Source organism: Vibrio sp. 2CM40D (assembly GCF_023161825.1).
Taxonomy (GTDB): domain Bacteria; phylum Pseudomonadota; class Gammaproteobacteria; order Enterobacterales; family Vibrionaceae; genus Vibrio; species Vibrio alginolyticus.
Genome location: NZ_JALNTL010000004.1, coordinates 1 through 230,686, shown reverse-complemented (window position 1 = coordinate 230,686; position 230,686 = coordinate 1). Strand labels below are relative to the sequence as shown.

The 230,686-nt window shown below is 44.3% G+C and carries 204 protein-coding genes, 2 tRNA genes, 1 other RNA gene, 1 pseudogene, 2 riboswitches and 1 other annotated feature (1 of these 211 cut by a window edge); of the genes and pseudogenes, 79 read left to right on the top strand and 129 right to left on the bottom strand.

Features of this window, described 5'->3' with window-relative positions; genetic code table 11:
- The 3 genes in view from pspC to pspA are tightly spaced (at most 14 nt apart) and all read right to left on the bottom strand, a layout consistent with a single transcriptional unit that may run on beyond the window.
- Nucleotides 1–297: the 5' portion of an envelope stress response membrane protein PspC gene (gene pspC, locus MTF70_RS10670; protein WP_025766867.1), read on the bottom strand. Its footprint begins 93 nt before the window's first position; 297 of the gene's 390 nt are visible here — the first part of the coding sequence; the start codon lies at nucleotides 295–297; its stop codon lies off the left edge, out of view.
- Nucleotides 290–523 (bottom strand): envelope stress response membrane protein PspB, encoded by a 234-nt coding sequence (gene pspB / locus MTF70_RS10665; RefSeq protein ID WP_005378117.1) that lies wholly within the window; start codon nucleotides 521–523, stop codon nucleotides 290–292. Before pspB ends, pspC begins: the two co-directional genes overlap by 8 nt.
- Nucleotides 524–537: 14 nt before the next feature.
- Nucleotides 538–1,209 (bottom strand): phage shock protein PspA, encoded by a 672-nt coding sequence (pspA, locus tag MTF70_RS10660; RefSeq protein WP_005378119.1) that lies wholly within the window; start codon nucleotides 1,207–1,209, stop codon nucleotides 538–540.
- Between the two features lie 232 nt (nucleotides 1,210–1,441).
- Here pspA and pspF point away from each other — a divergent pair, with 232 nt between their 5' ends.
- From pspF to MTF70_RS10630, 6 genes are all read left to right on the top strand, one after another.
- Complete coding sequence (gene pspF / locus MTF70_RS10655; RefSeq protein WP_017820869.1) at nucleotides 1,442–2,449, top strand: phage shock protein operon transcriptional activator; 1,008 nt, start codon at nucleotides 1,442–1,444, stop codon at nucleotides 2,447–2,449.
- Nucleotides 2,450–2,654: 205 nt separating this feature from the next.
- Nucleotides 2,655–4,274, top strand: coding sequence for an ABC transporter substrate-binding protein SapA (sapA, locus tag MTF70_RS10650; RefSeq protein ID WP_017820870.1), 1,620 nt, complete (start codon nucleotides 2,655–2,657; stop codon nucleotides 4,272–4,274).
- The gene (locus MTF70_RS10645) at nucleotides 4,274–5,236 is read left to right on the top strand and encodes an ABC transporter permease subunit (protein WP_005378122.1); all 963 of its coding nucleotides are present in this window, start codon (nucleotides 4,274–4,276) and stop codon (nucleotides 5,234–5,236) included. Before sapA ends, MTF70_RS10645 begins: the two co-directional genes overlap by 1 nt.
- Nucleotides 5,223–6,110 (top strand): ABC transporter permease subunit, encoded by an 888-nt coding sequence (locus tag MTF70_RS10640; protein WP_205460895.1) that lies wholly within the window; start codon nucleotides 5,223–5,225, stop codon nucleotides 6,108–6,110. Before MTF70_RS10645 ends, MTF70_RS10640 begins: the two co-directional genes overlap by 14 nt.
- The gene (locus MTF70_RS10635; RefSeq protein ID WP_005378126.1) at nucleotides 6,110–7,105 is read left to right on the top strand and encodes an oligopeptide/dipeptide ABC transporter ATP-binding protein; all 996 of its coding nucleotides are present in this window, start codon (nucleotides 6,110–6,112) and stop codon (nucleotides 7,103–7,105) included. The genes MTF70_RS10640 and MTF70_RS10635 overlap by 1 nt, the downstream gene beginning before the upstream one ends.
- Nucleotides 7,102–7,893: an ATP-binding cassette domain-containing protein gene (locus MTF70_RS10630; protein WP_005393308.1), complete on the top strand. Its 792-nt coding sequence runs from the start codon at nucleotides 7,102–7,104 to the stop codon at nucleotides 7,891–7,893. The genes MTF70_RS10635 and MTF70_RS10630 overlap by 4 nt, the downstream gene beginning before the upstream one ends.
- Before the next feature lie 82 nt (nucleotides 7,894–7,975).
- Here MTF70_RS10630 and MTF70_RS10625 read toward each other — a convergent pair whose 3' ends face one another.
- Together MTF70_RS10625 and MTF70_RS10620 are read right to left on the bottom strand one after the other, a co-directional pair.
- On the bottom strand, nucleotides 7,976–8,365 hold the full coding sequence (locus MTF70_RS10625; RefSeq protein WP_005378129.1) for a DUF2750 domain-containing protein: 390 nt from the start codon (nucleotides 8,363–8,365) through the stop codon (nucleotides 7,976–7,978).
- Between the two features lie 68 nt (nucleotides 8,366–8,433).
- Nucleotides 8,434–9,339 carry a manganese-dependent inorganic pyrophosphatase gene (locus tag MTF70_RS10620; RefSeq protein ID WP_017634678.1) on the bottom strand — a complete coding sequence of 302 codons (906 nt, stop codon included), beginning with the start codon at nucleotides 9,337–9,339 and terminating at the stop codon, nucleotides 8,434–8,436.
- Nucleotides 9,340–9,525: 186 nt separating this feature from the next.
- Between MTF70_RS10620 and MTF70_RS10615 the strand changes: the two genes are divergently transcribed.
- On the top strand, nucleotides 9,526–10,740 hold the full coding sequence (locus MTF70_RS10615; RefSeq protein WP_025766868.1) for a putative manganese transporter: 1,215 nt from the start codon (nucleotides 9,526–9,528) through the stop codon (nucleotides 10,738–10,740).
- A 76-nt stretch (nucleotides 10,741–10,816) separates the two neighbouring features.
- Here the strand turns inward: MTF70_RS10615 and MTF70_RS10610 are convergent, their stop codons facing one another.
- The 4 genes from MTF70_RS10610 to torE form a co-directional block, all read right to left on the bottom strand.
- Nucleotides 10,817–12,556 carry an alpha-galactosidase gene (locus MTF70_RS10610; RefSeq protein WP_161440805.1) on the bottom strand — a complete coding sequence of 580 codons (1,740 nt, stop codon included), beginning with the start codon at nucleotides 12,554–12,556 and terminating at the stop codon, nucleotides 10,817–10,819.
- A gap of 198 nt (nucleotides 12,557–12,754) precedes the next feature.
- Nucleotides 12,755–15,217, bottom strand: a complete 2,463-nt coding sequence (torA, locus tag MTF70_RS10605; RefSeq protein ID WP_005378138.1) for a trimethylamine-N-oxide reductase TorA — start codon at nucleotides 15,215–15,217, stop codon at nucleotides 12,755–12,757.
- Nucleotides 15,218–15,243: 26 nt separating this feature from the next.
- Nucleotides 15,244–16,428, bottom strand: coding sequence for a pentaheme c-type cytochrome TorC (gene torC / locus MTF70_RS10600; RefSeq protein WP_005378139.1), 1,185 nt, complete (start codon nucleotides 16,426–16,428; stop codon nucleotides 15,244–15,246).
- 50 nt (nucleotides 16,429–16,478) lie between these two features.
- Nucleotides 16,479–16,658, bottom strand: a complete 180-nt coding sequence (gene torE / locus MTF70_RS10595; protein ID WP_005378141.1) for a trimethylamine N-oxide reductase system protein TorE — start codon at nucleotides 16,656–16,658, stop codon at nucleotides 16,479–16,481.
- Between the two features lie 462 nt (nucleotides 16,659–17,120).
- On the opposite strand from torE, the gene MTF70_RS10590 reads away from it, so the two are divergent.
- The gene (locus MTF70_RS10590; protein WP_104975227.1) at nucleotides 17,121–17,933 is read left to right on the top strand and encodes an ABC transporter permease; all 813 of its coding nucleotides are present in this window, start codon (nucleotides 17,121–17,123) and stop codon (nucleotides 17,931–17,933) included.
- A 354-nt stretch (nucleotides 17,934–18,287) separates the two neighbouring features.
- Nucleotides 18,288–18,425: a hypothetical protein gene (locus MTF70_RS10585; RefSeq protein ID WP_005378145.1), complete on the top strand. Its 138-nt coding sequence runs from the start codon at nucleotides 18,288–18,290 to the stop codon at nucleotides 18,423–18,425.
- Between the two features lie 85 nt (nucleotides 18,426–18,510).
- Here the strand turns inward: MTF70_RS10585 and focA are convergent, their stop codons facing one another.
- Complete coding sequence (gene focA / locus MTF70_RS10580; RefSeq protein ID WP_005378146.1) at nucleotides 18,511–19,371, bottom strand: formate transporter FocA; 861 nt, start codon at nucleotides 19,369–19,371, stop codon at nucleotides 18,511–18,513.
- A 299-nt stretch (nucleotides 19,372–19,670) separates the two neighbouring features.
- On the opposite strand from focA, the gene MTF70_RS10575 reads away from it, so the two are divergent.
- Nucleotides 19,671–19,904 carry a TIGR02647 family protein gene (locus MTF70_RS10575; RefSeq protein WP_005378148.1) on the top strand — a complete coding sequence of 78 codons (234 nt, stop codon included), beginning with the start codon at nucleotides 19,671–19,673 and terminating at the stop codon, nucleotides 19,902–19,904.
- Nucleotides 19,905–19,947: 43 nt separating this feature from the next.
- Here the strand turns inward: MTF70_RS10575 and MTF70_RS10570 are convergent, their stop codons facing one another.
- Complete coding sequence (locus MTF70_RS10570) at nucleotides 19,948–20,394, bottom strand: PACE efflux transporter (protein WP_025766871.1); 447 nt, start codon at nucleotides 20,392–20,394, stop codon at nucleotides 19,948–19,950.
- Between the two features lie 89 nt (nucleotides 20,395–20,483).
- Between MTF70_RS10570 and MTF70_RS10565 the strand changes: the two genes are divergently transcribed.
- The 3 genes from MTF70_RS10565 to MTF70_RS10555 are packed head-to-tail and all read left to right on the top strand — an operon-like array spanning nucleotide 20,484 to nucleotide 22,843.
- The gene (locus tag MTF70_RS10565) at nucleotides 20,484–21,362 is read left to right on the top strand and encodes a LysR family transcriptional regulator (protein WP_205460894.1); all 879 of its coding nucleotides are present in this window, start codon (nucleotides 20,484–20,486) and stop codon (nucleotides 21,360–21,362) included.
- An 18-nt stretch (nucleotides 21,363–21,380) separates the two neighbouring features.
- Nucleotides 21,381–22,208 carry an NAD-dependent epimerase/dehydratase family protein gene (locus MTF70_RS10560; RefSeq protein ID WP_025766873.1) on the top strand — a complete coding sequence of 276 codons (828 nt, stop codon included), beginning with the start codon at nucleotides 21,381–21,383 and terminating at the stop codon, nucleotides 22,206–22,208.
- Nucleotides 22,205–22,843: a YdcF family protein gene (locus MTF70_RS10555; protein ID WP_025766874.1), complete on the top strand. Its 639-nt coding sequence runs from the start codon at nucleotides 22,205–22,207 to the stop codon at nucleotides 22,841–22,843. The genes MTF70_RS10560 and MTF70_RS10555 overlap by 4 nt, the downstream gene beginning before the upstream one ends.
- Nucleotides 22,844–22,903: 60 nt before the next feature.
- On the opposite strand, the gene MTF70_RS10550 is transcribed toward MTF70_RS10555, so the two are convergent.
- On the bottom strand, nucleotides 22,904–23,482 hold the full coding sequence (locus MTF70_RS10550) for a thymidine kinase (RefSeq protein WP_005378154.1): 579 nt from the start codon (nucleotides 23,480–23,482) through the stop codon (nucleotides 22,904–22,906).
- A gap of 87 nt (nucleotides 23,483–23,569) precedes the next feature.
- Nucleotides 23,570–24,952 carry a cysteine--tRNA ligase gene (gene cysS, locus MTF70_RS10545; RefSeq protein WP_005378155.1) on the bottom strand — a complete coding sequence of 461 codons (1,383 nt, stop codon included), beginning with the start codon at nucleotides 24,950–24,952 and terminating at the stop codon, nucleotides 23,570–23,572.
- A gap of 202 nt (nucleotides 24,953–25,154) precedes the next feature.
- Between cysS and MTF70_RS10540 the strand changes: the two genes are divergently transcribed.
- The 4 genes from MTF70_RS10540 (at nucleotide 25,155) to MTF70_RS10525 (ending at nucleotide 28,363) form a co-directional block, all read left to right on the top strand.
- Nucleotides 25,155–25,649: a peptidylprolyl isomerase gene (locus tag MTF70_RS10540; protein ID WP_005378156.1), complete on the top strand. Its 495-nt coding sequence runs from the start codon at nucleotides 25,155–25,157 to the stop codon at nucleotides 25,647–25,649.
- A gap of 60 nt (nucleotides 25,650–25,709) precedes the next feature.
- The gene (gene lpxH, locus MTF70_RS10535; protein WP_005378157.1) at nucleotides 25,710–26,447 is read left to right on the top strand and encodes a UDP-2,3-diacylglucosamine diphosphatase; all 738 of its coding nucleotides are present in this window, start codon (nucleotides 25,710–25,712) and stop codon (nucleotides 26,445–26,447) included.
- Nucleotides 26,448–26,545: 98 nt separating this feature from the next.
- A complete protein-coding gene (locus tag MTF70_RS10530; protein ID WP_005378158.1) occupies nucleotides 26,546–27,760 on the top strand; it encodes an EAL domain-containing protein in 1,215 nt (404 codons plus the stop codon).
- A gap of 87 nt (nucleotides 27,761–27,847) precedes the next feature.
- Nucleotides 27,848–28,363, top strand: a complete 516-nt coding sequence (locus MTF70_RS10525; protein ID WP_005378159.1) for a YchJ family protein — start codon at nucleotides 27,848–27,850, stop codon at nucleotides 28,361–28,363.
- A 275-nt stretch (nucleotides 28,364–28,638) separates the two neighbouring features.
- Here MTF70_RS10525 and hisIE read toward each other — a convergent pair whose 3' ends face one another.
- From hisIE to tet(35), 9 genes are all read right to left on the bottom strand, one after another.
- Nucleotides 28,639–29,274 carry a bifunctional phosphoribosyl-AMP cyclohydrolase/phosphoribosyl-ATP diphosphatase HisIE gene (gene hisIE, locus MTF70_RS10520; RefSeq protein WP_005378160.1) on the bottom strand — a complete coding sequence of 212 codons (636 nt, stop codon included), beginning with the start codon at nucleotides 29,272–29,274 and terminating at the stop codon, nucleotides 28,639–28,641.
- Nucleotides 29,271–30,044 carry an imidazole glycerol phosphate synthase subunit HisF gene (gene hisF / locus MTF70_RS10515; protein ID WP_248393968.1) on the bottom strand — a complete coding sequence of 258 codons (774 nt, stop codon included), beginning with the start codon at nucleotides 30,042–30,044 and terminating at the stop codon, nucleotides 29,271–29,273. The genes hisIE and hisF overlap by 4 nt, the downstream gene beginning before the upstream one ends.
- On the bottom strand, nucleotides 30,026–30,763 hold the full coding sequence (gene hisA, locus MTF70_RS10510) for a 1-(5-phosphoribosyl)-5-[(5-phosphoribosylamino)methylideneamino]imidazole-4-carboxamide isomerase (RefSeq protein ID WP_054866520.1): 738 nt from the start codon (nucleotides 30,761–30,763) through the stop codon (nucleotides 30,026–30,028). The genes hisF and hisA overlap by 19 nt, the downstream gene beginning before the upstream one ends.
- A gap of 12 nt (nucleotides 30,764–30,775) precedes the next feature.
- A complete protein-coding gene (gene hisH / locus MTF70_RS10505) occupies nucleotides 30,776–31,390 on the bottom strand; it encodes an imidazole glycerol phosphate synthase subunit HisH (protein WP_054866519.1) in 615 nt (204 codons plus the stop codon).
- Between the two features lie 26 nt (nucleotides 31,391–31,416).
- The gene (gene hisB / locus MTF70_RS10500) at nucleotides 31,417–32,490 is read right to left on the bottom strand and encodes a bifunctional histidinol-phosphatase/imidazoleglycerol-phosphate dehydratase HisB (protein WP_213965342.1); all 1,074 of its coding nucleotides are present in this window, start codon (nucleotides 32,488–32,490) and stop codon (nucleotides 31,417–31,419) included.
- 69 nt (nucleotides 32,491–32,559) lie between these two features.
- On the bottom strand, nucleotides 32,560–33,600 hold the full coding sequence (gene hisC, locus MTF70_RS10495; protein ID WP_017634689.1) for a histidinol-phosphate transaminase: 1,041 nt from the start codon (nucleotides 33,598–33,600) through the stop codon (nucleotides 32,560–32,562).
- A gap of 12 nt (nucleotides 33,601–33,612) precedes the next feature.
- A complete protein-coding gene (gene hisD, locus MTF70_RS10490) occupies nucleotides 33,613–34,905 on the bottom strand; it encodes a histidinol dehydrogenase (RefSeq protein ID WP_054866306.1) in 1,293 nt (430 codons plus the stop codon).
- A 5-nt stretch (nucleotides 34,906–34,910) separates the two neighbouring features.
- Nucleotides 34,911–35,807, bottom strand: a complete 897-nt coding sequence (gene hisG / locus MTF70_RS10485; protein WP_005378180.1) for an ATP phosphoribosyltransferase — start codon at nucleotides 35,805–35,807, stop codon at nucleotides 34,911–34,913.
- A gap of 53 nt (nucleotides 35,808–35,860) precedes the next feature.
- Nucleotides 35,861–35,998 (bottom strand) — a sequence feature (His leader region).
- A 180-nt stretch (nucleotides 35,999–36,178) separates the two neighbouring features.
- Nucleotides 36,179–37,780, bottom strand: coding sequence for a tetracycline efflux Na+/H+ antiporter family transporter Tet(35) (gene tet(35), locus MTF70_RS10480; RefSeq protein ID WP_205460892.1), 1,602 nt, complete (start codon nucleotides 37,778–37,780; stop codon nucleotides 36,179–36,181).
- 109 nt (nucleotides 37,781–37,889) lie between these two features.
- Nucleotides 37,890–38,072: riboswitch (Lysine riboswitch) on the bottom strand.
- 582 nt (nucleotides 38,073–38,654) lie between these two features.
- On the opposite strand from tet(35), the gene MTF70_RS10475 reads away from it, so the two are divergent.
- Entirely contained in the window at nucleotides 38,655–39,062 is a 408-nt protein-coding gene (locus MTF70_RS10475; RefSeq protein ID WP_005378185.1) for an H-NS family nucleoid-associated regulatory protein, read from the top strand.
- 127 nt (nucleotides 39,063–39,189) lie between these two features.
- Here the strand turns inward: MTF70_RS10475 and MTF70_RS10470 are convergent, their stop codons facing one another.
- Both MTF70_RS10470 and MTF70_RS10465 read right to left on the bottom strand, forming a co-directional pair.
- Nucleotides 39,190–40,494, bottom strand: coding sequence for an inosine/guanosine kinase (locus tag MTF70_RS10470; protein ID WP_005378187.1), 1,305 nt, complete (start codon nucleotides 40,492–40,494; stop codon nucleotides 39,190–39,192).
- 117 nt (nucleotides 40,495–40,611) lie between these two features.
- Nucleotides 40,612–40,881: a hypothetical protein gene (locus MTF70_RS10465; RefSeq protein WP_005378190.1), complete on the bottom strand. Its 270-nt coding sequence runs from the start codon at nucleotides 40,879–40,881 to the stop codon at nucleotides 40,612–40,614.
- A 188-nt stretch (nucleotides 40,882–41,069) separates the two neighbouring features.
- Here MTF70_RS10465 and mnmA point away from each other — a divergent pair, with 188 nt between their 5' ends.
- The 3 genes from mnmA to purB all read left to right on the top strand — a co-directional run bounded on the left by mnmA (nucleotide 41,070) and on the right by purB (nucleotide 44,346).
- The gene (gene mnmA / locus MTF70_RS10460) at nucleotides 41,070–42,194 is read left to right on the top strand and encodes a tRNA 2-thiouridine(34) synthase MnmA (RefSeq protein ID WP_005378192.1); all 1,125 of its coding nucleotides are present in this window, start codon (nucleotides 41,070–41,072) and stop codon (nucleotides 42,192–42,194) included.
- Nucleotides 42,195–42,204: 10 nt separating this feature from the next.
- Entirely contained in the window at nucleotides 42,205–42,822 is a 618-nt protein-coding gene (gene hflD, locus MTF70_RS10455) for a high frequency lysogenization protein HflD (protein WP_005378194.1), read from the top strand.
- Between the two features lie 153 nt (nucleotides 42,823–42,975).
- A complete protein-coding gene (gene purB / locus MTF70_RS10450) occupies nucleotides 42,976–44,346 on the top strand; it encodes an adenylosuccinate lyase (RefSeq protein WP_186584338.1) in 1,371 nt (456 codons plus the stop codon).
- Between the two features lie 133 nt (nucleotides 44,347–44,479).
- Here the strand turns inward: purB and MTF70_RS10445 are convergent, their stop codons facing one another.
- The 9 genes from MTF70_RS10445 to htpX all read right to left on the bottom strand — a co-directional run bounded on the left by MTF70_RS10445 (nucleotide 44,480) and on the right by htpX (nucleotide 51,698).
- Entirely contained in the window at nucleotides 44,480–45,013 is a 534-nt protein-coding gene (locus tag MTF70_RS10445; RefSeq protein WP_017821713.1) for a DUF3833 domain-containing protein, read from the bottom strand.
- Complete coding sequence (locus tag MTF70_RS10440) at nucleotides 45,013–45,606, bottom strand: chalcone isomerase family protein (protein ID WP_017821712.1); 594 nt, start codon at nucleotides 45,604–45,606, stop codon at nucleotides 45,013–45,015. The genes MTF70_RS10445 and MTF70_RS10440 overlap by 1 nt, the downstream gene beginning before the upstream one ends.
- Nucleotides 45,566–46,078: a DUF2878 domain-containing protein gene (locus tag MTF70_RS10435; protein WP_042522066.1), complete on the bottom strand. Its 513-nt coding sequence runs from the start codon at nucleotides 46,076–46,078 to the stop codon at nucleotides 45,566–45,568. Before MTF70_RS10435 ends, MTF70_RS10440 begins: the two co-directional genes overlap by 41 nt.
- 6 nt (nucleotides 46,079–46,084) lie before the next feature.
- Nucleotides 46,085–47,341: a cyclopropane-fatty-acyl-phospholipid synthase family protein gene (locus MTF70_RS10430; protein WP_205460891.1), complete on the bottom strand. Its 1,257-nt coding sequence runs from the start codon at nucleotides 47,339–47,341 to the stop codon at nucleotides 46,085–46,087.
- Nucleotides 47,335–48,153 (bottom strand): DUF1365 family protein, encoded by an 819-nt coding sequence (locus MTF70_RS10425; protein ID WP_054575131.1) that lies wholly within the window; start codon nucleotides 48,151–48,153, stop codon nucleotides 47,335–47,337. Before MTF70_RS10425 ends, MTF70_RS10430 begins: the two co-directional genes overlap by 7 nt.
- A 1-nt stretch (nucleotide 48,154) precedes the next feature.
- On the bottom strand, nucleotides 48,155–49,465 hold the full coding sequence (locus MTF70_RS10420; RefSeq protein ID WP_248393966.1) for an NAD(P)/FAD-dependent oxidoreductase: 1,311 nt from the start codon (nucleotides 49,463–49,465) through the stop codon (nucleotides 48,155–48,157).
- 12 nt (nucleotides 49,466–49,477) lie between these two features.
- The gene (locus tag MTF70_RS10415; protein ID WP_054575129.1) at nucleotides 49,478–50,203 is read right to left on the bottom strand and encodes an SDR family oxidoreductase; all 726 of its coding nucleotides are present in this window, start codon (nucleotides 50,201–50,203) and stop codon (nucleotides 49,478–49,480) included.
- The gene (locus MTF70_RS10410; protein ID WP_005378211.1) at nucleotides 50,200–50,619 is read right to left on the bottom strand and encodes a nuclear transport factor 2 family protein; all 420 of its coding nucleotides are present in this window, start codon (nucleotides 50,617–50,619) and stop codon (nucleotides 50,200–50,202) included. The genes MTF70_RS10415 and MTF70_RS10410 overlap by 4 nt, the downstream gene beginning before the upstream one ends.
- A 209-nt stretch (nucleotides 50,620–50,828) precedes the next feature.
- Complete coding sequence (gene htpX / locus MTF70_RS10405; RefSeq protein WP_205460890.1) at nucleotides 50,829–51,698, bottom strand: protease HtpX; 870 nt, start codon at nucleotides 51,696–51,698, stop codon at nucleotides 50,829–50,831.
- Between the two features lie 473 nt (nucleotides 51,699–52,171).
- Here htpX and MTF70_RS10400 point away from each other — a divergent pair, with 473 nt between their 5' ends.
- On the top strand, nucleotides 52,172–52,375 hold the full coding sequence (locus tag MTF70_RS10400; RefSeq protein WP_054575128.1) for a hypothetical protein: 204 nt from the start codon (nucleotides 52,172–52,174) through the stop codon (nucleotides 52,373–52,375).
- A gap of 81 nt (nucleotides 52,376–52,456) precedes the next feature.
- Here MTF70_RS10400 and bioD read toward each other — a convergent pair whose 3' ends face one another.
- From bioD to bioB, 4 genes are read right to left on the bottom strand one after another with little or no spacing between them, the layout of a single operon-like run.
- Nucleotides 52,457–53,143, bottom strand: a complete 687-nt coding sequence (bioD, locus tag MTF70_RS10395) for a dethiobiotin synthase (RefSeq protein ID WP_005378217.1) — start codon at nucleotides 53,141–53,143, stop codon at nucleotides 52,457–52,459.
- Nucleotides 53,140–53,961, bottom strand: coding sequence for a malonyl-ACP O-methyltransferase BioC (gene bioC / locus MTF70_RS10390; RefSeq protein ID WP_054866301.1), 822 nt, complete (start codon nucleotides 53,959–53,961; stop codon nucleotides 53,140–53,142). Before bioC ends, bioD begins: the two co-directional genes overlap by 4 nt.
- Nucleotides 53,961–55,112, bottom strand: coding sequence for an 8-amino-7-oxononanoate synthase (bioF, locus tag MTF70_RS10385; RefSeq protein WP_205460889.1), 1,152 nt, complete (start codon nucleotides 55,110–55,112; stop codon nucleotides 53,961–53,963). The genes bioC and bioF overlap by 1 nt, the downstream gene beginning before the upstream one ends.
- The gene (gene bioB / locus MTF70_RS10380) at nucleotides 55,099–56,151 is read right to left on the bottom strand and encodes a biotin synthase BioB (RefSeq protein WP_005378222.1); all 1,053 of its coding nucleotides are present in this window, start codon (nucleotides 56,149–56,151) and stop codon (nucleotides 55,099–55,101) included. The genes bioF and bioB overlap by 14 nt, the downstream gene beginning before the upstream one ends.
- A 130-nt stretch (nucleotides 56,152–56,281) precedes the next feature.
- On the opposite strand from bioB, the gene bioA reads away from it, so the two are divergent.
- Nucleotides 56,282–57,562 (top strand): adenosylmethionine--8-amino-7-oxononanoate transaminase, encoded by a 1,281-nt coding sequence (bioA, locus tag MTF70_RS10375; protein WP_205460888.1) that lies wholly within the window; start codon nucleotides 56,282–56,284, stop codon nucleotides 57,560–57,562.
- Between the two features lie 69 nt (nucleotides 57,563–57,631).
- Here bioA and MTF70_RS10370 read toward each other — a convergent pair whose 3' ends face one another.
- The 8 genes from MTF70_RS10370 to lrp form a co-directional block, all read right to left on the bottom strand.
- Nucleotides 57,632–57,898, bottom strand: a complete 267-nt coding sequence (locus MTF70_RS10370; RefSeq protein ID WP_017634396.1) for a DksA/TraR family C4-type zinc finger protein — start codon at nucleotides 57,896–57,898, stop codon at nucleotides 57,632–57,634.
- Nucleotides 57,899–58,035: 137 nt separating this feature from the next.
- Nucleotides 58,036–58,464 (bottom strand): hypothetical protein, encoded by a 429-nt coding sequence (locus MTF70_RS10365; protein WP_031812824.1) that lies wholly within the window; start codon nucleotides 58,462–58,464, stop codon nucleotides 58,036–58,038.
- A complete protein-coding gene (locus tag MTF70_RS10360; RefSeq protein WP_017634398.1) occupies nucleotides 58,454–59,356 on the bottom strand; it encodes an N-acetylmuramidase domain-containing protein in 903 nt (300 codons plus the stop codon). Before MTF70_RS10360 ends, MTF70_RS10365 begins: the two co-directional genes overlap by 11 nt.
- A 203-nt stretch (nucleotides 59,357–59,559) precedes the next feature.
- A complete protein-coding gene (gene serS, locus MTF70_RS10355; RefSeq protein ID WP_042522079.1) occupies nucleotides 59,560–60,867 on the bottom strand; it encodes a serine--tRNA ligase in 1,308 nt (435 codons plus the stop codon).
- Between the two features lie 91 nt (nucleotides 60,868–60,958).
- Nucleotides 60,959–62,314: a replication-associated recombination protein A gene (locus MTF70_RS10350; protein ID WP_212668900.1), complete on the bottom strand. Its 1,356-nt coding sequence runs from the start codon at nucleotides 62,312–62,314 to the stop codon at nucleotides 60,959–60,961.
- Complete coding sequence (gene lolA, locus MTF70_RS10345) at nucleotides 62,315–62,941, bottom strand: outer membrane lipoprotein chaperone LolA (protein ID WP_005388103.1); 627 nt, start codon at nucleotides 62,939–62,941, stop codon at nucleotides 62,315–62,317. It lies immediately after the preceding gene.
- A 61-nt stretch (nucleotides 62,942–63,002) separates the two neighbouring features.
- Complete coding sequence (locus MTF70_RS10340; protein WP_025766892.1) at nucleotides 63,003–66,050, bottom strand: DNA translocase FtsK 4TM domain-containing protein; 3,048 nt, start codon at nucleotides 66,048–66,050, stop codon at nucleotides 63,003–63,005.
- Nucleotides 66,051–66,202: 152 nt separating this feature from the next.
- On the bottom strand, nucleotides 66,203–66,697 hold the full coding sequence (gene lrp, locus MTF70_RS10335; protein ID WP_005378234.1) for a leucine-responsive transcriptional regulator Lrp: 495 nt from the start codon (nucleotides 66,695–66,697) through the stop codon (nucleotides 66,203–66,205).
- A gap of 156 nt (nucleotides 66,698–66,853) precedes the next feature.
- Here lrp and ald point away from each other — a divergent pair, with 156 nt between their 5' ends.
- Nucleotides 66,854–67,978, top strand: coding sequence for an alanine dehydrogenase (gene ald, locus MTF70_RS10330; RefSeq protein ID WP_005378241.1), 1,125 nt, complete (start codon nucleotides 66,854–66,856; stop codon nucleotides 67,976–67,978).
- Nucleotides 67,979–68,071: 93 nt separating this feature from the next.
- On the opposite strand, the gene MTF70_RS10325 is transcribed toward ald, so the two are convergent.
- Together MTF70_RS10325 and cysB are read right to left on the bottom strand one after the other, a co-directional pair.
- On the bottom strand, nucleotides 68,072–69,268 hold the full coding sequence (locus tag MTF70_RS10325; protein ID WP_042522084.1) for a methyltransferase: 1,197 nt from the start codon (nucleotides 69,266–69,268) through the stop codon (nucleotides 68,072–68,074).
- 53 nt (nucleotides 69,269–69,321) lie between these two features.
- A complete protein-coding gene (gene cysB / locus MTF70_RS10320; RefSeq protein WP_005388967.1) occupies nucleotides 69,322–70,296 on the bottom strand; it encodes an HTH-type transcriptional regulator CysB in 975 nt (324 codons plus the stop codon).
- A 313-nt stretch (nucleotides 70,297–70,609) separates the two neighbouring features.
- On the opposite strand from cysB, the gene MTF70_RS10315 reads away from it, so the two are divergent.
- On the top strand, nucleotides 70,610–71,374 hold the full coding sequence (locus MTF70_RS10315; protein WP_005378247.1) for a hypothetical protein: 765 nt from the start codon (nucleotides 70,610–70,612) through the stop codon (nucleotides 71,372–71,374).
- Between the two features lie 97 nt (nucleotides 71,375–71,471).
- Complete coding sequence (locus tag MTF70_RS10310; protein WP_017634952.1) at nucleotides 71,472–72,242, top strand: tRNA isopentenyl-2-thiomethyl-A-37 hydroxylase MiaE; 771 nt, start codon at nucleotides 71,472–71,474, stop codon at nucleotides 72,240–72,242.
- 125 nt (nucleotides 72,243–72,367) lie between these two features.
- Here MTF70_RS10310 and MTF70_RS10305 read toward each other — a convergent pair whose 3' ends face one another.
- Both MTF70_RS10305 and MTF70_RS10300 read right to left on the bottom strand, forming a co-directional pair.
- Nucleotides 72,368–73,996, bottom strand: a complete 1,629-nt coding sequence (locus MTF70_RS10305) for a methyl-accepting chemotaxis protein (RefSeq protein WP_042522086.1) — start codon at nucleotides 73,994–73,996, stop codon at nucleotides 72,368–72,370.
- A gap of 155 nt (nucleotides 73,997–74,151) precedes the next feature.
- The gene (locus MTF70_RS10300; RefSeq protein ID WP_005388970.1) at nucleotides 74,152–74,418 is read right to left on the bottom strand and encodes a hypothetical protein; all 267 of its coding nucleotides are present in this window, start codon (nucleotides 74,416–74,418) and stop codon (nucleotides 74,152–74,154) included.
- Between the two features lie 291 nt (nucleotides 74,419–74,709).
- Between MTF70_RS10300 and MTF70_RS10295 the strand changes: the two genes are divergently transcribed.
- Entirely contained in the window at nucleotides 74,710–76,038 is a 1,329-nt protein-coding gene (locus tag MTF70_RS10295; protein ID WP_042522087.1) for a sphingomyelin phosphodiesterase, read from the top strand.
- Nucleotides 76,035–76,991, top strand: coding sequence for a hypothetical protein (locus tag MTF70_RS10290; protein WP_042522089.1), 957 nt, complete (start codon nucleotides 76,035–76,037; stop codon nucleotides 76,989–76,991). The genes MTF70_RS10295 and MTF70_RS10290 overlap by 4 nt, the downstream gene beginning before the upstream one ends.
- 84 nt (nucleotides 76,992–77,075) lie before the next feature.
- Here the strand turns inward: MTF70_RS10290 and trpS are convergent, their stop codons facing one another.
- Nucleotides 77,076–78,098, bottom strand: a complete 1,023-nt coding sequence (gene trpS / locus MTF70_RS10285; RefSeq protein WP_025766897.1) for a tryptophan--tRNA ligase — start codon at nucleotides 78,096–78,098, stop codon at nucleotides 77,076–77,078.
- Nucleotides 78,099–78,699: 601 nt separating this feature from the next.
- Between trpS and MTF70_RS10280 the strand changes: the two genes are divergently transcribed.
- Entirely contained in the window at nucleotides 78,700–79,656 is a 957-nt protein-coding gene (locus MTF70_RS10280; protein ID WP_025766898.1) for an AEC family transporter, read from the top strand.
- 44 nt (nucleotides 79,657–79,700) lie between these two features.
- Here MTF70_RS10280 and MTF70_RS10275 read toward each other — a convergent pair whose 3' ends face one another.
- The 4 genes from MTF70_RS10275 to MTF70_RS10260 form a co-directional block, all read right to left on the bottom strand.
- On the bottom strand, nucleotides 79,701–80,156 hold the full coding sequence (locus MTF70_RS10275; protein ID WP_017635039.1) for a MarR family transcriptional regulator: 456 nt from the start codon (nucleotides 80,154–80,156) through the stop codon (nucleotides 79,701–79,703).
- A 187-nt stretch (nucleotides 80,157–80,343) separates the two neighbouring features.
- Nucleotides 80,344–83,505: an efflux RND transporter permease subunit gene (locus tag MTF70_RS10270; RefSeq protein ID WP_005378264.1), complete on the bottom strand. Its 3,162-nt coding sequence runs from the start codon at nucleotides 83,503–83,505 to the stop codon at nucleotides 80,344–80,346.
- Nucleotides 83,506–83,507: 2 nt separating this feature from the next.
- Nucleotides 83,508–84,647 carry an efflux RND transporter periplasmic adaptor subunit gene (locus MTF70_RS10265; RefSeq protein ID WP_025766899.1) on the bottom strand — a complete coding sequence of 380 codons (1,140 nt, stop codon included), beginning with the start codon at nucleotides 84,645–84,647 and terminating at the stop codon, nucleotides 83,508–83,510.
- A gap of 465 nt (nucleotides 84,648–85,112) precedes the next feature.
- Nucleotides 85,113–86,750 (bottom strand): methyl-accepting chemotaxis protein, encoded by a 1,638-nt coding sequence (locus MTF70_RS10260; protein WP_005378266.1) that lies wholly within the window; start codon nucleotides 86,748–86,750, stop codon nucleotides 85,113–85,115.
- 774 nt (nucleotides 86,751–87,524) lie between these two features.
- Here MTF70_RS10260 and MTF70_RS10255 point away from each other — a divergent pair.
- Nucleotides 87,525–88,514, top strand: a complete 990-nt coding sequence (locus MTF70_RS10255) for a Solitary outer membrane autotransporter beta-barrel domain (protein WP_017820055.1) — start codon at nucleotides 87,525–87,527, stop codon at nucleotides 88,512–88,514.
- Nucleotides 88,515–88,519: 5 nt separating this feature from the next.
- On the opposite strand, the gene MTF70_RS10250 is transcribed toward MTF70_RS10255, so the two are convergent.
- Nucleotides 88,520–88,768 (bottom strand): hypothetical protein, encoded by a 249-nt coding sequence (locus MTF70_RS10250; protein WP_005378271.1) that lies wholly within the window; start codon nucleotides 88,766–88,768, stop codon nucleotides 88,520–88,522.
- An 816-nt stretch (nucleotides 88,769–89,584) separates the two neighbouring features.
- On the opposite strand from MTF70_RS10250, the gene MTF70_RS10245 reads away from it, so the two are divergent.
- The 3 genes from MTF70_RS10245 (at nucleotide 89,585) to MTF70_RS24350 (ending at nucleotide 92,389) form a co-directional block, all read left to right on the top strand.
- Nucleotides 89,585–90,916 carry a cytochrome ubiquinol oxidase subunit I gene (locus MTF70_RS10245; RefSeq protein WP_005388402.1) on the top strand — a complete coding sequence of 444 codons (1,332 nt, stop codon included), beginning with the start codon at nucleotides 89,585–89,587 and terminating at the stop codon, nucleotides 90,914–90,916.
- Nucleotides 90,917–90,918: 2 nt separating this feature from the next.
- Complete coding sequence (locus MTF70_RS10240; RefSeq protein ID WP_017820054.1) at nucleotides 90,919–91,911, top strand: cytochrome d ubiquinol oxidase subunit II; 993 nt, start codon at nucleotides 90,919–90,921, stop codon at nucleotides 91,909–91,911.
- Nucleotides 91,912–92,260: 349 nt separating this feature from the next.
- Nucleotides 92,261–92,389, top strand: coding sequence for a hypothetical protein (locus tag MTF70_RS24350; RefSeq protein ID WP_005378275.1), 129 nt, complete (start codon nucleotides 92,261–92,263; stop codon nucleotides 92,387–92,389).
- A gap of 273 nt (nucleotides 92,390–92,662) precedes the next feature.
- Here the strand turns inward: MTF70_RS24350 and MTF70_RS10235 are convergent.
- The 3 genes from MTF70_RS10235 to MTF70_RS10225 all read right to left on the bottom strand — a co-directional run bounded on the left by MTF70_RS10235 (nucleotide 92,663) and on the right by MTF70_RS10225 (nucleotide 96,267).
- Nucleotides 92,663–92,750 (bottom strand) — tRNA-Ser (locus tag MTF70_RS10235).
- Between the two features lie 144 nt (nucleotides 92,751–92,894).
- Entirely contained in the window at nucleotides 92,895–93,344 is a 450-nt protein-coding gene (locus MTF70_RS10230; protein WP_005378276.1) for an L-alanine exporter AlaE, read from the bottom strand.
- A 502-nt stretch (nucleotides 93,345–93,846) separates the two neighbouring features.
- Entirely contained in the window at nucleotides 93,847–96,267 is a 2,421-nt protein-coding gene (locus MTF70_RS10225) for a hybrid sensor histidine kinase/response regulator (RefSeq protein WP_017820050.1), read from the bottom strand.
- 51 nt (nucleotides 96,268–96,318) lie between these two features.
- On the opposite strand from MTF70_RS10225, the gene MTF70_RS10220 reads away from it, so the two are divergent.
- Nucleotides 96,319–96,930, top strand: coding sequence for a YecA family protein (locus MTF70_RS10220; protein ID WP_005378278.1), 612 nt, complete (start codon nucleotides 96,319–96,321; stop codon nucleotides 96,928–96,930).
- A 73-nt stretch (nucleotides 96,931–97,003) separates the two neighbouring features.
- Here the strand turns inward: MTF70_RS10220 and MTF70_RS10215 are convergent, their stop codons facing one another.
- From MTF70_RS10215 to aspS, 21 genes are all read right to left on the bottom strand, one after another.
- Nucleotides 97,004–98,170, bottom strand: a complete 1,167-nt coding sequence (locus MTF70_RS10215) for a glutathionylspermidine synthase family protein (RefSeq protein WP_054866291.1) — start codon at nucleotides 98,168–98,170, stop codon at nucleotides 97,004–97,006.
- Between the two features lie 8 nt (nucleotides 98,171–98,178).
- Nucleotides 98,179–98,748, bottom strand: coding sequence for a DUF1190 domain-containing protein (locus MTF70_RS10210; protein ID WP_053307470.1), 570 nt, complete (start codon nucleotides 98,746–98,748; stop codon nucleotides 98,179–98,181).
- Nucleotides 98,749–98,756: 8 nt separating this feature from the next.
- A complete protein-coding gene (locus MTF70_RS10205) occupies nucleotides 98,757–99,173 on the bottom strand; it encodes a DUF350 domain-containing protein (protein ID WP_005378281.1) in 417 nt (138 codons plus the stop codon).
- Nucleotides 99,173–100,216 carry a potassium channel family protein gene (locus MTF70_RS10200; RefSeq protein WP_017635053.1) on the bottom strand — a complete coding sequence of 348 codons (1,044 nt, stop codon included), beginning with the start codon at nucleotides 100,214–100,216 and terminating at the stop codon, nucleotides 99,173–99,175. Before MTF70_RS10200 ends, MTF70_RS10205 begins: the two co-directional genes overlap by 1 nt.
- A 118-nt stretch (nucleotides 100,217–100,334) precedes the next feature.
- A complete protein-coding gene (gene nadA / locus MTF70_RS10195; protein WP_042522106.1) occupies nucleotides 100,335–101,396 on the bottom strand; it encodes a quinolinate synthase NadA in 1,062 nt (353 codons plus the stop codon).
- 251 nt (nucleotides 101,397–101,647) lie between these two features.
- Nucleotides 101,648–102,400, bottom strand: a complete 753-nt coding sequence (gene ybgF / locus MTF70_RS10190; protein WP_005387926.1) for a tol-pal system protein YbgF — start codon at nucleotides 102,398–102,400, stop codon at nucleotides 101,648–101,650.
- Nucleotides 102,401–102,415: 15 nt separating this feature from the next.
- Nucleotides 102,416–102,940, bottom strand: a complete 525-nt coding sequence (gene pal, locus MTF70_RS10185) for a peptidoglycan-associated lipoprotein Pal (protein ID WP_005378293.1) — start codon at nucleotides 102,938–102,940, stop codon at nucleotides 102,416–102,418.
- Nucleotides 102,941–102,970: 30 nt separating this feature from the next.
- Nucleotides 102,971–104,323, bottom strand: a complete 1,353-nt coding sequence (tolB, locus tag MTF70_RS10180; RefSeq protein WP_005387925.1) for a Tol-Pal system beta propeller repeat protein TolB — start codon at nucleotides 104,321–104,323, stop codon at nucleotides 102,971–102,973.
- A gap of 15 nt (nucleotides 104,324–104,338) precedes the next feature.
- Nucleotides 104,339–105,412: a cell envelope integrity protein TolA gene (gene tolA, locus MTF70_RS10175; RefSeq protein WP_248393964.1), complete on the bottom strand. Its 1,074-nt coding sequence runs from the start codon at nucleotides 105,410–105,412 to the stop codon at nucleotides 104,339–104,341.
- Nucleotides 105,413–105,425: 13 nt separating this feature from the next.
- A complete protein-coding gene (locus tag MTF70_RS10170; protein ID WP_005378298.1) occupies nucleotides 105,426–105,869 on the bottom strand; it encodes an ExbD/TolR family protein in 444 nt (147 codons plus the stop codon).
- A 3-nt stretch (nucleotides 105,870–105,872) separates the two neighbouring features.
- Entirely contained in the window at nucleotides 105,873–106,571 is a 699-nt protein-coding gene (tolQ, locus tag MTF70_RS10165; protein WP_005378301.1) for a protein TolQ, read from the bottom strand.
- Nucleotides 106,561–106,980 carry a tol-pal system-associated acyl-CoA thioesterase gene (ybgC, locus tag MTF70_RS10160; protein ID WP_017820044.1) on the bottom strand — a complete coding sequence of 140 codons (420 nt, stop codon included), beginning with the start codon at nucleotides 106,978–106,980 and terminating at the stop codon, nucleotides 106,561–106,563. Before ybgC ends, tolQ begins: the two co-directional genes overlap by 11 nt.
- Before the next feature lie 172 nt (nucleotides 106,981–107,152).
- On the bottom strand, nucleotides 107,153–107,455 hold the full coding sequence (gene ybgE / locus MTF70_RS10155) for a cyd operon protein YbgE (RefSeq protein ID WP_005378304.1): 303 nt from the start codon (nucleotides 107,453–107,455) through the stop codon (nucleotides 107,153–107,155).
- On the bottom strand, nucleotides 107,448–107,555 hold the full coding sequence (cydX, locus tag MTF70_RS10150) for a cytochrome bd-I oxidase subunit CydX (protein WP_000270284.1): 108 nt from the start codon (nucleotides 107,553–107,555) through the stop codon (nucleotides 107,448–107,450). Before cydX ends, ybgE begins: the two co-directional genes overlap by 8 nt.
- Before the next feature lie 12 nt (nucleotides 107,556–107,567).
- Nucleotides 107,568–108,704 carry a cytochrome d ubiquinol oxidase subunit II gene (gene cydB / locus MTF70_RS10145; protein ID WP_006742909.1) on the bottom strand — a complete coding sequence of 379 codons (1,137 nt, stop codon included), beginning with the start codon at nucleotides 108,702–108,704 and terminating at the stop codon, nucleotides 107,568–107,570.
- A 17-nt stretch (nucleotides 108,705–108,721) separates the two neighbouring features.
- A complete protein-coding gene (cydA, locus tag MTF70_RS10140) occupies nucleotides 108,722–110,308 on the bottom strand; it encodes a cytochrome ubiquinol oxidase subunit I (RefSeq protein ID WP_005378311.1) in 1,587 nt (528 codons plus the stop codon).
- Between the two features lie 461 nt (nucleotides 110,309–110,769).
- On the bottom strand, nucleotides 110,770–111,774 hold the full coding sequence (gene ruvB, locus MTF70_RS10135) for a Holliday junction branch migration DNA helicase RuvB (RefSeq protein WP_005378312.1): 1,005 nt from the start codon (nucleotides 111,772–111,774) through the stop codon (nucleotides 110,770–110,772).
- Nucleotides 111,775–112,061: 287 nt separating this feature from the next.
- Entirely contained in the window at nucleotides 112,062–112,673 is a 612-nt protein-coding gene (ruvA, locus tag MTF70_RS10130; protein WP_005378313.1) for a Holliday junction branch migration protein RuvA, read from the bottom strand.
- Nucleotides 112,674–112,740: 67 nt separating this feature from the next.
- A complete protein-coding gene (ruvC, locus tag MTF70_RS10125; protein ID WP_005387909.1) occupies nucleotides 112,741–113,262 on the bottom strand; it encodes a crossover junction endodeoxyribonuclease RuvC in 522 nt (173 codons plus the stop codon).
- Nucleotides 113,263–113,354: 92 nt separating this feature from the next.
- Complete coding sequence (locus tag MTF70_RS10120; protein ID WP_005378402.1) at nucleotides 113,355–114,101, bottom strand: YebC/PmpR family DNA-binding transcriptional regulator; 747 nt, start codon at nucleotides 114,099–114,101, stop codon at nucleotides 113,355–113,357.
- A gap of 142 nt (nucleotides 114,102–114,243) precedes the next feature.
- The gene (gene aspS / locus MTF70_RS10115; RefSeq protein ID WP_025766910.1) at nucleotides 114,244–116,022 is read right to left on the bottom strand and encodes an aspartate--tRNA ligase; all 1,779 of its coding nucleotides are present in this window, start codon (nucleotides 116,020–116,022) and stop codon (nucleotides 114,244–114,246) included.
- Between the two features lie 273 nt (nucleotides 116,023–116,295).
- On the opposite strand from aspS, the gene MTF70_RS10110 reads away from it, so the two are divergent.
- The 7 genes from MTF70_RS10110 to MTF70_RS10080 all read left to right on the top strand — a co-directional run bounded on the left by MTF70_RS10110 (nucleotide 116,296) and on the right by MTF70_RS10080 (nucleotide 122,938).
- On the top strand, nucleotides 116,296–117,162 hold the full coding sequence (locus MTF70_RS10110) for a DUF72 domain-containing protein (RefSeq protein ID WP_025766911.1): 867 nt from the start codon (nucleotides 116,296–116,298) through the stop codon (nucleotides 117,160–117,162).
- 93 nt (nucleotides 117,163–117,255) lie between these two features.
- Nucleotides 117,256–117,993, top strand: coding sequence for a carboxy-S-adenosyl-L-methionine synthase CmoA (cmoA, locus tag MTF70_RS10105; RefSeq protein WP_017635063.1), 738 nt, complete (start codon nucleotides 117,256–117,258; stop codon nucleotides 117,991–117,993).
- 81 nt (nucleotides 117,994–118,074) lie between these two features.
- Nucleotides 118,075–119,046 (top strand): tRNA 5-methoxyuridine(34)/uridine 5-oxyacetic acid(34) synthase CmoB, encoded by a 972-nt coding sequence (cmoB, locus tag MTF70_RS10100; RefSeq protein ID WP_054700774.1) that lies wholly within the window; start codon nucleotides 118,075–118,077, stop codon nucleotides 119,044–119,046.
- 276 nt (nucleotides 119,047–119,322) lie between these two features.
- Nucleotides 119,323–120,069: an ATP-dependent zinc protease gene (locus MTF70_RS10095; RefSeq protein WP_005378391.1), complete on the top strand. Its 747-nt coding sequence runs from the start codon at nucleotides 119,323–119,325 to the stop codon at nucleotides 120,067–120,069.
- 11 nt (nucleotides 120,070–120,080) lie between these two features.
- Nucleotides 120,081–121,586, top strand: coding sequence for an inactive transglutaminase family protein (locus tag MTF70_RS10090; RefSeq protein WP_005378389.1), 1,506 nt, complete (start codon nucleotides 120,081–120,083; stop codon nucleotides 121,584–121,586).
- 3 nt (nucleotides 121,587–121,589) lie between these two features.
- Nucleotides 121,590–122,558, top strand: coding sequence for an alpha-L-glutamate ligase-like protein (locus MTF70_RS10085; protein ID WP_005378387.1), 969 nt, complete (start codon nucleotides 121,590–121,592; stop codon nucleotides 122,556–122,558).
- A gap of 227 nt (nucleotides 122,559–122,785) precedes the next feature.
- Nucleotides 122,786–122,938: a hypothetical protein gene (locus MTF70_RS10080; protein ID WP_005378381.1), complete on the top strand. Its 153-nt coding sequence runs from the start codon at nucleotides 122,786–122,788 to the stop codon at nucleotides 122,936–122,938.
- A gap of 143 nt (nucleotides 122,939–123,081) precedes the next feature.
- Here the strand turns inward: MTF70_RS10080 and mukB are convergent, their stop codons facing one another.
- The 4 genes from mukB to cmoM are packed head-to-tail and all read right to left on the bottom strand — an operon-like array spanning nucleotide 123,082 to nucleotide 130,385.
- Complete coding sequence (gene mukB / locus MTF70_RS10075) at nucleotides 123,082–127,545, bottom strand: chromosome partition protein MukB (protein WP_248394035.1); 4,464 nt, start codon at nucleotides 127,543–127,545, stop codon at nucleotides 123,082–123,084.
- Nucleotides 127,546–127,547: 2 nt separating this feature from the next.
- Nucleotides 127,548–128,273, bottom strand: coding sequence for a chromosome partition protein MukE (gene mukE / locus MTF70_RS10070; protein WP_005378379.1), 726 nt, complete (start codon nucleotides 128,271–128,273; stop codon nucleotides 127,548–127,550).
- Nucleotides 128,254–129,591, bottom strand: coding sequence for a chromosome partition protein MukF (gene mukF / locus MTF70_RS10065; protein WP_017634722.1), 1,338 nt, complete (start codon nucleotides 129,589–129,591; stop codon nucleotides 128,254–128,256). The genes mukE and mukF overlap by 20 nt, the downstream gene beginning before the upstream one ends.
- A 2-nt stretch (nucleotides 129,592–129,593) precedes the next feature.
- Nucleotides 129,594–130,385: a tRNA uridine 5-oxyacetic acid(34) methyltransferase CmoM gene (gene cmoM, locus MTF70_RS10060; RefSeq protein WP_065275056.1), complete on the bottom strand. Its 792-nt coding sequence runs from the start codon at nucleotides 130,383–130,385 to the stop codon at nucleotides 129,594–129,596.
- Nucleotides 130,386–130,499: 114 nt separating this feature from the next.
- Between cmoM and elyC the strand changes: the two genes are divergently transcribed.
- Nucleotides 130,500–131,285: an envelope biogenesis factor ElyC gene (elyC, locus tag MTF70_RS10055; protein ID WP_005387893.1), complete on the top strand. Its 786-nt coding sequence runs from the start codon at nucleotides 130,500–130,502 to the stop codon at nucleotides 131,283–131,285.
- 71 nt (nucleotides 131,286–131,356) lie between these two features.
- On the opposite strand, the gene torR is transcribed toward elyC, so the two are convergent.
- Entirely contained in the window at nucleotides 131,357–132,067 is a 711-nt protein-coding gene (gene torR / locus MTF70_RS10050; RefSeq protein WP_005378370.1) for a two-component system response regulator TorR, read from the bottom strand.
- A gap of 266 nt (nucleotides 132,068–132,333) precedes the next feature.
- Here torR and torD point away from each other — a divergent pair, with 266 nt between their 5' ends.
- The 5 genes from torD (at nucleotide 132,334) to MTF70_RS10025 (ending at nucleotide 136,680) form a co-directional block, all read left to right on the top strand.
- Complete coding sequence (gene torD, locus MTF70_RS10045; protein WP_170890551.1) at nucleotides 132,334–132,981, top strand: molecular chaperone TorD; 648 nt, start codon at nucleotides 132,334–132,336, stop codon at nucleotides 132,979–132,981.
- A 468-nt stretch (nucleotides 132,982–133,449) separates the two neighbouring features.
- Nucleotides 133,450–134,454, top strand: a complete 1,005-nt coding sequence (gene purR, locus MTF70_RS10040; protein ID WP_005378368.1) for an HTH-type transcriptional repressor PurR — start codon at nucleotides 133,450–133,452, stop codon at nucleotides 134,452–134,454.
- A 287-nt stretch (nucleotides 134,455–134,741) separates the two neighbouring features.
- A riboswitch (cyclic di-GMP riboswitch) is annotated at nucleotides 134,742–134,831 on the top strand.
- Between the two features lie 116 nt (nucleotides 134,832–134,947).
- Complete coding sequence (locus MTF70_RS10035) at nucleotides 134,948–135,538, top strand: TfoX/Sxy family DNA transformation protein (RefSeq protein ID WP_005378367.1); 591 nt, start codon at nucleotides 134,948–134,950, stop codon at nucleotides 135,536–135,538.
- Nucleotides 135,539–135,652: 114 nt separating this feature from the next.
- Entirely contained in the window at nucleotides 135,653–136,339 is a 687-nt protein-coding gene (locus MTF70_RS10030; RefSeq protein WP_205460884.1) for a TVP38/TMEM64 family protein, read from the top strand.
- Nucleotides 136,340–136,359: 20 nt separating this feature from the next.
- Nucleotides 136,360–136,680 carry a DUF2007 domain-containing protein gene (locus MTF70_RS10025; protein WP_017820033.1) on the top strand — a complete coding sequence of 107 codons (321 nt, stop codon included), beginning with the start codon at nucleotides 136,360–136,362 and terminating at the stop codon, nucleotides 136,678–136,680.
- 31 nt (nucleotides 136,681–136,711) lie between these two features.
- On the opposite strand, the gene MTF70_RS10020 is transcribed toward MTF70_RS10025, so the two are convergent.
- The 4 genes from MTF70_RS10020 to topA form a co-directional block, all read right to left on the bottom strand.
- Nucleotides 136,712–137,515, bottom strand: a complete 804-nt coding sequence (locus MTF70_RS10020; protein WP_017820032.1) for an alpha/beta hydrolase — start codon at nucleotides 137,513–137,515, stop codon at nucleotides 136,712–136,714.
- Between the two features lie 109 nt (nucleotides 137,516–137,624).
- Entirely contained in the window at nucleotides 137,625–139,082 is a 1,458-nt protein-coding gene (gene glgA, locus MTF70_RS10015) for a glycogen synthase GlgA (RefSeq protein WP_042522112.1), read from the bottom strand.
- On the bottom strand, nucleotides 139,072–140,289 hold the full coding sequence (gene glgC / locus MTF70_RS10010; RefSeq protein WP_205460883.1) for a glucose-1-phosphate adenylyltransferase: 1,218 nt from the start codon (nucleotides 140,287–140,289) through the stop codon (nucleotides 139,072–139,074). The genes glgA and glgC overlap by 11 nt, the downstream gene beginning before the upstream one ends.
- Before the next feature lie 608 nt (nucleotides 140,290–140,897).
- Nucleotides 140,898–143,528 carry a type I DNA topoisomerase gene (gene topA, locus MTF70_RS10005; protein ID WP_005378351.1) on the bottom strand — a complete coding sequence of 877 codons (2,631 nt, stop codon included), beginning with the start codon at nucleotides 143,526–143,528 and terminating at the stop codon, nucleotides 140,898–140,900.
- A 434-nt stretch (nucleotides 143,529–143,962) separates the two neighbouring features.
- On the opposite strand from topA, the gene MTF70_RS10000 reads away from it, so the two are divergent.
- A complete protein-coding gene (locus MTF70_RS10000) occupies nucleotides 143,963–144,211 on the top strand; it encodes a YciN family protein (RefSeq protein ID WP_042522113.1) in 249 nt (82 codons plus the stop codon).
- A gap of 63 nt (nucleotides 144,212–144,274) precedes the next feature.
- On the opposite strand, the gene aroA is transcribed toward MTF70_RS10000, so the two are convergent.
- Nucleotides 144,275–145,555: a 3-phosphoshikimate 1-carboxyvinyltransferase gene (gene aroA / locus MTF70_RS09995; RefSeq protein WP_042522114.1), complete on the bottom strand. Its 1,281-nt coding sequence runs from the start codon at nucleotides 145,553–145,555 to the stop codon at nucleotides 144,275–144,277.
- A gap of 290 nt (nucleotides 145,556–145,845) precedes the next feature.
- Nucleotides 145,846–146,322, bottom strand: a complete 477-nt coding sequence (locus MTF70_RS09990) for a glycine zipper 2TM domain-containing protein (protein WP_005378348.1) — start codon at nucleotides 146,320–146,322, stop codon at nucleotides 145,846–145,848.
- Nucleotides 146,323–146,361: 39 nt separating this feature from the next.
- Between MTF70_RS09990 and aat the strand changes: the two genes are divergently transcribed.
- The 3 genes from aat to infA all read left to right on the top strand — a co-directional run bounded on the left by aat (nucleotide 146,362) and on the right by infA (nucleotide 148,067).
- Nucleotides 146,362–147,069: a leucyl/phenylalanyl-tRNA--protein transferase gene (gene aat / locus MTF70_RS09985; RefSeq protein ID WP_005378347.1), complete on the top strand. Its 708-nt coding sequence runs from the start codon at nucleotides 146,362–146,364 to the stop codon at nucleotides 147,067–147,069.
- Complete coding sequence (locus MTF70_RS09980; protein ID WP_005378346.1) at nucleotides 147,066–147,767, top strand: arginyltransferase; 702 nt, start codon at nucleotides 147,066–147,068, stop codon at nucleotides 147,765–147,767. The genes aat and MTF70_RS09980 overlap by 4 nt, the downstream gene beginning before the upstream one ends.
- An 81-nt stretch (nucleotides 147,768–147,848) precedes the next feature.
- Nucleotides 147,849–148,067, top strand: a complete 219-nt coding sequence (gene infA, locus MTF70_RS09975; protein WP_001040192.1) for a translation initiation factor IF-1 — start codon at nucleotides 147,849–147,851, stop codon at nucleotides 148,065–148,067.
- Between the two features lie 133 nt (nucleotides 148,068–148,200).
- Here the strand turns inward: infA and clpA are convergent, their stop codons facing one another.
- Both clpA and clpS read right to left on the bottom strand, forming a co-directional pair.
- Entirely contained in the window at nucleotides 148,201–150,468 is a 2,268-nt protein-coding gene (clpA, locus tag MTF70_RS09970) for an ATP-dependent Clp protease ATP-binding subunit ClpA (RefSeq protein WP_005387879.1), read from the bottom strand.
- A gap of 50 nt (nucleotides 150,469–150,518) precedes the next feature.
- Nucleotides 150,519–150,839: an ATP-dependent Clp protease adapter ClpS gene (gene clpS / locus MTF70_RS09965; protein WP_005378419.1), complete on the bottom strand. Its 321-nt coding sequence runs from the start codon at nucleotides 150,837–150,839 to the stop codon at nucleotides 150,519–150,521.
- A 704-nt stretch (nucleotides 150,840–151,543) separates the two neighbouring features.
- Between clpS and cspD the strand changes: the two genes are divergently transcribed.
- Nucleotides 151,544–151,762, top strand: coding sequence for a cold shock domain-containing protein CspD (gene cspD / locus MTF70_RS09960; protein ID WP_005378407.1), 219 nt, complete (start codon nucleotides 151,544–151,546; stop codon nucleotides 151,760–151,762).
- Nucleotides 151,763–151,947: 185 nt separating this feature from the next.
- Here cspD and MTF70_RS09955 read toward each other — a convergent pair whose 3' ends face one another.
- Nucleotides 151,948–154,173, bottom strand: a complete 2,226-nt coding sequence (locus tag MTF70_RS09955) for an NADP-dependent isocitrate dehydrogenase (protein ID WP_005378404.1) — start codon at nucleotides 154,171–154,173, stop codon at nucleotides 151,948–151,950.
- 311 nt (nucleotides 154,174–154,484) lie between these two features.
- Between MTF70_RS09955 and MTF70_RS09950 the strand changes: the two genes are divergently transcribed.
- Nucleotides 154,485–155,186, top strand: a complete 702-nt coding sequence (locus tag MTF70_RS09950; protein ID WP_042522115.1) for a pseudouridine synthase — start codon at nucleotides 154,485–154,487, stop codon at nucleotides 155,184–155,186.
- A gap of 85 nt (nucleotides 155,187–155,271) precedes the next feature.
- Here MTF70_RS09950 and MTF70_RS09945 read toward each other — a convergent pair whose 3' ends face one another.
- Both MTF70_RS09945 and MTF70_RS09940 read right to left on the bottom strand, forming a co-directional pair.
- Nucleotides 155,272–155,949, bottom strand: coding sequence for a DUF2057 family protein (locus tag MTF70_RS09945; RefSeq protein ID WP_017820027.1), 678 nt, complete (start codon nucleotides 155,947–155,949; stop codon nucleotides 155,272–155,274).
- A 76-nt stretch (nucleotides 155,950–156,025) separates the two neighbouring features.
- The gene (locus MTF70_RS09940) at nucleotides 156,026–157,105 is read right to left on the bottom strand and encodes a porin (RefSeq protein WP_005378424.1); all 1,080 of its coding nucleotides are present in this window, start codon (nucleotides 157,103–157,105) and stop codon (nucleotides 156,026–156,028) included.
- A gap of 514 nt (nucleotides 157,106–157,619) precedes the next feature.
- On the opposite strand from MTF70_RS09940, the gene dinG reads away from it, so the two are divergent.
- The 5 genes from dinG (at nucleotide 157,620) to xthA (ending at nucleotide 162,103) form a co-directional block, all read left to right on the top strand.
- Entirely contained in the window at nucleotides 157,620–159,695 is a 2,076-nt protein-coding gene (dinG, locus tag MTF70_RS09935) for an ATP-dependent DNA helicase DinG (RefSeq protein WP_205460881.1), read from the top strand.
- 14 nt (nucleotides 159,696–159,709) lie between these two features.
- A complete protein-coding gene (locus MTF70_RS09930; RefSeq protein ID WP_005387866.1) occupies nucleotides 159,710–160,495 on the top strand; it encodes a TSUP family transporter in 786 nt (261 codons plus the stop codon).
- Entirely contained in the window at nucleotides 160,492–161,037 is a 546-nt protein-coding gene (locus MTF70_RS09925; protein WP_033905048.1) for a primosomal replication protein, read from the top strand. The genes MTF70_RS09930 and MTF70_RS09925 overlap by 4 nt, the downstream gene beginning before the upstream one ends.
- On the top strand, nucleotides 161,037–161,201 hold the full coding sequence (gene rsmS, locus MTF70_RS09920; RefSeq protein ID WP_005378432.1) for a pleiotropic regulatory protein RsmS: 165 nt from the start codon (nucleotides 161,037–161,039) through the stop codon (nucleotides 161,199–161,201). Before MTF70_RS09925 ends, rsmS begins: the two co-directional genes overlap by 1 nt.
- A 95-nt stretch (nucleotides 161,202–161,296) precedes the next feature.
- On the top strand, nucleotides 161,297–162,103 hold the full coding sequence (gene xthA / locus MTF70_RS09915) for an exodeoxyribonuclease III (protein WP_005378433.1): 807 nt from the start codon (nucleotides 161,297–161,299) through the stop codon (nucleotides 162,101–162,103).
- A gap of 92 nt (nucleotides 162,104–162,195) precedes the next feature.
- Here xthA and MTF70_RS09910 read toward each other — a convergent pair.
- The 6 genes and pseudogenes from MTF70_RS09910 to MTF70_RS09885 all read right to left on the bottom strand — a co-directional run bounded on the left by MTF70_RS09910 (nucleotide 162,196) and on the right by MTF70_RS09885 (nucleotide 169,941).
- Nucleotides 162,196–164,919 (bottom strand): annotated as a pseudogene (locus tag MTF70_RS09910) (ImpA family metalloprotease).
- A gap of 154 nt (nucleotides 164,920–165,073) precedes the next feature.
- A complete protein-coding gene (locus MTF70_RS09905) occupies nucleotides 165,074–165,751 on the bottom strand; it encodes an ABC transporter permease (RefSeq protein WP_005378435.1) in 678 nt (225 codons plus the stop codon).
- Between the two features lie 3 nt (nucleotides 165,752–165,754).
- A complete protein-coding gene (locus MTF70_RS09900) occupies nucleotides 165,755–166,495 on the bottom strand; it encodes an ABC transporter permease (RefSeq protein WP_005378436.1) in 741 nt (246 codons plus the stop codon).
- Nucleotides 166,496–166,576: 81 nt separating this feature from the next.
- A complete protein-coding gene (locus MTF70_RS09895) occupies nucleotides 166,577–167,347 on the bottom strand; it encodes an ABC transporter substrate-binding protein (protein ID WP_205460880.1) in 771 nt (256 codons plus the stop codon).
- An 83-nt stretch (nucleotides 167,348–167,430) separates the two neighbouring features.
- Complete coding sequence (locus tag MTF70_RS09890; protein ID WP_005378438.1) at nucleotides 167,431–168,201, bottom strand: ABC transporter ATP-binding protein; 771 nt, start codon at nucleotides 168,199–168,201, stop codon at nucleotides 167,431–167,433.
- A 264-nt stretch (nucleotides 168,202–168,465) separates the two neighbouring features.
- Complete coding sequence (locus MTF70_RS09885) at nucleotides 168,466–169,941, bottom strand: hypothetical protein (RefSeq protein WP_017820023.1); 1,476 nt, start codon at nucleotides 169,939–169,941, stop codon at nucleotides 168,466–168,468.
- Nucleotides 169,942–170,394: 453 nt separating this feature from the next.
- Between MTF70_RS09885 and MTF70_RS09880 the strand changes: the two genes are divergently transcribed.
- From MTF70_RS09880 to MTF70_RS09840, 9 genes are all read left to right on the top strand, one after another.
- Nucleotides 170,395–171,942, top strand: coding sequence for a DUF3360 family protein (locus tag MTF70_RS09880; protein ID WP_005378441.1), 1,548 nt, complete (start codon nucleotides 170,395–170,397; stop codon nucleotides 171,940–171,942).
- 303 nt (nucleotides 171,943–172,245) lie between these two features.
- Nucleotides 172,246–174,522 (top strand): formate C-acetyltransferase, encoded by a 2,277-nt coding sequence (pflB, locus tag MTF70_RS09875; protein ID WP_005378442.1) that lies wholly within the window; start codon nucleotides 172,246–172,248, stop codon nucleotides 174,520–174,522.
- A 153-nt stretch (nucleotides 174,523–174,675) separates the two neighbouring features.
- A complete protein-coding gene (locus MTF70_RS09870; protein WP_005378443.1) occupies nucleotides 174,676–175,653 on the top strand; it encodes a lipid A deacylase LpxR family protein in 978 nt (325 codons plus the stop codon).
- A gap of 211 nt (nucleotides 175,654–175,864) precedes the next feature.
- Nucleotides 175,865–176,605, top strand: coding sequence for a pyruvate formate lyase 1-activating protein (pflA, locus tag MTF70_RS09865; protein WP_205460879.1), 741 nt, complete (start codon nucleotides 175,865–175,867; stop codon nucleotides 176,603–176,605).
- Between the two features lie 154 nt (nucleotides 176,606–176,759).
- Complete coding sequence (locus tag MTF70_RS09860; RefSeq protein ID WP_104978939.1) at nucleotides 176,760–177,425, top strand: energy-coupling factor ABC transporter permease; 666 nt, start codon at nucleotides 176,760–176,762, stop codon at nucleotides 177,423–177,425.
- A gap of 136 nt (nucleotides 177,426–177,561) precedes the next feature.
- On the top strand, nucleotides 177,562–178,062 hold the full coding sequence (locus MTF70_RS09855) for a YfbU family protein (RefSeq protein WP_005378446.1): 501 nt from the start codon (nucleotides 177,562–177,564) through the stop codon (nucleotides 178,060–178,062).
- Between the two features lie 493 nt (nucleotides 178,063–178,555).
- A complete protein-coding gene (locus MTF70_RS09850) occupies nucleotides 178,556–180,490 on the top strand; it encodes a PrkA family serine protein kinase (protein ID WP_005378447.1) in 1,935 nt (644 codons plus the stop codon).
- A 47-nt stretch (nucleotides 180,491–180,537) separates the two neighbouring features.
- Entirely contained in the window at nucleotides 180,538–181,809 is a 1,272-nt protein-coding gene (locus MTF70_RS09845; RefSeq protein ID WP_005378448.1) for a YeaH/YhbH family protein, read from the top strand.
- Nucleotides 181,810–181,820: 11 nt separating this feature from the next.
- Nucleotides 181,821–183,380, top strand: coding sequence for a SpoVR family protein (locus MTF70_RS09840; RefSeq protein ID WP_005378449.1), 1,560 nt, complete (start codon nucleotides 181,821–181,823; stop codon nucleotides 183,378–183,380).
- A 79-nt stretch (nucleotides 183,381–183,459) separates the two neighbouring features.
- On the opposite strand, the gene kdsB is transcribed toward MTF70_RS09840, so the two are convergent.
- From kdsB to MTF70_RS09815, 5 genes are read right to left on the bottom strand one after another with little or no spacing between them, the layout of a single operon-like run.
- Nucleotides 183,460–184,215 carry a 3-deoxy-manno-octulosonate cytidylyltransferase gene (kdsB, locus tag MTF70_RS09835; protein WP_042522127.1) on the bottom strand — a complete coding sequence of 252 codons (756 nt, stop codon included), beginning with the start codon at nucleotides 184,213–184,215 and terminating at the stop codon, nucleotides 183,460–183,462.
- Nucleotides 184,215–184,394 (bottom strand): Trm112 family protein, encoded by a 180-nt coding sequence (locus tag MTF70_RS09830; RefSeq protein WP_005378451.1) that lies wholly within the window; start codon nucleotides 184,392–184,394, stop codon nucleotides 184,215–184,217. The genes kdsB and MTF70_RS09830 overlap by 1 nt, the downstream gene beginning before the upstream one ends.
- Nucleotides 184,375–185,382 (bottom strand): tetraacyldisaccharide 4'-kinase, encoded by a 1,008-nt coding sequence (gene lpxK / locus MTF70_RS09825; protein ID WP_005387842.1) that lies wholly within the window; start codon nucleotides 185,380–185,382, stop codon nucleotides 184,375–184,377. The genes MTF70_RS09830 and lpxK overlap by 20 nt, the downstream gene beginning before the upstream one ends.
- Nucleotides 185,383–185,387: 5 nt before the next feature.
- A complete protein-coding gene (msbA, locus tag MTF70_RS09820) occupies nucleotides 185,388–187,136 on the bottom strand; it encodes a lipid A ABC transporter ATP-binding protein/permease MsbA (RefSeq protein ID WP_005387841.1) in 1,749 nt (582 codons plus the stop codon).
- Nucleotides 187,137–187,167: 31 nt separating this feature from the next.
- Nucleotides 187,168–189,423: a DNA internalization-related competence protein ComEC/Rec2 gene (locus tag MTF70_RS09815; protein ID WP_205460878.1), complete on the bottom strand. Its 2,256-nt coding sequence runs from the start codon at nucleotides 189,421–189,423 to the stop codon at nucleotides 187,168–187,170.
- Between the two features lie 8 nt (nucleotides 189,424–189,431).
- Between MTF70_RS09815 and MTF70_RS09810 the strand changes: the two genes are divergently transcribed.
- A complete protein-coding gene (locus tag MTF70_RS09810; RefSeq protein ID WP_005387834.1) occupies nucleotides 189,432–189,941 on the top strand; it encodes a DUF2062 domain-containing protein in 510 nt (169 codons plus the stop codon).
- 148 nt (nucleotides 189,942–190,089) lie between these two features.
- Here the strand turns inward: MTF70_RS09810 and lolE are convergent, their stop codons facing one another.
- Genes lolE through lolC form a run of 3 tightly spaced genes read right to left on the bottom strand, consistent with a single transcriptional unit; the run spans nucleotide 190,090 to nucleotide 193,245 of the window.
- Nucleotides 190,090–191,334, bottom strand: coding sequence for a lipoprotein-releasing ABC transporter permease subunit LolE (gene lolE, locus MTF70_RS09805; protein ID WP_033905042.1), 1,245 nt, complete (start codon nucleotides 191,332–191,334; stop codon nucleotides 190,090–190,092).
- Between the two features lie 2 nt (nucleotides 191,335–191,336).
- Nucleotides 191,337–192,044, bottom strand: a complete 708-nt coding sequence (gene lolD, locus MTF70_RS09800) for a lipoprotein-releasing ABC transporter ATP-binding protein LolD (RefSeq protein ID WP_054700735.1) — start codon at nucleotides 192,042–192,044, stop codon at nucleotides 191,337–191,339.
- Complete coding sequence (gene lolC, locus MTF70_RS09795) at nucleotides 192,037–193,245, bottom strand: lipoprotein-releasing ABC transporter permease subunit LolC (RefSeq protein ID WP_031778997.1); 1,209 nt, start codon at nucleotides 193,243–193,245, stop codon at nucleotides 192,037–192,039. The genes lolD and lolC overlap by 8 nt, the downstream gene beginning before the upstream one ends.
- A 249-nt stretch (nucleotides 193,246–193,494) precedes the next feature.
- On the opposite strand from lolC, the gene MTF70_RS09790 reads away from it, so the two are divergent.
- The 4 genes from MTF70_RS09790 to MTF70_RS09775 all read left to right on the top strand — a co-directional run bounded on the left by MTF70_RS09790 (nucleotide 193,495) and on the right by MTF70_RS09775 (nucleotide 199,021).
- Entirely contained in the window at nucleotides 193,495–194,064 is a 570-nt protein-coding gene (locus MTF70_RS09790) for a PilZ domain-containing protein (RefSeq protein WP_158173752.1), read from the top strand.
- Between the two features lie 5 nt (nucleotides 194,065–194,069).
- Nucleotides 194,070–197,531: a transcription-repair coupling factor gene (mfd, locus tag MTF70_RS09785; RefSeq protein ID WP_158173751.1), complete on the top strand. Its 3,462-nt coding sequence runs from the start codon at nucleotides 194,070–194,072 to the stop codon at nucleotides 197,529–197,531.
- Between the two features lie 7 nt (nucleotides 197,532–197,538).
- Entirely contained in the window at nucleotides 197,539–198,312 is a 774-nt protein-coding gene (locus MTF70_RS09780; protein ID WP_005387825.1) for a peptidoglycan binding protein CsiV, read from the top strand.
- 160 nt (nucleotides 198,313–198,472) lie between these two features.
- Entirely contained in the window at nucleotides 198,473–199,021 is a 549-nt protein-coding gene (locus tag MTF70_RS09775; RefSeq protein ID WP_025766936.1) for a GNAT family protein, read from the top strand.
- Nucleotides 199,022–199,097: 76 nt separating this feature from the next.
- Here MTF70_RS09775 and MTF70_RS09770 read toward each other — a convergent pair whose 3' ends face one another.
- From MTF70_RS09770 to hinT, 7 genes are all read right to left on the bottom strand, one after another.
- Nucleotides 199,098–200,387 carry an NAD(P)/FAD-dependent oxidoreductase gene (locus tag MTF70_RS09770; protein ID WP_025766937.1) on the bottom strand — a complete coding sequence of 430 codons (1,290 nt, stop codon included), beginning with the start codon at nucleotides 200,385–200,387 and terminating at the stop codon, nucleotides 199,098–199,100.
- 533 nt (nucleotides 200,388–200,920) lie between these two features.
- Nucleotides 200,921–201,463, bottom strand: a complete 543-nt coding sequence (gene ycfP / locus MTF70_RS09765) for an alpha/beta hydrolase YcfP (protein WP_005378464.1) — start codon at nucleotides 201,461–201,463, stop codon at nucleotides 200,921–200,923.
- 75 nt (nucleotides 201,464–201,538) lie between these two features.
- The gene (gene thiK / locus MTF70_RS09760; protein WP_205460877.1) at nucleotides 201,539–202,420 is read right to left on the bottom strand and encodes a thiamine kinase; all 882 of its coding nucleotides are present in this window, start codon (nucleotides 202,418–202,420) and stop codon (nucleotides 201,539–201,541) included.
- Between the two features lie 24 nt (nucleotides 202,421–202,444).
- The gene (lpoB, locus tag MTF70_RS09755) at nucleotides 202,445–203,035 is read right to left on the bottom strand and encodes a penicillin-binding protein activator LpoB (RefSeq protein WP_005378467.1); all 591 of its coding nucleotides are present in this window, start codon (nucleotides 203,033–203,035) and stop codon (nucleotides 202,445–202,447) included.
- A gap of 66 nt (nucleotides 203,036–203,101) precedes the next feature.
- Nucleotides 203,102–203,494, bottom strand: a complete 393-nt coding sequence (locus MTF70_RS09750; protein WP_025766939.1) for a YcfL family protein — start codon at nucleotides 203,492–203,494, stop codon at nucleotides 203,102–203,104.
- Complete coding sequence (locus MTF70_RS09745) at nucleotides 203,494–204,891, bottom strand: hypothetical protein (protein WP_025766940.1); 1,398 nt, start codon at nucleotides 204,889–204,891, stop codon at nucleotides 203,494–203,496. Before MTF70_RS09745 ends, MTF70_RS09750 begins: the two co-directional genes overlap by 1 nt.
- Nucleotides 204,892–204,960: 69 nt before the next feature.
- Nucleotides 204,961–205,311, bottom strand: a complete 351-nt coding sequence (gene hinT / locus MTF70_RS09740; protein WP_005378473.1) for a purine nucleoside phosphoramidase — start codon at nucleotides 205,309–205,311, stop codon at nucleotides 204,961–204,963.
- A gap of 269 nt (nucleotides 205,312–205,580) precedes the next feature.
- Between hinT and MTF70_RS09735 the strand changes: the two genes are divergently transcribed.
- Together MTF70_RS09735 and MTF70_RS09730 are read left to right on the top strand one after the other, a co-directional pair.
- Nucleotides 205,581–207,572: a methyl-accepting chemotaxis protein gene (locus MTF70_RS09735; protein WP_025766941.1), complete on the top strand. Its 1,992-nt coding sequence runs from the start codon at nucleotides 205,581–205,583 to the stop codon at nucleotides 207,570–207,572.
- A 163-nt stretch (nucleotides 207,573–207,735) separates the two neighbouring features.
- Nucleotides 207,736–208,896: a DUF1887 family protein gene (locus MTF70_RS09730; RefSeq protein WP_005378476.1), complete on the top strand. Its 1,161-nt coding sequence runs from the start codon at nucleotides 207,736–207,738 to the stop codon at nucleotides 208,894–208,896.
- Between the two features lie 157 nt (nucleotides 208,897–209,053).
- Here MTF70_RS09730 and udp read toward each other — a convergent pair whose 3' ends face one another.
- The 7 genes from udp to MTF70_RS09695 form a co-directional block, all read right to left on the bottom strand.
- Nucleotides 209,054–209,812 carry a uridine phosphorylase gene (udp, locus tag MTF70_RS09725; protein ID WP_005378479.1) on the bottom strand — a complete coding sequence of 253 codons (759 nt, stop codon included), beginning with the start codon at nucleotides 209,810–209,812 and terminating at the stop codon, nucleotides 209,054–209,056.
- A gap of 314 nt (nucleotides 209,813–210,126) precedes the next feature.
- The gene (locus MTF70_RS09720; RefSeq protein WP_025766942.1) at nucleotides 210,127–212,433 is read right to left on the bottom strand and encodes a zinc/cadmium/mercury/lead-transporting ATPase; all 2,307 of its coding nucleotides are present in this window, start codon (nucleotides 212,431–212,433) and stop codon (nucleotides 210,127–210,129) included.
- Between the two features lie 172 nt (nucleotides 212,434–212,605).
- Nucleotides 212,606–213,025 carry a CBS domain-containing protein gene (locus MTF70_RS09715; protein ID WP_005378483.1) on the bottom strand — a complete coding sequence of 140 codons (420 nt, stop codon included), beginning with the start codon at nucleotides 213,023–213,025 and terminating at the stop codon, nucleotides 212,606–212,608.
- Nucleotides 213,026–213,269: 244 nt separating this feature from the next.
- A complete protein-coding gene (locus MTF70_RS09710; protein ID WP_005378485.1) occupies nucleotides 213,270–214,004 on the bottom strand; it encodes an RNA methyltransferase in 735 nt (244 codons plus the stop codon).
- Nucleotides 214,005–214,216: 212 nt separating this feature from the next.
- Nucleotides 214,217–214,313, bottom strand: an RNA gene (gene ffs / locus MTF70_RS09705) — signal recognition particle sRNA small type.
- 137 nt (nucleotides 214,314–214,450) lie between these two features.
- Nucleotides 214,451–216,454: a GGDEF domain-containing protein gene (locus MTF70_RS09700; RefSeq protein ID WP_205460876.1), complete on the bottom strand. Its 2,004-nt coding sequence runs from the start codon at nucleotides 216,452–216,454 to the stop codon at nucleotides 214,451–214,453.
- Between the two features lie 152 nt (nucleotides 216,455–216,606).
- On the bottom strand, nucleotides 216,607–217,350 hold the full coding sequence (locus MTF70_RS09695) for a hypothetical protein (protein ID WP_169628357.1): 744 nt from the start codon (nucleotides 217,348–217,350) through the stop codon (nucleotides 216,607–216,609).
- 257 nt (nucleotides 217,351–217,607) lie between these two features.
- Between MTF70_RS09695 and MTF70_RS09690 the strand changes: the two genes are divergently transcribed.
- The gene (locus MTF70_RS09690; protein WP_005378570.1) at nucleotides 217,608–217,910 is read left to right on the top strand and encodes a DNA base-flipping protein; all 303 of its coding nucleotides are present in this window, start codon (nucleotides 217,608–217,610) and stop codon (nucleotides 217,908–217,910) included.
- A gap of 30 nt (nucleotides 217,911–217,940) precedes the next feature.
- On the opposite strand, the gene MTF70_RS09685 is transcribed toward MTF70_RS09690, so the two are convergent.
- Nucleotides 217,941–218,375, bottom strand: a complete 435-nt coding sequence (locus MTF70_RS09685; protein ID WP_005378572.1) for a YbaY family lipoprotein — start codon at nucleotides 218,373–218,375, stop codon at nucleotides 217,941–217,943.
- A 240-nt stretch (nucleotides 218,376–218,615) separates the two neighbouring features.
- Here MTF70_RS09685 and tesB point away from each other — a divergent pair, with 240 nt between their 5' ends.
- Entirely contained in the window at nucleotides 218,616–219,476 is an 861-nt protein-coding gene (gene tesB / locus MTF70_RS09680) for an acyl-CoA thioesterase II (RefSeq protein ID WP_005378575.1), read from the top strand.
- Nucleotides 219,477–219,544: 68 nt separating this feature from the next.
- Here tesB and MTF70_RS09675 read toward each other — a convergent pair whose 3' ends face one another.
- Both MTF70_RS09675 and MTF70_RS09670 read right to left on the bottom strand, forming a co-directional pair.
- Nucleotides 219,545–222,586 carry a cadherin repeat domain-containing protein gene (locus MTF70_RS09675; RefSeq protein ID WP_205460875.1) on the bottom strand — a complete coding sequence of 1,014 codons (3,042 nt, stop codon included), beginning with the start codon at nucleotides 222,584–222,586 and terminating at the stop codon, nucleotides 219,545–219,547.
- Nucleotides 222,587–223,042: 456 nt separating this feature from the next.
- On the bottom strand, nucleotides 223,043–223,507 hold the full coding sequence (locus MTF70_RS09670; protein WP_017820003.1) for an Lrp/AsnC family transcriptional regulator: 465 nt from the start codon (nucleotides 223,505–223,507) through the stop codon (nucleotides 223,043–223,045).
- A gap of 138 nt (nucleotides 223,508–223,645) precedes the next feature.
- Between MTF70_RS09670 and MTF70_RS09665 the strand changes: the two genes are divergently transcribed.
- The gene (locus tag MTF70_RS09665) at nucleotides 223,646–224,740 is read left to right on the top strand and encodes a PLP-dependent cysteine synthase family protein (protein WP_248393962.1); all 1,095 of its coding nucleotides are present in this window, start codon (nucleotides 223,646–223,648) and stop codon (nucleotides 224,738–224,740) included.
- 61 nt (nucleotides 224,741–224,801) lie between these two features.
- Here MTF70_RS09665 and MTF70_RS09660 read toward each other — a convergent pair whose 3' ends face one another.
- Nucleotides 224,802–225,119: a DUF1244 domain-containing protein gene (locus MTF70_RS09660; RefSeq protein WP_005378586.1), complete on the bottom strand. Its 318-nt coding sequence runs from the start codon at nucleotides 225,117–225,119 to the stop codon at nucleotides 224,802–224,804.
- A 214-nt stretch (nucleotides 225,120–225,333) separates the two neighbouring features.
- On the opposite strand from MTF70_RS09660, the gene MTF70_RS09655 reads away from it, so the two are divergent.
- Nucleotides 225,334–225,909 carry a porin family protein gene (locus MTF70_RS09655; protein ID WP_047100886.1) on the top strand — a complete coding sequence of 192 codons (576 nt, stop codon included), beginning with the start codon at nucleotides 225,334–225,336 and terminating at the stop codon, nucleotides 225,907–225,909.
- An 80-nt stretch (nucleotides 225,910–225,989) separates the two neighbouring features.
- Here the strand turns inward: MTF70_RS09655 and vmeF are convergent, their stop codons facing one another.
- Together vmeF and MTF70_RS09645 are read right to left on the bottom strand one after the other, a co-directional pair.
- Entirely contained in the window at nucleotides 225,990–229,103 is a 3,114-nt protein-coding gene (gene vmeF, locus MTF70_RS09650; RefSeq protein ID WP_025766946.1) for a multidrug efflux RND transporter permease subunit VmeF, read from the bottom strand.
- A complete protein-coding gene (locus MTF70_RS09645) occupies nucleotides 229,103–230,197 on the bottom strand; it encodes a MexH family multidrug efflux RND transporter periplasmic adaptor subunit (protein ID WP_005378593.1) in 1,095 nt (364 codons plus the stop codon). The genes vmeF and MTF70_RS09645 overlap by 1 nt, the downstream gene beginning before the upstream one ends.
- 284 nt (nucleotides 230,198–230,481) lie before the next feature.
- Between MTF70_RS09645 and MTF70_RS09640 the strand changes: the two genes are divergently transcribed.
- A tRNA-Tyr gene (locus MTF70_RS09640) sits at nucleotides 230,482–230,566 on the top strand.
- The last annotated feature ends 120 nt before the right edge of the window (nucleotides 230,567–230,686 follow it).

The window sequence follows — 230,686 nt, the reverse complement described above, 5'->3', positions numbered from 1 at the left end:
CCTTTCCAACACACTGAGCAGTTGATCAGGGCTTTGCCCTTTCTGCCAAGGCTTACTTTTGAGCGTATGCTCTTGCTGCGCTCTGATATTTTCAGAATACGTTACTGGTTGCTTTTCTAACATAAACGCCATCGCGATGTACGCTAACAATACCAAAAACGTACCACCTAACAGCGCTGCAGAAATCACTACAATACGAATCAACCAAACTTCTGCACCAAAGTAGTTGGCAATTCCGGCGCAAACACCGGAGATTTTGCCATTTACTGGATCACGATACAGTTCTCGATTATTCATACTTTCGTCTCCATGTTGGTGACTCAGCATCCAAGATGCGCTCCAATGTATCAACTCGGGACTGCATCGCTTCCGCTTTTTCAGATAGTACCTGAAGGCGCTCTAAATCTTGGCTCGACAGTGCACTATCTGTTTTGCGTTTGCTGCGATAGTGTAAGAAGAGCCATAGTGGAGCGACAAAGATTAAAAAGACAATCACTGGTCCTGCTATAAAAAATGCCGACATAAATGGCTCCTTTCTTATTTATCTTTCGATGACATCTGTTCTTTCAGTTTTGCCAACTCTTTTTCAATTTCGTCTTGTGCCTGCAACTCTGCAAACTCTTGTTCTAGCGATTTAGCATTACCAGTTTGAGCATATAGGTCTGCTTCCGCTTCCATTTCATCCACTTTACGTGAGTACTGCTCAAATTTCGCCATCGCTTCATTAGTACGGCTAGTGTGCAGGTGTTTTTGTACATCACGACGGTTAGATGCAGTTTGGTTACGAATTGCTAGTGCTTGCTGTTTTGCGCGCGTTTCAGCAATTTTGCTTTCCAACTTACCAATCTCGCCAGTAAGCTTATCGATCGTTTCTTCCACTAAGGTTTGCTCAGTGTGGAGGCCTTTAATTACTTGCTCTAGCTTTTGCTTTTCAATTAATGCTGCACGAGCTAGATCTTCGCGCTCTTTAACTAATGCTAAGCTCGCTTTTTGACCCCATTCGCCAATTTGCTCTTCTAACGTTTCAACCTTACGAGCCAACTCTTTCTTGTCTGCAATCGCTTTAGCCGAGTTAGTACGCACTTCAACAAGTGTGTCTTCCATTTCTTGAATGATAAGACGGATCATTTTTTCAGGATCTTCCGCCTTGTCCAGTAATGCACTGATGTTTGAGTTAACGATATCTGCAAATCGAGAAAAAATACCCATAACGGAACTCCTCTTTTTTCCTATTAAAACTCGACAAGGTGGTGATTAACCTTGTGTCTCCCTGAATATATAACAAGTAACGTGCCAACTTATAATTTTCTTTTAAATCAGAGCGTTATTCATTTTGTTGTCGTTACACACTATTGTGCTATGATGTTTTTCACCAACTGTTGGTGAAATTTACCAACTCTATCTCTAAATCATGGCTCGGCTGTTAAATAAGAAGGACTTTATGAAGCAAAACCTGATTGGTGAATCACCTGCTTTTCTCGCTGTACTAGATAAAGTATCACAACTTGCACCCATTGAGCGCCCTGTCCTCATCATTGGTGAACGAGGTACGGGTAAAGAACTCATCGCTCAGCGTTTGCATTATTTATCAAGACGTTGGGATAAACCACTACTATCACTCAACTGTGCGACATTAAGCGAAGGGCTAATAGATTCCGAATTGTTTGGACATGAATCCGGCTCCTTCACGGGCTCTAAAGGTAAGCATAAAGGGCGTTTCGAGCGTGCCGAGGGCGGTACTTTGTTTCTTGACGAACTGGCAACCGCACCACTTTTAGTTCAAGAAAAGCTATTACGTGTCATTGAATATGGTGAATATGAGCGAGTTGGCGGTCATACCGCTCTCAATGCGGATGTTCGACTTGTTTGTGCAACCAATGCCGACCTACCAAAATTAGCAGAGCAAGGTGATTTTCGTGCAGATCTGCTCGACAGGCTAGCCTTCGATGTCATTATGTTACCGCCTCTTCGCGAGCGCAAAGAAGACATTCTCTCTTTAGCAGAGCACTACGCGATGAAAATGTGTCGTGAACTGCAACTGGAATACTTTGTCGGTTTTACCCCAAAAGCGCAGCAGTCGCTTATTGAATATGAATGGCCCGGTAACGTCCGCGAACTAAAAAACGTGATTGAACGTGCGATTTACCAACATGGTCTGAATGCTCACCCAATTGATGAACTGGTTTTCAATCCTTTTGAAACGGTTTGGCACAGCGCGCTTGGCCATAGTGCAAAACAAGCAGAGCAACAAGAAGAGGAAGCATCAAGCAACACCATCCAATTCCCTCTAGACTATAAACAATGGCAAGAGGAACAAGATATCCATTTACTCAATCGTGCATTGGAAGAAGCCAAGTTTAATCAACGACAAGCAGCCGAGCTACTTGGCTTGAGCTATCACCAATTACGAGGGATGGTTAGAAAATATGGTTTGGTCGGACAAAGCTAACTTGACCGAGAGTACTCAATCAATACACGAGCTCGTGACTGCGCTCTAATTCGCATGCATTTATGGCATAACACCTTACAGTGTATGGATTTTATGTTTGGAGCGAGTTCACAAAGGTGATAAATTAGCGAGATCATTTTCGCTTGTTAGCTTTGAAAGAGTAAGATCAAACGAAACGAGCAAGATCCAATGAACATTTCATATTATGAATGCTTTTATAAGATTATCGCTGAGCCTTATTGGGATTAGCCTACTGACCGCTTGTGGCGATGAAATTGACCACAATGATATTCGCAAAGCTGGCTTTGTGTTTTGCGGGCAAGGTAAGCCGACCACGTTTAACCCTCAGCTTATTGATAGCGGTATTACCGCAGAGGCTCTGAGCCCGCAGCTGTACGATACGCTGCTCACGCTCGATCCTAAATCACATCAGCCCGTGGCAAGCATCGCCGAGAGTTGGTCAGTAAATGAATCAGGGACGGAATACACGTTTAAGCTTAAACGTGGTGTTAAATTCCAAACCACGCCTTGGTTCACACCCACTCGCCCATTGAATGCAAAAGATGTGGTATTTAGCTTCAAGCGAATCATCGATGTAGACCATCCTTTTCACCAAGTAGGTGGTGGTTTTTATCCATGGTTTGCAGGGTTAGATTTTCAAAACCTACTCCAAGACGTGGTTGCAATAGATGAGCATACGGTAAGGTTTACGTTATCTCAGCCAAACTTTTCTTTCTTGGCCAATATTGCCACCAGCCATGCGGTTATCTTGTCTGCGGAGTATGGACAGCAATTGGCAGCAAAAGATCATAAAGAAGAAATCGACCAACTTCCTATCGGTACCGGCCCTTATCAATTAAAAGAGTACCAAGTGAACGATTTGATTCGATTAGAGCGTCATTCTAATTACTGGAAGTCACCAGCAAAAATGGAACAAGTGGTGTTCGATATCTCTCACAGAGGCACGGGTACATTAGCTAAACTTTTAAGAAACGAGTGTGACGTACTCTCTTCACCTATTTCGAGCCAAATACCTGTCATTCAAGAAAATGACAACCTTGAGCTGACGGCTACACCAGCTAACAACGTTTCCTTTATTGCGATAAACACAGAAACCACCGCGCTGAGTGATGCTCGAGTTCGCCAAGCTCTTAACTTAGCGATCAACCGTCAAAATATTTTAGATTCGGTTTACTACGGAACTGGCTCCCAAGCTTATACCTTGCTACCACCAAATTCATGGGCTTATCAAAAAGACAGCGTAAAAATTCGTTATGACCGGAATTATGCATTGGCACTACTTCGAGATGCAGGCTACGAAGACGGCCTAGAATTGACCATGTGGGTACCACTTGAACCACGTGCTTTTAACCCAAGCCCTCGTAAGACTGCGGAGTTAATCCAAGCGAATTTTGCCGATATTGGGGTTAAATTAACGCTACTGACCGATGATAGGTTTGAACGTGTGGATTTGGAGAACATCAACGATATCGATTTACTTTTAACTGGTTGGATTGGTGATACCGGGGATCCTGACAACTTTTTCCGCCCTTTATTATCTTGCGAGTCTGACCGCGTTGGACTTAACGTGTCCATGTGGTGTAACGATGACTTCGATTTCTTGCTCGATTTGGCGTTAGAAACTCAAGAACCGCGTTACCGTTTGAACCTATATCGCCAAGCACAGAACATTTTGAATCAAGAGTTCCCGGTTATTCCTCTGGCGCATGGCGTGCAGTTCCGTGTGCACGACAAATCGCTGACAGGCTTCAAATCAAGCCCTTTCAATGCCCAACCGTTTGATAGAGTTGAGAGAATTCACTGATGTTTTGGTATACCGTTCGACGCTTTAACCTATTTATCATCACTTTGATGATCCTTACATTAGTGGGTTTTTCTCTGCTTCGCCTTGACCCTCTCTCGCACTGGGCAAACGTTGATTTTTGGTCTGGTTGGCAAACTTACTTAATCAACCTTTCTCAGCTTGATTTTGGCATAAGTAAAAACGGCAACGCGATTTATGACGAGCTCGCCGTCGTATTCCCTGCCACTTTGGAACTGTGCTTTTTTGCCTTTTTGGTGTCCCTTTTGATCGGTATTCCACTTGGAACCGTGGCTGGGATGAAGCAAGGTAAATGGCTCGACACCAGCATTTCATTCATGTCGATGTCTGGTTATTCCGCCCCAATTTTTTGGGTAGCTCTGCTACTTATCATGGTCTTTTCATTGGAATACCAACTCTTTCCCGTTGCGGGACGGTATGATTTACTTTACGAAATTGATCATGTAACCGGGTTTGCCATTATCGACGCATTCATGGCGAAAGGCGAATACCGCGCTCACGCACTGCAAAGCGTTATTGAGCATATGGTACTGCCATGTTTGGTGCTCGCTTTGGCTCCAACCACCCAGGTTGTCGGACTAATGCGCTCCTCGGTAGCGGAAGTGATGAGCCAAAACTACATCCGTGCAGCGAGAATCAAAGGTCTTTCGAACCGCGAAATCGTAACTCAACATGTATTGCGGAATGCGATACCGCCTATCATTCCCAAAGTTGGTGTTCAACTTTCGAGTATGATTACCTTAGCTATCATCACGGAGTCTATTTTTAACTGGCCAGGTATTGGTCGTTGGCTTTTAGATGCGCTAGCAAGCCAAGACTATGCATCTATCCAAGCTGGCGTGATGGTACTTGCGACTTTGGTTCTTACCGCTAACATACTCTCGGATTTGATTGGCGCGATGATTAACCCTTTAGTTCGAAAGGAATGGTATGCTAACAAATAACGTTTATCAGGAAGAGCGCATTCCAACACAGTTTGAGCGTTTTTGGCGAAGCTACCGCGCCAACGGACTAGCCATGTTTGGCTTGTGGTGCTTGGTGTTTATCGTCCTTATTACCATTTTTGCCCCCCTACTTGCACCATTTGACGCCCAAGCACAGTCAGGTGAGTTGCTTGTGCCGCCATCATGGGCCCCAGCAGGAACGGTTGATTACTTTTTGGGGACCGATGACTTAGGTAGAGATATTCTTTCGCGCCTGATTATGGGCTCTCAGCTAACATTTGGCGCTGCTGTCGCCATCACCGCAATTGCTGCCGTTGTAGGCTGTTTAATTGGCGTATTGGCAGGTATGACGAAAGGCTTACTGTCGAGTACTCTCAACCACTTGCTCGATACCGTCATGTCGATCCCGTCGCTCTTATTAGCAATCATTTTTGTGGCATTACTAGGCTTTGGTGGGTTCAATATTTTACTCGCAATCTGCTTGGCTTTGATTCCGCGTTTTATTCGCTCCGTTTATATCGCAGTCCACACCGAAGTTGAAAAAGACTACATAATGGCAGCACGCCTTGATGGCGCTAATGATTTCTACTTACTGTGGAGTTCAATTCTTCCTAACATTCTGACGGTCATTGCCGCTGAAATCACACTCGCGCTCTCTGCTGCGATTTTAGATATTACGGCACTGGGTTTTCTTGGCCTAGGTGCACAGGCCCCAAGCACCGAGTGGGGAGCAATATTAGGTGACTCTGTCGAGCTTATTTATATTGCACCTTGGACAGTAACCCTACCCGGCCTGACCATCATGTTTACTGTTATTACCCTAAACTTAGTAGGTGAAGGTGTACGTCAAGCGCTTAATGCGGGGATCGAATAATGCCGTTGTTAGATATTCGACATTTGACCATTGAGATCGAAACACCTCAAGGGTTGGTCAAAGCCGTTGACCGAATGAGCCTAACTTTGAACGAAGGCGAAATTCGTGGTCTTGTAGGTGAGTCTGGCTCTGGAAAAAGCTTAGTTGCAAAAGCGATTGTCGGGGTAAGTAAAGATAACTGGCGCATCACCGCTGACCGTATGCGCCTTGGCAATATTGACTTGCTTCAGCTTACGCCAAAAGAGCGTCGGCGCGTCATTGCTCGTGATATTGCGATGATTTTCCAAGAGCCTTCAACTTGTCTTGACCCTTCAGAGGAAGTCGGGCGTCAATTGATTGAATCCATTCCATCTCGCGCATTTGAAGGGAAATGGTGGGAGCGATTTAAATGGCGTAAAAAACAGGCCATCGCGCTTTTGCATAAAGTGGGTATTAAAGATCACAAGCGTTTAATGGGTAGCTACCCTTATGAACTGACTGATGGTGAGTGTCAAAAGGTCATGATTGCCATGGCGATTGCGACCAAACCTAAATTGCTGATAGCAGATGAACCAACCAACGACTTAGACCCGATTACCCAATCGCAAATCTTGCGTCTGTTGAGCCGCATGAACCAACTTAATAACACAACCATTCTGCTTATCGGCCACGACTTAGCGACCATAACACAGTGGGCAGGACGTATTACGGTAATGTATTGTGGTCAGTCGGTGGAGTCTGCCGATACCAGTAAAATCATTGCGGCACCCAAGCACCCGTACACCGATGCCTTGCTTAAAGCGATGCCTGACTTTAATGATTGGGTACCACACAAGCAAAAACTCCAATCCCTACCGGGCTCGATTCCGCCATTGCAGCATCTACCTATCGGTTGTCGCCTCGGACCACGTTGCCCATATGCGCAGAAACAATGTGTAGAAATTCCACACACCAGACGAATTAAGAATCATAAATTTAACTGCCACTTTCCATTGAACACGGAGAAAAAGTCATGAGTGCGTTACTTGAAGTCGATAATTTATCGAAGCAATTTGTTACGCGCTCCCGTCTGTTCAAACGCCAGGTTAATGAGGCAGTAAAACCGGTAAGCTTTACTTTAGAGCCAGGGCAAACTATTGGTTTTATTGGTCAAAACGGGTCAGGAAAATCCACACTAGCTCGTATGCTTGCTGGCGTTGTTGAACCAAGCTCCGGAGAGATCCGTGTGAATGGCGAACGATTGGAGCACAAAGATTACGCGACACGCTGCAAGCTCATCCGCATGATTTTCCAAGATCCAAACACATCGTTAAACCCACGTATCCAGATTGGTCGTATTTTAGAAGGTCCGCTAAAGCGAAATACCAACATGCCGCCAGATGCGCGCATGCAGCGTGTAAAGAACACCCTGCTCCGCGTAGGATTGCTGCCTGAGCACGCCTATTTTTATCCACAAATGCTAGCTGCCGGTCAAAAACAGCGCGTATGTTTGGCTCGTGCACTTATTCTTCAACCTTCCATCATTGTCGCTGATGAGGCGTTAAACGGTTTGGATATGGCAATGCGCTCGCAGATCATTAACTTATTCCTCGAGTTGCAAGAAGAGATGGGATTGTCATTTGTGTACGTGTCTCAGCACATTGGCATTGTTAAGCATATTACTGATAAAGTGATGGTGATGCATGAAGGTGAAGTGGTCGAGTTTGGCGAGACCAACCAAGTACTGACTCATCCCGAGCATCCTATTACTCAAAGACTAGTCGAAAGCCACTTTTATAAAGCGCCAAGCCATCAAACAAAATAGCTTATCAAAAATGTAATCGTGCAAATGTAAAGAAGCCTGCTTTAACGCAGGCTTCTTTATTGCATGGGGACTAATCAAAAAACTAACGGCGGCTCGCTTGTTTGCGTAGTTCAAAATCAAACTCGTCAGGAAACAATACGACCCCTTCTTCATTTTGATTTGGAAATACAACAATCGATAGCTCGTCATCCTCTAGACCAGAGGTCCAACGGCTGTGCCACTTGTTTAGAGAGATCGCTTCTGGCTCGCAATCTTCCCAATCACCATTCGCCCATTGCAAAGCAAACTCTTCGTTTGGCCATACTGGTACACAATCATCATCTTCTGTATTTAGCATGACACAGCCATGTTCGTCTTTCAGAATCCAAACCTTACGATTCGCGACTATCTCTTTTACGCAGTACTTTAAACGTTGCTCTTCATTGTAGCGATTAATGGTATCCATCTGCTCTTGGGTCAGTTGCTCAGACATATTCGTCTCCTATTTCCCATAGAAAAATGCCCGCAGCTAAGCGGGCATTTAAAGTATATGCTAGAAAATTAAGCTAGTTCAGTTTGAAGCCAAGGCCAACCTTGCTTCTTACGGCTTAGCGTGTTTTCCATCATTAACATGCCGTCTTTTTCGTGCTTAACAAGCTTCTCAGCCCACTCACCTTTGTATAGAAGACGAGTTTGAGCAGTCGTGATGTCTGTTAGCATTACGGCAGCGAACGCTAAGTTATCTTTCTCACAACGAGATTCTAGGTCTGCTTCTAGTGCTTCGATCATACCGTCAACTTGCTCAAGAGTTGCAAGTTCAACCTGACCAACCACTACGTCACGACCGTTGAATGGGTAACCTTTAAGGTCTTTCTCAACAAGCTCAGCCGCTGATAGACCTTCGATGTTTGTTTTAGCAATTAGAAGATCTTTAGTGAACGCGTCAACATCTTGTACGTCTGCGATTGCCGCTAGTTCAGCAACGGCATCTTTGTCTTTTTGTGTACAAGTTGGAGAAGCAAAACCTACTGTGTCAGATAGAATTGCTGACATCATTAGCTTAGCAATTTGTGGAGTAATCGCGTGACCTTCAATCTTGAACATGTTGAATAGAACAGTGTTGGTACAACCAACAGGCCAGATCCATGCTTCCATTGGGTTTACTGTCATCACGTCACCTAGACGGTGGTGGTCAACAATACCCGCAATTTCAGCTTCTGCGATATCGTCTGGTGCTTGTGCTAGATCTGAGTAATCTACTAGCCAAACGGTCTCACCCGCAACTGATGTGCGAAGCTCAGGAACTTCAGCGCCAGCAACTTCTAGGATGTGCTGAGTTTCACGGTTGATTTCGCCTTGGCGAATTGGCATAGCTTCAACGCCACGCGCTTTTAGAAGTTCAGTTGCAACGAGTGCACTACAAATACTGTCACTGTCTGGGTTCTTATGACCTACAACTAGAATCATGTTTCTTCCTATTCAAGTCAATTTTATACGCCGCCTAATACAGTTAATTAGGGCGTGTTTGCTCACAAAGGCCGATACTTTACCTGATTTCAGAGAGTTTGACACGAAGAAAAGTTCACAATGCTATTGCGAATAAATCTCATTTACATATAATGATAATTATTCCTATTTGCATTTGAGTAAACGATGAACGCGACCCAATTATTACACTCTGCACAACAGTTGTTTCAGCCTACTCAGTTTCGTTTAGCTTATAAGCGATTGCTGATCCCTATCGTCATGCTCATTTTGCTAGGCAACGAAAATACACGTGACGTAGCCGTACAGACGCTATCCGACTCATTCTGGGCAGTGTCATGCTATGTTGCTGCCACATTGGCTATTTATCATTATCTTTCAAACTTTATGTCGAAAACCAATCGAATTACCGAGCTCTACCATCGCTCGCGTAATCATCAGGTTTTCTTTGCTTCTTTATTGGGTGCTTTGCCTGGCTGTGGTGGCGCTATTGTTGTGACAACGCAATTTATTAGTGGCCGAGTGGGATTTGGTGCGATTGTCGCGGTACTTACTTCAACAATGGGTGACGCTGCCTTTTTACTTCTGGCCGCCAAACCAAGTGTTGGATTAGGCGTGGTTGGATTAGGCATTATCGTGGGTACTCTTTCAGGGTTAGTCGTTAATGCTTTTCATGCTGATAACTTTCTGCGACCAGAACCAAAAGAAGCACCTCAGACACATGCTTGTTGCCAACACCAGACAGACCGACACACGCCTCTTGAACAACGTGCAATCAATCTACAAGGCGCATTTTGGAAATGGCTTATTGTGCCTGCTAGTGTCGTTGCTGTGTTAATGTCTTTCCAAATAGATATTAATCAGTTGCTATCTTTGAAAGCCAACACCATTGAATGGCTGGGCGCTATCTTCGCGGTGATCACAATGTCGTTGTGGGCTATGACAAAAGAGCTCGGCGATTATCAGTCAACGGTCTCTGAAGATGAAAAAATTGTGGACTCGCATCCAATTCAAAAAGCGGCTCAAGACACAAACTTCGTCAGTGCTTGGGTGATCGTCGCTTTTCTGGCGTTTGAACTGACGACCTATTTTTCTGGAATCGACCTCGTAGAAACCTTTTCTCATTGGGGGATATGGATGCCATTAGCTGGCTTAGCCATTGGTATGCTACCTGGTTGTGGTCCGCAAATTTTAGTCACTAGCCTGTACATCTCTGGTGCAGCGCCACTTTCGGCGCAATTGGCAAATGCGATTTCTAACGATGGTGACGCCCTATTCCCCGCCATTGCAATGGCACCGAAAGCTGCTTTGGTCGCGACTATTTACTCGTCCATTCCTGCGTTTATTGTTGGATACGGGTATTACTTTTTATTCGAGTTCTAACGCTCAGAGCATCAAACGAGAAAGGAGCCGCAATAGGCTCCTTTCTTGATCTTGGTATTGGGCGATTTACTTCACGTTATGCTGTAACGATCGCTTTCGCATTGAGCCCTTTATCCACGCTCACCATTAACAACTGGCAAGGTTCTTGGTTTAGCTTTTCGCCTGTCCAGTAATCATACCAGTCCACCGGTTGATCAGACGTCAGCGTAAATTCCATCGCTCCGTAACTCGCATAATTAAACAAACAATGGAGGTCATTCTTCGTCGTTAGTTTTAAAAACGCGTGATTTAAACTCAAAGCGGTAAACTTTGCAGATTGCTGGTTACGTTGTTGACGTAACATGAGCTTAGCCAGTGTCTTCTTAGCAAACGGCGTAATCTCAGGGAGCGGGTCACCAGACAGCAGCAAACCACCACTCGCTAATAACACCGTGCGATGAAATTCATACTCTTCTCTGGATGCAGATTGATTAGCTAATGAAGTGAACGTGGCGCAATCCGGATCAATTTGCCACAGTTTTCGGTGCTGCCAACTACGGTAAAAGGTTTCTCTGGCTATCTGCTCGAATCGACGACTATGACGCTCTACATCGTCAGAAACACGCATTGCATCCACAAGTCCCAGAGATGGCCACATTGGCGCGTTGCAACCTAAAAGCCACGCATCACCAGCGCCTTTGGCAATCGCTTCCATTCCTAAGCGATACGCCTCAACGCCTGTAATACCAGATTGTTTACGCACACCTTTTAAGGTGCCCCAATAGTTCGCGTCTAGCTTGAACAACTCAACGCCCCACTCTTGTCTCATGACAGAGACTATATTCGTCAGATGGTCTTGTACTTCTGGGGTTGAGGTATCGAGTATGTACCAAGGCGTGCATCGCCAACCACCGTATGTGACATCTTCTGCTTTAAGTAAGCCACCATCCTTGTGGCGAACAAACCAATCTGGATGCTGTTTGAAGATCTCCGACTCAGGCTGTGCAATGAAAGGCGCCATCCAAATTGCCGGCTTTTTTCCTTTTGCACGGATATTATGAATGAGCTCTTTTACGCCACCAGAAAACTTATCTGATGGGGTTAACCAATCGCCCATAAAGGCTTGATAGCCATCATCCAGAAGTACCCACTCTAGGTCTTCGAGCTTATCTTGCATGCAATCCACGTTCTGCATGATGTTTTGCTCTGTCACGTCTGCGTAGTACGCGTACCACGAACACCAACCAACAGGCGCATCTTGTGTCACACCTTGGCGAGCAGGATGATGCTTTGCAATCATCTCGCCATAGGTTTGATAAAGCTCGGACAGCGATTGACCACAGAGTACCGCCACGGATTCAAGTTGATTACTTTCCCAATCCGCCACTTGAGTCAACTCACCATCAATTGCGGCTGATAAAACCCAATGCCCATCACGCAGCACAACATCAAAATAGCCTGCAAAGCGATGACATGATGTGAAGCCAAATAATGTGTAGCCCGCTGAACCTTCCACCACTAAATAGTTGTAATAACGCTTAGGGGCATCTTTAGGGTAGATTCGATAAGAAGGATTATTGTCTGGGCAGCGACCAATATCAACGGGGTGATTGATCGTTCCCGCCGTTTGCGCCAACATTTGAAAACCATCCCCAATTACGTCGGCCTCGTGCTCGTACAAAAACGGCATTTCGAATAACACTTCACGGTCGGTAAAGGTTTTATTGTGAAGACCAGCAAAAGAAAAATGTAATTGATTACCCTCGACTTCAACTTGGAAGTCATTGTTATTCACAGTGATCTCAGTGTGATTTGCTAATTGAATGCTCTGAGCCATAAAGAGTCTACTCACTTAATTATTATTGTTTAGCTTGGCGCATTATCTCCTGCTTGTCTCACCCAATTCGTTACCATCATCACGAATACCAGTCTCGTTTAACGTTATGAAGTTACTATTGAGACAACGCTCACTGAAATTTTGATAAAAAAATACCAGCCCTGAGGCTGGTATTTGGATTTATGCAAACTGCACTAATTAAGCAACTTCGATCGGACCACCAAATGAAGTGACTGGCGGCACTTTACCTGTGAACTTCTCGAAGTCTACGATACATGTGTTCGCAGAAGTCGCCTGTGCAAGCTCAGAAGAACCGATGTCTTGCGTTAGCGTGTTAGGATCACCGTAGGTACAGATTGCGCCTTCTTTCTCGTTTAGAGGACCGTACCATGCACCTTCTTCGATACGAATAACGCCACGTGGGTAGCTGTCAGTCAAAACAGCACCAGCTAATAGCTGACCACGACCGTTGAATACACGTACCAAATCACCATCTTTGATGCCTTTTGCTTTGGCATCCGCTGGGTTGATGTAAACCGGCTCACGACCTTGTACCGCGTAAGTCGCGCGGAACTCTTCAGACTCACACATTTGAGAGTGAAGACGCTTATCAGGGTGGCAAGACTGCAACCAGAATGGGTATTTATCTGAACCAGGACCACCGTGTGAACGCTCTGATTTTTCGAACCACATTGGGTGCTCTTGACAGTGTTCGTAACCGTAACGGCCGATCTTGCGTGATGTAATCTCGATGAAGCCAGACGGTGTACCTAATGGGTTAAGCTCAGGGTCTTTACGGAAGTCCGCATGACGAACCCAAGGTTTACCTTCACCGAAGTCTAGTACGCTCTTCTCCCAGAACTCGTTGAATTCTGGCATTTCAAACTTACCTTCGTTCGCTTTTTTACAATCGTTGTAAAGGCTTTCGATCCATTCCATCTCACTCATACCACGAGTGTATTCTTCGCGGCGACCAAAACGCTGAGTGAGTTCACTCATGATTTGGAAGTCAGGCTTAGATTGGAACAATGGATCAACGAGGCGATGCATCGCAATCAGACCTTTGTTCGAGTATGAACCGTATACGTCGATGTCGTTACGTTCCCATTGCGTACACGCCGGTAGAACGATATCTGAGAAACGACATGTCGCAGTCCAAGCAAACTCGATCGTTACAACCGTTTGAAGTTTGCGGAACGCTTTCTTCATGCGGTTACGATCTTGATGGTGGTGCCATGGGTTACAACCCGAGATAACCATCATCTTGAAGTCTGGCAGTTTCACTTTACCGCCGTTGTAGTTGATCTCTTTGCCAGGTTCTAGCAGACAGTCGATCCAACGTGCAACTGGGATAGTACGACTGTAGCCGTTAAAATCGTTGTTGTCCCACTTCGGTTTCATACCTTGGTCAAGGTTACGAGGGAAACCACCAGGGCCCGCGAAACCAGTAGAAGGCACACCGATACTTGAGTAGTGGTGACCGTAAGAGATACCACCGCCAGGTAGACCGATTTGACCAACCATTGCAGCAACCACAGCCGCTGCCCAGTATGGCTGCTCACCGTGCTCTTGACGCTGGATACACCAACCCATCAGGATCTGTGTACGACCGCTGACTAGCATGCGTGCGAATTCACGGATCTTGTCCGCTTTCACGCCACAAATCGCTGCTGCCCATTCAGGCGTCTTCTCTACTTTGTCTTTTGTCTTACCTTGAACGTATTGAATGAACTCTTCAAAGCCGAGACAGTAAGTATCAATGAATTTCTTATCGTACAGGTTTTCGTTGTACAACACGTGTGCCACAGCGAGCATGAACGCTACGTCTGTCAGCGGGTTGATGTACAAGTGATCGTTCTCTAAGTAGCGCTGAGTTTTGTTCTTCACTGGGTCTACAGATAGAACGTTGATCTCACCTTTCGCCACTTTTTCTTTTAGTTGTGCAAGGTACTTAAACGACTCATGCGTTTCACAGTTCCAACCTACTTGAAGGTTTTTCACTGGGTCGTTAGCCCAAAGAACGATGTTGTCAGAGTTTTCTAGGATCTCAGACCAAGACGTACCTTGTGCATAAACTTCGGTTGAGCCTAGCACGTACGGCATAATGGTTTGACCTGCACCCGTCGAGTAGTCACCTACTTTAGTGATGAAGTTGCCATGCATACCTACTGCACGTTGCATGTGCGCAGTACAGTTGTTAAACGAACCCGTTTGGTTCCAACCTGTTTGACCTGCATGCAGCGCCCATGGGCCGTAGTCTTTTTGAATACGTTCTAGCTCACGGTAGAACAAGTCTAGCGCTTCATCCCAAGTTACTCGGATGAAACGGTTGTTACCGCGAGTATCCGCGCTGTATTTATGTTTCTTCAACCAATCTAGACGAACCATTGGGTAACGAACACGTGAAGGGCTGTAGATAATACCCTTAATGCCGTTCAACATTTCTGTTGGGTTTTTGTCTAGCTCTAGCGGCTTGATCTCTTGAACTTTACCCGCGTAGATGTGGGCGCGGAACGCGCCCCAATGAGAACCGGTTACTTTCCAAGTACCTGTCGTCTCAACGGCATTTGCAGAGGCGGATGCCAATAAGCTAGGACCAATTACTGACGCTGCACTTGTGGTTGCTACACCTTTAAGAAAACTTCTTCGTGTAATAGCCATTTAAAATTACTCCAATCCGACGCTTATTAATGGTGACCTTCAGCATAATCTGAAGAGTGTTTCTGTAGATACTTCAAGATCAGTGCTTCACTGTCTGTATCTAGGTTAACGAACGCCAACATACCGTCGAACATACCTGGCCAGGTGTTCGCGTCGAAGTGCGCTTCCGCAGGTTGAGTGTGACATACAGAACAATTGGTCTTGTAGGCTTCACGAGATTTTTCCCAAACAGGATTGATGTCGTTCAGCATAGACTCTTTCTTAATCCATACTTTCGCCGCTACTTTTTCCCAAGGAAGGCCTGTTAGCTCATCCACTTTTTTCTCACCAGTCGTCACAATGTTGCTGTCTGTTGCTGCTTCTTTCATCAGAGACGCAGTCGCAATGTTCTTACCGAAGTCTTCTTGAATTACACGACCAAAACCTTTTGCTTTGCGCCAACCGTCAATTTCGATCTCAACAAACTCGCCTTTGTCTTCAAGAACTTTAACGGTCGATGCAGGATTAAGAAGACCAGCTTCTTTACTGCCTTGCGCATCAAAGTAAATTGGTAGGTGACGAACGCTCACGAGTTGCTGACCAACGCCGTAATCCGTGTTAGAAGTCATACCCTCTAGATCACCCACGATACCGCCAATGCTGTCCATGCCTGCTGGTAGGTTGTGCGCAATACCCTTGTGACAGTCAACACAGCTTTGATCTTTCTCAGCGGCTTGCTTCATTTGGATACGAGCCGTAGGAGACATTTGCTCGAAATCCATCGATTCGTAGTTGTGACAGTTTTTACACTCCAGAGATTTGTTTGCCGAGAAACGATCCCATTCGTGTTTAGCAAGTTCGATACGACGCTCTTCGAACACACCCGGTTCGTCGTAGTTGCCAAATACTTGTGCAAATACTTCTTTAGAAGCTTGCATCTTACGAGCGATCTTATCTGTCCAGTTATGTGGAACGTGACAATCAGGGCAGGTAGCACGAACACCAGAGTGGTTTTTCCAGTGCACCGTTTCTTGTAGCTCAACGTACACGTTGTCACGCATTGTGTGACAACTAATACAGAATTCTTCTGTGTTGGTTGCTTCTAGAGCGGTGTTAAAGCCACCCCAAAAGATAACACCAGCAATAAAGCCGCCCATAGTCAGCACACCTAGGCTGATATGTACAGCTGGGCGCGTCATAGTACGCCACAGTTTAATGATTAATGATTTCATTATTTGCTCTCTTAAAATCTTTTCAAAAGTGTGGTTATGAGCTCACTGGCTTACATGCCGTGCGCGCCTGGAGGTCCAAAGAAGAAGACTTGCAACATCCAAACGATGAACCCGTAGCCGCCAACAAAGGCCACACTCAGAATTGGGAAGAGAACAACTGCAATGAAGAGGAACGACTTCCACTCCAGGGAGCGTTTTTCACCACTCTCAATTTTATTAACATCACTCATACATTTGCCTATTTTGTATCTAGTGTTATTGAAAAGCCCGCGTAACCAAGCTTAAGTTTTTTACAATCTCTAATGGAAAATGTTAGACCATACTAATAGTAGGGTTCAATCAAATAAGCGACCTCAGACCTTGTAATTCAACACTTTTTTGAGCTCATCCAGAGATATGATGGATTGATGTTATTTATTAAAAAACATGAACAGATGTGACAAAATAAGTCTTTTAAGGAGTTGTTAAATAAACAACATTTAAGAAACATCGATCACATTTAAATCGTAATTAACATGCCATAAATCGACTTAAAAACTCCGAAAAAGATAACCACTTGTAAACAGAATGCTGCGTATTAATGTCTAAAATAGCACTCAAGGTTTACTTTAAGAACAGCAAAAAGTGCACATAGTGGTTCATATAAAGGGGAGGCTTAGATACAATTATTCGCGTATTTTCAAGGAGCGATTATGGATAACGTGGTGGATATAAGCTGGGTCAAACTGGCACTGTTTGGTTTGATTTTATTGGTCCCCTTCTTTATCAATGCCCGCTACAAATTAGGGATAGCAAAAGACACGATAATCAGTGTTATCCGAATGACATTTCAGCTCATATTGATTGGCGTGTATTTAGAATATCTTTTTCAATTAAACAGTTTACTTGTCAATATACTTTGGCTTGCCATCATGCTACTGATTGGTGCCAGCTCAATTGCGGGAAAAGCTCAGTTACCTAAAAAGCCACTTATGCTTCCGCTACTAACGGGCCTTACCTGTGGTCTAATACCACTTCTGATTGCAATTACAGCAGGCCTAGTGCAACCATCCCCTATTTACAATGCGCAGTACATGATCCCACTTGCTGGTATGTTATTGGGTAACAGCTTGAGTGGTAATATCATCGCTCTTCAGAATTTATTTACGGCTTTTGAACAGAGACAATCAGAATACGAGGCTGCTATCTCACTTGGAGCCTCTCCTCGCTATGCATCCTTCCCCTTCATTCAGGAGGCTCTTAGAAAGTCCCTTGCCCCGACTTTAGCTTCTATGGCCACTACAGGGCTGGTTACCTTACCGGGTATGATGACCGGTCAAATTCTAGGTGGCGCGAGCCCGATGGTTGCGATTAAATACCAGTTAGTAATTATGCTGGCTATTTTCGTCATGTTGAGTGCCTCCGTAACCATAACGTTAGAAATGACATTGCGCTGGGTACAAACCAAAGAAGGCCGAATCAAGATAAAAATCGAGCAACCCGAATCGACCAAAACTCACGGTTAGTTGGCGCTTGTGGGTAAAGCCCGTTAAACAACTCATGTTGCCAAGTCGAACGTACTTATAACTGAATAACTCAACTATTCTTCGAGCACTCATCAAGACGCTTTCAGATGAAAAGTCAGGCAGAATTCTTTTTGATATAAGCCTCTAATTTTATGAAATTTTCTTTGCAAGTTTAGATACGCACGACCTTTGATACAGGTTATCCACAGAAAATGTGGATAAGCCCCCAAAACCCATACGCAACCAGAAACATAGCAACATAAGTGATCAATCGAATCGTCATGCATTGATCACGTGACTGACATGTTCTAATTTTAAAGTAAAGGCATTGACCACAAACTTGGAGAGACGTACATGGATGTCTTAATGATCAAAGAAAATTACGATGAACTCCTGTCCGATGCACCTCTGGATTGGCTCGTTCAAGAACCAAAGGAAGTAACTTCTCATTGGCTCCCAACCGATTTTGGCATCAACGAAGAGTTGATTTAGCATGACTCGACTTATTTGACACTTGCAGAGACAAGTAAAAAGAAAGGCGAACCATCTGGTTCGCCTTTCTTGTGATCTTCTAAACTTATCGCAAATGGTTATCTTCATCGCGTAGATAAATCATCCAATACCACATGCCAACAAATACGCCACCACCAATAATGTTTCCTATCGTAACAGGAATTAGGTTGTTTACGATGAACCCCATCATGTTTAAGTCCGCGTAGTTTGCAATATCTGCCCCTGTCATTTGCCAAAACGCTTCTGGCGCAAAGTACTTAATACCAATCGCCATAGGTACTTGGAACATGTTCGCAATACAGTGCTCAAAACCTGCCGACACGAACATAGCCACAGGCAAAATCATGACCGCTATTTTATCTGTCAATGTTCGCCCACTAAACGTCATCCAAACTGCAATACAAACTAATACGTTACACATGATGCCAAGCGCAACAGCAGCAAAGAAACCATGATGTAATTTGTGTTGGGAGATCGCCATCGCGTTAAGACCAACTTGGCCATGATCAAACATATATTGCTTGGTAACTAGCATACAGGCCACGAGCAAAATGGCCCCAACCATATTGCCAAAGTAAACCACCAACCAGTTTTTGATAAGTGCTTGCCAAGAGATTTTTCCACTCGCACGCGCAACTAGTGTCAGTACAGAGCTAGTGAAAAGCTCGCCGCCAGTAACCACCACCAAAATCAAACCAAGGCTAAATGCCAGACCACCAATGAGTCGTGTAATGCCCCAAGGCAGCTCGCCTGCGCCTGTCGTTACTGTGGTATAGAAGATGAAAGCAATACCAATATGAAGCCCCGCAGAAATGGCGAGCAGAAAAGATTTGATTGGAGCTTTCGTTGCTTTGCCTACCCCCACTTCAGCCGCGCGTTCCGCAGCTTGTGGCGGTAATAGTGAGTCAAACTGATTAAAGTTCATTCTGGTGTAACATTTAGAAACATTTAAAGAGGCGCGGATAATCGCTCTATTTCCCTATTTTTTCAAGTGCTATTTGGCGTGTTTACTAAAATCGTTGTTATTGGGAGATCAAGCAATAAATAGCGCCTATCATTCGCTACCGTAAGTATCATTGATACTTAACAAGTATTCGGCCTTTCGAACAAAGATCCTGCGTTATATCAGCCTGATAGCGCCATACTTAACACTTCTTGTCGTTGAATGTTGCCCAACGCTACTTTTCAGACTAGCTTGGTAAAAAAAGCGCAAAGGAATCATTTATGAAATATTCAGCTGAACATATCGCCGAATTGAATCTACTTCTTCAGTTCGACCTAAGTAGTGCTGCAACTGGTATTAAAGTTCATACAGACGCGTCAGAAGAAATGCAGGCAGCCGTTGCTCGTCTATATGAGAAGCAACTTTGTACACAGCCTGACGGTGGTTATCTAACAGACGAAGGCATTGAAGTTGCAGAACATGCAGATAAGATTTTAAGAGTTTTGTCTGTGTAATTTGAACAAAAAACGCCACCGAACTCGGTGGCGTTTTTTAGTCCTATATTTTTCCTGTCGATGCCTGCGGCAATAATCGCTTTTTCATTTTGCTAAATGGTTGAACCTTGTCATACAACCAGTTAAAACCAGTGGCATAAAATAGGAAGAAAACGAGGAAGCCGGCTTCCAGCATTAGAGCTTGAAGAAGCGTAATTTCTAAGAACCAGGCAATCACAGGTAGAGAGATAAAGATTAATCCTCCCTCGAAACCAATAGTGTGTCCAAGCCGCATCGCTAAACTTCGCTCAGCTCGATTGTCACCAAACCACTTATCAAAGTACAAGTTGTAGATGTAGTTCCATAGCACGGTATACATGCTCAACCCGACCCCAACCAACGCAAGATCACTAGAGCCCTTTCCAGTGATCAATGAAGCCGCTGGTACAATAATCGCGAGTGCGATTAACTCAAAAAGTACTGCATGAAAAATTCGTTCGTTACGAGTCATATTTCTCTGTCCAAATAGTTCTACTCAATGCTTAGAATTTTATCTATTATTTAGATAACCAAAAGTTAGATACCATCGGTTTAAGCGATATGTTTACCATCGAACAACTGCAAGCTTTTATTGCTACATCAGAAGCAGGATCATTTTCAGGAGCAGCTAGAAAACTGGGGCGAGCTCAATCTGTAGTGAGCCAGCACATCATGAATATGGAGATCGACTGTGGCGTTGAGCTTTTTGATCGATCAGGCAGGTACCCTAAATTAACTGAGAATGGCCTCGCTCTCGTACCCTATGCACAAGCAACAATCAGCCAACTCGACCGCCTAAACAATAGGGCATCGCAGCTCTTTTCCACGCCAACGAACAAATTAGCCTTAGCTATTGATGAAGGGATTCCTCTGACTCGCTTGCCGGATGTGCTAAAGAAGTTAGAGCTACGCTTTCCACACTTACAAGTTGAATGCTTAACGGCATCAAGCCCTGATATCATTGAATTGGTTAAGTCGGAACGCGCCACGACTGGGATTATTTTGAGTGATTTACAAATGCCAAGGCACATCGATTTCACCAATCTTGGCAATATTGCATTTGATGTCTATGTCTCTTCAACGCATCCTTTAGCAAAGCAGCAAATCACTCACATTGATCAACTAAAACAACATCGTCAATTGGTCATACGATCCAAAAGTGCAGAGCCATGTGGTCTCAATCAAGCATTTAGCCCAGATATCTGGTACGCTGATAACTACTATATTTTGTTGGAATTGGCGAATAAAGGGTTTGGTTGGTGCTTTCTACCACAGCATTTAGTCGCGTATTCACCTAATACATTAAAAAAAGTTGGGGATGATTTCACAAAACTGGCTTGGCAAGTCAATGTTGACCTTATTCAGCACCAGAAATGGCATTCAGATCCCCTCCATCAACAAGCCAAAGCAGAACTGCTCAACCTATTCGGGCAGACATAAGTAAGTAGGAAGACCCAAATGGCAAATACATTGATCGTAGGTGCAGGCTGGCTCGGAACTCCGCTAGCAGAAACATTGATGAAAGATGGACACTATGTTGTCGTCACTCGTCGTAGCCAAACTCGATTAAAAGAGTTACCCACCTCATTAACTCACTCCGCATTGTTCGATTTCAATCAATTGAACGCCACAGCACGGCTAGATGAGCTGCTCAAACAGCATCAAATTACGCACGTTATCGGTGCTTTTCCTCCAGGATTTCGTAAAGGACGCGGTCAAGAATATGCACAGCAATGGCAAATACTTGCCAACGCAGCTAAGCAAAACAACGTTGAAAAACTTCTCATGATCAGCTCTACCACGGTTTACCCTAACCTTGCTTCCGATATGGAAGAAGCTGACGCGTCACTCTCTTTAGCAGCCGAAAGCCCTTATTTCTCTGACAATGCACGTATTATGCTTCAAGCAGAGCAGCATGTTATCGACTCGAATATTAACTTTGTTATTCTACGTTGTAGCGGATTAATCGGGCCAGATAGACACCCATCTCGCTTTGCAGCAAGGCTTCAACAAGTTAGTCGTAAAGCACCAGCTAATATGCTTCATCAAGATGATGCTGTCTCGGCTGCGAAATTTGCCTTAGGCAATTTAAGCAACCAAGTCATTAACGTTACTACACCTCATACTGTCAGCAAGGCTGAGTTCTACCAAGCTGCCATAAACAAAATCGGAAGTGAGATACCTCTTCCACCCGTCACAGAGCAAGCTGACAAGCGTATTCTTGCTGACAAACTACTCTCACTTGGTTATCGATTTCACTTCAATTCAACTTTGGATGCGCTATGAGACTCTATAGACATATAGAAACGCTTTGGGATTACATGCAACTCAAACATGAACTGAAACCTGCGGACTGTTTGTTTGTGATGTGCAGTAATGATGTGCGTGTAGCGGAGCACGCTGCCAAGCTCTACCACCAAAAGTTGGCACCTTTGATTGTATTTTCAGGGGGTGAAGGTCGCTTCACAGATGGACTGTTTGAAAAAAGCGAAGCAGAAACCTTTGCCGAGATTGCAAAGATGTCGGGCGTTCCAAGTGAAGCAATTTTGCTCGAAACTGAATCCACAAACAGTGGAGAAAATGTTCGCTTTACTGAGCAACGATTAAAAGAGGAAGGAAAACAGTGTTCCTCGTTTATTCTGGTACAAAAACCGTTTATGGAGCGTAGAGCAATCGCGACATTTGAAAAACAGTGGCAGTCACCCTACACTCAGCTCCAAGTAAGCTCTGCGGCTCTTCCATTTTTTGAATACATTAATGAAGACATGCCATTAATGATGGTGCTAGAAGCACTAATGGAAGATTTCTCTCGCGTAAAAAGCTATCCAGAGAAAGGATTTCAAACCGAGCAGAACATCCCTCAGCAAGTCGAATCTTCTTACCAGGTTTTACTCGAGCGGTTTGGTTTTGACTTAGTCTAACTTTTTCTAACCGACAACAAAAAGCCACCAAGTTCGGTGGCTTTTCTGTATCAATACGGCTTATTTACCGAGCGCTTCTTTGTAATGTTGGCGGCATACGGAGACATACTTATCGTTACCGCCGATCGCAACTTGATCGCCTTCTTTAATTGCCACGCCGTGTTCATCGGTACGAATAACCATATTCGCTTTGCGGCCGCAATGGCAGATTGTTTTGAGCTCAACCAGCTTGTCTGCCCAAGATAATAGATACTTACTGCCTTCAAAAAGTTCGCCTAGAAAATCGGTGCGAAGGCCGTAACACAATACTGGAATATGCAACTTATCAACGACTTCAGTAAGTTGATAAACTTGTTCTTTCGACAAGAACTGACACTCATCAACAAGAATACAGTGACGTTTTTCAACCTCATTCAGAGCTGCGATCTCCTGATACAAATTGGTATCCTGACGAAATAAATGTGCGTCAGATTGAAGACCAATACGAGAGCTCACTTTACCGACACCAAAACGATCATCTAGCGCAGCCGTAAAAATAACTGGCGTCATGCCGCGTTCTTGATAGTTGAAAGAGGATTGAAGAAGCGTTGTTGATTTACCCGCATTCATTGCTGAGTAATAGAAATACATCTGAGCCACAGAGCATTACCTAAAGTTAAAGTTTTAATTTATGGAAATGGAAAATAAAAGGGCTGAATTATCAGCCCTTTAAAAATGAAAATTCAATTACTTACGACGCCACGTTGTGCCTTCTGGACCATCTTCCAGAACAATGCCCATTTCGGTCAGCTTGTCACGAGCCATATCTGCATTCGCCCAATCTTTCGCAGCACGAGAGTCGTTACGCAGCTTGATCAGAGCTTCGATTTCAGCCACTTCATCATCGTTACCCGCATCACCTTTTAGGAAGGCTTCAGGATCTTGGTGAAGAATACCGATCACGTCAGCTAGTTCACGCATTAGCGCACCTAGCTCGCTCGCTTTCTCTAGGTTTTCTGTCTTCAGGCGGTTAACTTCGCGCGCCATGTCGAACAGAACTGAGTACGCTTCTGGTGTATTGAAGTCATCGTTCATCGCTGCTGTAAAGCGAGATACGTACTCTTCACCACCAGCAGGAGCAGCATTTAGATCCAAACCACGTAGAGATGTGTACAGGCGCTCAAGCGAAGCACGTGCTTGGTTTAGGTTATCTTCGCTGTAGTTTAACTGGCTACGGTAGTGACCAGACATTAGGAAGTAACGCACTGTTTCAGCATCGTAGTGACCAAGAACGTCACGGATAGTAAAGAAGTTACCTAGAGATTTAGACATCTTCTCACGGTCTACCATTACCATGCCGCTGTGCATCCATGTGTTCACGTATTGTGTATCGTGTGCACAGCATGATTGTGCGATTTCATTTTCATGGTGTGGGAACTGAAGGTCAGAACCACCGCCGTGAATGTCGAAGTGGTTACCTAGGATTGAAGAGTTCATTGCTGAACACTCAATGTGCCAACCTGGACGACCAGGCCCCCATGGTGACTCCCACGTTGGTTCACCCGGCTTAGACATCTTCCAAAGTACAAAGTCTAGAGGGCTGCGTTTTGCTGTTTCGATATCAACGCGCGCGCCAGCTTGAAGCTGATCAAGGTCTTGCTTAGAAAGCTTGCCGTATTCGTTGAACTTACCCACTTCAAACATTACGTCACCGTTATCTGCAACGTATGCAAAACCGCGCTCGATTAGCTTCTCAACCAATTCGATGATTTCAGCAATAAACTGTGTCGCACGAGGTTCAACGTCCGGACGTTTCATGTTCAGCGCATCAAAATCAGCGTGCATTTCACCAATCAAACGCTCAGTCAATGAATCGCAAGACTCACCATTTTCTGCGGCACGTTTGATGATCTTATCGTCGATATCTGTGATGTTACGTACAAACGTCAGATCATAGCCCAAATAGCGAAGGTAACGTGATACAACGTCAAAAGAGACGAAAGTACGACCGTGACCAATGTGACAGAGATCGTAGATGGTAACTCCACAGACATACATACCGACTTTGCCAGCTGTAATTGGTTTGAATTCCTCTTTCTGTCTTGTGAGTGTGTTATATATCTTTAACATGATCTCTATCTATGATTGTGAATGAATAAAAGAAGATGAGTATATCAACTCCAACCTAGTTAGGTAATAGCAATTAACCGATAAAACGATAATCGGCTAAACTTCAAGCACAAAACGAAGAATTTCCTCTTCCTGAGTTTTTAAAGCACTAGAACTTAGGCTAGAATCTCGGGCTCAACACAACACAGTAAAGGAAAGTAGCATGATCACCCTTCACACTAATTTTGGTGACATCAAGATTCAACTAAACGAAGAGAAAGCGCCAGAGACAAGCGCAAACTTCCTTCAGTACTGCCGCGACGGTTTCTACGACAACACGCTTTTCCACCGTGTTATTGACGGCTTCATGATCCAAGGTGGTGGTATGGAGTCTGGTCTACGTGAAAAAGCGACTCGTGCACCTATCAAGAACGAAGCAAACAACGGCCTAAGCAACAAAGTGGGTACACTTGCTATGGCACGTACTATGGAGCCGCATTCAGCAAGCTCTCAGTTCTTCATCAACGTAAACAACAACACATTCCTAGACTTCCGTAGCGAAAGCCTAGACGGTTGGGGTTACTGTGTGTTCGGTGAAGTAATCGAAGGCATGGACATCGTAAATAAGATCAAAGGCGTTAGCACTGGTTCTTACGGCATGCACCAAGACGTACCTCTAGAAGACGTAGTAATCACTGGTACAACAATTGAAGAGTAATTCTTAGGAATTATTTTTAAAAGATAAGTTAATGGGGAGGCATAGCTTCCCCTTATTTCTATGACGACATTATTTATTTCCGATCTTCACCTTACCCCATCACGTCCTGATATCACGGAATGTTTTGTGACGTTCATGCGAACAGAAGCAACAAAAGCTGATGCACTTTATGTACTCGGCGATCTGTTTGAGTTCTGGATTGGTGACGATGACAACACCCCTTTTGCAGACCAAATCCGTGCAGAATTTAAAGCACTGACGGATGCGGGTGTGCCAACTTTTTTCATCCAAGGCAATCGAGATTTTTTACTCGGCAAACGCTTTTGCAAAGAAACCGGTATGACATTACTCGACGATGTCTGCACGATTGATCTTTATGGTCAAAAAGCCGTAATCCTACATGGCGATACGCTCTGCATTGACGATGTGAAATACCAAGAGTTTAGAAAAACTGTTCACAAGCCATGGCTACAATGGTTGTTTAACCGTATTCCTTGGTTCATTAAGAAGAAAATTGTCTCAAAAGTTCAATCCGATATTCGTGATGATAAAATGAGCAAGTCATTAGATATCATGGACGTTAACCAAAATGAGGTCGAGAAAGTGATGTCTCAGAACTGCGTCAACATAATGATTCATGGTCACACACATCGCCCGAACACACATTTTTTTGACGTCGATGGCATTAAAAAGACCCGAATTGTTTTAGGGGATTGGTATACGCAAGGCTCAGTTTTAAAAGTAAATTCTGATAGTTTTGACCTGCAAACGAGACCGTTCATACAGAATTTGCGTTAAGCATGTAGAGCGTGTAGAAGATTCACGCTCAAGTCGTAGATATTTTGTAAAAAATCGCTATTATCATAATACTAAGTTAAACAGAACGAAGTACCTAATTGAAGTATTCTTACGTAGCTCGCCAACCGATTCTGGATAGAGAAAAACGAACCATAGGTTACGAACTCCTCTTTCGAGACGGCCCTAAAAATACCTTCCCTGAAGTAGAACCAGAGCTGGCTACTAGTCGACTGCTATCCGATCATTTTTTGTCGACGCATTACAACACATTAGGAAACAAACTTGGCTTTGTTAACTTTCCGCATCAAAGCTTGGTGAACTTGGTCCCAACTTTGTTTCCTAAAGAATCTCTCGTCATTGAAGTCCTTGAAGACTGCGAACCGACAGAAGAACTGTTAGAAGCCATCAAGCACCTTCATGAGTGCGGGTACAAAATTGCTCTGGATGATTTTGTTCCGACGAAAGCTTGGAAGCGTTTTCTTCCATACGTTTCCATGATCAAGTTTGATATTAGACTTGTGCCGATCAAGAAAGCTGCCATTTTTATTCAGGCGTTGAGCCCATTTAAAATCGACTTTCTTGCGGAAAAGGTAGAGACCTATGAAGAGTTTGAGCAAGCTCTAGAAGCCGGTTTTAACTATTTTCAAGGGTATTTTTTTAGCAAACCTGAGATGATCCAGAAAAAACGGTTGAACCCCGCGTTTCTTACCGTCATCCAACTTTGTAAAGAGATTGCAGATAAGCCCATCGACTTCAATGAGGTTGAACGTCTGTTTTCGATTGATGTGACGCTGTCATACAAGCTGCTTACTTACGTAAATTCAGGCTATACATTAACGACTAAGATCAAATCGTTCAGACAGGCGCTTATTTATCTGGGTGAAGAGCGACTACGACGCTTTATTTCCTTAGTTGCAATTGCCTCCGTTCAAGAAGATAAACCTGACTCTCTTTACTCTTTAGCGATTCAGCGTGCACGAATGTGTGAACTGCTACTTAGTCAAATGAACACTAGGTATGACCCTGGGCAGGCTTTTTTGACAGGCATGTTTTCTTTGCTCGGATCTTTGCTCGATCAACCGCTCTCGGATGTCATTGAAGATATCCCCGTTGACGAAGATATAAAACTCGCATTAACCAGTCGAAAAGGCGTACTTGGTCACTTACTTTCGATGACGATCGCCTACGAACAAGCGGACTGGGAGTTAGCCGAGCGATATTGCACCGTTCTTAAATTAACCGAACCTCAATTAGCAGACGCTTTTAATCAATCGACGGAATGGGCTCAAGAACTGCTGTCTCAAACGCCCTAAACGGCTATAATGCCCCAAAGAATACCTGCGACCTCACTTATGTGGGGTTGTTTGTTTTTACCGCTTAATTAATCGAGATTTCATTTTATGGCTTCTTCTTGTCCTTGCGGCTCTAACCGCACCTACCAACAGTGTTGTGAAATTGCCCACAATAACCACGCTGACGTCACCACTCCGGAGCAGCTAATGCGCTCTCGTTACAGCGCGCATGTGTTAGGTCTAGTGGATTACGTGGTGAACACATACCACCCAAGCTGTAATGCAGAAGAGCAACGTGAAGGCATTGCCCAATCTATCGACAGCGATTGGTGCAAGCTTGAGGTAGTGAAAGCTGAAGCGGGTTGTAACGAGAATGAAGGTTTTGTTGAATTCAACGCTTACTTTGACGAAGACGGCAAACGCTACTGCATGACAGAGCGTTCTCGCTTTGTAAAAGAAAATGGGCTTTGGTACTACATTGACGGCACGTTTCCAGAAGAAGAGCTAGAAGAAGAACCAGAACAAGATCCTCGCCTAAACCAACCAGTGAGTAGCCTAAAAGTAGGTCGTAACGACCCGTGTATCTGTGGAAGCGGTAAGAAATTTAAGAAGTGTTGTGGGTAAGATCATCCACTCCTAGCTTATTGAGCTCGATTTAATTGGATTCTTGACTTCGCCTAGGTTCGTTGGAGTGACGTGAATATATGTACCTATTTGAAGTAAATAACTCTACTGCAAGTACCATTAGAAAATATACCGTCATTCTGAACAGCTAGGGACGAGCGTGATTCAGAATCTAATCGCCACCAGCACTGTTGCTGGTTTTTGCCCCGAATCAAGAACACTAAAGTAAAAAGCCCCTAGGCTCGAGAGCATAGGGGCTTTCACTTATCGCAAGCTTACTTATGACGCTCTTTCAGTTTATTCACTACGTCATTCATCGATAAGCCTTGGTCTTGAAGCAATACCATTAAGTGATAAATCAAATCTGCAGATTCACACACTAACTCCGCCTTATCGCCCGACGTCGCCGCAAGCGCGACTTCAACGCCTTCTTCGCCCACTTTTTGCGAAATACGCTTGGTGCCACGGGCATAAAGACTGGCAGTATAAGAGGAATCTGGGTCGGCACTCTTGCGGGCAGCCAATAGCTGCTCAAGTTGATGAAGCCACACCATTTGTGACTCCTCTTGAGGGTCCACATCCCAGCAAGTTGTGTTACCCAAGTGACACGTAGGACCAATGGGATTCACTTTCACCAGTAGCGTATCGTTGTCGCAATCGAGCTGCATGTTCACTAGTTGCAATACGTTGCCAGAAGTCTCACCTTTCGTCCAAAGACGTTGCTTGGTACGAGAGAAAAACGTCACTTGACCCGTTTCGCCCGTTTTTGCCAACGCATCTTGGTTCATGTAACCCATCATCAGCACTTGGCTTGATTGGAAATCTTGTACGATGGCAGGTACCAGACCATCCACCTTTTCCCAGTTGATTCGCTCAACTAGCGAACTTACTTCGGCGGCTTTCACACTCATAGTCGTACCTCAATGCCTTGTTGTTTCAAATACTGCTTTAGTTCACCAATATTGATGACTTGTTTGTGGAATACCGATGCGGCAAGCGCGCCATCCACATTTGCTTTTTGGTATGCTTCCGCAAAGTGCTCCATAGCACCCGCGCCACCCGATGCAATCAGCGGTACATTACATACTTCGCGCACCATATTCAGTTGTTCGATGTCGTAGCCGTTACGTACGCCGTCTTGGTTCATCATGTTCAGTACGATTTCACCAGCGCCGCGTTTTTGTACTTCTTGCACCCAATCACGCGTTTCCCATTGGGTCGCTTTGGTGCGTTCTTCATCGCCAGTAAACTGGTAAACCTGATACTTGCCGGTCTCTTTGTCGTAGTATGAATCGATACCAACGACGATACATTGCACACCAAACTTATCAGCAAGGTCAGTAATCAGTTGCGAGTTAGCCAATGCAGGTGAGTTAATAGACACTTTGTCTGCACCAAACTCAAGAATGCGCGCTGCATCTTCCGCTGATTTAATACCACCAGCGACACAGAAGGGAATATCAATCACTTCAGCAACGCGAGCGACCCAACTTTTGTCAACGACACGCCCATCACTTGAAGCAGTAATGTCGTAGAACACAAGCTCGTCTGCGCCCTCTTCCGCATAACGCTGTGCCAGAGGAACGATGTCGCCAATGATCTCGTGATTACGGAACTGAACGCCCTTTACCACTTGTCCATCACGAACATCAAGACATGGAATTATTCGCTTTGCCAACATGCAAACGCCTCCTCTGCTGTGAACTTACCATCTAACAATGCACGACCAACAATCACACCAGCCACACCGCTGCCTTTTAGCGCTTCGATATCTGCTAGTGAGCCAATGCCACCTGAAGATTGAAACTGCACTTGTGGGTACTGTTTGCATAGGTCAACGTAAAGCTCAACGTTTGAGCCTTCTAGCGTACCGTCACGAGAAATGTCGGTACAAAGCACGTGTTGTAGACCTACCGTTAGGTAATCGTTGATCAGAGCTTCGATAGTCACGCCTGAGTCTTCTTGCCAACCAGAAATCGCTACTTTACGTGTGCCGTCTTGATCGATGTTGATGTCTAGCGCGAGAACGATTTTCTCTGCACCGTATTTTTCCATCCAACCTTTCACAAGCTCTGGCTGTTTTACTGCTGTAGAACCGACTACTACACGCTGTGCCCCGGCTTCTAACAGATCAATCAAGTCTTGCTCTGTGCGCACTCCGCCACCGATTTGGATGCTCGCTGGCGTGCTTGCTAGTAGCTTTGCAATTAAATCAAGTTGGCGTGCTGTCGTGTCTTTCGCGCCAGTTAAATCCACTAAGTGCAGCCAGCTAGCACCCGCTTGGTGGTACAAGTTGAACTGCTCTGCTGGATCGACTTTATACTCAGTTACTTGGCCGTAATCACCTTGATAAAGGCGAACCACCTGTCCTTCAATTAAATCAAGAGCTGGAATAATCACACTAAATCCCTTTTATAATTCTAAGAAGTTTTGAATAAGCTTCGCGCCCGCTTTTGAAGAACGCTCAGGGTGGAATTGCACGCCGTAATAGTTACCGCTTTGTACTGCTGCTGTGAACGGGTTGCCGTATTCACATTCCGCAATCGTGTAATCCCCAACTGGCATTGCAAAGCTGTGTACAAAGTAGAAGTACTCACCTTCTTCAATGCCTTTGAACAATGGGTTACCTGCTTTTGCAGACACTGTGTTCCACCCCATATGCGGCAGCGGTAAATCGCCGATTTGTAGCAACTTCACTTCGCCATCACAAAGTCCAAGACACTCAACCAACTCGTCGGCTTTCTGCCCTTTCTCTTGAGACACTTTGCCCAATAGTTGCATGCCTAAACAGATACCTAGCAAAGGCTTTTCTACCTGTTTTACCAAGCTGATAAGATCGCGCTCTTCTAGGTTCTTCATCGCTTCACTGGCAGTCCCCACTCCCGGTAGAAATAGCTTGTCAGCTGCCAATACAACTTGTGGATCTTTTGAAATAGTTACGTCATAACCTAGGCGTTCGATGGCAAACTTCACCGAAGAAACGTTGGCACAGCCAGTATCGATAATGACAACTTTCTGTTCTGTCACTGTTTTTCTCCTTGCTAAGATTCGCCTTAAAGCACGCCTTTACTACTTGGTAGCTCAGTGCCTTCTACTTTGATTGCTTGACGTAAAGTACGACCAAACGCTTTAAACAAGCTTTCAATGATGTGGTGATCATTGTTGCCCGCTGAAGACAGGTGCAGCGTACACGCTAGGGTGTCAGTCAGAGAACGGAAGAAGTGAACCACCATCTCTGTTGAAAGATCACCCACTTGCTCACGACTGAATTGCGCGTCGAACTTAAGGTAAGGACGACCTGATAGGTCTAGTGCGCATTGTGCCAAACACTCATCCATTGGCAGGCTAAAGCCAAAGCGACCAATACCACGCTTGTCACCCAGTGCTTCTTTCAACGCTTGACCCAACGCAAGAGCGGTATCTTCTACCGTGTGGTGATCATCAATGTGCAGGTCACCTTCCACTTTGCACACCATCTGGAACCCGCCGTGCGTCGCGATTTGATCCAGCATGTGGTCAAAAAAGCCAAGACCTGTGGAAATATCGTTACCGCCTTGCTCGTCAAGATTAACGAATACTTTGATGTCCGTTTCTTTTGTGGTGCGAACCACTTCAGCTACGCGCGCCTTCACCGTCAGATCTTTTAGGATCTGTTTCCAACCCATGGTTTCTGGGTTGTATTGAATGCCACGAATTGCCATGTTTTCTGCAAGTTGAAGATCGGTTTGACGATCGCCAATCACAACAGAGTTTTGGAAATCTACTTTGCCACCTTGAAGATACTCTTTTACCAAGCCTAATTTAGGCTTACGGCATGAACAGTTATCTTCATCAAAGTGAGGACAAATCAGCACGTCATCAAATTTCACACCTTGAGATTCAAAGATCTCCATCATCATGTTGTGTGGTGCATCAAAATCTTCTTGTGGGTAACTGTCGGTACCCAAACCATCTTGGTTCGTGACCATCACTAGACGGTATCCTGCATCCTGCAACGACAACAGGCTTGGGATAACAAATGGCTCCAGTTTTAGTTTATCTAAACGGTCTACTTGAAAATCAATCGGCGGCTCAACAATTAAGGTGCCATCACGGTCGATAAAGAGGATTTTTTTTTGTTTGCTCACTCGAACTTCCTTATTGCTATTCTTTTGGCGCTCCCGCTATTGAGCGAGAGCGATAAATTCTGTCTCTATTTATGCGTAGTAGTTTCTGATAAATCCAAGCGTTTTTTCGCACTCGTCACGGTTACCCACACTGATACGCACACAGTTTTCAATTGGCGAGTTACGCAAAATAATGCCCGTATCCCAAGCCGCTTTGAAAAGGTCATCGCCATCTGGGAATTTCACCAATAGGTAGTTCCCCCACCCTTCAAACACTTCTAAACCAGGAATCATTGAAAGGCCAACTTGCAAGTAAGCACGGTTTGCATTCAGATCAAGAACTTGGAACTTCGCTCGCGCTAAACCAGCTTCCGAAAGCGCCTGAGTCGCAATTTCTGCCACTGGAACCGGGACTGGGTAAGGTGCGATAACTTTAAGAAGTACATTAATCAGCTCTTCGTTCGCAAGCGTAAATCCACAACGCAGACCAGCAAGTGCGAAAGCTTTCGACAGAGTACGCAAAATCGCAAGGTTCGGGTATTGCGCCAGTAGGTCTACCGTTGACGCTTCTGGACAAAAATCGATGTACGCTTCATCCATCACCACGATTGCACGGTCTTTGGTCATCTCAAGTAGAGACACAATGTCCTCACGCTTAACCAAGTTACCTGTTGGGTTGTTTGGCGAACATACAAAAACCAGTTTCACGTTATCCAGATTGGCTTCGATGCCTGCAAGGTCTAGTTGCCAATCTGACGTTAGCGGCACGGTTTTGCGCTCTACACCGATGGTTTCTGCACTGATGGCGTACATACCGTAAGTCGGTGGGCAGTAAAGAATCGCATCTTCACCCGGCTCACAGAAAGCACGAATCAATAGTTCAATACCTTCATCCGCTCCGCGAGATGTTAGTGTTTGCTCTGGTTTCACACCCGCATAGGCTGCGTAAGCAGAAATCAGTTCTTTAGGCTGACATTCGCTGTAACGATTAAGACGAGCGAAGTCTGTTTTGTATTCATTATTGAATGGCGATTCGTTGGCGTTTAGCCATACGTCACCGGTACCACCAATTCGACGAGCCGACATATAAGGGGTAAGTTGTTGGACTTGTTTGCGCGCTAGCTTTTCCATCTCAATATCCTCTTACTTAGCTGCCAGTTTTTCTACGCGAATGGTCACTGCACGTTTGTGCGCATCCAGACCTTCTGCTTCCGCCATGGTTACCACCGTTGGTGCAAGGTTCTTTAGACCATCAGCAGACAGTTCTTGAACCGTCATACGTTTCGAAAAGTCCGCTAAGCCTAAGCTTGAATACGTGCGTGTGTAACCGTAAGTAGGAAGAACGTGGTTGGTGCCCGATGCGTAATCACCTGCTGATTCAGGCGACCAATCACCAAGAAAGATAGAACCTGCGTTATCTAATAGAGGTAGAAGCTCGCGTGGGTTCTTAGTCTGAACAATTAAGTGCTCAGGACCGTAGTAATTCGAAATGGAAACCGATTGAGTAAGAGACTCGGCAATGATGATCAAGCTTGAAGCCAATGCTTGCTCGGCGATGTCCGCACGAGATAGCTCCTTAAGCTGACGTTGAACCGCATCTGTCACTTGATCCGCAATAACAGGAGAAGGAGTCACAAGTACCACTTGAGAATCAGGACCGTGCTCTGCTTGGCTCAAAAGATCCGCAGCGATAAAGTCTGCATCTGCGGTTTCATCGGCAATCACAAGCACTTCAGACGGCCCTGCAGGCATATCAATCGCAGCACCGCGGAAATCATTGCTAACCTGTCGTTTTGCTTCGGTCACGTAAGCGTTGCCCGGACCAAAGATCTTATCTACTTTCGATACAGTCTCGGTGCCATAAGCCATTGCAGCAACTGCTTGGCCACCACCGACGTTGTACACTTCATCAATGCCACACAGCTTCGCGACATAAAGGATCTCATCAGCGATTGGCGGTGGAGAACAAAGAACGACTTTACGACAACCTGCAATTTTTGCAGGAACGCCGAGCATCAAAACAGTCGATGGCAAAGGCGCACTGCCACCAGGAATGTACAAACCCACTTTTTGAATTGGACGTGTTACTTGTTCACAAAGAACACCTGGCTGCGTTTCCACCTTGAGCGGTTGCGGCTTTTGCGCTTTGTGGAACTTAGAAATATTGGCGTAAGCTTGCTCTAGTGCGCTCTTCATTGACTCTGACAAACGCTCTGACGCTGCCTTAATTTCCTGAGAAGAAACACGAATGGATTCAGGCTTAACACGGTCAAACTTTTCTGTCAGCTCAATAAGAGCAGAGTCACCTTCTTCTCGAACTTTAGCAATAACTTCGGCCACAGCAGTGGTGATATTGGCACCTTCTGCAATAGCAGGGCGCTCCAAAATAGAGTCTTGCTGATTCTCACTTAATGATTGCCAAACGACTGTTCTCATGATGCTTACTCCATCATTTTTTCAATTGGTAGAACGAGAATTGAACTTGCGCCCAACTCTTTCAGCTGTTCCATTGTTTCCCAGAATAGGTTTTCAGAACTCACTAAGTGAACAGCCATTTTCTGCTTATCTGCAGAAAGAGGAAGAACAGTTGGGTCTTCAGCACCTGGCAGTAGTGCTTTAATTTGATCTAACTTCTCTGCTGGGGCGTGAAGCATAATGTACTTAGATTCTTTCGCTTGCTGCACGCCTTGCATGCGAGTTAACAGCTTTTCGATTAGCGCCACTTTGTCTGCGTCGAACTCACCTGTGCGTTGAATCAATGTCGCTTTTGATTTAAAGATAATTTCAGCTTCTTTAAGGCCGTTCGCTTCCAGTGTTGCACCTGTAGAAACCAAATCAGCGATAGCATCAGCGAGACCCGCGCGAGGGGCAACTTCTACAGAGCCTGTCAGCATACATGTAGAGAATGGAACGCCGGCTTCATCCATGTACGCTTTTAGAAGTTGAGGATACGTTGTAGCAATACGCTTGCCAGCTAAGTCTTGTGGACCGTTGTACTCTTCGTCCTTGTCGATTGCGATAGATAAACGACAGCCACCAAAATCAAGTCGACGAAGCTGAACAAACTCGCAGGGTTCACCTAATGCTTTGCGGTCAAGGCGAACTTCTTCTAGTTCATTTTCGCCAATAAAGCCAAGGTCAACCACGCCATCCATAATTAAACCTGGGATGTCGTCGTCACGAACCAAGAGTAAATCAATTGGCATATTTTCAGAATGGACAACTAAACGCTCGCCCATTACGTTGAACTTTACGCCGCACTGTTTTAGTAGAGCTTGACTCTCTTTGCTAAGACGACCTTTTTTCTGAATTGCGATTCTTAAACGTTGTGTTTGCATTGCTTTGTCCCTATGCAAGATTTTGATATCTAAGTATTTTTCAAACTAATAAAACTAAAAAACCCTCGGGAGATTGAAGTCTCCCGAGGGTTTAAAATCTGCTTTTACTTTGATTTTACCTCCGGGAGTTTCCTGCCTCCCGGGTATGCGTACATCGCCCGAAAGACTAGATTGGGTGATGATGGTGATGAATGTTCATTACAAAATTACGCATACTTATTTCAAGGCTCTTCTCATTTGCTTTGTTACCAACCACACTAACCAAGCTGATTACTTTTTTCAACCCTTAATTTTAAAAAAATTCGAATTGTATAATACAAATAAAAAAGGAGGCCGAAGCCTCCTATAAATTTACTTTTTAAATCAGTGAATTACGCACTCTGGCAAGACGCTATTTTAGACTTTGAAAGCCATGACAAAATAGCGCAAACGATAACGAATGTTATCGACGCTGCAATGAACGAGAACGCTATTGAAGCACTCATACCAAGGGCAATAAAGCCGACGCATGAAACAAGCGCGACTGATAATGCATAAGGTAGCTGTGTTGATACGTGATCAATGTGGTTACAACGTGCACCCGTCGATGACAAGATAGTCGTATCTGAGATTGGTGAACAATGGTCACCGAATACCGCACCAGCTAAAACCGCACTCAGCATCGGTAGCATTAGCGCTACGTCTGTTGCGCCAGCCATGTCTCCAGCGATTGGAAGCATGATGCCGAACGTACCCCATGAAGTACCTGTTGAGAACGCCATCAGGCCAGACAACAAGAATAGGATAACTGGGAGCCAATGAGGGTTGATATTGCCCTGCGCCATTGTCGAAAGGTAAGTACCAGTCTTCATATCACCGATAACAGAACCAATGGTCCAGGCAAATACTAAGATTAGAATCGCACCAAACATAGACTTAGCACCAATCCAAAGTGTACGTGCGATCTCAGCCATTGGTAGACCTTGCTTCACAACAGTAAACAGTGCAACTGCTAAGCCAAGCAAGCTACCGTAGATTAGTGATGTACCTACATCTGTATTTTCAAAAGCACCAAGAAGCGCAAACTCCTTACCATCAGCAGCCAATGCTTGGCCACCCGTGTAAAGCATTGAAGCGATAGTCGCGATAATCAGCGTCACGATAGGAAGTATCAAATCTGACACTTTACCCTTTTCACTTTCACGGATATCTAGCTCTTCGTTTAGGTCATGCGCTTCTTGCGAGTCATTTTCTTTGTCTTTATCAAAGCCACGACCTTGCGATGCAGAGATCTCATGCTCACGCATTTTACCAATATCAAGACCAAACCACGCAACAGCGAACACCATTAGCAGCGCAAAAACGGCGTAGAAGTTCATTGGAATAAGACGAACATATGCGCCAAGAGCAGAATACTCTGTGACCCCATGTGAGACTAAGATCCCGCCAATAATAGTAATAATGTAAGCACCCCAGCTAGAAGCAGGCATAATTACACACATTGGAGCAGCGGTTGAGTCTAGAATGTACGCAAGCTTAGCGCGAGACACATAAAAGCGATCGGTTACTGGGCGAGAGATCGCACCAACAGCAAGGCTATTAAAGTAATCATCGACAAAAATGAATACGCCTAAAAAGGCGGCAAGAAGTTTGGAGCCGCGTTTACTCTTCACTCGAGATTGTGCCCATTCAGCAAAAGCACGAGTACCGCCAGATAGCGTTAATAAAGCTGTTGTCATACCTAATAAGATTAGGAAGCCAACAATGCTCATGTTCCAAGTGTTAATTCCGCCATCTTCAATAAAGACAGAAGAAACTTGAGAACTGACGTAACCTGCGGTGTCGCTGATAGACCAGCTATTAAGTAGCACCGCACCTAGCACGATACCTACACCCAAGGAAACTAATACACGTCGAGTCAAAATCGCCAAAGTCAAAGCGACAATAGGTGGCAATAATGAAACAGGAGAACTAGAAAAATCTATTAAATTCATGATCTTCAAAAACCAAAGTTTGGCTAGAGATCTACTGCAGACAAGTCACGTAGCATACGATACGTGCTCATGTTGAACTTAGCGACAGGGAAGCGAACACTCCACCCAACCCTACAGTAGCGCTCCATAGTTTAATGTGAATATATACTATGGCAGTGTTGTTCCTTTCAGATACAACCCCAGCAAGTAACTTTGATGAGTTACTTACTTCGGCAATCTTCGCCTTCCACTATTATTCATTGGCATCACCCCAATAATAGCTACTCTTCGAGACCGCGCCTCTACGGCAACAACAAACAATTAACCACTAACTGTACAAATTAACAACAAATTGTCTGCAATATTGCATCAGGTGGCAGCCATTGTACTTATGATGAGAGTCAATGCAACACATCAAACTAAATTAAACAAATAAATAATGGCTGAGATAATTTATAAACCTTGCCTAATTCCATAAGTTTTGTGCAACTGAAATCACATCAATCATGTTATTTATGAAACATTATTACTACCTTAGAAATATCATGGTTTATCTTATATCAATAAATTAAGGATATATGACACACCATTAAAGATGGATGCTTCATATTTTTAAGTAATAACTCAAATTTTTTTATAAAAAACCAAGCTGTCACTCTCTCTATACAATAATGATTGTTGATTTTAGTTCTCATCTAATAATGATTTATTTCGAGTGTAATAATATTAATTGCTTTAAAAAATAGTCAAATTTAAACAAAATCTTGATTTAGCATTTGCACATAAGGAAAAGATAAAGTTAAATATAAGGACTCTTTGTTTATTTATAGATTGGCATTATTTAATCGTAACGATAAAAAGTGCCCAACACATTAACCTTTTAATAGGAATCGTTATGTCAGAGCTGACTAAAACCCTTCTAAATATCCGTAGCCTTCGTGCATTTTCTCGTGAGCTGACTCTAGAACAATTGGAAGAAGCTCTAGATAAACTCACTACTGTCGTAGATGAGCGTCGTGAAGCAGAAGAAGCAGAACGCGCAGCACAAGCAGAGCAAGAAGCTAAGCTTGCAGAGATTGCTGAGAAAATCGCTCAAGACGGTATTGATGTAGAAGCACTTATTACTGCGCTATCTGGCGAAACTAAGACGAAAGGCAAAGCGAAGCGCGCACCTCGCCCTGCTAAATACAAATACACAGATTCAAACGGTAATGAGAAAACTTGGACTGGCCAAGGTCGTACACCTTCGGCGATTCAAGAGCAACTTGATGCAGGTAAATCTCTGGATGAGTTCCTAATCTAGATCCGTGCTATTTTTAAAAGGCTCCCATAGGGAGCCTTTTTTATTTAAACCATTACAAATAAAAAAGGCACATTTCTTAATGCGCCTTTTACTTTAGTTACAGAATAGTTAATTAAACCGCTTCGTATTAACGTTCCCAGTATGCTTCTTCTAGGCTATCTTCTCGCTCAGGAAGTCCGCGCGACAATCGTGGTGAATGTTGCACGAGAACTTCGTAGCTCGCACGGTTTGCGTATTTGCAGACTTGAGAAAAAGAAGAGTAAGTTAAATACTCGTTACTGTGCTTGCTTGAATTAGGCACATTTTCTTTATGGTATTTATTTGCTGCCATATCATGAAGAACAGCAGATAACGCGGCATCACCTGCGCCATTTGTATTCTTAATTTTTTCTGGACCACCCATATATGGCGAGATATGCGAGTACACTTTTATTGGCGTCTCGCATGAGTCTTTTTTCGCCGGACGACTAAATTCATAACGATTAAATTCAGCAATTGACCCTGGAAGTAATGGCAAAGAAGTTTCGCGCTTCGCGCTATCTTCCGTATACCCAGCCATAAATAGACCTACAGGACCCGCCGTGCACAATACTAGATCAGCCCACTCCAATGTTTTATCAGACGCAGCAAGTGGATCAGATTCCCCCGTCAGTGCTTCTGCTTCATCTTCATTCATCGCAACGACTGAAACGTTATCTCTAATGAATTCTTGCCAATATTTAGGGTCATCTTGAATAACAAACTTTGTGCCTAAAGTCAGAACAACAGGCACATCATTCTTTTTCGCGTACTCAATCGCTTTCATTGTTGCTTCCGGCATTGGGTCGCCGTCTTTGCAACGTACTAGATATGACGTCAGTACAAGTGCTGATGCATTTTTAAAGATTTTCTCTGGAATGCTATCAGGATGGAGTTGGTTCATTTGCCCTTCGCTGATAGCAAAAGTACGTTCACCGTCTTCTGTGATAAGAGCAAAACAACGGCCAATTGCACCATCTACACCTTGTAGGTAGTTCAAGTCCATGCGGCTTGATGTATTACAAAGATAACGGTAACCGTAGCTGCCAATCTTAATATCCTGGCTCATCACTCCAAGTAGTGTGGAGCGATCATCCGCTAGCACGGAGTAGTTATGTAGCGTGTTACCAATTGTACCGCCCGCATACTCATTGGTAATCAAGTTCTCTTCTTTCAGTTGCTGGTATAACTCTTCTGCTCTTTCGTCATCGATAACCAGAGAGTGACCTTTACTCAGACCGTACTTTTCAATCACATCCGTTGTAACTTTTGCTTCAATATCAACCAAGGTTTGGTCAATACCAATGATGTGAGTGCGCGTCATCTTCTTGCTTTCTTGTGCTTGGCTCACCAGCGGGTCACGAGCATGAACAGGAAAATAGTGCTTCGATTTGCGTTGTCCAGGAAATTTCATATTGTCAGTCTGAGTAAGGGGATGAAAAGGAGAGCGGATTCTATACCGCTAATAATAAAGCAGCAATAAAAGCGATTATAGCAAACGTTTGCTGACTACTTTTTTCTTTTAGGTGGCTTATTCACCTTCCATAAAGCTGAGATCTGGTAGTTGCTCAAGGTGCTCGCTATAACGCTTTAGGTTGAACTCACCTTCATTCTTCATCACATCAAAAATCTCAATTGACATCGCACATGCCATCATCGCAACCGCATCTTCACGTGGTGTGCCAGTCATCATTAAACGCATAAGGGTTTCTTTTACTTTAAGCGGGTTGCCATCTTCGAGCTGATTTTCAACAATTTCAATCAACTCACTTTCTTGCATAAATTGGTTTTCTTCTGTCATTTGGTGTTTCCTCTTGGATTTTGGCCAACTATGCCATATATACCTCTTCTATACTTGCGAAATTACTCGTTCGAATCTTTGTTGAAGAAAAATCCAGCGAAACGAATTGTGATTTCGATCTCGGATCTGTCACCGGTCTGTGGATTCTGATAGAATCTGCATCCCGTTTATTTAAGTGGTGTTTAGTAATGTCTGATAACAGCCAAAAGAAAGTCATCGTCGGTATGTCCGGCGGCGTTGATTCATCTGTTTCCGCGTATCTTCTAAAGCAGCAAGGCTACCAAGTAGAAGGCCTTTTCATGAAGAACTGGGAAGAAGATGACAACGAAGAATATTGTACAGCGGCAGAAGATCTTGCTGACGCTCAGGCAGTATGTGACAAGCTAGGCATCCACCTACACACTATCAACTTTGCTGCCGAATACTGGGATAACGTATTTGAGTACTTCCTTGCTGAATACAAAGCTGGCCGTACTCCGAACCCTGACATTCTTTGTAACAAAGAAATCAAGTTCAAAGCATTCCTAGAATTCGCTGATGAAGTACTTGATGCTGATTACATTGCAATGGGCCACTATGTGCGTCGCTCTTTCCCAGAAAACGGTGAAAAACCACAGATGCTACGTGGTCTAGATGGCAACAAAGATCAAAGCTACTTCCTGTACACATTAAGCAACGAGCAAATTGCGCGTAGCCTATTCCCTGTTGGTGACCTAGAGAAACCAGAAGTACGCCGCATTGCGGAAGAACAAGACCTAATTACTGCTAAGAAGAAAGATTCAACTGGTATTTGTTTCATCGGTGAACGCAAGTTTACGGAATTCCTAGGTCGCTACCTTCCAGCTCAGCCTGGTAATATCGAGACTCCAGAAGGCGAAGTGATTGGTCAACACCAAGGCCTGATGTACCACACACTTGGTCAGCGTAAAGGTCTACACATCGGTGGCCGTAAAGGCGGCGGTGGTAACGAGGACCCATGGTTCGTTGGTGAGAAAGATCTAGAACGTAACGTTTTGATTGCCGTTCAAGGTAAAGACCATCCAATGTTGAAATCAGAAGGTCTACTTGCATCACAACTTCACTGGGTAGATCGTGAGCCAATTCGCGATGTTATGAAGTGCACAGTGAAAACTCGTTACCGTCAGGAAGATATTCCTTGTACAATCATCCCTATCGATGATGAAAACATTAAAGTTATCTTTGACGAGCCACAAATTGCTGTAACTCCAGGTCAATCAGCAGTGTTCTACAAAGGTGACGTGTGCCTAGGTGGCGGCATCATCGAGCAACGCATTAAATATTCTCAAGCTTAGGAGTCGTTACGTGGCGAATACACTTTATGACCGTACTATCGCTTTCGCTGGGATTTGCCAAGCTGTTGCTTTAGTTCAACAGGTAGCGAGAAACGGACATTGTGATCAAGATGCTTTTGAAACATCAATCAACGCTATTTTGAGCACGAACCCTGCTAACACAGTTGGCGTATTCGGTCGCGAAGCCGATCTAAAGCTCGGCCTAGAATGCTTGGTTAAAGGGATTGATAGCACACCATCAGGCAGTGAAATTACTCGTTACATTATTAGTTTAATGGCGTTAGAACGTAAGTTAAGCTCTCGTAACGATGCTATGTCTCAGCTTGGCGATCGTATTCAAATGGCCAAGCGTCAGTCAGAGCACTTTGAGCTACTAGACGATCAAATGATCAGCAATTTAGCGAGCATCTATCTGGATGTCGTTAGCCCTATTGGCCCACGCATTCAAGTAACGGGCACGCCATCTGTACTGCAGCAGACGGCAAGCCAACACAAAGTTCGTGCGCTGTTGTTATCTGGCATTCGTAGTGCAGTTCTTTGGCGTCAAGTTGGTGGTAAGCGTCGCCACCTAATCTTCGGGCGCAAGAAGATGGTAGAGCAAGCACAAATCCTTCTTGCTCGTCTGTAGTAAAATATCAAATAAGCAGCTCGCGTTTATCGCGAGCTCATTTTTTTCGACTAAAACAAATCTCGCGCAAACGTTTGCGCAATATTCGTGACAATTGCCACAGTTATTGGTATAAAGCTCACGAAATTTAGAAACCCAATTCAGGAGAACATCATGGAACTGTCAGCATTGACTGCTGTTTCACCAGTAGACGGCCGTTACGGAAGCAAGACAATTGCGTTACGCGAAATTTTCAGTGAATACGGTCTACTAAAGTACCGTACTATCGTTGAAATCCGCTGGCTACAAAAGCTTGCTGCTACTGCTGAAATTGCAGAAGTGCCAGCGTTTAGCGCAGAAGCAAACCAATTCCTAGACGACCTTGCTGCAAACTTCTCTGAAGAAGATGCACGCCGTATCAAAGAGATCGAGCGTACAACTAACCACGACGTAAAAGCGGTTGAGTACTTCCTAAAAGAGAAAGTAGCAGACGTTCCTGAACTGCACGCAGTAAACGAGTTCTTCCACTTCGCATGTACTTCTGAAGACATCAACAACACATCACACGCTCTAATGCTTAAAGAAGCGCGTGAGAACGTGATTCTTCCAGAAATCCGTAACCTAATCGACGCTATCAAAGCACTAGCAGTGGAATACCGCGACATTCCTCTTCTATCTCGTACACACGGTCAGCCTGCTTCTCCATCTACTATGGGTAAAGAAATGGCTAACGTGGCGTACCGTATGGAGCGTCAATTCAAGCAAATCGAAAACGTTGAGATCCTAGCGAAAATCAACGGTGCAGTAGGTAACTACAACGCACACCTTTCTGCTTACCCAGAGCTAGATTGGCACAAGTTCTCTGAAGAGTTCATCACAGAGTCTCTAGACGTAACTTGGAACCCTTACACAACTCAAATCGAACCGCACGATTACATCGCTGAGCTGTTCGATGCTATCGCTCGTTTCAACACTATCCTGATTGACTTCGACCGTGACGTTTGGGGTTACATTGCACTAGGCCACTTCAAGCAAAAAACTATTGCGGGTGAGATCGGTTCTTCAACAATGCCTCACAAAGTTAACCCAATCGACTTTGAAAACTCAGAAGGTAACCTAGGTCTTGCGAACGCTGTATTCGGCCACCTAGCACAGAAACTGCCTATCTCTCGTTGGCAACGTGACCTAACTGACTCAACGGTTCTACGTAACCTTGGTGTTGGTGTTGGCTACGCTATCATCGCTTACACTTCGACACTTAAAGGCATCAGCAAGCTAGAAGTAAATCGTGAAGCGCTTCTTGCTGAACTAGACAAGAACTGGGAAGTACTAGCTGAGCCAGTACAAACCGTTATGCGTCGTTACGGCATCGAGAAGCCATACGAGAAGCTGAAAGAGCTAACTCGTGGTAAGCGTGTAGACGGCGAAGCAATGCGTAACTTCATCGACGGTCTTGAGCTTCCTGAGCACGAGAAAGCACGTCTGAAAGAGATGACACCAGCGAACTATATCGGTCAAGCAATCGAGCTGACAGATAAGCTGTAATCCTCCTGTAACGACCAGATACTTAAAAGGTTGACGCGAAAGCGTCAACCTTTTTTAGTTAGGAGAGTTAGGTCGGGAGAAAATAATTTTAGTTATATGGAATGGATTATTAATTGAAGATCAGCCCCATTTGTTATGGCAGCTTTTGGAAGAACAAGGTTATTGTTCCTACTTCCACACCAAACTTTTTTATTTTCGTTAGATTGAAAACGTGTCTGTCATCCTGACGATAAAGCCAATCATCAAAAGCAACCGTCACTGATGAATCCTCCATTTGTAGCTCAAAGTCATATTGCCACTGTAGCGCATTGCCCTGCTCTTCCCCTGTTGCCACACCTATAATATCGTCTGCCTTACCTTCATAACGACCGTCTTCTAATCTAGTGATAACCCAAATTCGCTGGTCCACCTCTCCGTCATCAAACACGAAGTCTTCCACCAGCGTCAGCGTATCACCCGCTACAGTACCCACTATATCGACTTCAAAGCGACGCGTTTGCTGTCCGGTATAATCTTGCACCATCCCCCACGCCTTTATGTCGCCTTCGAAATAACCGAATACGTCAAAAGTCGGTTTAGAAGAGCGGTAATTATCAATGTCTGCGGAACATGCCGAAAGAAAAACAGCTGCCACTAAAGTCGCTGATTTAAAAATTCGTTTAAACACTATCTAACCTGCCCTATCAATTGTTTTCGGAGTTTCGGAAATTCTGTGTTGGGTGATAACCATATAGCCAAAAATGCATCGTTCATTCGTTCGTCTTCAATGATGCCAACGTTCTTTACTTGCACGTCCCCAACCTGCTTATAAAAAAGCTGACCAGATTTTCCATCTGTTAGATAAGTAAGCTCGTCACCTTTTTGAATATCAGGAAACATACGATCGAGCTCGCTGATCCAAGCTTTTCGATATGAGTCCGTAAAACCCAATTTCGCCCACTGCTCATCCGTCACATCAAGCAGCTGTTGCTTACTGATGTCTCTCTTGTAATTAATTTCCAACGCAAGGGGATGTGGCGATACGTCATCGCTTACGATGAACTTTCCATCAGGCGCTTTTAATCTTGAGTGATAAATATCGAAGATGAACCAAGTAAGTTGGGCTTCTCCAACAGTTTTCCATCCCTTCCAATTCGCAATGTTGCTAGCAGCTTCGCTGTTTCCAACAGGTTGAGCTTGCAGAGCAAAAGAGCCAGTTACTATTACCAACGCAAGCAGCCTAGTCAGTCTCTGAGTTAAGTCTCTCTTCAAGCTTTTCATTTCCGTACACCTTGAGTATCAAGAGCATCATGACGCACCATTCGACAAACAACATTGCCAGTGTAGCGCCAGTGCTAAATCCAAATTCAACGGCTTGGAGCTTATAGCCAGCAAAGTAGCTCGCTGTTCCTCCGAGTCCGCCTACTATTGATACGTAGGTTTTTGGGAAACGGTACAAAATTGACTTGAGTTGATAGGCATACCAGGCGAACAGAATCCAAAGGCACAAAAGCCAAAGGGGTAACCATTGAGTGGCAAACATGAAAATTGAAAATTGCTGATTTAATGTATCAAGCACGAGACCAATCGTGGCGATAACACCAATACTTTTGAGCGAAGATGCGTCAGTTTTCAAACAATATAGTAGGGTTGCCAAAGTAAGGAATAACGTCACCCATTGCCATTGATAGGTTCCAAGCACCGCTGCAAACCAGCAGAGTTGGAACCATGTCGAAGCAAGAAACACCTTCATAACGAACTACGGGCGTTGAAACGTCATGTGAACGGCACTGATCGTGCGAGCCAAAAAGCCACCTTCACAGTAGCTCAAATAGTAGCGCCACATACGCACAAAGCGGTCGTCGTAGCCAAACGAGCGCACTTCATTCTCTGCTCGATTAAAACGTAAGTGCCATTCGTTCAGCGTCTTGGCGTAGTCCAAACCAATATCGAACAAGTCTCGCGTCACTAAGTCACTGTACTTTGTTGTTGCTTGGGTTAGTGAGGTTACCGACGGTAAAAAACCACCCGGGAAAATGTACTTTTGGATAAAGTCGACGTTGTTACTGTAGTAATCGTAACGCTGATCGGCAATCGTAATCGCTTGAATCGCCATCAAGCCACCAGTCTTCAATAAAGACTCACAGACCTTAATGTACGAAGGCAGGAATTGTTTGCCCACAGCTTCAATCATTTCAATAGAAACGAGCTTGTCATAAGTGCCGGTTAAGTTACGGTAATCTTCTTTGAGTAGTGTGATTTTATCTTCTAAGCCACGCTCTTTGATTTTTTGCTCCGCGTACGCGTGTTGCTCTTCAGATATCGTTGTTGTGGTGACCTGACAACCGTATTGTTCTGCCATGTAAATCGCCATAGCGCCCCACCCAGTGCCAATTTCAACAACATGATCAGTGGGCTTCAGCTCAAGTTGCTGACATAGACGATCCATTTTGTTGATTTGAGCCTGCTCTAGAGAGTCATCCGCATGATTGTAAAGCGCCGACGAATACAGCATATTGATATCAAGGAACGCTTCGTATAGGTTGTTACCCAAGTCGTAATGCGCATGGATATTTTTACGTGAGTTCTCTTCAGAATTTCTGTTTGACCAATGACTGAACTTGTACAGTATTTTAGTCAACCAACTGCCTTGCTCTTCGAGTTTATCTAGAGCACGCATGTTAAGGGCCATCAGTTTCATTAATGAGGTTAAATCGGGGCTATCCCACCACCCATCCATATAAGCCTCACCAGCAGCAATACTGCCGCCCTGCAAGATCCGTGAATAAAAGCCTGGATGTTTTACCTCTATAGTAGCGACAACAGGTTGACCACTGTACTCCCCATTTGGCGCACTAAAACGCTCGCTTCGCTCTGTCGTTTCCGTCTTAAAACTTTCAATAACTGTTAAGCAGCCGATTTCCATTTTTTGCAGACATTGAAAAATAACTCCGCGAGCCGCTTTTTGCGTTGTCGTCAATTTACGCGGCAATGTCATAGAACTAGTATTTAACATGCAGAATTCTCCTTGTGCTTTTTATTTTTTTTGTCTGTTTTTTCAGTATCGGCTTCTATTTCTTCATGCGTTGAATATTTAGGATGAGAATAAAATGGTGCGCCTTTCACCCAAAGTTTTAATGCGTGCCAATAAATACCAACCATTACTTTTACCGTTTGTATTGGTGTAACGATCAAACACCTCAATAAGGTTTTGCTTGAAAGTGGCTTGGCTTTCATAACCATGGTGGCATCAAAGTGTTTCTTTCCTTTGTGACATTCAAGATGAATATTCAACTTGTCTGTCAAAGGTTTAATTCTCCAGCGGTAGAGTTGGTCAATCGGGTTGAATGGTGAAACATGGAATGCTTTAACTTGTTCCCAACCAAACTTTTCTTCTTCTTTATCTGCTGACACCACGTAGTAATGTCGTTCATTCCAAGGAGTGTTACTCACCTCTGCGAGGAGATACTTCCATTCTCCTTCCGTGTTATAAACGTAGTAGAAATTAACGGGACTGAAATAAAGCCCTAGATAACGCAAGTGACAGACTGCGATTACCTTGCCGGTACAGCGAACACCTGTCAGTTCTTCAATTTTGCTGTGCACTGCCGACTTGACGCTGCCTTCACCAATGTAATCACTGCGCTTGAAGCGAGCCCAATGCCACCAACGCGAACCAAAACCCCATACTTTTTTCTCTAAAGCATCGAGCTCGTCTACATCGATGGCGGGCATAAATAAAGAGTAGTTCAACTCATGATTCACAGGCGTGAATCGACGGTGACGAACGTTGCCTATAAACAATCGGCTGTTCATTTGGCTATCCATATCACGCTGCGCCTTTTTCGAAAGGAACCACATTTTGTTCGCGGTACTTTTCTTCTAGTTCTTTCACAACATCAAGCGCGCTACGCACGCCATCTTCATGAAAACCGTTGTACCAATAAGCGCCGCAGAACCAGGTACTTTGTTTGCCCTGTATCTCATCTTTGCGCTGCTGCGCTGCAATAGACTCAGTGGTGAATACTGGATGATGATAAGTGAACGAACGCAAGACTTTATTTGAGTTAATTTGCTCAGTACTGTTCAACGTTACACAAAACGTATGTTCTGATTGAATATGCTGAAGAATGTTCATGTTATAAGTGAGCGAAGGGAGGCGTTGCTGTTCCTCTTCACTGCCTTCCAATAGGTAGTTCCATGATGCCCATGCTGCCTTACGTTTTGGTAGTACGGCAGAGTCGGTATGAAGAACAACTTCATTTGCTTGGTATGTCATATCCCCCAAGATTCCCTGCTCAATTGGGCTGATATCCTCTAGCATTCTCATTGCTTGATCACTGTGACAAGCAAAGATAACGTCATCAAACCAATGCGTTTCTCCGCGAACTTGAACGCCAACCCCTTTTTCGTTGCGAACCACTTTTTCGACAGGACTATTAAGACGAATACTCTCGGCAAAGCCTTTGGTCAATGGTGGAATGTATGATCGTGAACCACCTTTAATCACATACCATTGTGGCCGGTTAGTCACATCTAGCAGACCGTGGTTGAGGAAGAAACGTAAGAAGAACATAAGAGGGAATGCGCGCATGTCAGCTAAAGTCGACGACCAAATCGCAGCACCCATCGGTAAAATGTAGTTATCGGTAAAGAAAGCACTGAATTTGTGTTCATCAAGGAACTCACCTAACGTCTGAGAGTGCGAGGATTGCTCGCTAGCGAAGCGCTTGGCAAGTTTATTGAAACGAAGTATCTCGAAGATAAATCGATAAAATTTAGGGTTTGCCCAGTTGCGTTTTTGAGCAAACAATGTCGACACTGTGTGGCCGTTGTACTCTAGTCCGTTCCCATCGTTTCTGACACTGAAGCTCATTTGAGTCGGCAGACCTTCAACGCCAATCTCGCTCATCATTTTAATGAAATTAGGGTACGTACGGTCGTTATAGACGATGAACCCAGTATCTATCGCGTATTCTTTACCATCAAGGCTCACATCAACGGTTGCAGTATGGCCACCGATGTAATCGTTCGCTTCAAACAGCGTTACATCATGTTCTTTATGCAAGTAATAACCACAAGTAAGGCCAGAGATTCCCGTTCCCACAATCGCTATCTTCTTTCTTCCTGCTGTTTTCATTTTTATTCCTTCTTATGATACGAGTTTAGCAGTTAGGCGAGCTTGCCAACTGTATGGAAGTAACGAGATAAAACGTAAAATACTGGTAAATCTCGCCGGGAAATAGATATAGGTCTTGTTGGCGGCTAACTGCTTCCTGATAGATTCCGACGCTTGCTGAGTAGAAATGATCATTGGCATTTCGAAGTCGTTTTTGTCAGTCAACGGCGTTTCAACAAAACCAGGAAACACCGTTACCACTTTGATCCCTTTCTTTTTCAAGTCGACGGCGAGCGTGCGTGCAAAATAACTGACTGCCGCTTTGGACGCGCCGTAAGCTTCAGCACGAGGCAGTGCCACTTCTGATGCGATAGAGCCAACAATAACAATGCGGTGCCCTCTCTCTAAATGCACTTGGCAGCCTTCGACGCAGTTGGCAACACCGACAACATTTACGTTCATCACACGCGCCATGAGTTTCGCGTCGACCACTCCCTCATCCATGTACTCACAATCGCCTGCGTTAAAAAACCATGTGTTTGGCGTAAAGGGCAAATTGGAGAGAGCCTGCTGAGTTTCCTCATAATTTGTCACATCAAACTGCAGTGTATGAATTTTGGAAGAAACTGCCTCCAGTTCTGCAAGAACATCTTGATTCCGACCACAAGCAATCACATTCCATTCTGAGTTCGCGTAATCTAGCGCAAGCTGTCTTCCTATTCCGGAGGTGGCGCCTGTGATTAAGATGGTGTTGTTCATTGTCCTAACCTCTGCTTGATGGTTTTAACGACTGAACCAAGTAACGGTAAATGCTCATAGAGCATCTCTCCGAGATCAAAATAGTCTCGGTGATAAATGACCTGACCTTCGCTAAATTTGAGGTGCGAAACACCATTGACGAGAATAGGCGCACCCTTCTGAAGTTTGGGATGCTGAAGGTCCATTGTCCAAGTTAGGAAGCCTGTATCTCCGACTTGTTGATGCTCATGGATTACAAAATCACAACTGATGACGTTGGCATATAATGAGGTGAAATAATCCGAAAGTGCTGGCCATCCTTCTAAACGATGCGCTGCGTCCTCAAATACTACATCTTGGTGATATATATCCTTAAGTAGATGTAAGTTCGCTTTGTTGAGCTTTTGATAGATATTGCCAACAGACTGTATGTCCATTTTTTACTCCTACACGCCCATTAAGTTGTACAAAATTATTATATGTACAAGATAGTTCATTCCACCAAAGTTGTACAAAAATAATTTTGTATAACTTTGTTTCTGTAAGTAGTACGTGATGAAGTTCGCACGCGATCAATCGGCGAAAAAAAAGGCTTGGTCAAAACCAAGCCTTTTCAGCAGATTAACAATTATTTAAGTAGGAACAATTAGTATTGCTGGCCTCGCAACGCTGCAATACGTTTATCTAGCGGAGGGTGGCTCATTAGTAGCTCAGTCAGCGACTGCTTGCCATTGATACCAAACGCCATCATGGTGCCATCCAGTTGAGATTCATGACTCACCTTCAAACGCTCTAGAGCCGCAATCATTTTTTCTTTGCCAACGAGGCGCGCTGCACCTGCGTCCGCGTGGAATTCGCGATGACGGCTGTACCACATAGTCAAGAAGCTAGCTAGGAAACCAAATACCAGTTCAAGCACCATGGATACGCCAAAGTACACCATCATATTTGTACCTTGGCCTTCTTCATCATCGTTCGATGCCACAATATTGGCAATAAAGCGTGATAGGAAGATAACAAACGTGTTCACGACACCTTGCATCAACGTCATCGTGACCATATCACCATTTGAAATATGGCTCATTTCGTGTGCAAGTACTGCCTCTGCCTCATCACGAGTCATATTGTGTAAAAGACCAGTAGAAACTGCGACAAGAGAGTCATCTCGCTTTGCACCTGTCGCAAATGCATTGATATCTGGTGAATCATAAATAGCCACCGTTGGCATACCAATACCCACTTGTTGAGCTTGACGACCCACAGTTTCGACTAACCAATGCTCCGTTTCGTTGCGCGGGCTTTCAATGACCATACCACCAACCGAGCGTAGCGCCATACCCTTTGACATCATCAACGAAATAAATGCGCCACCAAAACCAAATACAGCAGCCATTACAAGTAAACCTGACAGACTGCCTGGTTGCATTCCAGTTACAGCGTAAACAATATTCAGAACAACACTAAGCACTAGCACGACAGCTAGGTTAGTTGCTAGGAATAACATAATTCGCTTCATTACTTTTCTCCGAGGAAGCTTATCGTTTTTTTAAAACGGATTGTTATAAGGAACAAATGGTAATCGCTATAAAAGCCAATTCCGTTGATTTTCATGTTCCGTGCGTTGTAGATATAGTCTATCCGCGATAAAAACAAGGTTAAGCAATAAATTGCAACATTTGTTTTCGGGACTGAAATATTTGATTCAAGCGATTTCAAAACATGCTTTGGTAGGAGCTGGAACCTCCGTTCATATACATTTATCAAAATGATAAAATAAGCTCTGAGCTACCCATCATCTATTGATAGATGATCTTGGTGTTAAATCTATCACCTCTTAGCAACTTAGCTAGAAATTTTTTAATAGACCAAAAACAGTACGTTAGCTCTGCTATAGACTTTGGTCTTATTGTGCGGCTACATGGACATGCTAAATTCGAATGAGATGAACAAAACAGAGCCACTCTAAGTACATTGCAAAAAGTGCATTGGGTGAGCTCAAAAACTCCATGTATTGAGGGAAAAACCATGGTAGAAACTAACGACTATCAGATGGCTATTGATTTACTGCGTTGTCACCTAGGCATCTCAGAGGACGAGGCAAAGCAACAACTTGGTATTTCAACCGATCATCATATGTCTCAGCGTGTTGCAGAAACACAACAAGCATTGATGGGGCTCAGCCAAGATAAGTAATCTGACTTTTTAGGTTACACCAACAAGAAAGGGCTGCATTGCGCAGCCCTTTGGTTTTTTAGTCTTTTACCCTAAACACCATTAGTCAGTGTTTAGCAACGGCTCTACATTAATGTACTTGCCTAGCTCTTTACGTTTAGCACTTGGAATATATGGAATTTCCCCAAGCTTAGGTGCATCGATACGTGCTTCTAGCATCTCGATAATGTCAGCGTAGTGCTCTGTGCCTGGGTTGACGCGGTTTGCCACCCAGCCAACAAGATTCAAACCATCCGCTTTAATACTCTCCGCTGTGAGTAAAGCGTGGCTCAAACAGCCTAATTTAATGCCAACCACCAGTACAACAGGTAACTGCTCTTCTTTTACCCATGTAGATAAACAGTCCGTATCGGATACTGGCACACGCCAGCCTCCAGCACCTTCAACGAGAACAACATCGGCTTGCTGCTTATGTTGAGCCAGTTTTTGACTCAGAACATCGTAACTTATTTCGACATGTTCATGCTTCGCTGCAATGTGGGGAGAAGCAGGCAACTCTAAAGCGTATGGGTTCACATCATCATAGGCCACATCGAGTGTTGCGGCGTCTTGTAAGTGTAAAGCATCAGAGTTACGCCATCCCGCTTCAGTCTTGTCACTCCCTGCTGCCACTGGCTTATAACCAATAGTATTTAGTCCTTTTGCTGCAATCGCTTGCAAAATGGCTTTAGACGCTACCGTCTTTCCAACATCAGTATCCGTACCAGCAATAAAAAAAGCATCAATCATAGATGTATTACTCCAAAACAAACCTGATAACTTGCAGGTAGAAGACCTTGATCGTTTTTAAACGCTTGGTACGCATGCTCAACTTGCAACAAAGTCTCGCGACTAGTTAAACCGTGTGAGCGCCCGCTTACGTGATTTGCACCTATACCTTTGAGGTCACGCATAACTGAAAATGCAGAGTCGTACCAAACTGTGATGGTGGTCAAGTCTAGTTGATGGCTGTCACATCGAGATTGCGCTAACGCAATTTTTACCTGATTGAGCGTTAGAAAGTTATTGACGTGTTGATATGCATCAATTTTTTCCCATGATGCACGCAGCTCATACAGTGATCCATCAACCAGTGTAGAGAACCACGCTTTCCCACCATTTTTTAGCACGCGGCGCACTTCTTTTAGTGGGTAACTTAAATCTGTACACCATTGCAGCGCTAAACTTGAAAACACGTAATCGAAGCTATCATCGTCAAATGGTAAGTTTTCAGCATCAGCAACTTGGTAATGCATTCGTACTGCACCACAACGCTGCTCTGCTTTATCTAACATGGCTTGAGAGATATCGCCGCAGACTACTTCCGCACCGCGTTGTTGAAGTAGTTGGGAGAAATAACCCGTGCCACAACCTAAATCCAATACACGTTTTCCCGTCAAGTTTTCAGGAAGTTTATCAAGCAGCTGATGCCCGACATCACGTTGAAAAGCCGCATGTTTATCGTATGTTTCTGCTGCTTTACCAAACGAAGAGGCAATCGCGTCTTTATCTTGATGGAAACTCTCTAACGCGAGCGTTTGCGCTAATGCGGTAGTTGCATTATCCATTACAGCGCTCCTAATGCTTGCTTCAATGCCATTGAAAGCGTTTTAACTTGTTCATTAGTGTGATTGGCAGTGAGTGTGATTCGAAGACGAGACGTCCCTTTAGGCACCGTCGGTGGTCGAATAGCGGTAACCCAAATGCCGTTTTGGCGACAAGCGCTCGCAACCTGCAAAGCCAGTTCAGATTCACCAATCACAAACGGCTTAATCGAAGTCTGAGTCTCAGCAAAGCCCTCCAGATCGCTGAGGCAGTCTCGATACACTTCACTAAGCTCTGAAAGCTTTTCACGTCGCCAAGACTGCTCTTGAACGATAGAAACCGCATGCGTTAGCGCATAGGCTTGTGCCGGAGGCATCGCTGTGGAATACACATGGTGACGAGCAAACTGAGTCAAAAAGTCTCCCGTTGCGTGGTCGCATAAAATAGCCGCGCCCGACATACCAAACGCTTTGCCGAAAGTAACGATCAGTATCTCGGGTTTAAACGTTGCCAACTCGCAAGAACCACCACCGGATTGACCAAGAACGCCAATACCATGAGCATCATCGACAGCAAACCAAGCATCATGACTGCGAGTGGCTTCAGCTATATCGCTGAGCGGCGCGCAGTCACCGTCCATGCTGAATACCCCTTCCGTCACAACTAGATGGTTGTCTTCGCTATTAATCAGCGACTTTAGGTGCTCGATGTCATTGTGTTTGAAGCGCTTCATCTTAGCTGGTGACAACGCCCCCGCTTCTATCAATGAAGCATGATTCAAACGGTCTTGGATCAATACGTCTGACTTTTCTAACAAGGTGAACAACAAGGCTTGATTAGCACTGAATCCAGAACCAAACAGAATTGCTCTGTCGTAGCCCAACCATTCAGTTAGTGCGGCTTCTAAATTGCTGTGTGCTGCACTAAAGCCAGTGACCATTGGCGATGCTCCACTGCCACTGCCGTATACGCTTAAACCTTGCTGCCACGCACGAACGAGCGCTTGATCATTGGCCAAGCCCAAATAATCATTACTTGAGAAATTAATGTAGCGCTTGCCTTCGTGCTCCAAAACGGACTGGTTACCGGCAAACACCACATTCATAGAACGATTCAACCCTTGCGTTTTACGCTTAGCAAGAGCGGACTCGATACGAGATTTAAACGCTGGCATCGTAGAAAAGGTCGTCTTTTGTCGGACGGGCAGCAACGCGCTCTACGACGCGATCGAGTAACTCGTTTTCTTCGATTTCATCAGGCTTTTGAGACACCTCTTGGCTGTTAATACCGAGCTTGTTGAACAGCATCATATCTTTGTCTTCAGAAGGGTTTGGCGTGGTCAGAAGCTTGCAGCCATAGAAAACGGAGTTTGCACCCGCCATAAAACACAGCGCTTGCATTTGTTCGTTCATGTTTTCACGGCCAGCGGATAAACGAACGGCTGACTGAGGCATCATGATTCGTGCAATCGCAATCAGGCGAATGAAATCGAAAGGCTCAACATCATCCACTTCTTCCAGTGGTGTGCCCTTTACCTTCACGAGCATGTTGATTGGAACGCTTTCAGGGTGTACCGGCAAGTTAGCCAGTTCAACCAACAAACCAGCTCGGTCGTTTGCACTTTCACCCATGCCGATGATGCCACCGGAACAGATCTTCATGCCAGCATCACGCACGTGAGACAAAGTATCTAAACGGTCTTGGTAAGTCCGTGTGGTAATGATGTTGCCGTAGAACTCAGGTGAGGTATCTAGGTTGTGGTTGTAGTAATCCAGACCTGCGGTTGCCAATTGCTTTGCTTGATCTGGTGTCAACATACCTAATGTCATACACGTTTCTAAACCCATGCCCTTCACACCTTTGATCATGTCAGTCAAATGCGGCATGTCACGCTCTTTAGGGTTTTTCCATGCAGCGCCCATACAGAAACGAGTTGAACCAGCATTTTTGGCTTTTTGCGCAGCATCGAGTACGCGTTCTACTTCCATCAGACGCTCTTTTTCGATGTCTGTGGTGTAACGAGCACTCTGAGGACAGTACTTACAATCTTCTGGACAAGCACCTGTCTTAATCGACAGAAGCGTGCTTACTTGAACATGGTTGGTTTGTTGATATTGACGATGTACAAGCTGCGCTTCGAATAGGAGATCCATGAATGGTTTTTCCATGAGATCGCGCACTTCAGCATGCGTCCAGTTATGACGAACTTCCACGTGTATTCCTTTAGTCACTTTTGTTGTTGTGTTGACAGTCTACTGAGTCTCGATAAACTGTCAACACAACACAAAATAACAAAGTTTACATCTGTTTATTTTTTAACCTCAATTATTATTGGAATCGCACATGGATCTCGCCTTCGACCGCCAGCATATCTGGCATCCCTACACTTCGACATTGACACCTCTGACCTGCTACCCAGTAGCATCGGCAAATGGTGTTCACATTAAATTGGAAGACGGTACTGAGCTGGTCGACGGCATGTCTTCTTGGTGGTCGACGATCCACGGCTATAACCATCCGCACTTAAATCAAGCCGCTCACCAGCAAATCGATCAGGTCTCTCACGTGATGTTTGGCGGGATTACCCACCAGCCAGCAATCAGTTTGTGTAAGAAGTTGCTATCCCTAACCCCAAGTAATCTTGAAAATGTATTCCTTGCCGATTCAGGCTCCGTTGCCGTAGAAGTCAGCTTAAAAATGGCACTGCAATATTGGCATGCAAAAGGCGAACGCCGACCGAAGTTTCTTACTTTGCGACACGGTTATCACGGCGATACGTTTGCGGCGATGTCGGTTACCGATCCCGATAACTCAATGCACTCTCTCTACAAAGGCTTTTTGCCTGAGCATATCTTTGCGGAGTCACCAACTTGTGGTTATTGGGATGAATGGAAGCCAGAAGACCTCACCGACTTCGAGCACAAGATTGAGACGCACCATAAAGAACTTGCTGCGGTGATCCTAGAACCTATTGTTCAAGGCGCAGGCGGCATGCGCATCTACCATCCAGAATTTCTCAAAGGCGTGCGTAGGCTTTGCGACAAATACGGCTTGTTATTGATTGCAGATGAGATCGCTACCGGATTTGGTCGTACCGGTAAGTTGTTTGCCTGCGAACATGCAGACATTCAACCAGACATTCTGTGTGTCGGGAAAGCACTCACTGGCGGCTACATGACCCTCTCTGCGACCCTGGCGAGCAAACACGTAGCAGACACCGTTTGTGGTGGTGATGCAGGCTGTTTTATGCACGGTCCAACCTTTATGGGGAATCCACTCGCCTGTGCTGTTGCCACCGCAAGTTTGGAATTGATTGAGCAAGGTAATTGGCAGCAACAAACCCAACAAATTGAAACGCTGTTTTCTGAGTTACTACCAAAACTTGAAGAATACGAGTTGGTGAAAAACACCCGTTGGCTAGGTGCCATTGGCGTAGTGGAGACGCATCGCCCTGTGAATATGGAAACCATCCAAGCCTTGTTTGTTGAACACGGAGTTTGGATTCGTCCATTTGGCAAACTGATTTATATGATGCCGCCGTTCATCAGCAAGCCGGAAGATATTGAGAAGCTAGTTAACGCGATTGATGCGGCGTTGCAACGTAAAGACTGCTTCGCTTCATAGTCCAATTCAATACGAAAACGGTTTGAGTATGAGACTCAAACCGTCTCATTATTTATTAGAACAGTAAAGTTATCGGAGTTGACTGTCTTTACTCGCTCGTCGATTGAACAATGCTTGGCGTTGAGACACCAATTCGATTGTTGACTGACATTCGATACACAAACGAACGCCTTTCATAGCAAAACGACGTGCCTCTGGGATCTCATCACCACACTCATCGCAATAATGGGCGCTTTCACCCCTTGCGATACTGCCACGAACACGGGAAATCTCGTCGTCTATTGTGTTTTGAATTTGTTGGCTGACGCTATCGTCATTGGCCCACCCTACGGCCATAAGCCCTCCTCGTTACTTGAATGAGAAAATCTACTTACCGTGGTAAGGTGGATGATTATATCGATTACAAATAACAAGATAATTAAGGTAAATACGAAAACACTATTACGTTTTAGTAATAATTACTCTGTAATCGATTATTCGGCGCTCTCATGGAAAAGCAATGCAAGGTTACTCATACTCCCTTCCTCACATTCAAAGTACTGCGTTTGCTCAGGCTCTCTCAAAGTAACACTGAGTATCTTCTCTACCTCACCAAACTCCTCGCTAAAGTACTCACTGACTAATATGACGCGCTCACCAATACTAAATTCCAGTGACTTCTCATCTACCAACGCTCGATGATACTGGTCTAATTTAAAGTCCTTTATAACTAAGGTTCTTTCAATACTGCTCCCCCCTAAATTAAGCTCCGACAGTAGAACCTGACTGTTTATATTTTCTATTGATATTTCTAGACGGTTAGGATGTGAAACATCACACTTAAATAGCGCAGTATTAGTGTGGCTGGAAGCACAAGCAGATGAACTAAAAATAAGTCCAAGCAAAGAAATGTTACGCAGCATTTTTAATCGAAGCATATTTTTTGTAAGCCTTTTCTAATTTGACGTCGTATTGATTTTTCTGATACTCAGAACCATTGTAACCACGAGCAAAGGCAGCCCAATTTTTATCTCTTATATGTTCACCTAAGCCAGACTTTTGGATAAACGTAACAAAAGCCTCAAGTTGTTTCTTCTCCGACTCGAATACAGCTTTAACAAAGGATTCAGCGGTAACATGACCAGCTAACTTGAAATTAAAGCCCATAATTTGGAAACGTCCCCAAGATGCGGAGCGGATTGCTGCATTTGAATTCAGTTCAATCGCTTTATTTAAACGTACGTATTCTGAGATACCACCAACGTACAGACTTCGATTCCAATGCCGACTTGAAATACTCGGATGACTGTTATCGTAGGCTCTTGAAGTGAGTCTCGAAAATATATGAGCCTCAAACAAAATCTTTGGCTTACCATTGCTAAAGTAGGCTTCTCCTCGGCTCTCAACTTCAGCTACAGCTTTAATAGCAGCGACTTCGCATCCAAGAGTTTCAGCTACTTTGCTATAATCCAAGTCCGTCAACGCATCTCTTGAGCCAACCAAGGGTAACGTATATGCCACCGCAGTCTCAGGTGTTCGTTTTAAATACTCATTTAGCTTACGATGGCTTCTTCCATTCACATCTATCCTTCCATCTGGACGAGCCATCCCAACAAGGTTTTTCTGAAAAGCTTTAATTGCGGCGACAGTCTTGGAGTTTTCCGGTCTAGAGCCTAGTTTCCCATCCACTTTAAGCTCCTTTACTCCCTTTAAAGAACCAAGCAATTGGTTAATAGACCTTTGTACCGTACGAATATCAACATCCACATTTTTACCACCCAAGCCAACAGAGCCGCTTATTCTTATTGAAGCCATGAAAGTACCTCCTTTTTAAATTTTGGAGGAGATTGTCATGCCCAATAAAGCTTAGAAAAATATCATTAAGAATTGTTTTCAATAATTTAGGTCAACTATGCAATACCTCATCCAATATTTACATAACAACGTATTTTCACTCGACGCAGATAACAAAAAACCCAGCACTGAGGCTGGGTTTTGGTGTTCTAGTGGTTAATGAGTTAACCGATGTGCGTTGCGCCTGCCATGTACTTCTGAAGTACTGTAGGGATTGCAATGCGGCCGTCTGCTTCTTGGTTGTTTTCTAGGATAGCAACCATTGTACGACCTACAGCAAGACCAGAACCGTTTAGCGTGTGTACAAGCTCAGGTTTCTTCTCGCCTTTACGACGGAAACGCGCTTGCATACGACGAGCTTGGAAGTCCCACATGTTAGAACATGAAGAGATTTCACGGTAAGTTTCTTGAGCAGGAACCCAAACTTCTAGGTCGTAAGTCTTACGAGCGCCGAAGCCCATGTCACCTGTACATAGAACCACTTTACGGTAAGGAAGCTCTAGAAGTTGTAGAACTTTCTCAGCGTGACCTGTTAGCTCTTCTAGTGCGTTCATTGAATCTTCTGGCTTAGTGATTTGTACTAGCTCAACTTTGTCGAACTGGTGCATACGAATCAGACCACGAGTATCACGACCGTAAGAACCTGCTTCTGAACGGAAACATGGCGTATGAGCTGTCATCTTAATTGGTAGATCCGCTTCGTCAGAAATTGTGTCACGAACTAGGTTCGTTACAGGCACTTCTGCAGTAGGAATTAGAGACAGTTTACGTGGCTCTTCGTCGTTTACTTTTTCTACTAGCGGCTCAGTGTGGAAAAGGTCTTTACCGAACTTAGGAAGCTGACCAGTACCGAATAGGCTATCAGAGTTTACTAGGTAAGGTACATACATTTCCGTGTAGCCGTGCTCTTCAGTGTGAAGATCTAGCATGAACTGAGCGATTGCACGGTGTAGGCGAGCGAATTGGCCTTTCATCACGATGAAACGTGCGCCAGTGATCTTAACAGCACTTGCGAAGTCTAGACCGTCACCCATTTCGCCTAGGTCAACGTGATCTTTCAGTTCGAAGTCGTAAGACTTTGGCTCACCCCAACGAGAGATTTCAATGTTGTCGTTTTCATCTTTGCCATCTGGCACTTCATCTGCTGGGATGTTTGGTACAGAAAGCGTGAATTCGTCTAGTTGAGCCATTACTTGCTCAAGTTCAACTTTCTTCGCATCAAGATCGCTACCTAGCGTACCGATTTGTTTCTTGATCTCTTCTGCGCCTTCTTTGTCGCCAGCCGCCATTTTTTGGCCGATTTGCTTGGAGATGGAGTTACGTGTGGATTGTAAATTTTCTACTTCTACTTGAATGGACTTACGTTGTTCTTCAAGTTTACGAATAGTATCTACGTCTAGCTTAAAGCCACGACGCGCCAGTTTAGCAGCTGTTTCATCCAGCTCTGTACGAAGTAATTTAGAATCCAGCATTGTTAATCCTATGCTTTTTGTTGTGAAATCACGCGCACTTTCCAAGCGTACGCGTTAAAAAAATTTACTGAACAAATGTATCCAAAAACGCCTACTTTTCATAGCGCTTTTGTGGGCTATTTGCGTCTAAAGTAGCCAAGTAATCTAACTTTTCGCCGATTTTGGTCTCTAGACCACGATTTGTCGGCTGATAGTACCTACGATCGCCCATTTCAGGCGGCAAATATTGCTCACCGGCTGCGTAAGCACCAGGCTCATCGTGAGCATAACGATATTCAGCCCCAAAACCCATGTCTTTCATCAAACTGGTTGGCGCATTTCGAAGGTGATGCGGCACTTCATATTCAGGTAAGTTATGAGCATCCGTTAGCGCTTGTTTCCAAGCAACGTAAACGGCATTACTCTTTGGAGCGCACGCGAGATAAACAATAGCTTGAGCAATCGCACGTTCACCTTCTGCTGGACCAACGCGCGTAAAACAGTCCCACGCGGATAGTGCCACTTGCATGGCTCTAGGGTCCGCATTGCCGACATCTTCCGATGCTATCGCAAGTAATCGACGGGCAATGTAAAGAGGATCACATCCCGCTGCAATCATACGTGCAGCCCAGTAAAGCGCAGCGTCCGGGTTTGAACCACGAATGGATTTGTGGACCGCAGAGATTAAGTCGTACCAGATATCACCTTTGTTATCGAAGCGAGAGACTTTCTCCGCTGCCACTTCAGCCAGCAACTTAAGCGTGATCTCTTTTTCACCTTGCGCATTGTCTTCTGCCATGTCGTAGAGCAGCTCAAGATAATTGAGAGACATGCGAGCATCACCGTTTACCAGTTCTGCTAGGCGGTCTAATACGTTATCAGCGAAGTGTGCAGGTGTATTGCCCAAGCCACGTTCTTTATCGCTGATCGCTTGGTTCAGCGCCAGTGAGATTTCATCTCTATCAAGAGACGTCAGCTTGTAGACACGTGCACGTGACAGCAATGCGTTGTTTAACTCAAACGATGGGTTTTCTGTCGTCGCACCAATAAAGGTAACCGTGCCATCTTCGATATGCGGTAAAAACGCGTCTTGTTGAGATTTGTTGAAGCGATGCACCTCATCCACAAATAAGATGGTGCGGCGGCCCGCCATTTTGTTCTCACGTGCTTTCTCGATTGCAGCACGGATTTCTTTCACACCAGACGTTACCGCAGACACACGCTCTACTTCAGCATTGGCATAGTTTGCAGCCACTTCCGCTAATGTCGTTTTGCCTGTGCCTGGTGGTCCCCAAAGGATCATAGAGTGAATGTGACCCGCCTCTAGCGCACGGCGCAGTGGCTTACCGGGGCCTAAAATGTGCTGCTGTCCGATGTATTGTTCGATCGTTTCCGGTCTCATACGAGCAGCAAGGGGACGAAAATCTTCGTCCCCCGAGAAATCTAATGTGTAATTACTCACTACCAATTAATTCCTTTGGTCATCCACTTCCACACCTTTTGGAATTGTGAATGTGAATCTGTCTGCTTTTGGTTTACCCAGCTTCACGTTGTTAAAGGTGAACAAACCTTTTTGACCGTCTTGCTCAACCACGTTGAAGCCTTTCACCACACCTTTGGCATCAATATTAATCTGGAATTGACCTTGTGTGGAGTCTACTGCGGTAGGAATGAGAGTGAACTGGTCACCTTTTTGAGATATTTTGTAGTTATTCCAATCACTTGCTCGGTTACGCGTTAGCAAAACAAATGGCGTTTGCTCTGTTGCTTGCTCTTGCCAGTAGATGCTCACTTGCTCGATGAATGGGCTGTAGTACCACAATGTCTTACCGTCAGAGACCAATAGGTTCTCATCGGGGAATGTTGTACTCCAACGGAACAGGCTTGGGCGAGCGATTTCAACCGTACCTTCTCCTTCCATCACCGTTTCGCCTTCAGGGCTGATAACCTGCTGAGAGAAATCCGCACTGAAGCCATCATTCATAGAAAGGCGTTTGTTTAATTCATCTTTAGGAGATGCTGCGTGTGCGGTAGAAAAGAGGGAAAAGCTTAAAACAAGCGCAGAGAAAAGTTTCGCTGAAAATAGTTTTTTCATTCAGATACCTATTATTAGAACCACTCACCTCAGTTGGACTGAGGTGAGTAAAACAAGTTCATTAATCTTTTGGTGGCGCAGGTGCCAGTACTTCACGGTTACCGTTATGACCCGGAGCACTTACGATGCCCTGCGCTTCAAGCTGCTCTACAATACGGGCGGCACGGTTGTAACCTATCTTAAATCGGCGCTGAACACCGGAAACCGAACCTCGACGTGATTGAACCACGTGCTCAACAACTTGATCGAAGAGCGGGTCTACATCTTCATCCGCTTCCATTTGCTCACCTGGCAATAGACTTTCTGGAGTTTGATCTCCACTGATGATCTCTTCAATGTAGTTCGGTTTACCACGCGCTTTCCAGTTGTTTACAACAGCATGAACATCATCATCTGATGCAAATGCACCGTGAACACGAGTTGTATGACTTGATCCCGGCGGTAGATACAACATATCACCCATACCAAGTAGTGATTCTGCGCCGCCTTGATCTAGGATTGTACGAGAGTCCGTTTTAGTCGATACCGTAAACGCAACACGAGTTGGAATGTTCGCTTTAATTAGACCGGTAATAACGTCAACCGATGGACGCTGAGTCGCAAGAATTAAGTGAATACCTGCCGCACGCGCTTTTTGCGCCAAGCGAGCAATCAGTTCTTCAACTTTCTTACCTACCACCATCATTAGGTCAGCAAATTCGTCAACAACAACGACGATGTAAGGCAGCTTTTCTAGCAATGGCGGTTCAGTATCCATGCTGTCGCCTTCTTGCCAGAACGGGTCATGGATTGGGTGGCCCGCTTCTGCTGCCATCTTCAATTTTTCGTTGAAGCCCTTCACATTACGTACACCTAATGCCGACATCAATTTGTAACGACGTTCCATCTCGCCCACACACCAACGCAGAGCATTTGATGCGTCTTTCATATCAGTCACAACTTCAGAAAGAAGATGAGGGATACCTTCATAAATAGAAAGCTCTAGCATTTTCGGGTCAATCATGATGAAGCGTACATCTTCTGGACCTGCTTTATACAGCATGCTCAAAATCATCACGTTCACACCCACCGACTTACCAGAACCTGTTGTACCTGCTACTAACACATGAGGCATCTTCGCAAGATCTGCCACCACAGCTTCGCCCGCAATGTCTTGACCTAGCACAACCGTTGTTGGTGACGTTGCTTGCTCAAACTGAGGGCTACTGATGACATCAGATAAATAGACCGTCTGACGACTCATGTTTGGCAGTTCCAAACCGATGTAAGGCTTGCCAGGAATTACTTCCACAACACGTACCGCCATCGCAGACAATGCACGCGCTAAGTCAGTTGAAAGACCAGAAATACGACTTACTTTCACCCCTGGCGCCAAATCAAGCTCAAAACGAGTGATCACTGGACCAGGATAAATACCAACCACATCGGCTTTGATTTTGTAGTCAGCGAGTTTGCTCTCTACCAATCGAGCGACCTGCTCTAGCGCATCACGGTCGATAAAGTTTTCACGTTTTTCTGGATGATAAAGCAACTCGAGCGTTGGGAGTGGCTCTTCCGGAACTGGCAAGTTTTCTTCTTTCTGTACCAAAAATGGGTTCTGTGTTGCAGCGACTTTGGCTTGCGCATTGGAAACCATATCTTGGAATGCGGTAACATCTTGGTCGTTGTCTTGGACCTCTTCCACCTCCACTTTTTGAGGTGCAGGTTCAAATGTTGTTGAAGGTGTTGCAACTTGCTGATGAGGCGTTGTTGGCTGTGCTTGCTGTGCAGGCTGAGATTCCACTTCGTCTTCATCATCTAACACATCAAAGTCAGAGATCGTAGGCTCAATATGTTGGCTCGATTCTGTTTGCGCCGTGATGCTATCTAATACAGCAGAATCAATTGCAGGCTCTTCATGTACAGGATGCTCAATACTTGGCGGCTGTACTTGCTCTGCTTCAAATTGTTCGTACTCCGCATAATCTGGTTCAACACTGATCGGTTCTTCTGTAGCTGTATGTGGCTCTACATAGGAAGAGTAAGTGTCTGCAAATGATGGTGCTGCCTGTTCTTCAGTTCCCCAGTCATCTGCTTGTTGCGCCGCTGCTTCAAGCTCTTCTATCGTAACATTCAGTTGCTTGGTGCGTTCCAAGAGCGGATCAACGTTATCAGTGTTAACCGTATGGATAGGTTGTATTTGAGGCTCAGGTTCAGAATAAACTGGCGCAGCATTAACCGTAGCCTTGCGTTGTGGTGGCGTCGGTTCTACCATCGCCTGTTCCGCAGGCTTATCAGGTTTCGCTTGCGGCATATAAATAGGATACTCATGCGCTGGCGCCGGCTCTTTCGGTTCATCGACATCGTACGCCGTTAAATGAGGAAGCGGCTCATCATCAATTTCATGGTCTACATTGTGTTTAGGCGTAGAGACTTTGTCTTCTACAAACTCATCAAGCTGAGGTTCTAAAACTTCCTGCTCTGAACCTCTTGCCTTATTTGCAAGCGCGGCAATTAGTGCTAACGCACGATCACCAAGCCATTCCACGATGTTAAGCCATGAGATGCCAGTGAAGAGCGTAAAGCCCGCTCCCCACAAGAACAGCAATACCAATGTGGTACCGAGTACATTCAATGTAGGTAAAGCGAGGCTAGACAACACATCCCCGACCACACCTCCGGATGAAAAATACCAAATGTCATCAAAATTAATATCGGCAAGACCGCAACTGGTCATAATAAGGACGACCAGACCGAGCAGCCTTGTACCCCATAGCATGAAATCAATGGGCTCATCTTCTCCTCGTTTACGGCAAATCACCCATGCAGCCGCCGCTAGCAAGAAAGGGATTGGGTAAGCGAGAGAGCCAAATGTGAAGAATAGAGTATCGGCTAGCCAAGCGCCGAAAAGGCCACCAGCATTATCGATATCCCCTCCCCATGCGGTTTGGGACCAAGAAGGATCGGCCGGACTGAAGGTAAATAGTGCAACCGCAAGCAATACCGAGCTAAGAACGCCAACGATAAAGCAGCACTCTTTTAAGCGTTGGAAGCCATTTAAGCGTGAAGACTGGGGCTCTTCACTGGTTTTGATAATGGTTTCGACTTTCTTTGCGTTCTCTTTGAACATAAATCAACTTGAATATGGAAATGAAATAGGAAATTGCAAAACATTCCGAGCGGCATCAAGCCGCTCGGTAAATTGATTTAACCATATCAAGGAGAAAAACCCAATTACTCTCTGGCGAAAGCGGAAGCATATACCGCTTTCTTTGCAAGAAATTAACGAGTTTTGATCACAAGCTGGTTAGATTGTTTCACTTCTTCCATAACAACGTATGTGCGAGTGTCATTTACGCCAGGTAGACGTAGTAACGTATCGCCCAATAGTCGGCGGTAAGCACCCATATCTGATACACGGGTTTTAAGAAGATAGTCAAAGTCACCTGAAACAAGATGACACTCTTGTATGTCGTCTAGCTTTTGAACAGCTGAGTTAAACTGCTCAAACACATCCGGCGCACCACGGTTTAGCGTAATCTCAACGAATACTAATAGTGATGCATCCAGGAACTGCGGATTCAATAATGCAGTATACCCTGTGATATAACCCTGACGCTCTAAGCGACGTACACGCTCCAAACATGGCGTTGGAGAAAGTCCCACACGTTTTGAAAGCTCAACGTTTGAAATACGACCGTCTTTCTGCAGCTCATTAAGAATGTTGCGGTCGATACGGTCTAGTTCCTTGGACGGCTTTTTATAGTTGTCTGCCATTTTTTATTCCACCTTATTACTTCCTTGCAAAAAAATATACTACAACTTTTTAATATTTGGTGCCAAATTTTACAAATCTATAACTATACTAGTTATTAATTCGACAATAACACCCTACTAACAGTTAATACAACCATTATAGAAAGAGGATACAGGATGATCATTGGCGTACCTAAGGAAATCAAGAATCACGAATATCGTGTTGGTATGATCCCAGCTAGCGTGAGAGAACTCATCTCACATGGTCACCAAGTTTTAGTTGAGACCAATGCAGGTGCCGGCATTGGTTTTTCAGACGATGATTACATCGCTGTCGGCGCATCCATTCTCCCTCATGCTGCTGACGTATTTGCGCAAGCAGACATGATTGTAAAAGTAAAAGAACCCCAAGCAGTAGAGAGAGCAATGCTCCGCGAAGGGCAAATTTTATTTACTTATTTACACCTAGCACCAGATTTTCCACAAACTGATGAGCTAATCAAGAGCAAAGCTGTCTGTATAGCCTATGAGACTGTAACAGATAATATGGGTCGTTTGCCACTGTTAGCACCAATGTCAGAAGTGGCAGGTCGGATGTCTATCCAAGCTGGCGCGCAAACGTTGGAAAAATCGCACGGCGGTCGTGGTCTGCTCCTAGGCGGCGTACCTGGTGTTGAACCTGCAAAAGTCGTTATCGTTGGTGGTGGCGTTGTTGGTGCAAACGCTGCTCGTATGGCGGTTGGCCTTCGCGCTGACGTCACCATTCTAGACCGTAACGTAGACACACTTCGTAAGCTTGACGAAGAATTCCAAGGTCGCGCAAAAGTGGTTTATTCTACTGAAGACGCTATCGAGAAGCATGTTCTAGAAGCGGACCTTGTTATCGGTGCCGTTCTAATTCCTGGCGCAGCAGCACCTAAACTGGTCACTAAAGAGCACATTGCTAAGATGAAGCCTGGTGCGGCAGTGGTTGACGTGGCAATTGACCAAGGCGGTTGTTTCGAAACTTCGCACGCGACAACTCACGCAGATCCAACTTACATCGTTGATGAAGTGGTTCACTACTGTGTAGCAAATATGCCTGGCGCAGTTGCTCGCACTTCAACATTTGCACTCAACAACGCTACACTTCCATACATCGTGAAGTTAGCAAATAAAGGCTACCGCGAAGCACTTCTAGAAGATAAAGGCTTCCTTGAAGGTCTAAACGTTATTCACGGAAAAGTAACGTGTAAAGAAGTAGCAGAAAGCTTTGACTTGGAATACGTTGAACCAACTCAAGCTATCGCTATGTTTAATTAATGACAAAATAAAACATAACTTGTCACGTTTTGTTTACAAAAGCCCACTCATAAGTGGGCTTTTTCATATAGAGCGTTTGGCTATAAAGAATAACTAAATCTTATATGCACAAATTAAAATATTTCTAGGCGTGACCGATTTAGGGCAAAACTCTGACAATCTAACACGGTAACCACGTTCTTCAAGATAAAGCACTTTGTCTAATGCGAGCCAGATCTCCAACGGACGTTGAAAAACAAGTTGCACTAAGCTCATTCTCTCCATTTGCCAGAAGCGTTGTTCGCTTAACTTTTCAAAATGAGAGAAATCGATTTCTTGAGGAAGAACAATGCCTTTTTGCTCCGCTGCCCAGCGACATAAAGATTCAAAACCATCACTTAATTGCGACTTACGGATACTCGGCACAGGCTGATACTCTGCCATTCCCAAAGCTTGTCGCGTGATCAAATCAAACCCAAGACGAAACATCATTTCCTGCTGACGATGACGACGCACGCGCTCTCCTCCTGTCACCGTTTGTTGTAATGGGATACGCAGTTCTTGCTTAGACAATGAGAGAGAAGAAGCCCTGCCCGATTCCGACATCGGCTGGTATTGTTCCGACTGAATCAAGTGGTAACAACAAGGTGATATGGTCATCGCAGCAACCCCATTTTCACTGCCGTACTGCATTAGACGAACGTGAAGGTCACCGCATGCATGCAGTGCTACTGCGTGTTGCGTTGGCTTAAACACGGCTTTCGCTTTGCTATCAAACGCGTCGCCTTGAATAAACGTCATCTTCCAATGATGTTCATTGGCTGCTTGTTGCCCCGAATCGCACAGTGCTTGTTGGTATTCAAAGCTGGTTACAGGCTGATCGGTTTGCGTGGTCAGGATTCGCCCCAAGTAACCTTTACCTGAGCACCATTCTAGCCATTCTTCGCCACAGTGTTGTTGAATTGCAGCTTCACCCATCGAGCTAATTTGCTCCAACTTACGTCCCGGAATACCGTTATCTAAACCACGAGCGAGTTCCAAGCCGTTTAACGACAAAAGCTCTAAATGAGTCAGTTCTGCGAGTTGTTCAAGCTCAGGCAAAAACGGACTAAGTGCTTTTAACGCGAGTTCTGGTTCTGCTTTGTATTCTTCGATTTGAGAGGGAGTAAGAGACGCTAGCCATTGGCACAGTCGAGGATGTTGCTCCTGCCAAGGTAATGATGTGCGAATGCTGCTTTTAAAAGGCTCGAATCGCCACAAAGATTGGTTTTCGATTAAGCAGTCATTAATAAATTGAAATTGCGTTTTCATAGCTCCCCCTACAACGAGCGCATTGTAGAGGGAATCGAAACATCAATGAAGTGTTATCTCACCGGAAGCTCGATGTCTTTAAACATCTCTTCGATTTCTGCATTAGACTTCAGCGAAATCGCCTGCTCAACCACTGGACGCGTTAAGTGCGGTGCAAAACGCTCCATAAAATCGAACATGTAAGAGCGTAAGAATGTACCACGGCGGAAACCGATGCTCGTGGTGCTCGCGCCAAACAAATGGCTCGCATCTATTGCAACCAAGTCACCGTCCTGCTCTTCATCCACTGCCATGCTTGCAATCACACCCACACCGATACCCATACGAACGTAAGTTTTAATGACGTCTGCATCAGTTGCCGTGAACACCACTCGCGGGGTTAAACCTTCGCGGTTGAATGCTGTATCCAGCTCTGAACGGCCAGTAAAACCGAACACGTAAGTGACTAATGGGTAAGCGGCAAGATCACTGATCGTTACTTTGTCTTTCTTCGCTAGTGGGTGGTCTTTAGGCACAACTATTGAACGATTCCAGTGATAACAAGGCAACATGATGGCATCTTGATATAAGTGAAGCGCTTCTGTCGCAATCGCAAAATTCGCTGTGCCTTTAGCTATCGCCTCAGACATTTGTGATGGTGTACCTTGGTGCATGTGTAACGACACTTTTGGATAACGAGAAGTAAAACCTTTGATGACATCTGGCAGTGCATAACGAGCCTGCGTATGTGTCGTGGTGATATTCAGCGTCCCCATTTCTGGATGGGTGTGCTCTCCAGCCACCGCTTTGATACTTTCTACACGAGCGAGAATTTCTTGAGAGATACGTACAATTTCTTCACCAGCTGGCGTCACTTGCGTTAAGTGCTTACCGCTACGTTCAAAAATCTGAATGCCTAACTCGTCTTCCAGCAACCGAACCTGTTTACTGATACCTGGCTGAGAGGTATATAAGCTTTCCGCCGTTGCAGATACATTCAGATTATGGTTTACAACCTCAACAATATACTTCAGCTGCTGCAGTTTCATCGTAATCCCTTACTTATTCATGAGAGAGTTTATTGGCCACTCAAGTGAGCGATATAATAATTAGTTATAACGCGTTCAAATCGAAATGAACAGCAATTTCTAACTTATACCTCAATCACATACTAATAATCTTCAAGCAAGAAACAATATGCACAAAGTTGAGCCAATAAATGACCGAAGTTCTATGATGTGACTTCTATCAGTAACTAAAACGTGTGAGAGACAAAATAATCAAACAAATAAGGTGCCGAGTAAGATAAGATTCATGTATTCTTTAACGCTAGCCGCAGAAAAGTAAAGCAGACGCAAAGATATGAATATTGGTTTAATAATCGCTTTGGTAGCCATCCTACTGGTGTTAATCCTAGGCTATAACATTATGTTGCAATATAAGGTTAAAGTTGAAACCGCAAAAAGGCAGGAATCAGCGCGATATGTAGCCTTGATAGATGGTACTGAAGAGTTGATTGGTCATGCGCACCATATCCCTTTTAGTAAAGAGCTGTTGCTGTGTCTAAACAATCGTATTCTTGACGCGCTAGAGAGCATGCATGAGCTGGACCCGAAGAACAAGCAACTTGCTCAACGTATCGAAAATATGAAGCAGCAGATTACGCAGCTAAAAGAGAATGGTCCTACTGGCGAGAGTACCACTTTCAAGATGCCGAGTAGTGATAAACAAGCTATCGTCATGCTTAAGCTGGTTAAACGACTTCGCGACACTATCCGTAACGAGCACAACAAAGGCCGATTGGATACCCAGACTTACGTCACCGAAAATGCGCGCTTGGAAACGATGCAAATTCGCATCAACATTGAAAATGTCATCAAAAGAGCAAACGACTCTATCGCTCGTGGCCAACCAGGCACCGCGCTTCAACTGCTGCGTAAAGGTATCGATGCTTTGAGCACTAAGAGCGATCCTTATTCTATTCAAGCGAAACAAAAGCTTGAAGAGATGTTAGGTGACTTAGATAAAAAGCGCCAAGATAAAAGCGATGCCGAAATGCAGCAGATTGCTGACAAAGAGCGTGACAATGACATGGAAGCTCTCTTCGGCGAGAAGAAAAAGTGGTAACATTCACTTCAGGTCAAAAAAGGCTGCAATTGCAGCCTTTTTTCTATCCGCAAGACAACGGATATGCCCAATAAAAATGTGAAGTACTAAAACTAAAATGATGAATCTAGACGCCTATCAAGATCTTCTTGCTCCCATTAACCAATTTCTGCGATGCAGTACACCTGATGAATGGGTAGAGGAAGCAAAGAAACCAGAGAACCTTCAAACCATTTTGTTAGACCACCTACTGTGCGAACTAAAAGCTGGCCAATCTGCCATGTTTTTAATTCGTAAGTATGCCGTTGACCAATCCAGTTCACATGCTCTACTTGACTGGTTTAAGCCCTACGAAGATTTTGCTTACCGTAACGTAGGCTCATTGGAAACTTTAAAAGGCAAGAGCAATATTTCTAAGTCAATCATGGCTAAGTCCGACTCACCATACAGCCAAGATTTGATCGATAAGATGGTGCTTTTGATAAAAGAGGAGTTACACCACTTTTATCAAGTTTTAGAGATCATGGAAAGTCGTGGAATTGAGTACAAAAATATTCCAGCAAGTCGTTATGCTAAAGGACTGATTTCGCATATGAAGACTCATGAGCCGGAAACGCTGATCGATAAACTCATCATTGGTGCGTACATCGAAGCCCGATCTTGTGAGCGTTTTGCCAAACTAGCACCACATATGGATGACGATATCGCAAAGTTCTACATTTCTTTATTACGTTCAGAAGCACGCCATTACCAGGATTATCTTGTATTAGCGGAGCAAATCGCAGGCAAAGATATCAGCGAGCGCATCGCCTACTTTGGACGTATAGAGGCAGATTTAATTTCTACGCCAGATACAGATTTTAAGTTTCACAGTGGTATTCCAGCCTAGCGAGCATATTCTCCCAAGGTTGAGCATACTCTGAACTTATATAGACAGAGAATAAATAAGCCGGACATTTCGTCCGGCTTATTTATTGTAGCAATGAGGTTAGGAATAAAGCTGAAACACAACAACTAGAGCTGGAATGAACCCATTCGAGTTTTCAAGTTGTGCGCTAGGATACTAATCTGCTGACAAGCCACAGCCGTTTGTGAAGCTCCCTCAGCCATCTCTGTTGAAGCACTATTAATATGCTCCACGCTGCGATTCAGCTCTTCGGATACAGAATTCTGCTCACTGCACGCCGTTGCGATTTGTGTGCTCATTTGCGCTATGTTATCGACAGAATGTTCAATTTCTTTTATCTGGCTATCAGTATCATTAACTTGCTCAACACACTGAGAAATACCCTCCTGACAATCACGGCTTGAATGCCCTATTTTACTGCTGCTCTCTTGTAGTTGATTAACAATTTCCACAATTTGTGAAGTGGAGTCTTGAGTGCGTTGCGCCAGAGAACGAACCTCATCTGCCACAACAGCAAACCCACGTCCTTGTTCACCAGCCCGAGCGGCTTCAATTGCGGCGTTCAGTGCTAACAAGTTTGTTTGCTCGGCAATCCCGCGGATCACATCTACGACCACATTGATATTGTTTGAGCTCGATTCAAGCTCACGTGCCAGTTCATCTGATTCTTGGATCGTATGTGATACACGCTCAATTACTGCGATAGTTTGTTGTAACGTCACCGTTCCTTGCTTTGCCACTTCCGCAGCCGAATAAGCAGAGGTTGCGCCAACTTCGGTATTTTGTGCCACTTCACTTACAGCAGCTTGCATTTCTGTCATCGCAGAAGCCACCGAGCTAAGTTCAATTTGTTGATTTTGCATACCAGAAGCGGTCTGAGAAGAAATAGCACTCACTTCCTCTACTGCTGCCGTTAGCTGAATCGTTGAGTCATTAATCTCAGAAACCAACGAATGTAAGTTTGTTTGCATACCGACAAGCTCTTTGAGCAGCGTTCCTAACTCGTCTTTGCTCAATTCGCTTTCGTCGATTTGATTATTCAATTGACCCTTGGCGATTTTGGAAGCGAATTCCAGTGCTCGATCAACAGGCCCGCAGATGACTCGAGAAAGCAACATGGCAGACATTACCATGACCAATGCGACGACAAGCGCACCAACAGCAGCGCTGTATTGTGTAAATGCCGCTTCACTTTGTACTTCTTCGCCAATCAAATTCACCAACTCATCGTTCAACGCGAGGGTATCATCCAAGCTGCTCAACGCTTTTGAGTAGGTATCGAAACTTGATAAAATTACATCATTTGCACTTTCAGCATCGCCTTGGCTTAGCAATACGTTGTAAGTCTTCGTTTCTTTGATGTATTGATTCCAAGTTTCTTTAAAAACGCTAAAGGACTGCGTTTCACGCTTATTAAGGTCGAGCTTTTCGTATTCTGCAATACCAGCCTGCACATCAGAACGCCATTGGTCGAGGCCTTTTAACCACTCACCAATTTTGGGGTGATTTGCGTTTGGCAATAAAGAGAACTCATCTTTACGCACTTTAGTAATATCAACTTGGATACCTTTCAAAATCGCAACAGAAGGTAAACTTTTATCTGTTAGCACTGAGATGTCTTTATTCAGTGTTAACAAACCTTGCACCAACATTACTGACACTAAACCAAACACGGCAAAAACGGTTAAATAACTAACCGATATTTTCTTTACGACACTTAAGTCTTTAATACGCATGCACTTTCTCCCCGCAGCCTTTCCAAACCTCTCACTTAAGTGAAAGCTTAACCTCTAAAACGCACTGTTTTTTGCGCTCGATATCATTGAACGCTCTTATATACATCGGCTTGAGAGATCAAATCTTGACCAGTAATTGATAGTTTTATCACATGCTATTTTAAAGATAGGCTCGTATGCTCCGTATTGTGTCTACATCTTTTCATGAGCGCTTCTCGGCGCAGATCCAAGATCTCATCGATGAGCTTTTCTTTCGCGTTTATCCCAAAATGCTGGGCATAATTTTTTACTTTTGCTATCTCATTAGGCTGCAAGCGGTACACCTCTTTCTTTAAACGCGCTTCTGCTTCACTTCTAATCAGACCTTGCTCTTGTAACAATTTAATGATGGTTTCATCGGTTGGATTTACTGCTCTAGCCATGGTGCTCCATCTATCAATTTGAGTTCTAGCCATATGGCTAGATGAATGACGCCGCACAACTTATAGAGCAAAGATGACAGCTTGATTGCAGTGAATGCAATTCGTTGACTGTTGGTATTATTTTCCACCGCTTCAACGGCAACACACTCAATACCTCCACCCTCACCATTGAATAAAGATCACATTCTGATAACAACTTTCAGCACTGACTTAGATGTCATCCATATTTAACGTGCAAGTAACATTTATAAACAAGAATGATTGCTCTAGTTCAAATGATGGAAAAATAAGATGAAATTTTCGCAGTGGAGCCTTTTAGTAAGTAGCTTGATAGCGTTACCCAGCATTGCAGATACCGACGTTTACCTAACGAATAACTCTGATCAACCGTTAACTATTCAAGTAAAACATGAAGGCAGTGATTTGCTTCAATACGGAGAAGAGTGGCAACAACATGTGCAGGTACTTGGTCCGTGGGAAACTAAATCTGTATTAAGCTTCAACCGCTGGGAGGGCGTGAAATCAAATCAAACTTACCGTTTTGAAACTGTGGTTTCTAGCCCCGAAGGTGAAAGCATAACACTCAATCAAATAATGGAAGGCCATTGGTACAATTCGACCATTGAATACGGCTTGTCCGCAGCCGATGTCGAGTTATCTCTCAAAGATGATCGTAACATTCATCGTGCCAACACTAACGCTTTTGGTGCGAGAGAAACCGAACTGGCATTTAAGTCAGACAGTACCGCTCGATATGATGATCTTTACTACACCATCACGCCAAGCAAGGTAGCGGAATCTGTCGACAACGAAGAACAAAACCTTAAGTTGATGACTTATAACATCTGGGCGTTGACGGCTATTGCATCGCACATTGGAGATCGTTACGAACTGATTCCTCAACATGTAAAAGGTTACGATGTTTTGGCACTGCAAGAGGTGTTTGCCAGCGGCCGTGAAGCATTCTTACGTGAGTTAGCCAAGGAATATCCTTACCAAACAAAGATGTTAGATAAAGAAGGCGTTAATATTCATGATGGTGGCGTAATCATAGTTAGTCGCTACCCTATCGTGAATGAAGCGCAATATGTCTTTCCCGATTGCTCTGGTACAGACTGCTTTGCCGATAAAGGCGTAAATTATGCGGAAATAATTAAAGGTGGTCAGGCTTATCATGTGTTTGCTACCCATACCGCATCTTTCGATACAGACACCGCCCGTGAGTATCGTCAGCGCCAGTTCAAACAAATCCGCACACTCGCCCAATCTCTTAACATTCCTTCAAGCGAAACTGTGGTATACAGCGGCGACTTTAACGTAAACAAAAGAAAGTTTCCTGGTGACTACCAACAAATGATCGCTAACTTAAGTGCCATAGAGCCTCACTACTCTGGTTACACGGAGTCAACCTTTGATCCCCGTATCAATAACTTCGCAGGTGAAGCGTTATCAGGTGGCGAAAACGTGGAATACCTTGACTATGTTATGGTGAGTAGTGAATACGGGGTGAAATCATTCAATGACAACCGTGTAGACGTACCGCGCACAACCGCAGAGAGTTTATGGAAACACTACAACCTTTCTGACCATTTCCCAGTCAGCGCAACAATCAAGCCATGAAGAAAATCGCTTTGATAATCATGTCCGCCATTATGGCGGGCATGATATTTTTAACTTTCAGTCACGATGTTCAAAAAGAAGAGCTCGCTTCCTCTCCTTCCCCTAAGACAAAAAATCAGAATGTCTCCAGTACATCACCACAAACAAGCAGCATCGTGCCCGATACAGATACTTCACCACAAACCGCTAAGCTCCCTTCCACAGTTCAAATAACGACTGAGCGATTAACTCAACTCAAAGGCAGGAAACTTGTCGCCGAACTTGAGACGTTTTGGCAAGAGTGTATGTTGAACCGTAGTTGTGAAGAGCAGGTCGCCTTGTTTGAGGCGCATTTATCTTCAGCTCGATTCCAGCTTTTGGCGAACTACCCTCAGCTCAGCAGCCAATGGCAAGAGAGTGTAGGAAATTTGTTATTTGATGAGCAACAATCACTGGCGTCGCGTATTGCACAGCTGAAGAACGAAGCAAGGAGCATCTGGGGAGAATTGGCTGATGTTGTTTTCGCGGATGAGTTCGCGCTGTACGATTTCAATTTAGAAGCCCAAAAGCTGGACACTCAAAGCCCAGATAACTTTTTGCGAGCTTTCGAGCAACTCACCATTGACTGGCAAGAACATGCAGGTGCTATCGGGCTAACAAGCGACCAGGAAAAATATGAGCGTGCGGTCACCCTGATTCCTAATAGTATGAGCCTACCAGATCGCTTGGCGCTCATCGCAGAGCTAGAACGAACTTACTTAACGAAAGAAGAAAGTAAAAACATTCATGCTCGTCAGCAGCAAATTACAGAGCAAAAAAAACAAGTCAAAGATTACCAACAAGCATTACAACAACTTGAGTCCAAGCTAAGAACGCAAAGAGCTTCTAGCCATTCAAATTTGTCAGAACCGGAATGGCAAAGCTATTACCAACAAGAAGTCGCGGATTTTCGTCGTGAATTTTTTTCTTCTTAACAATGCGCTTTGACTGACTGGGAACTTAAAAAGGCACGTTGCTAACCAGCCGTCGTGCCTTATGTTCAACTCTCTACTTTTAATTCAGAACAAATTTAAACCAAATACATCTTTCACATCAAATAGCACTTTTTCGGTTTTCTCGCGAGAACGCTCACTACCTTGTTTTAAAATATCAATCAGCTGCGCTTTATCATTCAAATACATAGCGCGCTTTTCTCGAATAGGGCGAAGCATCTCTTGTAAGCATTCTTCTAACACTTTCTTGGTCAAACCATCACCTAACCCACCTCGTCGATAATGGTCTTTTAGCTGTTCGACATAATTTTTATCAGGATGAAAAGCATCGAGGTAGATGAATACAATATTCCCTTCGACTTGGCCTGGGTCCTCAATTTTCAGATGATTGGGATCGGTATACATAGATTTCACTGCCGCGGAAATCTCCTTTTCGGAGGCCCCTAAGTTGATTGCGTTCCCCATGCTTTTAGACATCTTATTTTTACCGTCAGTACTCGGCAAACGAGGTGCATCGCTAAGTAATGGACGGCATTCTCTAAGAACTTCTTTTCCACCCAGATGGTTTATTTTTCTCACGATTTCATTAGTTTGCTCTAACATCGGCAGCTGGTCATCACCCACTGGTACTAGCGTCGCATGAAACCCCGTAATATCAGCAGCTTGAGAAATTGGATACGTTAAAAAGCCTGCGGGAATAGAGCGTTCAAAGCCTTTACTTTGAATCTCATTTTTAACCGTGGGGTTTCGCTCTAATCGTGCGATAGAAACAAGATTACTGTAATACATTGTCAACTCGGCTAACGCTGGAATTTGAGATTGCAACGTGATCGTAGTTTGAGCGGGGTTGATACCAACAGCCAAATAATCTGCAACGACATTGAGAATATTAGAGGATACCTTTGATGGATTATGCGCGTTATCCGTCAACCCTTGCATGTCCGCGACCAAGATCGTTTGCTCGTGCTCCGTTTGCAATTTGACTCGTTGTTGCAATGAACCAATATAGTGCCCGAGGTGTAATGGACCTGTTGCTCGATCTCCGGTAAGTATAATTTCACGCTGAGATGTATTTTTATGGCTATTCATATTTGTCTCCAAGTATTTAATAGATCGCTACTGGAGATAAAAAGATCAAACACTCTTAGCTACCATCCAGCAGCTTAAGAATGTAAGTATTCCGCGCCGCTCTATTTAGAGCGCCACCAAGAGAAGGTTGTTAATGAAGGGCGAACGTGTATTTTCATGTTTTTTAAACTAACAGCACACACCGCAGAACTCAATCTGTTTTGTACTGAATTAGTGTGAGTGTTCCAACAGCGAATTAAGAGGATTACATTGGTAAAGACATCGCAATGACCAAAACCGCACCAAATACCGAACCAGAGACAAACGCACACAGTACAGTTTTGTTGTGTTTCCTTTTCATTGATGAACTCCTATCCATAACTACGATGACCAGCCCTCACATCTAATACGCATGTGGATGCATCACGACAACGAGTTAACCAACATATCGCACGTAGGACCAGTACCGCTTTGTTAAATTGGGACCTCGTCCATAACTTGGAGTGTAAATGACTCCGGAACCTACAACAGAAGAAAATTTCATTACGTTACTGTCCTACCCTCCGGGTTTGTGGCTTAATAGGCAGCAGGAACACTTTTTTCTTTTGCTGCGGATACTTACATGGAAGCTGTTTTACATCAGTTGCAATTCTCTTTGTCGATAACCGGACCTATCTGTTTGATGTTGGTACTTGGCGTTCTTTTTAAGCGCTTTGGTCTAATCAACGATAATTTTATCGAAGTAGGCTCTAAGCTGGTGTTTCAAGTTACCTTGCCTGCGATGTTATTTGTCAGCATTGTGGCTTCAGAACACGACTTTTCCGCGGCAAGTGGATTCGTCAATTTCGGCGTCATCGCTAGTATTTCGTTTTTCATTTTCACCTACCTTTCCGTCAAACTTCTGTTCAAAGCATCGCCTGACCAAGGCGTTCTCATCCAAGGTGGGTTCCGAGCAAATACAGGTATTATTGGTATCGCTTACGTTGCCAATGCGTATGGTTCTCAAGGTGTGGCGCTAGCAGCGCTCTATGTCGCGGTCACCACATTTATTTATAACGTCCAAGCGGTAATTTGCTTATCGCCCAAGGGGGCAACGTCTGCCTCGCAAGCAGCAAAGATGATGGGCCGAACACTGACTAGGAATCCGCTCATAATCTCCATTGTTCTAGGAATGGCTTTTTATTTACTCGCTATTCCAGTACCGAATGTGGTTATTGACGCAGGAGACTACTTGTCCAAAATGACATTGCCTTTGGCGCTGTTGTGTACGGGTGGCTCACTTGACTTTAGCTTGATGAGAAAAGAGAAAGGTCCATCTTGGTTTGCGAGCAGTTACAAGCTCATCGTAGCGCCAGTCATCATCACCATGGGAGCTTACTTAGTAGGGTTTCGAGGAATTGAGCTAGGTATTCTTTTCTTTATGAACGCCTCTCCAGTCGCTGCTGCCAGCTATGTCATGGCGCGCTCCATGGGAGGCAATGCCACGTTAGCTGCAAATATCATCGCACTCACTACGGTGCTTTCTACCGTGACCTGTACGTTGGGCATCCTATTTCTTAAGTTCTACAGCTTAATATAATTGGTCCGCGATAAAATAAAAACGCTAAACGGCATTGATGTCAGTTACTGGTCGTGATTCGCAAAAGTGAGCTTTCTTACCAGACGAAAAAATTCACTCGCTTCAGATTCCGACAAACAAGAAAAAAACTCTTTCTGTAAATTCGTCATGATTTGATGAACTTGCTTTAAAGCATTTGCTCCCTCTTTTGTCATGCTTAGCATTTTAAGGCGCTGATTCGATTTACTTTTAGAAACTTGAACAAACCCTCTCTTTTCCAGATTGTCCACCATCCGCTTTGCTACACTTCGCTCAGTTCGAACCGCATCAGCCAACGCTTGCTGGCTCATAGGTTGAAATTCTTCTAAAGCGGCCAGTGCACTTGCCATTTCTAGTGTCATCAAATTTTGCCGAGACAGCTCGGCTTGGGCACGATTGCGGTACATGCGCTGCATCACACCGCAGACAAACATAGGGCTTTGATCCAAAACGGAAATTGGGGAAATTTTCTGATCTTTCATCGTCGTTTTTCTTCTTTAGGCTTTCATTCGGCCGAAAAGGCTGTGCTGATACTGCACACAACACGCCGTCTTTCAGGCTCGCGTCATAGACGGTAACCACCAAGTGAAAACATAAAATAAAGAGCGCCGAAGCGCCCTTTAATCGTGTTTATTATCACTAGTATAACTCAGTTAAAACAACCAAGTCCTACTCGCTTTGCTGAGTGGGTTTAGTGCTGGTCTCAGACAACTCTGCCTCCGACTCTTTTCTCGCACGTCGATCAAACAATCGCTCAACCACTACAAAGAAGATTGGGACGAAGAATATACCCAATATCGTGGCACTGATCATGCCACCAAGTACGCCGGTACCTACTGCGTTTTGACCTGCCGATCCCACACCTGAACTGATAGCAAGTGGTACCACACCCAAACCAAAAGCAAGCGATGTCATGATAATTGGGCGCAGACGAACGCGAACAGCATGTAAGGTTGCTTCGATAAGCCCAGCGCCTTTCTCATAGTAGTCCTTTGCAAACTCAACAATCAGAATGGCGTTTTTGGTTGCCAAGCCGACCGTAGTTAATAAGCTCACCTGGAAGAACACATCGTTATCCATACTGCGCGTCATTACCGCAAGCACAGCACCAAGCACACCAAGAGGAACAACTAACACCACGGCGAAAGGTACTGACCAACTTTCATACAAAGCGGCAAGAACTAAGAATACGACGAGGATAGATAGCGCATATAGCATCGGCGCTTGGTTTCCGGAAAGGCGCTCTTCATACGAAATACCATTCCAGTTCACCGTGAAACCTTCTGGTAGCTTTTCTACCATTGCTTCAATTTCTTCCATGGCTTCACCAGTACTTACACCAGGAGCTGCACCGCCTTGAATATTCATTGCTGGCAAACCATCAAAGCGCTGCAAAAGAGGAGAACCATATGTCCACTCGCCACTCGCAAAAGCAGAGAAAGGCACCATCTCTCCCTTAGCGTTGCGTACGTACCATGAATCGAAGTCTTTTGGCTGCATGCGGTATTCCGCATCACTTTGCACCATCACTTTCTTCACACGACCGCGGTCAATATAATCGTTAATGTAAGCCCCGCCCCATGCAGCTGACAGGATTTGGTTTACGTCATTGATACTGACATCCAAAGCACGAAGTTTGACGTGGTCAATGTTCACTTTGTACATTGGCGCATCTGCCTGACCGTTTGGACGAACACCGACAAGTTTCGGGTTTTGTGCTGCCATGCCCAGAAGTTGCCCTTGAGCCGCAACTAATGCATCGTGCCCTTTATTCAACGAGTCTTGGAGATAGAAATCGAAACCTGTCGAGTTACCTAGCTCTTGAATCGCTGGAGGGGCGAACGCAAACACCAAAGCTTCTTTAATGGTAGAGAAGTACCCCATCGCTCGGCCCGTAATGGAAGCCGCATCAGCGCCAGGCGCTTCACGCTCAGACCAATCTTTCAGGCCGATAAATGCCATCCCCATGTTTTGGCCTTGACCTGCGAAACTAAAGCCCGCAACAGAGAAGACGGATTTTACATTGTCTTTTTCGTCTACTAGGTAAAAGTCACGCATTTTCTCAAGTGTTTTTTCCGTCTGTTCTTGTGTTGAGTTAGGCGGCAAAATAGCCATTGAGAATACTGTGCCTTGGTCTTCATCTGGCAAAAATGACGTTGGAAGGTTCATAAATAACCAGCCAGCACCTGCACTCATTGCCAAAAATACAACCAACATGCGACCTGTGCGTTTTAGAAGTTTGGCAACGCCGGTTTCATAGCCTGCTGTCATCGCATCAAACTTGCGGTTAAACCAGCCAAAGAAGCCTTTCTTCTCTAGAAGCTCAGCATCGCCTTTTTTCAGCAACGTAGCGCACAATGCCGGAGTCAGAATTATCGCAACCAAAACGGAAAGCGTCATAGCCGCCACAATAGTTATCGAGAACTGACGGTAAATAACCCCGGTAGAACCAGACATAAACGCCATAGGGACGAATACCGCTGAAAGCGTCAACCCCACACCAATCAGGGCACCAGTGATCTGCCCCATCGATTTTTTGGTCGCTTCTTTGGGCTCTAAACCATCTTCATGCATCACACGCTCGACGTTTTCCACCACAACGATGGCATCATCCACCAGCAAACCGATAGCCAGAACCATCGCGAACATGGTTAACGTGTTTACGCTAAATCCAGTCGCGTACAAAATAGCGAAGGTTCCGAGCAATACGACAGGCACTGCGATCGTTGGAATGATCGTCGCACGGAAGTTCTGCAAGAACAGGTACATGATTAAGAACACAAGAAGAATAGCTTCTAATAGCGTTTTAACCACTTCTTGAATCGAGGCTTTGACGAATGGTGTTGTTTCAAATGGGTAAGCAATCTGCAACCCTTCTGGGAACGTTGCACTCAGTTGTTCTAAGCGCTCTTTTACCGCATTGGCTGTCTCAAGCGCGTTTGCGCCAGTACCTAATGAAATACCTAACCCCGATGCTGGGAAGCCATTATATTGGCCTCGAATATCATAACTTTCTGCACCACGCTCAACGCGAGCTACATCTTTCAAATAAACATTCGAACCACTGGCGTCGGACTTAAGAATGATGTCTTGGAACTCTTCTACACTGCTCAAACGACTTGCAGAAGAAATCGTAGCATTCAACAACTGACCCTCCTGCGCAGGTGCCGCACCAAGTTGACCTGAAGAAACTTGCGCGTTCTGTTCACTGATTGCATTTGCTACGTCGATCGCGGTCAAGTTGAATTGCGTAAGCTTAAATGGATCCAGCCAAACTCGCATCGCATACTGCGCACCAAACGCCTGCACTTGTCCTACGCCAGTTACACGACTTATCGGGTCTTGAATATTCGTTACAACAAAGTCGCCGATATCGTTTTCTGTAAAGTCAGGATCTTCAGAATAAACTGCGACAACCATGAGAAATGCCGTATTGGATTTATTGACGACAATACCTTGGTTTTGTACCTCCATCGGCAATGAAGTCAATGCCAATTGCAGTTTGTTCTGCACCTGTACTTGCGCGATATCAGGATCAGCTTCGCTATCAAACGTCAGGGTAATTGTCGCATTACCAAATGCATCACTGCTCGATGATAGGTAGCGAAGGTAATCTAATCCTGTCATGTTTTGCTCGATAACCTGCGTTACCGAGTCTTCAACGGTTTTTGCTGATGCACCTGGATAGCGAGCACTGATGGTGATCGTCGTCGGTGAAATCGTTGGGTATTGCGAGACGGGTAAATTGAATAATGACATTACCCCCGCCAACATCGTTAGAATCGCGAGAACCCAAGCAAATACCGGACGATCGATAAAAAATCGTGCCATGATTACTCCTGTTCACCGTTTTGGATAGTTACCGAACTGCCTGGCCCTACCTTTTGTAAACCGGCGGTAATGACTTTATCACCCGCGTTCAAACCATCAATAATGCGCCATTGGCTATTGATCGCTTCGGCAGTCTTCACTGGTTTCGCTTCCACTTTGTTCTCGCCATTAACCGTCATCACTGTCGCTTTACCTGTCGCATCACGAGATACCGTATTTTGTGGTATTAGAATCGCATCAGGGTCGACACCAGTAATGACCGTCGCACGAACAAACATTCCAGGTAGCAACAAACCGTCAGGGTTTGGGAATTCGGCACGAAGCGTCACGCTGCCCGTACTTTCGTTCACATTGACCTCAGTAAATTTCATTGTGCCTTTGTGTTCGTAAGTGCTGCCATCTTCAAGCATCAATGTAACTTGCGCAGAGTCATCTTCTTGCATATGGCCTTGGGAGAGTGATGCTTTCAAACGCAGCAGTTGCGCGGATGATTGCACAATATCAACATTGATAGGGTCAAGCTGCTGAATGGTCGCTAATTTGTCAGCTTGGTTAGCCGTAACCAACGCACCCGCTGTCACACTCGATTTACCGATCACCCCGCTAATCGGAGCTTTGACTTGCGTATAATCTAAGTTGATTTTTGCTGTGTTGATCTTGGCTTTTGCGACTAGGACCTGCGCTTTCGCTTCTTTGTATGCCGCTTCTGCTTCATCCAAGTCTTGTTGGCTGATGGATTTTTTGGTGATCAAGGTTCTGTAACGCTTCACCGTGGCATAGGTCGACTCTGCCGCAGCTTGCGCACGGATTAATTCCGCTTCAGCGCTCAGCAAATCCGCCTGAAATGATGAATCATCAATTTGATATAGCGACTGTCCTTGTTCAACAAGGCCACCTTCAACAAAATTTCGCTCCGAAATAATGCCAGTGACTTGCGGACGAACTTCTGCTTCTTTGAATGCTCTGCTACGACCCGGCAACTCTACTGTCAATGCTTGGCGCGTTGGCTGCACTGTTAACACTTCTACTTCGGTTACGGGCGCAGGCCCCCCACCTTGGCTCGATCCTTCTTCGCTAGGTTGACATCCAACCACAAAAAGGCTCGACGCAATCAGCAGAGATAGCGTGGTTTTACGTCTCATGAATTTTTCTCTCTTATCTACCGACAAGCCTTCAAGATTCCTTATTAAAAGCTTCTAGAATGACTTAATAATGACTAATGGATGTATATCCAGAACAAATTAATTAGGATGATAAATACCCAGTGTTGTACATACAACAAAATTTACAGTTCTATACGCTTACGAAAAACGTTTATGGTAAAGGTGTTATGAAGTTCTCAAATTTGAAGATTTTGGGTTGGAAATCACATTTTCCTGTGTGCAATTGCAATGGTTAAAAAGCAGCAAAAGTGATGATAAAAGCATCATCACGCTGTACAGAGTTTGTTACCGCTGTCTAGGGTTATTTGCCCACTCTGGTATACGAACTAAAGTGAGAAAGGAATGTAAATATAGTCGAAATTTCACAAGTCAGGTTCGCCACTTATCTAAAAAATAACCCGCTAAGAAGCGGGTTATTTCGTCAGTGAGATTGCTGTTCTCAGCTTATACTTTGAACTGACTGACCTGATGATCTAAACGTTGAGTTTGCTCTGACAACATGGCTAAAGAAGCTTGCGCTTGGTTTACGATTTCCACAATTGAAGTGCTACTGTCTGCAATGCCTTGTACGTTGCTATTTACTTCGTCACTTACTGTACTTTGCTGGCTCGCAGCCGTTGCAATGTGTGTATTCATCTCGTTCATACGTGAAATCGCGTTCAAGATTTCAGAAAGGGATTCACTCGCTCGGCCAGCGGACTTGATCGTTTCATCACTGCTATTTTGGCTACCGCGCATCACTTCTACAGCTTGTCCTGCACCAGATTGTAGCTTTTCAATCATGGTTTGGATTTCTCCCGTACTCTGTTGCGTACGACTGGCTAAAGAACGAACCTCGTCCGCTACCACAGCAAAGCCTCGCCCTTGCTCTCCAGCGCGAGCCGCTTCAATGGCTGCGTTAAGCGCTAATAAGTTTGTTTGCTCGGCAATACCACGAATTACATCCAGTACGGACGCAATGTTACTCACATCATGATCCAATGTGTTAATGACGTGGCTTGCGCTTTCGATTTCACTTGCGAGGCTGCGAATTGAGCTAACCGTTTGATCCAAAATAACATTGGTATTGGTAAGTTCATCATTCGCTGTTTGGCTCGCAACCGCGGCTTCGTTAGCGCTATCGCTTACATTTCTGCTGGTGACTTGCATTTCGTGCACTGCCGCCGCTACCGCCTCACTATCTTTTTGCTGAGAAACGGTCGAGTTCGCGATGGTCTTGGTCAACGAGCTAAGATTTGCCATTTCGTTACGTAGGGTATTTGAGCTTTCAATTACCTGAGCGACTGTCACTTGAATTTTGGACACAAACTGGTTAAATGCGTCTGCTAAATTGCCAATTTCGTCTTGTGTTTTTACATCGATTCGCTGACTTAGATCACCTTCACCGGACGCAATTTCTGTCATCGCATTTTTAATATCATTGATAGGCTTCACAACCGTTTGCAACAACAAAAACGCCATCGCAATAGCGGCCAGAATAACAATCACAATGCCCGCTTCAAGAATGAGTTCTGCTCTTGTTGCAGCCGCTGATATTTCGTCCTTCAATTGGCTTTGCTTTTCTTCTATTGCATCTTTTACAACGTTAAGCTGCGCTCTAACCTCGATAAATTGGTCTTCAAAGGTATGTTTGTGCTCATTGTAGTAACCACGCCATTGAGATTGAGGTAAACGTAGCATCGCCTCATAACTTGCTAACCATTTTTCACCCAAAGAGACAAGCGTTCGAACTTCATTACCATGTGTAGAAGGCGTCACACCGGCTTGCGATAGCTCAATCATTTGTTCCATACGCGGCAGCGCTTTGTATGCGTTGTCTTTGTATTCACCGATGTGGTGATCAATATCGGTTTGAGTATCAGAAAGAGCAACACCTTGGATTGCAGATGTAGCTTGGTAAAGATCGCGGTAAGCATCCTCAATCGTTAATAAGTTCGGCACGATCTGTTCGTTGAGTGTCTCACTCAATTCAGATTGCTTCCAACTTGTCATAACGTTTAATACAGAGCTCACAATAAACAATCCAATAATCAATGACAGCGGAATCACTATCTTCTGCTTGATCGTTAAGTTCTGGAACATGAATAGACTCTCTTTATTTATGGTATACAAACTGCCGGAAATTATATCAAACAAATAGAGTATACTATTAGGTAAAAGAGGCTATTCAACATGAAATCTAATGACTTTTTGACAAGGGTTCTAATTTCAACAATTAGTTGATTTTATACAAAATTTAACAAAGAGATCTTTTCAAAAGATGCAAATTAAAATGCTCTTTCAAAACGAAAAATATGTAACAGAAAGTGAATTAAAAGGGACCACATTTTGAAGAATAGATCGACTCAATGATTTACTGAGAACACATACAAAACACAGTTCTTGGATTGAGCACCACCGCGGAATATGCAAAGGTCCGAACATTTCTTCTAAAGCTCAAAAAAACCATTGTTTATCTGACGTATTTAGGGTTACTCCGTGAGGATATTAGTCGTGATGTTGGCAGACAGGATGCTTACAAGTTTTCGAAGTTAACCAGTAGCACAGTGAACGATTCAGATTTTCTTGAGCGCCAAGGCAATAAAAAAGTTTGCTATTTTGCTTTCAAGAGACGCATTCAAGAAAATAATGCAACCTAGCCACAAAGTCTTGCTACATCTTCAGAAAAGAATGATGTTGCTAAACAAATCTGGTGCAGCATACACATTGAAGCTAAACTCGTTTAAGGAACTTTTTCATATCAATATGAGAAAACATAGATTTCTCAAAGTTACACCGACCATTCAACGATTAAACTAATGTTAGCGTACCGGTACGTCCAAAAACTCCATGCATGAACCATTTGAAAGAGCCAAAATGTTCCAACCCAACTTCGCCTCAGTGGAGTGGCGAGTCGTTTCGCTCGCTCTCCTACTCTCTCTTCCTAACACAGCTCAAGCGGATCCACTAGATAAGGAAATTAGCAACCTTCTCCAACAACGTTTTTCTATCGCGGTTTTGCTGTCCGACACTGACGCAATTGCGTTTGGTATTGGCGACTTTGATCCGAATGCATTATTTGATACCGCCAACCCAGAGTTCGGGACTGACGAGTCAATCAATGAACGTCGAAGCAAATCCGTATATGTTCTCCCTTACACGACTAACTTTGACATAGAGGGCAGCGAGGACTTACATGAGCTGTCGTTTAAGGCATTTACGATACAAACAGAGAATGATCTCAAACTATTCGGCACAAGTAAGGATCTTCTCAAGGAAAGGACATACGGTGCATCGATTGGTTATGGGTATCTATACAAAGCAAGTGAAAACGTCACCCTTAGCACCAGAACGACGACTCACCTTATGCGTTATAAAAACTCATTCTCTACCGATAATAAACTTTCCTCCATCATTGGAAGAATCCTAGACGGCCGTGCCGTTAACGTTTCAGCATGGGCGGCAATAGTTCAACCATCCATTAAAGCCAAATACACGTCTCCCACAATTTGGGGGAAATGGCATGCCAGTTCGACATTGAATTCATTCATTGGGCACAGCTGGGGAAGCGCAAATAACGGCAATATAGGCAACCCTAAAGGTTGGTACCTATCTAATGAAATCACCGGTTACTACAATATTTATCACGGTGAGCAGGCTTTATTTACCGGGATTAAAAGAGTCGACCTTTCGCATGATTTAAGCGATGAACTGGGAAGTCCGCATTACTACGAAGCTTCTATAGGATGGCTATTTTATGCACCAAAGCCCTTTGATTGGTTGGACAATTTCGGCATAGGCGTTAACTTCAACTACGGCTCGACTCTCAGAGGCGGCAGCATTCAGCTTTACTACAACAAACAATAAAGCCGTCAATACAGGAACCAGTTGGTAGCATATATAACAAGAAGAACGAGAAGACACAAAAGGAATGGCAGAGTTAGCGTCTTCGCAAACTTTTTCATGAGACTTGGGTTATCAAACACCACACCTTCCGCTTCTCTTACCCTTCGCTCTTCGTCAAAATGCCATTTAATGGCTAAGTAGGCTCCTATCCCTAATACAATAAGCTTAAAAGCTCCAGCAAAGTAAGGAAAGAAATTAGCCCAACTGTCATTCATTATCCATCTCCATCAAATTCAATATCAGCTTTGCGGTGGCAGAATCCAAGATTCATGTAGAATGCCCCCCTCAAAGTCAGACTCTCTGGCTAGCGCCAGTCTACTGCTCGAGATAGCTGTCCACAACTCTCTTTACCATATCGGCATCTATTAATTATTTAATAAATAATAAGAAAGACACTAGCACACTTGCTGAAAAGTAAGTGTCAGTTTGGATTGAAACTCATCAGAAATCGAAAATGGTCCGCAGTCGACTTGTTGATCTAGTGAAAGCCGAATTACCTAGCGCCAAATCGTTCGCTAGTATAAAAATGTAGCCTATCGCACTTCTGGTCGAGTGCTAACGAACTTATGATGCATATGTCATTAGCAGTGCAATTTTAAGTTTATCAATTAGCTAAAGTTTCCCACCTTAACTGCCAGTAAGTTTGCTGTGTTTGAGATGATCTCGACATGACTAGTGTATAAATAGTATGGAGGTTCAAAGTGAAGGCAAGGCAATTTTCCTTACTAAAAATATTGTTTTTGTAATTTTATTTCAGGATTATCGAAACCATCATAAGGATAATTCGAACTAATCTTAATCCATGCTCCTTCAGTTACATTTGCTTTCTTTTACTCACTTCTCGCGACTATTAGTGGCATTTTGAGACAATTTCCTACACTCCTTTCTTTCCCTTAGTTGATATAAATCATGGTTAGAAGAAAACAGAATCACCTGTATTTCTCGATACATGAATCCAAACTGCCCGACTTTTCGTAACTAAATTACAGATAGACACGATTTTTAGTATGGCACGTTTTTGAGGAACCAAGATGTTAGATACCCTCATGCTGTCGCGGATCCAGTTCGCGGCCAATATCAGCTTTCATATTCTCTTCCCGACCATCACCATCGCGTTGGCATGGATGTTGGTGTTTTTCAAGTGGCGATATAACCGCACCCAAGCCCCCGTATGGCTCGATGTTTATTACTTCTGGGTCAAGATATTCGCTCTTACTTTCGCCTTAGGTGTAGTATCCGGCATTACGATGAGTTTCCAGTTTGGTACCAACTGGCCAGGCTTTATGGAACGAGTCGGTAACGTAGCAGGACCATTGCTCGGATACGAAGTGATGACCGCCTTCTTTATGGAAGCCACCTTCCTTGGCGTGATGCTTTTTGGACGAGGACGAGTGCCGGAATGGGTTCATACTCTCGCCACCGTTCTGGTTGCTGTTGGGACAAGTATGTCCGCGTTTTGGATTCTAGTGCTTAACAGCTGGATGCACACACCAAGTGGCTATGAAGTGATTGACGGAATTGTACATGTAACCAGTTGGAAGGAAGTTATTTTCAATCCTTCTTTACCTTACCGTCTTCTGCACACGCTATTAGCATCGGCGCTGACTGCCAGCTTCTTGATTGCGGGTATTTCGGCTTATCAAATAATGAAAAAGCCAGATCATCGCTCAGCCAAACTTGGCCTAAAAGTCGCGCTGTTCGCGGCGGCTGGATTCATCCCAATTCAAATCTTTGTCGGTGACCTTCACGGGTTAAACACGCTTGAACATCAACCTGCAAAAATCGCAGCGATGGAAGGCGTGTGGGAGACCGAGCAAGGCGCGCCTCTTCTTCTGTTTGCGATGCCAAATGAAGAAACTCGCAGCAATGATTTTGAAGTGGGCATCCCAAAGCTGGCGAGTTTGATTCTTACGCATGACTTAGATGGGGAAATCCAAGGACTTAACGAGTTTGCACCTGACCACCCGCCAGTGAAGCCCTTGTTCTTTGGTTTCCGCGTGATGGTTGGTGTTGGTGTCCTTATGTTGCTTGTTAGCTGGTATGGCGCGGTGAAGCTAGCACGTAAAAAAGCGCTACCTAAACCTTACCTGTACACGGTATTAGCCATGACGTTCTCTGGTTGGATAGCCACACTGGCGGGTTGGTATGTTACTGAGATTGGTCGACAACCTTGGTTGGTCAGCGGTGTATTGCGTACATCAGAAGCCGTCACCACGGTTGCGAGCAGTAGCGTGATGACTTCGCTCATTATGTACTTAGCCATTTATGCTGCATTGCTGGTTGCGTACATCCATACCCTATTCTATTTGGCGCGCAAAGACGTTGCAGCCCATGAAGTCCCACTGACACAACAAGAGGCCTAATCATGCTCGACTATCTACCAGAAATTTATCTTCTGCTGCTTGGCTTCTCGGTCTTTATGTATGCCGTGCTCGACGGCTACGATCTTGGCGTCGGTATCCTTTTACCGAGTGATAATGAAGCGCAACGTGACCGAATGATAGCGTCTATCGGCCCTTTCTGGGATGCGAATGAAACGTGGTTGGTGTTAGCCGTCGGTATTCTGCTGATTGCCTTTCCTACTGCTCATAGCTTGATTTTGACGGAACTTTATATGCCGACCGCGATTATGCTTATCGCACTGATCATGCGTGGCGTGGCGTTCGACTTCCGAGCCAAAGCGAACTCGGATCATAAACCTCACTGGGATTGGTGCTTCAGAATTGGCTCGTTAGTCACCGCGCTAACCCAAGGCTACATGGTGGGTCGTTACATCATGGGATTTGAACAATCAACCGAAGCATTTGGCTTTGCTTGGTTAAGCGCACTTTGTGTAGCGGCGGCGTACGTTTACATCGGTGGCGCATGGTTAGTACTAAAAACGGAAGGTGATTTGCAAATACGCTCGGCCCGTTGGTCTCGCCGTGCTGGTTGGTTAGCAGCCTTAGGAATCTTGGTGGTTAGCGTTGTAAACCCAATTGTAAATCAACAAGTTGCCTTGCGTTGGTTCAGCTTCCCAGAAATCTTGTTGCTTGCCCCAGTTCCGTTAATTGTATTGGCAACCATCTTCCTAGTTGATCGCTATTTGCGTCAGGTTCCAATGGTGAATGATCTGGGTGTGCGCTGGCCTTTCTTTGGTGTCACTGTCATTTTCGCGTTGAGCTTTCTCGGGCTTGCGTATAGCTTCTTCCCAGAAGTTGTGCCGGGATTAATGACCGCACAACAAGCTGCCTCCTCGCCTGCGACGTTAATAATCGTGGGCTACGGTGTGATGATTGTTATGCCGGTGATATTGCTTTACACCTTTGTGGTATACCGGATCTTCAAAGGCAAAGCGACAGAACTTAGCTACAAGTAGGAAAGGGAATTCCTCAACAAAGCGCCGCTGCTCATGCGGCGTTTTTTTGCAGTACTCAACGACTAAAGTATCTACCCAAGGCGACTGAGTGGGAACGCTGAGAGAATGTAGCGGCAGCCAGTAGTTTGTTCCTAACTAGAACGAGATAACCGTTTCTCAACTATAGCGATACAGGCACAAAAACAGAAAGAATATTTGATGTTACAAAAGGTAGACCGCCACTTTAAAACGCTTTGAGTATTTTTTGCGCTCAATGTGGTGCAAGTATACTTATGCTTTTTATGACTTGTGAACACTCAATTGCATGTTATGTTGCTGTTGAAATCGTACATGAAATAAGGACAAGAACATGAAGATAAGATGCAAAACGACGCAAAGCATTGAAAAATTTAACCCTGATGACCTCAATCTAAACACAGATCTCTTTGGTATGATTGCTGTTGTATTCGTGTTCATGGCTGTTTTGCTTAGCATCTAGTAGCACTACGTTCATTCTTGTGGCCGTATTCATACCTCATGTGATATGGGTGCTAAATTCTAGATTAAAGCGGATGTGCTAACCCGCACCAATCAGATTATGGCTGCCTCTGTATAGCATCTTCAATTTTGGCGTTGTATAGAGGTGAGATGTGAATAGTTGGCTTGTAGATAGAATGGCGCTTGCACCTTGAGCACTCTTGTGTACTTTCAATTACGCATTACTTTAGTGTAGATACGAAAAAAGGCCTGACAAATCAGACCTTTTAGAATGTGGCGGTGAGTGAGAGATTCGAACTCTCGATACGTTGCCGTATACACACTTTCCAGGCGTGCTCCTTCAGCCACTCGGACAACTCACCGAATCAAATTTTGGTTAGCATCATTGGCTAACGAGGCGCTAATTTAATGATTATGTGCCTGATGGTCAAGGCTAAACATAAAAAAAAGCGCCCTTTTCGAATCGATTGCTCACTAAGTAACTAAATTGAGCAAAACTGGGGCATTTACATGCTTTGAGAATAACCGGGAACACGGAACCAACGGCGGCACATATCCAAGAAGTACCCATACAACACACCCATGCCACAAGAAATAACAGCGTTACTTGCCACTGCGGTCACAATTTGATCTGTAGACGCGCCAACCGCGAATAAGATACCCGCATAAACTGGAGATTGAAATAGTACATAAGCGACCAGATCAGAGATGTTTTTCATAAAGGAAGACGGCGACACCTTACTACCTTGATGCAGCACCCAATCACGAAAAACCCCATACGGCCAAGCAATGGCGATATTCACTGGAATCGATAGCGTACGCGATGCTAGAGATTGCTCAAATGTCATCCCTGAAATCAAAATCTCGACAATCATCCCTGTGATAAAGCAAAAAACAACCATAGCAAAGGTATCCGCTGCGGCGTGACGAATACAAAATGGTCCACGAGACTTCATTTACAAAACCCTTAAAATCAAACACTGCAATTAATAAAAATAATAAAACTATTAACCACTAAAAAGACATCAAGCCAGTTAATGATGCAATTAGAACACACAAAAACTAGCTTATGGCTCTGTATTTAAAATTAAGTTGTAAATTTATAACCAACTTTTAAAGTAAAAGTAGTTTTTTTCACCAATGGCGAGTAAAAACGCCTAAAATTACGTAAAAATGGTACAAAAACACGGATTTCACTTACATAAAAAGGGGTTACGATAATTATTTTGACGTAAAGTTAGAACAAAACTCGGACTGTAAACAGTCACTCCTATAGCTTATGCTACCAAGCTGCGAAAATTCAGAGTATTACCGATATAATCACAGTAGAAGGTCTTGCTGCTTTACTCGTAAAAGTAAAACTGCAAGCCTGTTCATTGCAGGTTAGAAGAGTTTGTGACGACGCTGGATGACGTATGAATAGTAAGAACAATTTACAGTTGCGCCATATTGATTCAGTTATGGTGAGGCCAGCAAAATCGTTAATGTATCGATATCATCTTGGTCCGGGGATTGCTGACGCTTTAAGTTACTTCTTATCCGTTCGGCGACTGAAGAAACGTCGCCACTGAGTTCAAGGGGAGCCTCCGCAATGATCGCTGAAATAGCCTCAAGTGCTTCATTAAGATGTCCATTATCTAGAGCGACATAGAAGTTGAGTAACCACTTTTCAGCATTAAAGCTATCTGCTGCATTTCCATCAAAGTCCGATTGGTACTGATATAACTGTGTCGCATGAAGATACAGTGCATCATTTAATTCAGACTCCACTATTGGTTTCGCTATTATGTGGTCTGCTCCTACATTAATCATACGCTCTTGTGTTTCTTTGAACACATCCGCTGTACAGCCAAAAATCAGTACCGACTTAGCAGGTGAACTCATTGCTCGAATGGCTGATATGGCCCCAACGCCATCTAGAACAGGCATATGATTATCCATCAGTATCAAATCAAATGGTTTGATCGCAACCTCATCGACTGCAAGCTGACCATTTTCGACACTTGTGCACTCAAAGCCCTTGGCTCGGAGGAAAGTTTCCATAATGATCGCATTTGTTCGGTTGTCTTCAACAATGAGTGCTTTCAACCCTTTACAGTTCAATTTATGTGTATTGATTGACTCTACTTTACCCGGCTTGCAAGGTGTAAGGGCAATTTCGACAGTAAAAGTCGTTCCAGCGTCCTCCTGACTCTCTACAACCACTTGCCCACCCATATGTTCCGCGATTTCTTTGACTATTGCTAAACCAAGCCCTGTACCACCAAACCGTCTAGTCGTTGATGACTCTGCTTGCTCAAAAGGACGAAAAATGCGTTTTTGTGCCTCTTTTGAAATACCAATCCCTGTATCTTTTACCTTTAGTATCAGCTTGGTGCCAGCCTTACTCGATTTCTCGGCTAGCTCTACCTCTACGATGCCACGATCGGTGAACTTAACAGCGTTATTGAGTAGATTGAACAGTACTTGACGCAAACGGGCTTTGTCATTGTTGTACCAACGACCCGTTGGTAAATGCGAGACTACTCTAAAGCGAAGACCTTTTTCTGCACATAGCGTTTGATAAACACTCTTGATACTGCCGATAATCGACTCAATTGGGAAAGGCTTATTTTCAAACTCAACATGCCCTTGTTCAATTTTTGAGTAATCTAAAATCTCATTGAGTAATGTCATCATGTGATCACCTGAATCATAAAGTGTTCTCAGGTGCTTACGCTGCTCATCGGTAAGTGGTGTTTTTAACAGTATCTGGGCAGTTCCTAGTACACCGTTCATTGGTGTGCGAATCTCGTGGGACAATGTGGCTAAGAATGCCGTTTTAGCGTTTGTCGAAGCCTGAGCTTTTATTCTCTCCTGCTCTAAATAGATCGTCTTTTCATTGAACTTCTCGATAAGCTGTCCGATTTCGTCATCGCTATCGTAGTCAATATCTATGATCCCACCAGTTTTCGAGTCATCAATCTTAGCGGCAATGCGAACAATTGGTTCAACAATATAGCGATTCAGTAAGTAGTAACCGACCAAGACACACAAGAGCAAAAATGGAATGATCCTCCCCTCAACGCTCATCACTTGTTCAAACACTTGATCGGCGACTTTAGCTTTTGCGTTGACAACTTCCATGCGCCAATCGAACTCTCCGAAATCAAGCTCGCTGACATAAATTTCGTCCGTCAGTTGAAAGTTGTGTTCAATAATCACGTTTGAGTCAGCATCGCGAACCACTACCCCCAAAGAATGCTGGTTCGTGTGCTCTCGAATAAACTGAAAAAGTGCATCAAGTGATAGGTCTACCGTTACAACTCCAGCGAATCGACCGTTTTGGTAGTACGGAGAAGACGCGGTAATCATCTGGACCTGAGTAAAGGTATCGATGTAAACCGTAGACCAACTAACAGAACCTACCGGAGCATCGGCGGCAGCGACATACCAGGCTTCATTATCATAACCGCCAGATTCGGGGTTATTGTAGGAGTGAATTTGGTCAATACCACTATCACTGTTTTTATTGAAGAATAGACTTTTATATCTCCATTGTTCTGCTTTTAGTTCGGGTTTAGGCCATACGCCACCACTAACAAGCATCTTGTCACTCAATTGAAGTATATGTGGAATTATTGTGTTGAGAGATTGAATATTTTCAGTCCCTTGGGCTAGCCCTACTAAGCTGCTCAATACACCTGTAGAACTGAGGAGGGGCTCTTTTATCTCAAGAGCCAGGAGTTGGGTACGTAACTCTAGGTTTTGCTCTAGCTTTTGTCTAACCGGTGGCTCAACAACCAAATAGGCGACAGAACCGATAGTGGCGATAAAGAAGCACAGGTAAAGTGTTAGGGCGAGAATGCTTTTTTTTCTAAGTGATGAGCGAATTTCCATAGATGTGTGAATCATTCCCTAATATCGATTTATCACTAATTGATTGGTAAGATGAGCGCAATCAACCAGCCCATTAACAAATGGTATTCTATTTTGAAACTACAAGACATCCTTTCTCTCCCAGAACTTGACGGTAAACTACTAAACCTAGCAAAAACTCAAGGCTTTGTAACAGCGATGGCTGCAGCGCCAAACGTATTAATGCCTCAAGAGTGGTTGCCATTCTTATGGGGTGGAGAAGAAACAGCGCCATTTACTGACGGTGAACAACTAGAGCAGTACATTGACGAGATTGTACAAATGTGGAACCAAACTCGTCCCGCTCTCCTAGAAGGCACTTGGCAGTGGCCTGCAGGGTGCGCGCTAGATGAGCAAGACATTGTAACAAGTCAGGCTCGCGATTTCTGTGAAGGTGTATTACAAGGCTGGCAACTTGCGCGTGATGACTGGGAAACGTTGATGCCTGAGGATAGCGAAGATAATGCCCTACTCGGTGGTGTTTTACTTTCTCTTACTATGCTTTACGACCCAGAAACAACCATTGAAACATTGGCCGAACAAGGTATGGAAGGCTTAGAGCAGTTTGAAGAGATCTTCAATGCAATGCCAGTGATGTTATGTGGTCTTACCCAGCGCGGTGTTGCATTAGCTGAAGAACAATAGACGCAACGCTGTCGACCATCAAGATTGAACGGCTGAATAGACAAAAAGCTCTCCAAATGGAGAGCTTTTTTGATCATGTTAAAATTACATGTGGAATATACCGCGCCATATCTTGAGTCACTAAGCTACTGTCTTCCCTAATCGAAATACCGGCAGCTCTATCATTGACCAACCAACTGCCAATTAACGTATGGTTTTGCCCAAACTTAGGTAGTGGATGGTATTGCTGGACGATATTGAATTTAGATTCATAAGGCCCTGACGTTTTAACAAAACGTTTTCCATCGATGACGATCTCGATGTTCGCGCCCTCTCGAGAAAATAGTGGCTTGATGACACAATCTCTCATAGTGTTCGCTTTTGAATCGTTAGCAAAATAAGCGGGCAAAAGGTTCGGGTGATTAGGAAAGCGCTCCCACAATAACGGTAAAAGTGCTTTATTGGATAGAATCGACTTCCACATCGGTTCTAACCAGTTTACGTTCGCAGTCGCTAAGTACTTCGCATATTCCTCTTCAAACATAAACTCCCAAGGGTAAAGCTTAAACATCCAACGAATCGCTCTGTCGTCAGCATCCACAAACAGACCATCTTCCGTCACTCCAATATCTTCGACATGCACGAATGCCGTTGCTAACCCTGCCTCTCGCGCGCAATCCTCTAAATACTGGACAGTCCCTTTATCTTCTTCAGTGTACTTGCAGCAGCTAAAGTGAAGTGTTTGTCCTGGTTGGTATTTTGCTATTTCGGCAAAGCGCTCGATCAAAAAGTCTTGAAGAATATTGAATTGATCCGCGCTCTGGTGAACTCGACCTTTATTTACAACATCTTCTAGCCACACCCACTGCCAAAAGCCAGTTTCAAACAAGCTGGTTGGCGTATCCGCATTGTTTTCCAGTAATTTTGCAGGCGAGGTCCCGTTGTACGCGAAATCCAGCCGCGAATAAAGCGAAGGTTCGCTTCGTCTCCATGAAGAAGCGACCTGCTCCCACATAGATTCAGGGATCGCACATTGCGTCAGCAACCGCTCACTCCGAACGACTTCATCCACAATAGCCAGGCACATCTGATGCAGCTCTTCAGTGGGCGCTTCTATATCGCGCTCAATTTGCTCCAGCGTGAATTGATAGTAAGCACTCTCATCCCAATACGGTTGGTCATACATGGTATGGAAACCAAAACCAAACTGGCGTGCTAATTCACGCCAGTTTTCGCGCTCTTGTATTTCTCGTCGAAACATAGTGCTTTTTAACCGCCTCGACTGACCGACACCGCTTTACCAAACCCGCCTCGAGACATCGCCCTGCCAATGGTGCCGCCGCCACGTTTATTAAGGCTATTCGTCGCAACTTTGGTCGGCTGATTTCGGTAGGAGCCAAAGAATTGTCCTGCTCCATTATAGAATTTGGATTTATAACGGTACATCGGCTCTGAGTAATAGCTCTTGTTATAACCTTTCAACCCGCTTAATGAGCGACTGTAAAAAAAACCGCCAAAGTTAGGTACATAAGCTCGGGAACTGGAACTGTAGTAACAATCATCCTCGTAGAAATCATTCTCGCATTCGAACTCGCTGCGGTAGCGAGGGGCATTTTGTTCGGCACGAGCTAAAGCTTCTTGGTATGCAATGTCACACTGTTCACTAAACTCAGGCGAGTTAGATTTACACTCATCAGCATCAGAAAAAATGTACCCTTCTGTTTTTGACTCGTACGCAGCAAAGAAGAAAATACCACCAAAGGCAGCAAAGGGAAGAATTTTCCCAAGCTTTAAGCTTTTGTCCATGGAAGAACGTTTAACGTTAGAACTCCGCTTCATCGTTCCTCCTAGTAGGTCATGCACGCGGCATTCAATACGCCAACCGAAACAGAAACTGCTGCTAATACAATACCGGCTGGCAGTTCATCTTTTTCGATACGCTCTGCCACTTTCGGAAGTAAAATAAAGCGTACAATTGCAAATGCAATAATTTGAGCAAGCATTGCAACAACGCCCCATACCATAAAATCGACGATATTGACTGAGTTTTTTGCCGCCCCCGAAATCGCGAGACAGTAACCAAGGAAGGCCCCACTTAGCGCAATCGCTGCTGCTGTATTTTGTTTTTCTTTGATCAGATGCCACTCATCGTATGGCGTCAACTTGACGTAGATGAACTTAAACGCCAATACAAAAATAATAGAAACAGAGAAATAGAGTAAAAAGTTTGGGAAGCCTGCTAACAGGCCAGCAATCATGTGCATTATTGTTCCTTGTTCATTTCTTTCCAGGCAAAATCTTCAATACGTTCATCTGCAATGTAAAACAGCTTGGTACTCGCGGGTACTTCAGCATCTAAATCTGGGTTGAGTTGAATACCATCGCCAATATCAAAAGCAATCAGCGTGGCATGATGGCGTCTTTTGAGAAAAACGAAGAGATTCTCAATAGTGGTGGCAGACTGCCCCTCAGGATAAATAACTGAGTATTGCGTCATACCTCGTGTTGAAGCCAAAAGCTCCTGATGAAGCGCACTTGAGCCCGGGTCAACCGCCGCTTTTGCCAACATTTCTGCGCCAACAGCAGGTATGCATTCCGCTTTCGGGCAATGCTGACTTAGAAGTCGGCCTAGCGCTTCATCTTTAAAGTAAGCGACCAAATGAGCGGAAGGGTTTACAGATGCGCAGTATAGAGCGGCTGACAAGGTAATGTCGTCCGAGAGATTATCCACAATAATGCAAGCGGCTTCGGCAATATTGGCGTTTTTCATTTCTTGCGAATCGGTATAACTGGTCACTTTGATAAAACTGATTTCGCCAGGTAACGGGTTCTCTATTTCTGAACGGCTGCATAAAACAATCGGACGCTTTCCCTCTTCTTCATGTTGTAACATGCGAATAAGGTGCATCGTTCTCGATCCATTCCAGCCCAACAATACAATATGGTTTTCCACTCTTACTCTCCGTTTTCCTAAAATACCCGCTCGCCAATAGTCCATCGCTGCTCCAGCGACACGCCCCAATAATGCGGCGAATAAGCTCAAACCGCCGGGGATTACAAATAGTACGACAACCCATTTACCCAAATCTGTTACTGGAGAATGGTCGCCATAACCCACCGTACTCGCCGTAACCATGAGGTAATAGATAAAGTTAGCGAAACTGTCTGTTAATGCTGTTTCACCAGCGAGAACCAGCAGCCACCATGAAAGGCTCACATATAAGCCACTAAAGATGAGAAGGCTTCGGTTGCTCAATTTAAAAAGGTGGGAACTAAGCCACTTTTTAACTACTAACCACACCGCCATAAATTTATGACCTCGATATTCATTGATTGCATCAATAGTAACTCATTGATAGTAAGACACAAAAAAACCAGCCATATTCGGCTGGTTTTTGAGATTTATTTTCAGTTACGCCTACTTTTTAAGCATTACCTTTCACTTGCATATTTAGCTGCTCAGCAAAATCTAGCATGCGGTTAAGCGGGATAAGGGATTTAACACGCAGTTCTTCGTTAACAAAAATCTCGTGCTCTTCACCACCTTCACTAAGCGCTTTCTCAATTGCTTTCAAACCGTTCATTGCCATCCAAGGACAGTGTGCACAGCTGCGACATGTTGCGCCTGCACCTGCGGTTGGCGCTTCGATAAGTTCTTTCTCTGGCACAAGTTGCTGCATTTTAAAGAAAATGCCTTTGTCTGTCGCAACGATCATTTGTTTGTGAGGAAGCTCTTTCGCTGCTTTGATCAGCTGACTCGTTGATCCAACGGCATCGGCAAGTTCTACGACGCTTGCTGGTGACTCAGGGTGAACCAAAATAGCCGCATCTGGATACACGCTCTTCATTTTTCGTAGCGCATCAGCAGAGAACTCATCATGAACCACACACTCACCCTGCCAAAGCAGCATATCTGCGCCAGTTTTGTTAGCGATGTACGATCCTAGGTGACGGTCTGGTCCCCAAATAATTGGCTTATCTTCAGCGTCTAAGTGTTCCACGATTTCAAGCGCAATGCTCGATGTAACGACCCAGTCGGCACGGGCTTTAACCGCTGCTGAAGTATTTGCGTAAACTACAACCGTATGATCAGGGTGAGCATCACAAAACTCGCTGAACTTATCCGCAGGACAGCCAAGGTCAAGCGAACATTCCGCTTCCAACGTTGGCATTAGAATGCGCTTTTCTGGTGTCAGAATTTTGGCCGACTCGCCCATAAAGCGAACACCACCAATAATCAATGTACTTGCAGGGTGACGATTACCAAACTTCGCCATTTCCAACGAGTCACCAACAAACCCGCCAGTGTCTTCAGCTAGGGCTTGAATCTCAGGGTCGGTATAGTAGTGCGCGATAAGTACCGCATCTTTTTCTTTGAGTAACTTTTTAATACGCTCAATGTAAGATGCTTTTTCTTCTTCGCTTAATGGAACTGGTTTCGGTGGGAATGGGTAAACAGTGTCGATTTTATCTAATATATGGCTCATTGCTCTTGCTCTACGCAACTTCCTTTAATCCGAGTATTGTAACCTCGTTAATTTTCAAAAACCAACTTGTCGCGGGGATTTCTAGCGGTCTAGCCGTATATCTTTGTTACAGGTAGCATTTCCGAGTAGCGAAATTCGGTGCAACATAAGGTCAGAGGCTCTGCATCATTGCTATCGACTTAGCCGTTCTGCACCAACAGAAAATGGAAAAGAAAAAGGAAGCCGAAGCTTCCTTTTCAAAACATAACGTCTTACAGCTTAGAGCTGGCAAGTTTTGCAGATGCACTACCTGGGTATTCATCAACCACTTGTTGGTAGTACTTTTTCGCTTGAGCTGCATTGTTATTACGCTCAGCGATTTCGCCTAACTTAAGCAACGCATCGGCTCGCTTATTGGAGTCTTTATAAGACACAACAGCGGCAAAACTTTTCACTGCATCCTCATCCTGCTTTTTAGCGAAGTACAACTGACCTAGCCAGTAGTGAGAATTCGCTGAATATGTAGAATCAGGATAATCTTTCTGGAACTGCTGGAACGCTGCAATTGCGCCAGTGTAGTCACGTTTCTTGAGGATGAGGTCGACTGCATTTTGGTATGCCGTTTGCTCATCAACATTTGGTGTGTACTGACCACCTGTTTTAGCCGGTTTCGCTTCTTGCGCAGGCGCGGATTTTATCTCTCCACGAACACGATCCAGCTCGACAAACAACTCTCGTTGACGTTGCAACATTTGCTTCATTTCGTAGCTATTTCGCTCTAATTGACCACGTAATTCACTGATCTCTTGTGACATTTGGTCAATTTGCTGTTGCATTTGGAGCTGAACGCGATTGCGGTTTTGTAGCAAGCGCTCTAGACGCTCTACTTCCGTTTCAGATGAACGGCTCTTAGAGACGGATGATGTGCTGTTGAGATCGGATACTGGAGCTGGTGCAGCGAACGCAAAGTTCGCTGCACTTGCCAGTAACGTAAGCGCAACAGCGCGCTTAGTGTTACTGAACATGAGGATTACCTCGAATTAGTATACTAGAACCGCGCGACGGTTTTTAGCGTAAACTTCATCTGATTGACCTAGAAGAAGTGGCTTCTCTTCACCGTAGCTAACGATTGAGATTTGGTCAGCTTGAACACCTAGTGCTTGTAGGTAGTTCGCTACTGCTTGTGCACGACGCTCACCTAGAGCGATGTTGTACTCAGGAGTACCACGCTCATCAGCGTGACCTTCGATAGTTACGTTAAGTGCTGGGTTCTTGCTTAGGTAAGAAGCGTGAGCCGCTAGCATCTCTTCGTAATCTGCTGCAATTGTTGAGTTGTCAAAAGCAAAGTAGATTGTTTGAGTTTCACGTAGCGCTTGCTCTTTTAGCTCTTGCTCTGTCAACTGACCGCTTTGATCAATTGGCGTAGCTACTGTTGTTTCCACTGCGCCATTGTTGTTTGTTGCTGCACCAGTGTTAGAAGCAGCGTCGTCGCTTGAACTACACGCTGTAACAGCCATTACAGGAAGCGCGATTAGTAGCCCTTTTAGAACCTTGTTCAGTTGCATCTTATTTTCCTTTATTAATCAAACTTATTACTACAAAAACGGTGACCATGCAGGCGCTCGAACACGCCCATTTGTTGCCGGTAATCTAGCTTTGAATCGACCATCAATTGACACCATCGATAGTACGTTTTTCTTGTTGTAAATCGAGCTATACACAACCATGCCACCGTTTGGGGCAATACTAGGAGACTCATCAAGCAAGGTCTTAGTTAAGACTTGAAGAGCACCAGTTTCCAAATCTTGTTTCGCCAAATTAAATCCTGCGTTGCTGCGGTTCACCATAACTAGGAATCGCCCATCAGGAGTAATCTGACCACCCAAATTTTGGCTGCCTTGCCAAGTCAAACGGTCAATAGAACCGCTGCCCAAATTTACTTGATAAATCTGTGGTTTACCACCCCTATCCGATGTGAAAATCAACGATTTTCCATCCGGATGCCAGAACGGTTCCGTATTATTTGATCTGCCACGCGTAATTTGCGTCAGCTTACGAGTGTTAAGGTCAAACGTATAAACATGAAGCGAGCCTGTTTTAGAAAGAACAATCGCTAACTTATTGCCATCTGGCGAAAATCTTGGCGCACCATTGTGACGTGGGTATGAAGTAATTTTCTCACGTTCACCGGTGTAGATGTTCATGATGAAGATTTCTGCTTGGCCATTTTGGAAGCTAACATATGCAAGCTTTTTACCATCGGGGGACCACGCTGGTGACATTAATGGTTGTTTAGAGCGTAAAACCAGACGCTCATTGTAGCCATCGTAATCAGCGACTCGAAGTTGGTAAGGGAAACGGTCTTTATCGTTCACTACCACATATGCGATACGAGTCATGAAAGCGCCACGGTCGCCAGTTAACTGCTCATACACCAAATCAGAGATACGGTGAGCGTACTCACGCATACGAGGCCCTTGAACAGTGGCTACTTTATTGAACAGCACATGATCTTTTGACAGGACTAATTCACCGTCACTACCAAGCGCCTTACTCTTCCCACCTGTTAACTGACCACGCACAATATCAACAAGTTGATAGTTGATAACGTAGTCACCTTGGTCGTTTTGCTTGATTGAACCAGTCAATAGCGCATCCACACCTAAATTGGTCCAAGCATCAAAATTAACTTCTGATTCACTGAACGGTGTTTGTGGCATTTTGCTCGTTGGAACTGGGCTGAATTTACCACTACGTTGTAAATCCGAGGCGATAACAGCAGAAACATCCGTTGGAAGCGCTTGTGTGCCCTCCCACTTAAACGGAACAACAGCAATTGGTCGTGCTGAATCAATACCATCGGTAATGACCAACTCTAATGCGGCATTCGCCACATTTGTCATACTGCTAAACAGTACAAACATTCCTAGTAAAAGGCGTCTAATCACGTCTTATTCCTTATTCTAGTATTCAACGGTTAAGTTGATATCTCTAACTTTATCAATAACATCTCTATCTTTAGGCATCGGAAAGTTGCCAACTTGGGCTACTGCACTTTTGGCTGCACTACAAAGACGAGAGTCACCGTTTAACACAGTAACATTACTCACAATACCATCAGTTCCAGTTGGAACTAGCTTCACATTAAGCCTACACGACTTTCCCACAAGATAATCGTCCTTAATGATACGACTCTCTATCAATTGTTTGTAAATTGCACCATAGCGGTCAACTTCAGATTGCACATGTTGATTTTTCGCTTGCTGATTCTGTTCTGACTCACTCTCGAGACCCGCAAAAATATCATCTAACGCGGCTTCTTGAGCTTTACGCTCACGCTCGGCACGCTCGGCACGCTCAGCTGCTTCTCTCGCTTTACGCTCTCGCTCCGCTGCCTCTTTTGCCGCTTTCTCTTTTGCAATGCGCTCTTGTTCAGCTTTTTCAGCAGCTTCACGCTCACGACGTGCTTTTTCTTCCGCTTCTTTTGCTGCTTTTTCACGAGCCAAACGTTCTTGCTCAGCTTTTGCTATAGCCGCTTCTTTTGCTAAACGCTCCTGCTCAGCTTTACGCACGGCTTCTTCTTTTTCCTTGCGCTCTTTTTCTAGCTTAGCAGCTCGCTCTTTTTCTTTGCGAACACGTTCTTCTTCCTGCTTGCGCTCTTGCTCTTTTTTCTTACGTGCAGCTTCTGCTTCTCGCGCCGCTTGAGCATCTTTCGCTTGCTGCTCTTTCAACTTGCGAATTTGCTCTTCTTCAGCTTTGCGGTTTTTTTCTAGCTGCTCTGCTTCGCGTCTCAGTTTATCAAGACGCTCTTGTTCTTTTTTCGCTGCCTTTTCGCGTTGCTGGCGAATTTCTTTCGCTTGTTGCTGCACAAGTTTTGGATCGATGACAACAGCTTGAACCATTTGCCCTGTAGGCTCTGGTTTAGACATGTTGAAGTCCGTCCCCCAAAGCAGGGCTGCAACTAGAATTGCATGCAAACCAACCGATATTGCTATCGGTTTGGCGTATTGGTTGGGTTTCTTCTTGTGATCTTTCATAGATAATTGATGTCTATTCCCTGATATCGGTCATTAGACCTACCTTAGGGATACCAGCTCGACTTAGTTCATCTAGCAATAGAACAACATCGGCATATGGTGTTGCCGCGTCGCCACCTACCGCAACTGGTGAATCCGGCTTAACCTCTCGCTCCGCTTTCACTCGCACAATAACATCTTGCAACGACAAACCTCGCTGAACTTCTTCATCATTTACGCTTAGGCCTAAATTACCCTCGCTATCAATTTCGATGATAATAAAGCTACTGTCAGTCTCGCCAGCAAGGTCTTGCATAGATTCTGCGGTCGATGTTTTCGGAAGATCAACGTCGACGCCTTGAGTCACAAATGGAGCGGTCGCCATAAAAATGATCAACAGTACGAGCATTACGTCGATATACGGAACAACGTTGATCTCCGCTGTCATTTTTCGCTTTTTAGGTTGATAACCCGCCATGCTTTATTCCTTATCCGCGCTGTCTCGGCCAGCCATCGCTTGACGATGAAGGATGCTGTGGAATTCTTCAGAAAATGTTGCGTAAGTGTGCTCTAGTTTACTCACTTTATTGCTTAGGCGGTTGTACGCCATTACTGCCGGAATAGCCGCAAATAGCCCCATCGCTGTCGCGATAAGTGCCTCGGCGATACCCGGTGCAACCATAGACAACGTAGCTTGCTTTACTTCACCCAGCGCAATAAAGGCGTGCATGATGCCCCAAACGGTACCAAATAGGCCGATATAAGGGCTTATAGAACCGACTGTTGCCAAAAACGGTAAGCTTGTTTCTAGCTCATCTACTTCACGAGAAACAGCAACGCGCATTGCGCGGCCAGTGCCTTCCATGATGTAAGCTGGTGAATTTGCGTTGCTCTTACGTAGGCGAGCAAACTCTGTAAAACCTGCGTAGAAGATTTCTTCTGTGCCTTCAATTTCGTCTTTACGCGCTTTTACTTTTTGGTAAAGCTGAGAAAGATCAGTACCCGACCAAAATTTGTCTTCAAACTGCTCTGCATTTTTTGATGCTTGAGAAAGTACTTTGCTGCGCTTGATGATCATTGCCCATGACACAATTGACATGCCAAGCAACGTCAGCATCACAAGCTTTACCAACAGACTGGCCTGAAGAAAGAGATCTAAAATGGAAATATCAGCAGTCACTATTTGTTAGCTCCGAATTTATAAAGGTTGGAATAGCTATTGGTTTCATTTTCTTATTATCGATACATGCTACCTTAACCGAGGCCTTGCACAATATCTTGCCTTGATCATTGACCAACTCTTGACAGAATTGCAGAGAAGCACGTTTTATTTCTGACACTCGGGTTACGACTGTCAGATGCTCGTCCAGCCTAGCGCCTTGGTTGAAATCGATATCCATGTGTCGGACAACAAAGCCGATATTTTGTTCCAGTAACACATGTTGAGAAATGCCTTTAGCACGTAACATCTCTGTCCGTGCGCGCTCAAAGAATTTTAGATAATTAGAATGATATACAACACCGCCCGCATCAGTGTCTTCATAGTACACAGTGATCGGCCAGTGAAAGAGATTTGATGTGCCTTGCAAGGGAGTACCAATATATTCAATTCTTTAAAGTAATTACTATAACTGAAGCGACAGCAATTGGTACCGAGCTAAGGAAATATTTTTGAAATTTGTAGAAAAAATAAAAGCTAGGCGAGATACCTAGCTTTTATTCGGTGATTTAGTAACCGACTTTATTACAGCATATTTCAGCCTAAATGAAATAAAGTGCCGTTAGATAAATTAAGATAGCTAACGAGAAATAAGGACTAAACAAAACTTGCCAGTACCAGTTTCTTGGCTTGAAGCCCACCCCATACACCATGCTTGAACATACAGACCAAATCAGTGCTGGTGCGATGATTGAGTTAAAACCACCAATTGCTTGATGGTAAGCTTCAGGGTCCCACATCACCAATCCTACGTGCATAAAGCCAAGGATGAGAGATAAGACTCGTAGCAGAGTCTTATCCATTGGTGCGTGAAGTTTCGCTACCTTATCAGCGAGGTTACTCACTGTCTTTATCCATCATTTCTGAGTGCTCTAGCCAAAGAGCGTTGATGATACCGAATGCACAAGCAAGTAGTACACCTAGAATCCATGCGAAATACCACATAGTAAATGCTCCTTAGTAAAGTGAGTTTTTGTTGTCTTCAATGTACTGGTCATCAAGGCGACCAAACATCTTGTAGTAAGTCCAAGATGTGTAACCAAGGATGATTGGCACCATAACAAACGCAACGCCTGTCATTAGGTTCAGAGTCAGCTCAGATGACGTTGCATCCCACATTGTTAAGCTGTGGCTTGGCATTAAGTCTGAAGGCATGATGAATGGGAACATCGCAAAACCTGCAGTAAAGATAACACCAGCAACACCCAAGCTTGAAGTAATGAACGAAATCGCACATTTTTCAAGACGAGATGCCAATACAGCGAGAAGCGGCATTGCAACACCTAGTACAGGAGCAGCCCATAGTAATGGGTAGTTTTCAAAATTCTTCATCCACGCACCAGCTTCACGGATAACCTCTTTGTTTAGAGGGTTAGAAGCAGCGTTAGTGTCGATACCGCCAACAATGACGTAACCATCGATATTTTGGATCCAGAAACCAGCCGCTACAAACGCAGCAACCGTCAGTAAACCAGCCAACTGAGCAACGTTGCGCGCACGCACATGCACTTCGCCTGTTGTTTTCATTTGTAGCCAAGTAGAACCTTGCATCAAAATCATGAATAAGCTTACTAGACCACACAACAGTGCAAATGGATTTAGTAGACCAAAGAATGAGCCATGGTATGTTGGCATCAAGAACTCACTCAATTGGAATGGTACACCTTGTAGAAGGTTACCAAACGCCACACCAAAGATGATTGGCGGAACAAAACCACTGATTGAGATACAGATATCCCAGGTATTGCGCCATTTTGGATCTTCGATTTTAGAGCGGTAGTCTAGGCCCAGAGGACGAAGCCATAGCGCTGCTAGTGTCAAAATCATCGCTAAGTAGAAGCCTGAAAATGACGTTGCGTAAACCAAAGGCCAAGCTGCGAACAGTGCACCACCAGCAGTGATAAGCCAAACTTGGTTACCATCCCAGTGAGGAGCAATTGAGTTAATCATGACACGGCGTTGCGTGTCGTTTTTACCGATGATAGGTACAAGCGCGCCTACACCCATATCGAAGCCGTCTGTTACTGCAAAACCAACTAGTAGAACACCGATTAGTACCCACCAGATGAGTCGCAAGATTTCGTAATCAAACATCTTGTTATCTCCTTACCTTACGCTTCTACTTGGCGACTAACTTTGTCTTCAACAGAGTCAGCATTTTGCTCGAAGTGGTAGCGACCCGTTTTCAGGCTACTTGGGCCTTTACGAGCGAATTTCAACATTAGGTAAACTTCTGCAATCAGGAATACCGTGTATAGCGCCAGAATTGCGAAGAGTGAAGTCCAGATTTCACCTGCAGTTAGTGCAGAAGCTGCAACATGTACTGGTAAAATTTCACCTACAGCCCAAGGTTGACGGCCGTACTCAGCGACGAACCAACCCGCTTCAATTGCAATCCAAGGTAGTGGAATGCTAAATAGTGCAGCTTTTAGAATCCATTGTTTCTGCTCAATCTTCTGACGACACGTTTGGATAAACGCCGCACCAAAGACAAACAACATGATGAAGCCACAAGCAACCATGATACGGAATGACCAGAATAGCGGCCATACTGTTGGGATTGAGTCGTCCGCAGCAGCTTGGATTTGCTCTTCTGTTGCATCAACAACATTGTCTGTGTAGCGCTTTAGAAGTAGACCGTAACCTAGGTCACCTTTCACTTCATCAAACGCAGTCATGTTTTCTTCTGACTTATCGCCCGCACGAAGCTTCTCTAGAAGTTCATAAGCGTACATGCCGTCACGAATACGATCGACGTGTTCATCACGTAAATCACGAAGACCTGTTACTTGCTCATCAAAAGAGCGTGTCGCGATAATACCCATTACGTAAGGGATCTTAATTGCGTAATCGGTATGCATCGTTTCCTGGTTAGGAACACCAAATAACGTAAATGCGGCAGGTGCAGGTTCAGTGTGCCACTCTGCTTCAATTGCAGCGAGTTTCACTTTTTGAACTTCACCAAGCTCATAGCCAGATTCGTCACCAAGAACGATGGTAGATAAGATAGCTGCAATACCGAAAGAAGCAGCAATAGCAAACGAACGACGAGCAAACGCAATGTCACGACCTTTTAATAGGTAGTATGAACTGATGCCTAGAATAAACATTGCGCCACAAGTGTAACCAGAAGCAACCGTATGCACGAACTTAACCTGAGCAACTGGGTTTAGTACAACCTCAGAGAAGCTCACCATTTCCATTCGCATGGTTTCGAAGTTGAAATCTGCGCCTACTGGGTTTTGCATCCAGCCGTTTGCGATAAGAATCCAAAGAGCAGAGAAGTTAGAGCCTAGTGCAACAAGCCAGGTAACCGCTAAGTGTTGGCGTTTAGATAGACGATCCCACCCGAAGAAGAATAGACCAACAAAAGTTGACTCCAGGAAGAATGCGACAAGTGCTTCGATCGCTAGCGGTGCACCGAAGATATCACCTACATAGTGGGAGTAGTAAGACCAGTTCGTACCAAACTGGAACTCCATGGTAAGGCCAGTCGCCACACCAAGTGCAAAGTTAATACCGAATAGCTTACCCCAGAACTTGGTCATGTCCTTATAGATTTGCTTGTTCGTCATTACGTACATCGATTCCATAATGGCCAGAAGGAAGGCCATACCAAGGGTCAATGGTACGAATAGGAAGTGATACATCGCTGTCAGTGCAAACTGCAACCGCGATAGATCAACTACGTCAATCATGGTAACTCCTATGTGTCGGCTGAATGACACTCTCTACATATTGCAATCCATATTCAGGTGTTATTTACACTTGAAAAATGTTGAATTATCACAACTCATTGTTGCAAAAATGTGCTTCATTGGTTAGTTAATTGTTAAGCATCAGCTAATATAGCTGGGGCTAATATTACTTGTAAAAACAGATTGTTTCAAAAGGTTTATAGCCGTAACGCGCTTTGATATACATCAATGTTTATGCGCGGAATTTGCACAAAAATCCATCACATTGATCTAGATCAACCAGTATTGGATACGGATGTTAAGAGAGAGTAATCAGGAGAGAAATTAACCAGTTGCAAGCAAACATCGAGTTAACAATCAATGCTTTTTACTTACTAAACCAGTATGAGAAAAAATTCAAAAAATGTGAGTTTGGTCAACTTTAATGAAGCGCTGGGCAACAAAGGCCCAGCGAGGGAATCTTATTTTTCAATTCCGAAATGCAAATACGCACGATCTGTCGCGATTCTTCCACGCGGAGTGCGTTGTAAATAACCTTGCTGAATAAGATAAGGTTCAAGAACGTCTTCAATAGTGTCCTTTTCTTCACCTATCGCCGCTGCCATGTTGTCGAGCCCGACCGGACCACCACCAAATTTTTCCATAATCGCGAGTAGTAGCTTACGGTCCATGTAATCGAAGCCTTCGGCGTCCACATCAAGCATATTCAACGCCTTATCGGCAACATCGGCACAAATGTGACCATTGCCTTTTACTTCCGCATAATCACGAACACGACGTAGCAAACGGTTAGCAATACGTGGTGTGCCACGCGCACGTCTTGCCACTTCCAATGCACCTTCAGGTTCCATTGATAAACCTAAACAATCCGCGCTTCGCTGCACGATATCTTGGAGGTCTTTTATCTTATAAAACTCAAGGCGCTGAGTAATACCAAAGCGGTCGCGCAATGGTGACGTTAAAGAGCCCGCTCGGGTCGTCGCACCAATTAACGTAAATGGTGGTAAATCGATCTTAATAGAACGAGCGGCCGGACCTTCACCGATCATAATATCCAGTTGATAATCTTCCATCGCCGGATACAGCACCTCTTCAACCATCGGGCTCAAGCGGTGAATCTCATCGATGAACAACACATCGTTTTCTTCGAGGTTGGTTAACAGCGCGGCCAAATCGCCTGCTTTCTCAAGTACAGGGCCTGAAGTAGTGCGAATGTTCACTTCCATTTCATTGGCAACGATGTTCGCAAGTGTGGTTTTACCCAAACCTGGGGGACCAAAAATCAAAAGGTGATCAAGTGCTTCGCTACGTAACTGAGCAGCTTTAATGAAGATCTCCATTTGGTCACGGACATGGTCCTGACCTTGGTAATCCGCTAATTTTTTTGGCCGAATAGCACGATCAATGACATCTTCATCACGAAAGGCAGGGTTTTCTGGCGCGATTAAACGATCGGCTTCAATCATCTTTTTACCTTGAAAAATGGTTACCTGAGAGAATAATGCCGCTCGTTTAACAGCAAGTGGCATATTTCTATATCTCGTCATCCTGTACAGCGACGAAGGAGCGTGATACAGGATCTTCTATCCGAGCGATTTATGGTCAAATTGTTTCATTAACCGCTCAGCGTGCTGCTATTAGATTCCCAGTCTCGCCAGGCTCGCTGGAATGACACAAAAAAACATCGTTAAGCGATTGGCATTAACCTTAGAGAATGAGTTATCTTGAACAAATGTTCACTGTGCAACCAGCGTTACACCATTGATTTTAGAGCTTCACGGATCATTTGCTCACTGCTCATGTCCGGTTTAGCGATCTGAGATACCACTTTCGACGCTTGAGTCGGCTTGTAACCTAGAGCTAGAAGCGCACTGATTGCTTCTTCTTCCGCGTTGTTGGATGTCGCACCAGAATCCGCAGGAGCAGCATCCGTAAATGGTGTAAATAGATCGCCAGCGCCCCACCCTTTCAAGCGGTCTTTCATTTCAACAACCAATCGCTCTGCGGTTTTCTTGCCAACGCCTGGAAGCTTAACCAGCGTAGAAACGTCTTCATGTTCCACACAAGTAACGAATTGCGTTGCTGTCATACCAGAGAGAATACCAAGACCGAGTTTAGGACCAACGCCATTGGCTTTGATCACTTCACGGAAAAGTGCTCGTTCTTTTACCGTGTTGAAACCGTATAGCAATTGCGCATCTTCACGGACAACAAAGTGAGTATAAATAATGGCTTCTTCGCCAACATTTGGCAGTTCGTAAAAACAGCTCATTGGCATCTGGACTTCATAGCCAATGCCATTAACTTCAATTAATACTTCAGGTGGTTGCTTTTCAATCAGTATGCCACGAAGACGTCCAATCACTATAAATACTCTTTGGAAATGAATTTGCGACAGGATAATAAAGAACTGGATAGACATCCAGTTAATTTTAACGGTAGCGCCCTTTTCTGGCACTGGTTGCTTTGCCCGCTAACGCAACGAGAGTCTTGTTAGTATTGGCATGACAAATCGCCACACCTAAAGCATCGGCTGCATCCGCTTGAGGCTTGGCGGGCAATTTAAGCATCTGCTGAACCATATGCTGAACTTGCGCTTTGTCCGCGCCACCAGTGCCGACGACAGCTTGCTTAATAAGACGAGCCGCGTATTCAAATACCGGCAACTCCGCATTCACCGCAGCAACAATTGCACTGCCACGAGCTTGGCCAAGTTTTAGCGCTGAATCCGCGTTTTTGGCCATAAACACTTGCTCGATCGCGAAAACGTCCGGTTGAAACTGGGTAATGATTTCCGTGACGCCTGCATAAATCTGTTTAAGCCGACCCGGAAGTTCTTTTTCTGAAGTACGAATGCAGCCACTACCAAGGTATTGCAAGTGGCGTCCATTTTGACGAATGACCCCATAGCCGGTAATGCGCGAACCTGGGTCAATGCCCAAAATAATTGACATGAATGTTCCTAAAAATGAGGCCTAATTCGGCCTCAGTCTTTTTATTATTACTTGCTAACTTCGGAGCAAATACCGCTCCCGACACCTTGAGTTTAATCTAGCGTAGCCGCAACGTCGTCAGAGATATCACCATTGTGATAAACCTCTTGAACGTCGTCCAGATCTTCCAAAGCGTCAATCAAACGAAGTAGTTTTGGCGCAGTATCCGCGTCCAAATCTGCTTTCGTAGATGGGATCAGCGACACCTCAGCGTTCTCTGCCTCAAACCCTGCGGCATCAAGAGCATCTTTTACGAGTCCAAAATCGCCTGGGGCCGTGTAGACATCAATCGAGCCATCTTCTGCCGTTTCAATGTCATCAGCACCACTTTCTAATGCTACTTCCATTACCGCATCCTCATCTAAACCTGGGCCATATGAAATCACGCCTTTCTTGTCGAAAAGATAGTTGACGCTACCATCCGTCCCCAGATTACCGCCTGACTTTGAGAATGCATGGCGTACGCCAGATACCGTACGATTTCGGTTATCCGTCATACATTCGACCATGACCGCCGTACCACCTGGACCATAACCTTCATAGATCACGGTTTCCATGTTGTCGTCGCCTTCACCACCAGCACCTCGGCTGACAGCACGGTTGACAGTGTCACGTGTCATGTTGTTAGACAGTGCTTTATCAATTGCTGCTCGCAAACGTGGGTTATTTTCTGGCTCACCACCCCCCTCTTTTGCCGCAACAACGATTTCACGGATTAATTTAGTAAATATTTTGCCGCGCTTCGCATCTTGCGCTGCTTTACGGTGACGAATATTCGCCCATTTACTATGACCAGCCATAATTCACCTTTTAATGTATTTTGACGCTTAATAGCAGACATGTTCTAAAAAGCGTTGCTTGGGAAATTGCTTTGGAAGTTTCTTGGGTTTATTTAAACAAAAACTCCCGCAGTTGCGGGAGTTTTCTTCAAATGTTGTGCGCTTATTCTGCGTCTTTTTCTTTCGCTGTAGTTACTGCGATTGCTAGCTCTTCTAGCGCTGTTGGGTTCGCAATACTTGGTGCGTCTGTTAGTAGACACGCCGCTGCTGTTGTTTTAGGGAACGCGATAACATCACGGATGTTCTCTGTGCCACATAGCAGCATTACTAGACGGTCTAGACCAAATGCAAGACCGGCGTGTGGAGGCGTACCGAATTTCAGCGCATCAAGCAGGAAGCCGAACTTAAGCTGTTGCTCTTCAGGTGTGATACCTAGAATATCAAATACGGCTTCTTGCATATCTGCGTTGTGGATACGAACAGAGCCGCCGCCCACTTCGTAGCCATTTAGAACCATATCGTAAGCGTTAGAATTTGCCGCAGCAGGGTTTGCTTTTAGCTCTTCTGCAGTCACACCTAGAGGCGATGTGAATGGGTGGTGCATCGCGTGTAGGTTGCCTTCGTCATCTTCTTCGAACATTGGGAAGTCAACAACCCATAGTGGAGCCCATGCAGACTCATCCGTTAGCTCTAGGTCTTTACCTAGTTTCAGACGTAGCGCACCCATTGCTTCTGCAACGATACCCGCTTTATCAGCGCCAAATAGGATAATGTCACCAGATTCCGCTTGAGTACGATCTAGAATGCCGTTGATCACGTCTTCGTTTAGGAACTTAGCGACTGGAGATTGGATACCTTCCATGCCCGCTGCACGGTCGTTAACCTTCATCCAAGCTAGACCTTTCGCACCGTAGATGCCAACGAATTCACCGTAGCCATCAATTTGCTTACGAGTCAGAGAAGCGCCACCTGGAACGCGAATAACGGCAACGCGGCCTTTTTCGTCGTTTGCTGGACCTGAGAATACTTTGAACTCAACGTCTTTCACTAGGTCAGCAACGTCTACTAGTTCCAGTGGGTTACGTAGGTCTGGCTTGTCCGAACCGAAACGACGAATCGCTTCGCTGAACGGCATTACTGGGAATTCACCTAGGTCAACGTTTAGTAGCTCTTGCCACATTTCACGAACCATTTTCTCAGTCGTTGCACGAACTTGGTCAGCCGTCATGAATGACGTTTCGATATCGATCTGAGTGAATTCTGGTTGACGGTCAGCACGCAAGTCTTCATCACGGAAACACTTAACGATTTGGTAGTAACGGTCAAAACCAGACATCATTAGAAGTTGTTTGAATAGCTGTGGAGACTGAGGAAGCGCGTAGAAGCTGCCTTTGTGAACACGGCTAGGTACTAGGTAGTCACGAGCGCCTTCTGGAGTCGCTTTTGTTAGTACTGGCGTTTCGATGTCTAGGAAGCCGTTGTCATCTAGGAAACGACGAACAAAGCTAGACGCTTTAGCACGTAGCTTGATGCGGTCGCTCATTTCAGGACGACGTAGATCTAGGTAACGGTACTTCAGGCGTTGCTCTTCAGAGTTCTTTTGGTTGAAATCTAGAGGCAGAACATCAGAACGGTTGATGATTTCAAGACCTTTCGCAAGGATCTCGACTTCACCTGTTGCCATGTCTTTGTTTGCTTGGCTCTCTGGGCGAACGCGCACTTCACCCGTTAGTTTGATACAGAATTCATTACGAAGTGTGTTCGCCACTTCATACGCATCCGCCATATCTGGATCAACAACTACCTGAACGATACCTTCGCGATCTCGCATATCAATAAAAATAAGACCGCCTAAATCACGACGACGGTTAACCCAGCCGCAAAGTTCTACAGTTTGTCCTGCAAGGGACTTGTTCAGGTGACCACAGTAATGGGTACGCATAATGAAATTCCCAATCTCTCAAATGTTGTTAACTACGCTCTGTCAGCCTCATTGCTAAGCAGAGTAAAGATTCAGTTATACGCTGAATGTCCACGAAAATCGACTACTCAACATACAATTACGTGTGTTTTATCATTCACTGGTGCTTTTTAGTACAACAAATGTTCAAAAGCGCACCAAAGCGAAAAAATTGGGGAGGATTATAGCGTGAAATTACCTATTTCAGCAAAACTCTCGTAAAGTATTCACACGAGTAGCAAGCAGTAAAGAATAATGGATAACTTACCTCTTCGACTTGGATTGACGATGTGGTCGCACAATCAATGGCAACAAAGTTTTTACGGCAGCGGGACAAAGCCCGCTGAACGTTTAGAAAGGTATGCGCAAGTGTTTCATACCGTGGAAGGCAACACGACATTTTATGCCACACCGACGCTCAATACAGTGCAAAACTGGAGAGCCGCAACCCACGATGATTTTCGCTTTACTTTCAAACTTCCTAAAGCCATCACTCATGAGCAAATGCTAAGAGGTTGCAGCGAACAACTGAGAGACTTCATGAAGGTCATGGAGCCTTTGCATGACCGTGTGGGCCAATGGACAATTCAATTACCAGCCGCATTTGGTCCTGAGCACCTTGATCGACTGAAAAAGTTCTGTGCGAGCTTTCCACCTAGCTTCCCTCTCGGTGTTGAGGTTCGCCATATGGCATTTTTCTCCAAAGGCGAAGAAGAGCGAGCACTTAACCAATGGTTAGTAGAGAATAATATTGACCGCATTATTATGGATAGCCGCCCAGTCTTTGCCGCTAAGCCCGACAATGAGGCGATTATTGATGCACAAATGAAAAAACCACGAGTCCCTGTTCACGCCATTGCTACCGCTTCACACCCTTTGATTCGCTTTATTGGTCATCCAGAAGAACAGCAAAACTACGAGTTTTTTAAACCATGGCTCAGCAAGTTGCCACAATGGATTGCCGAAGGTAAGCAGCCATATGTCATGATCCATACTGCAGACAATATAATTGCGCCAGAGTTGGCCGCAAACCTATATAAAGACATACAAAAGCGTATCACGCTCCCTGAGTTATCACCTTTCCCAGCTGACGATGGCAACTCGCAGTTACAGATGTTCTAACGCAACACATGACAGAGGCGCGAAATTCCCATAAAATACGCGCCTTTTTTGGTGCCTGACATTTTCAGGCGGCTTGTATGCAGAGACTTAGTTATGAACCCTAAGAGCAATCCAGATACTATTTTTTCGGCTCCAATCGATAAAATTGGGGATTTCACGTTCGATGAACGCGTAGCGGAAGTATTTCCTGACATGATTCAACGATCGGTACCGGGTTACAGCAATATCATTTCTGCAATCGGTATGCTGGCAGAGCGTTTTGTAAAACCTCACTCAAACATCTATGACCTTGGCTGTTCTTTGGGTGCTGCAACATTGTCTATGCGTCGCCATATCAAACAAGAAGGTTGCCAAATCATCGCAGTGGACAACTCTCCTGCGATGGTTGAGCGTTGTAAACTTCACGTCAACGCTTACCGCAGTGACACTCCTGTGGATGTAGTAGAAGCAGACATTCGCAATATCGAAATTGAAAACGCGTCAGTGGTGGTGTTGAACTTCACTTTGCAATTCCTCTCTCCAGAAGATCGTTACTCCTTGCTCGAGAAAATTTACGCAGGCCTGCGTCCAGGCGGCATTTTGATTCTATCGGAGAAGTTCGTCTTCGAAGATGAAGTTTCGAACGAACTGTTAATTGACCTTCACCACGACTTTAAACGTGCGAATGGTTATAGCGAACTAGAAATCAGCCAAAAGCGCAGCGCGATAGAAAACGTAATGCGCCCAGATTCAAAGAAAGAACATAAAGAGCGTTTCGCTAAAATTGGCTTTTCTAGCTACGATGTTTGGTTCCAATGCTTTAACTTCGGCTCCATGTTCGCGATTAAATAGACCATGCATACAAAGCCTGAACCATACCGATTTCGGCTTTTGTTAATAATTTATACCCATCAACTCAGCGATTAACTAACTATGTTTAACTTTGCAAATTTCTACCAATTGATTGCCCAAGACACCCGTCTTCAACCTTGGCTTAATGTGCTTCCACAACAGCTAACGGATTGGCAAAATGCAGAGCACGGTGACTTTGGTCGCTGGTTGAAAGCCCTGAACAAAATCCCAGCGGGTAGACCGGACAGCATCGACATTGTTGATTCTGTCACGATTTCAAACAATGAGCCGATGCCTCAAGGGGAACTTAAAAAGCTAGAAAGCTTACTTCGTACATTCCATCCTTGGCGCAAAGGCCCATACCACGTACACGGCATCCATATTGATACTGAGTGGCGCAGTGATTGGAAATGGGACCGCGTGCTTCCACATATTTCTCCATTAAAGAATCGCAGCGTACTCGATGTAGGTTGTGGTAACGGCTACCACATGTGGCGCATGCTAGGCGAAGGTGCACGCTTAACTGTCGGTATCGATCCATCTCACCTGTTTCTAATTCAGTTCGAAGCAATTCGTAAACTAATGGGCGATGACCAACGTGCACACCTACTGCCATTGGGCATTGAACAACTACCTAAGTTGGAAGCGTTCGATACAGTATTCAGCATGGGCGTGCTTTACCATCGCCGCTCGCCTCTCGATCATTTAGTGCAACTAAAAGATCAATTGGTATCTGGAGGTGAACTCGTATTGGAAACACTCGTGATTGAAGGTGATGAGAATGCAGTACTGGTCCCGACTTCTCGTTACGCGCAAATGCGTAATGTCTATTTCTTCCCTTCAGCAAAAGCCCTAAAAGTGTGGCTAGAATTGGTCGGTTTTGAAGATGTTCGTATCGTTGATGAAAACATCACATCCGTAGATGAACAACGTACCACAGATTGGATGACGCATAACTCTCTACCTGACTACTTAGATCCGAACGACCCAAGCAAAACTGTAGAAGGCTATCCTGCCCCTCGCCGCGCGGTTCTTGTCGCTCGCAAATCATAATTCGCTGAGATTCCTGACATTGTCTTAACTCATTTTACGAGTTAAGACATTACCCTCTTTCCTCGTAATGAGCGAGTTTGTTTTTTGAATCCATTTTTCACGTCAAAATATGAGCACGCTCTAAATAAGGATGCGCTTTTATGTCCTTGATTTTTGGCTTTTCATCACTATTCCTCAAACAATAAGTAATAGAGAAACATTCTTACTTGTGAGGCTTTATCGATATAAGCTAAACTCCTAAAAAATAAACAACTTAATCCAATCCCAAGGTTTTCAATGTTATTACGATTGACCCCGATTGTTGCCATCGCCTTACTATCTGGATGCTCACTAACCAAAGGCGAACAGTACCACCAAGAAACGTTAGCGGCGATTCAAAATTCAGAAGCGAATGTCAATAATCGCATTACCAACCTAGAGCTTCAGCTCAGCAACCAATCGGACTATATCGACAGCCTTGAAGAACAAGTCGATAAACTACAGGTTGAACTTCTTACATTTCGCGATGAAGCAATGGCAGAAGTAAAAAAACCGAAAGAGCCGATTATTGTCCAATCTCCCGCTCCTGTGGAACCAACCCCAACTCACGATATTGTCCTTGGCTCTATCGAAAAGGTCACTGTAGAGTCGATTAAGCAAACTTTTGATGCACGTATCGACACTGGTGCCGCGACGTCGTCTTTAAATGCCGTTGATATTGAAGAGTTCGAAAGAAATGGCAAAAAATGGGTCCGATTCCACTTAGCAGACACCAGTAAATCCGAAGAAGAGAAAAGTACTTGGATCGAAGCTCCTGTCATTCGCTACGTCAAAATCCGCCAGGTTACCAGTGAAGAGTTAGAACGCCGCGCTGTGGTAGAACTTTGGGTGCGCGTTGGAAAAATTCATGAAAAAGCGCAATTTACGTTGGCAGATCGCTCACATATGAACCATCCTATTTTACTGGGTAGAGAATTTATGCGCGACATAGCACTTGTCGATGTAAGTCGTACCTATATCCAAACGGACGAAGATAAAAAATAATAAGGTAGATTATGACGTCAAAAATACCGTTTTACCTTTCTATCATCTTATTGGTGATTGCGGGCATTGCTCTGAGTGTTTTCAGACATGAAAACTACGGCGTGCCTTGGACGCCAGGCGAAACTCGCCAGGTATGGGATGTAGAAGCTCGTATTGAGTTCAATGCTAACGGCAACGAAGTAAAAGCGTCACTTGCAGCACCTCATACACAAAGTGGTTACACACTTATAGGTGAATCTGCTTCCTCATCAGGTTATGGCGTTTCCTACATCAATGACGATTCAGGCCGTCGTGCAGAATGGTCAATTCGCCAAGCTCAAGGGCCACAAACCATATACTACAAAGCCCAGTTCTTAGTGGACCCTCAGGCTAAAGTCACTCCTTTACCGCCAACGGAAGACATTACGCCACCAACGCTTTCAGCGCCACAAGCAGCAGCGGCAAATGCCCTTATCGAACGTGCGATGAGTCGCTCAGCCGATAATGTGACGTTTACTCGTGAGCTTATCAAAGCGCTTAATGACCCAGATAGCCAAAACTCGTCGCTACTACTGAACGATTTCAGCCGTACTGATGCACTGCATAATATTTTGCTTACCGCAGGTATACAAAGCAAAACCGTCGGTGTTATCGAACTAGAAGATGGTCGTCGACGCCAAACAATTCAACCAATGGTTCAGGTTTGGTCAGGTAAAGATTGGGTACTGTTTTCACCAAAATCCGAACAAAAAGCAGTGAAACCCAACTTGTTAGTGTGGGATGAATCAAACGTATCCTTACTTGACCTTGTTGGTGGTAAAAATAGCCAAGTGCATTTCTCGATGATTAAGCAAGAAATGACACCACAACAAGCTACAAACAACAAAATAGAAGCAGATGGATTACTGAATATTTCAATTCATAGCTTACCTTTGGAAGAGCAAGCGATGTTCAAAACCATCATGCTCATCCCTATCGGTGCTCTGATCGTTGTGTTCTTGCGTGTGATTATCGGCCTGAAAACATCCGGTACCTTCATGCCTGTGTTGATTGCCGTTGCTTTTGTTCAAACTCAACTATTAACGGGTATTGTCGGTTTCTTGCTAATTGTAGGTACAGGCCTGATTATTCGAAGCTATTTGTCTAGGTTGAACTTATTGCTGGTAGCAAGGATATCTGCGGTCATTATTACCGTTATCATGATCATCTCGGTGTTCACCGTTGTTGCGTTTAAGATGGGCTTAACGGAAGGCCTAACAATTACCTTCTTCCCTATGATCATCTTGTCTTGGACGATTGAACGTATGTCAATCCTATGGGAAGAAGAAGGTGCGAAGGAAGTTGCCCTGCAAGGTGGTGGTTCATTGCTGACAGCGGTATTAGTTTACCTTGCAATGACGAACTCATACATTCAACACTTAACCTTTAACTTTATTGGTCTACAGTTGATTGTTCTGGCCGGTATTCTATTACTAGGTACTTACACAGGTTACCGCCTCACTGAGCTACGACGCTTCAAACCACTAGCGGAGGACTAAACGATGTTCGAAAGTTTTACTTCGCCGTCTAAGCTTCGCCATAAAGGCATTATGGGGATGAACAAGCGTAACCACAGCTATATTGGCCGTTACAATGATCGTTCTAAATACCCACTTGTCGATGACAAGCTAAAGACCAAAATTATTGCACAGGCAGCAGGAGCAACAGTTCCTGCCCTGATCGGTGTCATTCATAACCAAGCTGAAGTTAAGACTATCCACAAAATGGTTGAGAACTGGCCTGGTTTTGTAATCAAACCTGCACAAGGTAGTGGCGGTAAAGGCATTCTGGTTGTTACGTCTCACAAAAACGGGGTATATACTAAACCCTCCGGCTCTACAATTGGTAGGGATGAGGTCGAGCGTCACATTAGTAATGCGCTTGCTGGCCTTTTCTCTCTTGGTGGTAAAAATGACGTTGCTGTGGTTGAAAACTTAATCAAGTTTGATGACTGTTTTGATGGCTTCAGTTATGAAGGCGTACCAGATGTTCGGATCATCGTATTTAAAGGTTATCCAGTTATGGCGATGATGCGCTGTTCTACAGCGGCTTCCGACGGCAAAGCAAACCTTCACCAAGGTGCCGTAGGAGTAGGCATTGACATCGCGACAGGTAAAGCCGTCAGAGCGGTGCAGTTCGATCATCCAGTTACTCATCACCCTGATACAGGTAAAGACCTTTCGACCCTTCAAGTACCGCATTGGGAGCGCTTGCTGGAGCTTGCGTCAAGTGCCTGGGAAATGACAGGTTTGGGATACATGGGTACGGATATGGTGCTGGATAAAGATGAAGGACCTATGGTTTTAGAGCTTAACGCTCGCCCTGGTCTGGCAATCCAAATCGCTAATGGTGCAGGCTTGCTTCCTCGTTTGAAACACATAGAGAGCCTTGGCACACCTGCTGAGTATCCAAAACCGATTGAACGCGTCGCTTACGCAGCAGAGCAGTTCGGTGTGAAGCCGTTGTTCTAACCCTCCGACCTAATGTTCGTTATTACTCGCCAGTAATTGTCATGATTACTGGCGTTTTTGTTCCCGCATCCAAAAACCTTGCACTTGCTCTCCTTATTAAACACATCCTTCTCATATATAAGTTGAATCAATGATCGAGCTAACAAAATCAACATAGATCGTTTCTTTTCTACTTTGCCTTTTGAGTATGATGAGAGCTCCCCTTACTCAACTTGAGAGGTTGGGAAATGCTAATAAAAGAAACAAATAATGATGAACCAGAGCTTGAAGAACAAGAGAGCTTAGACCAACACCTACAACGCTTGTCTGAGCTTTCTGTCCAAGCACTTGAAGAGCTTGCTGAAATGATCGAAGTCAGGGACGATATTCCAGAGGAATAAACGTCGCTTCCTCATTAAGTTCCGTTAATAAGCCGAGACTGCCGTCCTACAGTCTCGGCTTATCTTATGTATTTCGAAGCCTGCCTCGTAAACAGATACAAAAACGCCCGCGTTCATTGCGGGCGTTTTATTAGATTCGAAGTTTACGATTCAAACTCTTCAATCATCTCTTGCGCTTCGGTCTTAGGCTTATCCGTTTGACCAAAACCACGCAGACCAACTACGTGTACGTGCTCGTGGTCTTTAAACACCTTACGTACCAGTTTGTAGGTCGTACCTTTCTCTGGGCTGATGTTTTCTGGTGCCGCGATAAGAAGCTGCATATCCAGACGGTCACATAATTCGAACAATGTCGCGATCGATTTCGCATCCAGACGCGCTGCTTCATCCAAGAAGAGCAGACGACAAGGCACAATGTCTTTGCTGCGTAGACGACGAGACTCTTCTTCCCAGCTTTGAACAACCATCAGAAGGATTGACTGACCGGTACCGATCGCTTCACCTGTTGATAGCGCGCCAGACTCAGCCTGTAGCCAACCATCTGTACCACGGTTCACTTCTACACTTAGCTCTAGGTAGTTACGGTAATCCAGTAGCTCTTCACCCAGAACCTGAGGAGAACGTTGACCCATATCGATATGTGGGTTCACACGTTGGAACAGCTTCGCCATTGCTTCGGAGAAAGTAAAGCGAGTCGATTCAAACAGGTCTTTGTGCTGCTCTTGCTGTGTCGCTAGACCGTTCAGTAGCACTTCGTGACTTTCGCGGATCTTCACGTTTAGACGTACGCCCTTCACCTGACCAAACGAGATGTTCGACAGGCCTTGGTTCAGCATACGAATACGGTTTTGCTCGCGCTGAATCGTCTTCTTGATAATGCTCGCTACTGACTCAGAGCTGATCGCTAGACGGTTTTCACGTTGCGTTAGCTCTTCCGTTAGACGCGCCAGCTCGACTTCCATCTCTTCGATTGCTTCAACTGGGTCATCAGTACGGATGATATCCTGACGAATACGCTCACGAAGGTGTTGGTATACAGCAATATAGAACAGAACTTTACGCTCTGGACGTGCGTTATCTTCTGATAGACGCAGCGCATCACGCAGGTCGTCATTGTTCGCAACCGCTAGACGCAGCGCCCCCAATGATTTATCAGACATAGAACGCAGCTCATCCGCAGACATGTAAGCCAGTTCACGCTTGTGTAGACGACGCTCAACATCGTTCTCACGCGCTAAACGAAGTACTGAACACCAGCCAGCTTTCGCTGCAACCACGAAGGTACGCAACTCAACATATTCTTTCTGAACTTTCTTCAGGCGTTTCGCCAAGCCTTTCATCTCGAGTTCAGTAGAGGTGATCGTGCGCTCGTATTCGCTCTTACGACTGCGAGACGTGTGTAGACGCTCGTGCAGTTCGTCACGACGACGCATTGCACGTTCTTCTGCACCTTCGTCCGCGTTCACGCCAAACTCTTGAAGTTCTTGTTTGAACTCTTGAACCGTTTCCAGTTTCGCTTGGTGTGAACTCTTCAATGATGCCAATACTTGGTTGTATTGGTTCATTTGACCTTGCGACTGTTTCAACTCTTCACGAGAGCGTGTACGCATTTGTTCAGCTTGAACCAGTTTTGCTTTTAGCTGCTCGCTCAGTTCGCTGCTCTTGTTCAGTAGGTCTACTGAATCTGAGTAAGCGAAGTAGTGGCGACGCTCAACGAGATCTGAGAGTGCAAAGATTTGCTTCTTAAGATCTTGTAGCTGTTCGTCTGCCGCTTTGTATTCTGCTTCTAGCGCGTCGAATTGCTCTGGGTCAGCATCAAGCGCAGACGCAATATTCTCTAATTGCGCGACGGCTTTTGCATGGTTGCTTAAGAAGTTCTTCGCCTCTGCAAGCTGAGCGATTTTCTCTTCTAGCTCATCAAAACGCGCTTGCAATGACTCATCTTCAACAAGCACCATGTGTGACGCTAGCTTGTCCAGAGAAGACAACGCTTGCTTGCTGGTTTGAAGCTGAGAACGTTGTTGTTGCTCTTTCGCATCCAGATCCGCCAACACGCGAGCAATTTGGTTACGCTTATCACGAATAGTTGCCAGTGCTTGTTCTGGATCGGCGTCAAAAGCAACCTGAATGTGGTTAGACACAAATAGGTTAAACGCTTGGTACAAGCGCTGCATTTTCTGAGAATCAAACGCCGCTTTTGCGTGTTTCTCTACCACTTCTTCTCGTTCGTTACGCAGCAACTCTAGACGCTGCTCACGTGCCGCACGGCCAAACAATGGGATCTCAGGCAAGCGAGAGTAACGCATTTGGCGATCGTTCATACGAACGCAAACCGCGCCCTCTAACTCTTCTGCATCGAACGAGCTGTCATCAAAGGCATCGATGTCACCTTCAATGATGTACAAGTCTTCTGGACAGTCGTCTAGCTCTACCAGTTTCTCTTCGATGCCTGACAAGTCAGAAACAACGATAGCGTGACGAGCCGGACCGTACATCGCACTGAAATAAGGCGCGTCATCAATCGTGATGTCATCGTAGATCTCAGACAGCAATACACCGCCCAGCGTATCTGCCAAACCTTTCAGGCGAGGGTCATTTGAACCACCAGGAGAAGCAAGACGCTCAATCTCAGAGTCTAGTTGGCTACGGCGCTCAGCAAGCTTATCTTTAGCTAAAGACAGCTCCCTTTCTTGTTCAAGGACAACTTGCATGTGGTTCATTACCGCATGGCGATCCTCAAGCTCTTCACCGCTCTGCTCTCTCAGTTTCTCTAGCGCATCGTTCGCCGCGATCCAAGCTGGTGCTATTGCTTCAAGCTTACTGATTTCTGCCACCGCGTTTTGCTCTAGACGGCGCTGTTCACCACGCTGATCACGAACTTCTTCTTGAGCTATCTCTAGTGATTCGATTTGCGTCGCATGACGTTCACGTTCTTGTTCAAACGTAACCTCATCGGTTAGTTCAACGTGATATTGCTTTTTGTATTCAGCAACCAGTTCACGTGCTTGACGCTGCTGGTTAAGGCTGCGTTCGAGATCACGGTGTTGTGCTCGCCATTGCTGTTCGTTTTGTGCGATTTGTTGTGACTCACGCGCTTTCGCGATTGCAGTTTTCGCATGTTCAGACGCGTCTTTGCGCTCAACTTGACCAACGATGCTTTGTACCAGTTTAAGCGCGGTTTCAAACTGCTCTGCCGCTGCAGAGGACATGTCCAGTTTGTGCTTAACCGATAGCAACGCATTGGTGTGTTCTGATTCTTTGCTCTTAAGCTCAGAGACAAGCGCTTGAGCCGATTCCGCCGTTAGGCTGTCATCGCCAAGTAGCAGCTTCGCTTTCTCCAGCGCTTGAACTGCTTGTTGATATTGAAGGGCGCGAGTTTGCTGAACGTCAAGAGCTTGCTGGTAATCAGCAAGTTGCGTCTTAAGGCTATCCACCTCTTCTTCTGCAACGGTAGCTTGCTCTTCAGCCATCATCACGCGTTCTTGCGCTTCTTCCACTACCATCATTTGTTCTTCAAGACGCTCGCTCAGCTCTTCAAGATCTTCTTGGTAGCGTTCGATCTTCTCTTGCTGACGCAGCGCGTTTTGCACCAGTTGCAAGTGATCAGAAGCCGCTTGGTAGTCTTGCTCTAAAGAAGATTCTGATTCGATCAGCAGTTCCAGCTCTTCTTGAACGCGATTAAGCAGATTGTTTTGCTCAATCAAGGTCTCGCGAGAACCAAATAACTCTGAACGCAAAGACAATGTCTGTTCTAGTTTTTTACGACGCTCGTTAGCATGGCGCATATAGTCCGCTGCCACGTAGTTAGTCGACTCTGTGATCAAGTGTTTGAACAAGTCACGGTCTGCTTGCGTAGTTTTGATCGCTTCTAGCGTCATGCGGTTTTCACGCAGCGCCGATTCCATATCTTGGAACGCTTTCTTCACGCCGCCGTTTTGTGGCAGAAGGTAGTCACGTAGCGAACGGGTAATCGCACTTGAGATACCACCGTAAAGCGATGCTTCGATCAGGCGGTAGAATTTAGAACGGTCACCAGAGTTACGCAGTTTCTTCGGAATCACACCGAATTCAAACATTTGTGCGTGGTAATCCACGATAGAAGAGAAGGCTTTAAATTGAACGCCTTCAAATTCTGCGATTGATTCTTTTACTTCATTGATTTGACGTACACGAGCTTGAGTCGCAGATACGCTTTCAACCAAGATATCTGTTGGTTTCACATGGCTTGGAAGACCTTGGATAACAAACGGTTTGATGTCTACTTTCTTATCACGACCTGCAACTTGCTGCAGTTTTACTGCGAACAATAGGCGTTGGTTACGTGAGTTAACCACGTCAAGCGCCGCATAACACGCGCCCGGCTGTAGCTTACCGTACAGACCTTTGTCGCGAGACGATTGGCTGCTGCCTGCTTCTGTCGTGTTACGGAAGTGCAGCAGCGTTTGGTCAGGAATCAATGCGGTGATGAACGCCGCCATTGTGGTTGATTTACCTGCACCGTTACCACCTGATAGCGTGGTGACCAGACCATCGATGTCAAACGTACGGGCAAAGAAGCCGTTCCAGTTGACCATGGTCAGCGATTGGTATTTACCGCGTTCAATCATGCTCATGCTTCACCCTCTTCTGTTGTTTCTTCTTGGGCTTGGTCGTCTTGATCTTCTTCAGACAATAAGCTGCCTTGGCTTGGCTCTTTGGTGTGCACTACCGCTTCACCATCACGGATCAGACGCAGCTGCGCTTCACGCATGTCATCGCCAATACGTACATCGGCACCAAAGCGGAATACCGCTTCACTGATGCTGAACTTACCGGTTTCACCGATGTTGATGATCATGCCTAGGCGACGCAGACGACGAAGTGACGTACGTACTTTTTCAAACAGCTTTTCTTTATCAAGGTCAGAACCGGTAGCACGGTTCGTCACTAGCTTCATCAGCTTATTTTCATCTGCTAGAGCAAGCAGTTCGTCGTACAGCTCTTGGTTAGTGAAGATGCCTTCGTGCGCAAGACGCTCTGGGCTTAGGTAAAGGAAACACAGTACCTTACCCACCAGCATATCCAGTTCAGAAAGAACACTACGGCCAATCAGAGACGTTGAACGAGGACGAAGGTAGAAGAAACCTTCTGGCGCTTTCACCAATTCGGTGTTGTAGCGTTGGTAGAAAGAAGAAAGCTCAAGTTCGAAATCCGACAACAACGCGTGATTGTCTAGATCTTCACTTGAGATATGACGCCCTGCTCGAAGCATGCTGTCTAGCGCTGGGAACAGAGGGTTAGAAATTGCTTTTGCCAGATTCTCTGACATGTATTCATTAGTATCGGTCGATGACATTCGCTTGTACCTTTGCCCCAAATTCGTTGATTGCTTTCCAGTCTGGTTGAATCGCTTGGTAATCCGATTCTGAATACCCTAGACGTACAGCTTGATCGACGATAATGCGAGCTAAATCAAAATGATGAGTGTAAGGGTGCTGTGCAAGGTAATCTCGCAGTACCACACTCAAGTCGATTGGTGTGCCTTGATCTTTATGCGCTTTTAGCATGTCACCAATTCGTTCAGACAGCTCATCATTGACTTGTTGAAACTCTTCGTATTCTACTTCCATCGGAACTTGACCCGTTACCTCGTCATCACGCAGTACTAGGGCCTCATCACGAAGGTCAGAAAGCCTCTCCGCATCTGCATAAGTCAGATACCAAGGCGCATCGAAGTAATCTTTGACGGATTGACGCAGACGCGAGCTAAACGCACGGTTCTTATCCATATCGATTGCAGTACGAATAAACTTATGCACGTGTCGGTCATAACCAATCCAAAGGTCGATCGCTTGCTGGCCCCAGCTTGTGATTCGGTCTAGTTTCATTTGCAGACCAAACAAGGCTTCTTCGATAAACTCCAGCTCAGGGTCACCGTAAACAATTTCTTGAATATCGAGGATCTGAGTTTGCAGTTCATCACTGGCGGCTTGCAGCGTATCTTGAAGTTCACGCAACGTGCTTGATGTTTCTGACAGAAGTGCTTCACAGTTGTTGATCGCTTCACGCCAGTCTTTGTTAAGCAGGTCAGCAATCTGTTGTTTCACTGACTGTTGCTGCTCATCCATAACACGTTGGTTGAGATCAATTTGATCGAAGATTTCGCCTACAGAATATTTTAAAACACCGTATACGTTTTTCTTCCAGTGACCCGGTGTGCCACCTTTTTGTGCTGCCTCAATTGCTTTCGCCATTTCATCCGCTACCATGGATAGCTGGATAGATAGACGCAGTTTTGAGAACTCACGGTGACGCACGTAGTAGTCGGTTATTCCTATCGCTAATGGCGACAAGCGGTAAATGCTCGCTCCGTCAGTAATCTCACTGACAAAACGGCTCATAAGACGCTGCTTAACCATCTCGTTGATCGCATTGTTCGCACGAAAAGCGGAGGCTTCGCCGGTCTCATCAAATAGTCGAGTGACGATGGCAAATGCATCATGCAGTTCACCTTCACCCAGTTCTTCATCGAACCTTTCATTACTCAGTACGGCAATGGCTATCAAAAATGCCAATCGCTCTGTGGTCAGGTTCAACGAGAAATCGTGCTGCTTAACCCAGCCAACCAGCTCATCGATTGGTTGCTCTGCAGCATTGAGAGTCATCTCACTCATTGTTATTCCTGTTTATCGTTCTTTTTAGCCCACACATGAATGTAGCGGCCTAATGAGAGGTATGGCTCTTGTCGACAAAGTTGTTTTTCTAGCGCCAACACATCTTCAAACTCGTAATCACCCATGTATTCCATATTGCCTATGTAATCACTAAATGAGCGAATACCAGATTTGCCACAAATATTAAAACCTGAATTTTCTATCCACTGGTAGACTTCTTCAGGTTTTAAGCCTTTTTGCGGCTGTAGTTTAAATCTTTTTCGGTGAGGCATGCCGTCTAATATATGAGGAATGTTGCCACAAACCACGTTTTTATAGACTAAACCGTGGTGGTTGTAGAACATGACTGATGCGATGCCTCCCGGTTTTACTTGTTCTAGAACTGTTTCAAGTGCGGCCTTAGGATCAACCAGCCACTCCATCACAGCGTGGAACATAACCAGATCGACCCGTCCATCCATATGTTCACCGATGGATTGGACAGGCGAATGAATCAGGCGATACTGCTCAAGCAAACCGTTTTTTTCAATATCCTGCTTAGCCAACTGCAGCATTTCCGAAGATAGATCACATAAAGCGATTCGATGTCCGAGCTTAGCAAGCTTTTGCGACATTTGTGCCAAACCACCACCAGCGTCCAACACTTCTAGGGGTTGCTGGTCAGCATCTAATTCACTTAGAATCTGTAGAAAATCTTCCCACACAATGATTTGGCGGATCTCCCCTTTATCGGAGCCGTAAATATTTTTTGCAAATTTGTGGGCGATATCGTCGAAATTGCGGTCTTCTGTCACTTCTGCTGAGTTATCATAACGGATTGTGCCGCTATTCTGGCACAAGGAAAGCAGGAATAAAGAGGGATACCCTCATTTTTATTATCAATTGATGTTTTTTCGGACTATTTATGTATGTTTGAGCTGAAAAAAGTAGTGTCAGCCATGCTTATGCCCCTTCCGGCATTGCTGCTGATAGGCTTGTTGGGTCTTGCTCTCATTAGTTTTACTACAAAACGTAAAACTGGCTGCTTCGTTGTTCTATTCTCTTTTGTTGGCATTTTTCTTGTTGCCTTCCAACCTGTTTCAACCAAGCTTCTTATGCCGTTAGAGCGAGAGCATAAAGCCTTTTTGCCAGTTTCTGGCACCATCGACTACGTGATGGTTTTAGGGAATGGTCATGTTATCGATGACGAAATTCCACCCACCTCGCAGTTAAGCCGTGCAGCATTAATGCGCTTAACTGAGGGCATTCGTATTTTAAGAATGTATCCAGGCGCGAAATTAATCTTATCCGGCTATGCTGGCGGATCTGAAATTAGCCACGCGCGAATGATGGCGAACGTTGCCCTTGCGTTGGGAGTCGCGAAATCCGATATCATTTTATTAGAAGATGCGAAAGATACGTGGGAAGAGGCGCGTCAAGCGGCTGCATTCGTCCAACAAAAGGAGATTGTGTTAGTCACTTCTGCGAGTCACATGAGCCGTGCATTGTATGAGTTCAACGCAGCAGGCATTAAACCAATCCCAGCCCCGACCAACTTCTTAGCTATTAGCGAGATAAGTCAACCTTGGGATAAATACTCACCTAAAGCGCGTTACTTAGAACAAACAGAGCTTTATTGGCATGAGTACTTGGGCAGTATTTGGCAAAGGTTGCGTGATACTGTCGGCCAAACACCAATGGTTGAAGCAAACTAGTATTATCTTGAAGCCACAAAAAAGGAGAGCCGAAGCTCTCCTTTTCTTTTTACGATTGAGTTATGTTCAAACTAGTCACCAGCAAACATATAGCCTTCGCCGTGCACCGTTACAAAAATCTGTGGGTTCTTAGGATCGAACTCCATTTTTGCGCGCATACGTCGAATAAGAACATCAATGGTGCGGTCATTCGGCGCATCCACTCGATGGCTGATCATGTTCAAAATACGCTCACGACTTAACACCTGGTTAGGGTAAGACGATAATGCCACCAAAAGTTCATACTCTGCTTTAGTTAGTTTTACTGGCTCACCGTTGCGGCTAAGTGCGCGACGTTGAATGTCGAATGTCCACTCCCCAAAGCGCACAATGTGCTCTTCACTGGTTTCATTCGCTTTCGAGCTGCCACTGCGCGCCGCTGAAATACGCCACAGCAAGTTTTTAACGCGAACTAACAGCTCTCTCAGTTCAAAAGGTTTTGTCACATAATCGTCAGCACCCATTTCTAGGCCTACGATTTTATCAATGCTATCCGTGCGTCCTGTTACTAATATGATACCAATATCCGATTGGCTACGTAACTCACGAGTAAGCATCAGGCCGTCTTCACCAGGCAAGTTAATATCCAGCATGATCAGGTCTACATCGCCCGCTTGCAAAACTTCACGCATTTCCGCGCCACTCTCTGCTTCGCTGACTTGGTAGCCCTCATTTTGGAAATATCCCGCAAGCTTACTACGAGTTACAACATCATCTTCTACGACTAATACGTGATAGCTCATTTACACCACTTTTCTGTCTTCTTATTATCCAAGACGTATTCTATTCATAACTAGTAACATTTCTAGTCATAGATACATTAAAACGCAAGATTTAGCGTTTTTATTGATTCAAAACAAGCTTGCCCATTGCTATTAATAAACGGTCATTTTTGACCATAAAACATAACAATTATAGTTACTGCTATTCATTTTAATTGATTACACTTAGGGGATATCCCTAATTGACTTTGTGATGCATGACTTGAAGCATCATTCAGGAGCCCAAAATGCAAGAAGTGAAAGCTTTTAATGAAAAACGCGCTGAAATTTACTGGTGGTTTTCGAGCTTGTTCGCAAAAGAACTAACAGAGAAAGAATTGGAAGCCTATCACAGTGTTGAAATTCGCAGTTTTCTCGCAGGTTTAGGTGAAAATGAGTCGCTAAAACCAGCCGTTGATAGCCTAGTTGATGCGCTGAATCGGTTACAAGATCGTGAAGATGCACAACTAGAGCTTGCAGCTGACTTTTGTGAACTGTTTTTGAAGACAGAAAAATACGGCGCTCTTCCTTACGCATCCATGTACATTGGTGAATCAGGTTTACTGAATGACAAGCCAGCTGAGGAAATGGAAAAGTTGATGGCTGAATTTGGCGTTCAAGTAGACGAAAACCTAAAGGAACCTGCGGATCACTTAGCCGTTGAGCTCGACTTTCTCGGGAACATGATTATCCGCTCAAACGAGCTTGAACAAGAAAAACACATGGAAGAAGCCTTCGTTAAACAAAACAACTTTATCCAGCAACAATTGATGTCTTGGTTACCTCAGTTTTCAGACAAATGTAAACAATTCGACGAATTTGGATTTTACTCGAGTGTCGCGAAACTATTAGTTGCATTTTGTAAGCTAGACAGCGCCTACCTTCTTGGTGAATAATTGCCGCCTATTTTTAGGGAGCCTGCCTATCGGGCTTCCTGTATGCCTGAAAGTGACCGATTGTAAGTAACTTGGGTATAATATTCGTTTGCCTTAACTTAGCGCAAAGACGCTTGGTTATTTAGCAGTCAAAATGTGACTTCAAATACACAAATCTCTTGCTGAAAACATTGCTAGTCAGTCCACATAGGGCTAAAATGTGAGCGCAAACGATTAAATATGATTTATATGTAAACCGCTGAAATATAGCGGTTTTTGTGTTTTCTTAACAGGTTGATGGCAATTTCTCATCAGATAGAAAAAAGATAAAATTCATCGACCGATGCTGCTACGCACCCTTTTGTCGCACTTGGATCAACCGCTGCCGAGACACTTAGCGCCAATTTTAGATTGCTAGGTGTGAAACCATTAGAGCATCAGGTACATCCAATACGACATATTTCAGTAGCTCGATACAGGACACCATTTATGGCCACGATAAAAGACGTTGCTCGCTTAGCCGGCGTTTCCACTACGACAGTTTCGCACGTTATCAATAAAACGCGTTTCGTTGCAGAAGCAACGCAAGAAAAAGTAATGAAAGCCGTTGACGAGCTGAATTACGCGCCAAGTGCCGTTGCACGCAGCCTAAAATGCAACTCAACTCGTACGATTGGCATGTTAGTAACTCAATCAACTAACCTATTTTTCTCAGAAGTGATTGATGGCGTTGAGAGCTACTGTTACCGCCAAGGCTATACTCTGATTTTATGTAACACAGGCGGGATTTACGAAAAACAACGCGATTACATTCGTATGCTGGCTGAAAAGCGCGTTGATGGCATCCTAGTGATGTGTTCTGACTTAACCGAAGAACTAAAAGAGATGCTTGACCGTCATGCGGACATTCCTAAAGTGGTCATGGATTGGGGCCCAGAGAGCTCACAAGCAGACAAGATCATGGATAACTCAGAAGAAGGTGGCTACATTGCAACCAAACATCTGATTGACAATGGTCATACGGATATCGCTTGTCTAAGCGGTCATTTTGAAAAGCTTGCTTGCCAAGAGCGCATTGCAGGTTTCCGTCGCGCAATGAGCGAAGCGAACCTAGCTGTAAATGAAGACTGGATCCTTGAAGGTAACTTTGAATGTGATACGGCCGTATTAGTTGCAGATAAAATTACCGCAATGGACAAGCGCCCGACGGCGGTATTCTGTTTTAACGACACAATGGCTCTAGGCCTAATGAGCCGCTTGCAACAAAACGGGATCAAAATTCCTGAAGATATTTCAGTGATCGGCTACGACAACATCGAGCTTGCGGAATACTTCTCTCCACCGCTAACGACTATCCACCAACCTAAACGTCGTGTTGGTAAAAATGCATTCGAAATTCTACTTGAGCGTATCAAAGATAAAGAACACGAAAAACGAATTTTCGAAATGCAACCTGAGCTTGTAATTCGAAATACTGTGAAAAAAATGAACTAAATTTCACTGTATTTAACCGTGTTAAATAAGCGCTCTACAGGGGCGCTTATTTTTTTGGAAAAATTAAGCATTCTCTAATACTTCACACCACTCTAATAACAATTGACTAACGTTAACTCCCTGTTTTATATAAATGTAATATATATTAAGAACTCCTTTTCAAAGGCCAATTTGCACCTTTCCATATGCAAAATAGAGCATTCAATCTATCATTTTTATTGAACCGAAATCACACTTTTAACGCTAAACCGTGATGTTAATTCAATATAAGAAGTATGCTCATTGTGTCACGCACAGGGCAAACCATTCGAAAGAGTGGGACGCAAAGCCTCCGGCCTGAACCATATTACGATATGGAAGGTAGCGGGGTTACCGATGGCAAGTGTGTAAGCAATGACTTTACTCTGTAATGACATTGTTTTTACGCATGTTTGCTACTCTCTCGGACCTGACTTTTGGTGGCGTAATATTAATTACACCGAGATAACAAAACATGGATAAACCGATACTCAAAGACTCTATGAAGCTATTTGAGGCACTTGGTAATATCAAGTCGCGCTCAATGTTTGGTGGCTTCGGACTATTCGCTGATGAAACAATGTTTGCACTAGTGGTAAACAATCAGCTTCATATCAGAGCAGACCAAAAAACTTCATCTGACTTCGAGAAACAAGGGCTAAAGCCTTACGTTTATAAAAAACGTGGCTTTCCAGTCGTTACAAAGTACTACGCTATTTCCAGCGATTTATGGGAATCAAGCGAACGCTTAATCGAAGTAGCGAATCAATCATTGAAAAAGGCAAAGCTTGAGAAAGAACAGCAAGCAAGTACAAAGCCTAACCGTTTGAAAGATTTGCCTAACTTACGACTGGCTACCGAGCGCATGCTAAAAAAAGCCGGCATCGAATCCGTAGAGAAGCTTGAAGAGGAAGGTGCGCTTAACGCCTATAAAGCGATAAGAGATACGCACTCTGCAACCGTCAACATTGAGTTGCTATGGGCACTAGAAGGTGCTATCAACGGCACTCATTGGAGTGTGGTACCTCAAGCTCGCCGAGATGAGTTGATGAACGGCCTCCAATAAAAGTCGGCCTAAAAACTATCTTGTAAAACCGCAGTCTAATCTGCGGTTTTTTTGTGAAATTTTTTCGGTTTTCCTACTGTCTTATTACATATATCCCAAATTGGAATCAAAATTATGAATAAGAAACTGATATTAGGTCTCATCCTACTAGCGGCTATCGTCTTTTTAGGTATTAACTTTGGCCAGTATTTAACCTTAGAGAATGCAAAAGCCCAACAAGAAGCACTAACTACATACATCGATCAGAATTTTGTATTCTCGGCTGCGATTTACTTTTTTACCTACATTGCAATTACCGCTTTTTCTATCCCAGGAGCGGCAGTAGTCACCTTACTTGGTGCAGCCTTATTTGGTTTTTGGACAAGCTTGCTACTGGTTTCTTTCGCTAGCACTATGGGGGCAACACTGGCCTTCTTGAGCAGCCGATACTTATTGCGTGACTGGGTACAAAACAAATTCGGAAATAAACTCAACGCAATTAATCAAGGTGTCGAAAAAGACGGAGCTTTTTATCTATTTTCCTTGCGTCTAATCCCTGTATTCCCTTTCTTTCTAATCAACTTACTGATGGGCTTAACACCGATGTCTGTAGGTCGATTTTATCTCACTAGCCAAATAGGTATGCTGCCAGGCACAGCCGTATATCTGAATGCAGGTACTCAATTAACAACAATTGAAAGCCTATCGGGCATTGTTTCACCCGCAGTATTAGCGTCTTTTGCGCTATTGGGACTATTTCCAATCATCACTAAATGGGTTATGAATAAAGTAAGGCCGACACCAAGTCAGCAAAACTCGTAATTGGTGAAGTGGGTATTTTGATGAAAATATTTATCGCTAAAAACCCAGCAGAAGCACACATTGTATGTGAGCTGCTTAAAGTGGAACAAATTTACTGTGAAGTTCGCGGAGAAGGTATTTTCGGCTTAAAAGGAGAACTGCCGTTTGGTGATGATACCGATCCTTATGTGTGGCTTTTTGACACGGCACAAAAGATGAAAGCTGAAGAAATAGTAAAAGCATATCGAAAACAATCCGATAGGCATGAGTATCAAGATTGGCAATGCCCAAAATGTCATGAAATAAACGAAGGGCAATTTGGTGCATGTTGGCAATGTGGATATCAACTAGGAGAGCTATAGCGGCTCTCCTATTCAGTGGATGCACTCAGTTTTAAGCACATACAGCTTGCTGTTTAATAAACTCGATGGAGTGTTGATTGAAGTCTTCTGGACGCTCTACATTGCATACATGACCACAATTCGGGATTTCTCGTAGAATGCTGAGCTTATGTGCTGCAACCATTTCTTTGACAGGTTTAATAAACATGTAATCCCTGTCGCCCATTAAGTAAAGAGTCGGAATGGGTAACTCTCGATCTTTAAAATATTTCATTAACGGATTTACATCAGCGGCAAGAATAAACCAACGTTTAAATTCTTTTTGGCAAAGCTTCTTGGCTTCGCGAATAAAAAGGTGGCGAGATTCTCGTTGGCTTCTTTGAGGCATAACAATATAAGCGAACAGTTTGTAGAGCCACATGTACGGTAGGATATGCTTACAAAAATTACCTAATTTCACCAATATCTGAGAACGAGTGTTAAGCCTTGTGACAGCACCACCGAGCACCATCGAACGTACGCGCTCTGATGACAATTCAGCAAGGTTTCGAACAATAATAGTACCAAGCGACATACCGACAAAATGAGCGGATTGGATCTTTAAATGGTCCAATACTTTCAAAATATCTTGGGTAACTTCCGTAAAGGTATAACGGCTAGCAATGAGCTCTTTAAGTAACTGATTTGACTTTCCATGACCTCTTAAATCGATCAGCAATAAGTTAAAGTGTTGCTTGTAAGCTTTAATTTGCTTGAACCAGATAGAAGAGCTACCACCAGCACCGTGCACAAATACAACCCACTCATTACTAGTAGGGTGCAAATAGGTTTTATGAAAAAGTAGCGGCTGGGTCATATTGAGTATCAAAAAGATCGTGCTATTGAGTAAAAAGCCATCCTACCACACTCCCCTTACTCAAGATAATAAAGGCACCTCATTCGGTGCCTTTCGTTACAATTTTAAGTCAAACTAACGCTGAGTGGTAAAGCTGCAAATAAGATTCTGCGGCCTTTTGCCAACAAAAGTCTTGTTGCATCGCGTGCAACTGTACTTTATTCACTTCAGGCTCGTTTTGAGCGTAGAGCAACAGTGCCCTTAGCATCGTTAACAACAATGCCTGCGGTGTCGGTTCGAAAAAAACAAACCCCGTTGCTTCAGATGGGTTTACATCATAATCGCTAACGCTGTCCTTTAAGCCACCAACACCGCGTACTATCGGTAATGTCCCATAAGCCATACTATAGATTTGGTTTAAGCCACATGGTTCAAACTCAGAAGGCATCAAGAAGAAATCAGAACCAGCTTCAACGATATGCGCAAGTTCATTGTCATACGCTTCTACAAAGGCAAATTTGCTAGAAAACCGCGCGGCAACCTCTCGTAACTGAGCGGCAAGAACAGGGTCTCCGGTCCCAACGACAACTAGCTGAACATCGTGCTTCAAAAAATCGGCCAAAGCAGGCAACAAGTAATGAACGCCTTTCTGCTGGGTCAACCGACAAACCATACCGAACATAGCTACATTTTTTTCGGGCAAATTTAGTCGTTGTTGTAATGCTTTTTTACAAGCTTTCTTCCCTTGCGACATACTTTGCTGGTCGGCGCAGTAATTAACCGGCAAGTAGGTATCAGTTTCCGGATTCCAAGCGCTGTAATCACAACCGTTCAAAATACCAACTAAGTCCTGCGCGCGTTGCTGAAACTCCCAAGCCATTCCATGACTGCCAAGCTCTGTTTTTAGTTCCTCTGCGTACGTAGGGCTAACCGCGTTTATCTTATCTGCATTCATTACACCAGCTTTAAGCATCGTAATATGCGTTGCACTCACCGCAGCATCGGGAACGTTTCTATAATGAAACTCTGGCAAACACTGCACGTCTTCATAACTAAATACGCCTTTAAAGACCGCATTGTGAATTGAAATGACGCTTTTAGTATGAGCAAAAAACGGATCATTGCCATACCTGTGCTTGAGCAAAAATGGAACAAGACCTGTGTGCCAATCGTTCGCGTGTATGATATTAGGTTGAAAGGCGAGCTTGGGTAACATATCGAGACATGCTGCACTAAAAAACGCAAAGCGCTCGCCGTTATCAGTATACGCTTGGTTGTTCTCCGCATACATTGATGGTCGATTGAAATACGGCGGACAATCAATCAGGTAAACAGGATTTTGACCTAACATGAGCCGCAAAACTCGATACTCCGTATGCGGCCATGATGTTAATTCTGTTTCTAATACAACTTCTGCGTCTGCGAGTTTATCAATACTGCTGTACGCAGGGATGGTAATTCTTACGTCTTGCTGTAGGTTTTGAAGGGCTTCCGGTAGTGCCTTGGCAACATCTGCCAAGCCACCACTTTTAATGAGGCCTTCAACCTCAGAAGCTACAAACAGAATAGATAAGTTGTTAGTAGCCAACTCGAGCTCCTTTCGGAATAACAACAATGCCCTCCTCAGACACGTGGAAGTGTTTTTTATCTTCTTGAAGATTCACACCAATCTGAGTACCAGGAGCAATATCGGCATCCTTGTCGACAATCACACGACGTAAAACACATCCTTCGCCAATTTTTACGTCACCAAGAAGTATACATTCGCTGATATCGCAAGCAGAAGCAATATTACTGCGAAAACCAAGCACCGACTTTTCGATTCTTGAGCCTCTAACATAGCTGCCATTACACACTAAACTATCGATTATCTGCACACGACCATTATCAGAGTCGGTAAATGTCGCAGGTGGCAATGGTGGGTAGTAGGTATGCAATGGCCATTTACGGTTGTACAGCGAAAATGGTGCATCTTTTTCTAGCAGATCCATATGCGCTTGCCAGTACGCATCAATAGTTCCGACATCACGCCAGTACACCTCTTCTTTTTCGCCACTGATTTTGTTGGTACTGAAGTCATACACGAACACATCACCTCTAGGGAATATCTTTGGAATGATGTCCTTTCCAAAATCATGTGATGAAGCTTCATTATCCGCATCTTCGACCAACTCTGAGAACAGTACCTGAGCTTCAAAAACATAGTTACCCATTGAAACTAAAGCGTAATCCGGGTCACCAGGAATCGACTTCGGATTTGCTGGTTTTTCTTCAAAGCCAATCATACGGCCTTCACTATCCACTTCGATAACCCCAAATTGCGACGCCTCTTTTAGTGGCATGCGCAATGCAGATACCGTCAGAGAAGCCTGCTTTTCTGAGTGGAAGTTCAGCATTTGTTTGATATCCATCTTATAGATATGGTCAGAGCCAAAAATACAAACTTGCTCTGGTTCCTCTAACTCCATAAAACGCAGGTTTTGATAGATCGCGTCCGCCGTCCCTTCGTACCAACGTTTACCAGTACGCATTTGAGCGGGAATAGGATCGATAAAGCGGTCTGTAATGCCGTTGATGTTCCACCCCTTTTTTAAGTGATGGAATAAAGATTGAGATTTAAATTGGGTTAGGACGTAAATGCGCATCAGGTCCGCATTAACAAAATTGTTTAGAGCAAAATCGATCAATCGATAACTACCACCAAACGGTACCGAAGGTTTACTGCGAGATTCCGTTAAAGGTCTCAAACGAGAGCCTTCACCGCCAGCAAGAATCATTCCCAAAACACCAGCCATTTGTTGTTCTCCATATCGTTATAGCTTGGATTTGGTACTCGCTTGAATGAGTCATACTCGGGGAGTCAAGCGAATACATTTAGCAACCGTCTCTGAGTTTCTGTGAACTCTTACAACACGGATAAAAAAGCTACGGCACTTCCAGTATGCAACGTCCACTCTTTCCTTATTTTTTGACGCAAACAATGCACACAGTTGCACTAATTTTTGTAATAAATTATCTAAGCGGGTTCTAAATTACAATTTTTAATACGCCATTCTGTGTACCATACAGCTCTTGCGTACTCAAGACGATATCTAGATCACACATGGAAAAGCAAACGATTACATTGTGAAAACAATTTACGAACGGATTCACTACACCGCCGATTTTTTAGCCCAATGTATAACAAATATGTGAATGCAAAATGAAAGTTACAACAAATATTTTTTACATAAAAAATACATCAGCGACTACGAAATATTGATGCTGGGATCTTCTCGCGTCAGCAAAACTCAGTCAAAGCAGCAAAGAGCTATACGAACAACACAGTGGCCTTTACGCAAAAACAAAACGCAAAAAAGGCAGCGATATCGCTGCCTTTTTACATTACTTAGATCGTACGTTTTTATGCTTTCGCTTTTTTACGCTTATCAGTGACTTCCCACTTACCGTCAACAAAGAGCGCTGTCCAACCACTTGGCTTACCGTTCTCTTCCGAACGAACGTAGTTCTCTTTTGTTTTACGGCTAAAGCGTACAACAGCAGGACGACCATCAGGATCTTCTTGCGGCGCAGTTGCTAGGTATTTGAACTTCTCAGGTAAACGCTCTTCAAAACGCGCCAGTTCAGCAACCAAAGGAGCACGTGTCTCGCGCGATTTAGGGAAGTTGCTTGCCGCCATAAATAGACCTGAAGCACCATCACGAAGTACGAAATACGCATCTGAGTTTTCACATGGCAACTCGGGGAAATGAACAGGATCTTCTTTCGGGGGCGCGACTTCGCCATTCTTCAAGATCTTACGAGTGTTCTTGCACGTTTCGCTCGTACAATCCATGTATTTACCAAAGCGACCGTTCTTAAGCACCATATCAGAGCCACATTTGTCACATTCAACAACTGGACCATCGTAGCCTTTTACTTTGAACTCGCCGTATTCAACAAGGTAGCCTTCACAGTTCGGGTTATTACCACAAACATGCATCTTACGCTTGTCATCAATCAGGTATGCGTCCATCGCTGTTTCACAGATCGGACAACGCTTTTTAGCACGAAGAGCTGCGGTTTCAACGTCTTCTTCTAGAACGTTAATAATACCTTCTTCGTCACCCAAGTTGATGGTTGTCTTACAACGCTCTTTTGGTGGTAACGCGTAACCTGAACAGCCTAAGAATACACCTGTTGAAGCAGTACGGATGCCCATTGGACGGCTACACGTCGGACACTCGATATCCGTCATGACGATGTGGTTTAACTTCATACCGCCTTCTGACTCATCCAGCTCCGCTTTTTCAAGATCGCCAGTAAAATCAGCAAAGAAGTTGTCTAACACAGCTTTCCAGTTCACTTCACCTTCAGCGATTTGGTCCAATTTCTGTTCCATACGCGCAGTAAAGTCGTAGTTCATCAAATCGTTAAAGCTGTCATCAAGGCGGTCAGTAACAATTTCACCCATTTTTTCAGCGTAGAAACGGCGCTGATCAACTTTCACGTAGCCACGATCTTGAATCGTAGAAATGATCGATGCGTAAGTCGACGGACGACCAATACCTCGTTTCTCTAGCTCTTTAACCAGTGCTGCTTCAGTGTAGCGCGCAGGTGGCTTTGTAAAGTGCTGTTTAGGGTCAAGTGACTCTAAGCTTAGCTTATCGCCAAGTTGTACCGCAGGAAGGATTGTATCCTCGTTTTTGCCCATTGGACGCTGTACACGAGTCCAGCCGTCAAATTTAAGGATACGGCCTTTCGCTTTAAGCGTGTATTCTGCCGCTTTTACACTGATGGTTGTTGAATCGTATTCTGCTGGCGTCATTTGACACGCTACAAACTGATTCCAAATCAAAGCGTAAAGTTTGTGCGCATCAGCATCGACACCTTGCAGGTCTTCCGCCTTAACACCCACATTTGAAGGACGGATCGCTTCGTGCGCTTCCTGTGCCCCTTCTTTGCTACCGTACGTCAATGGTTTCGCTGGCAGGTACTTATCACCAAACTCAGAACCAATAAAGTCACGTACAGCGTCCACAGCCTCGGCACTTAGGTTAGTCGAGTCAGTACGCATATAAGTGATGTAACCGGCCTCATAGAGGCGCTGAGCTAGCATCATGGTCTTTTTCACGCCGTAGCCCAGACGTGTACTCGCTGCCTGTTGAAGCGTAGAGGTGATGTAAGGTGCTGAAGGCTTGCTCTTTGTAGGGCGGTCTTCACGCTTACATACTTCGTAACTTGCATTCTCAAGTACAGACATCGCTGCTTTGGTTTCTGCCTCATTAACTGGCTTAAACGCAGAACCGTCTTTCTGAGCAACAAGCAGTTTAAAGTCCGCTTTGTCTTTCGTTTTCGTATTCGCATGAATGTCCCAGAACTCTTCTGGTACAAACGCGTTAATCTCACGCTCACGCTCAACTAACAGTTTCACCGCAACAGACTGCACTCGACCAGCAGATAAGCCACGAGCCACTTTTTTCCAAAGTAGAGGTGAAACCATAAAACCAACGACACGGTCCATGAAGCGACGTGCTTGTTGGGCATTTACACCATCCATGTTCAGCTCACCAGGTGTCTGGAAAGCTTGTTGGATCGCGTTTTTCGTAATTTCGTTAAAAACTACACGTTTGTATCGCTCTTCATCGCCACCGATGATCTCACGAAGGTGCCATGCGATTGCTTCCCCTTCGCGGTCCAAATCGGTTGCGAGATAAACGCAATCTGCGTCTTTGGCGAGTTTTTGTAGTTCGTTGACAACTTTTTCTTTGCCTGGAAGGATTTGGTAATTCGCTTCCCAGTCATGATATGGGTTAATCCCCATCTTTTTGATCAACGCTTTGCGGTCTTTCTCTTTTTTAACGCGCGCTTTCTCTTCCGGACTCATCCCTTTAGTTGAGATGGCTGCGGCTTTTTTCTCACCAGTGCTTTGACCGGCCGTAGGCAGATCACGCACATGACCAACACTAGACTTAACAATAAAGTCTTTACCAAGGTACTTATTTATCGTCTTTGCCTTGGCTGGTGACTCCACTATAACGAGTGATTTACCCATAACTGACTCTAACGTCCTTCATAATAATGCGGGTAGAAACCTTGTTTAAAGGCCACCCGCATAATGTTCTATTTCATTGCTTCTTTTTTTACTATTGTGCGAGATGAAAAGAAGATCAACTGCTTTTTTGAAATTCAGATCCGATTGGTTGACAATTCATCGTCTTTATACTTCAAAGAGACAGGGTTCTGAAAGGTATTGAGCGGCATATCTAAACAGGCAAACTTAGCATCCGCTAATCCAATGCAATAAATTTTGTTACCCATCACAAAATAGTTTCGTTCAATACTCTGCCATCTTCCTCCGCATCATATTTACACTCTAAAAATTGATCTGTTTAGTCTTACTGAACGATTGACTGAATTAATCATGCAAACCCATTTTAGTTGTAGGTATACTCAGCGTTCTTAACTGAATAGAATGGTAGAAAGAATATGTCTGATAGAACGCTTATCGAAGAGTTCGACCTTCTTTTGATCGCTAACCAAATCATCCAAGAGCACGATGATTACATCGAGGGAATGCGAGCAACAAGTGTAGAAGAAAAAGAAGGTGTTTTAGTTTTTAAAGGTGAATACTTCCTTGATGACAAAGGTTTACCAACTTCAAATACGACTGCAGTATTCAATATGTTCAAATACTTAGCGCATCACCTTTCTAAGGAATTTACGCTGGTTAAATAGTATTGGGAAACAAAAAAGCCAGAGTGTTATTCACTCTGGCTTTCCTATTTTAGGTCAGAATATTTAGCAGCTTAAAGCCTTAAGTTTGTCGAAGTAGTCAGGGAACGTTTTCGACGTACACTTTGGATCATTAATCGTCACAGGTGTATCACTAAGTGCCACCAGCGAAAAACACATCGCCATACGATGATCATCGTAAGTATCAATCGCAGCATGCTTTAACTGAGAGACAGGTTTGACGATGATGTAGTCTTCCCCTTCTTCCACTTCCGCACCAACTTTACGTAACTCAGTCGCCATAGCTGATAAACGGTCTGTTTCTTTTACACGCCAGTTATAAACGTTACGAATAGCGGTAGTGCCTTCGGCAAATAGCGCTGTTGTCGCGATGGTCATTGCTGCATCAGGGATATGGTTGTAATCCATATCAATGCCTTTTAATTGACCAACACGAGAAATTACGTAGTCATCACCCCATTCAATTTCTGCACCCATTTTTTCAAGCGCATCAGCAAATTGAATATCACCTTGAATGCTGTTTTTACCGATACCCGTGACTTTAACTTCTCCACCTTTGATGGCTGCCGCCGCCAAGAAGTAAGAAGCAGAAGACGCGTCACCTTCAACCAAGAAATCACTTGGAGCGATGTATTGCTGACCGGCTGGGATCACAAACTCTTGATAGTCATTGTTGATCACATCGACTCCAAACTGCTTCATGATATGCAGGGTGATATCGATATAAGGCTTAGAAACCAAATCGCCTTCGATGTTGATGCGAATTTCACCTTCAGCCAATGGCGCAGACATTAAGAAAGCGGTCAAGAACTGACTTGAAATGGACCCATCGATAGAAACTGTACCTGCTTTTAGGCCAGTACCAATTATTTTGAGAGGCGGAAAGTTCTCGTTTTCCATGTACTCAACGTTCGCACCAGCATCTTTCAGTGCCGTGACAAGGTGACCAATTGGACGCTCTTTCATACGAGGTTCGCCCGTCAGTACATACTCCCCTTCTCCAAGACAAAGAGCCGCAGCTAATGGTCGCATCGCAGTGCCAGCATTGCCGAGAAATAACTCTACCGGCTCTGAGACAGAAAACGGACGCCCAAGGCCGTCAACGAGACATTCTGTTTTATCTTCGGAAAGTTGGTATTGAACGCCTAGTTTAGTCAGCGCATTCAGCATATGACGAATATCATCACTGTCGAGGAGATTAGTAAGGCGAGTTCTGCCTTTAGCAAGAGCAGCAAGTAAAAGAGCTCGATTAGAAACACTTTTAGAGCCAGGAAGGTTCACTTCCCCTTGAATTTTATTGATAGGTTGTAACGTTAGGCTTTCCATTAAAAGTTGATAATCCTTTGTGCCCTCAACATACGATTTTTTATGAGGGCTAAACAATTCTTCGTGAATTCAGACTACCCAAAAAAACACGACAAAACCAGAGTAAATCGGCGCTAATTTATGAATATCCTCAAGCAGCCTAAAGATACAGAATTAAAGGCATTGCCAGCGATGTAAATCAGAGCGAAAGAAGCACGGCGAAACAGCAAACAATTTCGACTTTATTTGACGATAAGCCAGCCCGACTGTACATGCCTGATTAGGCTTCGTTAGACTAAAACAACCTAGGGTTAATAAGTGATATCAACCCTGACTCCATCATCAAAATATAAAATACGAACTTCATCCCCTCGACTAAATAACATATTTTTATCAACATCTTGGATGACATTAATTAGCTTATCACCCTTCACTTTGATGAGTAGCTCAACTAACTTATATTCAACCGTGTATTGGTAATTACTTTGGTTTTGAGCAACTGCGGCACCTGCAAGCGCACCCACTGCCGTCGCGACTTCTCTTCCCGTACCGCCACCAAATTGATTACCGACTAAACCACCGATAGTGGCACCAAGTAGTGTCTTCCAACCGTTACTTTTCGATTGAACAACCTCTTGTTGAGTAATATAACGGACAGAGTCAATCTTCCCGTAAACTACTTCATTAACTGGCTTGGCAACATTTCTTTCATAGGCTGCGTTGGCGACAAGTGGTAAAAACAGTATGATCCCAAGCCATACTTTTACGATATTTCTTAACCAGGTCATCATAAACTCCTCTGACTCCAATGTTGGTAACGACTTCTTATGGCTATTTATTTAACTGAACTCGATGAAACGTTCAACTTTCCCTCACCCTATAAAGCACTCAGCGACCCCAATGGTTTGCTGGCTTTTGGTGGTGACTTAAACCCCATGAGAATCCTCAATGGTTACTATCAAGGCATTTTCCCTTGGTATGGTCCTGGTGAACCTATTTTATGGTGGAGCCCTTCTCCGCGCGCTGTGTTTGACCCATTGCAGTTTAAGCCATCTAAAAGTCTCAAAAAATTTCAGCGTAAACATAACTATAAAGTAACACTCAATTTCGCGACAGAAGAAGTGATTAGACTATGTTCTTCAACACGCCCTGCAGAGGAAACATGGCTCAACGAGGAAATGCAAACTTCCTACATTGAGTTAGCCAAACTTGGTCACTGTCACTCTGTAGAAGTATGGCATGACAACAACCTGATTGGCGGACTATATGGCATCTGCGTGGGCCAACTTTTTTGCGGGGAGTCGATGTTTAGCCTAAAAGATAACGCATCCAAAATTGCATTGTGGTACTTATGCAACCATTTGGCGTCAAAGCAAGGTCAATTAATCGATTGCCAAGTTATGAATTCTCACTTGGCATCACTTGGCGCATTTGAACTTGAGCGTGACGAATTTATGCAAAAACTACTATCTTTAAGAGAAAAGCAAACACTATTTGATGCCTATCAGCCCCAAGTTTTGCAGGATTCAGTATGAGTACGGATATACAACATATTCGAATAGGGTTGACGAATAATCACCCTTGTAGTTATTTGCCTGAACGGCAAGAGCGGGTTGCGGTGGCGCTTGATGAAAGGCTGCATACTGAAGAAAATTACCAGTTGCTCATGGCTAACGGTTTTCGTCGTAGCGGAGATACCATATATAAACCGCATTGCGAGCATTGCACCGCTTGCCAGCCAATTCGAGTCTCGATTCCAGACGTTAGACTATCAAAAAGTCAGAAGAGGCTGCTTAATAAAGCACAGTCTTTACGCTGGGAAATGAAACCTGAAATGGATGAGGAATGGTTTGAGCTTTACAGTCGGTACATCTGCAAACGGCATAAAAACGGCACTATGTACCCACCAAAGCGTGATGAGTTTGCTCGATTTGCTCAAACCAGCTGGCTGACAACGTCGTTTTTACACATTTACGATGAATCAGATCAATTGCTCGCCATTGCAGTGACAGATTTGATGCCACAATGCTCGAGTGCTTTTTATACTTTCTTTGACCCTGACTACGAGTTATCTCTTGGGACATTAGCGGTGCTTTATCAAATTAAATACTGCCAAGAAAACAAACAACAGTGGCTATATTTGGGATATCAGATTGATGAGTGCCCAGCAATGAGCTACAAAACACGCTTTCAACGCCACCAAAGGCTAGTAAATCAGCGTTGGCGAGGGTAGAATACGCCTCAACTTTACATAATTACTATTTAGCGGCAGAATATAGCCCGCTAATATTGCCTAATTTCTAAAGAGGATTAAATGGCTAAAGAAGACGTAATCGAGATGCAAGGCACAGTCCTTGACACTCTACCAAACACTATGTTCCGTGTTGAACTTGAAAACGGTCACGTTGTGACTGCTCACATCTCTGGCAAGATGCGTAAGAACTACATCCGTATCCTAACGGGTGACAAAGTAACTGTAGAGATGACTCCATACGACCTGTCAAAAGGCCGCATCGTCTTCCGCGCTCGTTAATCTCTGATTTTCGGATGCAATAAAAAACGGAGCAAGCTGCTCCGTTTTTTATTGCACAATTTTTTCCGATTTAGTTCAGATAAAAAAGCGCACGATCTTCTCGTGCGCTTTTGCGTTTGTTACCGACTAACGATTAATGCATCGCTGTCTCTTTCTCACTTAAGTATTCAAACTCAAGCGTATCGTTGACCAGCGTTACTTTCACTGTACCGCCGTCAACTAAAGATCCAAACAACAGTTCGTTAGCCAAAGGCTTCTTAAGCTGTTCTTGGATAACACGCCCCATTGGGCGAGCCCCCATAGCTTTGTCATAACCTTTATGTGCTAACCAATGGCGAGCGTCTTGCGATACTTCCATTGAAACGCCTCTCGCATCAAGTTGCACTTGCAGTTCAACAATGAACTTATCAACCACTTGATGGATAACGCTTTCATCAAGGCTGTTAAACCAGATGATGTTATCAAGACGGTTACGGAACTCAGGAGTAAACACCTTCTTAATTTCCGCCATTGCATCGTGACTGTTGTCTTGTTGAATCAAACCAATTGATTTCTTCTCGGTTTCCGCCACACCTGCGTTAGTTGTCATAACAAGAATGACATTACGGAAGTCTGCTTTGCGACCATTGTTGTCCGTTAGCGTACCGTTATCCATGACTTGCAACAACAGGTTAAAGATATCAGGGTGCGCTTTTTCAATCTCATCAAGTAATACGACCGAGTGTGGATGCTTAATAACAGCATCGGTTAGCAAACCACCTTGGTCATAACCGACATAACCAGGAGGCGCACCAATTAAGCGACTTACGGAGTGACGCTCACCATACTCAGACATATCAAAACGAAGTAGCTCGATACCTAGAAGCTTAGATAACTGCACCGTCACCTCTGTTTTACCAACCCCTGTTGGGCCTGCAAACAAGAATGAACCAACAGGTTTGTTGTCTACACCTAAACCTGCACGTGTCAGCTTGATCGCCTCGGACAATGCATCAATCGCATTATCTTGACCGAATACCAACATCTTCATTTTGCTATCTAAGTTTTTCAAAATGTCTTTATCTGAAGAAGAAACCGACTTCTCTGGAATTCGCGCCATTTTGGCAACCATTGATTCGATATCAGCCACTCCGACCGTTTTTTTACGACGGCTTGCAGGAGCAAGACGACTACGAGCACCAGCTTCATCAATGACATCAATGGCCTTATCTGGTAGATGGCGTTCATTAATGTATTTAGCCGACAGTTCTACCGCGGCACGCAGTGCTTTATTGGTATAACGTACTTCATGGTGAGCTTCGTACTTCGGCTTCAAGCCCATCAAGATTTTAGTTGTATCATCCAATGAGGGCTCTACAACGTCTATCTTTTGGAAGCGGCGAGACAACGCACGCTCTTTCTCGAAAATGTTGCTGTATTCTTGGTATGTCGTCGAACCAATACAACGCAACTTACCGCTACTTAAAAGAGGCTTAATAAGATTTGCTGCATCGACTTGACCACCAGATGCCGCGCCTGCACCGATGATGGTATGTATTTCATCGATGAACAAAATGGCATCTTCTTCTTTTTCAAGTTGTTTCAAAATCGCCTTGAAGCGCTTTTCAAAATCACCGCGGTATTTGGTACCAGCGAGCAAAGAGCCAATATCTAGTGAATAAATCACGCTGTTTTGAATAACCTCAGGGACCTGCCCTTCGACAATTCTCCATGCAAGACCTTCCGCTATGGCTGTTTTACCAACCCCTGCCTCACCCACTAGTAGTGGATTATTCTTGCGGCGTCGACAAAGTACCTGAATAGTGCGCTCTAACTCTTTATCACGTCCAATGAGTGGGTCGATGTTTCCATCTTTAGCGACTTGATTAAGATTCGTCGCAAAGCTTTCTAAGCGTTCTTCAGAATTAGGCTCTTCAACACTTTCTGAGCTAAACGAGTCTGATGATGAATCCTCACCTGCACCTGATGCTTTAGTAATACCGTGGGAGATGAAGTTAACAATATCTAATCGGGAGATGTCATTTTTCTTCAGAAGGTAAGCGGCATGCGACTCTTGCTCACTGAAGATAGCAACAAGCACGTTGGCGCCTGTTACTTCATTACGACCAGACGACTGTACATGAAAGACGGCGCGTTGTAGTACACGTTGAAAACTCAAAGTCGGCTGCGTTTCACGCGTCTCATCACTATCTGGGATAAGAGGCGTAGTTTGATCGATGAAAATATCGAGTTCGTTGCGTAAAGCGTCAAGATCCGCCTTACAAGCTAGAAGGGCTTCCTTAGCTGCATCATTTTCCAACAATGCAAGTAGGAGGTGTTCGACAGTCATAAACTCGTGGCGTTTATCTCGCGCCCGAGCAAATGCACCGTTAAGGCTTGACTCTAGTTCTTTATTTAGCATAAGTACCTCCCGAAAAAACAACTGGGGTTGTTCGAGCAAGTCTTCTTTGTTTACGCTTGCTCCATAGTGCAAAGTAGCGGATGTTCATTTTCCCTTGCGTACATCGTAACTTGCGCTACTTTTGTTTCGGCAATTTCTGCGCTGTATGTGCCGCAAATTGCCTTTCCTTCATAGTGGACCTGAAGCATGATTTGAGTTGCTTTATCAATATCATGTGAGAAAAATCGCTCAAGCACCTCTATGACGAAATCCATAGGTGTATAGTCATCATTATTGAGTACGACATTGTACAGCTTAGGTGGCTGGACTTTCGTACTTTCTCGCTCCAGAAGATCAGAGTCCGGAGTGACCCATTCAAAATTTTTACTCATGGCAATCTAAAGATATCGTATCAAAGGGTTGATGTTTTCGACCTATAAAAACAATCTACCACAAGCGTGCAGCGCGGTGTAGTGAGTTATGGCACCGAATTCGATCTTTGATCGATAAAAGTTGCTACCTAATATAGAGACTAATGCACGTCTTGATACGGCGCAAATAAAAGATGCTTGTCGATAAGTTACACATTTTTTCTTATAAAAGAACTTTCTATTTATTGCTTTTGGACTATTGCAAACCACCCCATCATCTTCTATCTGGATCACACTTCCTCATTGAGAATACGGTAATTATCACGAAAACTTCATTTTTTATTCAGTCAGAGGATTCTTCTCCCATAAGCAACACGGACAGTATGGCTTTTTCAGTATGAGCCACTTCATAGGCAAATTGACTAAACTTCTGCGTATATACGAAAAACTGTTTGCAAATTTGTTAATCTCAAAAGTGATTTGTTTTCAATTATGTTTCTGTTTGTTGCTCACTGCTATTGACTGTCGAAATTCATTGACTACAGTGGAAAGTGTCGATGCATAAATCATCATTTTGAAACTTCTCTTCTTTAAGTGGTTTGATGAATGTGACTTATCATTGATTTGACGTTTGTTGGCATTCGCTGACAATGGTAGTACCAAGTTAAAGGTATAACTTGGTTGCAGTAACAACATCAGTAAAAAATGCATGAGGGATGTAAAGCATGGCTACAGGTACAGTAAAGTGGTTTAACAATGCCAAAGGATTTGGGTTTATTTGTTCAGATGAAGAAGAGGGAGATATCTTTGCCCACTACTCAACTATCCAGATGGACGGTTATCGTACACTGAAAGCAGGCCAACAAGTCTCTTACGAGATTGAAAAAGGTCCCAAAGGCTGTCACGCGAGTAGCGTCGTGCCTCTTGAAGGCCAAGCCAAATAATTAGAGCGCTGTCGAAATATAAAAATATTGCTCTCGAAACACCACGTTGATGTTTTGAAGAGAAAAATAAACCCGCCAAGATAGCGGGTTTCTTACTATTTAGAGCACGTGTTACAAAAGGAACACTTACAACGCACTTACAGGATAGGAAACACGCCGAAAACGACGTGTTTTTTAACACTAACTTACTTGTTAATGATTGCGTTAAAGGTTTCGCTTGGACGCATCAATTTAGAAACCAATGCATCGTCTAGTAAGTAGTAACCTCCTAGCTCACCTTTCACGCCTTGCGCATTATTTAGCTCAGCAACGATCGTTTCTTCCTGCTCTGACAGCGCTTTTGCAATTGGTGCAAATTCAGCAGCAAGATCCGCATCATCCGTTTGCTCTGAAAGCGCTTTCGCCCAGTAAAGTGCAAGATAGAAGTGGCTTCCACGGTTATCTAGCTCACCCACTTTGCGTGACGGAGATTTGTTGGTGTCTAAAAACTCACCGGTCGCTTTATCTAGTGTATCTGCGAGAACCTGAGCCTTAGGATTGTTTGTCGCTACACTTAAATGCTCTAACGAAGCTGCAAGCGCTAGGAACTCGCCCAAAGAATCCCAACGAAGGTGATTCTCTTTTTCTACTTGTTGAACGTGCTTAGGAGCAGAACCACCAGCGCCTGTTTCAAATAGACCACCACCATTCATCAATGGAACAATAGATAGCATCTTAGCAGACGTACCTAACTCGAGAATTGGGAACAAGTCTGTTAGGTAGTCACGAAGAACATTACCTGTAACAGAGATAGTATCTAGGCCCGCTTTCATACGCTCTAGTGAGTACTTACAAGCTTCAACAGGAGATAGGATCTTAATCTCTAGACCGTCAGTATCGTGATCTGGTAGGTAGGCGTTTACTTTCTTGATGAGCTCAGCATCGTGCGCGCGGTTTTCATCTAGCCAGAATACAGCTGGAACACCTGTTGCACGTGCGCGAGTCACTGCTAGTTTAACCCAATCTTGGATTGGTGCGTCTTTAACCTGACACATACGGAAGATATCACCTTCTTCAACCGCTTGCTCTAACAGTACGTTACCTGAAGCATCAACAACGCGAACAGTACCCGCAGCGTCTAGAATGAATGTCTTGTCGTGAGAACCATATTCTTCAGCTTTCTGAGCCATTAGACCAACGTTAGGTACGCTACCCATAGTGGTTGGATCAAATGCGCCGTGCTCTTTACAGAAATCAATAACCGCTTGGTAAATACCTGCGTAGCTACGATCTGGAATCATCGCTTTGGTGTCTTTTTGTTTACCATCTGGTCCCCACATTTGACCCGAAGAGCGAAGCATTGCTGGCATAGAAGCATCTACAATAATGTCACTTGGTACATGTAAGTTTGTGATACCACGATCAGAGTCAACCATCGCAAGTTCTGGTTGAGTTTGGTAAACCGCTTGAATGGCCGCTTCAATTTCTGCTTTTTGCGCTTCAGGTAGAGACTCAATTTTTGAGTAAACATCACCGATGCCATTGTTTACATCAACACCTAGCTCTTCAAACAGCTTACCGTACTTATCGAAAACGTCTTTGTAGTAAACTTTTACGGCATGGCCGAAAATGACAGGGTCAGAAACTTTCATCATCGTCGCTTTCATATGAAGAGACAGCAGCACGTCTTGTGCTTTCGCTTCAGCAATCTCTTTCTCGAAAAATTCAACCAACGCCTTCTTCTTCATTACTGAAGTATCAATGACTTCTTTATCTAGTAATGGGAACGCAGACTTAAGCTCTTTAACTGTACCATCATTACCGACAAACTCGATTTTGACCTCTGTTGCACCAGAGATAGTTGTAGACTTTTCGCTACCAAAGAAGTCATTGTCTGACATGCTCGCAACATGGGACTTAGATTCTGCTGACCATGCACCCATTGAGTGTGGGTTTTTCTTCGCGTAGTTCTTAACCGAAGTCGGAGCACGACGGTCTGAGTTACCTTCACGAAGTACTGGGTTAACCGCACTACCTTTGATTTTGTCGTAAGCCGCTTTAATCGCTTTCTCTTCGTACGTGCTCGGCTCTTCTGGGTAGTTTGGTAAATCGTAACCTTTCGCCTGAAGCTCTTTAATCGCCGCTTTAAGCTGAGGAACTGAAGCTGAAATGTTAGGTAGCTTGATGATATTTGCTTCTGGAGTTTGAGCTAGTTCACCAAGCTCAGTCAACGCATCGCCAATGCGCTGTTCTTCTTTTAGATGCTCTGGGAAGTTAGCGATAATTCGACCTGCTAGTGAAATATCACGAGTATCTACATTGATGCCAGACGATGCTGTGAATGATTGAATGATTGGTAGTAATGAATAAGTTGCTAGCGCCGGCGCTTCATCAGTGATGGTGTAGATAATTGTAGGTTTTTCTGTAGGCATGAAATTTCCCTATTTTTTAATCAACTTGTTGGCTGATCAACTCAGCGTCTGAGTTGGTTTAATTGACGCATTGCTGCGCGTTAGCAGTACATGTCTCCTCACTAACGCCACATGCGGTTCGCACTCTTTGTTGTAGTTTGAAGCTCTAAGCTCTGAATCCATGAGTGCACTGATATAATTAAACAAATAACACGAATTAGTCTATCATTCTGTGCGCGTTTGTTAGTTTTAGGCGCGCAAATCATATCCGATCATGAGAAAACTTAAAACTTTCAAACACAGTTCATTTACATTTTTGCAGGGTAGTTAACATGTCATCTCGTACAGGTCAGGAAAAAGGTCGCAGTCGTAACCAGTCTAAAACGGGCCATTTTAAACACTCAGGAGCTCGCAATGGCTCGAAGACTCGTACTCAGCAAGACCGCCGCCCTAATCGCCCAACAAAGAGCCAAAAGCCAAAAGTGCCCCCTAAAGATCGTAAAGTCATTATTTTCAATAAGCCTTACGATACGCTCAGTCAATTTACCGATGGCGATGGTCGCAAAACGTTAGCGGACTATATCCCGATCAAAAATGTCTATGCGGCTGGCCGATTGGACCGAGACAGCGAAGGTTTAATGGTACTCACTAACGATGGCATCTTGCAGGCGAAGCTAACGCAGCCAAAGTCAAAATCGCCGAAGACTTATTGGGTTCAAGTCGATGGCGCTCCTCAGGAGCAAGATCTTGAAAAATTGAGAAAGGGAGTAGAGCTAAAAGATGGTATGACTCTACCAGCCGAAGTTGAAGTTATTCCAGAACCACAAGTCTGGGACAGAACGCCTCCTGTTCGTTTTCGAGCAAATATCCCTACAACTTGGTTAGCCATTACCATTATTGAAGGAAGAAATCGTCAGGTGCGTCGCATGACTGCGCACATTGGCTTCCCTACCTTGCGCCTCATTCGTCATTCGATGGGTGATATCGTCCTTAACGACCTAATGCCTGGTGAATGGAGAGAAATCTCTCTCTAATAAGCAGAAAAGATAAAAGCAGGCTTAAAGCCTGCTTTTTAGATTCGTACTTTTTCAGTTAAGCCCTATCTAATGAACTAAGGGATTACTGCTCAGCAAGCCAGTTTTTAAAGGCCTCTTTTTCCGCCGGAGACGCTTTCTGGTACATCGTCTTTAATACATCAACCATTGGGCTGTCGTTCGATGCGGCTGTTGAACGGGTATCACTAGTCTCAACTCGAGGCTCGATATCACTTACTGATTGTTGATGCTGATTCACAGTTACATAGCTAACAGCAACACTCGCGATACCGCCAGCAATATTGTAGTTACGAGTTTCTTGAGGGTAATTACGACCAATTTGAACACCATCTGACTCTAATACATCTTCGACCAAAGCAATAGGTTGGCCTTTGGTATCCAGTAATTGCCAATCTAGAGGCGAGATGTTGTTTTGCGCTTGGCGAAGAGTTTTAAACTCTGGCAGTTCAAACGTTAGCTTTTCGTTTTCAGCATCAAATTTAGCAACGATTACATCACTGTAAACCGTCTTAAGGTTTTCGTTAATTTCGAATGTAGGTTGATATTTGAAGACAATTTGATTCGTTCCGTCAGGTAGTTCGATTGTCTTCTCACTAGAAAAAAGACCACCTTCTAGATCTGGCTTCTCCATGTTGACGGCCAATAACTTCACGTCTTCTGGAACCACTAAAGTCGTTGCAGCGTAGAGGTTTGTACTGGCAAAAATAGACAGTGCCATTGCCACTTTTAATGATAACTGCATAGAATTTTTCATCCTTATCTTCATAGTAAAAGACCCAGCATATAGCTGGGTCTTACAATATCAAACTGGGTATTGATTACCAGTAGAAACGAGCACCAACACCGAAGTTAGTTGCGTCGTCTGTGTCTTTGTTGTCGAAGTCAGTACCTTCGAAAGTGTAACCCGCTTCTGCGAATACACGTGCCCATTTAGAGAACTTGTATTCAACACCAGCGTAGAACCAAGAAGAGTCTGCGTCTACTTTACCTGCTTCGTCAGTAGACTGAGCTAGGTACTCGTAACCAGAGTATAGAGTTGTTTTAGGAGCGACAGCGAACATACCAGCTACAACGATGTAGTGTGAATCAACTGTTGATTTACCTAGCTTATCTTCGTTTTCGTTGTAGTAGTACGTAGCACCTAGAGTGTGCTCGTTTAGTGCGTACTCAGCAGTTACTTCAAAAGATAGGTTTTCGTTATCAGTACGCTCTGTGTGAGAAACTGTTTGCTCTACACCATTAAGAACTAGTTTTTTCTCTTTAGTTACGTTGATGTCGTTGTTCGCAGTAAGTACACCAGCGTGTAGAGATAGGTCGTTGAAAGATTTACCAACGAATACTTCTAGTACTTCTTCGTTAGAATCTTTTTCGCCTAGCGCGTAACCAGCTTTTAGCCAGAACGCGTCATTTTCGTAAGCGTATTTGATTTGAGAATCGTTGTTCCAAGCGTGACCGTATGCAGTTTCCGCTGCGTTACCACCGAAGAAGTAAGAGTAATCTGCGAAGTATACGTCATCAGCCCAAGTACCTTCTTTACCGAAGCGAAGAGTACCCATATCACCCATATCAAAACCGATGATGTGGCGACGTACGTATACAGAGTCATCTGTACGCTCGCTTGAATCAGCACCTGCGTCGTAGTTGTCACCTAGAGCAACACCGATTTCAACTTCACCCAGAACTTTTAGGCTTTCGTCAACAACGTAAACCGCGTTCACACCAGTACGAGAAGAGCTAGTGTTTAGCTCTGCTGTGTGATCAGTTTTTTCTGTGAATAGAAGAGTTGGACGTAGCTGACCGTAGAAATCTACAGAACCTTCTTCAGATTTGAATACTTCAGCTGCGTTCACTGAAGTTGCAGACGCAACTACAGCTAGTGCTAATAGAGTTTTTTTCATAATTAATCCACTGCCTTTTCTTAGTTCGGGATATCCTTGTCCGGTTCCCTTTTTTTATATGTTTGAGGTAGAGCGTTAACAAAACGTTATACAGCACCTCCTCAAAATCTGGAGCTAAGAGTGCAAAAGATTATTCTGGCTGTCAAATTTTCTAAATACCAATGTAAAAAAAACAAAATGCCATTATAAAACAATAACTTGATAAGTTTACCTTTATTTATTCGACGAACATCTAACCAATCTCCATTATTATTTGTAATTTACAAAATTATTAACAAATGGTTTTTTAATCCAATAAGTAAATTTAAAAAAACAAAAAAAGAATAAAAACCCACAAATCAGACCAAGTTGGAGTTTTATATTTTTCATATAATGAAATTAATTTCATTAAGATAAGGTTCAATATTTTTTTGTGAAGGAGATCTACATTCCTTATAAAAGCATTCCGTTTTGTGAACTACTGTACAACTAGTGATGTGTGCTACTATTCGCCTCCAACGCATTTGAGGCCCGTATGCTGACCAGTAACATTCAAAAATCGATTCGTAATAGCTATCAAAACCTTCAAGATCAACTTGATAACTTTGTGCCTAGAAGAGCACAAAACTACCTTGTTGCAGAGATTGCAAAAACGCTGTGCGGTCAGTATCACAAATCTAACCGAATACTCGTTGCAGAAGCAGGGACTGGAATTGGTAAATCGCTCTCCTATCTAATGGCGACCATTCCCGTGGCTGTACATAACAATAGAAAAGTGGTTATCTCAACGGCGACCGTCGCTCTGCAAGAGCAGCTCATAAACAAAGACCTCCCTCTTTTTCGTCGGATTACCGACCGAGAGTTTTCTTTTATTTTGGCAAAAGGCCGTCAACGCTATTGTTGTGCAGAAAAGCTCGCTACTGCTAGCGGTGCTGATGGTGGCCAGTTAGCCATGTTTGAAACCAAACCTAAGCAAAAAGATATAGAGCTGTTAGAAACAATGCATCGCTCTCTTGCGCAAGGTAAATGGGACGGTGACCGTGATTCTTGGCCTAAACCCATCGACGATAAGCTTTGGCAACTGATTGTCAGTGATAAACACAGTTGCAATAACAGTTTACCAGGCCACCGCGGCTGCCCATTCCAAAAAGCGCGCTCAGAGTTGGATAAAAACGATGTCATCATTGCTAACCACTCTCTCGTCATGGCAGACGCAGATTTAGGTGGCGGCGTGATTTTACCTGAGCCAGAAAATACGATATACGTCTTCGACGAGGCACATCACTTACCTCACGTCGCTCGTGACCATGCTTCAGCATCTGCGAGTTTAAAAGGTGCGGCAGCATGGCTTGAGAAGTTAAATCAGTCGATTAGTAAGTTTTCATCACTCGCAGACGAGAAACGCGTAGCTCGATTTCGCAACGACCTTCAAGACGCGGTTCAGAACTTGATACCGGCACTGACTCAATTGCCCAAACAGTTCGACCCAGCTCAATTTGAAGAGGGTATCTACCGCTTCGAACACGGTGAACTACCTGAGTGGCTAGAGAACCAATCCAAAGAACTAAAACAGTTCAGTAAAAAAGCAAATCAGAGCGTGGCAAAAATTGCCGACCTTATTGCGGAAAGAGTAAAAGACGGGGAGCTTGCGACAAGGTTGGCTGAACCAGCGCTTGCAGAGCTCGGTTTCTACATTCAAAGGTTAGAAAACCTAGCGCAAGTATGGCATTTAATGGCTGAACCAACTCGTGAAAAAGGTGCGCCTTTAGCTCGCTGGTTAGAAACCCACCCCGATCGCGAGGGTGATTTCATTGTGAGTGTTTCGCCACTTGAAATTGGATGGCAACTCGACCAACAGATTTGGAGCAGATGTATTGGCGCCATTTTGGTTTCCGCAACGATGCGTGCATTAAACTCTTTCCATTACTTTTGCCATCAGGTTGGTATTGATGGAAAACCAGAATCAGGCACTCAGTTTTTAGCGCTTGCGTCACCATTCGATTACCAAAACCAGGCAGAATTGCTCATCCCTGCGATGAAATATGAACCACCAGCGCCTCAATTTACTGAATATCTTATCGAGATATTGCCTAAGTACTTGGAAGACAAGAAAGCCAACTTAGTATTATTCTCATCCTATTGGCAGATGAACCAAGTCGCGAAGGCACTCTCTTCGGAGTTCATAAAAAAAGGCTGGGCGTTGCAAGTTCAAGGTGAAAGCTCACGTCAAGAAATTCTAAAAAAAAATAAAAAGCTAATAGAATCAAATAAAACCAGCGTCTTATTTGGTACTGGCAGTTTCTCTGAGGGGCTAGACTTACCTGGCGAATTACTTGAAAACTTGGTGATTACAAAAATTCCATTTGGCGTTCCAACCTCCCCTGTTGAGCAGGCTCATTCCGAATACATTGAGAAAAAAGGAGGAAACCCGTTTATGCAAATAACTGTACCAGACGCAAGCAAAAAGCTGATCCAGAGCGTAGGTCGCTTACTGCGTAAAGAGAGAGACTCTGGTAGAGTAACGATTCTTGATCGACGCCTAGTCACTAAGCGATACGGACAAGCCTTAATCGACTCACTACCTCCATTTAAACGTAAAATAGAATATTAGAAGAATCACCATTTATGGAAATGATTGAGCCAACCATGCTGTTGGTGTTGGCGCTTGTCGCTTTTGTCGCAGGATTTATTGATGCAGTTGCCGGTGGTGGTGGCATGCTTACCGTACCTGCTCTACTTTCGCTAGGCTTGCCGCCTCATATTGCACTAGGCACCAATAAACTTGCCGCTACCTTTGCTTCTTCTACTGCAGCATTTACGTACTACAAAAAACGTCTATTCAAACCTCAATGCTGGAGGCGTGCATTCGTGGCAACACTCGTCGGAGCGACATTAGGTACGCTATTTGTAGATGCGATTAGTACGGATTGGCTGGAAAAAGGATTGCCGCTTGTTATTTTGGCGGCAGCGTTGTATACCGTTTTTCATAAAACACCCCACTCTGCTCATCAAAGTCCAATACCCGAGCCTTGCCCAAAACTTCATAAAAAACAGTACATGCAAGGCTTATCCATAGGATTCTACGACGGACTCGCAGGGCCTGGAACTGGGGCTTTTTGGACAGTAAGTTCAATGGCGCTGTACCGACTGAATATCTTGCTCGCCTCTGGCTTAGCAAAAGCAATGAACTTTACCAGTAACTTTACCTCTTTGATCACTTTTGCATTCCTCGGACACATCAACTGGGTGCTAGGCTTAACAATGGGAGTATGTTTAATGGCTGGTGCTTTTGTTGGCGCGCACTCCGCTATTAGATTTGGTTCTAAATTCATTCGTCCTGTATTTGTTACTGTCGTCAGCATACTAGCCATTAAATTGGCTTATGACGCATGGTTTGTAGGCTTGTCATGAACATTTCTCAACTCCAGGAAAATCTAGAACAAATGGCGAAGCAAGCCGCTGTTCTTGACCGTCAAAGAGGCGAACATCATGTTCCGCTTTTTGATGAGCGTTTATTTGGTTGCCGCTCTCGCTTACTTACTCCTTGCGTAAAAGAAGCAAAAGCCACGCTGGATGCGATTGTGCGTGAGCAAAATGAAGGTAAGCTCACCGCTTTGCGTGCTGAGTACCTCACTGAACGGTTAGTGGCGCAAATCGGTGCAATTCAACGCGAGATTTCTACCACTAAAATTCGTAAGAATGAAATCAAACATAGCAGCTATTTCCGCAAGCCTATCAACGTGCTTTATCAGGAACTCGCTCAACACCAAGAGTGGGCAAGACGCTTGCGCGAGATGGTGTTAGAAAAAGAACGTGCTGTCGAAAGCGCTCCGAGTTTTATGCGTGCCGACGCTCAAAAAGTATTACTAGCAACCGAGCAACGTTTAGCGCGTTGTGAAGCAGCACTTCTTAAGCTAGAGAACCAAATTACACATAGGGAAAAACATCAATAATGGCTGATCAACCAACCTCGCCTTTAGATGACGCACCTGAAGAGATCAAACTGGCTGTCGATTTAATCTATTTGCTTGAGAGCAATGAGATAGATCCAGAAGTTGCGCTTAACGCTTTAAAGATCGTGCAAAACGACTTAGAAAACAAATTAAAAGCAAAGTAGCTCAGAGCGTTTCAATCCTTTCACCGAGACTCATTTTCAGTGCTCTTACACAATGATACTATTCATAAAAAAGTACGCCCCCAAAAGGATAAATAATGAAAGTAATCAGCTTTAACATCAATGGACTACGTGCGCGACTGCACCAACTCCAAGCGCTAATCGACAAACACCAACCTGATGTGATTGGTCTTCAGGAAATTAAAGTTCACGATGAAGCATTCCCGATTGAAGCTGTCGAAGCCATGGGCTACAAAGTGTATTTCCATGGTCAAAAAGCACATTACGGCGTAGCAATGCTTTGTAAGCAAGAGCCTCTACACGTACAAAAAGGGTTCCCGACGGATAACGAGGAACATCAAAAGCGCATGATCATGGCAACGTTTTTAAATGAAAACGGCGAAAAGGTCACTGTGCTAAACGGCTATTTCCCTCAAGGGGATAACATCAGCCACGAAACCAAATTCCCATACAAGCGCCAATTCTATAAAGATCTGATGACCTACCTAAACGATCATCACAATAACGACGAGCAATTGATTGTTATGGGTGACATCAACATCAGCCCTATTGATGCAGATATCGGTATCGGCGAACCAAACCGTAAACGTTGGCTAAAAACAGGTAAATGTTCATTCCAACCTGAAGAGCGCGAATGGTTGAAAACCTTACTAGACTGGGGCTTTGTGGACACCTTCCGTAAGCTATACCCAGAGGTGAACGATCAATTTTCGTGGTTTGACTACCGTTCTCGCGGTTTTGATGATAACCGTGGCCTACGAATTGATGTCATTTTGGCAACCCCTTCTCTAGCGGAAAAGTGTATTGAATCTGGTATCGACTATGAGCTTCGTGGTATCGAGAAGCCTTCAGATCACGCACCAATCTGGTCAACATTTAAGTAATATATTGCAAAGCTATAAGCGAGACTCAACGCTAAGCTTAGTCCAATAAAAAGGGAGACTCAGTCTCCCTTTTCATACAAATTACCAGTTAATCACTGATTTAGCGGCCAAACCGTTTGACCATCAATAGTTATCGGTGTTTGAGCAAATTCGTTCAGACAGTAGCCTGTATTACTACTTGCAAAGTAAGTGAGCGGCATCGGCGGTAGATTCAGCGCCACAACCTGCTGTTTCGCTTTTTCTGTGAACGAGAACCCCCACATATCGAGATAGCTAGTCATATCTCGCTGAGAGATGTAGCTCAGAGCAATAAGCAACCAGTCGTTGTTCGAGATGCTATTTGCTTCTTCCCGAGAGTAGTTGGCAAAACCAATGCTCAATCGTCTCTCATCCCAAAGCGCGTCGTCCGATTTTAAGCGGTTAAACTCACGTTCAATCAGGTGCAAGCGCGCCAATAAATGCCAACCATTTTTAAGCACACCTTCATGCTGCGCCGCCATCATTATTTGAATGTAAACACGAGCGCCCCAACTCCAACTGGTTTGATTTTGCGCAGCCATGTATGCGTTTGGATCCGCTTGAGTTCGGCTAGCTTGCAATAATTCAAACTGGCCTTTGAAATCCAAGCTTTGGCAAGTTGAAACTTTTCCCGTATTCTGGAAGAAACGAGACTTACTGTAATACGAGTAGTAATTGGTCGTTGAATGCCCTTCCCAGCCTGAAAATCGGAATCGACCTTTTTCTAAACCATGACCAAGCTCATGTAAATCACCGTGACCGAGTGGGCTGAATGACCAGTAAGCATCGTAAGGGTTACCCGAACAACCATAACCACACGTCGCTTGGTCAGCGTTCATGTGCTTCACTATATCAATATTGGCGATTTCCCAACCTTGGTTTTGGGCGTATTGAATAATTTCAGGCACTTCATCTATGCCCGGCCCTTGGAAACCTGCCAGCACATGCGGGTAGTTGTGAACATATTCTTCTGTTGCAAGCGCCATTTCCGAAGGGGTAGACCACATTTCATCGTTGACCGACTCCAACATTTTGTCGCGCTTTGAGTGTACTTCAAACCCAGGAGTGATCAGCTCAGCCCAATCGAATAAATTGGCTTCTAACTGTTGAATAAAAGCGTCGTTGTCCTTCTCACTTCTCCAAACTGGATGCTGTGCCACATGATTAAATTTCAGTTCAACCGGAACATCATTTTTGTCAAAGTGAACCTGTACTGGACCACCATAAGGAGAAGTCAGCGTGATGGTTTCACCCGGCTTTACTTCATAGCCGAATGAAGTCAGCAGTTTTGGTCGCGTGTATCCATCTTTGCTGAACTCATGAGTTGCACCACTTCTTAAAGTGTTGATGACAATCTTAGTCGCCACATCATTGCTGTCATTACGTTTAACCGTAAAGGTTTCCCCAGGAAGCGCATACACACCAGCCGAACGGAAGTTACGCTTTTATTCCATATTAATCGTTGCACTGATTCTCTTTATGTCAGGGCTAAACTCACTACGGCTGAAGTTCCCCATATTTGGTTGTTTTGGGTTTACGCTTCGGCTGTTGTATTGCACGTAATCGGCAAAGTACGACTTTAGGAATTCGGTCATTTGGGTTGATTGTTTGTCCATCGGGAAGACAACCGTTTGACGATAATGATCAGCCAGCAATACCATGAGTTTTTCGTATTGGTAGCCGTTTTGATTAAACAAATCTACTTTTTGTTCATCAAGCTTTTGCAACCAATGGCGAATGCTGTTTGCCCCTGCATAAAATTGACTGTCCATATTCGCAGTGTCAGGGCAGGATTTGTCATCACACTTTGACAAGTCAACGTTGAAATTTTGAGATTCAAAACGAGACAACAGCGCTTGTTGTGTGATGACAGAGTCCGGCACAACGTTCATCAACGATGAAGGTTCCCAGTCGACCAAGCCTAACTTACGCCAATAGTTATCTCCCACATAATCAACATGGAATTTTTCCAAAATGTCTTGGCCAAGATCAGTTAGTCCTCCATCCTAATGCAGGTATAGAACAGGAATTTGGGCTTGCTCAGCGTATTCCAAAGCTTCGAGTACTGGTTTGTTGGTATCTCCAGATTGCAGATGCTGTGACAAGATCAATAAGTTTGGAGTATTGGTTTGCAAGCAGCTAAGTAGCTTCGAACCATCGCATAGGTTGGCCTCGTTAAACGCCAGCTCTTGTGAAACATTGTCTTTCAGCCAATTCCGAGTCGCTTGCTCATCCGGAAAGTAATAAGACTGATCCATTTGCGCGATGACGACGTTTGAAGTAACTCCACCCGACAACCAAGTGACCAGGTTACTTAACCATTGCGTCATCGCCGCGTTGGAAGAGTCGGGAAAACGTTGTGCCGTTCTAAATGGGTTACTACCTAATAGTGCGTAACGTTGACCATTAGACTTATCCCCGGCAACGCCAATTGACAGAGCTTGATCTTTGTAACCGCTTGCCATGGCCTTATTGGTCATCAAGATGGTGTCGTTGAAGCCATACTGAGGTGCCAAGATCGCGGCATCATGGGTTGGATCCCAATAAAGACCTGAAAGGCTTTTCGCAATTGCAGATTTGATCGTATTCGACTGCATCTTGTGGGCTTCTACAACCTGACGACTTTCTCGAATGAAATCGCTCGGGTCAGAAACGAGCAGTGCATTACCAGTTTCCAGAGCTTGTTGAACTGGAGCTTGCGTTGGTTTTACTTGAGCATTAGGTTGTGATTCTCCCTCTCCCCCACCACATCCTGTGGCTAAGGCGGCAATGCCCAACGATAGAATTGTTTTTTTCATTTTTACTTACTAAACAATGAGTTTATCGAATGTTAATGTAAGTTAATGAATAATAAGAAAGAGTCTTTTACATCGGCTGGAAAAATAGGAATGAAGATAACAAAATTATCAAAAGCAATAGCACCCACTCCGGTGCTATTGCCTCTATTGATAATTAGCTTAAAGGACGCAGATAAGCTAAGAAACGCTTCTCTGCCACTTTGAAACACCACAAAATCATAAACGTCAGTGCCATGTAGAACAGCCCCGCCGTCAGGAAAGACTCAAATGGTGCATAGTAGCGCGAGTTAACTAGACGCGCAGCACCAGTTAAATCCATGATGGTAACGATGCCCGCGACTGCACTTCCGTGCAGCATAAATATGACCTCGTTGGAATAAGCTGGTAATGCTCGACGCAATGCACTCGGCAAGATAATACGTCTGTATGTCATAAACTTACTCATGCCATAGGCTTTCGCAGCTTCCACCTCACCTTTCGGCAAACCATTAATCGCACCACGAATAATTTCTGCGGTGTAAGCCGATGTATTAAGAATAAAAGCGACCAAAGCACAGAACCAAGCGTTCTCCCACAAGGTGTCTTTAACAGGGAAAAACTGATCCATACCGTAGTAAATCAAATACAGCTGAACCAATAGCGGCGTTCCACGGAAAAAGTAAATGAATCCCCAAGAAGGTAAGCTTAGAGCGTAATTGGTACTATTGCGTGCCACGGCTAATGGGATAGAGACACACAAGCCAATAACCAACGCTAATCCCACTAACCAAACTGTTGTCCAAAGCCCCTGAAGATAAGTTGGAAAGCTTTCAATAATCAAAGAAAAGTCCATAACTTACCTCGCATGAATACTGAACTTACGCTCAACAAGCTTGAGTAGCCCGGTCGAAACGCTGGTAAAAAATAGAAAGATGAGCGCGACAGCCATGTAAAAGGTGAACGGCATTTTGGTCGTACCTGCTGCCAATGAGCTCATTCTCACCATGTCATCCAGACCAATAATGGAAACTAACGCAGTGGTCTTAAGTAACACTAACCAGTTATTACCAAATCCAGGTAGTGCATGACGAATCATCTGAGGAAGCAAGATTCTTCTAAACGATAAAGCAGAGCTCATCCCATAAGCTTTCGCCGCTTCTAATTCACCCTTGTCCACCGCCATGATCGCTCCACGAAAAGTCTCCGCCATGTAGGCGCCAAAGATAAAACCAATCGTGAGTACACCAGCTATAAATGGGCTGACATCAATATAATCAGGTAAGTAAGACGTCCATTCATGGTTTGGATCACTCGAGGCAAACCACTCGTTGAGCGTTTCGTTGATGGAGTAAAGGCTGTTATTTAAAAGTATTTGTCCACCAAAGAAAATTAGCATCATCAGAACCAAATCTGGAATGCCGCGAATGACGGTGGTGTAAAGAGTGGCAATCGCCCTTGCCCATTTGTAAGGCGCTAACTTAGCTAATGCGCCAAGCATGCCTAAGACCATGGCGAGAATGAGTGAAAGCACTGCAACTTCTATTGTTACTAAAGCTCCTTTCAAAATCGAAGCTTCGTATCCTTGTAAATCTAGCATAGGTGAGTTCCTAATCCCTAAACTCAAAAAATCGACCGTTGACTACTTCTAGGAACAAGCCAACGGTCGCTTAATTACGGTTTATTCACCGTACACATCGTAGTTAAAGTATTTACCAGCAATTTCTTGGTAAACACCTTTCTCACGTAGTGAAATAATTGCTGCGTCGAGTTTATTCGTTAGATCTTTGTCTTGTTTACGAACAGCGATACCCATACCTTCGCCAAACCATTTTGGATCGGTTAACGATGGTCCAACAAACTCATAAGCTTCGCCACCTGCTTTGTTGATCACACCCTCTTCTAGAGCAGAAGCATCACCTAAAACAGCAGCAATTCGACCATTTTCTAGATCAAGATACGCTTCATCAAAAGAGCCATAACGCACAATTTCAACATCATCGCCGTAGTTGTCAGTTAAGTACTTGTCATGTGTCGTCGCACGTTGCACGCCAATTTTGACATCTTTAAGATTATCAAAATCTAGACCCGCACCTTTCTTAGCGATAAATTTATTTGGAATTTGTGCGTACTTGCCAGTGAAATCGACTTTTTTCTTGCGCTCTTCAGTGATAGACATTGCTGCGATGATGGCATCGTACTTACGTGCAAGCAGAGAAGGAATAATACCATCCCAATCTTGAGCGACGATTTTGCACTTCACTTGCATCTCTTCACAGAGTGCATTTGCCATGTCTACGTCAAAGCCTTTTATTGAGCCATCAGTTTCTGTCCAGCTAAACGGAGGGTAAGCACCTTCGATACCAAAGCGAACTGTTTTCCATTCTTTCGCTTGGGCAACACCTGATACAGCCGTTGCAGCAATCGTTGCTGCTAATAACCACTTTTTCATTTCCATACTCCTGTGATTGCTATTTTATTTCGTTTTGTTTGTTGTGTTGGCTTAGGAGGCAATAGTCTGCCGCCTAACAAATATTAGTAAATGGATGAGATAAACTGCTGTAATCGTTCTGAATCCGGGTTTGTAAATAGCTTAGCTGGATTTCCCTGTTCTTCCACTAAGCCTTGATGTAAAAACATCACATGGTTTGATACGTCACGCGCAAACGCCATTTCGTGCGTGACCACCAGCATAGTTCGCCCTTCATCTGCCAAATCTCTCATTACCCCCAGAACTTCTCCTACAAGTTCTGGGTCAAGCGCAGAAGTTGGCTCGTCAAACAACATCACCTCTGGGTCAACTGCTAGCGCACGGGCAATAGCTGCACGTTGCTGCTGGCCGCCAGATAAGTGCCCAGGGTAATAATCTTTACGCTCATACAAGCCTACTTTCTTAAGCAAGACTTCTGCATTTTCAATCGCTTGAGCTTTTGGCACGCCTAAGACATGAACAGGCGCCTCAATCACGTTTTCTAGTACGGTTAGGTGAGACCAGAGGTTGAAACCTTGGAAAACCATTGCCAGGCGTGAGCGAATACGTTGGACTTGCTTTTCATTAGCAGGAACAGATTCACCTGCTCTGTTGTTCTTCATTTGGATTAATTCACCATTTACCCAAATTTCGCCCGCGGTAGGCGTTTCTAGCAAGTTGATACATCTGAGAAAGGTACTCTTACCTGAGCCGGAAGAGCCAATGATGGAGATAACATCTCCTTTGTGCGCGGCAAGTGAAATGCCTTTTAAAACTTCATTTTGTCCAAATGTTTTGTGCAGGTCTTTTATATCTAGCGCTGGTACATCATTCATGCGCCCTACTCCCTGTGTTTTTGTCACTGCAATTAAGGGACTCCGCCCTCTCTAATTCGGAACAAATTAGCACCGCCCTTTGAAACTTGCAACAAATTATTAACCTAAATAATTCGAATAGAAAGATACGATAGACAAATTAATATGCAATATATAGCAACATATTCTTCAAAAGTTGAATATTAAATATAAAAAAGCCCCTTTCAAAGGGGCTTAATAAATTTACAAAAGTGTTAATTGAAACCTATTCGAGGTCGCAATGAATTAATTAAAACGACTGACTACCAACGAGTTTGAAGTACGTAATGTCACTTCATTTTCTAAGCCTTCTTTTTCAGAAGTAATGATGCCATCTAGGTCTTCATCTAGTTCAGGCTCTGACGCTTCACCATTGGAGAAGAAGCTCATGAAAACTTTAGAATCAATATTACTATCTTCATTCACTACTAAAGCAGTGCGATTAAAATCGTCCGAAGCTGAAACCTTCAAACCGTTAACGGCCGATGTTGGGAAGTTGTAGTAATGCAATTCAGGAACAACAACAGAATCACTATCACTTGTTGTGAAAATGCGATGTGTGACTCTGTAGTCGCCTGAAGTTGCAAAGTAAGCGACACGAGTAAAGCCTTCAGTAGACGATGTTAAGCCCATGTCCAGATCAATCACGGACTCTGCACTTCCTTGCGTTGATACACTTGGTTTTGTGTTCGGCAGGTTATCAATATTTAAGTAAGCACTCGGATCAACGTCAATATCCCATCCGTCAGAGATCGTTTCGTTAAGTAGAGACTCCCAACCATTAACTTGATTCTCTGAGAACGCCATGTATACCCAAGTTTCTTTATTCGTTGCACTAGGGCGATTATATTCAACGGCCGTTTTATCCAGCTTCAACGCGTCATATGCAAAGCCGTTAGTAACAAAGCCAATGTTAAGCGAGTCGTAAGTATAGTCAGAAGACGAATAAATGTTTGACGTATTATCCGCTCTAACTAAGGCTATCTCACCAGTTCCCCACGAACCAATACCATATTGGTAAAGCGCTTTGTCGCTTGAACCTGATTCATACTGAAACAATGCCGTTGGTTCACCTTTAAGCCCCATCAGTTCATCAGTAGGCAACATATCAGGGTTCGGAGACGTGAAAATATCGGTTTGCGAGACAAAGTTGTAATCTCCGCCACCTGATTCAGCGTTTCGGTAATCTAAGTTAGTAAACTTATTGCTTGCTAAGTTACCGCCAGTAAAGCATTTGTTCAAAGAGTCTCGGTTTAGTGCAAAAGTAGCATTACGTAGTTTCTTATCTTGCAAGAACTCTTTTGAAAACGTGTTTACGCGAGCTTCTTTGCCGTTAAATTCTATTGCTTGAAACGTTACAAAGCCGCCGTCAGGGATATCTTCAAGATAAAACTTAAAGTTATCAGTGGTAGGTTTGATAATGTCTCCGGATCTTTTGCCATCGGCATCAGAGTAGTAACCGATAACATAGTTGGTCACTTGCTCTTTTGACGCTGCACTATAGGTTAAAACCGTTTTATCGCCGTTCAGCTCAGTTTTGTGGTCATATACAGTACAACCTTTCGTAGTTGCTTCACTTTCAGTCATTGTTGCTGGTATAGCAAAATCAAAAGTAAACGCAGTTTTCGGCGCTGCACCACCGCCACCGCCGCCACCGCCGCCGCAACCGACCATTAACCCTGAGATGATTGCCACTAGTGGCAGTACTTTAAGCTGTTTCATGTCTTTTTCCTAAACTGAGCGGCAATGATTAGCCAAAAAATTGTCTTTGCTCTGTCCAAAGCAAGAATAAAGCCAGCTTTATATAATCATCGTGAATATTGACATTTAATCTGCATCTCGTGCAAAAGGACAAAAAGTTCTAATTTTATGCAACTTGTGTAATGAAATTACACAAGATCTCCGCATCTCATTCGCATGCCAGAAACTTTCTGTAGTTTTATTTCACAACTATTCTTAAAGTGATCTAAATCAATCACCCTAAATGGCTATCTTGCTAGACTCCTGCCAAAAGATGAGGCTTTTTTTGTGCCTCAACACAATAAGTTATTAGCTATGCTTAGGCACAGTGTCGACGTGTAACAAATCTAACAATAGCTAGCATAAGCGTGCCGCAGGATGCGGATTAACACAATTGAATGAAGAATTCATAACTTTTAAATATATGAGGAATCTATGTCAGACGCAGTTAACAAAACGCACTCTGATTCAGATATCGAGACCAAGAGCTACCGTGAGCTTCATCGTCCAGCATCTGAGTTCGCAAGCCGTTCAGACTACCTAGACCACGAACTACAAATCATGAAGCCACGTCGTTTTGGCTTGAACTTGCCAGGTCGTGACTTCCGCTTTGAGCTTGAAGACCTTGTTCCAGCACTTGCTGGTACTATCGGTATTATCGCAATGTACTCTGCGGTAATGATGTCTTGGGCTGAAGGTCTTACTGCAGCATGGGACCACGTAAACTTAGGCAAGGACTTTGCTATCGAAGTTGCGCGTGTAGAAATGCTCATCCCTGCACTTCTTTTCTGTGTACTTGCCTCTGGTTTTATTAACCCTAAAGCCAACCTAGCAGGCAACCACGGCCCAATGATCCCTCTTATTGGTACCATCGCTCTTGCTGGTGCTCACCCTCTTGCATTAGCAATTCTCATTGGTGTGTTTGGTTTGATTTTGAGCCTCTTAAAAGGTGGGTCAAAACTGGTTAACCTCACCTCTGAAGGTACGGCTGGTGGCCTTCTTATTTTCCTAGGTTTAACCGGAACCATGAGCCAAATTAACTCTATTCAAGCTTGGGCTGTTGGTTTGCAATCCGATACGGTTGCCGCTGGTAGCATGGGTTACATCGGTCTGATTGTTCTTGCGGTTACCATTGGCTTATACGCGTTCCTTGCTAAAGTGAACAAACGCTGGCTAGCGATCCCTGTTTGTGCCTTCACTGGGCTTGCAATCGCACTGGCTCTTGGCGCAGGCTTCGATATTAAATTCGTAACCGAGACAGGCCTTCCAAACCTAAATCCAATCTACTGGTGGGGTTCAACAGAAGAAGGTTGGATGCTTGGTCTTCCTAATATGGAACACTTCATCGCTTCACTACCATTCGCCATTCTTGCGGTAGCAATGTGGTCACCTGACTTCTTGGGTCACCGTATCTTCCAAGAGATGAACTACCCACGTAAGAGTGAGAAAGTGCTGATGGACGTTGATGACACAATGACAATGTGTTCCGTTCGCCAAATGGTCGGTACTGCAGTGGGTGGTGGTAACATCACATCATCTTGGGGGACTTACATGATCCCTGCTGCAATCGCGAAACGCCCTATTCCTGCTGGTGCCATCTTACTAGGCTCTCTATGTATTATTGTTGCAATCCTTGGTTTTCCTATGGACGTTGCAGTATGGCCTCCAGTTATGCGCGTTGCTCTTCTCGTTGGTGTATCTCTACCACTGCTTGAAGCTGGCATGCAGATGGTGAAGGACTCGAAAGACTCACAAGCAGCAGGTATCTGTATCTTTGGTTCTGCCGTTGTTAACCCAGTTCTAGCTTGGGCACTAACTATGCTTTTAGATAACAACGGTTTAATTGGAGATAAAGAGCGCGCGTCTCGCCTATCATTTGTAGACAAGATTGTGATCCCAGTAAGCGTACTTGTTATCTGTTTAGTTGCTATGCTTGCAGTTGGTATGCTTGAAGGCCAGTATGGCATCCAAGCTTGGCTATAAGCTAGCAGTCTAGAAATTTGTGGGTAGCGCTCGTCGCTACCCCATTTTTATCGAGATTTTTGAGGATTTATTGATTTAGTTTAAGGTTTGCAAAAAAATTTTAGTTTAACCTCTAACTGTTGCTTAAAAAGAGAAACGTTAAAACTAGTGACAATATTTATAGTTTTGTAAATCGAATACGTAAATTTAAGACTATAAATATTGTTATTCATAAGAGTGTACTGTTCCCCTCTTTTATCTGGGGATAGCTGGCTCAACGGCGAAGCAGTACGTATTTTTTTCTACTAAAAAGGTAGGTATGTCATGGCAGAGCAATTTGCTAAAGCTTGGGAAGGTTTTGCTGCAGGCGACTGGCAAAACGAAGTAAACGTTCGTGATTTCATTCAGAAGAACTACACTCCGTACGAAGGCGACGAATCTTTCCTAGTTTCTGAAGGTACTGAAGCGACTAACAAGCTTTGGGCTAAGGTAATGGAAGGCATCAAACAAGAGAACGCGACTCACGCTCCTGTTGATTTTGATACTTCAGTTATCTCTACCATCACTGCTCACGATGCAGGCTACATCGAAAAAGACCTAGAAACTATCGTAGGTCTTCAAACTGACGCTCCTCTAAAACGTGCGATCATCCCTAACGGTGGTATCCGCATGGTTGAAGGTTCATGCAAAGCCTACGACCGCGAGCTAGACCCACAAGTTAAAAAAATCTACACAGAATACCGTAAAACTCACAACCAAGGCGTTTTCGATATCTACACTCCTCAAATCATGGCGTGTCGTAAATCTGGCGTACTGACTGGTCTTCCAGATGCATACGGTCGTGGTCGTATCATCGGTGACTACCGTCGTGTTGCTCTATACGGTATTGACTTCCTAATGAAGGATAAATTCGCGCAGTTCTCTTCTCTACAAGAGCGTTTTGAGAACGGCGAAGACCTACAAATGACAATGCAGCTTCGTGAAGAGATCGCAGAGCAACACCGTGCTCTAGGTCAAATCAAAGAAATGGCTGCAAAATACGGTTGTGATATTTCTCGTCCTGCTGAAACTGCGCAAGAAGCTATTCAGTGGACTTACTTCGGTTACCTAGCTGCTGTTAAATCTCAAAACGGTGCGGCTATGTCTCTAGGTCGTACTTCTACGTTCCTAGACATCTTCATCGAACGTGATATCGCGGCTGGTAAGCTAACTGAAGAACAAGCTCAGGAAATGATCGACCACTTCGTAATGAAACTACGTATGGTTCGTTTCCTACGTACTCCTGAGTACGATGATCTATTCTCTGGCGACCCTATCTGGGCAACTGAGTCTATGGGTGGTATGGGTCTTGACGGTCGTACGCTAGTTACTCGTACAAACTTCCGTTTCCTAAACTCACTATACACTATGGGTCCTTCTCCAGAGCCAAACATCACTGTTCTTTGGTCTGAGCAACTACCTGAAGGCTTCAAGAAGTTCTGTGCGAAAGTATCTATCGATACTTCTTCTATTCAGTACGAAAATGACGACCTAATGCGTCCAGACATGAACTCTGACGACTACGCGATCGCATGTTGTGTATCTCCAATGGTTGTTGGTAAGCAAATGCAGTTCTTCGGTGCTCGTGCGAACCTTGCGAAAACAATGCTTTACACCATCAACGGTGGTGTGGATGAGAAGCTAAAAATCCAAGTTGGCCCGCAAATGCCTAAGATCGAAGGCGATGTTCTTAACTACGATGAACTGTGGGAGAAAATGGACCACTTCATGGATTGGCTAGCGAAACAATATGTGACTGCACTAAACGCTATCCACTTCATGCACGATAAGTACAGCTACGAAGCGGCACTAATGGCTCTACACGACCGTGACGTTAAACGTACTATGGCTTGTGGTATTGCTGGTCTATCTGTTGCGGCTGACTCACTATCTGCAATTAAATACGCAAAAGTTAAGCCAATTCGTGACGAAGACGGTCTAGCAATCGACTTCGAAATCGAAGGCGATTACCCTAAATTCGGTAACAACGACCCACGCGTTGATGACATTGCATGTGAACTTGTTTCTGTATTTATGGGCAAAATCCGTAAGCTTAAGACTTACCGTGATGCAATCCCTACTCAGTCAATTCTTACTATCACTTCAAACGTGGTTTACGGTAAGAAAACTGGTAACACGCCTGACGGTCGTCGTGCTGGTGCTCCATTTGCTCCAGGTGCAAACCCAATGCACGGTCGTGACGAGAAAGGTGCTGTAGCATCACTAACTTCAGTTGCTAAACTGCCGTTTGCTGACGCACAAGATGGTATCTCTTACACATTCTCTATCGTACCTAACGCACTAGGTAAAGATGAGGGTTCACAACGCGCTAACCTTGCTGGTCTTATGGATGGTTACTTCCACCACGAAGCGGGTATCGAAGGTGGTCAACACCTAAACGTGAACGTTCTTAACCGTGAAACTCTAGAAGACGCAGTTAAGCACCCAGAGAAATACCCTCAGCTAACAATCCGTGTATCTGGTTACGCTGTTCGCTTCAACTCTCTAACTGCAGAGCAACAAGCTGACGTAATCGCGCGTACATTCACTGAGTCTCTATAAGACTATAGCGAAATAACGTTCTAGTAATACAACAAAGGCTGATGCTAAGTAGCATCAGCCTTTTTTTATTTCTTGAATGAAAGTTGTGATATCGCGAAAGACTTTTGCCCGCATTCTTACGTATGATGCGAAAAAAGTTAGCAAATAAAGTCTATGAGATTTAGTAAATTAATTATTCTTACCCTTCTTTCTCCAGTTGCAATAGCATCCACTAAGTCTACGGTTTCTTTTACCATCGACAACGATGGTATTTTTGGCGTCGATCAAGACTATACGAATGGTGTTTTCCTTTCTTACGCGACAGACCAACTGACACAAGAAAGCCAATGGAAATGGCTGAGTCTAGCTAACTCAGAGCACGCCAATATCGATAAAATAGAGTTGGTTCTTGGCCACAAGATGTGGACTCCAAGCGACATTGAAGCCGATTATCCACTAATCAATGATCGCCCATATGCCGGTTACCTACACACCGAAATCAACTACCTTTCCCTAACGAGTGACAAAGCTGTACGGTACAATTTCACCATAGGAACTACGGGTGAAAGTTCGCTATCAGAAAAGGCGCAAGAAATCGTTCACGGCATAACAGGATCGACGGACCCTCAAGGTTGGGATTACCAGATTGAAGATAAAGTGGCGTTCAGCCTTGGTTACCGCGTATTTAACAAATTGATGCGCAGCGAAGAACAAAAAACACAATGGGAGATCACCAACATTAACGACATCAATGCGGGTAACTTCCGTAGTGATGTCTCTCAAGGCGTCATGTTTCGTTGGGGTACAAACCTAGCGAATAGCATCGGAGCCGCCAATATCAGTGTCGAAAGCCCTTTCTCAGCAAGTATGATCGCTCAGAACACGTCGAGTTGGTTCTTGTTCACCGGGTTTGAAGGTCGTTACCGCTTTAATGACATGACTATCGAAGGAGATCGTCCTGGCATTCCTGAACCGTCAGCGCCATACGACGTCACACTGCAAAATTGGCAAGCAAGTGCCGTCGCGGGAGTATCTTGGTACAACCAAAATTACGGTGCAAGCATCACCTTTACAATTAAAACACCGGATTATGAAGAAGCCCAAACCGATGTTTATGGGACAGGCTCGTTCTCCGTGTTCGCCTTTTTCTAAAAACTGGATTATCCCAGCATCGAAGTCAATCTAGATACACGGCAAGTTCTCGGGGTAGGTATTAACCACCTCGTGTTCAAGCGTTTATGCAGATTGGCTCCATCTATTTTCTTTCTTCAAATAACCTTGCCTTTAGTACCGACAAAGCTGTTTTAACCCTGCTTTTTGTAATAAAATAACAGCTAGAATTTACTAGTAATGAGAGCAAAAGATGTCAACAGCTGGTCGTATTCACTCATTTGAGTCATGTGGTACCGTAGACGGACCTGGTATTCGATTTATCGTCTTCTTGCAAGGTTGTTTAATGCGCTGTAAGTATTGCCATAACCGCGATACTTGGGACACGCATGATGGCAAAGAAGTCACGGTTGAAGAAATCATTTCCGAAGCGAAAAGTTACCGCCACTTCATGAATGCATCAGGTGGTGGCGTTACTTGTTCTGGCGGCGAAGCGATGCTTCAACCGGAATTCGTACGTGATTTTTTCCGCGCAGCTAAAACCGAAGGCATTCATACATGTCTAGATACTAACGGTTATGTTCGTAAGCACACTGATGTTATCGATGAAGTACTGGATGCAACAGACTTAGTCATGCTTGACATCAAACACATGAAAGACGAAGTGCACCAAGATCTCATCGGTGTATCCAACCGACGCACATTGGACTTTGCTCGTTACTTGCAAAAAATCGGAAAGAAAACATGGATTCGCTATGTCGTCGTGCCTGGTTACACAGATGACCCAGAAGCAGCACACATGCTTGGTGAATTTATTAGAGACATGGATAACATCGAAAAGGTCGAGTTACTTCCTTACCACAAATTAGGGGCTCATAAGTGGGAAGCGTTAGGCTTAGAATACCCACTCGAAGGCGTAAACCCGCCACCGAAAGAAACCATGGATGAAATTCAATCCATTCTTGCTCAATACAACGATAACGTAAAATACTAAGTGAACCGCAAGACTAACCTCTTTAAAATACCAGCTTATTGCTGGTATTTTTTTGATTATATCTAAGCCTTATCAGTGAGTTTCTCTGCGGTCATTTAGGTATAAAAAGAACGATAGAAATGATTGCGTCATGTTCGCATAGGAAGGAAGTAACATGGATTTGTTTAACTTAGGCTCTCTTGTTGTCTCAATTTGGATAGTAGTAGTCTACTGCCTACCAGATTGGAAAAAAGTCGTTTGGCCCAAACTGGAAAAAGAAAAAGGATTTCAGCACCTCGTTTTTGCAACGCTCTTCTTTTTCAGTATTTTATGGGCCGCTCAAGCAGGTGTAAAAGAAGGATTACAGATTCATTTTCTTGCACTAACAACGCTGACGATGATGTATGGTTGGCGCATGGCATTTATACTCAGCATTCCCGCTATGTTGGTCAACCACCTACTACATGATGTGTCCTTGCTACTCTTACCCACGTCGTTAGTTCTATCTGCCCTAATTCCGATTTTCATTAGTTACTTAGTGTTTCTTCTGAGTTACCACTACTTGCCACGAAACATTTTTGTTTTCATCTTCGTTGCTGGATTTTTCAATGGCGCGATAACAGGAAGTCTGCACCTCATCATTAACTCTTTTTATCACCTATCAGTTGGTCACTACGATTGGGAAACCATTCAACATAACTACTTTGTTTTTGTGCCGTTGCTCGCCTTTCCAGAAGGTCTATTAAATGGTATGGCACTGGCGGTTTTAACCGTATTCAAGCCAGAGTGGCTGAGAGTATTTTCAGACCGAGACTACATATACAATCATTACCATAAATAAGTGTTTTCAAACTGGTCAAAAGTGACAGTTCTTGCCATTTTTTAGTATTAAATATGTGTTGAGATCATGTTTCACTCATGTCTTAAGCGTTAACCTAAGCACATTAAAAATGTATTAGATATCTAGTGAGGTCACCATGGAAATGTCAAACGCTCAACGTTTGATTCTATCAAACCAATACAACCTTATGTCTCAACTTGATCCAAGTAATGCGGCCAAATACAAACGCTTACAAACGATCGTTGAACGTGGTTATGAACTACAAATGCGAGAGTTGAACAAAGATTTCGGCTGCCTCTCAGAAGCAGAATGTCGTGAGATCATCGACGTTATGGAGATGTATCATGCGATGCAAGAATCTTACAACATGCTAGACGATGAAGACCGCAGCAACGTAGATCAGCGCCGCTTGAAGTTCTTGGGATTTGATATCGCTTCAGAAGCGCAACAAGTACATTACGTACGTTTTCTCATCGATTCTGAAGGTTTGTACCCTCAGTTTGACAAGGCAGATCATCACTTTAACAGCCAAATGCCGATGCTAGATAAATACCGCCGTATGCTGCAAACTTGGCGTAACTGCCCTCGTCAGTATCATTTATGTGAAAACGAACTAGCGCAAATCTTCAGCGCATAAAATGGTCGTCTAAGAATGAGGAGAGCGCCCGCTCTCCTTGTTATTTACCCTGTCACAAACTTATCTAAGACTTTGCTCTCTTCCTACCTCTTTCACTTGCCTTGCTCAAGGTAGAACAACGAATCACTGAGACTCTTCTGTCTTTGCCAAATATTTGATTTCTATTGCACCTATTCACGACATAAATTCGTCCTTAATAAAAGAGTGATTCAAATGTCACTTTTACAATAAATTCATAATTGTTAAGCAAAATTGCAAATCCCCGACTAGGCTTAAGTAGAGAAAGGCTGTGATTGAAAAATTCATATCCACCGCTCACCGTTGTAACGAAAAAACCGTCCATAAAGCAAAGTCTTTGGTGTCGCCAATCTTACATTCTGTACGAACCAAATGTGATAACAGGACGTATATTCAAACAACAACGAGCATAACTGTTGGTGGAAAGCCTGAATCAACGTTCGTCGGTAGACTGACTATTAAAGGGGAAAGCGACATGAGTATTTTCGACCACTATCAATCAAGATATGAAGCTGCAAAAGATGAAGAGATGTCGTTACAGGAGTTTTTAGCCCTGTGTAAAGATGACAAAAGCGCTTATGCTAATGCAGCAGAACGCCTACTGATGGCGATTGGTGAACCAGAGATAATCGATACGGCAAAGGATCCGAGACTAAGCCGAATCTTCTCGAATCGTGTTATCTCTCGTTATGAAACCTTTAAAGACTTTTATGGCATGGAAGATGCCATAGAACAAATTGTGTCTTACCTAAAACATGCGGCGCAAGGCCTAGAAGAGCGTAAGCAGATTCTTTACCTACTCGGCCCTGTAGGTGGCGGTAAGTCTTCGCTTGCAGAAAAGCTTAAGGCTCTGATGGAACAGATGCCTATTTATGTTCTTACTGCTAACGGCGAACGCAGCCCAGTGAATGACCATCCATTCTGCCTATTCAAAGCCACAGAAGATGGCGATATTTTGAAAAAAGAATATGGCATCGAGCACCGTTATCTTCGCTCGATCATGTCTCCTTGGGCCGCTAAACGTCTTCACGAGTTTGGTGGTGATATCACCAAATTTAAAGTAGTGAAAGTACGCCCTTCTATCCTTGACCAAATCGGTATTGCCAAAACTGAACCAGGCGATGAAAACAACCAAGATATCTCATCATTGGTTGGTAAAGTCGATATTCGTAAGCTTGAACACTATTCGCAAGACGATCCAGACGCTTACAGCTACTCCGGTGCGCTGTGTAAAGCAAACCAAGGTTTAATGGAATTCGTTGAGATGTTCAAAGCACCAATCAAAGTGCTTCACCCGCTGTTAACAGCAACGCAAGAAGGCAACTTCAACGGTACAGAAGGCCTTTCTGCGATTCCATTCGACGGTATGATTCTGGCTCACTCAAACGAATCTGAGTGGCAGACCTTCCGTAACAACAAGAACAATGAAGCGTTCTTGGACCGTGTTTATATTGTGAAAGTACCTTACTGTCTACGTGTTTCAGAAGAAGTCAAAATTTACCAAAAACTTCTTGAAAACAGTGAGTTGTCTCAAGCCCCTTGTTCACCTAGTACGCTCGAGACTCTGGCACAATTCAGTATTCTTTCTCGACTTAAAGAGCCTGAGAACTCGTCCATCTTCTCTAAGATGCGCGTATACGATGGTGAAACGCTGAAAGATACGGATCCAAAGGCAAAAAGCTATCAAGAGTATCGTGATTATGCTGGTGTCGATGAAGGCATGAACGGTCTCTCAACACGTTTTGCCTTTAAGATTTTGTCACGCGTATTTAACTTCGACCAAACCGAAGTGGCAGCCAACCCTGTACATCTATTCTATGTGATTGAACAACAGGTCGAGCGCGAACAGTTCCCTGCTGAAACAGCAGAGAAGTATCTCGAGTTCTTGAAAGGCTACCTAGTACCTCGATACGTTGAGTTTATCGGTAAAGAGATTCAGACTGCTTATCTTGAGTCTTACTCTGAATACGGCCAAAACATCTTCGACCGATATGTCACCTATGCAGACTTCTGGATTCAAGACCAAGAGTACCGAGATCCAGAAACCGGTCAGCTATTTGATCGCTCTTCACTGAATGCAGAGCTAGAAAAGATCGAAAAAACAGCTGGTATTTCTAACCCGAAAGATTTCCGAAACGAAATCGTTAACTTTGTGCTTCGTGCGAAAGCGAATAACAATGGTCAAAACCCGGTTTGGACCAGCTACGAAAAACTGCGCACAGTAATCGAGAAGAAAATGTTCTCCAATACCGAAGAGCTACTTCCGGTTATCTCATTTAATGCGAAAACCTCTTCTGAAGATCAGAAGAAGCACGACGACTTTGTCGCTCGCATGATGGAAAAAGGCTATACCGAGAAACAGGTTCGCCTACTTTCTGAGTGGTACCTACGAGTACGTAAGTCATCCTAACCCAGTATTGAGTTAGGTCGCTTGTGAAACATGAAGAGGGCTATTTCATGGCGCAATTTATAGACCGAAGGCTCAATGGCAAGAACAAGAGCGCTGTTAATCGACAGCGCTTCTTGAAGCGCCACAAAGAGCAAATAAAAGAGTCGGTAGCAGACGCAGTGAATCGACGCTCGATTACGAATACGGAAACGGGCGAAGACGTCTCTATCCCTCACAAAGACATCAATGAGCCTATATTTCATCAAGGCAAAGGTGGTGTTCGCGAACGAGTTCATCCCGGTAACGACCAATTCATTACTGGTGATAAAATTGAGCGTCCCAAAGGTGGCGGTCAGGGTAGCGGCTCAGGAGAAGGGAACGCCAGTCCAGATGGAGAAGGCCAAGACGAATTTGTATTCCAAATATCAAAAGATGAGTACCTCGATATTTTGTTCGAAGATCTCGAGCTGCCTAATCTAGAAAAAAACCAAATTGCCAAAATCACTGAATGGAAAACACACCGTGCAGGCTTTCAAACTGCCGGTATCCCTTCCAATATCGCCGTAGTACGTTCTCTGCAACAATCTCTTGCGCGCCGTACTGCAATGACTGCTGGTAAGAAACGACTTCTTAAAGAGTTAGAAGACGAACTTGCTCGCATCAAAAATATTGAACCTGCTCAGCAGTTTGAAGAGAACCGCTTGAAGGCTGAAATTGAAGAACTGCGCAAGAAAATCGAAAGCGTGCCGTTCATCGATACCTTCGACTTACGCTTCAAGAACTATGAGAAACGCCCGGTACCATCGAGCCAAGCGGTCATGTTCTGTCTAATGGACGTATCCGGTTCGATGGACCAGGCAACGAAAGACATCGCAAAACGCTTCTATGTTCTTTTGTACTTGTTCTTAACTCGTACCTACGAGAATGTCGAAGTCGTCTTTATCCGCCACCATACCCAAGCGAAGGAAGTGGACGAGCACGAATTTTTCTACTCACAAGAAACCGGGGGTACCATTGTATCTAGCGCACTCAAGTTAATGGATGAAATAGTAAAAGAGCGATACCCGATTGGTCAGTGGAACATATATGCAGCTCAAGCATCCGACGGTGACAACTGGGCAGATGATTCGCCAAGGTGCCGGGATCTATTAGTGAACAAATTACTTCCAAACTGTCAGTACTACTCTTACATAGAGATCACACGGCGCTCGCACCAAACTCTATGGCATGAGTACGAAAAACTCACTGAAGAGTTTCCTAATTTCGCAATGAAAAACATTCGCTCTGTGGAGGATATTTTCCCAGTCTTTCGTGAACTATTCCAAAAAGAAACGGCGTAAGGAGGCTAGCGATGAATACCGCAACGAGAAACCTCTCAGGAGAGGCGCCTAAGAAGCGTAACAGTAAAGTGTTGCCAGATGGACCAGATTGGACATTTGAGCTGTTAGAGCGATACCACAAAGAAATTAAGCGTGTCGCGGAGCATTATCGCCTAGACACTTACCCTAACCAAATAGAAGTGATTACTTCAGAACAGATGATGGATGCCTACTCAAGTATCGGCATGCCAATCAATTACAACCACTGGTCATTTGGTAAGAAATTCATTCAAACAGAGCAGAACTATAAACATGGTCAAATGGGGTTAGCCTACGAGATTGTGATTAACTCCGACCCTTGTATTGCTTATTTGATGGAAGAAAATACGGTAACAATGCAAGCACTCGTTATAGCGCACGCGTGTTACGGCCATAACTCTTTTTTCAAAGGTAATTACCTATTCCAAACGTGGACTGACGCCAGCTCTATTATCGACTATCTGCTGTTCGCCAAAAAGTACTTAGCCGAATGTGAAGAACGATATGGCGTAAAAGAAGTGGAAAAGCTTCTCGACTCTTGTCACGCGTTAATGAACTTTGGTGTAGACCGCTACAAGCGTCCAGAGAAAATCTCAATTACAGAGGAAAAAGCAAGACAAGAAGAACGCGAAGCATACCTACAATCTCAAGTTAATGAGCTTTGGCGCACGGTACCAACAGCTAAGACGAAAGAGGAAGACATTAAAGAGCGATTCCCAAGCGAGCCTCAGGAAAATTTGCTCTACTTCTTCGAAAAACATGCTCCGTTGTTAGAGCCATGGCAACGTGAAGTTGTTCGGATCGTCCGTAAGATCAGTCAGTATTTTTATCCGCAAAAACAAACGCAAGTCATGAATGAAGGCTGGGCAACGTTCTGGCACTACACCATACTCAACCATCTTTATGATGAGGGCTTGGTGTCTGAAAAGTTCATTCTAGAGTTCTTACATAGCCACACCAGTGTCGTGGCTCAGCCGCCTTATAACAGTCCTTACTTTAATGGCATTAACCCCTACGCGTTAGGCTTTGCCATGTTCCGAGATATTAAGCGTATCTGCGAAGAACCAACTGATGAGGACAAGGAGTGGTTTCCAGATTTAGCAGGAACCGACTGGTTAGATGCAGTGCATTTCGCGATGCATAATTTCAAAGATGAAAGCTTTATTAGCCAATACCTTTCTCCGAAATTAATGCGTGATTTCAAGCTGTTTGCGATCAACGATGATGACCATAAGAACTTTATTGAAGTCGCTGCTATACACGATGAGATGGGTTATAAACGCATTAGAGAAACCTTAGCCGCTCAGTATAACTTATCTAATCTTGAGCCAAACATTCAGGTGTTTAATGTCGATGTCCGTGGTGATCGATCGCTTACGTTGCAGTACGTTCCTCACAACCGCATCCCACTTGATGATAGTTACGAAGAAGTTCTAAAGCACGTGTACCGATTATGGGGCTTTGATGTCATTCTCCAAGAAGTGAAAGACACCGGTCACCGAGAGGTGTTAGCAACCTGCCCTAAACGGAACCAATACGACACTAACATTTAACTAATACCGCGATACAAGTAAAACAAAAAGGCTCCTAATTCAGGAGCCTTGTTTATTCTTAAATCTATCTGAGCATTTGTTACGCTTGCTTTGCAACAATCGCGCGCACGGCTTCTAGGTCTTCGGGCGTATCAACCCCTGCCGCTGGTGCTTCTTTCGCTACCGCCACATGAATTTTTTCACCGTACCAAAGCACTCGCAGTTGCTCAAGACACTCAATCTGCTCTAATGCACTTGGTGCCCAGTTGACATACGTATTAATGAAACCAGCTCGATAAGCATAAATACCAATATGACGCATTAATGGGTTGGCAATGGTTTTGTCTTGTTTAGCAAAGTTATCGCGATCCCAAGGGATGCTTGCTCGACTAAAGTACAACGCATAGCCTTGCTCATCTGCGACAACTTTAACAGCGTTCGGGTTGAACACTTCCTCTTCCGAGTCTATTTCTACAGCTAACGTCGCCATCGGGGCTTCACACCCTGATAAGTTATCAGCAACCTGACGAATGATGGACGGCGGAATCAAAGGCTCATCCCCTTGCACATTAACAATAATGTGGTCTGACGGAATAGCCATCTTTTCAACAACTTCTGCAAGACGCTCCGTACCTGATTCGTGCTGGGGAGAGGTCATACAAACTTTACCACCAAATGACGAAACCGCTTTCGCAACACGCTCGTCATCAGTTGCAACGATGACATCTTCCGCACCCGCTTGTAGCGCTTGTTCATAAACCCACTGAACCATAGGCTTACCACCAATATCCGCTAGCGGTTTACCAGGCAAACGGCTCGATGCGTAGCGCGAAGGGATGACAACCGTAAAAGACATTAGCGTCCCTCATCCATGCTCATAGTGCGAGCTTCAGGCTCTAGCAGAACTGGAATACCCTCTTTGATCGGGTAAGCAAGGCGATCCAATTTGCAGATCAACTCTTGATTATCTTTATCGTACGTCAGCTTACCTTTGCAAACAGGGCAAGCTACAATCTCAAGTAGACGGTGATCCATAAGCCGCTTTAACCTCTTTTATTCTATTTAAAATTTGCTCTGCATCGTTTGACTCAAACTGGGCAGATACAGGCAGATACCACCAATTATCTTGCGCATAATGGCTGCACTTGACGGCATCTTTCTCGGTCATAATCACATTGGTCCCTTGTTGAGCCAATGCTTCTAATTCTTGTTGATCAAAGTCTTGATGGTCAGCAAAACCTTTTGTAACTTTAACATCTGCGTTCATCGAGTTTAGTGTATGAAAAAAACGCGGAGGATGCCCAATGCCCGCAAATGCGACGAGATCTTTCAACTCCGAGACATCCACATGTTGCTTAGTCTTAAGATTAATAGCTTTAGAGGGTGCTAAAGCCATTGCGATTTCGCCCGTATGAGCTTGACCGCCATTGGTGATGGTAAAGTCGACTTCTTTAAGTCGCTCAATACCTTCACGTAAAGGACCTAATGGAATCAGGCTTTCATTACCAAACCGGCGATTCCCATCCACAATCACTAACTCAATATCACGGCCTAACGCATAATGTTGTAATCCATCATCCGTAATTATGATATCCACATCCAAATCTAGCAGTGCTTTCACAGCATTTGAACGCACAGGATCTACCGCAACAGGTGCTCCTGTACGGCGATGAATCAACTTAGGTTCATCGCCACAATGCTTCGCTGGCGTATCTTCTTTTAGCACTAACGGATAGGCAGGAGCCTTTGCCCCATAACCACGAGAAACAACCCCCGGCTTAAAGCCCATTTGCTGTAGTTGCTCAACAAGCCACACAACAACTGGTGTTTTACCATTGCCACCAGCAGTGATATTGCCAACCACAACAACAGGTATAGGCGCATTATAAACTTGCTTGCGGCCAGTTTGGTATTGCTTTCGCTTTGACTTGCTTATCGCTCCAAATAATAAACTCAGTGGCCACAAAAGCGGCCACAAGAGATATTTTATTGGATGGTTTTCAAACCAGATTTTTTCAATCACCGCGCTTATTCACCAAACTGAATACGGTGCAATTGTGCATACGCACCATTTTTCTTAATAAGCTCAGCGTGGTTGCCACGTTCAATGATGGCACCATCATCAACCACAAGAATTTCATCGGCTTTCTCGATTGTGGATAAGCGGTGCGCTATTACAAGTACCGTTTTGTCTTTTTGCAGCTCATCAAGTGCAGCTTGAATAGCTCGCTCGGATTCGGTATCCAAAGCCGAAGTTGCCTCATCAAGAATCAGCACTGGAGCATCACGCAATAGAGCTCGCGCAATCGCAACACGTTGGCGTTGACCACCAGACAAGCTAGCACCATTTTCACCAATCATGGTATCAAGTCCATCATCCATTTTGCTGATGAACTCCATCGCATGCGCGAGTGTTGCCGCTTTCTCGATATCACTGCGCTCATATTGGCCATCCGTTGCGTACGCAATATTGTTTGCTATCGTGTCATTAAACAAATGAACATTTTGCGATACTAGTGCAAATTGCTGGCGTAAATTCTTTAGCTCGTAATCACGAATATCATGCCCATCTAATGTGATAGATCCACTGTCAACATCATAGAAGCGGTTGAACAAGTTCGCGATGGTACTTTTACCTGAGCCAGAACGGCCAACTAGCGCCACCGTTTTTCCTCTTGGAATATCGAAGCTGACATTTTCCAATGCTGGTTTTTCTGCACCAGTGTAAGTAAAGCTTACGTTTTTAACTGAAACATCGCCATTTGCGCGTTCAACTGTCAACTTACCTTCGTTTTTCTCAGGCTCGAGGTCAATTAACGCGAAGAGCGTTTGGCTCGCGGCCATACCACGTTGGAACTGAGAAGTAACGTTAGTCAGCGCTTTAAGTGGGCGCATCAGACCAAACATTGCAGAGAACACAACAGTAAATGTACCTGGAGTCAGTTGCTCTTTAATCGAATCAATACTTGCTAAATAAAGAACGGCAACAATTGCAAGTGATGCAATCATTTGGATGATAGGGTTAGCCGCCGCTTGAGCCGTCACCAACTTCATGCTTTGTTGACGCATTTGGTTGCTGACTTTTTCAAATCGTTGACGTTCGATGTCTTGGCCGCCATAGCTCAACACAACTTTATGGCCTTTCAGCATCTGCTCTGCTGATGCAGTTACGTTACCCATCATGGTCTGCATATTTTTGGATATTTTTCTAAAACGTTTAGAAACAACACCAATACCCCATGCCACAACGGGAGCAACAGCAAACAGCACTAGCGACAATTGCCAGCTGTTGTAAAACATCAAAACTAACAGACCAATGATACTTGCACCTTCACGGACAATGCTCACCAACGCTTGGCTAGTTGCCGCTGATACTTGCTCTGAGTCGTAGGTTATACGCGACAATAAGTTGCCCGTCTTTTCCTTATCAAAGTATGACACTGGCATGTGCATAAAGTGATTGAACACCATGCGACGGACTTGCATAACTACGTTGCCAGATACCCAGCTCAAACAGTAGGTGGAGACAAATCCACTTATGCCACGGATGAACATCATGGCAAAAATAATCAATGGAAGCGTGCGTAAAAAATCAGATTCAGCGTTCCCAAAACCTTCATCGAGTAGTGGTTTTAGTAGGGAAATCATATAGGTATCTGATATGGCATTAATAACTAATGCAATGACTGCAACGACAAGACCTGACTTATAAAGGCGAATAAATTGCCATAGACGCTTAAACGTCTGCCAAGTCGTTTCATCAGTATTTATCGACATAGAAGTGCTTTATTTTCTTACATTAAGACTCTCATTCTACTCCCTTACGCAGCATCTGCCTATACCAAGGCTCAAATGTATCGCTACGTTTGGTTTCTGAGCGCCAATTATCACGGTGAATAAAGAAGCTTACCTGACCACCCTCACCAGTATCAAGCCAAGTAATGCCAAGCTTTCGGTATGAAGCAACGACACTTTCCGCTGGCATTCCCCATCGATTGTTTTTTGCTAAAGAAGCAACCGCCACACTCGGGCTCACCGCCTCAATAAATCGAGGATTCGATGAACTTTTACTCCCGTGGTGAGGGACTAGCATCACATCGCTTTGTAACTTTCCGGGTTCTCTAAGCAAAATCCACTCGCTAATGGCCTCAATATCACCAGTAAAAAGCATACTAAAGTTAGAAATAGGGTCAGTAAGTCGTAATACACAGGAGTGCGGATTATACGCACGTTGAACAAGTGCAGGAGGCCAGAGCACTTCCATGTTTAATCCTTGCCATTTCCATTGGTCGCCTCTAGTGCAAGGCTCATATTCGATAAAGAATTGACTACTAAGTTTACGCTGTGGAGAAAAGGCATCTTCAATGAAAAAGCGGCCGCCTGCGTGATCATTATCGGAATGGCTTAGAATCAGTGTATCTATGCTTTCATAACCTCGTTGATGCAAAACCGGAGTGACGACCTGCTCTGCGATACTGCCGCTTTGCCATGCTTTACCAGTGTCATACAGCAACACCTTGTCGTCTTTTTCTACAACCACTGCAAGGCCATGACCTACATCTAATACATCGATACGCCAATGCGGTTCATACTCCGCTGCAAACTTGATACTAATAACGATGCCGAGTAACAAATACCACGCGTACTGAGACATGAACCGTTGAAATATTAAGCAAACCACTATCACCATAACCAGCATTGTCATTTCCATGCTAATGGGTTGCCAAGAACCTACTGCGTACTGTATTGACGTGCTCAATGGCTGTAATGACCAGTCCACCAAATGCCACAGAGGCTTCGCTATCATTTCAAGAAACAAAGATGAGAACAGGGCTAGAAACATCAAAGGTACAACGATAAATCCGAACCAAGGAATAAATACCAAGTTGTAGGCTATTGAGGACAAACTAAAACCGGAGAAGAAATGGCCACTAACAGGTACGATTAAAGCGCTCAACATCAATTGAGTAAGCAATAACGCTTTTAATCGCGCTTTCCAACCTCCCCTTTGATGTCGAATCAAATTAATTGCGAACAATACCGCACAAACGGAGAGGTACGATAACCAAAAGCTCATACTGTAGGATGCAAAAGGTTGGACAAGCAGTTGTAGAGATACTGCAAGCAAAAGAACTCGCCAAGAAGTCCAGTGCACCAGAGTATACTTCAGGAGAACGTAAACAACGCATACCGACACTGCTCGCGTAGTAGGCAGAGAGAAATCCGCTAACCAAGCGTAGGCAACAGCGAAGATCAGCCCATATAAGCTAGGCAACAACTGGTATTGGGGTAATAGATAACGAACGGTACCGCCCACGACTAGCCCAAAAGTAAACGCCATACCAATATGTAAACCAGAAATGGAGACCAAATGCAGTAAACCACTGTCCCTGAGCGCTTGCCAATCTTCCTTAGACAACCAAGAACGGTCAGCAAAAACTAACGCACTTATTAACGAGAAATGATGAAGGGAAGACACATCATCAGCGACATCGGCAATAATGGATTGACGCAGAGATACATTAGAACGAACAATCCACTTAGCGTCTTTGTTAACAACCGCTCGGGCGATAGTATTTTTACCCATCGCGTGCTTTTCAGCATCAAAGCCAGCTTCGTTGCGTAGACCTGTAATCGGCTTTAACGAGATGGATGTCGTAAACTCACTGTTAACATCGAGTGGAAAAGGCGTAATAAGACGGATTTTAGGTTTAAGAAAAGGTAACAGAGTTTGAGAATTTACCGCTTCTATAGCGACAATACCTTCATAACCGTGACTTATTTGCGTAAAAGGGCTGTCAACTTTACCAATTATGGTAATATTCTCCCCTGCTTGAAAAAGGGCTTGTCTCTGAGACTCCAATACATTGCCGTGGACGATGACAACCATAAAGCCCGCAATTGCGCCTATGCTAATTAAGCCACGACGTAATTTGATTATTGAGCCAGTGGTTATTATTCCCAGCAGCAACCAACGCCAATCTGGTATTGTCGGCCACCAAGCCGACGAGATTACGCTCGCTACAAATAACGCCAAGGTCCAACTTTTTTCTGAGAGAGTCATGCTGTCCTATGCCTAGAAAGCTGATAAAACGCTTCATGCCAGATCATGAATTGATCAAACGCCAAAAAGCATTGAAGGTCTTCGGCAATGTGTTGTACAACCCGAACTTGTGGTGCTTAAACCGCCGCTCGGCATCAGGGGCTTTTGCTGTCGGGTTATTTATGGCTTTTGTTCCACTGCCGAGCCAAATGATCATGGCCGCTGGCTTGGCCATTATGTTGGGTGTCAATCTGCCCCTCTCCGTCGCTTTGGTATGGATCAGCAACCCTATCACTATGCCTGTGCTATTTTACTTTGCGTACAAGCTAGGTGCTCTAGTGATGCGTCTTCCCCCGCAACCTTTTCACTTTGAACTATCGTGGGAATTCATCATGCAGCAAATGAGCACCATTGGACCTCCATTTCTATTGGGCTGCGCAATTTGTGGGGTTGTATCCGCGATTATTGGCTACTTCGGAATTCGAGGGCTTTGGCGCTACTCCGTGGTACGGAGCTGGCAAAAACGCAAAATAAGATAAGACCTTACTGCGTAAAAATCAGCATTTGAGCTATCAGTTGAGGGGCATCTAACAGTTAGAATGAAACGCGATGTTACTCAAGTCGGATAAATACAAAAAAGGACCGAATTCGGTCCTTTTTGTTTTTCGCATATTGTAAAACAATCAGCTATTTAGAACTCAGTACAGCCGCCGGATTCAACCTTGCGGCACGAGAAGCAGGATACCACGTCGCAAGTAAACTAAGCACTATCGCCGTCACTGACACCAATGCCACATCTGGCCAGTGTAGTTGTGATGGTAAGAAGTCGACGAAGTAAATATCACCCGATAAAAACTGATGACCAATTAAGCTCTCTAACCCTTTAATTAACGGAGTCAGATTTAACGCCACTAAGACACCGATAACACTGCCGACGAGACTACCAAATACACCAGAGAATACACCTTGCCAAACAAAGATCCGTTTGATTAGGCTATCTTTTGCTCCCATTGTTCGCAAAATTGCAATTTCCGCCGCTCGGTCTTTCACTGCCATCATCAACGTAGACACAATATTAAAACATGCCACGCCAATCACCAGTACCATCACCAAGTACATAATGGTGCGCACGAGCTGAATATCGCGATACAAAAAACCAAACTTTTGCTGCCAGCTTTTCAAATACACGTAAACATCAACCATGCTACCAACCTCGCGAACAATAGAAGGCGCATTGAGAACATCGTCCGTTTTTAGTGAGATGCCAGTGACCCCTTCCCCTAACCTCGCGTATTGCTGAGCATCCGCTAATGGTACTAACGCTAGAGAGTGGTCGATTTGGCCATTCAACGTTAAGAACCCTGACACTTTCACGCGCACACGCTTAGGAGCCTGCACTTTATTTGCGCCGCCTGTTTGCGGAATCATCAACGTAACGTAATCCCCCACGGCGACATTTAGCTCGTTTGCTACACCTCGGCCTAAGATCACTTGCTGCTGACCAGCATAAAAGTTTTGCCAAGCAGCTTGGTCAATAAAATTCGACAAGCTCGACACCGCTTGCTCGAAAGTAGGCTCTACACCACGAACTTCTATCGCTTTTAGCTTACTGCCTTTTTCTGCCAAACCCGTAAAACGAACATACGGTGCTGCCGCAACAACATGTTCATGTTTTAGAGCTTGATTCATCGTTTTGGTGTAGTCCTGAAGTGGTCCATTAACACCTTCTAACTCGCCGTGTGGGATCACAGACAACACACGCGATTGCAGCTCGCGCTCAAAGCCATTCATTGCAGACAAACCGATAATGATCACAGCAACGCCAACCGCAATACCAATAGTCGAAGAAAGCGATATGAAAGACACCATCTTGTTGCGCTTTTTCGCTCGACTGAAGCGACCACCAATCATCAAAGCTAAAGAGGTAAACAAAACTAGCCCTCCGCAGATGCTGTATCAGTCACAAAACGATCTACGAGCAAACCATCTTGCATGTGCATTTGACGATCCATTTTTGCTGCCAGCTCTTTGTCATGCGTGACAACCAAAAATGCAATGTTTGACTCTTTATTGAGCTCGCGCATCAAATCATAGATAGACAGTGCCGTATTGTGATCTAAGTTCCCCGTAGGTTCATCAGCCAAGACCAGATCAGGTTTATTCACCAATGCACGCGCAATCGCAACACGCTGACGCTCACCGCCCGATAACTCGGAGGGTCTATGTTGCATCCGATGATTCAAACCAACTTTATCTAACAGCGCTTTAGCCGCCTGTTTTGCATCCGCTACTTTAGCACCGCCAATCATCAGTGGCATCGCCACATTTTCAAGCGCAGTAAAGTCAGCCAACAAGTGATGAAACTGGTATACAAAACCAAGGTGCTTGTTGCGTAATGCCGCCTGTTTGTTCGAGCTCAAAGCTGATAGGTTTTGCCCTAGAAAATCAACTTCACCATGAGTTGCGTCATCTAACGCACCTAAAATATGCAATAAGGTACTTTTTCCCGAACCAGAAGAGCCAACAATAGAAACCAACTCCCCTTTGTCGATATCGAAACTTACGCCTTTCAACACTTCCGTATCTAACGAACCCTCTCGGTAGACTTTACGAATATCACGACATTCTAATAGCTTATTCATAGCGAAGTGCCTCAGCAGGTTTAACAGAAGATGCTCGATAAGAAGGATAAAGCGTAGCAGCAAGGCTAAGAGCAATCGCCAATACCACCACTAAAAGAATTTGCAGTGAATCAATCAAGATGGGTAGATGACCACCAAAGCTGAATAGCGCCACACCAGCAGATTCAAGAATCGCATTTAGATTAAGTGACAAGATCACGCCCGCAGCGCCACCAACAATCGCGCCAATTACACCACTGCTTGCACCTTGCACCATGAAAATGGTCATCACTTGAGATTGAGTCATGCCTTGAGTTTTCAATATTGCAACTTCTGATTGCTTCTCCATTACCACCATGATTAAAGCGGAGATAATATTGAATGCAGCGACACCCACAATTAGACCTAGCATAAGTCCCATCATGTTCTTTTCCATTTTCACCGCTTGGAAAAGCTCACCACGCTGTTCGCGCCAATCACTCCATTCCCATCCATCAGGCATGGGTTGGTCAGCAAAATCCGTTACCATAAATGGGTCAGAGAAAAAGACACGCCAACCAGAAACCGTGTCTTTAGGGAAACGCATCAGCTTAGATGCATCCGTCATGTTCACAATCATTAATTGACCATCAACGTCCGATCCCGTATTGAAAATGCCTGAGACAGTAAAGTTTCGCTGGCTAGGAATACGGCCAAGTGGGGTAAACTGCGTTGCGTTGGTCACCATCAAGCGCACTTTATCCCCGATTGAGACCTTTAGTGAACGCGCCAAACTGTGACCCAAAAATACATTGTAGTCACCTGCTTGAAGTGACGATAATCGTCCGGCAATCAAATGGTTGCTAATCGGATCGCCTTTCTTAGGTTCAATACCGATGAGGTAACCAGCCGTCAGCTGTGCAGAACTCTGAATAACAGCCTCTCCTCTAACGATAGGCTCCGGCTGAGATTCACTCGACATCGCTTGAACAAATGGAGGAGCAGACTCGGTCATAGGCGTTTTTCCATCGTGTTGCGAAACAACGGCATGAGGTAGCACACCTAAAATGCGTTCTTTTAACTGCGATTCAAACCCGTTCATCACAGAAAGAACCGTCACCAACGCCATTACACCGATCGTAATACCCGCCGTCGACATATAAGAAACAAATCGGCTGAACCTATCTCCAGAGCGTCCCCGAAGATACCTTAAGCCAATAAACAATGAGATAGGATGATACATATAAGACAAACCAACTGGTTGTTTTGATATAAAGCTTTAGCGGATTATCTTACCTTACTCTTCTCATTAAGAAGACAAGAGAATCGCTAAATTTGTCAACGACATGCAATAAGTCTGTATTTAGGGCAAAAAGTTCAAGGACAAATCAGCTAAACTTGATAACTTCATTCAGTTAGCGATAATCAGTGCCCTATTTCTCTTTGTTTGTTGAGTGAACAGGGAGCGCTCACTGGCAAAAGGATCGACTATATGACAGAGCAAGAATACTTTACCGTCCATCATAACCTCACCATCAACGTCGAAACGTTGAGTGCGGACTTTGCTTTGCCAGATGAAGAAACATTTGCCTCCGAAATTCCAGCACCATTTATTGTCGCCAGTGAATTTAGTCACTTAGATATGTTGGCAGACAACGCGCGTCTAGAGCTGAAAAACAAAGAGTTAAAGCATGTGATCAACTTGCTTGATACGCAAAACGCGAAACTTAACCTCTTGTTGAGCTTTATGCTTTCACAACAAGATGACGCCGACATTCGATATCAAACGACGCAGTTTGGTGCTAGTCAACTCAGTTTCCGCTCAGATACAGCGTTAACTACTCAACAACTCGTTCGTGTTAAACTGTTCCTCGATCACCCTGCTGCGGCGATTTATTGTTACGCTCAAGTAGAAGAATGTGATGCTTCAGAGCAAGATTTCATTATCACGCTTAGATACAAGATGCTCCGAGAATCTGATCAAGATTTACTGATAAAGGCGGCACTGTATCAACAACAAAAACTTTTACGTCAGCGCTCGATGGAGCGAGATAAAAAATAATTCCTATGACAAAAGCAACGATTCTTTCCGTCACCAACCCTTCAGAGCGTGGCGACAAAAAACAGCTAGGTAATTTGCCGGGCGCAGCTCTACCTCTAGCCATTGCAGAGCTAGCCAAGCAGCATTCGAGTCACTCGCTACTCGTTGTGCCTGACCCGCAAATCGCTTTAAAGCTTCAGGCAGAGATTGAGCAATTCACCGACCAAACGGTAAGCCTGTTCCCCGACTGGGAAACGCTGCCTTACGATAACTTTTCTCCGCATCAAGAAATCATCTCTGAACGTATCGCACGCCTATACCAACTGCCAAGTCAACGTGATGGCATAACCATCGTCCCGGTCAGTACAGTATTACAACGCCAATCGCCACGTGATTTTCTGTTGCAACACACTTTAATGGTGAAAACTGGTGATCGGCTCTCGCTAGAGAAGTTACGTGTACAACTTGAAAATTCTGGCTACCGCCATGTAGATCAAGTATTTGGACCAGGTGAATATGCAAGTCGTGGGTCTATTCTGGATCTCTTTCCTATGGGCAGCAATGACCCGTACCGCATCGACTTCTTTGATGATGAAATAGATACCATTCGCACGTTTGATCCAGAGAACCAACGCTCTATCGACGATATTCAGCAAATCCAATTGCTGCCTGCACATGAGTTCCCAACCACTAAAGAAGCGATTGAAGATTTCCGTACACGTTGGCGCACCCAGTTCGACGCACGCCGCGAGCCTGAATCAATCTACATGCAAGTGACCAAAGGCACGTGGCCCGCTGGTATTGAGTATTGGCAGCCGCTGTTTTTTGACCATACCGAGACTTTATTTGAATATTTGCCAGAAGACTCTCAAGTCATCACATATGGTGATATCGAATCTGCGGTCGATACTTTCTTAACCGATGTCGAATATCGATACGACCAGAAAAAAGTTGATCCGCTACGTCCTCTTTTGACTCCTGAACAGCTTTGGTTGAAAAAAGACGAACTTTTCAGTCAACTAAAACAGCTCCCTATCGCTCAATTGAGCCTAGATAAAGTGGTTAAGCGTGCCGGTCGTCAAAACCTACCAGTACAATCGTTAGCCGAGCTTGGCGTTCAGCAACAAAATAAAGAGCCGCTCTCGCGCCTTCGTCAGTTTAGTGAGCAATTCAGCGGCAAAATCGTTTTCTCGGTAGAGTCAGAAGGTCGTCGTGAAGCACTAACGGAGCTGTTGCAAGGCATCAAAGTTCGGCCAGTCGTACATGGCTCACTTTACCAAGCTCTAGACTCGGGTGATCGATTCAGCTTGGTCTTAGGCGCAGCAGAGCATGGTTTCATTCACGAAGAGCTGAACTTCGCTCTGATCTGTGAAAGTGATCTACTCGGTGACCGTGTTATCCAGCGACGCCGCAAAGATAAAAAAGCCGTCAACAGTGACACCGTTATTCGCCACCTTGCGGAACTAAAACCCGGCCAACCTGTGGTTCATATTGATCACGGTATTGGCCGCTACATCGGTTTACAAACACTTGAAGCCGGTGGTATGAAAACGGAATACGTCACCCTTGAGTATCAAAACGATGCCAAGCTCTACGTGCCAGTTTCATCACTGAATCTTATCAGCCGTTATTCTGGCGGCACTGAAGAGAGTGCGCCACTGCATAAATTAGGTGGTGAAGCGTGGGCAAAAGCACGTCGTAAAGCGGCAGAAAAAGTGCGTGATGTCGCGGCAGAATTGCTGGATGTGTATGCAAAACGAGAATTAAAACCTGGCTTCAAATTTGAGCTAGATCGTGGGCAATACGCAACATTTAAAGCAACATTCCCGTTTGAAGAAACAGATGACCAAGCGATGGCCATCAATGCCGTATTGTCAGACATGTGCCAGGCAAAAGCGATGGATCGCTTAGTATGTGGTGACGTGGGCTTTGGTAAAACGGAAGTCGCTATGCGCGCAGCATTTGTCGCTACGGATAATAGTAAACAGGTCGCCGTACTCGTACCAACAACCTTGCTTGCTCAGCAGCATTTCGAAAACTTCCGTGACCGTTTTGCCAACTTACCAATCCGAGTTGAAGTACTGTCTCGTTTTAAATCTGCCAAAGAACAAAAAGTCATTTTGCAAGACGTTGCCGATGGTAAAGTCGATATTGTCGTTGGTACGCATAAGCTGCTTTCGAGCGACATTAAATTCAAAGATTTAGGTTTGTTGATCGTTGATGAGGAACACCGCTTCGGGGTTCGTCAAAAAGAAAAGGTCAAAGCAATGCGTGCGGATGTGGACATTCTTACCCTCACCGCAACACCAATTCCACGCACACTGAATATGGCAATGAGTGGCATGCGAGACCTGTCGATCATCGCGACACCTCCTGCACGCCGTTTAGCCATTAAAACCTTTGTTCGACAAAAAGAAGAGCCAGTGGTCCGTGAAGCGGTACTGCGTGAAATTATGCGTGGTGGTCAGGTTTACTTCCTGCACAATCAGGTTGAAACCATTGAAAAAACGGCAGAAGACTTACAGAAACTCATCCCAGAGGCACGCATTACCGTGGCTCATGGTCAAATGCGCGAGCGCGAACTTGAGCGAATCATGAATGACTTCTACCATCAGCGCTTTAATGTGTTGGTGTGTACAACCATCATCGAAACCGGTATCGACGTACCAACGGCAAATACCATAATCATGGATCGTGCGGACAATCTTGGCTTGGCGCAGTTGCATCAATTGCGTGGCCGTGTTGGACGTTCACACCATCAGGCCTATGCTTACTTATTAACGCCACATCCAAAAGCCATGACCAAAGATGCCATCAAGCGTCTTGATGCGATTGCTTCACTGGAAGACTTAGGTGCTGGCTTTACGTTAGCAACCCACGATTTAGAAATCCGTGGTGCTGGTGAGCTGCTTGGTGATGAGCAAAGTGGGCAAATTCAATCCGTTGGTTTTACACTTTATATGGAAATGCTGGAACAAGCAGTGCAAGCATTAAAAGAAGGCAAGGAGCCATCTTTGGATGAGCTGCTTCGTGAGCAAACTGAAGTGGAAATGCGAATCCCAGCGCTCTTACCAGATGATTACATTCCGGATGTAAACACACGACTGTCGATGTACAAACGCATTGCGAGTGTCACAAGCAGTGATGAACTATCAGAGCTAAAAGTGGAACTGATTGATCGCTTTGGTTTGCTTCCAGACGCAACAAAGAACTTACTTGCCGTCTCAGAATTGAAAATTTCGGCTGGTAGTTTAAAAGCGAAAAAGATAGAAGCCCATGATAAAGGTGGATTTATCGAGTTTTACCCTGATGCTGACATAAATCCAGCGTATTTAGTTAAACTGCTGCAATCACAGCCGCAAAAATTTGCAATGGAAGGTCCAACTAAGTTCAAGTTTAGCGTACCATTGGTGGACCGACGTAAACGCATTCAGTTTGTTCAAGACTTACTGAATGATTTTAAACAGAATTTATTACCAACGAGCTAATAGTCGAATGAGAATACTGATCCCGTTATTGCTTCTATGTGTCTCAATGCCCTCTTGGGCACAGCGCCAATTTGATATTGAAGTGATCATTTTCAAGCGAGCAGTCGACGCTGAAAGCACAACAGAATCTTGGCCGAATCAACTGCCAAAAATCGATATGGAAAATGTCGGTAGCCTAGAGAGTGAATCCTACCGCCGCTCTAAAGGCGTGACACTTTTGCCAAGTTCTTCTTTCCGTCTCAACGCGCAAGAAGCGGCACTAAATAATCATGCCGGCTTTAAAGTGCTTAAACACGTAGCCTGGCGTCAAGGTGACCGAGGTAAATCTAGCGCCCCAATTTTCCGCATCGTTGGCGGTCGAGATTTCTCTGATTCTTATCAAGCAGATGGCCGCCCAATCAATGGCAATAGTAATCAAACATTTTCCAGCGACGGTTACAGTGAAGAGACGGTCAATGGTCCTTTATATGAACTAGATGGTCGATTCCAAATATACGTACAGCATTACCTCTTCGCCGAAACAACACTAGATCTGCGCGAACCAAGTGTTAGAGAGGTGCGTTTTGAACCAACCTCAACTGAGCAATTGGCGGATGACTTAGGTGAAGTAGACGGTAACGTCCAAGTCGGTAACTTGGCAGAAATATCGCCGACAGTAACCGAAGAGAAATTCCTGAAGAGTTATCGAATGGATCAAAAACGTCGTATGCGTAGCAGCGAGACTCATTACCTAGATAACCCGTTGATGGGTATGATCATTCAAGTTCGTCGGGTTCGATAAGCACGAGCGGTTCGACAAAGCGCAGCAAAGCTGCGCTTTGTTTTTATCTGCTATACCTCAGTTATTCCTAACCAACGCAGAGCAAGGAAAATAGCTGCGTTCAAGTATAAATAGACAGCTTTCAATTTACTTACACTCAACATGGAAGTCGTATTAGTTCATGAGTCCAGACTTTGAAATCATTGCGCCCCGCTTAGCGCTCAAGCTCATCCCTGCTGAAGAAGCACATTCACTACAACGATTACTTGCAGAATCCCCTTCGCTGCACCAATGGCTTGACTGGTGTGATAAAAACGTCACATTGAAAACCGCGCAGGACTTTCTGTTGGCAACCCGTCTTAACTGGGTCAAAACTGAGGCTTTTGGTTTCGGTATCTATGAGCGGCAAAGTAACACTTTGGTTGGAATGGCAGCGGTTAATGAGTTATATCATACGTTTAATATGGCGAGTATTGGTTACTGGGTTGCCGACCGCTATCAACGGCAAGGCTATGCCCAAGAAGCCGTTAAAGCCTTAGCAGAATTCTGCTTCGCAAAGCTAAGTTTAACTCGACTAGAAATTGTTTGTGACCCCGACAACGAAGCTAGCCAAGCCTTAATTGAGTCCGTCGGTGCACAAAAAGAAGCCATCGCCAGAAACCGGTTTATTTTTCATGGTAAGCCTAAAGATGGCGTTGTGTACTCACTTTTACCGACAGATCTAACATAAACAAAAAGCCACCGACTTGCGGTGGCTTCTGCATTTTTTAAGATACAACACATCCACACAGAGTGGATTTAAAACCTTAGTGCAGCTTAAGGTTTGGACGCAGCACGCGATTAATGCGGCCGACGAGCATCATCAGACCGGTTTTGAATACACCGTGCAACGCCATTAGGTGCATGCGATACAATGAGATGTAAACGACACGAGCAATACGACCTTCTACCATCATCGACCCTTTAGTTAGGTTCCCCATCAGACTACCAACGGTTGAGAAGCGACTTAGAGACACTAATGAACCGTGATCTTTATATACGTAGTCTTTCAACTCGCGCCCGTTGATCTTCGCGACGATGTTACTAAATGCCTGGCTTGCCATTTGGTGTGCAGCTTGAGCGCGTGGCGGCACGAACGAACCGTCAGACTGGGTGCATTGTGCTAAGTCACCAATAACAAAGATGTCATCATCTCGTGTTGTCTGTAGTGTGTTTTTCACTACAAGCTGATTGATACGGTTCGTTTCTAAGCCAGCGATATCTTTAATAAAGTCTGGAGCTTTGATACCCGCAGCCCAAACCATGATTTGAGCTGGGATCTTCTCACCATCTTTTGTAGTAAGGCCATCTTTTTCAGCTTTAGTCACCATAGTGGCGGTGCGCACGTTTACGCCCAACTTCACCAACTCTTGATGAGCAGCAGAAGAAATACGTGGAGGTAACGCTGGTAAAATACGCTCACCTGCTTCAATCAGATTGACGTTCAACTTGCTAGAATCAAGATCACCGAAGCCATAAGTGCGCAGCTCTTTAACAGCATTATGTAACTCAGCTGATAGTTCAACGCCAGTTGCACCAGCACCAACAATCGCAATATCGACCGTACCGTTACCGTTTTTCGCGTGCAGCTTTAGGAACTCGTTGTTCATTTCTGTACGGAAACGGTGTGCTTGCTCAGGGCTGTCTAGGAAAATACAGTTTTCACGAACGCCAGGCGTGTTGAAGTCGTTTGATGTCGAGCCAATCGCCATCACTAGAATGTCGTATTCTAGCTCACGGCTTGGCATAAGAAGTTCACCGTGTTCGTCTTTAAGCTCACTTAAGATGATCACTTTACGTTCACGGTCGATGTCTTGAAGACTACCCATTTGGAAGTCGAAGCTGTGGTTTTTTGCATGAGCTCGATAGCTCAGTGCATCTACTCCTTCGTCCAAAGAACCTGTAGCAACCTCATGCAATAATGGCTTCCACAAGTGGCTCGCTTTTCGATCGACTAGCGTAATTCGCGCACGGTTTTTGCGACCTAGAGTTCGACCAAGCTTAGTTGCCAACTCAAGACCACCTGCACCGCCGCCTACAACGATAATGCGTGTCACAATGATTTTCCTCTACAAAAATGAATATATGGGGTTCAGCTCGATGCGTGACTCACAAACATTTGTGGCATCCATCCAACCGATGAATTCTTGGTTCTTAGAGGTGTCTCAATTACTTGGATTAAAAAACTACCACCCACTTTGATTCTTTATCTATCAATGACTTGTCAGGGTTTGGCATGTTTATCTGGTACGCATACGACGCCAGAAGTTTTTGGGCAAGTTTATTACTCGCTCTCAATTTTTTTTGATATTTATCAAATTATTTTAGTCCGGTTCATTATATAGAGACCAACTTTGAAGGCAACCAAAATCCGTGTAACGAGTACGGATTGACTACTTTTCGACTACTCTACAACAAGGTGTTCGTGCTACATAGGAGGGAAGTAAGAAAACGGTAAGGAGAACACAATATTCAAAGCGTTAAACCAAGAAAATGTGCCTTTCAAAGAGACAGTGGCTCGGCATACTCAAGAGAAGGAATCGCAGCAAAGCAGCCAATAAAAACGCCGCTTTACTGTCTACACTCAACATTAGTAAGTATTTTTAAATGCCTTTATCGCTTGTAAATGATGAGAGATTTTTTTGAACTTATGAGACTGAGTTTCATCCCAAATGATTTGATAGTGTTTTTCTAACTCAGCTGCCGTTTTCGAATTGTCATGCACTTCATCATCTTTAGAGAGAATCACTAAGCAGTGCGCTTGATTTTTCGCTCGGAACTGATCAACACATTTTGTTGCGATATCTTCGTACTCTTCTGGGCGATCGATTCGACCAGCCATCGTTTTTTCTGGGTGCAAGTTCGGGTTGAACATCACTTGCTTGATACCACATAGAAAACCAATTCGCTCAGACCAGTAACCACCTAAACCTACCCCACAGATTAACGGGTTTGGGTCATCAGATTGATCGATAACTTTAGACACTTCTTTTAACAAGTGTTGCATGTCGTGCTTTGGGTGAAGGGTGCTGTAATTGATAAAACGAACGTCGTCGTCGATAAATTGCAGTTGAAGAACTTTTTCGTGGTTACCCGGGCTTGTGCTGTCAAAGCCGTGTAAGTAAATAATCATCTGTACCTCTCCCTGTGTGTATCTGGTACTTTTATTAAAACTACCACTATTTCCTTACTGTTAAAGGGGAAAATATCACGAGTTCTCAAAACAGTGATCTTCCATACACAATGAGCCTTTCAACTCATACGCACTGTTTAAGTATTGTTCATTTCCCCACAATTTATAGGCAAGTAGATACCAGAGCATCGCCATCACCAAGGTTCTTGGTTGCCAAGCATGTACACCTCTCAGCCAAAGAGACACATCTTCGATACCTCGAATTTGGCAATACTGCTTTACCGCTTCTTCCACAGGCGAATTCGCGACCTGAATAGTTAAGGTCAAATCAAGCCTAGGGTCAGCAATCCCGGCATACTCCCAATCAATGACTTTCACCCCATTCTCTCCTCGCACTAGGTTATAACACCCCAGATCGAAGTGACATAGGGCAAGTGGAACAGGTTCAACGTTCGGTTCCGTGCGCCACTTCATGTACAAAGCCTCAAACTCCGTACCCACATACTGACCATCAAGCTCAAGCCAATAATGATCGATGCGAGAAATATATGAAAATGGAACCAAAGGAATTGCGCTTATCGGATATTGATGAATCTTCGCCGCAATGGATAATAAATCGCTTAGTGCTAAGCCTGACTCCGTCAGTGCCTCTCCTTCTATCCATTCCACCAGCAACCCTTGCTCATGAATAAAAACTGGCTTGGGGCCAATTTCCAATGAAGAGACTGCATTCAGCACTTGATATTCACTGTGACGAGAAATTGAAAAAGCCTTGCAGACATGACTGGTCGGTCGCCAGATGTATGCAAGGCCTTGAGAAGATTCCAACCGCCAACAGCGGTTGGTTAGCCCCCCGGTAACAGTTTGTACTTTTACCGGAGGCTCCGTAAAGAAGCCATCGAGAGCGTTAAGACTCGGATCTAACTGTTTTGCTTGTTGCCAAGAAAACCATGCCATTGATGACTTCTCCACCCTGTTCGATTAAAGACCGAATAGGCTCTTAGATTGCGCTTTACGAATTTCAGTTTCATCCGCCCACTCAATCAAACCTGTTTCTAGGTCCATTAGGCGCATGGTCATCTTGTAGTATACATCTTTATCGCTACCTGCATTTTTCACAATGCTAGATAGGTTGCCGTAAAGCATGTATTGAGCACCAACCATTTTACCAAATTGGATCGCTGTGCTTTGGTTAACAAGCTCATCCGTGTTTTGGAAGTTAAGTTGTTCACGCACAGACTCAACACGATCCATATCAACAAAGCGGAACTTACCTGAGTTCAACATCTTAGTAGAGATCGTGTCAGTAATGGATTCAGTGTCAATATGTTCACTGGTTTTGTTCTTAATTCGCTCAACAAAAACGATAGGACGTTGGTCACGAGTAATTGCTGCTACAGAGCCCGACATCATCATGCTATCCACCATTTCAGCCGCGATTTTTTGTAAATCTGTTGAGCCAAAATCGATAGTCGTGGTTTCTGTTGCTTGCGCATCGCCGTAAGAGACTTTGTTAGAACAGCCACCTAAAATGACGGCAAGACCTAAAAGAGCAATAATACTTTTTTTCATGAGAGTTCCTTAGTTTTTCAATACCAGCGCATCGTTAGCGCGGCAGCTTCGGCAGAGCCGTTAAGATTAATCGTCTTGTGCTTCTCTAATTTGCACACGGAATTTTGTGCCATTTGGATTCACAGTAACTTCAGATAACGTGACTTGCTCAAATCCTCGCACAATCATTTTTCGCCACGGACCAGGTTTGGTATTCACTTCTAAACCATTGTTGTCATACCAATAAAATCGGTAAAGAATGTGCTGATCACCTTTGTAATTGCTACTCAGCTGCACGACTCCTCGTGGGCGATCATCAACGTAAGTGGTGGTGATGTTGTCAACTAATAAGCGACTACCTAAAACGTTATCATTAAAAAATACTTTTTGCGTTTGGCCATCAATTCGAATACCAGCCGTGTTTTCGGCGCATCCAACTAAACCAATAGCCATTGCTAAACAAGCAAGCCATGCTTTCATTACAGTCTCCCTAGCTGTTTATGCCACACGGTTGAGTGTGCTCCCTGACGAGATACCCATACCAATGTAGTCTGCTGTGCAGGCACTTCAAACTGATAGGTTTGATCACCCAAGTTTAAACTTTGTGTTCCCGGTTTCACGATTTTTGAAGCCGTTTTCACTTGCGCTGGCAATGTTTGCCAACTTCTTGTATCTGGCTGTTCGGTCAATGTGTTCCATACATTGAAAAGTATGTTGCCCACATCATCGCCTTTTTTCGCCGCCTCTTTTCGGATTCGATCTTTTGCCCAAACACGAAGAGCTTGACGGATCACTATTGTAGTAAGACGTTCATTAAGATCGTTTTGCGCCATCGCATTAACATCAGTCAGCGTACTGGAAGGCAATACCTGACCATTTAAAACAACATCGCTAAAACGTTGAGCACCTCGGTTCTGATAATAAGGAAGCGCCAACGAATAAATCGCGCCATTATCGCGACTGTCGTAAATCGGTAAATCAATACGCCACCCTTTCATCGCCTCAACAACACCCTGCTCATCAATAACGATGACTCGCCCTTGTGACTGAGTTAATCCAGAAGGTGCTTTGCCATACCGCTTCTCTAGCATGCGCAAGTCTTCACGCATGCCCAGCTTCTTAGCAGCGTATAAGGTGCTTTCCACAACTTGCTTGTTGTCTGGCATTACAGCGAGTGCTCGTCGGTAATCAACATAAGCACTGTTTAAGTCTCGCGACGCTTCATATAACAAGCCAGAAAGATAGAACAGATAACCATTTTGTACCGCGCTTAGTTTTTTACCAGCATCAGGGTAGTTCGCTAACACACTGCCTAAATTGGCAGACATGCCTTGCTTGTTAAGGTCTTTCTCTGCTGCTTTTAGCTCTTTTTCACGCGCCTTTCTTGCTGCTTCCTGAACTTGATTAGCTCGACGCACTTCAACTAGTGCCCCTTCTAAATCGTTTTTCTGTAAGTAATTTAGTCCTAGATACAGGTGCAAAAAGCCAAGTTCGTAATCGGCGGGATGATAGTCTTGGAGATTGTCGTTCACTGCGAGAGAGCCGACGCTCGTTGCCGTGTCTGACACAGATATCGTCGCACGATCTTGTTGAACACGTACAGCACGATCGCTGCTTTCTAGCGCATTTAAACTTGTTGGGTAATCTTCAGCAAGAAAAGAGATACGACCTTTTTCAAAATTGCCAAGTATCTCGCCACCCACTTCACTTGATTGAAGTTGTTTTGCTTTGGCATATTCCCCTGCAACAACGGCTTGATAAACTTCTTGATTCTGGTTGCTGTAATGGCTAAACAGATTGCCCGCAGATAAATTCGCACAGCCAGAGGCCATTAAAGCCCAGCTCATCAGCCCTAACAGCTTTACACCTAGTTTCACATTTATCTCCACAAATGTGTCATTCGACAGGAAAAAGAAGTGGGTGAATCGCCACCCACTTTTAAAAGCTTAGCTCAATACCATTGGACCTAGAGGGCGGCCGCCTAGTAGGTGCATGTGAATATGGTAAACCTCTTGGCCACCATGTGGATTACAATTAACGATTAGGCGATAGCCGTCTTCAGCAATACCTTCTTCTTTCGCTAACTTTCTAGCAACAGTGAACAAACGCCCCATCATTGCTTCATCTTCAGCTTCTACATCATTCGTTGTTGGGATCAGTTTATTCGGAATAATGAGAATATGGCTTGGTGTGCGAGGGTTAATGTCGCGAAACGCAGTCACCAAATCATCTTGATAAAGGATATCGGCAGGGATTTCCTTGCGAATAATTTTACTAAAGATCGTTTCTTCCGCCATGAGGACTCCATTTTATAAACGTAATTAGACCCCAATTAGTATGCGCCAACCAAAAGCGGAGCTCAATAAAAACAGTGTTCACTTAACATTATTAATCAAATGCTAATTAACGAAGCTTTTTTTGTCGTGTGCGTCATAAAATGCGCATCACAAACTGAATACAATCCAATGAATTTTGTTACTTTTTTAAGACAATTATTATTTTTATACCCAAGTAAATTCAAAAATACTTGGGTAGCTTGTCTATTTTTGGGAGAGGAAGCTCACTTATGCGAGGTTCAGTTATTAAAAGGATGTATGCCGGCTTTGCACTGATCATCATCCTATTTGCCGTCACAATTGCCATTATGATGGGAGGAATGAGTGATATTCACGGAAAATTTGGCACGGTTTCTAAATCATCCCTACCGTTGGTATCGTTATCTAATCAAACCAGTGTTGAGCTGCTTTCTGCCGACAAATCATTTAAAGACTTCCTGACGACAGAGAATAAACAACGCATGGATGAAATGCGTCAGGAATTTGCTAGATCTCAACAGCGCTTCGAATCCACATTGGCTCAACTGAAAACCGCAAGCCAAATCTACCCTTCTCTTGCCGAACCGTTTTCACAGTTAAAAACGTTAGAGCAGAGCTATTTTACAGAAGCTCTAGAGGCCATGGACAACTACGAAGCAATGTTTGCGGCTCAAGAAGAAGTGCAAAAATCCTCACGCCGCTTCCAAAAACTGAATACCGAACTTTCGGTTGGTCTTAAAGAATATGTGGCAGATCAAACCAGCATTTCTGTCAAAGTCATGGCAAAGAGCTACTTTATCAAGTTAAAAGATGCCGAAGTAATTACCTCTGATGCCCTCGCCAGTTCCAACCCTGAGTTTGTTACGCAAGCCGTAGCTAAAAACCGCAAAGCAGTAACGCACTTGAATTACGCATTCCGCGGGTTGGTGACTCAGCTTCCTGAGCTAGAAAAAGCTTTTGGCGAATCTGTAGAGCAATTTACTCGTGACGTTGGTATGCGTGGCGGTGTGCTAGACCAACATAATAATTACCTCAATGCTCGCGCCGCTTTGTATAACAATATCGCCAACCTAGCAAATAAAGTGGATTCAACCATGGCGATTCTTGAGCAATTCACGACAACCGCAACAGATAAGCTCAATGAATCATTGGCAGACGCAGGTGACATATATTCGGCGGGTGTAACGAAAGCCATCATCATTGGCGTTATTGTCGTTTTACTCGCGACAGCGATTGGCTACCACATCGCTCAAAGCGTTCGCGAACCGTTGACTCGTATTCTAAAAGTGTTAGAAAGCCTGACTGAAGGTGATATGACACAGCGTATCGACATTCGCTATAACAACGAATTCAGCCGTGTGAGTGGACACATTAACTCACTCGCCGACAACCTTCACGAGATCTTGGTGAAACTCAACGAAGCGTCAGAAAACCTATCGTCAACCGCGACAACCAACGAACGCACCTCTTCGCAAGCACAAATTAAATTGAGCTCTCAACGCGAACAAACGGCAAACGTCGCTACCGCGATGACAGAAATGTCTCATTCAGTGCAGGAAGTCGCGCAAAGTGCGCAAGGCTCGCTAGAAATGGTGCAACGCGTCGAATCTGCCTCTGAAGAAGGCAGAAATGTTATGAGCAGTAACATCTCAACCATTAATCAACTAGAAACACGTTTGAACGAATCGGTCTCCGCAGTTTCTGAGCTACAAAAGATGAGTGGTCAAATTGGGTCTATCCTTGATGTGATCCGCAACATTGCGGAGCAAACCAACCTACTGGCATTGAACGCGGCAATTGAAGCGGCTCGCGCTGGTGAACAAGGTCGCGGCTTCGCGGTAGTGGCAGATGAAGTACGAGTGCTCGCATCAAGAACGACTCAATCAACCACTGAAATTGAATCCATGATCAGTAATCTGCAAGCTAGCTCGCAATCGGCGAACCAAGTCATACAAAGCTGTATGAGCGATATGGAGATATCGGTTGAGCAAGCATCAAAAGCGAACAGCTCAATGGAAGAGATCCAGGCGCTAATCATCGAAATCAGCCAAATGAGTACGCACATTTCACAAGCAGCAGCAGAGCAAAGTGAAACATCAACAGACATTGCTCGCAGCATTGAAGATATCAACAGTATCGCCGATGAAAGTTTCCAAGCCATGTCGAGTATCGCACAAACCAGTGAATCACTGACCCACTTGGCTCATCAGCAAAATGAATTGGTCCACCGCTTTAAGTTATAAATACTTTATAACTAAGAGCATTAATTAGTGCAATCAACTGTATAAGGGCGACTTTTTGTTAAGTCGCCCTTGTTTTTTGTCGGCCATGTCTACATATGATTAATAAGGCCAGCTCATCCCCTTGCACAACTCTTTTCGAGCGGCCTCATAAAAAGGAAAATCTATGGCTGTTCATGTTGGTATTATCGACCAAGACCCAGTGAGATTGGTCACTCCTCTATTAGATAATCGTACGCTAAGCACACATATCGTCTTCATCGGAGACAAGAGCCAGTTAGATATATTTGACCGACTGAGTGCCGTTTTAGATCAACGAGAAATTACTTCTGAATTTTTTGAAATTCCATCCGCTGTTAATACATCTCTGATCAAACAAGCAATTCAAAAACTGGCAAAAGACCTCCATGAACGCGGCGAAGATGTAAAATTGAACGCGAGCTGTGGTCTTCGTCATCGCTTGTTGTCGGTGTACGAAGTTTTCCGTACCTATCGCTGGCCAATTTTTGTGGTAGAGCCTAGTAGCGATAAGCTTTGTTGGTTATACCCTGATGGCAAAGAAGATACCCAAGTCGAAGATCACATTACGATTGCAGATTACCTCACTATCTTTGGTGCACGCGGCGAGTTTCACCACGTTGATTTACCACCTCTTCTTGATAAAAAATTGTATGAACTTGGTGAACGATGGGCCTCAAATGCGCTTGAGCTTGGGCCAGGTCTAGCAACACTTAACTACCTTGCAACCACATGCCGCAAAGAACAAAAGCTTGATGTCGAGCTCTCCGAAAAACAGCAGGGCTACCGTGAGCTCAACATGTTGCTTTCAGATTTAGTAGAAGCAGAAATCGCCACCTATGAGAATGGCGTTTTAACGTTTGCAGATGAAGATGCTCGACGCTTTTCAAATGGTGAGTGGTTAGAAACTTTGGTTCACAGCACCGTGAAGCAAATCCAAGACACCATGCCGACGATCCAAGATCGATCGTTAAATGTTCAGGTTTATCGCAAACTTGGTGAAAGTGAAGTACGCAATGAGTTAGATGTCGCAACAGTTGTAAACAACAAGCTGCACATCATCGAGTGCAAAACCAAAGGCATGAGAGATGACGGCGACGATACTTTATATAAGTTAGAATCGCTTCGCGATCTATTAGGTGGCTTACAAGCGCGCGCAATGTTGGTGAGCTTCCGTCCTCTTCGTCACAATGACATTACTCGTGCTGAAGACTTAGGGCTAGCCCTGATTGGCCCTGATGAGCTTAAAGATTTAAGAACGCACTTAACTGCTTGGTTTAAAGACGCGGGCGGTTCAGACGAGATATAGTGCCATTAAGAAAAGCTAAAATTCACAACGATAAAAAGCAGCATTAATGCTGCTTTTTTTATACCTAAATTTTAGCTGTACGCATTTCTATAAGTAGAAAAAAACCAGAGGTTAGCCTCTGGTTTTTTCTGTTTGTTTAAATGCCAACTATAGCGGCTTAAAGCATTTTACGCGCTGCTTCTACAACCACTTTAATTGAACGCGCTTCCGTTTCTTTCAGAGTTGAATGATCTGGAATCTCTTTTTGTGTACGGTTGATGATAACACCAGCCACACAACCCGCTTTTAAACCAGAGCTCGCACACATTGTTAGCAGTGTTGCAGACTCCATCTCGAAGTTAAGTACGCCCATGTCTTGCCATTCTTGCATAGAGCCTTGGAAACGCTTAACAACACGACCAGAGAACGTATCGTAACGTTCTTGACCAGGGTAGAACGTGTCGCTTGATGCAGTCACACCCATGTGAACTGTAGCGCCAGACTCTTCTACTGCTGCTTTCATTGCGGTTGCTACTTCAAAGTCAGCAACTGCTGGGAATTCCATAGGAGCAAAGTGTAGGCTCGCACCGTCAAGACGAACTGACCCCGTCGTTACGATCATGTCACCCACGTTTACATGTGGTTGAATTGCACCCGTTGTACCAACACGTAGGAAAGTACGAACACCAAGCTGTGCCAATTCCTCAACTGCGATAGAGGTAGAAGGACCACCAATACCTGTAGAACAAACCACAACAGGTTTACCGTCTAACTCTGCACGGTATAGCGTGTATTCACGATGGCTTGCTAGAAATACTGGATTTTCCATTTGTTCTGCGATTTTTTGAACACGCGCTGGGTCACCAGGAATGATCGCTAGAGTCGCACCATTAAGATCAGCTTCAGTAACACCTAAATGGAATACAGCTTGAGACATAAGTCGCTCCTTATTGTGGCTTATTTTATGAACAATAAGCTCATTAATCAGTTATTGGGTACAGATGCACTGTAGCGAACCTTTCACCAACATAGGGTGATCACAATCACAATGACAAAATGTAATGAAAATGAAATTTCAAACAAAACTGGTATTGATCACACTTTAAGGGGCGTTAGATCATTTTGTTGCATAGCAATGCGTGATTTCAAGGACGAGAAAAACGTCTGATCGCATCAGGTGAATACGGTTAAAAAAAGCCCGATACACGAATGCCTCGGGCTATTAATGAGTGGGATCATTGGTTAGGTCAGTTATTTGATCTGTTTGGACTCAAAACGAAGTAATCTCAACGCATTCAATGTCACCAGTGCTGTTGCACCACTGTCAGCTAATACTGCAACCCACAACCCAGTAACCCCAAGTAAACTTGTCACTAAGAATACACCTTTCAAACCTAGCGCTAACGCGACATTCTGACGAATGTTACTTAGCGTCGCACGCGACAGTTCTATCATGGCAGGTAGCTCAATCAACCGGTTGTGTGTTAACGCCGCATCAGCAGTCTCGAGCGCAACATCCGTACCGCCTCCCATCGCAATACCAATGCTCGAAGCTTTCATGGCTGGAGCATCATTGATACCGTCTCCCACCATCGCAACGGTATGTTGTTGTGATAGTTTCTCGACGTAATGCACCTTGTCTGCAGGTAACAAACTCGCTTTATAATCCAAGCCTATTCTATTTGCCATTGCTTCTGCACTTCTCGGGTTGTCACCCGTTAGCATCACCGACGTGACCCCAAGTTCCTTCAACATTGCGATGGCTTGCTGGGCATCTGAGCGCAATGTATCTTGCCATGCGATCACGCCAATGACCTCGTCATCGTAACGAACAATGACAACCGTTTTACCTTGTTGTTCCAACGTAACCACTTGCTCTTTGGCTTCTTGAGAAAGTGGAAAGTCTGCCTTTGAAGGCGTGACCACTTGGACCATTTTTCCATCGACGTAACCAGTGACACCAGAGCCTACTTGCGCGGTTTTATCCAACGCTTCAGGAATAGTAAGCCCCTGCTCTTGCACTTTGGTAACTAAAGAAACCGCTAGAGGATGACTTGAACCAACCTCGATTGACGCAGTTAGGCTAAGTAACTTGTCTTCATCCATATCAAAAGCAAAGACGTCGGTCACTTCTGGTTTACCTTGCGTCAGTGTCCCAGTTTTATCAAATGCGACAGACTCAACCTTGCCAAGCAACTCAAGCGCCGCTCCACCTTTGATCAATGCGCCCCGCTTAGCCGCTGCCGCCAAGCCAGAAGTGATCGCCGCAGGCGTTGAAATGACTAATGCACATGGACAAGCAATCAACAGCAGGGCGAGTCCTCGATAGATCCACGTTTCCCACGGTTGGGCAAATAGTAATGGCGGCGTAACGATAACCATCAGAGACACCAACATCATTAGTGGCGTATACCAACGGCTAAATTTATCAAGAAAGCGTTCTAATGGTGCCTTACGGGATTCTGCTTCTTCAATCAAATGAAGAATTCGATCTATCGCATTCTCGCCCTGACGGGAAGTCACCTGTAAACGAACCACTTTATCGACAACCACAGCCCCGGCCATCACTTTGCCACCGGTTTGATGTTCAACGGGAACAGATTCTCCCGTTAACGCACTTTCGTCAAAACTCGCAAGCGCATCTTGCAAAACACCGTCGGCAGGCAAACGACCTCCGGGTGCGACTTCTATGATATCCCCTGGTTTAAGCTGCGCAGCTGGTACTTCTTTGCGTTCACCATCAATAATTAAAATTGAATTTTCTGGGACTAAGTCCATTAACGCCTGGACACCGCTTCGCGCGCGAGATGATGCATATGCTTCTAACTTTTCACCAATAAGGAAAAGCAATAACACCATTGCGGCTTCGGCGGTTTCACCTAAATATAAAGCGCCGAGCGCCGCTACACTCATTAACGTTTCAATCGCAAAAGGCGTACCGCTACGCGCCAACTTAAATGCTTTGAGCGCGATTGGGTATAAACCAAGTAAACACGTCAAAGTGAATAACCAAGCGCTTATTTGAGGGTCGATCTTAGAAATTACTGCCGCAGTAGCCATTGCACCAGCAATCGAGAGAATTTGGATGTTGTCTCTTATGACGCCAAGCCAGCCTTTCTTTGTAGTGCTTGGTTTTGGAGCATCAAGTGAAAAGAGCGGGAAACCCGTTTTTTGGGCTGTCTGCTCTATCGTAGCTATCAGCTCTAGACCATCAAAATCGACGACCAGTTTTTCTGTTGCAAACAAAACCTTGGCTTGGCTGACGCCTTGTAAAGACGTAATGGCTTTCTCAAGCTTTTGCGCACAAGATGGGCAATCCATACCTGACACAAGCCAAGCGTTCCGAACGGAGGAATTACTCTCCCTTGTGGGATCGTCTTCCTCGCCTGTATCAACGCTGCAGCCTCCTCCACTACAGCAAGAGCTTTCAGAAACATCAACACTGGCCTGAGAGATATTGAGCGAAGATTTTACTGGCGCACAGCATGACTCGCTTGCACCAAGCGGCACCGCAGTTTTGATTTTGCTAGATTGGCAACCTTGATGTTTTGTACACATAATTTTTTCCTTATTGGTATCGGTGATTTACCTATTGCTAAGGATAAACCTTAGAGTAAGCTCCAAGGTCAAGATAAATTTGTACAGTTCGGCGATAGAAAATAAAAAAGACGCCGAAGCGTCTTTCCAAACCAGTTTAAAAGCAATATTCCGTAAAGTTTAAACAGAGAGGTTAAACGGGATGCTTAAAACACTCATTTAATGTCATTCCTATGGCACGCAGCACGTCTCTTCTTGTGATAACACCAACCAACTTACCTTTGCCATCCACCACTGGATACATTTTCGGCTTTCCAACTTTCATCATGTCAGCCAGTTCAATTACTGACATTTCTGGAGAAACAGATAAGACATCATCATGCATACACTCTTGTACCGTATGTGTATCTTGGCAGTGATAACTTGCTTTCACCAACTTATCTAATAAGTCTTGCTCCGATAAAAACCCAACCACTTTTTCATTTTCATCAATGACAGGGCCACCTAGTGTGACACTTTGCATTACTTTGTTTAAAGCTGCCGAAAGTGACATATCTTTCGTGAAAGTCACCGCTTGCAACGTCATGTAATCTTTTACTTTTAATGAATGCATTCTTATCTCCTTAAGGGCATTTTATTGCGGCCTTTAGATAAGTGTCGCCTAATTTCCTGATTTTACTAAATGGAAAGGAGTAATTTTATTTATAGGCACAGCCTATTGAACTAAAACAAAATTAACTCACCGAACAACATTCACTGTATTTCGTTAAACGCAAGATTCAGCCAGGCTGATTTTTCTAGGCAAAATACAACAAAGCCAGTCAATTGACTGGCTTTGTTATTATGTAATTGTTGCGTTAGCTATGTTGGCGGCGCATGTTGTCTAAAATAATGCCAGTCGCCATCGCGACATTCAGTGATTCGGCACCGCCAAACGCCGGAATCGTGATCTTATCTGTCACGAATTTTGCTGCGGCTTCACGCACACCATGAGATTCGCTGCCCATCAACAAAATACCTTCAGCAGCGAAATCCGTTTTATGAACGCTCTCTCCTTCCAAAAACGCGCCATATACTGGCAATTTGGCGTGTTCCAAGTAACTTGGCAAATCCACCAAACTCACTTGTACGCGGCCAAAGCTGCCCATGGTCGCACTGATCGTTTTAGGATTATAAGGATCAGCACAATCTGTACTCGCAATAATGTGCTTGATGCCATACCAGTCTGCAACACGAATAATCGTACCTAGATTACCAGGGTCGGATACACCATCTAGCGCAATCATCAAGCCTTTCGCTTGAGGCTCTTTTACACTCGGAATTTCAACCACAGCAATGGCCGCATTATTGCTCACAAGCGTGCTCGCTTTGGTCAATTCATCAAGCGATGCTTCAACACAATCAAAACGATTTAGCGTACCAGCATTTTGTTCGAGAAATGCCGCTGTTGCAAAAACCTGCTTCACCTTCAATGAACTACTTGCTAGCTCTAGTACGTTCTTTTCACCCTGAACTAGGAATAAGCCATGCGCTTTACGCTGTTTCTTTTGACCTAAAGCACGAAGCAGTTTTAATTGGTTTTTTGAAATCATTAAAGTATCCCAGGTGAAAATGGTTATTCGGCGAGTGTACCCTAAACAATCTTCACGAAAGTTCGGTATCGAGCGGATGAGATTATAAATTATACCTAAATAACCTCAAGAAGCTTGATCATCAGAAGACGTTGAACACCAAGCGTAGCCAAAATAAAAGAAGGCTCAAAAACGAAAAAAGCCCTGCGATAACGCAGGGCTTTCAAAGGGTGGGACCCCAGCCACATCCCGGCACACAAGTCACACGCTGCGGCTGCTTCCTTCCGGACCTGACCGAGTTCACGAGCTATTGTTGCGAGAGGACCAGAGCCCCATAATTCTTTTCGAGAGGTCTTGCCTCAATCGATGGGGCGATTATTCAGTATCAGCTCTCATAATGCAAGAGCAAAAACCTTGAATTTCATCATTTCATTACCGTTTGAACAAAACTCGATCAATTCATTCCTTTATGATGAAACCGTGCAGTCACGATAAGAGGAGTCGTGCCGTGAGGACTGCTTACTCATGTACATGTCTTCATCAGCCAAATGCATCGCTTGCTCTAAGCTCATGTGCCGTTCCCTTTTTGCAGAGAAACCAATAGAGATACTTATAGACTCCAAATCACTACATAATTTGCCTTTCACATCGATTCTACTGAGCTCTCTCATTGCTCTAGTTAACTCGGCTTGCGTAGGATAACCCAGTAATATGAACTCATCCCCTCCAATTCGATAACATCTTCCCGACCAGACATAATGAATTTTTAGCGCCAGTAGTTGTAAAACTTCGTCCCCAGCGCGATGACCATAAGTGTCATTGATTCGTTTGAAATGATTAATGTCTAAGTAAAGTATGGATAGATCTTTGTTTACTCCTTTTCGATACTTTACTTGCAACGCACGACGATTCCTTAACCCTGTTAAGTTGTCAGTGTTCGATTGACGGTAAAGATAAAGCGAAACACAAATAGCAAACAATAATACAAAGATAAACACAGCTTGTGTTTGCGTCGCTAATCGAATCTCATATTCAAGTGCGGTACGCCAATCTGGGCGTACATCGTACTGAGCAATGATCTTATCAACTTCTAACATCGCTATCGCTCGACTGAAGAAAGGCGCAAGCATGGCTCCTTTTTCATTCGCGACCAATCCAACAGAGAGTTGTGACTCATAAAACTCGCCAATAGCGGTATCCTGCTCTATCGGAACCAATTCACTGAGACGTAAAAAATGATTGAGCATCGCCGTATCCATCGGAATGTAATCGACTTCTTCATTTAGTAGCCCCTGAATGAGCTCTTGTTGGGTACGATAACGTTTGAGTTCTTTTAGCGGTAACAGTTGCGTCATCATTTGATCGAAAAAGTCATCCTTAACTACGCCAATCCGCTCAGATATCAACTGTGAAACATGAGAGTATGTGCTCGGTTTGTAACCTAAACGCTTGACCATCACCGATGCTGGCGCGTAATGGGGCTTTGGAAAGTAGCTAAATGCGCGCCGCTCACGGCTGACCGTTAACGGCGCCAAAATTTCGAAATTACCTTGGATAAACTCATGGTACATAGAACCCCAGCTTTCACCAGGCTCACTAATGATCAAGCAGTTTAAAGCCAAGATCTCACAGCTTCTCAGGACTACATCAGCCGTCATCCCTTCGACACTACCATCTGCGTTGTATACAACATATGGAAAGATAGATTCGAGCTTAATCCGTATTGGTTCATTAAAATCAAGGGGTAATAAACGAATAGAATCACGCAACGCTGCTCGCCTTAATTCAAATTGATACTGGGAAATTTCTTCGCGAAGCTGCTTTTGCACCGCTTCCCCGTGAATAAACGTAGCGAACGTGTCCAACTCTTCAAGATGATGATCTTTTTTACTGATGATGGATACGGGCTTTATCGAAATCTGATCATTGAGCATCTTGGCGTCAAACCCCTCCATCAGCATCGGCTTGAGCTGGTTAATGGCATCGACAACGCCATCCACAGCACCTGAACGTAGCAGTGTTACTGCTTGTTCGTGACCTTGATAAGAGATCTGTTCTAGCTCAGGGTAGTGTTGTTTAAGTAATTGGGCATAAACTGTATCTTTGGGGACGCCAACACGCGAAATGTCACTCAACGTCGAATCTTTTAAACCAAAGAGGTAGGTATATTCGATATTTGTTGGGCGGGAATAACTAAAACGTTGAGCACGTTCTTGTGTGTAAGTGATATTCGCAGCAAAGTCCGCTTCCCCATTCGCTACTGAATTTAGAATGGCATCAAAGCTGGAGTAGTTCACGTATTGAACGGTAAAGCCAAACTCCTTTGAAGCAGCATTGAAAAGAACACGAGTGACGACATCATCCGCTTCAGTCGCGACTTTATAATGAGCAATTAAAGGGGCTTCGGATTTTACATTCAAACTCAAGAGGCAACATGCAAAAAGCAACAGTGTTCGAGCAAAAGTTGTCATGACAAACTTATCTTAAATCAACCACTTATATTGTGGTTATTATTATTGGAAGTGTAGTAAATATGAAATGAAGAACATATACTAATCTCCATTTTGTTCCACAACCAATTCGATACTCTGCCGCACATGTCACTTTTTACCTGACTAAAAACTCATAATTCAGCCTGTTCATCGCTACTACGTAAAATATAGTCAGTCATCCAAGCCGTCCCTAACAAACAGATCCAAACCACGAAAACAGGGTTTGGCACATCCGTGGTCGGGCTGACGACTAAAGCGGCAAAACCCACAGTCGGCAATGTCCAACATAATAATTTGCTCCAACGAATGGTATGTTGAAGCTTCACAAGTGCTTCCATTGACGCTAACATTCCCGTCAAACTTAACGCCATAAGAACGGCGTACGGTAGGCCTGCAATCCACAATGGGAGCAACAAAAACAACGGCCACCAGCTGTGTTTATTGGATGGCGTCCAATGCGCAGCCGACCACCACATCGCCATAACCGCAATGGTTTGAACCACTGTAACCCAAGCAGACCCATCCAGCTTACCGCCTTGCTGTGTGACCATAAGACCAACTTGCAGTGTAAGTACAATAAGACCAGCGGTGAGCAACACACCTAAAGAGCTTCTACGAGAAAATACCACCATTAAAAGTGGGAAAAGGATCAAAACACCAACCGACAAAGCAATTGGCTGCATTGAGAGTGTCGCACCAAAAGCCATCATCGCGCCCAGTAATACTAGGCCAGCGAACCCACCTTGTGGCAGAACCCACAGCGCGGGGATCATAAGTGCAAGAACGGGAATGTCACCCTCGCTCAAACTCATCGCCCGAACGCAGACAACAGCGAGTAAGGTCGTAACGAAAAATTGAAGTGTCGATAAAATCATAGCGCCTCCTGGCTTCCCCACCTACTTGGTAACTCAACGGCAAAAACTGGGATTGAAAGTCGTTGAGAGGGTCTAGATTCAAGCTTAGCTTGCGTTTGCTTCATGCTGTTTAAGGCTCATCAACCAACGACACTAAAGAACAGAAAATGTAATTCTTCAAAGTGAGTCGCTGGCAACACAAGGGTTAAGAACCGTTAGCAATATACAAGTCCAATGGTTTACCATTCCTTAGTAATCCAAAATAGACACTTTTGAGTATGGACCAATTTTTAGCGCAAATCTTTGCTGTAATTCACCAAATTCCAAAAGGAAAAGTCTCCACCTATGGGGAAATTGCAAAAATGGCCGGTTATCCGGGCTATGCGAGACATGTTGGTAAAGCACTGGGCAACTTACCAGAAGGCAGTAAACTCCCCTGGTTTAGAGTGGTAAATAGCCAAGGAAAAATATCTTTAAAAGGCCGAGACTTAGAGCGACAAAAAAAGAAATTAGAAGCAGAAGGGATTGAAGTATCGGAAGTTGGCAAAACTTCACTTAAAAAATACAAATGGCAGCCTTAAGCTGCCATTTTTTGTTCTCAGTACGTCGTATTAACGTGTTCCAACTAGACGAATATCTAATTGGTGAGTTTGTGCTTCATCTGTAATAACACCGTTATGTGTGTCGCTGATAAAACGCAGCTTTCCATCTACCTCAATGCGAGCACGAACGCTGTAACGATGGTTTGGTTTGATTTCATTGCTGTCGTAACTCAACTCAAAAGAAAGAGGAACTTGCTTACCTTCTGTTTCGAATGTCTGTTTCGCCAACACTTTTGCTGGCGCATCCGCCAAGGACACATCTTCTAACGCAATAGTAACCACTGCGTTTGGTGGCAAGGCAATCCGCTCGCGATAAGCCACTGTACCTGTAATCGTCTTCATTGACGCCTCTGTAGATTCCATTTCTGTATTTTGAGAAGTTTGGCAACCCACTAACGCAGCCCCAAAGAGTAGAGAAGTAACAAGTAGTAGTGTTTTTTTCATATATTCCTCGAAAAGAGCATTAAACCGAAGCAATTATAGGTGTGGAATATAAAACTGTCTGCTTCCTGTCACTTTATTTGACAATAGTTTGACTGAGTTAGAATTTATCAAACAATTGATTTTGTTTCATAATTGGAACAATACTATTTCTAAGTTACTCAATAGTTCTTAACTATACCACTTCACAAGAGTGAGGCTGTTGAGGTAACTTGGAATGAAAGACAACGGTGAGGAGACACAATGAGTAAACCACTACGAGAATTGCTCAGCCTACTACAACTCGAAAAATTAGAAGAAGGCTTGTTTCGTGGCCAAAGTGAAAACCTAGGTTTGCCTCAAGTTTATGGCGGTCAAGTAATTGGGCAAGCACTTTCTGCTGCACGCTACACCGTTGAAGAAACACGCACGGTACACTCCTTCCATAGCTATTTTTTGTACCCTGGCGATCCAGAAAAACCTATTATTTATGACGTAGAAAATCTGAGAGATGGCCGTAGCTTTAGCACTAGACGCGTAAAGGCAATTCAAAATGGACGCCCTATTTTTTACCTAACCGCATCCTACCATGGCGATCAACCTGGGTTTGATCATCAAAAAGAAATGCCAGATATCCCTGGTCCAGAAAACTTTGCCTCAGAGAGTGAGCTCGCAAGCCATATTGCAGAATTTCTACCCAAACGCTTACGCAAAACATTTTGCGGGGAAAAGCCAATCGAAACTCGCCCCGTTACGGTTATCAACCCTTTGAAGCCCAAAAAAGCAGAACCCAAACAGTACCTTTGGATTCGTGCTAATGGTGAAATGCCAGAGAATCAGCTAATTCACCAGTACCTTCTGGCCTACGCATCCGATTGGGGATTCCTTGTAACAGCAATGCATCCACATGAAGTCTCATTAATGACGCCTAACTTTCAAGTGGCCACCATTGACCACTCTATCTGGTTCCATCGCCCGTTTAAGATGGATGAATGGCTTCTATATGCGATAGAGAGCCCAACGGCGAGCAATACTCGTGGGTTGGTCCGTGGCGAAATATACAACCAGCAAGGTCACTTAGTGGCGACCGCCGTGCAAGAAGGGGTGATGCGCTACACGAAATAGCTCGTGTTCGCTAGACGAAAAAAGGAGTGCTGTTCCGCACTCCTTTTTTAATGGGTATCAAACGATGATTAATTTGGTTGATACTTCATGTTAACAACCGACCATTCGTAAAGTGATTTCGGGTAACCATATTCGCCTTTCCCGTAAATGACATTTGGGTCGGCATAGAATCCACCTTTATTCGTTGCTAAAAATTCACGAACCCCACGACGGTAAGTAATCACAGGTGCTACTAACTCATACTCTACCTTTTCCATCTTCGAGTCATCAATTATTAAGAACCGAGTCATACGAATCGTGCTGCCGCTGGTGCAGTATCCTGGGTCATCATAGTCAATTGCTTCAAAAGGCTTGAGATCATCTTCGAACAGCTCTGATGTACATCCATCAAATCGAGCTAAGTGTACCCACGCTCCTTTTATTAGAGTTGGGTCATCGTTACCCACCGGCTTGAATGCAAGTAGTGCAATCTTACCTTTGCCGTATAATTTCAATTCTTCGTCCGTTGGCTCACGCACTGAACGAACGTTCATCAAACCAAACTCACTTTCTTCTAAGTTAGAAAACTCACGTGCATTTAGCGTGCTAAACAATACTGTTTGTTCAGTTTCAAGCAATGTATATTGATCCGCAACACCTTCATCTGCAAAGCTTAGATACAGCTGGACTTTCTTACTTTCCAACGCTTTGTAATCTCGAGATTCTCCTTCCGAAATGTCGAGAGAAATCCAACGTCTTTTTACTGGCGGGAGGTCAAGTAACGTCAGCTCTTCCTTATCAACATCTAATGAAGCGACGCCTTTAATTGTTGAGCTGGATATTTGATAGCTGCGGTTTCCTATTGGTGTACCAAAGTCTAGCTTAACCTTTTTAAATGGTTCAAATTCCACCTTCATTGTAGAAGCACTTAAACCAGGGTGATTCGCTTTGTTAATAGTGCCATTTACGACGATTGTTTTAGCTTTGTAGTTGCGCCCAGTAAGGGTAACCTCTAATTGGTACGTGCCTGCATGCAGGATTTTCAAACGCCCTGTATCAGGAGAAACTAGCTCGACCACAGGGTCTTTTTGGTTAATAAGACGGTAACTTGCCTTCGCAGTCCCACCACTCATCACTGGCGAGATAACACTACCAGCGGAGAATTCTACCGTTGGGTAAGTAACCGATACCGGGTTTGTGCCTTGTTTAATCGTGACCGAGAAACTACTTTCACCCGGATCCACTTTGTCGTCCCCCGCATCCGAAACAATAATTTTTGTGCTACCCGCGTTAAGAATTTGCATGGCACCCGTTTGGCTGTTTAAGGAAACCACATCTATTGCTGCGTTGTCTGCAAATCGGTACGTAACTTCCCCAACCGTACCAGAGATTTTCGGCGCAACAAATGTTTGGCCAACCTTCCAAATCTCTTCCACATCGGATTGAACTTCAATTCGGCTCGGCGCGCTCAAAATTGTCACGTAGACTTTTTGATCAGGACCAACAGTATAATTCGCGCTCTCTTTTCTGCGCACAGTTAGCGTCGCTTTACCCGCTTTATACACATGGAGACGTCCTTCACTAAAACCACCGACAACATCTGGTGCGGTGTTATCTACAATCTCAATTTGCTCGTCAGCACTCAAACCAAAATCACGATGAAGATCAAAACTGTATTTGTTGCTGTATACAACGTCATAATCGTGCGTTGCCATGGGTTGGCCTTCAGCCTTTGCAACTTTAATGACGACATTAAATTGAATAGGTTGGTAGAACTCCCCACCATCGTCTTCAAACTTAAGGTCGTACTCACCCGCAGTCACTACCTCCAACTTGCCGTCAGTCATTCGTAAGCCATTAGGTAAGCTGCTAACTAGATTTACGTTACCTTTTTGCCCTTTAAACGCCAGAGGGATTGAAAGATTTGGTTGATAGGTAAGCGGCATTTCAATGTCTTTTATAACGGGATGAGGCGCGCGATTAACTTCAAGATCAAAGCGAGTTTTGCTTGCAGGATAATTACGCATGTCATGCTCGTAAATTTCCACTTCAGCAGCACCAACACCTTTGATCAGTAATGCTTCACCATTTTCAGTTTTAGCGACAACGTCTTCACCACGAATGATTCTCAGCTCATAGTCACCGTAGGCGTTCGTCACCTTAGGGAAAATTCGTCCACCTTCCTCATAAGTTGTGACGATATCCGCTGCCCTGATTTCTTGACGCTTGCCTTGTTTTACATCCACAAAAAATTGCGCTGTTTGCTGTTTATCCAGAAACGCGTCGCTGTAAGTTGCAGTCGCTTCAACCGTTAATCGACCAACATTATGAACAAGAAGTAAACCCGTTTCAGGGTCTAGCAACTCGGCCACCTTGCTGTCTGGTACGCTATTTATAATTTTGTAAGAAATACGTTGCGTTTGAGCTTTATCTAGACGCACTGGTTCTAACGTCAACCCTTCTCGATACTCGTCTTCAAGCAAAGCGAACTGTAATTGCCCCGGAGCTACTGCATGCAGCTTAACCGTAGCGCGAACTTGTTTCGGCAAGTAAAAGTCGTTACCTGAATCAGTAATCAGCACCGATGCCTGACCAACTGAACCTAATGAATATACCGACCCGTTCTCATCAACACGAATCAAGTTATGACCACTTTCTACCTCATAACTCAGTTCGCCTTTTTGGCCACGGACGATCAACGCTTTTCCTTCTGACTCAATCGCATTGAAATTCAGATCACTCACTGAAAGTTCAGTATTGATGCCTCGCTCTACAGTGACAGAAAATCTTGCTTCAGAAGATTCATAAGCAGAGCTACTATCTGTAGCAAGAATAGTCGCCGTTCCTGGGCGCAGAATTTGTAGTATTCCTGAGTCATTAATTTTCACGACATTTGGCGGATTAGAATCAATGACTTGGTAAGATACCGACCCATGTACATTGCTCAGTTTTGCTTCAGTAACCGTTCCCACTCCTTCAAACTTCAACACCGTGTCTTCCACTTTTAATTGCGGACGGTTCTGCTTTGTTATCGTAGTTGGTGTCTTCGTATTGTTCGGCTTAGAGTCTCCCCCACCGCCACAGCCAGCGAGTAAAGCTGCGAGAAAAAGCAAATAGTAATTTCTGTTCATTTTTAGTAATACTTTGTTACATACAAGATGGGGCGATAATAATACGATGTTTTATTAATCACTATCCCCATTTTTGAGTACTTTATTACTTAAGTAATTGCTACTGTATTAATCCTAAAAACAAATAATCAAAAATAGCGACCAAATTACATGAAAACACAAAAAGCAAACGTTTAAATCAAACTCTTCCATTAATTTAGTAAAAATTAATATTCAATAAAATAAAACATGAAAAAGAAAGAGAAAAAATTGCGTTATTTTTTCTTTCGTTATGATGTATAGGATTAATGGACTGCAAAAACAAATGGTTAATGAAAAATAGAAGAGAGAATAAATATCGTTTATATTTATAAAAATCTGGTAGGAAATAGTTTTAAAAGCATAATCAAACTACCTTTTAACATTTAAAATACTAAAAGGTAGAATTAACATTAGATAGAATTCTTATAGGGCGAGTTATTTTAGGATTGGTAACTCTGTTGTGTATTTAATGGACTCCATAGCAAATGTTGAAGTCACATTAGATAGCCCTTTTACGCTATTAACTAACCGCTTATAGAATTCGTCAAAACACTTCATATCTTTGACTAGTACTTTCATCATGTAGTCATACTCGCCAGCCATACGATAAAACTCCATTACCTCAGGAAAGTCACTCACAGTTGTAACAAAATGGTGATACCAACCTTCGGAATGATCAATCGTTTTTAACTGAACAAATGCAATGAAAGATAGCTCGAGCTTTTCTGTACTTAACAACGCCACGCGTTTTTCGATGTAGCCCTCTTCTTCCAACCTTTTCAAACGCTTCCAACATGGCGTCGTTGTCAGATTTACCTGCTCTGCTAACTCATTTAATGACAAGGTGCTGTCGGTTTGTAACAACGCAAGCAGCTGTTTATCGACCCGATCCAAACTCATCCTATAAAACCCACGAAGTGTAGAAAACTTTTCTATCAAAATAGTCATTACCGGCAACTATAGCAAAGTTTTTCTCTCGTATTATAGGTAAATTATTCCCATCTAATGCTTATCTATCGATTTCCAAGGAGAGACGCCATGTGTACTGACCACAACTGGATCAACAATGCAGTGCGTAAAATTGAAGCAGACTTTCAACGTTCTGCTGATACTCATTTATTTAAACTTGAACTGCCTTCTCTTGATGGTATCGATATCTACCTAAAAGATGAGAGCACGCATCCAACAGGCTCTCTTAAGCATCGATTGGCGCGCTCATTGTTTCTTTATGCTATTTGTAATGGATGGATTGGTCCTGAAACCACTGTAATCGAGGCGTCCTCAGGCAGCACTGCCGTTTCGGAAGTGTATTTTGCGCGTTTACTTGGCTTACCGTTCATTGCCGTCATGCCGAAAACCACTGCACGTAAAAAGATCGAACAAATTGAATTTTACGGTGGTAAAGCGCACCTTGTTGAACGATCAGATCAGATTTATGACGAGTCTCGACGCTTGGCTCAAGAACTAAATGGTCACTACATGGACCAGTTTACTTATGCTGAACGCGCTACTGACTGGCGCGGTAACAACAACATCGCGAACTCTATCTTTAGCCAAATGGAGTTAGAAGATCACCCGATTCCTAGCTGGGTAGTGATGAGTCCTGGAACAGGCGGCACATCAGCAACCATTGGCCGTTTTATTCGTTACCAAAAATACGACACTAAGCTTTGCGTGGTAGACCCTGAAAACTCAGTGTTTTACGATGCTTTCCAGTCAGGAAATCACTCATTGAAAGGCGATACTGGCAGCAAAATTGAAGGTATCGGGCGACCACGTGTCGAACCAAGTTTTATTGCTGGTGTCATTGATGAAATGCGCAAAATTCCAGACGCAGCCAGTGTGGCAACCGCCCATTGGGTATCTCAGCTGATTGGGCGTAAAGTCGGCGCATCAACAGGCACCAATCTTTACGGTGTGCTGCAATTGGCTTGTGAGATGAAACAACGCGGTGAGAAGGGTTCTATCGTGACGCTTCTATGTGATTCTGGAGAGCGTTACCTAGATACGTATTATGACTTAACATGGGTAAAAGAGAACATCGGCGATATTCAACCTTACTTAGCTCAACTCGAAGTCATTCAAGCAAAAGGTTGCGTTGAGCCAGCTTGTTGCGGCTCAACTAACGCTTAACGTGCAAACTGGACTTTAAAAAACAGCCCAACTTCATGTGGGCTGTTTTTATCGCTGGGTTTTACTTTTTCTGGCGCGCTTCAAACGCAGCCAATTGTTCTGGCGTTGCCGCTGGTTGATGATTTTGTTTCCATTCATCGTAAGTCATGCCGTAAACACGTTCGCGAGCGTCATCAATATCTAAATCCAAACCGAGATTTTCAGCCTCAGATTTATACCATTTGCTAAAGCAGTTGCGACAGAAGCCCGCAAGGATCATCAGATCGATGTTTTGTACGTCTTTGTTGGCATCTAAATGCGCCAATAAACGGCGAAATGTCGCCGCGTCTAACTTATCTTGTTCTTCTTGAGTCAAGTTTTTATATTTGAATTCAGCCACTTTCCTTTCCTTCTCTCTTATTTGACTAGCTTTCGTCACCATATCTAGTTAGTTGGTAGTCATGAGTAAGAAGTATGCTTTAGCGCAACAATTCCCATTCTAAAATCACTACCTTTGATAAAAGCTGATATGATAATTACCACCCATCCTATTGATTAAATTAACATTTAAACAAATCATTACAACGGTCTTTTACCAAGGTTATCGTCTAGTTATGAAAAACGCCATTCTATTATTGTCTACCTTGACCATTAGCGTGCCAACTTTAGCTGCTCAAGAACAAGCTCATCAATCTTATTTTTATCTAGGTACTGGTAACGTTGGTTTTGATACACCGTACTTCGGCTCGGATAGAGACAATGAGTGGTCAACACCACATATCACAGTTGGCTGGGGTTACCATGTAAACCAATACCTCGCGTTTGAAGGGGTTCTGCGCTATTCACAAAATGAACTTAAGAACGATGCTCTAAAAACTGACTTAGATCTTCACTATTACCAAGCAGGTATGTCTGCTGTTGTAACGAGTGATGACTTAGGCGATACGCCACTATCACTATTCGGTCGCGCAACAGCGCTTGGCACTCAAGCCGAAATGTACGTACCAAACGAACAAAAGGTCACAGATGACTCAGGCGCACTATTCAACATCGGTGTTGGCGTCCATTGGGATATGAGTACAGATATCTGGTTACGCGCAGAGTACATTTATAATGTCGCAGATATGGGTTTTGAAGATTTTTACGACAGCTACGAAGGTGTACAAATCAGCCTAGGGAAACGCTTCTAATCGAACGCTTCCGAGCTAACGTTAAACCGATAAAGAGAAGCCGAGGTTATTACCTCGGCTTTTATGTTTTAACGTTTGATTTAAGGGTGCGCTATACGGCCCTTCGTATCATGGCTAATTGCTTTGTTTAACTCTGCTTCTACATGACCTGGTGCTTGTGTTTTCGCCGAAATCAATCGGTACATTGCCGGGATAACAAACAAGGTCACCAATGTCGCAAACCCCATCCCGAAAAAGATTACCGTACCCACGGCAATACGGCTCTCATAACCCGCCCCTGTCGATACTATCAACGGAATTGCGCCAGCAAGTGTGGTAAACGCAGTCATCAAGATTGGACGTAGACGTCGCGCAGCTGCATCAATGATCGCTTTTTCAAACTCAACGCCACGATCACGTAGCTGATTGGCAAATTCTACGATCAAAATACCGTTTTTCGTCACCATACCAATCAACATGATCATGCCGATCTGACTATAAATGTTCATACCTTGGCCCATAATAACCAAACCAAGAAAGCCACCAAATACACCCATCGGCACCGTAAACATGACCACTAACGGGTTTACGAAGCTTTCAAACTGAGCCGCCAACACGAGATACGCCACTAGCAGTGCCAATGCAAACACAACAGCAACACTCGCTTGGTTCTCTTTAAAGTCTTTCGACTCCCCCGAATAACTCACCGAAATGTCACCCGGTAAGTTGTCGATGGCTTCCTGGTCTAGGTAATTCAGCGCATCTCCTAATGTATAACCTTCCGACAGGTTGGCAGTAATAGTGATGGACTTCTGTTTGTTGTAGTGAGAAAGACGAATAGAGGCCGCCACTTCTTCAATTTTTGTGACCGCATCTAACGTCACTAGCTGACCGCTATTCGTGCGCAGATAAATCTGACTTAAATCTGCAGCATTATTAAAGCTATTTTCATCACCGCGAAGATACACATCGTACTCTTCGCCACGCTCAACATAAGTCGTTTCGCTTTTACCACCGAGCATGATTTCTAGGGTGTCAGAAATGTCTTTAACACTGACTCCTAGCTCTGCGGCACGCTGTCGGTCAACTGTAACCAATAACTCAGGCGTTTTTTCCGAGTAATCTATCTCTGCTCCTTCCATCATTGGTGATTCTTCTGCTTTGTTCTTTAGCATTTCAGCCCAAACAACGAGCTCATCGTAATCAGAGCCGCCTAATACGAACTGAACTGGCTCACTCGAACCACCTTGGAAACCTGGCATAAATGGGAACACTCGAACATCTGGGATACCTGCCAATTCTTTCCGTACTTTGTTAAGGGCTTGCTGAGCCGTGATATCACGTTCGTTCCAATCTTCTAGAATCATGATCACAAAGCCTGTCTGGTCTCCTGCCTGGCCACCAAACGCTGGCGTTTGGATGCTGAATGACTTCAGATAACCTTGCCCTAGTAATGGCATCAATCGGTCTTCGACAATATCCATATTGGCTGACATACGATTGTATGACGTAGCATCTGCACCGCGCACAAACGCAAATATCACACCGCGATCTTCTTGTGGGGTCAACTGGGCCGGTACCTGATTCATCAAGAAATAGCTACCGCCCAAACAAGCTAGAATCACCAGCGGAGCAGCCCAACGTACTTTCAATGCGCCTTTCAATAATGCGCGATAGCCACTCTCAAGCTTGCTAAACAAGCGATCAACCGCTTCATTGAATCGATTTGGTTTTACATTCGCCTTCAAAATCTGACTACCTAATACAGGAGTCAGCGTCAGGGCAATCAAAGAGGAGAATATGACCGACATAGCTAGCAATACAGAAAACTCTGTAAATAGTAGACCTACCATGCCATCCATAAAGGAGATCGGTAAGAACACCATCACCAGCACTAATGTTGTTGCTATAACAGCAAAACCAACCTCTCTTGTGCCTTTATATGCGGCGAGTAATGGCGATTCACCGCGTTCGATATGGTGGAAGATATTCTCTACAACCACAATTGCGTCATCCACCACCAAACCAATCGATAATATCAATGCCATCAAGGTGATCAAGTTGATAGAAAACCCAAAGTAGTACGCGGCAATGAACGAAGAAATCAGAGAAACAGGTACCGTAACCGCAGGAATTAAGGTTGCACGAGCTTGACCGATGAAAATGTACAACACCAAAATCACCAAGCCGCCCGTGATAAATAGCGTGCTGTACACCTCTTCGATTGAACGCTCGATAAACACTGTCGCGTCGTAATCTATCGCAAGACGTGTACCTTCTGGTAAGAACTTCTGGATGTTATCGACTTCAGACCTAACCAGCTTCGCTACTTCTAACGGGTTTGCGTCTGACTGCGGTACCACACCAAGACTGATGTTTACTACACCATCACTTTTGAAGGTTGAGTTTTCGTTTTCTGCACCAATGAAGACATCTGCTACATCTTTTAAATAGATAGGTGTATTGTCGCTTGCGCGTTTAATGACAAGATATTGAAAATCTTCAGGCGTGTTATAAGTACGAGCCGTACGCACGGACATTACTGTTGAGTCGTTGCGAACTTCACCACCTGGGCTTTCTAGGTTCTCACTTCGCAAAGCTGATGTAATGTCCGAAGCTGTAACTGAACGTCCAGCCATTAGTTCTGGCTTAAGCTTCACGTACATTACCTTGTACAAACCACCGGAGAGATCAATGGAGCTAACCCCAGAGATCAGGCTAAAGCGGTCCATCAATACACGTTCGGCATAATCCGTTAATTGAGTACGGTCCATCTCTGCAGAACTGAGATTGATGTAGAGCGACGCCTCTCCCGAGCCATTGTTCTTATAAACAATAGGGTCATCCGCTTCATCAGGTAGCGAGCGCTGAGCACGAGCCACTGCATCACGCACGTCGCTCACACCTGTGTTGAGATCGTAACCTAACTCAAACGTGATCGTGATACGCGACATGCTGTTACGAGTAGTGGAGCTAATTTCATCAACTCCACTGATCCCAGAAAGCTGGTCTTCCAAAACGGAGGTAATTTGGCTTTCAATAATAGTCGCCGATGCACCCTCATAACGCGTACTGATAGAAACGACTGGGCTTTCTATATCAGGCATTTCACGAACGGCTAATTTGGTGAATGACACAAAGCCAAACACACACAACAGCATGCTCAGAACCAACGCCGCGACAGGGCGTTTAACTGAAACGTCGGACAGTAACATTAGTTTTCTTCCTCATCCGATTCACTGTCATTGCGTGTCACATCCGTGGTGTTCGCTTTTAGTGGCGCGACAATTTCTTTCACTTCGACACCATCACGCATGTTAACAATGCCTTGAACCACAATCTTGTCACCAATCTCAACACCAGATTCGATCACCACCTCGTTGCCAACACGAGCACCTAGCGACACTTCTTGACGAGTAGCTTTGTTATTTTCATCAATTACATATACAAAACGTTTAGTTCCGGAGTATTCAAGTGCTTGAACAGGAATGATTGGCGCCTTAATAGCAGGAAATGCTAGTGAAGCGTTCATCAACATGCCCGGCTTCAATTGATTTTCTGGGTTATCAAACTCAATACGCACGCGAAGATTCAGTGTTTCGGCACTGATCCGCGTATCAATACCTGTGACTTGACCAGTAAAGGTCTGGCTACCCCATGCACTGGTTTTAGCGATGACTTCCATACCAATAGAAAGCATCGATAAATAGCGCTCCGGTACTTGTAAATCCAGTTCCATGACGGAAAGATCATCCAACGTCAAAAGTTCAGTACCCGCACTGACCATTTTGCCGCGGCTAAAATCGATAAAACCAACAGTGCCAGAAAATGGGGCAGTAATATGGAGGTCAGCTAAATTGGCTTGAGCAGCATCAAGCCTCGCTTGTGCTATTTCAACACTGGCTTTTTGTGCATCGATTTCAGTTTGAGTAATCGCATTCCGCTTAACCAAACGTTGGAACTCTTTTAACTTACGCTGTTCATCTTTTAGATACGCCTTTGCCTCAATCAAAGCGGCTTGAGCCTTATCGTCATCTAACTTAATTAATAGCTGGTCTTGCTGGACATTTTGATTCGCTTTAACAGCGATTTGATTCACTTTGCCAGCGACTTCCGATGCGACAACCACAGACTCCGCTGCCTTTAATTTGCCGATAAGAGTTAAGGATTGATTGATCTCATGCGTTTCTACTTGTTCAGTCACAACAGTAACCGCTGAGCCTCCTCGCATCGCAGCGCAAACCGATGGAGAACTCAGTAATATAGAAAGCGTTAAAACAGATAACGATAACGTGGCTTTCATGCTCATGATATTGACTTCTAAACGAATAAACTTATGTCATTAAACTGCTTACAGTTTATCAGTAGATACGGTGTTTAACGTCAAGTAGTGTAAATTCAAGTAAAAAGCGCGCCTCTCTTCTGTTCAAAGGACAAACAAAACGCTGACTTTCTACCATCTTTGCCCAAAAAGACAGCATTCAACGTAAAAACGTAAGAAAAACGCTTTACAGCCTGAGCGAGTTTGCTATGATTCGCTCCGCACTTGGGAGATGAGTTGGGAAAACATCTTACTAAGTATAAAAATCCTCTGGAGGGGTTCCCGAGTGGCCAAAGGGAGCAGACTGTAAATCTGCCGGCACTGCCTTCGATGGTTCGAATCCGTCCCCCTCCACCATATTCTTTCTTATGTTTTTCCTTTAAACGTGAGAACAACTTGAAAGCTAGGTTGGGAAACTAACTTTTAAGTATAAAACACCCTGGAGGGGTTCCCGAGTGGCCAAAGGGAGCAGACTGT

What these genes read in the sequence shown, in the direction of transcription:
- pspB (WP_005378117.1), bottom strand. Translation starts at nt 523, where the DNA reads ATGTCGGCATTTTTTATAGCAGGACCAGTGATTGTCTTTTTAATCTTT.
- pspA (WP_005378119.1), bottom strand. Translation starts at nt 1,209, where the DNA reads ATGGGTATTTTTTCTCGATTTGCAGATATCGTTAACTCAAACATCAGT.
- pspF (WP_017820869.1), top strand. Translation starts at nt 1,442, where the DNA reads ATGAAGCAAAACCTGATTGGTGAATCACCTGCTTTTCTCGCTGTACTA.
- sapA (WP_017820870.1), top strand. Translation starts at nt 2,655, where the DNA reads ATGAATGCTTTTATAAGATTATCGCTGAGCCTTATTGGGATTAGCCTA.
- MTF70_RS10645 (WP_005378122.1), top strand. Translation starts at nt 4,274, where the DNA reads ATGTTTTGGTATACCGTTCGACGCTTTAACCTATTTATCATCACTTTG.
- MTF70_RS10640 (WP_205460895.1), top strand. Translation starts at nt 5,223, where the DNA reads ATGCTAACAAATAACGTTTATCAGGAAGAGCGCATTCCAACACAGTTT.
- MTF70_RS10635 (WP_005378126.1), top strand. Translation starts at nt 6,110, where the DNA reads ATGCCGTTGTTAGATATTCGACATTTGACCATTGAGATCGAAACACCT.
- MTF70_RS10630 (WP_005393308.1), top strand. Translation starts at nt 7,102, where the DNA reads ATGAGTGCGTTACTTGAAGTCGATAATTTATCGAAGCAATTTGTTACG.
- MTF70_RS10625 (WP_005378129.1), bottom strand. Translation starts at nt 8,365, where the DNA reads ATGTCTGAGCAACTGACCCAAGAGCAGATGGATACCATTAATCGCTAC.
- MTF70_RS10620 (WP_017634678.1), bottom strand. Translation starts at nt 9,339, where the DNA reads ATGATTCTAGTTGTAGGTCATAAGAACCCAGACAGTGACAGTATTTGT.
- MTF70_RS10615 (WP_025766868.1), top strand. Translation starts at nt 9,526, where the DNA reads ATGAACGCGACCCAATTATTACACTCTGCACAACAGTTGTTTCAGCCT.
- MTF70_RS10610 (WP_161440805.1), bottom strand. Translation starts at nt 12,556, where the DNA reads ATGGCTCAGAGCATTCAATTAGCAAATCACACTGAGATCACTGTGAAT.
- torA (WP_005378138.1), bottom strand. Translation starts at nt 15,217, where the DNA reads ATGGCTATTACACGAAGAAGTTTTCTTAAAGGTGTAGCAACCACAAGT.
- torC (WP_005378139.1), bottom strand. Translation starts at nt 16,428, where the DNA reads ATGAAATCATTAATCATTAAACTGTGGCGTACTATGACGCGCCCAGCT.
- torE (WP_005378141.1), bottom strand. Translation starts at nt 16,658, where the DNA reads ATGAGTGATGTTAATAAAATTGAGAGTGGTGAAAAACGCTCCCTGGAG.
- MTF70_RS10590 (WP_104975227.1), top strand. Translation starts at nt 17,121, where the DNA reads ATGGATAACGTGGTGGATATAAGCTGGGTCAAACTGGCACTGTTTGGT.
- MTF70_RS10585 (WP_005378145.1), top strand. Translation starts at nt 18,288, where the DNA reads ATGGATGTCTTAATGATCAAAGAAAATTACGATGAACTCCTGTCCGAT.
- focA (WP_005378146.1), bottom strand. Translation starts at nt 19,371, where the DNA reads ATGAACTTTAATCAGTTTGACTCACTATTACCGCCACAAGCTGCGGAA.
- MTF70_RS10575 (WP_005378148.1), top strand. Translation starts at nt 19,671, where the DNA reads ATGAAATATTCAGCTGAACATATCGCCGAATTGAATCTACTTCTTCAG.
- MTF70_RS10570 (WP_025766871.1), bottom strand. Translation starts at nt 20,394, where the DNA reads ATGACTCGTAACGAACGAATTTTTCATGCAGTACTTTTTGAGTTAATC.
- MTF70_RS10565 (WP_205460894.1), top strand. Translation starts at nt 20,484, where the DNA reads ATGTTTACCATCGAACAACTGCAAGCTTTTATTGCTACATCAGAAGCA.
- MTF70_RS10560 (WP_025766873.1), top strand. Translation starts at nt 21,381, where the DNA reads ATGGCAAATACATTGATCGTAGGTGCAGGCTGGCTCGGAACTCCGCTA.
- MTF70_RS10555 (WP_025766874.1), top strand. Translation starts at nt 22,205, where the DNA reads ATGAGACTCTATAGACATATAGAAACGCTTTGGGATTACATGCAACTC.
- cysS (WP_005378155.1), bottom strand. Translation starts at nt 24,952, where the DNA reads ATGTTAAAGATATATAACACACTCACAAGACAGAAAGAGGAATTCAAA.
- MTF70_RS10540 (WP_005378156.1), top strand. Translation starts at nt 25,155, where the DNA reads ATGATCACCCTTCACACTAATTTTGGTGACATCAAGATTCAACTAAAC.
- lpxH (WP_005378157.1), top strand. Translation starts at nt 25,710, where the DNA reads ATGACGACATTATTTATTTCCGATCTTCACCTTACCCCATCACGTCCT.
- MTF70_RS10525 (WP_005378159.1), top strand. Translation starts at nt 27,848, where the DNA reads ATGGCTTCTTCTTGTCCTTGCGGCTCTAACCGCACCTACCAACAGTGT.
- hisIE (WP_005378160.1), bottom strand. Translation starts at nt 29,274, where the DNA reads ATGAGTGTGAAAGCCGCCGAAGTAAGTTCGCTAGTTGAGCGAATCAAC.
- hisF (WP_248393968.1), bottom strand. Translation starts at nt 30,044, where the DNA reads ATGTTGGCAAAGCGAATAATTCCATGTCTTGATGTTCGTGATGGACAA.
- hisC (WP_017634689.1), bottom strand. Translation starts at nt 33,600, where the DNA reads ATGGAAAAGCTAGCGCGCAAACAAGTCCAACAACTTACCCCTTATATG.
- hisD (WP_054866306.1), bottom strand. Translation starts at nt 34,905, where the DNA reads ATGAGAACAGTCGTTTGGCAATCATTAAGTGAGAATCAGCAAGACTCT.
- hisG (WP_005378180.1), bottom strand. Translation starts at nt 35,807, where the DNA reads ATGCAAACACAACGTTTAAGAATCGCAATTCAGAAAAAAGGTCGTCTT.
- MTF70_RS10475 (WP_005378185.1), top strand. Translation starts at nt 38,655, where the DNA reads ATGTCAGAGCTGACTAAAACCCTTCTAAATATCCGTAGCCTTCGTGCA.
- MTF70_RS10470 (WP_005378187.1), bottom strand. Translation starts at nt 40,494, where the DNA reads ATGAAATTTCCTGGACAACGCAAATCGAAGCACTATTTTCCTGTTCAT.
- MTF70_RS10465 (WP_005378190.1), bottom strand. Translation starts at nt 40,881, where the DNA reads ATGACAGAAGAAAACCAATTTATGCAAGAAAGTGAGTTGATTGAAATT.
- mnmA (WP_005378192.1), top strand. Translation starts at nt 41,070, where the DNA reads ATGTCTGATAACAGCCAAAAGAAAGTCATCGTCGGTATGTCCGGCGGC.
- purB (WP_186584338.1), top strand. Translation starts at nt 42,976, where the DNA reads ATGGAACTGTCAGCATTGACTGCTGTTTCACCAGTAGACGGCCGTTAC.
- MTF70_RS10440 (WP_017821712.1), bottom strand. Translation starts at nt 45,606, where the DNA reads ATGAAAAGCTTGAAGAGAGACTTAACTCAGAGACTGACTAGGCTGCTT.
- MTF70_RS10435 (WP_042522066.1), bottom strand. Translation starts at nt 46,078, where the DNA reads ATGAAGGTGTTTCTTGCTTCGACATGGTTCCAACTCTGCTGGTTTGCA.
- MTF70_RS10430 (WP_205460891.1), bottom strand. Translation starts at nt 47,341, where the DNA reads ATGTTAAATACTAGTTCTATGACATTGCCGCGTAAATTGACGACAACG.
- MTF70_RS10425 (WP_054575131.1), bottom strand. Translation starts at nt 48,153, where the DNA reads ATGGATAGCCAAATGAACAGCCGATTGTTTATAGGCAACGTTCGTCAC.
- MTF70_RS10420 (WP_248393966.1), bottom strand. Translation starts at nt 49,465, where the DNA reads ATGAAAACAGCAGGAAGAAAGAAGATAGCGATTGTGGGAACGGGAATC.
- MTF70_RS10415 (WP_054575129.1), bottom strand. Translation starts at nt 50,203, where the DNA reads ATGAACAACACCATCTTAATCACAGGCGCCACCTCCGGAATAGGAAGA.
- MTF70_RS10410 (WP_005378211.1), bottom strand. Translation starts at nt 50,619, where the DNA reads ATGGACATACAGTCTGTTGGCAATATCTATCAAAAGCTCAACAAAGCG.
- htpX (WP_205460890.1), bottom strand. Translation starts at nt 51,698, where the DNA reads ATGAAGCGAATTATGTTATTCCTAGCAACTAACCTAGCTGTCGTGCTA.
- bioD (WP_005378217.1), bottom strand. Translation starts at nt 53,143, where the DNA reads ATGATTGATGCTTTTTTTATTGCTGGTACGGATACTGATGTTGGAAAG.
- bioC (WP_054866301.1), bottom strand. Translation starts at nt 53,961, where the DNA reads ATGGATAATGCAACTACCGCATTAGCGCAAACGCTCGCGTTAGAGAGT.
- bioF (WP_205460889.1), bottom strand. Translation starts at nt 55,112, where the DNA reads ATGCCAGCGTTTAAATCTCGTATCGAGTCCGCTCTTGCTAAGCGTAAA.
- bioA (WP_205460888.1), top strand. Translation starts at nt 56,282, where the DNA reads ATGGATCTCGCCTTCGACCGCCAGCATATCTGGCATCCCTACACTTCG.
- MTF70_RS10370 (WP_017634396.1), bottom strand. Translation starts at nt 57,898, where the DNA reads ATGGCCGTAGGGTGGGCCAATGACGATAGCGTCAGCCAACAAATTCAA.
- MTF70_RS10365 (WP_031812824.1), bottom strand. Translation starts at nt 58,464, where the DNA reads ATGCTGCGTAACATTTCTTTGCTTGGACTTATTTTTAGTTCATCTGCT.
- MTF70_RS10360 (WP_017634398.1), bottom strand. Translation starts at nt 59,356, where the DNA reads ATGGCTTCAATAAGAATAAGCGGCTCTGTTGGCTTGGGTGGTAAAAAT.
- serS (WP_042522079.1), bottom strand. Translation starts at nt 60,867, where the DNA reads ATGCTGGATTCTAAATTACTTCGTACAGAGCTGGATGAAACAGCTGCT.
- lolA (WP_005388103.1), bottom strand. Translation starts at nt 62,941, where the DNA reads ATGAAAAAACTATTTTCAGCGAAACTTTTCTCTGCGCTTGTTTTAAGC.
- MTF70_RS10340 (WP_025766892.1), bottom strand. Translation starts at nt 66,050, where the DNA reads ATGTTCAAAGAGAACGCAAAGAAAGTCGAAACCATTATCAAAACCAGT.
- lrp (WP_005378234.1), bottom strand. Translation starts at nt 66,697, where the DNA reads ATGGCAGACAACTATAAAAAGCCGTCCAAGGAACTAGACCGTATCGAC.
- ald (WP_005378241.1), top strand. Translation starts at nt 66,854, where the DNA reads ATGATCATTGGCGTACCTAAGGAAATCAAGAATCACGAATATCGTGTT.
- MTF70_RS10325 (WP_042522084.1), bottom strand. Translation starts at nt 69,268, where the DNA reads ATGAAAACGCAATTTCAATTTATTAATGACTGCTTAATCGAAAACCAA.
- cysB (WP_005388967.1), bottom strand. Translation starts at nt 70,296, where the DNA reads ATGAAACTGCAGCAGCTGAAGTATATTGTTGAGGTTGTAAACCATAAT.
- MTF70_RS10315 (WP_005378247.1), top strand. Translation starts at nt 70,610, where the DNA reads ATGAATATTGGTTTAATAATCGCTTTGGTAGCCATCCTACTGGTGTTA.
- MTF70_RS10310 (WP_017634952.1), top strand. Translation starts at nt 71,472, where the DNA reads ATGATGAATCTAGACGCCTATCAAGATCTTCTTGCTCCCATTAACCAA.
- MTF70_RS10305 (WP_042522086.1), bottom strand. Translation starts at nt 73,996, where the DNA reads ATGCGTATTAAAGACTTAAGTGTCGTAAAGAAAATATCGGTTAGTTAT.
- MTF70_RS10300 (WP_005388970.1), bottom strand. Translation starts at nt 74,418, where the DNA reads ATGGCTAGAGCAGTAAATCCAACCGATGAAACCATCATTAAATTGTTA.
- MTF70_RS10295 (WP_042522087.1), top strand. Translation starts at nt 74,710, where the DNA reads ATGAAATTTTCGCAGTGGAGCCTTTTAGTAAGTAGCTTGATAGCGTTA.
- MTF70_RS10290 (WP_042522089.1), top strand. Translation starts at nt 76,035, where the DNA reads ATGAAGAAAATCGCTTTGATAATCATGTCCGCCATTATGGCGGGCATG.
- trpS (WP_025766897.1), bottom strand. Translation starts at nt 78,098, where the DNA reads ATGAATAGCCATAAAAATACATCTCAGCGTGAAATTATACTTACCGGA.
- MTF70_RS10280 (WP_025766898.1), top strand. Translation starts at nt 78,700, where the DNA reads ATGGAAGCTGTTTTACATCAGTTGCAATTCTCTTTGTCGATAACCGGA.
- MTF70_RS10275 (WP_017635039.1), bottom strand. Translation starts at nt 80,156, where the DNA reads ATGAAAGATCAGAAAATTTCCCCAATTTCCGTTTTGGATCAAAGCCCT.
- MTF70_RS10270 (WP_005378264.1), bottom strand. Translation starts at nt 83,505, where the DNA reads ATGGCACGATTTTTTATCGATCGTCCGGTATTTGCTTGGGTTCTCGCG.
- MTF70_RS10265 (WP_025766899.1), bottom strand. Translation starts at nt 84,647, where the DNA reads ATGAGACGTAAAACCACGCTATCTCTGCTGATTGCGTCGAGCCTTTTT.
- MTF70_RS10260 (WP_005378266.1), bottom strand. Translation starts at nt 86,750, where the DNA reads ATGTTCCAGAACTTAACGATCAAGCAGAAGATAGTGATTCCGCTGTCA.
- MTF70_RS10255 (WP_017820055.1), top strand. Translation starts at nt 87,525, where the DNA reads ATGTTCCAACCCAACTTCGCCTCAGTGGAGTGGCGAGTCGTTTCGCTC.
- MTF70_RS10250 (WP_005378271.1), bottom strand. Translation starts at nt 88,768, where the DNA reads ATGAATGACAGTTGGGCTAATTTCTTTCCTTACTTTGCTGGAGCTTTT.
- MTF70_RS10245 (WP_005388402.1), top strand. Translation starts at nt 89,585, where the DNA reads ATGTTAGATACCCTCATGCTGTCGCGGATCCAGTTCGCGGCCAATATC.
- MTF70_RS10240 (WP_017820054.1), top strand. Translation starts at nt 90,919, where the DNA reads ATGCTCGACTATCTACCAGAAATTTATCTTCTGCTGCTTGGCTTCTCG.
- MTF70_RS24350 (WP_005378275.1), top strand. Translation starts at nt 92,261, where the DNA reads ATGAAGATAAGATGCAAAACGACGCAAAGCATTGAAAAATTTAACCCT.
- MTF70_RS10230 (WP_005378276.1), bottom strand. Translation starts at nt 93,344, where the DNA reads ATGAAGTCTCGTGGACCATTTTGTATTCGTCACGCCGCAGCGGATACC.
- MTF70_RS10225 (WP_017820050.1), bottom strand. Translation starts at nt 96,267, where the DNA reads ATGGAAATTCGCTCATCACTTAGAAAAAAAAGCATTCTCGCCCTAACA.
- MTF70_RS10220 (WP_005378278.1), top strand. Translation starts at nt 96,319, where the DNA reads ATGAGCGCAATCAACCAGCCCATTAACAAATGGTATTCTATTTTGAAA.
- MTF70_RS10215 (WP_054866291.1), bottom strand. Translation starts at nt 98,170, where the DNA reads ATGTTTCGACGAGAAATACAAGAGCGCGAAAACTGGCGTGAATTAGCA.
- MTF70_RS10210 (WP_053307470.1), bottom strand. Translation starts at nt 98,748, where the DNA reads ATGAAGCGGAGTTCTAACGTTAAACGTTCTTCCATGGACAAAAGCTTA.
- MTF70_RS10205 (WP_005378281.1), bottom strand. Translation starts at nt 99,173, where the DNA reads ATGCACATGATTGCTGGCCTGTTAGCAGGCTTCCCAAACTTTTTACTC.
- MTF70_RS10200 (WP_017635053.1), bottom strand. Translation starts at nt 100,216, where the DNA reads ATGGCGGTGTGGTTAGTAGTTAAAAAGTGGCTTAGTTCCCACCTTTTT.
- nadA (WP_042522106.1), bottom strand. Translation starts at nt 101,396, where the DNA reads ATGAGCCATATATTAGATAAAATCGACACTGTTTACCCATTCCCACCG.
- ybgF (WP_005387926.1), bottom strand. Translation starts at nt 102,400, where the DNA reads ATGTTCAGTAACACTAAGCGCGCTGTTGCGCTTACGTTACTGGCAAGT.
- pal (WP_005378293.1), bottom strand. Translation starts at nt 102,940, where the DNA reads ATGCAACTGAACAAGGTTCTAAAAGGGCTACTAATCGCGCTTCCTGTA.
- tolA (WP_248393964.1), bottom strand. Translation starts at nt 105,412, where the DNA reads ATGAAAGATCACAAGAAGAAACCCAACCAATACGCCAAACCGATAGCA.
- MTF70_RS10170 (WP_005378298.1), bottom strand. Translation starts at nt 105,869, where the DNA reads ATGGCGGGTTATCAACCTAAAAAGCGAAAAATGACAGCGGAGATCAAC.
- cydX (WP_000270284.1), bottom strand. Translation starts at nt 107,555, where the DNA reads ATGTGGTATTTCGCATGGATTCTAGGTGTACTACTTGCTTGTGCATTC.
- cydB (WP_006742909.1), bottom strand. Translation starts at nt 108,704, where the DNA reads ATGTTTGATTACGAAATCTTGCGACTCATCTGGTGGGTACTAATCGGT.
- cydA (WP_005378311.1), bottom strand. Translation starts at nt 110,308, where the DNA reads ATGATTGACGTAGTTGATCTATCGCGGTTGCAGTTTGCACTGACAGCG.
- ruvB (WP_005378312.1), bottom strand. Translation starts at nt 111,774, where the DNA reads ATGATTGAAGCCGATCGTTTAATCGCGCCAGAAAACCCTGCCTTTCGT.
- ruvC (WP_005387909.1), bottom strand. Translation starts at nt 113,262, where the DNA reads ATGTCAATTATTTTGGGCATTGACCCAGGTTCGCGCATTACCGGCTAT.
- MTF70_RS10120 (WP_005378402.1), bottom strand. Translation starts at nt 114,101, where the DNA reads ATGGCTGGTCATAGTAAATGGGCGAATATTCGTCACCGTAAAGCAGCG.
- aspS (WP_025766910.1), bottom strand. Translation starts at nt 116,022, where the DNA reads ATGCGTACCCATTACTGTGGTCACCTGAACAAGTCCCTTGCAGGACAA.
- MTF70_RS10110 (WP_025766911.1), top strand. Translation starts at nt 116,296, where the DNA reads ATGGATAACTTACCTCTTCGACTTGGATTGACGATGTGGTCGCACAAT.
- cmoA (WP_017635063.1), top strand. Translation starts at nt 117,256, where the DNA reads ATGAACCCTAAGAGCAATCCAGATACTATTTTTTCGGCTCCAATCGAT.
- cmoB (WP_054700774.1), top strand. Translation starts at nt 118,075, where the DNA reads ATGTTTAACTTTGCAAATTTCTACCAATTGATTGCCCAAGACACCCGT.
- MTF70_RS10095 (WP_005378391.1), top strand. Translation starts at nt 119,323, where the DNA reads ATGTTATTACGATTGACCCCGATTGTTGCCATCGCCTTACTATCTGGA.
- MTF70_RS10090 (WP_005378389.1), top strand. Translation starts at nt 120,081, where the DNA reads ATGACGTCAAAAATACCGTTTTACCTTTCTATCATCTTATTGGTGATT.
- MTF70_RS10085 (WP_005378387.1), top strand. Translation starts at nt 121,590, where the DNA reads ATGTTCGAAAGTTTTACTTCGCCGTCTAAGCTTCGCCATAAAGGCATT.
- MTF70_RS10080 (WP_005378381.1), top strand. Translation starts at nt 122,786, where the DNA reads ATGCTAATAAAAGAAACAAATAATGATGAACCAGAGCTTGAAGAACAA.
- mukB (WP_248394035.1), bottom strand. Translation starts at nt 127,545, where the DNA reads ATGATTGAACGCGGTAAATACCAATCGCTGACCATGGTCAACTGGAAC.
- mukE (WP_005378379.1), bottom strand. Translation starts at nt 128,273, where the DNA reads ATGTCATCGACCGATACTAATGAATACATGTCAGAGAATCTGGCAAAA.
- mukF (WP_017634722.1), bottom strand. Translation starts at nt 129,591, where the DNA reads ATGAGTGAGATGACTCTCAATGCTGCAGAGCAACCAATCGATGAGCTG.
- elyC (WP_005387893.1), top strand. Translation starts at nt 130,500, where the DNA reads ATGTTTGAGCTGAAAAAAGTAGTGTCAGCCATGCTTATGCCCCTTCCG.
- torR (WP_005378370.1), bottom strand. Translation starts at nt 132,067, where the DNA reads ATGAGCTATCACGTATTAGTCGTAGAAGATGATGTTGTAACTCGTAGT.
- torD (WP_170890551.1), top strand. Translation starts at nt 132,334, where the DNA reads ATGCAAGAAGTGAAAGCTTTTAATGAAAAACGCGCTGAAATTTACTGG.
- purR (WP_005378368.1), top strand. Translation starts at nt 133,450, where the DNA reads ATGGCCACGATAAAAGACGTTGCTCGCTTAGCCGGCGTTTCCACTACG.
- MTF70_RS10035 (WP_005378367.1), top strand. Translation starts at nt 134,948, where the DNA reads ATGGATAAACCGATACTCAAAGACTCTATGAAGCTATTTGAGGCACTT.
- MTF70_RS10030 (WP_205460884.1), top strand. Translation starts at nt 135,653, where the DNA reads ATGAATAAGAAACTGATATTAGGTCTCATCCTACTAGCGGCTATCGTC.
- MTF70_RS10025 (WP_017820033.1), top strand. Translation starts at nt 136,360, where the DNA reads ATGAAAATATTTATCGCTAAAAACCCAGCAGAAGCACACATTGTATGT.
- MTF70_RS10020 (WP_017820032.1), bottom strand. Translation starts at nt 137,515, where the DNA reads ATGACCCAGCCGCTACTTTTTCATAAAACCTATTTGCACCCTACTAGT.
- glgC (WP_205460883.1), bottom strand. Translation starts at nt 140,289, where the DNA reads ATGGCTGGTGTTTTGGGAATGATTCTTGCTGGCGGTGAAGGCTCTCGT.
- topA (WP_005378351.1), bottom strand. Translation starts at nt 143,528, where the DNA reads ATGGGTAAATCACTCGTTATAGTGGAGTCACCAGCCAAGGCAAAGACG.
- MTF70_RS10000 (WP_042522113.1), top strand. Translation starts at nt 143,963, where the DNA reads ATGTCTGATAGAACGCTTATCGAAGAGTTCGACCTTCTTTTGATCGCT.
- aroA (WP_042522114.1), bottom strand. Translation starts at nt 145,555, where the DNA reads ATGGAAAGCCTAACGTTACAACCTATCAATAAAATTCAAGGGGAAGTG.
- MTF70_RS09990 (WP_005378348.1), bottom strand. Translation starts at nt 146,322, where the DNA reads ATGACCTGGTTAAGAAATATCGTAAAAGTATGGCTTGGGATCATACTG.
- aat (WP_005378347.1), top strand. Translation starts at nt 146,362, where the DNA reads ATGGCTATTTATTTAACTGAACTCGATGAAACGTTCAACTTTCCCTCA.
- MTF70_RS09980 (WP_005378346.1), top strand. Translation starts at nt 147,066, where the DNA reads ATGAGTACGGATATACAACATATTCGAATAGGGTTGACGAATAATCAC.
- infA (WP_001040192.1), top strand. Translation starts at nt 147,849, where the DNA reads ATGGCTAAAGAAGACGTAATCGAGATGCAAGGCACAGTCCTTGACACT.
- clpA (WP_005387879.1), bottom strand. Translation starts at nt 150,468, where the DNA reads ATGCTAAATAAAGAACTAGAGTCAAGCCTTAACGGTGCATTTGCTCGG.
- clpS (WP_005378419.1), bottom strand. Translation starts at nt 150,839, where the DNA reads ATGAGTAAAAATTTTGAATGGGTCACTCCGGACTCTGATCTTCTGGAG.
- cspD (WP_005378407.1), top strand. Translation starts at nt 151,544, where the DNA reads ATGGCTACAGGTACAGTAAAGTGGTTTAACAATGCCAAAGGATTTGGG.
- MTF70_RS09955 (WP_005378404.1), bottom strand. Translation starts at nt 154,173, where the DNA reads ATGCCTACAGAAAAACCTACAATTATCTACACCATCACTGATGAAGCG.
- MTF70_RS09950 (WP_042522115.1), top strand. Translation starts at nt 154,485, where the DNA reads ATGTCATCTCGTACAGGTCAGGAAAAAGGTCGCAGTCGTAACCAGTCT.
- MTF70_RS09945 (WP_017820027.1), bottom strand. Translation starts at nt 155,949, where the DNA reads ATGCAGTTATCATTAAAAGTGGCAATGGCACTGTCTATTTTTGCCAGT.
- MTF70_RS09940 (WP_005378424.1), bottom strand. Translation starts at nt 157,105, where the DNA reads ATGAAAAAAACTCTATTAGCACTAGCTGTAGTTGCGTCTGCAACTTCA.
- dinG (WP_205460881.1), top strand. Translation starts at nt 157,620, where the DNA reads ATGCTGACCAGTAACATTCAAAAATCGATTCGTAATAGCTATCAAAAC.
- MTF70_RS09930 (WP_005387866.1), top strand. Translation starts at nt 159,710, where the DNA reads ATGGAAATGATTGAGCCAACCATGCTGTTGGTGTTGGCGCTTGTCGCT.
- MTF70_RS09925 (WP_033905048.1), top strand. Translation starts at nt 160,492, where the DNA reads ATGAACATTTCTCAACTCCAGGAAAATCTAGAACAAATGGCGAAGCAA.
- rsmS (WP_005378432.1), top strand. Translation starts at nt 161,037, where the DNA reads ATGGCTGATCAACCAACCTCGCCTTTAGATGACGCACCTGAAGAGATC.
- xthA (WP_005378433.1), top strand. Translation starts at nt 161,297, where the DNA reads ATGAAAGTAATCAGCTTTAACATCAATGGACTACGTGCGCGACTGCAC.
- MTF70_RS09905 (WP_005378435.1), bottom strand. Translation starts at nt 165,751, where the DNA reads ATGGACTTTTCTTTGATTATTGAAAGCTTTCCAACTTATCTTCAGGGG.
- MTF70_RS09900 (WP_005378436.1), bottom strand. Translation starts at nt 166,495, where the DNA reads ATGCTAGATTTACAAGGATACGAAGCTTCGATTTTGAAAGGAGCTTTA.
- MTF70_RS09895 (WP_205460880.1), bottom strand. Translation starts at nt 167,347, where the DNA reads ATGAAAAAGTGGTTATTAGCAGCAACGATTGCTGCAACGGCTGTATCA.
- MTF70_RS09890 (WP_005378438.1), bottom strand. Translation starts at nt 168,201, where the DNA reads ATGAATGATGTACCAGCGCTAGATATAAAAGACCTGCACAAAACATTT.
- MTF70_RS09885 (WP_017820023.1), bottom strand. Translation starts at nt 169,941, where the DNA reads ATGAAACAGCTTAAAGTACTGCCACTAGTGGCAATCATCTCAGGGTTA.
- MTF70_RS09880 (WP_005378441.1), top strand. Translation starts at nt 170,395, where the DNA reads ATGTCAGACGCAGTTAACAAAACGCACTCTGATTCAGATATCGAGACC.
- pflB (WP_005378442.1), top strand. Translation starts at nt 172,246, where the DNA reads ATGGCAGAGCAATTTGCTAAAGCTTGGGAAGGTTTTGCTGCAGGCGAC.
- MTF70_RS09870 (WP_005378443.1), top strand. Translation starts at nt 174,676, where the DNA reads ATGAGATTTAGTAAATTAATTATTCTTACCCTTCTTTCTCCAGTTGCA.
- pflA (WP_205460879.1), top strand. Translation starts at nt 175,865, where the DNA reads ATGTCAACAGCTGGTCGTATTCACTCATTTGAGTCATGTGGTACCGTA.
- MTF70_RS09860 (WP_104978939.1), top strand. Translation starts at nt 176,760, where the DNA reads ATGGATTTGTTTAACTTAGGCTCTCTTGTTGTCTCAATTTGGATAGTA.
- MTF70_RS09855 (WP_005378446.1), top strand. Translation starts at nt 177,562, where the DNA reads ATGGAAATGTCAAACGCTCAACGTTTGATTCTATCAAACCAATACAAC.
- MTF70_RS09850 (WP_005378447.1), top strand. Translation starts at nt 178,556, where the DNA reads ATGAGTATTTTCGACCACTATCAATCAAGATATGAAGCTGCAAAAGAT.
- MTF70_RS09845 (WP_005378448.1), top strand. Translation starts at nt 180,538, where the DNA reads ATGGCGCAATTTATAGACCGAAGGCTCAATGGCAAGAACAAGAGCGCT.
- MTF70_RS09840 (WP_005378449.1), top strand. Translation starts at nt 181,821, where the DNA reads ATGAATACCGCAACGAGAAACCTCTCAGGAGAGGCGCCTAAGAAGCGT.
- kdsB (WP_042522127.1), bottom strand. Translation starts at nt 184,215, where the DNA reads ATGTCTTTTACGGTTGTCATCCCTTCGCGCTACGCATCGAGCCGTTTG.
- MTF70_RS09830 (WP_005378451.1), bottom strand. Translation starts at nt 184,394, where the DNA reads ATGGATCACCGTCTACTTGAGATTGTAGCTTGCCCTGTTTGCAAAGGT.
- msbA (WP_005387841.1), bottom strand. Translation starts at nt 187,136, where the DNA reads ATGTCGATAAATACTGATGAAACGACTTGGCAGACGTTTAAGCGTCTA.
- MTF70_RS09815 (WP_205460878.1), bottom strand. Translation starts at nt 189,423, where the DNA reads ATGACTCTCTCAGAAAAAAGTTGGACCTTGGCGTTATTTGTAGCGAGC.
- MTF70_RS09810 (WP_005387834.1), top strand. Translation starts at nt 189,432, where the DNA reads ATGCCTAGAAAGCTGATAAAACGCTTCATGCCAGATCATGAATTGATC.
- lolD (WP_054700735.1), bottom strand. Translation starts at nt 192,044, where the DNA reads ATGAATAAGCTATTAGAATGTCGTGATATTCGTAAAGTCTACCGAGAG.
- lolC (WP_031778997.1), bottom strand. Translation starts at nt 193,245, where the DNA reads ATGTATCATCCTATCTCATTGTTTATTGGCTTAAGGTATCTTCGGGGA.
- MTF70_RS09790 (WP_158173752.1), top strand. Translation starts at nt 193,495, where the DNA reads ATGACAGAGCAAGAATACTTTACCGTCCATCATAACCTCACCATCAAC.
- mfd (WP_158173751.1), top strand. Translation starts at nt 194,070, where the DNA reads ATGACAAAAGCAACGATTCTTTCCGTCACCAACCCTTCAGAGCGTGGC.
- MTF70_RS09780 (WP_005387825.1), top strand. Translation starts at nt 197,539, where the DNA reads ATGAGAATACTGATCCCGTTATTGCTTCTATGTGTCTCAATGCCCTCT.
- MTF70_RS09775 (WP_025766936.1), top strand. Translation starts at nt 198,473, where the DNA reads ATGAGTCCAGACTTTGAAATCATTGCGCCCCGCTTAGCGCTCAAGCTC.
- ycfP (WP_005378464.1), bottom strand. Translation starts at nt 201,463, where the DNA reads ATGATTATTTACTTACACGGCTTTGACAGCACAAGCCCGGGTAACCAC.
- thiK (WP_205460877.1), bottom strand. Translation starts at nt 202,420, where the DNA reads ATGGCATGGTTTTCTTGGCAACAAGCAAAACAGTTAGATCCGAGTCTT.
- lpoB (WP_005378467.1), bottom strand. Translation starts at nt 203,035, where the DNA reads ATGAAAAAAAGTATTATTGCTCTTTTAGGTCTTGCCGTCATTTTAGGT.
- MTF70_RS09750 (WP_025766939.1), bottom strand. Translation starts at nt 203,494, where the DNA reads ATGAAAGCATGGCTTGCTTGTTTAGCAATGGCTATTGGTTTAGTTGGA.
- hinT (WP_005378473.1), bottom strand. Translation starts at nt 205,311, where the DNA reads ATGGCGGAAGAAACGATCTTTAGTAAAATTATTCGCAAGGAAATCCCT.
- MTF70_RS09735 (WP_025766941.1), top strand. Translation starts at nt 205,581, where the DNA reads ATGCGAGGTTCAGTTATTAAAAGGATGTATGCCGGCTTTGCACTGATC.
- MTF70_RS09730 (WP_005378476.1), top strand. Translation starts at nt 207,736, where the DNA reads ATGGCTGTTCATGTTGGTATTATCGACCAAGACCCAGTGAGATTGGTC.
- udp (WP_005378479.1), bottom strand. Translation starts at nt 209,812, where the DNA reads ATGTCTCAAGCTGTATTCCATTTAGGTGTTACTGAAGCTGATCTTAAT.
- MTF70_RS09720 (WP_025766942.1), bottom strand. Translation starts at nt 212,433, where the DNA reads ATGTGTACAAAACATCAAGGTTGCCAATCTAGCAAAATCAAAACTGCG.
- MTF70_RS09715 (WP_005378483.1), bottom strand. Translation starts at nt 213,025, where the DNA reads ATGCATTCATTAAAAGTAAAAGATTACATGACGTTGCAAGCGGTGACT.
- MTF70_RS09710 (WP_005378485.1), bottom strand. Translation starts at nt 214,004, where the DNA reads ATGATTTCAAAAAACCAATTAAAACTGCTTCGTGCTTTAGGTCAAAAG.
- MTF70_RS09700 (WP_205460876.1), bottom strand. Translation starts at nt 216,454, where the DNA reads ATGACAACTTTTGCTCGAACACTGTTGCTTTTTGCATGTTGCCTCTTG.
- MTF70_RS09695 (WP_169628357.1), bottom strand. Translation starts at nt 217,350, where the DNA reads ATGATTTTATCGACACTTCAATTTTTCGTTACGACCTTACTCGCTGTT.
- MTF70_RS09690 (WP_005378570.1), top strand. Translation starts at nt 217,608, where the DNA reads ATGGACCAATTTTTAGCGCAAATCTTTGCTGTAATTCACCAAATTCCA.
- MTF70_RS09685 (WP_005378572.1), bottom strand. Translation starts at nt 218,375, where the DNA reads ATGAAAAAAACACTACTACTTGTTACTTCTCTACTCTTTGGGGCTGCG.
- tesB (WP_005378575.1), top strand. Translation starts at nt 218,616, where the DNA reads ATGAGTAAACCACTACGAGAATTGCTCAGCCTACTACAACTCGAAAAA.
- MTF70_RS09675 (WP_205460875.1), bottom strand. Translation starts at nt 222,586, where the DNA reads ATGAACAGAAATTACTATTTGCTTTTTCTCGCAGCTTTACTCGCTGGC.
- MTF70_RS09670 (WP_017820003.1), bottom strand. Translation starts at nt 223,507, where the DNA reads ATGAGTTTGGATCGGGTCGATAAACAGCTGCTTGCGTTGTTACAAACC.
- MTF70_RS09665 (WP_248393962.1), top strand. Translation starts at nt 223,646, where the DNA reads ATGTGTACTGACCACAACTGGATCAACAATGCAGTGCGTAAAATTGAA.
- MTF70_RS09655 (WP_047100886.1), top strand. Translation starts at nt 225,334, where the DNA reads ATGAAAAACGCCATTCTATTATTGTCTACCTTGACCATTAGCGTGCCA.
- vmeF (WP_025766946.1), bottom strand. Translation starts at nt 229,103, where the DNA reads ATGTTACTGTCCGACGTTTCAGTTAAACGCCCTGTCGCGGCGTTGGTT.
- MTF70_RS09645 (WP_005378593.1), bottom strand. Translation starts at nt 230,197, where the DNA reads ATGAGCATGAAAGCCACGTTATCGTTATCTGTTTTAACGCTTTCTATA.